The organism is Pseudorhizobium endolithicum (genome assembly GCF_902153245.2).
Taxonomy (GTDB): Bacteria; Pseudomonadota; Alphaproteobacteria; order Rhizobiales; family Rhizobiaceae; genus Neorhizobium; species Neorhizobium endolithicum.
Window position 1 is genome coordinate 284,189 of sequence record NZ_CABFWF030000012.1, and the last position, 221,575, is coordinate 505,763.

Genomic DNA, 221,575 nt, shown 5'->3' on the forward strand with positions numbered 1-221,575 from the left:
GCGGCGCAAGCGCGTGAAACGGTGCTGGAGGTCGAAAATTTCGACGTGCCTGGTTATGCCAGGAGTGCGAGCTTCCAGTTGCGCAAGGGAGAGATCCTGGGCTTCGCCGGCCTCGTCGGGGCCGGGCGCACCGAATTGATGGAAGGTCTGGTCGGCGTACGGCGCGCAAGCGGGACCGTTCGCCACAACGGGCAACCGGTTCAGTTCCGGGATGCGAGCCAGAGTATGCAAGCCGGCATCGTCTACCTGTCCGAAGACCGCAAGGGCAAGGGACTGCTCCTGCTGAAGGACCTGGCCACCAACCTGACGCTTGCCTCCATCCGCCGCTTCGTCCGCGGCCTTCAGATCGACCGCAAGCGGGAGGCTGAGGCGCTGGAGGGAGCCATCCGCGAGTTCGATATCCGCACCGGCCGCAAGGACCTGCTCGCCGGCCAGCTCTCCGGCGGCAACCAGCAGAAGCTGCTCATAGCCAAGATGATGATGCTCGATCCGTCGATCGTCATCATCGACGAGCCGACGCGCGGCATCGACATCGGCACCAAGGAACAGATCTACAAATTCATCGCTCGGCTGGCGGAAGAGGGGCGGGCGATCATCGTCGTCTCTTCCGAGATGCCGGAGCTGATCGGCATCTGCGACCGCATCCTCGTCATGCGGTCAGGACAGATCGTCGGCGAAGTCACGGGGGAACACATGAACGAGAATGAGATCGTGGTGCTCGCCACGGGCGTAAAGACCGGGGAGGCTGCCTGAGGCCATGACGACTGCCGCAACTGAAACGGCCAAGCCGAAGACCTCGCGCGACTGGGATCTCAGGGCGGTAGCGCCCTTCGTCGCGCTCGCTCTCCTGCTCGTGCTCGGGGCGTTGGCCAACGACAACTTCATCTCCGTTGCCAACCTTTCGAACGTCATCACCCGCAGCGCCTTCATCGCCATTATCGCTCTTGGTGCAACCTATGTGATCTCGTCCGGCGGTCTCGACCTTTCCGTCGGCGCGATGGTGGCCTTTGTCGCCAGCCTGATGATCATGTTCCTGAATTCCGGGGCGATCGCAGACCCCTTGATGCTGCTGATTGCCGGCATGGCGCTTGCCGTGGCGATCGGCGCGGCCTGTGGCCTGTTCAACGGCCTCATTACTACGGTCGGCCAGATCGAGCCCTTCATCGCCACGCTCGGCACGATGGGCATCTATCGCGGCCTCACCACCTGGCTCAGCCAGGGCGGGGCGATCACCCTGCGTGACCGCGAGCTTCAGTCGCTCTACCGGCCGGTCTATTTCGGCGAGGTTCTGGGCGTGCCGGTGCCGATCATCGTGATCTTCGTGACCGCTGCGATCGCCGCCTTCGTGCTCTACCGCACGCGCTACGGACGCCACCTGATCGCCGTCGGCTCGAACGAGGACGTCGCTCGCTATTCCGGGATATCCGTCAAGCGAGTCCGCACCATCGCCTATGTCGTCCAGGGGCTTTGCGTCGCCATCGCCGTGCTGCTCTACGTGCCGCGCCTCGGTTCAACCTCTGCCACGACGGGTATCCTCTGGGAGTTACAGGCGATCACGGCAGTCGTCGTGGGCGGCACTGCGCTTAGGGGCGGGGTAGGGCGCATCTGGGGCACGCTCTGTGGCGCCTTCATCCTGGAAATCGTCGGCAACATCATGCTGCTGTCGAACTTCGTCAGCGAATACCTCATCGGCGCCATCCAGGGCGCGATCATCATCATCGCCATGCTCGTGCAGCGCTCGCTGTCGCGGCGGTCGTGAGAACCGGCCGGGCTCTGTGGGTCGCGCCCGGCTGGCAACAAAGACCCGAACTTGGGAGAGAGAACATGCGTAGAAGAACTTTCGGGATCGCGGTTGCGGCGCTTGCAGCGTCAGTTGCCATGGCGCCCAACCTCGGTTGGGCGCAGGAGGAGAAGAAGGCGACGATCGGCGTTTCCATCCCGGCGGCCGACCACGGCTGGACTGCGGGCGTCGTCTACCATGCCGAACGCGTGGCAAAGCTCTTGATGGAAGAGCATCCGGGCCTCAACGTTATCGTCAAGACGTCACCAGATCCGGCAAGCCAGGCGAATGCCGTCCAAGACCTTGCGGTGCAGGGCATTGACGCGCTGGTCATCCTGCCGACGGATCCGGATCCGCTGGTCAACGCCATCCAGCAGGTCAAGGACGCCGGCACCTTCGTCGCGCTCGTCGACCGCGCGCCGTCCAACAACGACAACTCGGTGCGCGACCTCTACGTCGCGGGCAACAACCCGGCACTCGGCGAAGTGGCCGGCAAGTACATCGCCGAGACGACGCCGGATGCCGAAGTCGTCGTCATCCGCGGCCTGCCGATCCCGATCGACCAGCAGCGCCAGGACGGGTTCGACAAGGGTATCGAAGGTTCCAACGTCAAGGTTCTGGAGCGCCAGTACGGCAACTGGAACCGCGACGACGCCTTCCGCGTGATGCAGGACTACCTGACCAAATATCCGAAGATCGACGTCGTCTGGGCGCAGGACGACGACATGGTCGTCGGCATCCTGGAAGCGATCGAGCAGTCCGGTCGTACCGACATCCAATACGTGGTTGGTGGCGCCGGTTCGAAGGACATGATCAAGCGCGTCATGGACGGCGACAAGATGGTGCCCGTCGACGTTCTCTATCCGCCGGCAATGATCGCGACCGCCATGCAGATGACGGCCGCCGGGCTGTATGACCAGGTACCGGTCGACGGCGAGTACATCCTCGATGCAACGCTCGTCACCAAGGACAATGCCGAGCAGTTCTACTTCCCGGATTCGCCGTTCTGATCCGCAGATGTCCACCTGAACCCTCGCCCTCTCCCCGTTTCGACGGGGGGAGGGACGTGCCCGGCCTTCCTGTCAGCAATGGGACAGAGGGGTAGCAGCCTGCGTCCTTCTCCCCGTGAGTGCGGAGAAGATCCGGCAGCCGGACGGGCAAGCAATCGATGCAGCAATAACGTCACGGAGATTTCCATGAAGACGATCAAAGGTCCGGCCATCTTTCTCGGCCAGTTCGCAGGCGATGCCGCACCGTTCAATTCCTGGGACGCGATCACCAAATGGGCGGCCGACAAGGGCTATGTCGGCGTCCAGGTGCCGACCTGGGCCGGACAGTTGATCGACCTCAAGAAGGCGGCCGAATCCAAGGACTATTGCGACGAGTTCGCGGGTGTCGCGCGCCAGAACGGCATTGAGGTGACGGAGCTTTCGACGCACCTGCAGGGTCAACTCGTCGCCGTTCATCCCGCCTATGACGAAGCCTTCGACGGTTTTGCCGTGCCGGAGGTGCGCGGTAACCCGAGGGCGCGGCAGGAATGGGCGGTCAACCAGGTGAAGATGGCGCTGTCGGCGTCGAAACACCTCGGCATCAAGGCACACGCTACTTTCTCCGGCGCGCTTGCCTGGCCCTTCATTTACCCATGGCCGCAGCGCCCGGCCGGCCTCATCGAAACCGCCTTCGACGAACTCGCGCGGCGCTGGACTCCGATCCTCGACCACGCTGAAGAGTGCGGCGTCGACGTCTGCTACGAGATCCATCCGGGTGAGGACTTGCATGACGGCGTCACCTTCGAGATGTTCCTCGAGCGGGTGAAGAGCCACCCACGCGCCAACATGCTCTACGACCCGTCGCACTACGTGCTGCAGTGCCTCGACTATCTCGATAACATCGACATCTACAAGGATCGGATCAAGATGTTCCACGTCAAGGACGCGGAGTTCAATCCGACCGGCCGGCAGGGTGTCTACGGCGGCTACCAGGGCTGGGTGCAGCGCGCCGGCCGCTTCCGCTCGCTCGGCGACGGCCAGGTGGATTTCGGCGCCGTCTTCTCGAAGCTCACCGCCAACGACTTCGACGGCTGGGCCGTGGTCGAGTGGGAATGCGCGCTGAAGAACTCCGAGGACGGCGCACGCGAAGGCGCTGACTTCGTCAGGCACCACATCATCCGGGTCACCGAAAAGGCCTTCGACGATTTCGCCGCCGGCGGCACGGACGAGGCGGCGAACCGCCGGATGCTGGGGCTGTGACAGGGTCAGCCGGCTCTGAGGGCGGCGAGATCGCCGCTTTCGATTGCCGGAAGCGCGGCTTCTATACGGTCGATCGGCCAATTCCACCAGGCTATTGCAAGAAGTTCCGTTATGACGTCATCGGAAAACCGGCGGCGGATCGGCTTGGACGGGTTGCCGCCGACGATGCTGTAGGGTGCGACGTCCCTCGTCACGACCGAGCCGGCGGCAACGATGCTGCCGGCGCCGATCGTCACGCCGGGCATGACGAGGCTGCCGTAGCCGATCCAGACGTCCGGGCCGATCACCGTGTCCTTCGCCGGAAGTTCCGCGTAGTCGGCCATGGTCTCCGGCTTGAAGATCCTGAAGGGGTAGCAGCTGAATCCCTGCATCGGGTGGTTCGCCGAACTGGTGATGAACTTCACGCCGTGCGCCAGTTGCACGAACGGGCCGATCACCAACTTCTCGCGGCTGAACGGATAGAGATAGGGAGCGATCGTGCCCGGTATGTCGACGGGTTCGTCAAAGCTCGAATAGTAGCTGTAGTCACCTACGGTGATGCGAGGGTGGTCAATCACCTGGTTGAGATGGACGGTTCCTTTGACGATGGTTCCGTCGGCAAGCGTGATGGGATGGGCTGCATCTGCGTTGAGCAATGGCATGACTGGACCTTTCAACAGGAGAGTCCCGGAAGCGCTCGCGGCGCAACTGGAATGGCTTTGTGTTGAAGCCTCCGTCGGAGGCGGGTCCTAGGTGTTCACTGCCAGGGCATCCTTCTGTCGATGGAACGCAAGCTAATACGCCGGGAAGGCAATGTTAAGAGCAACTTCGGTTGCGAAGCGAAAGGGAGACGACATGGCTATCGAAGGCAAGGACGAACAGGCACGCGAGCCGCGCATCCGGCTCGGCATGGTGGGCGGCGGCGCGGGCGCCTTCATCGGTGCCGTTCACCGCATGGCAGCACGGCTGGACGACCAGTTCGAACTGGTGGCGGGTGCGCTTTCTTCCACGCCGGAAAAGGCGATGCAGTCGGGACGAGACCTGGGGCTTGATCCGGCCCGCACCTATGGCTCCTACAAGGAGATGGCGATCCGCGAGGCGCGGCTGAAGAACGGCATCGAGGCCGTATCCATCGTGACGCCGAACCATGTGCATTACGAGGCCGCCAAGGAATTCCTGCGCCGCGGCATCCATGTCATCTGCGACAAGCCGCTGACTTCGAACCTGGCAGACGCCAAGAAGCTCAAGAAGGTGGCGGACGAGAGCGATGCGCTCTTCATCCTCACCCATAACTATACCGGCTATCCCATGGTGCGCCAGGCGCGGGAGATGGTGCAGAACGGCGACCTCGGCACCATTCGTGTCGTCCAGGTGGAGTATCCGCAGGACTGGCTGACGGAAGCGGTCGAGCAGACCGGCGCCAAGCAGGCCGTCTGGCGCACGGACCCGGCGCAGTCCGGCGCGGGCGGCTCCACCGGCGACATCGGCACGCATGCCTATAACCTGGCCTGCTTCGTTACCGGCCTGACGCTGGAGAGCCTGGCGGCCGATCTCGACAGTTTCGTCGAGGGGCGGCGCCTCGACGACAACGCCCATGTCATGCTGCGCTTCGAAGGCGGCGCGAAAGGCATGCTCTGGTGCAGCCAGGTGGCGCCAGGCAACGAGAACGGGTTGAAGATCCGCGTCTACGGCACGAAGGGCGGGATCGAGTGGACGCAGGCCGATCCGAACTACCTGTGGTTCACGCCCTTTGGCGAGCCGAAGCGCCTGATCACCCGCAACGGTGCAGGTGCAGGTGCTGCCGCCGCCCGCGTCAGCCGCATCCCCTCCGGCCATCCGGAAGGCTATCTGGAAGCCTTCGCGACGATCTACACGGAAGCGGCGCGCGCGATCAACGCGGCGAAGAAAGGCGCGAAGATTGACAAGGACGTCATCTATCCAACCGTCGACGACGGCGTGAAGGGTGTCGCCTTCGTCGAGGCTTGCGTCGCGTCCTCGAAGAAGAACGGCGCCTGGGTAAAGCTCTGACATCTGCAGCGGGGGGCGCAGTGACGTCCCCCCGCTGCAACTGCAGCCCTTGTGACTTTCTGCAACGTTTCAGCTTTTGCCTGTACATCAGGGCCCGGCTTTACTAAACCGCCGCCGACAGCCTCATCTCCGTGGAATGGCGAGCCCTACATGACTAATCCCAAGACCCTTGCAGCCCGTTTCCCTGGCGACTTTACGTTCGGCGTCGCCACGGCGTCGTTCCAGATCGAAGGGGCAACGAAGGAGGACGGGCGCAAGCCCTCCATCTGGGACGCCTTCTCCAACATGCCGGGCCGGGTCTGTGGCCGTCACAACGGCGATATCGCCTGCGATCACTACCATAGGCTGGATCAGGATCTCGACCTCATCAAGGAGATGGGCGTTTCGGCCTATCGCTTCTCCATCGCCTGGCCACGGATCATCCCCGAGGGTGTCGGGCGGGTGAACGAGAAGGGGCTCGATTTCTATGACCGGCTGGTGGATGGCTGCAAGGCGCGGGGCATCAGGACCTTCGCGACCCTCTACCATTGGGACCTGCCGCTGGCGCTCATGGGCGACGGCGGCTGGACGGCGCGCTCGACCGCCTATGCCTTCCAGCGCTATGCGAAGGTGGTGATGGCTCGCCTCGGTGACCGGCTGGATGCGGTCGCGACCTTCAACGAACCGTGGTGCTCCGTCTGGCTCAGCCACCTCTACGGAGAGCACGCGCCGGGCGAGCGCAACATGGAAGCCGCCCTTCACGCCATGCACTACACAAATCTCGCCCATGGGCTCGGCGTCGAGGCCATCCGGGACGTGAGCCCGAACGTGCCTGTCGGGCTGGTCTTGAACGCCCATTCCGTCATTGCCGCCTCCGGCAGCACGGAGGACAAGGCCGCCGCCGAACGGGCGTTCGAATTCCACAATGGGGCCTTCTTCGGCCCTGTCTTCAAGGGCGAGTATCCGCCGGTGCTTCTCGATGCGTTGGGCGGCCGCATGCCGAAGGTTGAGGAAGGAGATCTTACCACGATCAGCGGCAAGCTCGACTGGTGGGGGCTCAACTACTACACGCCGATGCGGGTGGCCGATGATGCGGCACGAGGCGGTGACTTCCCCTGGACGAAGGACGCGCCTCCGACAAGTGACGAGAAGACCGACATTGGCTGGGAGATCTATTCACCGGCCCTGAAGCTGCTCGTCGAAGACCTATACCGCCGTTACGACCTTCCCGAGATGTACATCACCGAGAACGGCGCGGCCTACAACATGGGCGTCGGCGAGGACGGCGAGGTGGATGACCAGCCACGGCTCGATTACTACGCCGACCACCTGTCGGTCTGTGCCGATCTCATTGCCGACGGGTTCCCGCTGCGCGGCTACTTTGCCTGGAGCCTGATGGACAATTTCGAATGGGCGAAGGGCTACCAGATGCGCTTCGGCCTCGTCCACGTCGACTACGAGACGCAGGTTCGAACGGTCAAGAAGAGCGGCAAGTGGTACAAGGCGCTCGCATCGGAGTTTCCGAAAGGAAGCCATCGTGCTGCCGATGCTTCAGGGACTGTTCCTTAACGACTATCGGATAGCCTGCGCCGGCTTGGAGAAGGGGAATGGCATGGCGTGTGCAGGTTGCAGAGACGGTGAGGGATTTGAACTACCCTTTTCCATGGCATTTCAGCCCATCGTCGACGTGAGAGGCGGAGAGGTGTTCGCCTATGAGGCGCTGGTCCGCGGCATCAACGGCGAAGGTGCCGGCACCGTTCTTTCCGGTGTCACGGAGGCCAATCGCTACGCCTTCGACCAGAGTTGCAGGCAGAAGGCGATCGAGCTTGCCTCCCGGCTCAGGACCGACCGGGATGCCAGCCTCTCGATCAACTTCATGCCCAATGCCGTTTATGAGCCGCGCGCCTGCATTCACCTCACGCTGGCCACCGCCTCCCGCGTTTCCTTCCCGCTGAACCGGATCATCTTCGAGTTCACGGAAGCCGAGCAGGTGGATACCAATCATCTTCTCAACATCCTGCAAACCTACAAGGGCATGGGCTTCAGGACCGCGATCGATGATTTCGGTGCCGGTCATTCCGGGCTCAATTTGCTCGCCAAGTTCCAGCCCGATATCGTCAAGCTCGACATGGACTTGATCCGCGGTATCGATCTCGACCGCGCAAAGCGCGTCGTCGTGAAGCAAACCTTGGCGATGCTTGCAGATCTGGGCATCACGGCGGTGTGCGAGGGCATCGAGACCTCGGCGGAGATGGCAGTGCTCCGTGACCTGGGGGTAACGCTGATGCAGGGTTATCTCTTCGGTCGTCCCACCTTCGAGGCTTTCTCGCCACCGATATTCGACCTCGCAGCCTGAGGCGGCGGCACGGTTATTTCCCTTTTCGCACTATAACTGGAAAGCCATGCCTCGGTCCGGCTGGTGGTGCAGTGCGATAAGCATGAGGCGAGCAGTCATGCCGCAGCAGGCAAGGGTTTGATCAGGTGAATGCAAAGATGCTAGAGCGGTGCCAAACCGTCCGAATGTGTATGCGGAGCTGACGTTCCGGCACTCGTTTGTCTTTTCCGCTTGTGCGGCATTCACCACAGAGAAGTTGATGACCTACCTGCCCATATCCCGTGAAGCCTCCCTGCGAGGCCTCCGATGAACCGCGTCGATACCCATCAGTCTCCCGCCGCAGTCCCCATGGTCACGTTCGAGGACGTCACCAAGCGCTTCGGCGGAACCGGGAACCAGCCGGCGTTCACCGCGCTCGACGGCGTCGATCTGGTCGTTCCTCGCGGCGCGATCAGCGGCATCATCGGCCGCTCGGGTGCGGGCAAATCGACGCTTATCCGCTTGGTCAACGGGCTTGAAAAGGCCACTTCCGGCCGCGTCGTCGTCGATGGCGTCGAAGTGGGCGGCCTTCCGGAAACGGGTCTGCGCGACCTCCGCCGCCAGGTCGGCATGATCTTCCAGCACTTCAATCTTCTCTCGTCGCGTACGGCGTTCGACAACGTGGCACTGCCGCTCGAGATCGCCGGCATGGACCGCAAAGCGATCCGCGATCGCGTCGCTCCGCTGCTCGAACTCGTCGGGCTGGGCGACAAGTCCGGCCGCTATCCGGCCGAGCTTTCCGGCGGGCAAAAGCAGCGCATCGGAATTGCCCGGGCGCTCGCGACGGAGCCCAAGCTCCTGCTGTCGGACGAGGCGACGTCGGCACTCGACCCGGAAACCACCCAGTCCATCCTCGAGCTCCTCAAGACGATCAACCGCGACCTCGGCCTCACCGTGCTCCTCATCACCCATGAGATGGAAGTGGTGAAGACGATCGCCTCGCAGGTCGCCGTGATCGACAAGGGGAAGATCGTCGAGAACGGCCGGACCTTCGACATCTTCACGGCGCCCAAGCACGAGACGACGCAGTCGCTCCTGTCGGCTGCGATCGGTGCGAAACTGCCGGAATGGATTCGCCCGGAACCGAAGACCGAGCCGGCGCCAGGCGATCGGGCGCTGGTGCGGTTGATCTTCTTCGGCGAGACCGCCTTCCAGCCGCTGACGGCGCGCCTGGTCGCCGAGATCGGGCCCGACGTCAACATCCTGGCGGGCGCGATCGACGAGATTGCCGGCGAACCCTATGGCTCGCTGGTTGTTTCCTATCCTGCCGACCCGGATACGCTTCAACGGGCCAGCAGGTTCTATCAGCAGACCGGACTTACCACGGAGGTGCTCGGCTATGGCGCCTGACATGCTCATCTCTCTTCTGTGGAAGGCGCTGCTGCAGACCGCGCACATGGTGTTCGTCTCCGGCATCGTCGGGACGTTGATCGGGCTTCCGATCGGCGTGTTCCTTGCGACGAGCAACCGCGGCGAGCTCTTTCCGGCGCCGACCCTCAACAAGGTGGTGGGCGCCATCGTCAATGCGACGCGCTCCACGCCCTTCATCATCCTGGTGGTCGCGATCATCCCCTTCACCCGGATGATCGCCGGCACCTCCATCGGTACGACCGCAGCGATCGTGCCGCTGACCATCGCGACGATCCCCTTCATCGCGCGCCTGATCGAATCCTCGATCCGGGAGGTCGACAGGGGCCTGATCGAAGCGGCCCGCGCCATGGGTGCGACGCCGATCCAGATCGTGTCGAAGGTGCTGTTGCCGGAAGCGCTGCCGAGCATCGTGCTTGCGCTCACCCTGACCCTCGTCAGCCTCGTCGGCTACTCCGCCATGGTGGGGGCCGTAGGCGGCGGCGGTCTCGGGGATCTCGGCATCCGCTACGGCTATCAGCGCTTCATGCCCGAGGTCATGCTGGCCGTGGTCGTGGTGCTGATCGTCGTCGTCCAGGCGATCCAGAGCGCCGGCGACATGCTCGCCCGCCGCTTCGACAAGCGCACCCGCAAGAACTGATAACCTCTTCCCAAGCCAAGGAGTCATGAAGATGAAGAAACTCACTCTCCTCGCCGCATTCGCGGCAGCCCTTTCCGCCGGCACGGCCCTTGCCGAAGACATCAAGGTCGGCGTTTCCGTCGGCGAACACGCCGAAATCATGGAAAAGGTCAAGGAAGTTGCGGCCGAGAAGGGCCTGAACATCGATATCGTCGAATTCTCGGACTATGTCGTTCCGAACCAGGCGCTCAACGATGGCGACCTCAACGCCAACTCCTTCCAGCACCAGCCCTATCTGGACAACCAGATCGCCGATCGCGGCTTCAAGATCGAGAGCGTCGCGAAGACCATCACCACCCCGATGGGCGTCTACTCCAAGAAGGTAAAGAACCTCGACGAACTGGAAGACGGCGCAACCGTCGGCATCCCGAACGATCCGACCAATGGCGGTCGCGCGCTCCTCGTCCTCCAGGCGCACGGGCTGATCAAGGTCAATCCGGAAGCTGGCCTCAAGGCCACCCCGGCTGACGTGACCGAGAACCCGAAGAACATCCAGTTCGCGGAACTCGATGCAGCCCAGCTGCCGCGCTCGCTGGACGACACGGCTGCCTCGGTCATCAACACCAACTACGCGCTGGACGCCGGCCTGAACCCCAATACCGAATCCATCGCCATCGAAGGCAAGGAAAGCCCCTATGCGAACGTCATCGCCGTTCGCACCGAAGATAAGAATGCTCCGTGGGTACAGACACTCGTCGACGCCTACCACGACGAAAGCATTAAGTCCTTCATCAACGAGCGCTATCAGGGCGCGGTCATTCCGTCCTGGTAAGCCTTTGAGTATGCCTCTCCCTTCGGGTGAACGGAGGGAGAGGCATTGGAATTCCGTGACGCCGACGATATATTCTCGAAGAGAATAGCAACGCGTGGCGGAGAGCCTAGATGAAACACTCGTCCATCATCGTTCGAGCGCTCTGGGATGAGGAAGCAGAAGTCTGGGTGGCGTCCAGCAAGGACATAGATGGCCTTTCTGTTGAAGCCGAGACGTTCGAGAGACTGGAGAAGAAGGTCGTCTTGGCAATCGGCGACCTGCTCGAACTGAACGGACAGGCGTTCGACCTGCCCGAAATTCCGGTTCACATCATGTCCGAGCATTTGGCCAAAGTGCCGAATCCACGGTACTAAAACCCTGGGCGGCTATCTGCGCCAACTGAAGGAACTTCTGACGGCGGCAGGTTGCAGGTTCGTGCGGGCGGGTAAGGGCGATCACGAGATCTGGTTCAGCCCTATCACCAATTGCCACTTCACGGTGGATCATGGCGTCAAGTCACGCCACACGGCGAATGAAACCCTGAAGCAGGCGGGGCTGCCAAAGGCTTTCTAGCCGACGATCAGCTTCCGATGTGCTTCTGCCCGCGCTGCCTTGCCAGCGCGATCTGACGCTGCCGCTGGCGGTAGCGTTCCCGATCTTCGTCGGTGCGCGTTTCGTAGCAATGGCTGCAGGAAACGCCTTCCTCATAGTAGGGCGAGTTCACTTCTTCCGCGGTGGTCGGGTTGCGGCAGGCGTGGCAGAGCCGGTGCGGCCCTTGCTTCAGCCCATGCTCCACGGAGACCCGCTCATCGAAGACGAAGCAGGCACCTTCCCAAAGGCTTTCCTCCGCGGGCACCTCCTCGAGATATTTTAGGATGCCGCCCTTGAGATGGTAGACTTCCTCGAAGCCCCGCTCCTTCATGAAGGCCGTGGCCTTTTCGCAGCGGATGCCGCCGGTGCAGTACATGGCGATCTTCGGCTTGTTGTGCAGGCCGGTATTGTTCTTCACCCAGTCGGGGAATTCCCGGAAGGTCTTCGTCTTCGGATCGACCGCGCCCTTGAAGATGCCGATCGCCGTCTCGTAGTCGTTGCGAGTGTCGATGAGGATCGTGTCCGGATCGGAGATCAGCGCGTTCCAGTCCTTCGGATCGACATAGGTGCCGACGATCTTGTTGGGGTCGATGTCCTCGACTCCCATGGTGACGATCTCCTTCTTCAGCCGGACCTTCATGCGCAGGAAGGGCATCTTGGAGGCGCGGCTTTCCTTGTGCTCCAGCTTTGTGAATTCGGGCTGGGCGCGGAGGAAGGAAAGAAGTTCGCCGATGGCGGCATCTGTACCGGCCACGGTGCCGTTGATCCCCTCGCGGGCGATCAGCAGTGTTCCCTTGATGCCCCGCTCGTCGCAGAAATTCTGCAACGGGGCACGGAAGGCCTCGTAGCGCGGGAAGGTCGCGAAATGATAGAGCGCGGCCACGCAATAGGTGCCGGCGGCCGGCGTTTCGATAGCGGTATTGTCGGTCATGGCGGGGAAATACTACCAGACGGGCGGCCGCGCAACGCGCTTTCTGCCGCTGCCCGGGTCCTCTGCCGTCCGGCTACCTGCGCGAGGCCGCCTCCTGCCACAGAAGCGCAATGCGTGCCGCCTCCGTGTCGGCGTCGTCGGCGAACACCAGCTTGGCCTGTTCGATTGCCCGCTGCCGCAGGTCCTGCTGGCGGGCGATGATCGCGCCGATCAGCCGCGCCAGCGTTTCGCTGTCGCCGAACAGGTCCGGGTTCTCGTTCACCACCTGCGTCAGCACCGAAAGGTCATGCTCGTGGCCCAGCAGATCCACCAGCGCCTTTGCCTCCTTCTGCTTGGCCCGCATGGCCGAGGGCCAGAGGTCCGACAGTAGCGACAGGTGCATCCAGTAGGTCTGGGTGACCTTGCGCAGATCGTGGAAGGCTTCCGTATCGCCGCCTTCCTCGCAGGCGACGAGATCGGCTGCGGCGCGCGCCAAGTGCTTGCGCCAGGCCTTGGACAGACGACGCGCTGTCTTGCGAGGGCTGTCGTCCAGGTCCAGTTCGTCCAGCGCATCGATCGCCTCGCGGCAGGTGCGAACGGCGGCGGCGATCTTCCGGATGAGGTCGGTTTCCTCCGAGGCGATGCGGTCGCGCCGTTCGATCAGCGCCTTGGAGGCGAAGGCGAGCGCCGAGATTTCCTCCGGTGACGTCGCCTCCGAGGCGAGGTAGTCGACCGTTTCGACCAGCGCCGTCGCATCCCGGACCGCCGAGAGCGTTCGCGCCATGTCGCGGATGCGCTCGTTCTCGCGCTGCCGGAACTCCTTGGCATCCAGCTGGATCAGGCGGTAAAGGGCGCGGACGCGCTTGAACTTCTTGCGCGCGTCGTGGATCGCCTCGTGCGGCCCGTTCGGCTGGCCCTCCAGGAAATGGATCGCCTGCTCCAACTGCCGCCGCGCGACCGAGCGGAACTCTGCGGTGAACGCACGGTCAGGCCGGATGCGAAAGGCCATGGCAAAGCTCCGCGCACAAATCCTCGGTCGCCATCACCAGGTTGGAGAAGCGGCGGTCGCCGGTGACCTCACGTCCGATCCAGGCCGGCAAGGGCGGCTCCTGGCCCTCGTGCTCCATCTCGACTTCCGCCACCACCAGCCCGCGATAGGCGCCGGCATAGACGTCTACTTCCCAGGTGAAGCCCTCGTGCTCCACCTCGTGGCGCGTCTTTTCCAGCACGATGCCGAGCGCGCTGCCGATCAGTTCCCGGGCGTCATCGACCGGAATCTCGTATTCGAACTCGTCGCGGCTGATGAGTTGCCGGCCGATCTTGATGGTCAGCGTCGCGCGCCGGTCATCGATCAGCCGCACCCGCAAGGATCGATCCTCCTGCGTCGCCACATAGGCCTGGACGAAGTCGGAGGCGGACATGGCCTCTCCACGCCAGCCGTCGTCCTTCACCAGAAACTTCCGCTCGATTTCCTTGGCCATGCATGTCCCCGTCTCCGGTCGTGGTGGAACCTATGGCAAAAGCTCCGTTTGGCAAAGGTGCAAGGCGGAGCAGGGTTGATTTTTCCTCGACAACCCCGGAGCGGGGGGGTATTCCGGCACAGGAGTTCAATCGTTTGAAACGGAAGCACCCATGAGCGGCAAGACCGAAAATCTCCTCGCGATCCTCAAGGCCCAGCCGGTCGTTCCGGTGCTGATCGTCGAGGATGCCAAGTCGGCCGTGCCGCTTGCGCGCGCGCTCGTCGCGGGCGGGCTGAAGGCGATCGAAATCACCATGCGCACACCCGCCGCGCTCGACGCCGTCAGGGCGGTCGCCGCCGAGGTGGAGGGGGCCAATGTCGGCGCCGGCACCATCCTCAGCGCGAAGGACTGGGACGCGGCCGTCGCCGCCGGCTCCACCTTCATCGTCAGCCCCGGCGTGACCCGCGGCATCCTCGATGCCGCCAAGTCGTCCGACGTTCCGCTTCTGCCGGGAGCCGCAACGGCGAGCGAAGTCATGGCGCTGCGCGAGGAGGGGCTGGAGGTCATGAAGTTCTTCCCCGCCGAACAGGCAGGCGGGGCCGCCTATCTCAAGGCGCTGTCGTCGCCACTCGCCGGCACGCTGTTCTGCCCGACCGGCGGCATCTCGCTCAAGAACGCCAGGGACTACCTGTCGCTACCGAACGTCGTCTGCGTCGGCGGCTCCTGGGTTGCCCCGAAGGAACTCGTGGCCGCCGGCGACTGGGCCGGCATTACCCGGCTAGCCTCGGAGGCTGCGGTCCTGAAGGGATGATATCTTCGTTGCGGCTTTTGTAATTTGACCTCGGCCGCCCTATCTCCCTGTCCTCATCAACAGGGAGATTTCGATGTTCGACGCCAAAAAGCTTCTTGACCAGTTCCTCGGGCCGCAGATGGGCGGCAAGTCGGGGGATATGCTCGGCAGGGCCGGGCAGTTCGGCGACATCGCCAGGAACAATCCCTGGAAGACGGCGGGCATCGCGGCGGCGCTGCTCGGCACCAAGACGGGGCGAAAGCTCGCGGGCAATGTCGCCACCGTGGGCGGGCTCGCTGCAATCGCGGGTCTCGGCTACATGGCCTACAAGAATTATCAGTCGGGCCAGTCGCCCCAGACGGTGGCGCACAGGGAGCCGGAGATCCTTCCGCCTCCTGCGGATTCTCCCTTCAACCCGCAATCCTCCGCACTGACGAACGACTTCGCGCTGACGCTGATACGGGCGATGATCGCCGCGGCGAAGGCCGACGGCCACATCGACGCCGCCGAGCGCGCCAACATCATGGACAAGGTGCATGCCGTCGACCTCGGCTCGGAAGCGGAAGCCTTCATCGCCCACGAACTTGCCAATCCGGTGGATATCGACGACCTCGTCGCCGCAGCGCGGACGGAGGAGCAGAAGGTGGAACTCTACACGGCCACTCGCCTCACCATCGATCCGGACACCCGCGCCGAGCGCGGTTATCTCGACCTTCTCGCCGGCCGCCTCGGTCTTCCGGACGCGCTCCTCGACCATATCGACGCGACGGTCTCGGCCGCGAAGGTTCAGGCCTGAACAGGGAGACTGCGGCTAACTCTCTCCCCGCATGCGGGGAGAAGGTGCCGGGAGGTGGAAGGGGCGCCCGGAAGGGGGCAGGCCGATTGCCTTTCCCCCGCCGCTGGCCTAAGCCTCGGTTCGGACAAGAGGCTGACTGATGCGCGATCTGACGAACTACAAGGTTGAAGCCCCAGGCCCCATCACGTTGCGGGGCCGTTTCGTGACGCTGGAGCCCTACGAGGCCGGGCGGCACCTGAAGGCCCTCTGGGAGGGGCTCGGCGGGCTGGGGGTCAACGCCCTGACCCGCTATTTTCCCAACAACGATTTCACCGGTATCGACGATTTCGGCGCCTGGCTGGAGAACGCCAGGACGCAGAGCAGCTTCGTCACCCTCGTCTTCCGCGACAACGCCAGCGGCCGGATCGTCGGCATGGCGAGCTACATGCGGCCGGACCCGAAGAACGGCGTGGTCGAGGTGGGCTCGGTCGCGCATGCACCGGACGTGCAGCGCTCGCCGCTGACGACGGAGGCGCATTATCTGATGGCCCGCCACGTCTTCGAGGACCTCGGCTACCGCCGCTACGAATGGAAGTGCCACAACGAGAACGAGCCGAGCAAGCGCTCGGCGATCCGCTACGGCTTCACCTTCGAAGGGGTCTTCCGCCAGCACGTCATCTCCAAGGGCGCCAACCGCGATACGGCCTGGTTCTCGATGATCGACGGTGAATGGCCGCTTCTGAAGAAAGCCTTCGAGACTTGGCTGTCTCCGGAGAATTTTGACGAAGCGGGGCGCCAGCGCCGACGGCTGGAGGATATCCGGGCCGATATCCCGGCGGGAGTGGCGGCATGAGCGGCGAGGGCGGGCGCAGCCCCGCGATCGCGGCTGCCATCATATTCGCTGGGTTCCTGGCGCTGTTCTTCGCCATGCCGCCGATCATGATCTGGCTGGCCGAAACGTTCTCCCCCTATGTCGCGGCAGCCTTCGGCGGGCTCGCGGTGGCGTCCTTCTTCCTGATCTTCTGGCTGAGGGCCCGTCACCAGCGGGGCCGCAAGCCCTGACCTCTACGCCTGCAGGGTGGCGGCGAGCAGCGAGAGGCCGATCAGCAGGATGAAGAGCGCGCCGGCCATCTCGAAGGCGGTCGCGATCCGGCCGGCGGTGCGCGATCCGGGACCGGCGAAGCGGACGGCGAGATCCTTGGCGGTCACGGCGAGGATCGCAAGGATCGAGACGGTGATGGCGGTCCCGAGCGACATCGCCAGCACCGAGAGCAGTCCGCCGAGATAGAGGCCGTTCAACAGCGAGAAGCTCATCACCAGAATGGCGCCGGAGCAGGGGCGGAGCCCGACGGCGAGGATGGCCGACCAGGCTTCCCGCACGCTGAACCTGCCGCCGCCGAGCAGGCGGGGATCGGGCGCATGCGCATGGCCGCAGGCTTCGCAATAAGTGCCGTCGCCGATATGCTCGTGTCCCGTCACCTCGACCGCCTGGAAGCGGGAGGGGCTGTTCGGGCTGCCGCCGGGTGGAAGTGCGGCGGCTGGAGATGGCACCGAAAAGGCTGCCGCGGCAGGACTTTCCGTATTGCGCAGGGAGAGCAGCTTGCGGGCGAGCAGCCATGCGCCGAACAGCGCGATCAGCGCGAAGCTTGCGACTTCCATCGCCCGCGTGGCCACCGTCATGGTGATGCCGCTGCCGCGCAGCAGGAAGAAGATGGTGCCGACCAAAAGGATGGCGACCAGTCCCTGGAGGAGCGAGGACAGGAAGGAGATCGCAACACCCCGGCGCAGTTCGACGGTGTTGGCGATCATGTAGGAGGAGATCACCGCCTTGCCGTGACCGGGGCCGGCGGCGTGGAAGACGCCATAGGCGAAGGACAGGCCGACGAGGCCGAGAAGCGCGCGCGGGTCCTCGCGCATCGCCTTCAATGCGCCTGTCAGTGCGCGGTAGAAGGCCTGCTGGTGATCGTTGATCCAGCCGAGGAAGCCGCCGAGCGGGCCGCCGACGCTGAAGGCCGGTTCGGCCGAGCCGACGCCAAGCGGCGACTGCGCCTGGGCGGCCCCTGCCAACGCCAAAGCAAGCGTCAACAGAACGAGGCACCTTCCCCGCATCAGCAGGTGAGCTCCAGCCGCGTTGCAAAGAGCTTCGACATGTCGTTACCGGAAGGATCGTCGAAGAAGGCCTCGGTCAGCGTCTCGTTGTTCTGGGCGATGATCTCGTCGGGGTCCGGGCGCACGACCTGCCGCTTGCAGGCTTCCGCACCCTTGCCCTGCGCCACCAGATCGCCATCGGTCGGAAAGTCGATCGCGGTGTACATGGAGGGGTCGTAGACGCCGACGGCGAGCTTGCCCTTGAGGGGCAGGGATTTCTCGGTCCTTACGGCGAAGAAGACCAGGATCTGGTTGTCCTCGTAGGACACGTGGATCGCATCCGGCTTCATGATCGGCGCGTCCTGACCGTCCACCGTGACGGTAGTGAAATAGTCGAAATCCGCGAGCGAGGCGTGCATCACCTGGCCGAGTTCCGCGAGTTCCTCTTCGTCGAGCTTCAGGTCGGTGTTCTTGTCGAAGTCGAGCAGCACGGAGGAGGAGAAGACCTCGTCGAAGCGCCAGATGTTGCGCAGTTCCGATACCGTTCCGTCGTCGGCCGCGATCACCTCCAGCCGCGCTTCCGCAAAGATATGCGGATGAGCCAGTGCTGAGCCGGGAGCCGATAGTGCCAGAAATGTCAGGAGCGGCAGGGCGGGCTTCATGGTCGGTCGGTTCTTTCGAGGCAAGGTCAGGCGATGTTTGGTTCGCGATTGGGTCGGAATTTCGACGCGGTCAGTGCCGCCGGCGAAACCAGACGGCAAGATAATCGACGAAGCTGCGTACCTTGGCGGGAAGGTAGCGCCGATGCGGATAGACGGCATAGATGCCGCGGTCCTTGGCGATGTAGTCGTCGAGAAGGGTCACGAGGTCCCCGGACTGGATCGAGGGACCGGCGATGAAATCCGGGATGATCGCCACGCCCAGTCCCGCCTTCGCGGCCCGGAGCGTCGCCTGCGGACTGTTGACCTCAACCGGTCCGCTGACCGGCACGGAAATCGTGTTGCCCTCGGGTCCGGAGAAGCGGACATTGTTGTGCCAGCGGGAATTCGTGTCGATGATGAAGGGCGCTCGGGAGAGATCCTGCGGCGTGTCGATCGGCCCGTGGCGTGCAACGAAATCGGCGGAAGCGCAGGCGTAGACGCGGAAATCGGCGATCTTGCGGGCAATCAGGCCGGAATCCTCCAGCTTGGTGATGCGAATCGCAAGGTCGAAGCTTTCCTCGATCAGATCGACGAAGCGGTCCTCCGCGACGATTTCCAGCGAGACCTCCGGATGCTCCTTCGCGAAGTCGATCAGCGACTGGCCGACATCCGCATCCACGAAGGTGCGCGGCACGGAGACCCGCAGCCGCCCCTTGAGGTCGGCATTGTTCTCGCGCACCAGGTCTGCGAGGTTGTCGATCTCCTTCAGGATATCTGCTGCGGTGCGGTAATAGGTGTGTCCCGCCTCCGTCATGGAGAATTGCCGCGTGGTGCGGTTGAGGAGCAGCGCGCCGAGATCGTCCTCCAGTTCCTTCACATACTTGGAGAGCAGGGCTTTCGAGCGGCCGGTCCGCCGCGAGGCGGCAGAGAAGCCTTCCGCTTCCACCACGTCGATGAAGGCGCGCATGCGAGTGAGTGTGTCCATGATGCTCTTCCTGGCCGGATCAGCCCGTCAAACCGAGGGTGAAGGCTAACGCTGTGTTGAACCGCTGAAGGTCGCTGTCGCTCAGTCGACCAATCACAGGGCCGATGCACCGTCGTGAGACCGCGACGGGCTTGTCGGCCATGATATCCGATCGCAGGTTCAACCCGTTCTCCCGCGTGGGATCGATTACCACCCGAAAGTCCGCAAGGTCATTGATGGTGGAAGTCAACTGGCAGAGTATGATTGCGTCATGTCCGCTATCGAGGAGCGCATTGCCTGTCACGATCACGGCCGGACGTGGCTTGCCGTAGTCGCCGGAGACCGCTACCGTCACCAGATCACCGCGCCTCATTCTGCGCCGCGGTCCTCATTGTCGAACAGGGAAACGCTCTCGATCCAGCGCATCGATTCCTGTTCGTCTTCGGGGTCGAGCGTCGAGATCGCGGCCTTCAGTCGTGCCTGGACCGCAGGGTCGCGGGTGTCGGGAACCAGCAATCGAATCTCACGCAAAAGCACGCCTGTGCGCTCGTCCCTCAGGGCCTCCTGCCTGCTTGCCGTCGTCATGCCAAATCCCTTTCCGGCTTCCAATCGAGCAATGTAAGTCGCAGGCCGGATTTGTGCAAATCCGTCCTCCCGCCGATCGCCGCAAATTTTCGGCGACGACCCAAAAAAATCTCTTGATTGTGAAGGCGAATATTCTTATCTCCCGTGCTGCCCAAAGTCGCACGTGCCTGTGGGTGTCCGCCGACCCTCGAACTGGGATCCGTCCCTAAGGTGAGGTTATCGGTAAGGTACCTGGAACTAACCCCTCCAGTCGCTATTCCGGCCAACCGGGAAATGCGAGGACATCTTGAAGCAACGACGGTGCGGGCCTTTCTGGTTCTCTTCCGGCTTTCCATCAGCCGGGGTCACTGAAGAGGCACACCATCATTGCCGGAAGTGCGGCGGGTTCATCCCTCCAATCCATGGCAGACAAAGCCGGATCTTTGCCCGTGGCAGGGCGCGGTCCATTGTTTGCGCGTATGAGCGTGTAGCGGCGTCGGGGTCTCCACCGGCTGGCGCCATCGCATACACTCATCCGCCCTTTGTCCTCCGGTCCGCCGGAGCTTGGAATTTGAGGGACTGCAAGATGACCACCGCTCGTATTCTCGATTTCATCAAGACCCGACGCCCCGATGGCCCCTGCCTCGTCGTCGACCTCGATGTCGTGCGCGACAATTTCCACGCATTCCGCCACGCCCTGCCGGACAGCGCGATCTACTATGCCGTCAAGGCAAACCCGGCGCCGGAAATCCTGAAGCTGCTCGCCTCGCTCGGCTCCAGCTTCGACTGCGCATCGGTCGCCGAGATCCAGATGGCCCTCGACGCGGGTGCCACGCCGGACCGCATCTCCTATGGCAACACGATCAAGAAGGAACGCGATATCGCCCGCGCGCATGCGCTCGGCATCGGGCTCTTCGCCGTCGACAGCCATGAGGAAGTGGAGAAGATTTCCCGTGCCGCTCCCGGCGCGAAGGTGTTCTGCCGCGTCCTGACCGACGGCGAAGGCGCCGAATGGCCGCTGTCGCGCAAGTTCGGTTGCGTGCCGCAGATGGCTGTCGACGTGCTGGTCTATGCGCACCAGCTAGGCCTTGAGTCCTACGGTGTGTCCTTCCATGTCGGCTCGCAGATGATGAAGGTCGATGCCTGGGATTCCGCACTTGCCGATGCCAAGCGCGTCTTCGCCCAACTGGCCAAGCAGGGGATCCACCTGCAGATGGTCAACATGGGCGGTGGCTTCCCGACCAAATACCTGCGCGACATCCCGTCGGCGGAAGCTTATGGTCAGGCTATCTTCGCGGCGCTCCGGTCGCACTTCGGCAACAACCTGCCGAAGACGATCATCGAGCCGGGCCGCGGCATGGTCGGCAATGCGGGTGTGATCAAGGCTGAAGTGGTGCTCGTGTCGAAGAAGTCCGACAACGACAACCACCGCTGGGTCTTCCTCGACATCGGCAAGTTCGGCGGTCTCGCCGAGACGATGGACGAGGCGATCCGCTACCCGATCCGCACCGAGCGTGATGCCGACGACATGGAGCCTTGCGTGCTCGCCGGCCCGACCTGCGACTCGGCCGACGTGCTCTACGAGAAGAACATGTATCCGCTGCCCGTGTCCCTCACGATCGGCGACGAGGTTCTGATCGAAGGCACGGGTGCCTATACGACGACCTATTCGGCGGTTGCCTTCAACGGCTTCGACCCGCTGAAGAGCTACGTCATCTGAGGCCCGACACCGCCGTCCCCGTAACCAGCCGGGGCGGCAAATTCACAATTCCTTTCATCGCCGCTGATAAACGGTATTGGGTACGGGAGGCCGCCATGGCCGCTGTTCTTGACACTGTGCGCGCATTCTTTGCGCCGACCACCACCTACACGATCGATACCGAAACGCCGGCGGATGTCGTCGCGCGCGAAAACCTGCTCGACCGCGTCATGGGGCCTAAGCGCCGGAAAAAGTCGTCGGAGAAGATCCGCCGCGGCCGCTTGCCGGCCGAAGGCCTTGCACTTGTCGCCCGCGACGAGACGGGTCATGTCATCGGTACGGTACGGTTGTGGAATGTCGAGGCGGGGATCAGCCAGCAGGGAAACCCGATCGAGGCGCTGCTTCTGGGGCCGCTCGCCGTCGACTGCACGCAGGAAGGCCGCGGCATCGGCGGCGCGCTGATGCGTGCGGCGATCGCCGAAGCCGCCAAACGCGGCCACGGCGCCATCCTGCTGGTGGGCGACGCCGCCTACTACGAACGCTTCGGTTTCGTGGCCGAGAAGACCCGGCATCTCGTCATGCCCGATCCCTTCGCGCGCGACCGCTTTCTGGCGCTGGAACTGAAGCCCGGCTGGCTCGATGGTGCCGCGGGCATGATCGTCGCGAGCGGACGCAAGCTGGCCTGACATATCGAGATCCGGCTTTGCTGCGCAGGGCGCTTCCGGGGGCAAGCCGCGTCTCCCGCTCCGGCCGGCCACCGCTTGCCGGCCGGAGGGGGATAATCTGGCGAAAATCAGGCTTTTGCGTCTGTGCCTTGCGATCCGTCAGGTGCGGTTGATCTCGCTCAAGTGATCGATGCGTCAAAGGGATAGACCTCCCTCGTCATATCGTTTCTATGATTCAGGAGAGGTTCATGAACAAGAACAGCATTCGCTTCGGCGGGCTGATAGCAGGTCTCGTCATGCTCGGAGTGACCGCAGCGGGCGCGGCCGATCTCACGCCGGTCGCCGAAGCCCCCGTGGCGGACGTGCCCGCAGCGCCGAGCCCCTGGCAGATCCGCGTGCGCGGCGTCGGCGTCATCACCGAAGACGCTGGTTCGGTCGGCGGCCTTGCCGGTTCGGGCCTTTCCTATTCCGACTCGCTGATCCCTGAACTCGACATCACCTACTACTTCACCGACAACTTCGCGGCCGAACTCATCCTCGGCACTACCTTTGCCGATATCAAAGAAGATGGGGCTGTCGGGGTTCCGGTCGGGCGGGCCTGGCTGCTGCCGCCGACACTGACGTTGCAATACCACTTCACCGACTTCGGCGCCTTCAAGCCCTATGTCGGCGCGGGCGTGAACTACTCGATGTTCTACAACCAGAGCGAACGGGGCGGGTTCAGCAATCTCGACGTCGAGAACAATCTCGGTGTCGCCCTGCAGGTCGGCTTCGACTACATGCTCGACGAGCACTGGGGCGTGAACTTCGACGTGAAGAAGATTTTCCTCGAGACCGACTGGTCGGTCGACCACGACACGCTGGGTCCGCTGAGTGGCAAGGCGAAGATCGATCCGTGGCTGATCGGCGCGGGCGTCACCTACCGGTTCTGAGCGAGGCGAGGCCCGCTCGGGGGGAGCGGGCCGCAGGTCGCCTAGATGCGATGCTGGGGCGTCGATGATTGGGGAGAAGGCAGAAGAGCCTTCACGGGGTGCCCGTCCTTCTCCTGTCGTGCCTCGCGTCGTGCGGCATCGACACCCTGCGGAAAGCCGCTGCGATCGCTGTAGTCCCATGCTTCGCCCTCGTCCCGCTTGCTTTGCTGCCGGGTCCCGAGTGCGGCGGCGACGTCGAGCAGGGTCACTCCGGCAACCATGGCGAAGGCGAGCGCCGCATTCCCCCGCTTGGGATTGTCGTCCTTCAGGGCGGTGCTCAGGACAGCAAGGTCCAGGGCATCGCCCGCAACCCGGCTATAAAGGCCGGCTTTCTTATCCAACGAGAGCGTTAGCATGCCGCTGGCGATCTCCCGGACGCCGAAGGCCCGGATCAGGTTTTCGGATCCTTCCATGCCGATGGCGCGGCTGATGCTGCGCGCGGCGACCAGTTCGGCAATGCCGAGGCCGATGCTGAACCAACCGAGATTGCGGGCAAGGCGATCGGTGTCGGAGAGGGAGCTCGGGCCCGTCTCGATCACCCTTGGATTGTCCGGCCGCTGTATGGCGTTGGCGATATGGTTCATTAGTGTTCTCCAATCCTTAAGTCTTCAGCACGACCTTGACGCAGCCGTCCTGCTTGTTGCGGAAGACCTTGTACATGTCCGGCCCGTCCTCGAGCGCTGCCGTATGGGTGATGACGAAGGAGGGATCGATCTGACCTTCCTCGATTCGGCGGACGAGGTCGTCGGTCCAGCGATTGACGTGGGTCTGGCCCATGCGGAAGGTGAGGCCCTTGTTCATCGCAGGCCCCATCGGGATCTTGTCGACAAGCCCGCCATAGACGCCGGCAATCGAGATGATGCCACCGGGGCGGCAGACATAGATCATCTCACGCAACACATGCGGCCGGTCGCTCTCCAGCATCACCATCTGCTTGGCGCGGTCGAGAAGCGTATCCGGCTGACCCATGGAGACATGGGATTCCAGCCCGACCGCGTCTATGCACTTTTCCGGGCCCTTGCCTGAGGTGAGCTCGTTCAGGCGCTCCACCACGCTTTCCGTCTCAAAATTGATGGTGATCGCACCACCCGCTTCGGCCATGGAAAGCCGCTCGGGAATGCAGTCGATCGCCACGACCTGCCTGGCGCCAAGAAGGACGGCGCTGCGGATCGCCATCTGCCCGACGGGGCCGCAGCCCCAGATCGCCACCGTGTCGGTCGGTTCGATATCGCAGTGGACTGCCGCCTGCCAGCCGGTGGGGAAGATATCGCCGAGGAACAGGGCCTGCTCGTCGGTCAGGCTGTCGGGCACCTTGATATGGGTTTTGTCGGCAAAGGGCACGCGCAGATACTCCGCCTGCCCGCCGGGATAGCCTCCCGTCAGGTGCGTGTAGCCAAACAGCCCTGCCGTCGTGTGGCCGAAGACCTTGTCGGCCATGTCCTTGTTGCGGTTGGACCGTTCGCAGACGGAGAAGTTCCCCCGTTTGCACTGGTCGCATTCACCGCAGAGAATGGTGAAGGGCACCACGATCCGGTCGCCCTTCTTGAGGGCGCCGTTGATGCCGGAGCCCACTTCCACGACCTCGCCCATCATCTCGTGGCCCATGATGTCTCCCGGTTCCATTGCCGGAATGAAATTGTGGAAGAGGTGCAGATCGGAACCGCATATGGCGCAACTGGTCACCTTGATGATCGCGTCGCGAGCGTCCTCGATCTCGGGATCTGAAACCGTGTCGCAGCGGATGTCCTCTTTTCCGTGCCAGACCAGGGCTTTCACAGGCTTCTCCTTCGGTTCATGTGCGCGCACTCACGCAGCGTGCAGGGCACCACAACCTTCGAAAGGGTCTAAGGTTTCAGATTTTCCCGAACTTCACGAAGGGCTGCCCGGGCGGTGCCTGAACAATTCGGGGAACAGCCATCGCCGGATCCCGGCGGCAACGCCGCCGGGCGGCACCAGCTTTGGGCGCTTACTCTGCTTCACGTGCGCGGTAAGCGTCGGGGACGACGTAGATCTCGTCGGCGCGGCCATAACCGCCATCCTTGACCTCCTCGATCAGCACCATGGTATGCGGTCGTGCCGCTTCGCTGAAGTAACCGACCAGCAGGTCGGTCGTCCGGTGCACGATCTCCTCCTTCTGGGCCCGCGTCAGCGCGCCTTCCGGGGTCTTGATGTTGACGAATGGCATGGGTTTTCTCCTTTCGCTGTCTCGTTACGTCACAGCATGCCGCCATTGGCGCGGAGCACCTGGCCGTTGACCCATCCGCCTTCGGGGCTTGCGAGGAAGGATACGACCGCGGCGATATCCTCCGGCTGGCCGAGCCGTCCGAGTGGAATGCCTCGAACGATGCTCTGCACCCGCTCTTCCGATTTGCCATGCATGAACATCTCGGTTTCAACCGGCCCCGGCGCGACGGCATTGACCGTAATGCCCCGGCTTCCGAGCTCCTTCGAAGCGACGTGGGTCATTGCCTCGACGCCGCCCTTGCTCGCCGCGTATCCGCCGTAGCGCGGGCCGTATGCCCCGATGACGCTGGAGGAGAAGTTGATGATGCGGCCCCCGTCGCGCAGCCGGCGGCCTGCCTCGCGGATACCGTAGAAGGTACCGGTGAGGTTGACGGCAATGTGCCGCTCGAAGGTTGCATCATCCATCTCCGTCAACGGGATGAGCGTCATGACCCCGGCATTGTTGATGAGGACGTCGGTGCCGCCGAAATGCTGTTCCGCAGCGTCGAACAGCGCGGCGATGCCAGCCGATGTGCTGACGTCCGCCTGCACGGCGAGCGCCTTGCCGCCAGCCGCTTCAATCTCGGCGACCACCTCGTCGGCGGCGGCCGGGCTTGAGGAATAGTTGACGATCACTGCAAAACCGTCGGCTGCAAGGCGGATCGCAGCAGCCCGGCCAATGCCCTTGGAGGCTCCGGTGACGATCGCTACGCGGTGTTCTGTGTCGGTCATGGCATGTCTCCTTTCGTTCCTCCCCAAGATACGAAGTAGCGTCCGAAGAACAATGAACGCGAATTGACATGAAAATTCATCCGTGCTGAACAATGGCTATGGATCGCCTGACGCGCATGGAGCTCTTTGTGCGGGTGGTGGAGCGCGGCAGCTTCGCCGCAGCCGCTGCCGATCTCGGGCTTGCACGGTCCACCGCGACGGCGGCGATCAAGGCGCTGGAAGCGGATCTCGGGGCGCGCCTCCTGGAACGGACGACCCGGCACGTCGCCGTCACCCTTGACGGCCGTGCCTTCTACCAGCGCTGCCTGTCTATCCTCGCCGAGATGGCGGAGGCGGAGACGATTTTCCGGGAGGCAAAGCCGCAAGGGGTCCTGCGGGTGGACGCCCACCCGATGCTGACGCAGACATTCCTTCTTCCGCATCTTCGCGAGTTCCTCGACCGCTACCCGGCCTTGGAACTGCAGATTGGCCAGACGGATCGGTATGTCGACCTAATCCGCGAGGGCGTCGACTGCGTCATCCGCGCCGGCGAAATCTCCGACAGTTCGCTGATCATGCGGAGGCTCGGCTCGATCACGGAACTGACCTGCGCCAGCCCCGCCTATATAGAGGCCCATGGCATGCCCGAAACACCGGAAGCGCTGGAGGGGCACGAGGCGATTGGCTTCATCTCCTCGCGTACCGGGCAGGTCCTGCCGCTGGAGTTCACCATCAACGGGCAGATCCGCGAGATTACGCTGCCGACGCGCGTGCGGGTCAACAATTCCGACACGATCGTGGACCTCGCCTGCCGTGGCTTCGGCCTGATCCAGGCGCCGCGCCACCGCCTTCGGCCTTTCATCGAGAGGGGCGAACTCGTAGAGGTGCTGGCGGATTTCCTACCGGCGCGAACGCCGCTTTCGGCTCTCTATCCGCAGAACCGGCAGCTCTCGCCGCGCGTGCGGGTCTTCCTCGACTGGATCAGCGAGATCTTTGCAAAGGCCGAGCTCTAGGAGCCGCAGTTGTCTGCCTTCACGCGCCTTCACCTTGGCGTGAATCGGCGGTGCGGCCATAGTTCAGGACCCACAACGCACTAGATTGACGCCATGATCAGAAGACGCACCCTGATTTCTGCCCTTCCGCTCGCTCTCGCTGCCCCTCACGTATTGGCGCAGGCCGTGCCGCAACCGCCCTCGCGGCGCCCGTCGCTTGGCAGCGTCCTCGATGGCGTGCGCGGGCTCGAGCCGCTCAAGGTGGTGCTGGTTTCGAGAGAGGGGGAAATGCTTGCCGAGCGCGCCTTCAACGGGCACTCGATCAATGCCTCGACCAACATCAAGTCGGCGTCCAAGTCGATCATCTCGGCCATGGTCGGTATCGCCATAGACAAGGGCCTGCTGCAGGGGCCCGACCAGAAGATCACGCCGATCCTCGAAAGCGAACTGCCGCGTGATCCGGATCCGCGTCTTCGGGACGTGACCATCGGCAACCTCCTCTCCATGCAGGCCGGGCTGGCGCGCATGTCCGGGCCCAACTACGGCCGCTGGGTCTCGAGCCGCAACTGGGTCCGGTTCGCGCTCTCGGAACCCTTCGACGGAGAGCCTGGTGGGGCGATGCTCTATTCGACCGCCTCGACCCACCTTCTTTCGGCCATCCTCACCCGTGTCGGGCGCAAGTCGACGCTGGCGCTGGCGCGGGAGTGGTTTGCGCCGGTGGAGGGCTTCCGCATCGGCTCCTGGGAGCAGGATCCGCAGGGTATCTATCTCGGCGGCAACCAGATGGCGATGACGGCAGCCTCGCTGCTTGCCTTCGGCGAGGTCTATCGCAACGGCGGCCGTGCGAAGGACGGCACGCGGATCGTCTCTGCGGACTGGATCCGGCAATCTTGGACGCTGCGCACCAACTCGCGCTTTTCCGGCGACGGCTATGGCTACGGCTGGTTCCTGCGCACGATCGGCGGCGAGGAGGTGAAGTTCGGCTGGGGTTATGGCGGGCAGATGCTCTACATCGTGCCGTCGCTCGGGCTCACCGTGGTGATGACGTCGGACGAGAACTCACCCTCGGCACGTACCGGCTATCGCGACGACCTGCATGGCTTGCTGGCCCAGATCATTGGTGCCGTCCGCTCCGCCTGATGTGAGCAATGATGTTGCGCGGGCGAGAAATTCCGCTGGTGTTTCAACGGGCCCGTCTCGCAGTTCTTCCCCCTTCATCCCCGCCATCCCGGCTGGCCCTATCCTGAAGCGGTCATCGGGCAGGGGCCGGGTTCGCGAACCGGTTGCCTCCCCCGGAAGCACCCGGCGCCCGATGATGGTTGCAGACGGTGGCGGGCGGCGTCAGGCTGGTCCCCACCCGAAGCTCCGGAAAGAGAACTGACACCTCTCCTCCGGATCTTCGGGAAAGCCGAAAGCGACCGGGCAGGCAGTCAAGCCTGACAAACCAATACCCTCGATACCGACTGCCTGCCCATTCCCATACCGTCGCGGATTCTCCGGCGCGGTTCTTCCTGCTGCCAGGAAGCCCCGTGAACTGTCACCCGGTCCTCTTGCTCGCGAGCCAGATCATGTGCTTGGCGCCGCGTCCCTTGGTGCTGGCACGCGTCGGATTTTCCTCAACCGCGAACCCCGCCGATTGCATCCGGCGCGTGAAGCGGGAATCCGGAGCAGAAGACCAGACGGAAAGCACGCCGCCAGGCTTCAGCGCAGCTTTGGCCGCTCCCAGCCCACCGGTGTCATAGATGCGGTCGTTCTCTTCACGCGTCAGCGCTTCCGGTCCATTGTCGACATCGAGCAGAATGGCGTCGTAGGCAGCCTTCTCGCGACGGATCAGTTCCCCGACATCCGCCTCCACGATCGTCACGCGAGGGTCCTCCAGGCAGCCGTGGAAAACCTCCGCCATCTCGTTCTTCGCCCAGCGGATCACTGCGGGCACAAGTTCCGCAACGACGACACGCGCATCCTGCGGAAGTTCGGCGAGGGCGGCGCGCAGAGTAAAGCCCATGCCGAGGCCGCCGATCAGGATGACGGGCCGCCGGCGATCGCGGATCTTGTCGATGGACAGGCGTGCGAGTGCTTCCTCCGAACCGCTGAGCCGGCTGTTCATCAGCTCGTTCGTGCCGAGCATGATGGAGAATTCCGAGCCGCGCCGCTTGAGGCGAAGCTCGTCGCCGCCGCCCGGTACTTTCGCCGTATCGATCAGCGTCCAGGGAAGCACGGGCTCAGGCCGAGATGTCGATGACGCCGCAGTCGCCCGCCTCGGACGAGAAGGCGAGGAGCTTGCCGGTCGCGCTCCAACTCATGCCGGTGATGGCACCCTTGCCGGGGCGGCGAAGCAGCGCCTCCTTGCCGTCCGCAATCCGCACCCCGAGGATCATGCCGTCGACGAAGCCGATCGCCAGAACTTCCTCCGCCGGATGGAAGGCGACCTGGGTCACCATGATGTTGGCACGGGTGCCGAGTTCCAGGGGCGCCTTGCCCATCGGGCCGTCCTTGGAGGAGAAGGGCCAGACGATCGCGGCCGGTGCGCCCGAGGAGGCGAGCCACTTGCCCTTCACCGACCAAGACAAGGACTTCACCTTGGCGGGATAGCCCGTCATGCGCATATGCCGTGCCTCGCCCGGCTTGCCGTCGAGCTTCCAGCCATGCAGCGCGTTCTCCTGCATGGTGGTAACGAGGAAGCGGCCGTCGGGGGAGAAGGTCACGCCGGTGTGGGCACCCTTCCAGTCGAGATCGACAGGCGCACCATTGGTGCCGACCCAGTGCAGGGTGACGCCATTGTACCGCGCCACGGCGATCCGCAGGCCCTTCGGGGCGAAGGCAACGCCTTCCACCGTTCGCTCTTCGGAGAACTCCCTTGTCGAGCCATCCGAGAGCCGGACGAAGCTTGTGCGGCCATGAGCATAGGCCACGGCGCCCTGCGGCCCGCCGGCGACGACGTTGATCCACTTGCGCGGCGCTTCTGCCAGCTGAGTCACGCTGCCGTCATGGGCGATGCGCAGGACCTTGCCGTCCTCACCGCCGGTAAGGAGGGTGGCGCTGTAGGCGTCGCGAATGCAGGTGAGCAGGCCCTCATGCGCTTCTGTCACCTTTTCTCCGCCATCGAGACGATGAATGGTGCCGGCTGCGGTGGCGAAGAGGGGAATCTCGCCCAGGAAGTGCGTGGCGACGACATGGCCTTCGAGATCAAGCGGAGCGACGGTCGGCATCAGGCTGGCGTCGCCTCGCAGGCCTTGAAGCTCTTCTCGATCTTCTCGACGTCGAGGTCGCGGCCGATGAAGACGAGGCGGCTTTCGCGCTTCTCGCCATCCTTCCAAGGGCGCTGGTGATCGCCCTCGACGATCATGTGAACACCTTGGACGACATAGCGCTCCTCGTCACCCTTGAACGCGATGATACCCTTGAGGCGCAGGATATTCGGACCATCCGTCTGGGTGATCTTCTGGATCCAGGGGAAGAAGCGGTCGGGGTTCATCTCGCCGCCGCGCAGCGAGATCGACTTCACCGTCACGTCGTGGATCGGCGAGGGGGCGTGATGGTGGTGGTCATGGCCGTGGTCATGATCGTGATGATGGTGATGATCATGATCATGATCGTGGTGATGATGGTCGTGGCCGTGATGATGACCGTGGTCATGGTCGCAATCCGGGCCGCAGACATGATCCTCGTGACCATGCTCCAGGAATTGCGGATCGTTCTCCAGCGCGCGCTCCAGGTTGAAGGCGCCCTGGTTCAGGACCTTGGCAAGATCGACGCCGGAGCGGCTCGTCTTGTAGATGCGTGCGCCGGGATTGATCGCCCGCACAACGTCCTCCACCTGCGCCAGCTCCTCCGGCGTCACGAGGTCGGTCTTGTTGATGACCACGACATCGGCAAAGGCGATCTGGTCCTCGGCCTCGCGGCTGTCCTTGAGCCTCAGCGGCAGGTGCTTGGCGTCGACGAGCGCGACCACGGCATCGAGCTCCGTCTTCGCCCGCACGTCGTCGTCCATGAAGAAGGTCTGCGCCACCGGCACCGGATCGGCAAGACCGGTGGTTTCGACGATGATGCCGTCGAAGCGGCCGGGACGGCGCATCAGGCCTTCCACGACGCGGATCAGGTCGCCGCGCACCGTGCAGCAGACGCAGCCGTTGTTCATCTCGTAGATTTCCTCGTCGGATTCCACGATCAGGTCGTTATCGATGCCGATCTCGCCGAACTCGTTGACGATGACCGCATATTTCTTGCCGTGGCTCTCGGAGAGGATGCGGTTCAGGAGCGTCGTCTTGCCGGCGCCGAGATAGCCGGTGAGAACGGTAACGGGAACGGGCTTGGCGGTGGTCGTGTCGGTCATGGAGAACCTCGAAGGATAGGCCTGCGCCGCAGTGGCGCGCAAAGGTGTTGGCCTGATATAAGGGCAAGGCGGAAGCAGTTCAAAGGGTTTTGAATGTTATAAGGTGACGGCGGGACCATCGTCACGGCTTGGTATCGATGTCTGTCTCGCGTAGCAGGAGATCCGTGGTCAGGATCGGTTGCCCCGCCACCTTTGCGCAGGCGTAGTGGAAACAGTCGAAGTTGCTCAAGTAGCGACGGCCGATGCCATGGCTCTCCGCAACCGCGACGGCGTGATGCAGGATCTGACGAGGAGAGCCGATGTCCCGTAGCTCGATGCGGCGGTCTTCCAGCCATTCAACCACCGCACCTTCTGCCTCCGGGTAACTCCAACTGGTCCGGACGAGATAGAATTATAATTGCTTCCCATGCGGCGAGCGCGGAGGTGAAGGGCGCGGCTGCCGACATCAGCGCGCGTTCATATGCTTCAGCGGTCTCCTCACCCGCCATGAGCGACACGATCGCGCAAGCATCGAGGAACATCAGTCGGAGGCCAAATGGTGGTCGAGATCGTGGAAGGCCTCCGGCGGAAGAGGGGCTCGGTTCGGTTTGAAGGACAGACCGCGTCTAGCGAGTATCCGCTGGGCGGTCTCGCGAGGAGTCTCCTGCTTCAGGCGGCTCGCGATTGCCTCACGGAGAGCAGCGACTACGGCATCCGTGACCGTCGTGCCATCGAGTTCAGCCAGCTCCCGCGCCAGGGTATCGGCTTCTTCGTTTCGGATCTTCAAAGTCATCGTACAGACTCCGCGTGGGTGGCAGGCGCGTGTGTAGCGGGAATGTATACCTCCGTGTAGCCGACAGCAATCGTTCTACCCCAGTTCCCCCGCATCGAACTTCGCCACATCCTCCAGCAGTTCCACCAGCCCCTTCACCGCGTGCGCCAGGATCGCCTCTCCCTTTTCCGCCGTCGCTGCGGCGGCGTTGCCGGCCACTCCGTTGCGGTTCAGGTCGGACATCTTCCAGCCGAAGGCGTGCGGGCCGTAGGCGCGAAGGTGCCGGAAGCGCGTCGCGAACTCCGTTTGCCGGGAGGTGAAGGCTTCCGCCCGCGCCATGTCCACCCGGTCGGGATGCAGGGCCAGCATTACCGACGTCTCGATGTCGCCGCCGTGGATGTCGATCGCCTTGTCTTCCGGCGCGATCAGGCCCTCCGGCAGCCCGAAGCGGGTCCAGCTGGTCGCAACGGCCAGCATGTCAAAGCGTACCCGGGCTTCGGTCGCGACGATCGTCATCAGCGGCGAGTTGCCGCCATGAGCGTTCAGCATCACGAGCTTGCGGATGCCCTGCCGCTGCAGCTGTCCTGCGATGCCGAGCCAGCGGTCCACCGCCTCGTCGAATGCCAGCGTCCTGGTCCCGGGCACATCCATGTGTTCGATGGAATAGCCGACGGGTTCGACGGGAAGAAACGTGACCGGAAGGTGAGGGGGCAGGGTCTCGATCAGCCGGTCGACGATCCCTGTCGCGATGAGCGTATCGGTCTCGAAGGGCAGGTGCGGTCCATGCTGTTCATGGGTGCCGAGCGGCAGGACGGCGATCCAGTCCCTTCGGTCGGTCGGCGACAGCGACGGGTCGTTGTCGTCGAAACGTGGCTTTGGCATGGGCATCTGGCGGTCGATTTCCTGTTTCGCTATGGATAGGGCTGCAAGCATATCGTCATGCTCGCTCCCGCACAAAGACGGAAAGGCGCGATGAGCAAGAAGAAGGGCGGCAAGAAGGGCAAGGGCGGCAAGAAAAAGGATCTGGAGGGTCTTTCGTCGGCGGATATCGCCAATGCCGTCACGCAGGCAGCGCGTTCGATGCGCACCGCGCTCAGCCGCAGCCTTGCCGAAAGCGGCCTCTATGCCGGCCAGGACGGCGTGGTTCTGGCGCTTGCCGAGGAGGATGGGCTGACCGCTGGCGAGCTTGCGGCCCGCCTTGGGGTGAAGGCGCCGACGATGACCCGCACGGTCGGCCGCATGGAAGCGCAGGGCTTCCTCCAGCGTCGCGAGGACGGGACGGACGGGCGGCTCACCAAGGTGTTCCTGACCGAGAGCGGCCATGCCAGCGTCGAGCGGATCAGCAGGAGCGTGGCGGAATGCAGCCGGCGGGCGCTCAGCGATTTCTCCGACAAGGAGGTGAGGCAGTTGCTGCGTCTTCTGCGCGCGATGGACGACAATCTCAATGAAAGAGCTGCACCGGATTCAAATTCCGGGGCCGGCCTTTAGCAGCCGGTTGCGAAATCCCGTTCAACTATTTAAAGAATTTAAATCGGCCGAGGAGCCGGTGCTGCCAGGCCGGAGGGGACGTGGCTCAGAAGATCAAGCTGTCGACCATTGCCGAAAGCCTCGGCCTGTCCACCGCCACCATCTCCCTTGCACTGCGCGACAGCCCGCTGGTGGCGGTCGAGACGCGCGAGAAGATCAAGGAGCAGGCGCGGGCGCTGGGCTATATCTACAACCGCCGCGCCGCCAGCCTCAGGACCTCGCGTTCTGGCATCGTCGGCGTCGTCGTCCACGACATCATGAACCCCTTCTACGGTGAAATCCTGAAGGCGATCGAAAGCGAACTCGACCGCAGCGGCCAGACCTTCATCCTGTCCAACCACTACGACTCCGTGGAAAAGCAGCGGACGTTCATCGAGACGCTGCTGCAACTCGGCGGCGACGGGGTCATCATGTCGCCCGCCATCGGCACGCCGGTAGAGGATGTCAAGCTGGCCGAGGCGAACGGCATGCCGGCCATCCTGGTGGCCCGTTCGATGGAGGGGGTGAGCCTTCCCATGTATCGCGGCGACGACAGCTATGGCATTTCGCTCGCCACCAACCACCTGATCGGCCTCGGCCACCGAGTGATCGCGATGATCGGCGGCACGGACCAGACATCCACCGGCCGCGACCGCTACCAGGGCTATGTGAATGCGCTGCGCAAGGCGGGCATCGAGGTCGATCCGGAACTTCGCATTCCCGGGCCGCGCTCGAAGCAAGGCGGCTTCGAGGCAGCCGTACACTTCCTCTCGCTGCCGCAGAAGCCAACCGCCGCCGTCTGCTGGAACGATCTCGTCGCCATCGGCCTGATGAACGGCATCGCCCGGGCCGGCCTGGTGCCCGGCCAGGATATCTCCGTCACCGGCTACGACGACCTGGAGGAGGCTTCGATCGCCACCCCGGCGCTGACCACCGTCTGGAACGGTCAGAGCGAGGTGGGCCGCCTTGCGGCGCGCGCGCTGCTGGACCGCCTTGCCGGAAGTCATGAGCCAGACGGCATCCATCTCATCAAGCCGGAGATGCGCATCCGCCAATCGACCGGCATCTACAGACCCCGAAGCTGAAAAACCTACGAGGAGACACCATGTCCGATCACTCCGTTGCCGTGCTGGTCCCGGGACGCATTCATCCCAGGGTACTCGAACGCCTGAAGGAGGATTTCGAGGTCGTCGCGGTGCCGATGGGGCCGGCGACAGAGATCGATCCGGGCCTGCGGGAGCGCATCCGCGGCGTTGCCGTTTCCGGCCTGCTGGACAACAGCTGGGTCGATGCTCTCCCGAACCTGCAGATCGTCTCCAATTTCGGCGTCGGATATGACGGCATCGACACGAAGAAGGCCGTGGAGCGCGGGATCATCGTCACCCATACGCCCGACGTCCTGAACGACGAGGTGGCCGACACCACCATCGCGCTGCTGCTCAACACCGTCCGCAGGCTGCCGCGCGCCGAAACCTACCTGCGCGAGGGCCGCTGGAAGAGCGAGGGACCGTTCCCGCTGACGCCGCTCTCACTGAAGGGGCGCACGGTCGGCATCCTCGGCCTCGGCCGCATCGGGCTTGAGATCGCCAAGCGGCTGGAGCCTTTCAAGGTGCGCATCGGCTATCACACCCGCACGCGCAGGGAGGGACTGGATTACACCTATTATCCTTCCTTGAAGGCGATGGCGCAGGAGGTGGATACGTTGATTTCCATCGTCCCAGGGACAGCCGCGACTCACAAGATATTCACGGCGGAAATCTTCTCGGCGCTCGGCCCGAACGGGGTCTTCATCAATGTCGGACGCGGCACCAGCGTCGACGAGGAGGCTCTCGCCGCCGCTCTGCGCAACAAGACGATCGCCGCTGCCGGCCTCGACGTCTTCTACGACGAGCCGAACGTTCCGCCGGCGCTGCTCGAATTCGACAATGTCAGCCTGCTGCCGCATGTAGCGTCGGCATCCGTGCCCACGCGCAACGCCATGGCCGATCTCGTCGTCGCCAATCTCGTCGGCTGGTTCCGGGAGAAAAAGGTCATCACGCCGGTGCCGGAAACCCCGGTGCGGGGCTGACCGTTAGCCGGGCCCTGGATCAACGGACGGCGGCGAGGGACTTCGGTGCCGCCGCCGCCGGTGCTTTCGAGGCCGCATAGGCGCGAACCGCGTCGCCGAACGCCTCGAAGAGGGCGCGGGAGGGAGCATCCGTCTCCGCCCAGTATTCCGGGTGCCACTGCACGCCGACGGCGAAGCCCTTGGCATCGATCACCGAGACAGCCTCGATCGTGCCGTCTTCCGCAGTGGCCTCGACGGCCAGGCGCGGCGCCGTCTCGGCGATCGCCTGCCGGTGCAGCGAGTTGATCTGCACTTCGCCCGAAAGCCCCAGGTAGCGGGCGATGCAGGTGCCCTCGCGGACGAAGACGGGCTGGCGGATCGCATACATGTGGTCGCGCTCCGGCACGTTCGGCTTGCGGTGGTCCCACATGCCAGGCTGGTCCTGGATCTCGCTCGCCAGTGTTCCGCCGAGCGCCACGTTCAGTTCCTGAAGTCCCCGGCAGATGGCGAGCAGGGGTATTCCCCGTTCGATGGCGCGCCGGATGAGCGGCAGCGACGTCGCATCGCGGGCGATGTCGAAGGGGCCGTCGGCGTCGGTTGCCTCTTTCCCGTAGAGCGACGGGTGTACGTTGGTGGCGGAACCGGAGACGAGAAGGCCGTCCACCCGGTCGAGGATTGCATCCGTGTCGTTTCCTTCCTCGAAGGCCGGAATGATGAAGGTCATCACGTCCGCCACCTTCAGGGCCGCCTTGACGTACTGATTGGGCGTTGCATGCCAGACGGCGCCATCGAACTCTCGGATGTCGGCGGGCAGGGCAATGATCGGCTTGGACATATCTTATCTCCGCAGGTGAGCGATTTCTGGGGCTCAGCGCGGGCTGCTGTCAAGCTTTAGCGATCACGTAAACCGCCCAATGGCGCGACCCCGCCGCATTTCAAATCCCATGCCTCATGGCAGTCTTCAGGGTGCTGAAATTTCTCATGAAGAACATGAACCAAGACCAATGAATAATATCCAGGAAGCTTGCGCGCGACCGGGCGACATGATTTCTTCGCGCCGACCGGGGGAGGGCCACCGCAACTCCCGCAGTTATCCATATCGGGAGGTATTACATGGATCGTCGTTCATTCTTCAAGAAAGCCGCTGTGACAGGCGCCGGCGCCGCAACTGCGACCACGCTCGCCGCTCCGGCCATCGCACAGCAAAACCCGAAGGTCACCTGGCGTCTCACGTCTTCCTTCCCGAAGTCGCTCGACACGATCTATGGCGGCGCCGAGGACATCGCCCGTCACGTCTCCGAAGCGACGGACGGCAACTTCACGATCCAGCCGTTCGCTGCGGGCGAAATCGTTCCGGGCTTGCAGGCGCTCGATGCCGTCAGTGCCGGAACCGTGGAAATGGCCCACACCTGCTCCTACTACTTCGTCGGCAAGGACCCGACTTTCGCGATCGGCAGTGCCATCCCGTTCGGCCTCAACGCCCGTCTCAGCAATGCGTGGTTCTACCAGGGCAACGGCAACAAGCTGCTGAACGAGTTCTACGCCACCCACAATGTCTACAGCATTCCGTCGGGCAATACCGGTGCGCAGATGGGCGGCTGGTTCCGCAAGGAGATCAATACCGTCGACGACTTCAAGGGCGTCAAGATGCGTATCGCCGGTATTGCCGGGCGCGTTATGGAAAAGCTTGGAGCCGTTCCCCAGCAGATCGCCGGCGGCGACATCTATCCGGCGCTCGAAAAGGGTACGATCGACGCGGCCGAGTGGATCGGTCCGTACGACGACCAGAAGCTCGGTTTCCACAAGGTCGCCAAGTACTACTATTATCCGGCCTTCTGGGAAGGCGGGCTGATCATCCACTCCTTCATGAACCTGGACAAGTGGAACGAGCTGCCGAAGACCTACCAGGCGGCGCTCACCGATGCTTGCGCCTTCGCCAATACGAACATGATGGCGAAGTACGACATGAAGAACCCGGCTGCCATCAAGCAACTGGTGGCAGAGGGCGCGATCCTGCGTCCGTTCAGCCAGGAAATCCTGGAAGCCTGCTTCAATGCAGCGCAGGAAGTCTATGCCGAGATCTCCGGATCCAACGAGTGGTTCAAGAAGATCTATGAAGACCAGGTCGCCTTCAAGCGCGAGGGCTATCTCTGGATGCAACTGTCGGAATATACCTACGACACCTTCATGATGATCCAGCAGCGCAACGGCAAGCTCTGATCGGGCGCCGTTTCCGATCCGGCAGCCCGGGCCTTGCGCCCGGGCTTTTTTATTGGCCTGCCTGTTAGCCAAGAGAAAACCCCCGAAGTCGGTGTCCGACTTTCGGGGGTCCGTTCATTCCAGCCGTCCTATTGATTGATTGGCGGCGGCTGGCTCAGGTCGGGCTGCGCCGGCTGTTGCGCCGGCGGCTGCGGTGCCTGCTGCCCCGGCAGGCCCTGCAGCGGTGGCAGGCCCAGGGCGGGCGGAGCCGCAGGCGCTGTGCCCGAGGGCGGCTGTTCGCCACCGAGATTGAGCGGCGGCAGGCCCATGGAGGGCGCCGCGCCCGCTCCACCGCCTCCCTGCCCGCCGATCGGGGGCAGGCCGAGGCTGCCGCCCTGTCCGCCGAAGCCGGGAATGTCGATCTGGATGTTGGCCGGATCGGCCGTGGGATGCTCCGTCTTGTAGTGCATCACCAGTCCGGGGAAGAAGATCACCACGAGGATCATCAGGAACTGGATGACGATATAGGGGAAGACGCCCTTGTAGATTTCCGTCGTCTTCATGGCAGGCATGGTCTTGCCGGTCACCTTGTCCAGCCATGGCGCGATCGGCGCGATGGAGCGCAGGAAGAACAGCGAGAAGCCGAAGGGCGGGGTCAGGAACGACGTCTGCAGGTTGATGCCGAGGATGATGCCGAACCAGACGAGATCGATCCCATGCGCTTCCGCCACCGGGGCGAGCAGCGGCACCATGATGAAGGCGATCTCGAAGAAGTCGAGGAAGCAGCCGAGGATGAAGACGATGATCGTCACCACGATCAGGAAGCCGGTTTCGCCTCCCGGAAGCGCCAGCAGCAGTTCCTCGATCCAGACATTGCCGTTGATGCCGTAGAAGGTGAGGCCGAAGACGCGCGCGCCGATCAGGATCATCATCACGAATGCGGAGAGCTTCGTCGTTGCGTCCAGCGCGTTCTTCACCGTGGCGAAGCTGAGCCGGCCCTTGGCGAGAGCGAGGATCAGCGCGCCCGTAGCGCCCATGGCGCCGCCTTCTGTTGGCGTAGCGATGCCGAGGAAGATGGTGCCGAGCACGAGGAAGATCAGGGCCAGCGGCGGGATGAGGACGATGATCACCTGTTCCGCCAGACGGGAGATGATCTTCTTCTCGATCCGGCTGTTGATGAGGGCAACGGCGTAGACCACGACAACGGCGAAGGTCATGGCTGCAACGAGCTGCCATTCGGGCGACTCGATGCCGGTGAACAGCACGTACATGCCGAGGTAGTAGAGGGCTACCGAGACGGCCAGCATGACGACGAGCGAGGTCACGCCATTGCCCAGGGTGCGAGCCTCCAGGGGCAGGGCCGGAGCCCATTGCGGCTTCACCATCGAAACCGCGAAGATGTAGAGGCAGTAAGCCCCGACGATCAGCAGCGCCGGATAGAGCGCGCCGACATACATGTCGCCGACGGAACGGCCGAGCTGGTCTGCCATGACGATCAGCACCAGAGACGGCGGGACGATCTGGGCGAGCGTGCCGGAGGCGGCGATGGTGCCGGCAACCAGGGGCCGGTTATAGCCGTAGCGCATCATGATCGGCAGCGAGATGAGGCCCATGGCCATGACCGAGGCAGCCACGACGCCCGTCGTTGCCCCCAGAAGCGCCCCGACCAGGATGACGGCATAGGCGAGGCCGCCGCGGACCGGGCCGAAGAGCTGGCCGATCGTGTCGAGCAGGTCTTCCGCCATGCGCGATCGCTCCAGGATGATCCCCATGAAGGTGAAGAACGGGATCGCCAGCAGCGTATCATTGTACATGATGCCGTAGATGCGTTCCGGATGCGATTGCAGCAGCGGCCAGAAGAGGCGGATTTCCGGCGAGATGGCCGAAAGCTCGACGCCTACCACGAAGTAGATGAGGCCGCCGGCCGCCAGCGTGAAGGCCACCGGGTAGCCGAGCAGCAGCATCAGCATGACGCTGGAGAACATCACCAGCGGAAGATTATGGGCAATGAAGTCGATCACGCGTCAGACCTCCGTCGCGGCAGGCGGCATCTCGCCGGCCGTGTCGTGCCTCGGATCCTCGATCCGGCCGGTGACGACGGCGTAGCGCTTGATGATTTCGGAAAAGGCCTGCAGCAGGAGAAGCAGGAAGCCCAGAAGCACCACCAGCTTCGCCGGCCAGATGATGAGGCCGCCGGCATTCGACGAGACTTCGCCGGATCTGTAGGAGAGCCAGAACCACGGCCAGGCCAGATAGGACATCAGGGCGGCGAAGGGGACGAGGAAGATGACGTGCAGCACGAGATCGATGATGTCGCGCGTCCGCTTGCTCCAGTTGGAGGAGACGATGTCGATGCGGACATGCTCGTTCTTCAAGAGCGCGTAGGCGGCGGCCAGCATGAAGACGGTGCCGAAGAGGTACCACTGGATTTCCAGCCAGGCGTTTGACGACATGTCCAGCGTCTTGCGCAGGATGGCGTTGCCGGTGCTGATCAGGACGGCCGCCAGCAGCAGCCACGAGACGGATTTTCCGACGGCCGTCGTCACGGCATCGATCGCGCGACTGAGCGCGAGCAGCGCAGTCATATTCCCCTCCTGTCGAACCTCTCGGCCGTCACCGCCATTTCTGGCCAAGGGCCGGGTTCCGTTGTTAGTGCGCGACCTCTATTTGCTGGAGATGTAAAAATCAATCGCCCGCCGCCCGCAATCCTCTTGATTCGAAGGGTTTCCGCCCTAGGGACGCAATCAAATTGCGCGCGCGATGCGATGGCGGGAGCGGCGAAAAGCCGACACAGCCGATCCCTGTCGGGAACAAGGCGGAAGGTGGTGGGAATAGCGGAATCCTGCTACGATCGATTTGACAACTATTAATCAACCTGCGGGAAAAACCCATCAATCCGAAGGGGGGCACAGAGCGATCCACGGTAAGTTAAATCGTTTCAGCGAAGGTGGCGTTGCAACAGGGGCCTAGCCGGATGAAAGCGGAAGAAGCGACGACGCTGCCGACGGATGTCTATCTGTCGTTCGTCAGTTCGCTGTTCGGAAATCGCGGAACGCTGATTACCGGCGTGGTGGTACACGTCATCTGGTGCGCTATCGTTTATAGCTACACGGGCTCGCAGTTCTATCTCTATGCCGCCGCCGGTTTCCCGCTGGTCTTCGCATTTCGTTTCTCCGACTTCCTGAGGTTCGACAGGGTCGACAAGGCATCCCTGACCGACGGCGACATTGCCCGGTGGGAGCGGCGCTATGTCTTCGGGGCAACGCTTACCGCTCTCCTGCTCGGTACGACCAGCGGTTTTGGCATGCTCGTCCTGAAGGACAGCTTCGTCGCCTTCACCTGCATTGCGATGACGATGGGCTCGATGATGTCGATCGTCGGCCGAAACTACGGTTCGCGATATGCCGTCGATTTCCAGACTCTCGGATGCTGCGTTCCCATCGTGCTCGCCTGCGTCGCCAGCGGCGATCTGCATCTGGTCTTGATGTCGCTGCTGTTGATCCCGTTCGGGCTCACCACGCGCTCCATGGCCAACGGCGTGCGGGAGTTTCTCTATGAGAATGTGCTGGCGGCCAGGAAGATACGGCTCATCGCCAATCAGCTGGATCTTGCGCTGACGACCATTGCCCATGGCCTCATCATGCTGGACAGCCAGGGACGGATCGAAGTGGCCAACCGTCGGGCCTGCGACCTTCTCGGTCTATCGGACGCGGCGGAGATCAAGGGGCTGCACCTGATCGGGGCCCTGGAGGCCCATAGCGGTTATCGGCCGACAAGGGTGGTCGATGAAGCGAGGCAACTGCTCTCCGGTACCGTCGACCGCACCATTTTCGAGCTGCGGGAGGGGGTTCACGTCGAGTTTTCCGCCAGCCGGCGGCAGGATGGCGGCGTTGTGCTTATCTTCGAGGACGTCAGCGGTCGTGTGGCCGCTGACGCAAAGATCCTGCACATGGTGCGTTTCGATGCCCTTACGGGACTTCCCAACAAGGCACATTTTGCGGCGATGGCCTCGGCCGAGCTGAAGGGACGGCCGCCGGAGACGCTTGCAGCGCTTCTTGTTCTTGACGTTGAGGGTTTCAAGCACGTCAACGATCTGCGCGGGCATGTGGTCGGCGACCGGCTGCTGTCGGCGGTCGCATCCAGGCTCAAGACCAAGGTCGGTCCGGACCTGCTCGCCGGGCGGCTTATTGGGGACGAGTTCACGCTTCTGCTGACGGCACAGGACCGAGAGCGTCTGGAGGCACGTGTCCAGGACGTGCACGACGAAGTCCAGCAGGCATACCAGCTTCCGAACCTGCGAATATCGGTCGCTCTCAACGCGGGCTGCGTCATCGCACCGGCCGGAGAGTTCGACATCGAAACGTGGCTGATCAAGGCGGATCTGGCGCTGAGCGCAGCCCAACTGAAAGGCAATGGCTCGCTGGGGTTCTTCCGGCCGGAGATGGACGCCCGCTATGTCGAGGAGCAGAAACTGCGCGTGGATCTCCGGGAGGCGGCGGCGCAGAACGCCCTGCAGGTCGTCTACCAGCCGATGTATTCCGTCGACGGCAGCAGCATAGAATGCATGGAGGCGCTGGTTCGGTGGAGGCATCCGGACAAAGGAATGATCGCACCCAACGTGTTCATCCCGATGGCCGAAGAGATGGGGATCATTTCCGGCATCACCCGGTTCGTCCTGGAGCAAGCCTGCCGGGACTGTGGCGGATGGGAGCAGTCGGTTGGCGTTTCGGTGAACCTTTCTGTTCACGACTTGCGGACACCCGGTATCGTGGATGACGTGCTTGCCATCCTGGCGCGGACCGGCCTGCCGCCGACCCGCCTCCACCTCGAAGTGACCGAGAGTTGCTTCATCGATGATCCGGTGGCGATACGAAACGTCCTTCATCAACTGAGGGTGAAAGGTGTCACGATCGCGATCGACGATTTCGGCACGGGCTTCTCAAGCCTCAGCTATCTGACGTCTCTGCCTCTGGACATCGTGAAGGTGGATCGTGCGTTCATTCGGGACATCACGCTGGATCCACAGCGGATCAAGCTCCTTCGCGGCATCACCGACCTGTCTCGCGACCTCGGGCTGCGCATCGTGATCGAGGGTGTGGAAACACGTGATCAGCTTCAGCTTATCAGCGACAATCGCTTTGCCGATTTCATTCAAGGTTACGTGTACTCTCCGCCCGTCGAGGCAGATGTGGCGGCCGGTATGCTGCGGAGTGGTGGCCACCCACCGGTCCGCAGGCGGATCGAACCGGCGACCTAAGTGCTCGGTTCTTCCGGACTGGGGCCGCTCTTAACCATCTTTTCCAAAAAATATGTCCCGATTCGACCACTGAAGGTCACCAAAGCGGCATCTCGGGTTAACGTCTCGTTAACCTCAGGAGATCGCCGAATGCGTTTCAGTAAAGCCGTTGCCACCACGGAATATCCGGACAGACTTCTTTCTGTGCTTGATGCCGTTGAGTATCGCCGCATCGAAAGCCGAGAGGATTTCGAGGACATTGCACGCCTTCGATACAAATCCTATCGGGAGAGAGGTGTCCTTCCGTTGTCCGCAAGCAGCATGTTGGACGAGCTCGATTTCGATGACCACGCCTATGTCTTCGGCGTCTATCTGCACGAAGAGCTGGTCAGCACGATCCGGGTGCACTACGTCACGCCCACGCATCGGGTCAGCCAATCCTCGGGCGTGTTTCCGGACGCTGTAAACGCTTTCCTCGACGCCGGTATGACGCTCATCGATCCGGCGCGGCTGGCAATCGATCCGGAACTGGACGTGGAGCGGTCGGCTCTTCCCTTCCTTACCGTCAGGCCCACGATCATGGCGGCGATCTACTTCAATGCGGATCGCATGCTTCAGCATATCCGTCCGGCGCATGCGGCTTTCTACCGGCGCTATTTCTATGCCGACACCGTGGTGCCGCCGACATTCACGGACATGTACGGCTTCGACCTGACGCTGCTTGCCTCGCGGACGCGCGAGATCGGGGCCAAACTGCTCCGCCGTTTCCCGATCTACGAATCGCAGCCTTACGAGCGCAGGCTGATGTTCGACCGTTCGCCCCTGCGCGGCATGCCGCCGCTGACGATCATCCCGACGGCGCGTATTGCGCACATGAACGGCACCGTGCTGACGAACTGAGATCCCCCGGCACGTACGCCTGCGCCACAAGGTGCCATTGCGCTTTATGGCGGCTTTGTGTAAGGCCAAAACCAGTGGATCGGCTGCCGCAGAATCGCGCGATGCAGGCTGATCGGAGTGGTTTCAACGGTGCTGCGGCCGAGTTCGCGGGCGCCGAACAAGGGAGACGACGAATGGACAACAACAGCAGCGGTCCGGTCGAAACCGGCGCCTCCATGGACTATGCGGAGCACGAGAAGACCTACAATCTCTTCCTCGCGCTCACGAAGTGGGTAACCATGGTGATGGTCGTCCTCCTGATCGCGATGGCCGCCGGCTTCTTTGGCGGTGCCGGCTTCTTCGGCTCCCTCGTCGTTTTCATCGTCCTCACCGCCGCCGGATTCTATCTGTTTCGCTGACGGCCTCCTGCAGGGATCAGGGGGAGCAGGCATGGCTTTCATGCCGGCATAGGGCAAGGATCTGGGAGGGCTTGGCTTGGCAAGCGTGATTTTTGTTGCGCGCGAGGGCGCTGGTGAGGACAGGGTGGCCGCATCACCGGAAACGGTGAAGCGGCTATCGGCGATGGACTTTGCCATCGTGGTGGAGGCCGGCGCCGGCGCCGCGTCCGGAATTGCGGACAGCGACTTCGAAGCGGCGGGAGCGCGGATCGGTTCGCGCGCGGATGCCGCGACCGCGGACATCGTCCTAAGGGTAAACCGGCCGACCACGCCGGACATCGCTTCATACAAGTCCGGAGCCATCGTCTTCGCCAGCATGGACCCCTACGGCAACGAGGCGGCCCTGGCGGAAATGGCCCGCGCCGGGCTTACGACCTTCGCCATGGAACTGATGCCGCGCATCACCCGCGCCCAGCCCATGGACGTCCTTTCGTCCCAGGCGAACCTCGCCGGCTACCGCGCCGTCATCGACGCGGCGCACGAATACGGCCGGGCGCTGCCGATGATGATGACCGCGGCCGGCACGGTTCCGGCCGCCAAGGTCTTCGTCATGGGGGCAGGCGTCGCCGGCCTCCAGGCCATCGCCACGGCCCGCCGGCTGGGCGCGGTAGTCTCCGCCACCGATGTCCGCCCCGCGGCGAAGGAACAGGTCGCCTCGCTCGGCGCCAAGTTCATTGCCGTCGAAGACGAGGAGTTCAAGGCCGCGGAGACCGCCGGCGGCTATGCCAAGCAGATGTCGGAGGCCTACCAGGCCAAGCAGGCGGCGCTCGTCGCCGAGCACATCGCCAAGCAGGACATCGTCATCACCACGGCGCTCATCCCTGGCCGGCCGGCGCCGCGCCTCGTCACCCGCGCCATGCTCGCCTCCATGAAAGCCGGCTCGGTCGCTGTCGACCTGGCGGTGGAGCGCGGCGGCAATATCGAGGGCTCCGTCAAGGGTTCGATCACGACGATCGGGGGCGTCAAGGTATTGGGCTATGCTAACGTGCCGGGACGGGTCGCGGCTTCCGCCTCGGCTCTCTACGCCAAGAACCTCTTCGCCTTCCTGGAGACGATGGTTTCCAAGGAGACCAGGGCGTTCGCCGTCGATCCCGACGACGAACTGGTGAAGGCGACCATGCTGACGCATGGCGGACAGGTGGTTCACCCGAATTTCGCCGATGCCTCGGCAGCCTTTTCCGCATCCGCACCGGTCGCGACCGCGGCAGAGGCCGCGGTGAAGCCGGCGCGCAAGCCGGCCAGGACCGGAACTCCGGTTGCCGGTGAGGGGACGGCGAAGAAGCCGAAGCGGACGCGCAGGAAGGCAGATCCGGGCAAGCCTGACGAGAAGGAGGGGCTTTGATGGCGAGCGACATGATGAATTCCGCACTGGACAGGCTCCACCAGGCGGTCGAGGCAGTGAGGCTTGCCGCCGAGCAGGCGCCCGACGCGATGGCCCAGGCGGCGCACGGTGTCTCCGGCGGCGCGATCGATCCATTCGTCTTCAGGCTGGCTATCTTCGTTCTGGCGATCTTCGTCGGCTACTATGTCGTCTGGTCGGTGACGCCCGCGCTTCATACGCCGCTGATGGCCGTCACCAACGCGATCTCCTCGGTGATCGTGGTCGGCGCGCTTCTGGCGGTCGGGATCTCGGCGAGCGGCTTTGCCACCGGCTTCGGCTTCCTGGCGCTGGTGCTCGTCTCTGTCAACATCTTCGGCGGCTTCCTGGTGACCAGCCGGATGCTTGCCATGTACAAGAAAAAAGATCGCTGAGGGTCCTGATCGATGTCGCAGAACCTTGCAGCCTTCCTCTACCTCGTCTCCGGCGTGCTCTTCATCATGGCGCTGCGCGGGCTTTCCCATCCGACCACCAGCCGAAAGGGCAATGTCTACGGCATGGTCGGCATGGGCATCGCCATCGGCACCACGCTTCTGCTTGCCACGCCGAGCTTCGGCGGCTTCCTGCTGATCGTGCTGGCGCTCGCGATCGGCGGCGGTGCCGGCGCCTATATCGCCCGCACCATTCCGATGACCGCCATGCCGCAGCTCGTCGCCGGCTTCCACTCGCTGGTGGGCCTTGCGGCCGTGATGGTGGCTGCCGCGGCGCTCTATGATCCGGAATCCTTCGGCATCGGTCTGATCGGCGAAATCCACGGCCAGGCCCTGGTCGAAATGGCGCTGGGTGCCGCGATCGGTGCGATCACCTTCACCGGCTCCGTCATCGCCTTCCTCAAGCTCGACGGCCGCATGTCGGGCAAGCCCATCCTGCTTCCCTACCGGCATGCGATCAATATCGGGCTGCTGGTGCTGATCGTCGTCTTCATGATCGGCCTGGTGCAGACGGAGAGCCATGCCGATTTCTGGCTGATCGTCGTTGTCGCGCTGGTGCTCGGTGTTCTCATCATCGTGCCGATCGGCGGTGCCGACATGCCGGTCGTCGTGTCGATGCTGAACTCCTATTCCGGCTGGGCCGCGGCGGGCATCGGCTTCACGCTGGGCAACCTCGCGCTGATCATCACCGGCGCGCTGGTCGGCTCCTCCGGCGCGATCCTCTCCTACATCATGTGCAAGGGGATGAACCGCTCCTTCATCTCCGTCATCCTCGGCGGCTTCGGCGGCGAGACCGCTGCGGCAGGCGCCGATGACGGCATACAGCGGACGGTGAAGCAGGGTTCGGCGGACGACGCCGCGTTCCTGATGCAGAACGCCCAGAAGGTCATCATCGTGCCGGGTTACGGCATGGCCGTCGCGCAGGCGCAGCACGCGCTGCGCGAGCTGGCCGACACGCTGAAGGAACACGGCGTCGAGGTGAAATACGCGATCCACCCGGTCGCCGGCCGCATGCCGGGCCACATGAACGTGCTGCTCGCGGAAGCCAACGTGCCCTATGACGAGGTCTTCGAACTGGAAGACATCAATGCCGAATTCGCGCAGGCCGACGTCGCCTATGTGATCGGCGCCAACGACGTCACCAACCCGGCGGCGCGCGACGACAAGTCGTCGCCGATCTACGGCATGCCGATCCTCGACGTCGACAAGGCCAAGACCTGCCTCTTCGTCAAGCGCTCGCTCGGCTCCGGCTATGCCGGCATCGACAACACGCTGTTCTACAAGGACGGCACGATGATGCTGCTCGGCGACGCCAAGAAGATGACGGAAGACATCGTCAAGGCGATGAAGCACTGAGCTTGCCGGCGAATAGCGGTTAGCGAGGAAAGCCCGGGCCATCGGTGCCGGGCTTTCGTTTGACGTTCGCCCGGTTAGATATACAATAAGCTTATGTATATCAGGAGGTGGCGATGCTGGTTTCCAAATGGGGCAACAGTCTTGCGGTCCGGCTCCCGGCCTCCGTCGTCGAAGCGCTGGATCTGAAGGAAGGTGACGAGATTCGGATCCGTGCCGTCGACGCGGCCGAGTTCGAGGTGGCGCGCAAGCCGACTCGGCAGGACCTGCTCGAACGGCTGAGGCAGTTCCGCGGTCGGCTTCCCGAGGATTTCGTGTTCGACCGGGACGAGGCGAATGCCCGGTAGGTTCATCGACACGAATGTGCTGGTCTATCTGGCGTCGGGTGATCCCGCCAGAGCGGATGCCGCCGAGCGGGCAATCGCCGATGGCGGCATGGTCAGCGTGCAGGTGTTGAACGAGTTCGCCAATGTCGCGCGGCGGAAGCTCGGCTTCTCGTGGGAAGAGCTTCGCTCCTTCCTTTCGCTGATCCAGGGCCTGCTGTCGGTTGTACCCGTCACGGTGGAGGTTCATGACAGAGGACTGCAACTGGCGGAGCGGTACCGGCTCTCGGTATACGATGCGATGATCCTCGCGGCGGCGCTTGTGAACGGATGCGACCTTCTCCTGACCGAGGACCTCCAGACCGGCTTGGCAATCGAAGGGTTGGTCGTCCGCAATCCCCTGCAGCCACTCTGACCGACCGCAGCAAGCTTTTTGCCGGCCTGTTCAACATCATCGAACGATGCGTTCCGGCAAGCGGAAGGACTTTGTCCTGACGCATGAGCCCCCGGCGTGCCATATAGAACCCCGAGCCTGCGCACCACGCCTCCCGTGCGCTCTGAAGGAGTTACCCATGAAGAAGATCGGCTTTCTTTCCTTCGGCCATTGGACGCCGTCGCCACAGTCACAAACCCGTTCGGCGGGCGATACGCTGCTGCAGTCGATCGAACTCGCTGTCGCCGCAGAGGAACTGGGAGCGGACGGCGCCTATTTCCGGGTGCATCACTTCGCCCGTCAGCTCGCCTCGCCCTTTCCGCTGCTGGCCGCCGTCGGCGCGAAGACGAGCCGCATCGAGATCGGTACGGCGGTCATCGACATGCGCTACGAGAACCCGCTCTACATGGCCGAGGACGCCGGGGCCGCCGACCTGATCGCGGGTGGCCGGCTGCAGCTCGGCATCAGCCGTGGTTCCCCCGAGCAGGTGATCGACGGATGGCGCCATTTCGGCTACCAGCCGGCGGAAGGCCAGACGGATGCAGACATGGGCCGCCGCCATGCGGAGGTGTTCCTGGACGTCCTGAAGGGGGAAGGCTTCGCCCAGCCGAACCCGCGGCCGATGTTTCCGAATCCGCCCGGCCTGCTTCGCCTCGAGCCGTATTCGGAAGGGCTGCGGGAGCGCATCTGGTGGGGTGCCGGCTCCAACGCGACCGCCGTCTGGGCCGCCAGGCTCGGCATGAACCTGCAGAGCTCGACGCTGAAGGACGACGAGACGGGCGAGCCGTTCCACATCCAGCAGGCAAAGCAGATCCGTGCCTATCGCGAGGCGTGGAAGGAAGCAGGCCATGCCCGCGAGCCGCGCGTCTCGGTGTCGCGGTCGATCTTCGCCATCGTCAACGATATGGACCGCGCCTATTTCGGCCACAGCAAGGACGACGATTCGATCGGCTACATCGATGCCAATACCCGGGCCATCTTCGGCCGTTCCTATGCGGCCGAGCCGGAGGCGCTGATCGAGGAATTGCGGCAGGACGAGGCGATCGCCGAGGCCGATACGCTTCTCCTGACCGTACCCAACCAGCTAGGCGTCGAGTACAACGCCCACGTCATCGAGGCGATCCTGACGCATGTCGCGCCGGCGCTCGGCTGGCGGTAGGGGTGCCCCCGATCCGAATCGGCTGAGTACGGTCAGCTGCTGCGGGTGCGGGCGAGGCCGTCCTTGGCCGGCTGGTAATTCGGGTCGAGGCGGGCGGCGTGGGCGAAGGACTTTGCCGCACGGGCCCTGTCGCCGCGGGTCTCGTAGACCAGTCCTTGATTCGTCCAGGATTCGGCGAGCTTGTCGTTCAACCCGATCGCCGTGTTGATATCGGCAAAAGCGTTCTCGTCGTCGCCGGTGGCGAGATAGGAGACGGCGCGGCCGTTATAGGGTTCCGGCGAGCTTGGCGACAGCGAGATCGCCTTGGAGAAATCCTCGATCGCCTGGGCGTGCTGGCCGCGAAGCTGATAGATCAGGCCGCGATTGTGATAGGCCCGCCCATCGGTGGTATCCAGCTGGATGGCCCGGTTGAAATCGTTGAAGGCCTCGTCGTTGCGACCGGCCTGGCGATAGATGTTTCCGCGGCCGATATAGGCAACGTCGTAGTTCGGGTTCAGCTGGAGCGCACGGTTGTAGTCGTTTGCCGCCTCGACGGGCTTGCCCATGTTGCGGTAGACGAGCGCGCGGTTGGCATAGGCCTGGTAGAACTGCGGATTGAGCTGGATGGCCCGGCTGAAATCCTCCAGCGCCCGGTTGAATTCTCCGGCGCGGCCATAGGCCGAACCACGGACGTTGTAGCCTTCCGGATCGCCCGGGTTGGCGTTGATGACGGCCGTCAGCGACGCGATGTTTTCTTCCGATCCCTGCGCCCGGTCCACCGTGATGAGATCGGTCGTCTGCGATGTCGTCGAGCAGCCGGCGAGAAGAACGGCGGAGACAAGTGCCAGAGCCGAGAGCGCGGGCCTGCTGCGGATTGATGCGGTGATAGCCGGAGAGCCGATTGTTGCGGAAGAAGGAGCGGCAGTCTTGAAGGCCATCAGGCGCAGTTCCTTAAGTCTTGCACAAGAGCGGATGGTGGATCCGGTAAAATCAAAGGCGGCGGCGCCCTCGTCGCCCCCGCCTCATAATCACGTCAAAAACGTCGAAAAAACGGCCGATCAGCGACCCGAGCGCGGAGCCGCGATCAGACCTTCGCGCTGGGCCCGCTTGCGAGCCAGCTTGCGGACCCGGCGGACAGCCTCGGCCTTCTCACGCGCACGCTTCTGGGAAGGCTTTTCGTAGTAGTCGCGCATCTTCATTTCACGGAAGATGCCTTCGCGCTGCATCTTCTTCTTGAGAGCGCGGAGAGCCTGATCAACGTTGTTGTCGCGGACAAGTACCTGCACGTGTAATCCCGTTCCTTTGGTTTGGTTGCTCGCCGGGAACCATGTGGATTCGAGGCGAAAGAATAACTGTGCCCGGCCGGAAGCCGTGCGATTGGAGAGGCAGATAGCAGGAAGACGCGGAGAAGTCCATATGGGGTGGCGGCCCGGACGCCCGAAAATTTCCGTCGCCGCTTCAAGAAGGACGCTCTCGTTCCTCCGGCAATCTCGCCATGTCTATTTCTGATTGCCCGAATAACAGTCGCAATTCCAAGTAAAGGGCTTATGGCGGCTGCCGGGGCTTGCCGGCCCGGAAGGATGGCGAGGGGCGGTGCATGGGGATGAACGTGGCAGGACGAGGATCATCCGCGTGCCGCTGATGGCATGTTCGTCGCACGCCGGCGTGCGGAACATCACCTTCGGAGCCTGCTGGTGGCGCTTATCGGAAGCGATAGGGTCAGGCAAGCCGGTGGGCGTCCTCGTTCGGCAGGCAGAACGCCGCTCTTTTCGGCTCTCACTGCCGCATGCGTGAACAGCTACGACAGGTCGCGCGCGGGGAGAGACCTGCCTCCTCCGACTCCGGCGTTTTTCGTCACGGCGTCTTCTCGCCGGCCATGGCTCCCGCCCTTGGCCGCCCCGCCGCCCCGGCCGCCTCCGCCCTTGTCGAAACAATCCCGTGATGCGTCGCAAAACAGCCATTGCGGGCGATGTTGATTTGCGATGGGTATGTCTCTAACAGAACTCCGATCATCCAAGGAGTCGAAGGCGACATGCGCAAATATTCGGTCTTCGCCGTGGCCCGCGAGGCGCTTCGCGGACACAAGGGGTGGGAAGCCCAGTGGTCCTCCCCAGAGCCTCGCTCCAGCTATGACGTCGTCATCGTCGGCGGCGGCGGGCATGGGCTGGGCGCCGCCTATTACCTCGCCAAGGAACACGGCATCACCAATGTCGCGGTGCTGGAAAAGGGCTGGCTCGGCGGCGGCAATACGGGCCGCAACACGACGATCATCCGATCCAACTATCTCTACGAAGAGAGCATGGACATCTACGAGCATTCCCTGAAGCTGTGGGAAGGCCTGAGCCAGGATCTCAACTACAACGTCATGTATTCGCCGCGCGGCGTGATGATGCTGTCGCACAACACGCATGACATGCAGAGCTTCAAGCGGCACATCAACGCCAATACCCTCTACGGCATCGACAACGAATGGCTGACGCCGGAGCAGGCGAAAGCCTATTGTCCGCCGCTCGATATCTCCAAGACTGCACGCTACCCGATCAACGGCGCAGCGCTGCAGCGGCGCGGCGGCACGGCCCGTCATGATGCGGTCGCCTGGGGCTATGCCCGCGCGGCCTCCGACCGCGGCGTCCACATCATCCAGAATTGCGAGGTGACCGGCATCCGACGCGGGCCGAACGGCGAGGTGACCGGGGTGGACACCAATCGCGGATTCATCGGCGCAAAGAAGATCGGCGTCTCCGCCGCCGGCCATTCCTCCGTCGTCATGGAGATGGCGGGCGTGCGGGTGCCGCTGCATTCCAATCCGCTGCAGGCGCTGGTCTCCGAACCGCTTAAGCCGATCTTCCCCTGCGTCGTCATGTCGAACACCGTGCATGCCTACATCTCGCAATCGGACAAGGGCGAGCTGGTGATCGGCGCCGGTACCGACCAGTACAATTCCTATTCGCAGACCGGTGGCCTGCAGATCATCACCCATACGCTGGACGCGATCTGTGAACTCTTTCCGATGTTCCGCCGCGTCAAGATGATGCGCCAGTGGGGCGGCATAACGGATAACACGCCGGACCGCTCGCCGATCCAGGGCGTGACGCCGGTGCCCAACCTCTTCGTCAACTGTGGTTGGGGCACGGGCGGGTTCAAGGCCACGCCGGGCTCGGCCAATCTCTTCGCGCATCTCATCGCCAGGGGCGAGCCGCACCGGCTGGCGGCCGGCCTGACCCTCGACCGCTTCCGCACCGGGCGGCTGATCGACGAGGCGGCTGCGGCGGCGGTTGCACATTGATTGCGAGGTTCCAGAGATGCTTCTGATCCACTGCCCCTATTGCGAGGAAGACCGCTCGGAACTGGAATTCCGCTGGGCGGGCGAGGCCCATATCGCCCGGCCGGAAAACATGGCCGGCATCACGGACGAGGAATTCGCCGAGTTCTTCTTCCTGCGCAACAACGAGAAGGGCCTGACCTACGAGCGCTGGCGCCATATCCATGGCTGCGGGCGCTTCTTCAATGCGGCGCGGGATACGGTGACCGACAAGTTCCTGATGACCTACAAGGCGGGCCTGCCAAAGCAGCCGGTGCCAGGCGTTTCGGCGACGGAAAAGGCCGTCGAGACTTGTGAGCAGACCGAGGGAGATGCCCGATGAGCGCTTCGGTCAAGAACGTCGGCGCCTTCCGGATCAAGGGCGCCGGCCGGCTGACCCCGGCACGCACGGCGCGTTTCACCTTCGACGGCAAGAGCTACACGGCGATGGAAGGCGATACGGTCGCTTCCGCGCTCCTGGCCCATGGGGTGCATCTCGTCGGCCGCTCATTCAAGTATCACCGGCCGCGCGGCATCCTGACCGCCGGGCCGGAGGAGCCGAACGCGCTTCTCGACGTCTCCCGCGATGCTGCCCGCCGGCAGCCGAACGTGCGCGCCACCGTGCAGGAAGTGTTCGACGGCGCAAAGATCTCGTCCCAGAACCGCTGGCCGTCGCTTTCCTTCGATGTCGGCGCCGTCAACAACCTGTTCTCGCCGTTCTTCGCAGCCGGCTTCTACTACAAGACCTTCATGTGGCCGAGGCAAGCCTGGACGAAGGTCTACGAGCCCTTCATCCGCCGTGCCGCCGGACTTGGCGTCGCGCCGACGGAAGAGGATCCGGATCGCTACGCCAACCGCTTCGCCCATTGCGACGTGCTGATCGCCGGCGCCGGGGTTGCCGGACTGACCGCCGCGCTGTCGGCAGCCTCCACCGGTGCGGAGGTCATTCTCGTCGACGAGCAGCCGGAGGTGGGCGGCGCGCTCCACTTCGACACCTCGACGACGATCGACGGCCAGGACGGCTATGACTGGGCCCAGGACACAGCCGCGAAGCTGCGGGCGATGCCGAATGTGCGGGTGCTGACCCGAACCACCGCCTTCGGCTACTACAACCACGGCTTCCTCGGGCTTGCCGAAAGGGTGAGCGACCATCTCGACCGTCCGGGACGCGACGTGCCCCGCGAGCGGCTGTGGCAGGTGCGGGCGAAGCGCGTGATCATCGCCACCGGTTCGATCGAGCGCCACATGGTCTTCGCCAACAACGACCGGCCCGGTATCATGCTGGCGTCCGCGGTCCGAACCTTCCTCAATCATTATGGTGTTGCCGTTGGCCGCAATGTCGGTGTCTACACCGCGCATGACAGCGCCTATGAGGCTGCCTTCGACCTGAAGCGGGCAGGCGTCCATATCGCCGCCATCGTCGATTGCCGGGATCGGCCGGGCGAGGCGGTTCTGGCGGAAGCGCGCGCGCTCGGCATCGACGTCCTGACCGGGCATTCAGTGACCGATACCGCGGGACGCCTGCGGATCAGGTCTATGACGGTCGCGCGCAACGGCAACTTCGACATTCGCAAGATCGAGGTCGACTCGCTGATCGTTTCCGCAGGCTGGACCCCGTCGGTGCACCTGTTCTCGCAGTCGCGCGGCAAGCTGCGCTGGGATGAGGCCAACCGGCGCTTCCTGCCGGACACTTACGCGCAGGACTGCGTTTCCGTCGGTGGCTGCAACGGTACGGACGACGTTGCAGAAGCGATCGACGAGGCCATTGCCGCAGGCGGGGGCAGGGTCGCGGTGCATGGCGAGAGCCGGTTCAACTGGACCGGCGGGATGATCGGTGCCGCGGAAGGTGCGGGGCCGGACACCACGGTCAAGGCATTCATCGACTTCCAGCACGACGTGACGGCGAAGGATATTCGCCTTGCCGTGCGCGAAGGCATGCACTCCATCGAGCACATCAAGCGCTTCACGACGAACGGCATGGCGTCCGACCAGGGCAAGCTGTCGAACATGCACGGGTTGGCAATTGCCGCAGAAATGCTCGATCGGCCGATCCCCCAGGTCGGCCTCACGACCTTCCGCGCACCCTATACGCCGGTCACCTACGGCACGCTGGTGGCGCATTCGCGGGGCGAGTTGTTCGATCCCGCCCGCAAGACGCCGATGCATGAACTGGAAGCGGCCGAAGGTGCCGCCTTCGAGGATGTCGGCAACTGGAAGCGCGCCTGGTATTTCCCGCGCCGCGGCGAGGACATGGCGACCGCCGTCAACCGCGAATGCCGCACGGTACGGGACGTGGCCGGCGTGTTCGACGCGTCGACGCTCGGCAAGATCGAGGTGGTGGGGCCGGATGCGGCGCAATTCCTCAACCTCCTCTACACCAATGCCTGGGATACGCTGCAGCCGGGCAAATGCCGCTACGGCATCATGACCCGCGAGGACGGCTTCATCTATGATGACGGGGTGGTCGGCCGGTTGGCCGAGGATCGCTTCTACGTCACCACGACGACGGGCGGGGCGCCGCGCGTCCTCCATCACATGGAGGACTATCTCCAGACGGAGTTCCCGCATCTCAGGGTCTGGCTGACCTCGACCACCGAGCAGTGGGCGGTGATTGCCGTGCAGGGGCCAAAGGCGAGGGAGATCATTCGGCCGTTCGTCGAGGGCGTCGACATCTCCAACGAGACCTTCCCGCACATGAGCGTTGCGGAGTGCGAAGTGATGGGCGTACCGGCCCGGCTCTTCCGCATGTCTTTCACGGGCGAACTCGGTTTCGAGGTCAATGTCCCCGCCGATTATGGACCGACGGTCTGGAAGGCGATCTGGGAACGGACGAAGGGCATGGGCGGCTGCCTCTACGGTACCGAGGCCATGCATGTGCTGCGCGCCGAGAAGGGTTATATCATCGTCGGCCAGGACACCGACGGCACGGTGACGCCGGACGATGCGGGACTCGGCTGGGCGGTTTCGAAGAAGAAGACCGACTTCGTCGGCATTCGCGGCCTGAAGCGTCCGGACCTGATGCGCGAGGGCCGCAAGCAACTGGTGGGTCTGGTGACGAACCGGCCGAGCGACGTGCTGGAGGAGGGAGCGCAGATCGTCGCGGACCCGAACCAGCCGAAACCGATGACCATGCTCGGCCACGTTACCTCGGCCTACTGGTCGGAGAATTGCGGCCGCTCGATCGCCATGGCGCTCGTCGCCGGCGGGCGCGCCCGGATCGGCCAGACGCTCTACGTGCCGATGAAGGACAGAACAATTGCCGTCGAAGTCACCGACACGGTGTTCTTCGACAAGGACGGAGGCCGTATCCATGGCTGAACTGGCAACACGCACCCTACCGCTTGCCGGCGCCCATGGCGGCTCAGCCGGTGTGAGGCTGACGCCGGCCGCACCAGCCGAACGTCTTTCGCTGAGGGCCCGGGCGGAGGACGTGGCCGCTCTGTCGCAATCGCTCGGGCTCGACCTGCCGACGAAGCCAAAGACATCCGCGTCGGCCAGCGGCCGCACCGCCCTCTGGCTCGGGCCCGACGAATGGCTGGTGATTGCGGAAGGTGCTGGCTCCTCTTCGAGCGACCTGAAGGCCGCTTGTGCGTCGTCCGGCGTGCTTCATTCGGCAGTCGACGTCTCCCATCGCAACACGGCGATCCTGGTCGAAGGACCAGGATCCGCGGCGGCGATCAACGCCGGCTGCCCGCAGGACCTGTCGCTCAAGAGCTTCCCCGTCGGCGCCTGCACGCGGACCATTTTCGGCAAGGTCGAGATCGTGCTGCTGCGGACCGGCGAGGAGAGCTTCCGGGTGGAGGTGTGGCGATCGTTCTCGGACTATGCCTTCGGGCTGTTGGCGGAGGGCGCCAGGGACGCGGTGCTGTGATGCATTGGCGGCGCGGCTATTCGCCCGGCTGCCGGTGCTTGTGCTTGCGGTCCAGGTCCCACTCGTGAAGACGGTAGGCGCCATAGGCGACGAGCGCGATGATCGCGGGCATACCCAACGAGGCGAAGAGCCATTCTGGTGTCATGCCAATCTCCTTAAGGTTTGCCTTGCCAGATAATGTAGGAACAGAGCAAGCAATAGCCAACCACAGAGGTAGGTTAGCACGGCCAATCCGAACCTCAAAGCCACGTTGCCGATACCGTAGAGCATTGCCGCAAGCGGCGTGACCACGCCGACTGTAATGCATGCCGTGGATGCCCGGTCGAAAGCGTTCGCCAGCAGCTTCGTCTGCTCGATCTCGACGGGGTTCAGGTCCGTCATCGTTACACCGTCAGGTTCAGCGCCTTCTCCCGCTCGATATATTCCCGCTGCTTTTCGCTGATGTAGTCGCGCACGATGGGCGCCGCGTCGCGCTTCCTCGACATCTGCATGTGGAAGACTAGCTGGCTGCCGGTGCGGAACATCATCTCGGCGCTGATCAGGTAGAATTCCCACATGCGTGCGAATCGTTCGTCATACATGGCGATGACCTTTTCGCGGTTCTTCTCGAAGCGCGCGGCCCAGTGGGCAAGCGTGGTGGCGTAGTGAACGCGCAGGAATTCCAGGTCCAGGACCCAGAGGCTGTTCTTCTCGACGCTGTCGAAGACTTCCGACAAGGCCGGGGAATAGGCGCCGGGGAAGATGTATTTCCTGAGCCACGGACTTGCCATGCCCGGCGGGCTCATGTGGCCGATCGAGTGAAGCACGGCGATCCCGTCGTCCGGCATCAGGTCGTTCAGGTGAGCGAAGAACTCGTCGTAGTGCTGGACCCCGACATGCTCGAACATGCCGACGGAGACGATGCGGTCGAACCTGTCGTCGACATCGCGGTAATCGCGCAGTTCGAACTTCACCCGATCGGCAAGCCCCGCCTGTTGCGCGCGCTCCGATGCAAGCCTCTGCTGCTCCTTCGAAAGGGTGACGCCGGTGACGCGGACGTTCTCGATCCTGGCCAGGTAAAGGGCAAGATCGCCCCAGCCGCAGCCGATGTCGAGCACGGTCATGCCGTCGGCCAGGCAGAGCTTGGACGCCAGGAGCCGCAGCTTGTTGCGCTGCGCCTGCTCGAGCGTTTCTCCCGGATCGCGGAAATAGGCGCAGGAGTAGAGCATGTTGTCGTCGAGGAAGAGCCTGTAGAAGTCATTGCCGAGGTCGTAGTGGTGGGCGACGTTCCTTTGGGCCTCGCCCTTCACGTTCGACTGCTGGCGCTTGCGAAAGCGCATCTTGATCGCACGGATCGCCTTCTGCAGCGGATAGGAGCCGAGCGACAGCCGGTTCATCGAGAAGAGCGTGAGGAAGTCCCTGAGCGTCGAGCCTTCCTCGAAGCGTATGGTGCCATCCATGTAGGCTTCGCCGGCAGCAAGCTCGGGGTTGAAGACGAGCGTTCGATAGAGCCGCTTGTCGGTCAGCCGCATGGTCACCTCCGGTCCGGGCGTACCGGCGAAGACGTGACGCTGTCCATCGGCGTCGATGACGGTGAGGCGACCCTTGCGGATGAAGGACTTCATCATGTGGGAAAGGGGAAACATTCGTACCTCGCATATCGAAATTCAGGACGATAGGGACGGGATGCGTATGTCATGCGCGCGGATCAGGTGTCCGCAGGTCTGTCCTTCGGGTCGAACTGGACAATGGTGATCCAGCTGGCGGTGAGCGCCGGCTTCTTCTCGTTCTCGATTTCCACCGAAACGTCGTAGTGGGTCATCAGCATGCCGGCACCGCGGAACCGGCAGTCGGTCAGGGTAAAATGCCCCCTGACGCGGCTTCCGCACCTGACCGGCGACATGAAACGGATCTTCTCGAAGCCGTAGTTCAGCCCCATGGTCTGCTCGCGGATTTTCGGCAGGCAGTCGAAGTTCATCGCCGAGAGCAGCGAGAGCGTCAGGAAGCCGTGGGCGATCGTCCCGCCGAAGGGGCTTTCGGCAGCGGCGCGCTCGGGGTCTACATGAATGAACTGGTGGTCCAGCGTCGCGTCCGCGAACTTGTCGATCATCGGCTGGTCGACAGTGATCCATTCGGAAATGCCCAGGACCTGTCCGACCAGGCCCGGCACATCTGCTAGCGAAATCTCGCGCGGCATCTTTCCTCTCTGATTCCGGTTCTTGCTGGTGCAATCTACAAGGTTTGTCCGGCTTGCAAAGCCGCCTGTTCGCTGTCGGTCTCAAGCTCCAGCAGGAAGGTGACGGAACGGGGCGGGGCGATGTGGTTCCACGGAGCATTTTCCGACAGCGTCACCCAGCGGGAGGGCAGGACGAAGGGCTGCTCGCGGTACCTGCGGTTGAAGACCACCGCAAGGCGTGTTTCCCGTTGCGTTTCCTGGTCGAGCGTCTTGAGCGTGACGGCCAGCGCCGAAGCGTCCGGCTGCTGCCAGTCGTCCTGCGTCATCGGCTCCCCGGAGGGGCCGAACCAGTCGATCTCGTCACCGGCTTCGACCAGGAAGGTGGTATCGCCAAAGACGGCAAAGCGCTTGCGCCAGGCGGCAAGCCTTGCGGTGTGCGCGACGAGCTTGGGGTCCAGCGTCGTCCAGTCCAGCCAGGTGATCTCGTTGTCCTGGCAGTAGGCATTGTTGTTGCCGCCCTGGCTTCGCCCGCCCTCGTCCCCCATGCCGAGCATGATCGATCCGCGGCTGGCGAAGAGGGTGGATAGGAGCGCCATGACGTCGCGCCGGCGCGCCTCGATCACCGCCTGGTCGTCGGTCTTTCCCTCCACGCCGTTGTTCCAGGAGAAGTTGTCGTGGTGGCCGTCGCGGTTCTCCTCGCCGTTGGCGTGGTTGTGGCGCTGTTCGTGTGAAACCAGGTCCATCAGGGTAAAGCCGTCATGGGCGGCGAGGAAATTGACGCTCAGCGTCTGGCGCTGGCCGTGGCGGGCGAAGACGTCTTCGGACCCTGCAAGCCGTGAGGCAAGCTCGCCGACCGTCCAGCGGTCGCCGCGCCAGAAGCGGCGGATGTCGTCGCGGGTGCGGTCGTTCCACTCCAGGAAGGGCGGGGGGAAGTTCCCCAGTTGGTAGCCGCCGGGGCCGATGTCCCAAGGCTCGGCGATCAGGATTCGGTCCGCCAGTACCGGGTCATCGATGATGGCCCGAAGCGTTTCGGCGTCCCGCGAGAAGCCGTGCCGTTCTCGGCCGAGGATCGTCGCCAGATCGAAACGGAAGCCGTCTATGCCGGCGTGCAGCACGAAGTGGCGCAGGCTGTCGAGGATCAGCCGGCGGACGAAGGGATGATCGCAGGCGACCGTGTTGCCGGTGCCGGTATCGTTGACCAGCGTGCCGGGTTGGCCGTCGACATGGCGGAAGCAGGCAAGGTTGTCGAGGCCGCGCAGCGAGAGTGCCGGCCCGGCGCGGTCGCTCTCGCCGGTGTGGTTGAAGACGAGGTCGAGAATGACGCCGATGCCGGCCTCGTGCAGCGTCGCCACCGTCTCGCGCAGTTCTGCCACGCCCCCCGGACATAGCCGCGGATCGAGCGCCATGAAGCCGACAGGATTGTAGCCCCAGCCGTTGGTGAGCCCGAGCGGCGGCAGATGGCGCTCGTCTATCCAGGCGGTGATCGGCATCAGTTCCACCGCGTCGACGCCGATGCGCTTCAGGTGGGCGATGACCGATGGGTGGGCAAGGGCGGCGACCGTGCCACGCCGATGTTCCGGGACGTCCGGATGAAGGATCGTGAAGGGTCTGACGGCAAGCTCGTAGATGAGCCCGCCGGACTGGAAGAGCGGCGGGCTGGACGGTACCTGCGGGTGCGTCTGGAGGATTGCCTTCGGCATCAGGGCCGCGGTGTCAGTGCCGAAGTCGGCGAGGCGCCGGTCATAGACAAAGGGGCGGTCAATCTCGGTGGCATAGGGATCGAGCAGCAGCTTCGACGGATCGAACCAGAGGCCGCGATCCGGCTCATGGGTGCCATGGGCGCGGTAGCCGTAGCGGGTGCCTTGGCCGATGTCCGGCACCGAGATGCGGTGGACGTGATCCTCGTCCCGCTGCATCGGGAGGCGGGCAAGTTCGCGTTCTCCATTCCCGTCGAACAGGCAGAGTTCGATCTTGTCCGCATGGGCTGACCAGACGGCAAAGCCGGTGCCGCTGTCAGTGATATGCACGCCGCCGGGCGTCTCCTCTTTTCGCATCGATCAGGTGATGACCGTCGGGGCGCTGCGGCCGGTGCGTGTCTTGATCTCGGCGATCTCGTCTGCGGCGGCGATCAGATCGGCCAGCGCTGCCTGCGTCTCGATGCCATGCCTCGACGCGTCCGGCTCGTACCGCTCGACATAGACCCGCAGCGTCGCGCCGGAGGTGCCGGTGCCGGAGAGGCGGAAGACGACGCGGCTGCCGCCTTCGAAGAGGATGCGGATGCCCTGTTTCGTGCTGACCGACCCGTCGATCGGATCTGTATAGGAGAAGTCGTCGGCGGCTGCGACCTTGAGGTCGCCGAAGCTTTGGCCGGGCAGGATGGAAAGCTTGGCGCGCAATCCCTCCATCAGCCCGTTCGCAGCATCGGTGTCGACCTCCTCATAGTCGTGGCGGGAATAATAGTTGCGGCCGTATTCCGCCCAGTGGCTGCGAACGATCTCGGCGACGCTTTCCTTGCGGGCAGCGATGATGTTCAGCCAGAAGAGGATCGCCCAGAGGCCGTCCTTTTCGCGCACATGGTCCGAGCCGGTGCCGAAGCTTTCCTCGCCGCAGACGGTGACCTTGCCGGCATCCATCAGATTGCCGAAATACTTCCAGCCGGTCGGGGTCTCGTAGATGCCGATGCCGAGCTTCTCCGCCACCCGGTCGGCGGCAGCGCTGGTCGGCATGGAGCGGGCGATGCCGGCTATGCCCTTCGCATAGCCGGGCGCGCATCTTGCATTGGCTGCGATGATGGCCAGGCTGTCGGAAGGCGTCACGAACATGTCCTTGCCGACCACCATGTTGCGGTCGCCATCGCCATCGGAGGCGGCGCCGAAGTCCGGGCCATCGGTGCTCATCACGTCATCGTAGAGTTCCTTGGCGTGGACGAGGTTGGGGTCCGGATGGTGGCCGCCGAAATCCGGTAGGGGCGTTGCATTTCTTACCGAGCCCGCCGGCGCGCCGAGGCGCGTCTCGATGATCTCCTTCGCGTAGGGCCCGGTGACGGCTCCCATGGAATCCATGACGACACGGAAACCGCCGGAGATGAGGGAGCGGATTGCGCCGAAGTCGAACAGGCTCTCCATCAGTTCGGCGTAATCGGCGACCGGATCGATCACCTCCACCGTCATGCCGGCGAGTTCAAAGCTTCCGAGCATGTCGAGGTCGACATCGGGCGCATCGACGATCCGGTACTCGCCGATGATCTTCGAGCGCTCGAAGATCGCCTCGGTGATCTTTTCCGGAGCCGGGCCGCCATTGCCGATATTGTACTTGATGCCGAAGTCCTCGTTGGGACCGCCGGGATTGTGGCTGGCGGAGAGGACGATGCCGCCGAAGGCCTTATACTTGCGGATGATGTTGGAGGCCGCCGGGGTGGAGAGAATGCCGCCCTGGCCGACCATGACCTTTCCAAAGCCGGCGGCGGCAGCCATCTTCAACGCCTTCTGGATGACCTCGCGATTGTAGTAGCGGCCGTCGCCGCCGATCACGAGCATCTTGCCTTGAAAGCCCTCCAGCGAATCGAAGATCGACTGGATGAAGTTCTCGGCGTAGTTCTCCTGTGCGAAGACGGGGACCTTCTTGCGCAGGCCGGAGGTGCCGGGCTTCTGGTCCTTGTAGGGGGCGGTCGGAACGGTCCGGATCATGTCATCGGCCTTTCATGGTCATGCTCGAATAGAGCCGGGCATAGAGGCTGGCGCTCTTGGCCCAGGAAACGTCGGTCTTCATGCCCTGCTTCTGCATCTCGGCCCAGGTCTTCGGCTCGCGGTAAAGGCGGAACGTCCTGTTGATGGCGCGCTGCAGCGCATGGGTTGTGGCGGGGCTGAAGCTGACACCGGTTGCGGCCCGTGCAGCGAGCGCGGCGGGGCTGGCGTCGATCACGGTGTCGTTCAGTCCACCGGTCCGTGCGACGACCGGAATGCAGCCGTAGCGCAGGCCGTAGAGTTGGGTCAGCCCGCACGGCTCGAAGCGGGAGGGGATGAGGATCGCGTCCGAGCCCGCCTGCATCAGGTGCGACAGCGGCTCGTCATAGCCGGTATGGGTGGCGACACGGCCAGGATGGCGTCTGGCTGCGGCATGAAATGAGTTCTCCAGCGCCGCATCGCCCGCGCCTAGCACGGCAAGGCGGCCGCCCTGGGCGACGATCTCGTCGGTGACTTCCGCCAGCAGGTCCATGCCCTTCTGCCAGGTGAGCCGCGATACCACGCAGAACAGAGGGCCGTCATCCTGCTCCAGTCCGAAGCGTTCGGCGACGGCGTTCTTGTTCTCGCGGCGGCGCTTGAGCTTCGACGGCCCGTAGGTGGCGGCAATCAGTGGATCGTGCTCCGGGTCCCAGACGCGGGTGTCGATGCCGTTGACGATCCCGTGCAAGTCGCCCGCGCGAGCCGCGAGCACGCCCTCAAGACCCATGCCGAACTCCGGGGTCAGGATTTCTTCGGCATAGGTCGGGCTGACGGTGCTGATCGCGGTGGCCGCCTGCAGCCCGGCCTTCAGGTAGCCAACGCCGCCGTAATATTCGACGCCGTCTATGGCGTAGGCATCCGGCGGCAGGCCGAGATGCGGGAAGATGTCGACGCCATAGCGGCCCTGGAAGGCGATGTTGTGGATCGTCATAAGGCTCGGCGGCGCGGGGCGTTCAGCATAGCGGAGGTAAGCCGGCAGGAGGCCCGTCTGCCAGTCGTGCAGGTGGACGAGGTCAGGACGCCAGCCATCCAGGGCGCCAAGCGCAATCTCGGCGCCGGCGCGCGACAGGGCAGCGAAGCGGCGCCAGTTGTCCGGATGGTCCAGCCCGTCCGGTCCGGCATAGGGACCTCCCGGCCGGTCGAAGAGGGCCGGCGCATCGAGGATCAGCAGGTCGAGGCCGTGGTGTTCGACCCGCAGAAGGGTTGCCGGCTCGCCGAGCAGGTCATCGAAGGCATGACAGGGAGTGGCATGTTTCACCGCAGCCATGACGGCCGGATAGCTCGGCACCAGCGTGCGGGTGCGCACGCCGTGCTCCTCGAGCGCGAGCGGCAGGGCGCCCGCAACGTCGGCAAGCCCGCCGGTCTTGACCAGCGGGTAGATCTCGGAAGCGACCGAAAGCACGTTCATGCGGATGCTACATTTCCAGTTTGTCGATCATCGGCTGGGTGATCAGGCAGATGCCGTTCTCCGTGCGCCGGAAGCGGCGGGCATCCAGTTCCGGGTCCTCGCCCACCACCAGTCCTTCCGGAATGGTGACATTGGAATCGATGACGACGTTGCGAAGCTGGGCACGGCGACCGATGCGGACGTTCGGCAGCACGACCGCGCCATCCAGTCGGGAGTACGAATTCGCCCGGACGCCGGTGAAGAGCAGGCTGCGGTGCAGCGTGGAGCCGGAGATGATGCAGTCGCCCGACACGACGGAGGAAATCGCCGAGCCGCGTCGGTCCTCGTCGTCATGGACGAACTTTGCCGGCGGCGTGATCTCCGCATAGGTCCAGATCGGCCAGGACTTGTCGTAGATGTCGAGCTCGGGGAGGATTGCGGTGAGATCGATGTTCGCCTGCCAATAGGCCTCGATCGTGCCGACGTCGCGCCAGTAGGATTCCCGTTCGAAATCGGAGCGGACGCAGGACTTGGTGAAGCGGTGGGCGACGGCCGTGCCGTTCTTGACGATGTAGGGGATGATGTCCTTGCCGAAGTCGCGGTTGGAGGAGGGGTCGGCGGCGTCGCGCTTCAGCGCCTCGACCAGGAACTTCGTGTGGAAGACGTAGATGCCCATGGAGGCGAGGGCGAAGTCGGGCTTGTCGGGCATGCCCGGCGGATCGGCCGGCTTCTCGACGAAGTCGATGATCTGGTCCTTGTCGTCGACGTGCATGACGCCGAAGCCGGTCGCCTCCATGCGCGGCACTTCCAGGCAGCCGACGGTGACGTCGGCGCCTGAATCGACATGCTGCTGGAGCATGTATTCATAGTCCATCTTGTACACATGGTCGCCGGCGAGGATGACCATGTATTCGGGATTGTAGCCCTCGATGATGTCGATGTTCTGGTAGACGGCGTCGGCCGTGCCTTCGTACCATTGCGTCTCCGAGACGCGCTGGGAGGCCGGCAGGATGTCGAAGCTCTCGTTGCGTTCCGGCCGCAGGAAGCCCCAGCCGCGCTGCATGTGGCGGATCAGCGAATGGGCCTTGTACTGGGTCGCCACGCCGATGCGGCGGATGCCGGAATTCAGCGCATTGGAGAGCGCGAAATCGATGATGCGGGCTTTGCCGCCGAAATAGACGGCCGGCTTGGCGCGTCGGTCCGTCAGCTCCTTGAGGCGGCTGCCGCGGCCGCCGGCCAGGACGTAGGCCATGGCATCTCGCGCCAGCGGCTGGTATCGCTTGTCGTCCATCTTCCTCCCCCTTCGTTATGCCTGTTCCAGTTCCAGCATGATCGTCGCCAGCGGCGGCAGCGTCATCTGAGCGCTTACCGTTCCCCCGGCATCCACGGCCTGTACCCGACCGCCGTTCCCCTTGCCGCTGCCGCCGTAGATCTCGGCATCGGTGTTCAGGATTTCCCGCCATCTTCCTGCCGTTGGCAAGGGAATTCGATGGCTTTCGCGATAGGCGGGCGTGAAATTCGTGATCACCGCCACGGGCCTCTCGCCTGGCGCCATCCGCAGCCACGCGAAGACGGAATTGTCGTGGTCGTCGGCGACGAGCCAGCGGAAGCCTTCCGGCTCGCAGTCGCGGGCATGCAGCGCGGGTTTTGCCCGGTAGCAGAGGTTGAGGTCCCGGACGAGCCGCCGCATGCCCTCGTGCTGGTGGTAGTGCAGCAGGTTCCAGTCGAGCGCCTTCGCTTCGCTCCATTCGCTCCACTGGGCGAATTCCTGGCCCATGAACAGCAGCTTCTTGCCCGGATAGCCCCACATGAAGGCGTAGTAGGCGCGCAGGTTGGCGAATTTCTGCCAGTCGTCGCCGGCCATCTTGGCGATCAGCGAGCCCTTGCCGTGCACCACTTCGTCATGGCTGAGCGGCAGAACGAAGTTTTCGGAGAAGGCGTAGATCAGCCCGAAGGTGATCTCGTTGTGGTGATGCTTGCGGTGGATGGGCTCCCGCTTCATGTAGCTCAGCGTGTCGTGCATGAAGCCCATGTTCCACTTGAAGCCGAAGCCGAGGCCGCCCTCGTGGACGGGATGGGAGACCTTCGGCCATGAGGTGGATTCCTCGGCAATGGTCATGACGCCTGGATGGTTGCCGTAGGAGAGCGTGTTGAGCCTCTGCAGGAAGCGGACCGCTTCCAGGTTTTCCCGGCCGCCGTACTCGTTGGGGACCCACTCGCCATCCTTGCGGGAGTAATCCAGGTAGAGCATGGAGGCCACCGCATCGACCCTGAGGCCGTCGAGGTGGAATTTCTCGGCCCAGTAGAGCGCGTTGTTGACGAGGTAGGAGAGGACTTCCAGCCGGCCGAAGTTGTAGATCGCCGTGTTCCAGTCCGGGTGAAAGCCCTGCCGCGGGTCCTCGTGCTCGTAGAGCGCGGTGCCGTCGAAGTGGCGCAGGCCGTGCTCGTCGGTGGGGAAATGGGCCGGCACCCAGTCGAGGATCACGCCGATGCCGACCTTGTGGCAGCCGTTGACGAAGCGGGCGAAGCCTTCCGGATCGCCGAACCGCGCGGTCGGCGCATAGAGGCCCGTCGTCTGGTAGCCCCAGGACGGGTCGTAGGGGTGCTCGGTGATCGGCAGGAATTCGATGTGGGTGAAGCCCATGTCCACGACATAGGGGATGAGCCTGGAGCCGAGTTCGTCCCATGAAAGGAAGGAGCCGTCGTCGCGCCGCTGCCAGGAGCCGGCATGGACCTCGTAGATGGAGATCGGCTGGCGGCGATGATCTGCCTTTTCCCAATGGGACCGGTGCGCCTCGTCCTCCCACTCCTGCTTCAGTTCCGCCGCGGTAACGGATGCGGTCTTCGCACGCAGTTCCGCCCGGCGGGCATAGGGATCCGCCTTCAGAAGACGCTCGCCGTTCCTGCCGATGATCTCGAACTTGTAGGAGCAACCGGCCGGGACATCGGGCGCAAAGATTTCCCAGATGCCGGTGTCCTGGCGCAGCCGCATGACGTGCAGCCGGCCATCCCAGTCGTTGAAATCGCCGACGACCGAGACGCGGCGCGCATTCGGAGCCCAGACGGCGAAGTGGAAGCCATCCACCCCCTGGTGACGGATCGGGTGAGCGCCCATCTTGTCGAACAGGCGCAGGTGCGAGCCTTCGCGGACGAAATAGTCATCCATGGGCCCCAGTACCGGCCCGAAGCTGTAGGCGTCCGTCACCGCCCACTCGTCGTCGCCGCCGCGACGAGCGCGGTAGCGGATGGGTTTCAGAGAGGTCGCCTCCACCGGCCCCTCGAAGAAGCCTGCCTCATGGCGCCGCTTGAGGATGCCGAGGCGCGTCCCATCCAGGGAAAAGGCGGCCACTTCCTCGGCGCCGGGGATGAAGCAGCGGACATGATAGCCGGTCGGCAACTTGTGGAGGCCGAGCACCGCGAACGGATTGCCGTGCCGGCCTTCCAGGATCGCCTCGATCTCCGACAACGGGATTTCGCCAGGGGCTCTTCCGTCATCGGGCGACTTCGGCGCTGTCGTCATCAGGCTCTCCAGATTTCCGACGCGTACTGGCGAATGGTTCTGTCAGAGGAGAACCATCCCATCCGGGCGGTATTGCGAATTGTCTTTGAATACCATGATTTAGGGTCGGTCCAGATTTGGTCAACGGTTCGTTGTGCGGCGGCATAGGCATCGAAATCTGCGGTCACCATGAACCAGTCGTGGTTGTAGATGCCGTCGATCAGGCCGGTGAAGCGGGAGCGGTCGTCAGGCGAGAAGACGCCGGAGGCGATGGCGTCCAGCGCCTGCGACAGCTCCTTCGATCGCTCGATGATGGCCCGCGGCTCGTGACCTTCCGCCCGGACACTGGCGACCTCTTCCGCCGTCAGGCCGAAGATCACCATGTTCTCCGCCCCGACGTGATCGCGCATCTCCACATTGGCGCCGTCCAGCGTGCCGATCGTCAGCGCCCCGTTCAGCGCGAACTTCATGTTCCCCGTCCCCGAGGCTTCCATGCCGGCGGTGGAGATCTGCTCCGAAAGGTCGGCCGCGGGAACCATCACCTCGGCGAGCGAGACGTTGTAGTTCGGGATGAAGACCACCTTGAGCAGGCCGCGCACGGCCGGGTCGTTGTTGATGACCCGGGCGACGTCGTTGGCCAGCTTGATGATGAGCTTGGCGTTGTGGTAGCTCGGCGCCGCCTTGCCGGCGAAGAGTTTTACGCGCGGCACCCAATCCAGTTCAGGCCGCGAGCGGATCTGGTCGTAGAGCGCTACGGCCTCGATGATGTTGAGAAGCTGGCGCTTGTATTCGTGGATGCGCTTGATCTGTATGTCGAACATCGCCGAGGGATCCAGGCGCACGCCCATGCGGCTGCCGACGAGATTGGCGAGCTGCACCTTGTTGGCGTGCTTCACCGCGGCAAACTTTTCCTGGAAGCCGGAATCCTCGGCGAAGGCGTCGAGGGCGCGCAGCGCTTCGGTATCGTCCAGAAACCTGTCGCCGATCGCCTCGCGGATCAGCGAGGTGAGGCCGGGATTGCACTGCATCAGCCATCTGCGCGGCGTGATGCCGTTGGTCTTGTTGTTGATGCGTTCCGGATAGAGGGTGTGCAGGTCGGAGAAGACGGTGACCTTCATCAGGTCCGTATGGAGGGCCGACACCCCGTTGATGGAATGGGAGCCGATGAAGGCGAGGTTGCCCATGCGCACGCGGCGATCACCGTTCTCGTCGATCAGCGAGATGGCGCGAATCTGCTGGTCGTTAAAGCTCTTGGCCTTGCGCGCCTCGAGCAGGATCTTGGCGTTGATGGCGTAGACGATCTGCATGTGGCGGGGCAGGAGCCGTTCGAACAGCGGAACCGGCCAGCTTTCCAGCGCCTCCGGAAGCAGGGTGTGGTTGGTGTAGGAGAAGGTACCGCGGGTGATTTCCCAGGCGTCGTCGAACTCCAGGCCGTGGACGTCGGTCAGCAGGCGCATCATCTCGGCGATGGATACCGCCGGGTGCGTGTCGTTGAGCTGGATCGCCACCTTGTCCGGCAGGGTGGAGAAATCCGGGTACTGCTGCAGGTGGCGGCGCAGGATGTCCTGGAGAGAGGCGGAGGAGAAGAAGTATTCCTGCCGCAGCCGCAGCTCCTGCCCCGCCGGATTGGCGTCGGCCGGATAGAGAACACGCGTCAGGGCCTCCGCCTTGTTGCTCTCGCGCAACGCGCCGATATGGTCGCCGGCGTTGAAGGCATCAAGCAGGATCGGGTCGATCGGCTGGGCCGACCAGAGCCGGAGCGTGTTGACGCGCTGGGCCCGCCACCCGACCACCGGCGTGTCATAGGCGGTGGCGATGACGCGTTCGGCGGGCTTCCAGACATAGCGCGGCGGTTCGTCATAGCCGCCGATCGTCTCGACGGAGCCGCCGAAGCCGATCTCGTAGGAGCTCTCCCGCCGCTCGAACTCCCAAGGGTTGCCGTGAGCGAGCCAGGTCTCCGGCAGCTCGACCTGCCAGCCATCCGCCATCTGCTGCCGGAAGAGGCCGTGAACGTAGCGGATGCCGTAACCGTAGGCGGGGATGTCGACGGTTGCCATGCTCTCCATGAAACATGCAGCCAGGCGGCCGAGGCCGCCATTGCCCAGTGCAGCATCCGGCTCCAGTCCGGCGATGACGTGGAGATCCACTCCGAGCGAGCTCAGCGCATCGCGCAGTTCCTGCATGACGCCCAGATTGGAGACCGCATCGCGCATCAGGCGGCCGATCAGGAATTCCAGCGACAGGTAATAGACCCGCTTGTCGCCGGTCTTGTAGACGCGCCGCGTGGATTCCATCCACTTGTCGATGATGCGGTCGCGCACCACGAGGATGGCGGCCGTCAGCCAGTCATGCGGCTTGGCGACCTTGGCATCCTTGCCGATGCGGTAGGTGAGGCGCTCGATGATCTCCTCGGCGAGGATTTCCGGTCGGGTGCTGCGGGGGGTGGGCTGCGGAATTTCAACCGCGGCGAGGCTGTCGTTCATGTTCTGCCAACTCTTCTGGTGGGGCAGGCGGGGAGGCGGCCTGCTCGGACCTTCGATGTTCAAATATCCGCGTCAGTTTACGCACCGAGGCGGGAAGCTGGCAATAAATCGATTGAGGAGGCGGAAAAAAGGCGGGGATAGGAGCGCCCTGGAGAGGCGCAAAGCACCCGCCGGGGGCGGGTGCTTGCGGGATGAACGCTCCCTCTCAATTCGTCAGGCGGGTCGTTTCCTTCGCGGCATCCTTGGCGATCGTTTCGAAGGCCTTGATCAGGTTGTCCATCGTTTCGGCCTCGAAGTAGTCCTTGCTTGAGGTGGCGCAGTAATTCAGAAGCGTCTTCCCGTTGGTCGGCGCCTTCAGGGCAACGGTATAGATGTGGAGGCCCGCCTTCTTCGCCGAATCGCATTTCTTCCGGACATCGCCGTCAACTTTCTTGCTCCACTTTCCGTCCGTGCCGGTCATTTGGCCGTCGGTCATGAAGACGATGTATCGGCGGACGGTTTCATTGTCCTTCTTCGCGTGCTCCTTGGACTCGGTGTCGGTCCGCGCAGCGTTGGGCTTGATCGCGTCGGTCGCCTTCTGGAGCGGCTCATTGGCGTTGGTGGTGCCGTAACTGTCATCGACAATCTTGTGCAACGTCTCTCGCGCGTCGCTCGTGCCCCAAGCAGGCGCAGACCTCCAAACCAGCCTCTGGTCGTAGGTATAAACGGCTGTCCTGACCAGTTTTTTGTCGGGATCCGCTTCATCGAGTGCGTTGAACAACGCCGTCGCCGCTGTCCGGAGTGCAGCGTGCTTGTTCACGCCAGGCATGCCTACTGACTCGTGCATCGAACCGGACTCATCGAGGACGAGGGCCATCGTCAGCGCTGGCTGCTTTGCAGTCACCCCGCTCGTCGACGTACCGCTTGTCGCGATGTTCATCGTGCCGTAGCCGAGGACGCCCATCAGCGGTGACAGCGCAAGGTCGTAGGTCGAGCCCACCTGGACCTCGAATTTCTTGCCGTTGCCGGTGGTGGTGGTCTTGATGTCGATGTCGAGAGCGCCCGCAAGCGCCGTGGCGGCTTCTTCGCCCATCGTGTTCGAAGCCTGGCCCAGGAAGAACTGTCTTGCCAGCTCCTCTGCCGCTGCTTCGTTCGCGGCTTCGCCCGCCGCCAGCGCCGTGGATGCGGCAAGGGCTGCCGAATCGGCGGCATCCTGCAACTCCGCTTTCGAGATCAGCATGTTGGTCACGTCGAGCGCCAAGCCTCCCGCGCCGATCAGCACCGGGAGCAGGATGGCGGTCATCATGCCGAAATTGCCGCTGCGGTCCTTCACGAGCCGCGAGAAACCCTGCCACGCCATCATCGCCCCCATCCGTCCATACAGCTGAACTTGCGGAAGCTTTAGCAAGAAGGCGTGGAGGAAGGGCTAAGCGGAAAGCTGGCATTTTAACGATCATCCGGGATCGTGCCGCAATGGGGCTGATCGACCTCCAGTGCGAGCCTTGGGCGCCGAGACGGAAGGCCAGCGAAAGAATTTGGCCGCCCCGGCCTCAGCTGCGCCCGAACTCGTCGACGATGCGGATGATGTCGTCCTCGCCGAGATAGGAGCCGGTCTGCACCTCGATCATCTCCAGCAGGATCTTGCCGGGATTGGCGAGCCGGTGGACCTCGCCCTGCGGGATGTAGACGGATTCGTTTTCGCGCACCGTCTTCACCTCGTCGCCGATCGTCACCTCGGCCGTTCCCTTGACGCAAATCCAGTGTTCGGAGCGGTGATGGTGCTTCTGGAGCGACAGTTTCTTGCCGGGCCGCACGAAGAGGCGCTTCACCTGGAAGCGGTCGCCGTTGAGAATGGAGGTATAGCCGCCCCAGGGGCGGTAGGAGGTGGGGTGGGTTTCGGTGAGTGGGGCCGTGGCCTTGGCGGCGGCGAGCTGCTTCACCAGCTTGCCGACGCTCTGGCTGTCCTCCAGGCGGCCGACATAGACGGCGTCCTCGCTGGCGATGACGGCGACGTTCTCCAGCCCCTGCACCGCCAGATGGCTGGTGCGCGACATGACGAGCGAGTTGCGGGTGTCGACAAGCGTCGCGTTACCGGAGGCGACATTGCCCGCCTCGTCGCGGATGCCGAGCTTCCACACCGCATCCCAGCTGCCGAGGTCGGACCAGACGAAGGAGGAGGGGACGACGGCGGCATTGGCCGTCTTCTCCATGATCGCATAATCGATCGAGATGTCGGGGCTTTTGGAGAAGGCGCCGGCGTCGAGGCGGATGAAATCGAGGTCGCTGACGGCCTTCTGAACGGATTGGCGGGCCGCGCCGGCCACCTCCGGCGCGAAGGTTTCCATCTCGCGCATCAGCTGCCCGGCGGTGAACATGAAGATGCCGGAGTTCCAATAGAAGCCACCCTCCGCCAGCATCCGCTGGGCTTCAGCGAGAGGCGGTTTTTCGACGAAGCGCCTGACGGAATGGGCGCCGGCCGGAAGCACCTCTCCGATCTCGATATATCCATAGCCGGTCGCGGGTTCCGAGGGCGAAATCCCGAAGGTGACGAGCTTTCCGGTGAGAGCCGTGTCGCGGGCGATGCGGATGGCGTCGAAATAGCGCTCGTCGGCCTCGATCTCGTGGTCGGAAGCCAGAAGCTGCAGAACGGCGTCGTCGCCGTAACGTTCGAGAACGAAGGCGGCCGCTGCGGCAACGGCGGGGGCCGTGTTGCGCGCCACCGGCTCCAGAAGCGTGGCGGTGAGGTGGATGCCGAGTTCGCGGGCCTGCTCGGCGACCAGGAAGCGGAAATCCTCATTCGTGACGACGATCGGCGGTTCGTAGAGTTCAGGGTCGGACAGGCGCGTCAGCGTGGCCTGGAACAGCGTCCGGTCGCCCACGAACTGGATGAACTGCTTCGGGGCGCTCGCCCGCGACAGCGGCCACAGCCGCGTTCCCCTGCCGCCTGCCATGATCACGGGGATGATCTTTTGAACCATGTCCGACTGTCCTTGAATAGAGGGTCAACGCGAGTGTGTCAGTTGGGAATGTCTAGCGGCTGACGCCGGAGCATCAAAGTGAAACGATGCAATGCGATTAAAATCAAGAGCCGCGGCGGCGTGATGAAAAACAAGTGCCCGATCTTCTGCAGAACTCGGGGGGAGTCCGGAAAAAGGCGGAGGAACCACGCATGGCGTCTGAGGACTTCGAACGAGACTGCGGAAGCGGGAGACATAGCCGTCCGCTCGGAAAGCAGGGGAGGCCAAGCAGCGAGTACGGGGAGAAGAGCAGGTCAGAAGACCAGGCTGCCGCCGATGATCGCCAGGACCAGGAAGATCACGAACACCAGGAGCGCCAGGAAGAACAGTACCTTGGCAATCGTCGCCGTCGCCGCGGAGACGCCCGAGAAGCCCAGGAAGCCTGCGATGATGGAGATCACGAGGAAGATGAGAGCCCATTTGAGCATGGCGGATACCTTTCGTTTCGGGCCGGAAAACGCAAGGCGGGGGCGAATGTTCCAAGGGCGGCGGGACGGCCCGCCGCCGGCGTCGCCGGTATCAGCTTTTTCACTGAACAAGAAAGGAAGGATGGTGGGCGTGACAAGGATCGAACTTGTGACCCCTACGATGTCAACGTAGTGCTCTCCCGCTGAGCTACACGCCCATCCGATGTCGGCGCATAGACCATAGAGTGGTCGGGCCGTCAACCGTTTTTCGGACGAAACGCGAAGCTTTTTTGACAGGCCCGCGTTCCGCAGTCCGGAGCCTCATGCGGCGGCGAGCATCTTGTTCACTTCGTCCACCAGGTCGCGCAGGTGGAAGGGCTTGGACAGCACCTTGGCATCCTTCGGCGCCTTCGAATCGGAATTTAGGGCGACGGCGGCAAAGCCGGTGATGAACATGACCTTGAGGTCGGGGTCGAGTTCGGTGGCACGGCGGGCAAGCTCGATGCCGTCCATCTCCGGCATGACGATGTCGGTCAAAAGAAGCGAGAAGGGCTCCTCGCGCAGCCGGTCGTAGGCGCTGGCGCCGTTGTCGAAGGAAGCCACCTTGTAGCCCGCCTTTTCCAGCGCCTTCACAAGGAAGCGCCGCATGTCGTTATCGTCTTCGGCGAGAAGGATTTTCTGCATCGTTCGAGAGCCGTATTCCATGAATTGCGAATTTTCGGAGCGCCCAGCCTAGCCAAAACGTGGTAAATACCCATTTAAGACGGCGCAAGCGTATCCTGACAGGATATAGATAGTATGGACTTCCCCAGGGGCAACTGGCAACATGGCCATTCGGGAAGTTCACGACATGGTAAAGGCTAGATGGACCGGGCAACGGGCGAGATCGAACAGTTCGAAATAAGAGAACCGGCCAGCCAGACCATTCCCTTCGTCTACAACTCCCCCCATAGCGGCCGCTGCTACCCCACAGCCTTCCTCAACGAAACCCGCCTCGATTCGATCGCCATCCGGCGCTCCGCGGACCATTATGTGGACGAGCTGTTCGGGGCGGCCCCCGAGCTCGGCGCGCCGCTTTTGGCGGCGCACTTCCCGCGTGCCTATCTCGACGTGAACCGCGAGCCCTACGAACTCGATCCGAAGATGTTCGACGGGCCGCTGCCGCCGTTCGCCAATATTAGCTCGCTACGGGTGGCCGGTGGGCTCGGCACCATTCCCCGGATCGTCGCCGAGAACATGGAGATCTACCGCCGCCGGCTGAGCGTAGGGGAGGGCCTTGTCCGGATCGAGACGATCTACAAGCCCTATCATGCCGCCCTTCGCAGGCTGATCGCCCGAACCCATGCGCGATTCGGCATCAGCATCCTGATCGACTGCCACTCTATGCCCGGCAACATCCAGCTCTCCGGTTCCACGCTGCGGCCCGATTTCATCATCGGCGACCGCTACGGCACCAGCGCCTCGGCCGAGCTGTCGCGCGCGGCCATCGCCATCCTCACCGAGCTGGGGTTCTCGGCGGTCCGCAACAAACCCTATGCGGGCGGCTTCATCACGGAGCATTACGGGCGTCCCGCGCGCGGGCTGCACGCACTGCAGATCGAGGTCAACCGGGGGCTCTACATCGACGAGGTGACGCTCGAGAAACGACCGGCTTTCGATGCGCTGGCCGCCACTCTTGTCACCTTCATGCGGCAGATCGCGGAATTCGCCGAGGAATATTCCGGCACGACGGCTCTCGCCGCGGAATAGAGCCGGGCGATTCGCATCCGGCCAAAAAAAACCGCGCCTTTGAGCGCGGCTAGTCTAGGGAGGAAACACCCAAGGAGGGCATTACAGTCAAAGACTGTGACTTTGACGCTAATATTGCGTTGCACAAATGTCAAGCAGAACCTTCCTCTGACTACAATTTGTCCACACCTGTTGCGGCCGTCCCACATTGCTTCCCCGACGAACCGGGCTACAACAGCGGCGACACAGCCAAGAGGTTTTCATGCGCCCCGACCGTGCCTTCTTCTATGCGCTTGCCGACGCGGCCAAGGCGGAGACCCTGCCGCGTTTCCGTACCGGCGCCTATGTGACGAACAAGCTGGAGGGTGGCTTCGATCCGGTGACGGAAGGGGACCAGGCGGCCGAAAGCGCTATCCGGGCGCTTATCGAGCAGCGGTTCCCGGACCATGGCATTCTGGGAGAAGAGCACGAGAATATCGGGCTCGACCGCGAGAATATCTGGGTCATCGACCCGATCGACGGCACCAGGGCCTTCATCTCCGGAGTTCCCGTCTGGGGCACGCTCATCGGCTTCCAGAGCGGCGGCCGCTCGGTCATGGGACTGATGGACCAGCCGTTCACCGGCGAACGCTATTTCGCGGACGGCGAACGGTCCTGGTACAGCGGCCCGGACGGGGAGCGGCAAATCAGGACGCGCGCCTGTGAGCGGTTGTCGCAAGCGATCCTCTTCACGACATCACCGCACATCTTCACGGGCCAGGATGCCGAGCGCTACCGGGCAGTGGAGCGTCACGTGCGGCTGTTCCGCTACGGAACCGATTGCTATGCCTATGCGCTGCTTGCCTCGGGCCATGTCGACCTGGTGATCGAGAATTCGCTCAAGCCCTATGACGTCGGTGCGCTCATTCCACTGATCGAGCATGCGGGCGGGGTGATCACCACCTGGGATGGCGGGCGGCCGGAGGGGGGCGGCAATATCGTGGCGGCGGGTAGCCGGGCGCTCCACGAGCAGGCGATGAGCATCCTCAACGGCGCCTGAGGGTCTCAGGCGGCAGTCTCCGAAAGATCCATGCCACCGTCCAGCCCCGGCATGAATGCCTCGATCGCGGCGAGCGCCTGGGCGCGATAGACGTCGCGCTCCTGAAGAAGCTCGTGGCGGCCGCCGTTGATGGTCACCAGCTGACCGGCGCGGAAGTTTCGCGACAGATCTTCCTGTACCGAATAGGGGATGACGCCGTCGAGGACCGGGGCGACGATCAGCGTCGGGATGGTGATCTCCGTCAGATGTTCCTGCAGGGAGACTCGGCGCGCCGCCTTGAGCGTCTCGTGCAGCCAGCGGAAGGTGGGAGCGGCGATGGTGAGTTCAGGATGCGCGGCGATGATCGCGGCGTTGCGGGCGAAGCGGCCGGAATCCGATGTCAGGGGATTGCCCGGAAACGGCCTTTGGCTGCGGTCCGCGCCGGTGGAAAGCCGCCCGAGGCCGATCCAGGACATGAGCGCCGCCAAGGGCCGGATGATGCCGATCGGCAGCCGCTCGTGCCGCAGGCCGACATAGGGGGCGAGAAGCGCCATCCGGCTGATGCGGTTGGAGAGCCGCGGGGCGGAAGACAGGGCGATCAGTGCGCCCGTCGAGTGGGCGACCAAGAAAAAGGGCAGGCGCGTATCGGGAAGGACGACCTGTTCCAGGAAGATGGACAGGTCGCGCTCATAGTCCCGGAAGCGCCGTACATGGCCTTTCCGCGAGTTCTTGAGAACCCGCTCGGAACCGCCCTGGCCGCGCAGGTCGAAGGTGGCGACCCAAAGGCCCATGGCGTTGAGATCGCGGATGGTCTCGAAATACTTCTCGATGAACTCGTTGCGGCCGTGCAGAAGGACCACCGTCCCGCGGGCCGGCGACAGCTCGGAGCGGAAGATCGCGTAGCGCAGCTTCAGCCCCTTGTGGCCGGTGAAGTAGCCGGCGGTGAAATTGGCGGGGGCGGGATTGTCGGGCGTCAGATGAAGGATGTCCGGCATCGGTCCTGGGCTCGCGGCGGTGTTGCGTCCAGCGATAGGCTCTCGTCCGGGAAGGTCAAGGAAAAAAGCCGGGGCGGCGGGTTCTGGACCCATCGTCCCGGCGAGCGGACTGAAGAGAAGGGACGTGGCTTCAGTCGATGGCGGCGCTTCGTCCGCCGATCCATCCCCTTGTATGCCGCCGATGCTGAACCCCCGCGAAATCCGCCGTTCATCTGTCGTTCATGGTCCGCAGCGGCTGCTGCGGAAGGTCTTGAAGGGCCGTCAGGCAATTCCCATCTTGATGCTGCGGGCGCCGTAAGGGCCCGCGGAACGCCCGCCGCATCGCCACCCGGGATGAGGCGGGATCAAAAAAACCGCAACACGTCGCTTCCCAGGAGGACAGAATGCGTCACGTCGATTTCTCTCCGCTCTATCGCTCCACCGTCGGCTTCGACCGTCTTTTCAACCTGCTCGACACCCGCGGGCAGCCGGAGCAGGCCCAGACCTATCCGCCCTACAACATCGAGCGCACGGGCGATAACACCTATCGCATCACCATGGCCGTCGCCGGCTTCGACGAGAAGGAACTCTCCATCGAAGCGCATGCGCATGTGCTGACCGTCAAGGGCGAAAAGACCGAGGAAGACAAGGCCGAGCAGAGCGAATACCTGTATCGCGGTATCGCCAAGCGCGCCTTCGAGCGCCGTTTCCAGCTCGCCGATCATGTGGAGGTCCAGTCCGCTTCGCTGAAGAACGGCCTTCTCCACATCGACCTTCTCCGGAACATTCCGGAAGCCATGAAGCCGCGCCGCATCGCAATCGCCGCCGAAGCGGGCGATGCCCCGAAGACCATCGAAGCGCAGGTCGCTCCGCAGCAGGTCAACTAAGACTTTACTGCCTCTCCCAAGGCTCGGACGGCTCCTCCTGGCGGAGGGGCCGTTTTTTGGTCCACGGTCAAGGCAAAACGTTGATCGTGCGGGACAGTCATTATAATGTATTGACATTGTCGATACGGGAGCGTGGAGATGCGGGTAACCGTCAAGAAGTGGGGTAACAGTGCGGCAGTTCGCATTCCGGCAGCTGTGATGGAGGCCGCGCGTATCGAGACCGATGCCGTTGTCGATGTCTCCGAAGAGAATGGTCGAATTGTTATCGTGCCGTTGCGGACGGAGGTCCGCGACCTCGATGCCCTTATCTCCAAGATGACCGTCCACAACCTCCATGAGGAGGCTGACTTCGGCGTACCGGTCGGTCGCGAAGCTTTGTGATGGTTGCCGAATACGTGCCTGAGGCGGGAGATGTGGTCTGGCTGCAGTTCTCGCCACAGGCGGGGCACGAGCAGGCGGGGCATCGGCCGGCTGTCGTGCTGAGCCCTGCCAGCTACAATCGGTTCGGTCTCATGTTGTGCTGTCCGATGACGACGAAGACGAAGGGTTACCCATTTGAAGTTGCTATCGAGGATGGCCGTGGCGGTGTAGCATTGGCGGATCAGATCAAGAGCCTGGACTGGCGTTCCCGGAACGCCCGGCAAAAGGGCCGGGTCTCGCGGCAGGAACTTGAAGAAATCCGAGCGAAGGCAGTGGCTTTGCTTGGGTACTCCTAAGCGATTACCTTCAGGAACGCGTCTACATCCTCTGCGGTCGTTGCGAAACTGCTAACGAGTCGGATCAGCATCTCGTCTTCGCCGACGAGTTCGGCCATGTCGCGCGGCTCGAGCCAGTCGTAGAACCGGGCGCCCTTCTCCTCGGCCGCCTTGGCTGCCGTCTTTGGGACGATCGCGAAGACCTCATTGGATTGGGTGGGCCAGGCAAGGCGGGCGCTGTTGGAGGTCGAGATGCCGGCGCGCAGGCGATCCGCCATGGCATTGGCATGGGCGGCAAGCTCCAGCCACAATCCGTCCTTCAGATAGGCTTCGAACTGGGCGGCGATGAAGCGCGACTTGGAAAAGAGCTGCGCCGTGCGCTTGCGGATGAAGGGCAGTTCCTTCGCCATCGCCGGATCGAAGAAGACGATGGCCTCGGCACACCAGCAGCCGTTCTTCGTGCCACCGAAGGAGAGGATGTCGACGCCGCGCTTCCAGGTCATCTCCGCCGGCGTCGTGCCGAGCGCCGCCAGCGCGTTGGCGAAGCGGGCGCCGTCCATGTGGAGCGGCAGGCCGTGGGTCCTGGCGGTGGCCGAGACCGCTTCGATTTCCTCCAGTGTATAGACGCTGCCGACTTCCGTCGCCTGCGTCATGGTGATCGCGGCGGCGCGTCCGTGGTGGACGGCGTCCTGCGGATAGCGGGCGATCCTCCCTTCCAGGCTGGCGATCTCCATTTTGCCCAGTGCCCCTTCAACCGGCACCATGCGCATGCCGCTGAAGAAGTCGGGCGCTCCGCATTCGTCCTCGATGACATGGGCCTCGGAGTGGCAGAAGACGACGCCGCCCGGCCGGGCGATGCTGGCGAGCGACAGCGAGTTGGCGGCAGTCCCGGTGGCGACGAAGAAGACCGCCACCTCGCGCTCGAAGATCTCGTTGAATCGCTGCTCGATGGCGCGGTCGAGTTCACTCGTACCGTAGGCGGCGGCAAAGCGCGTGGATTCGCGCAGCAGGCGCTCGTTGATGGCCGGGTGGGCGCCGGCCCAGTTGTCGGAGGCAAAGAACATCGAAATTCCATCGGTGATGGGAGAGGTTCGAACTTAATTGAACTTCAGCGGGGATCAATGCGCCATCGAACGCAGTTGGAGCAAGGCAACAAGTGGTGGCGCGCAGAAGTTTTGGGGCAAGAAAATTAGCCCTTTCTGCCGGCCCGCCTAATCTTCTTTCAATACGTCGGGAAAAAATGGGGGTGGGCATATTGTGGTGTCACGGGTTCTATGTCATAGAAAAGCGAGAAATAGGTCAAGTGTGTTGTCCTATTTCTTCCAGTCCAGCCGATGGTGAGGTCATCAGGCGATCCTGCGGGATGCGCCATTCGTCGACCGCTTCGGCTGCCGCCATAGCCAAAACTGCCTAGTCCTGCGGGACCGGAGGAGTGACCATGAAGAAGACCGTAGACGTCAATGCTGCCGATGCGCTCGACCGGGCGACGGAGCGAGTCCGCGTCCTTCCGTCAGGTCTTCCCGGTGCGCAGGGGCTTTACGATCCGCGCAACGAGCATGACGCCTGCGGCGTCGGCTTCATCGCCCACATGAAGGGGCAGAAGTCGCACCAGATCGTCAAGGACGGGCTGTTCATCCTCGAGAACCTCACGCATCGCGGGGCGGTCGGTGCCGATCCGCTGATGGGCGACGGCGCGGGCATCCTCGTGCAGATCCCCGACCGCTTCTTCCGCGAGGAGATGGCGAAGCAGGGCGTCACCCTGCCGAAGGCCGGTGAATATGCCGTCGGGCATTTCTTCCTGCCGCGCGATGCCGAGCAGATCGAGCATTTCAGGAAGGTCATCGTCGACGTCATCGCCGAGGAAGGCCAGCAATTCCTCGGCTTCCGTGAGGTGCCGGTGGACAACGCGTCGCTCTCCAAGGCGCCGGAGATCGCGGCCACCGAGCCGCATCACTTGCAGGTCTTCATCGGCGCCGGCCGCGACGCCGCGACGAACCACGAGTTCGAGCGGAAGCTCTTCCTCGTCCGCAAGGTGATCTCCAACCGCATCTACGACCAGTTCGGCGGCGAGGAGACCGGGTTCTATCCCGTGTCGCTGTCCTCCTCGACGATCGTCTACAAGGGCATGTTCCTCGCCTATCAGGTCGGCGCCTACTACAAGGACCTGTCGGACCCGCGCTTCGAATCCGCCGTGGCGCTCGTCCACCAGCGCTTCTCGACCAACACCTTCCCGTCGTGGAAGCTGGCGCATCCCTACCGCATGGTCGCCCACAACGGCGAGATCAACACGCTGCGCGGCAACGTCAACTGGATGGCGGCCCGCCAGGCGTCCGTCTCCTCGCCGCTCTTCGGCGAGGACATTTCCAAGCTCTGGCCGATCTCCTACGAAGGACAGTCGGACACGGCCTGCTTCGACAACGCGCTCGAATTCCTGGCGCGCGGGGGCTATTCGCTGGCGCATGCCGTGATGATGCTGATCCCAGAGGCCTGGGCCGGCAACCAGTCGATGAGCCCCGAGCGCAAGGCTTTCTACGAATACCATGCCGCGCTGATGGAGCCGTGGGACGGACCGGCGGCGGTTGCCTTCACCGACGGCAAGCAGATCGGCGCGACGCTCGACCGCAACGGCCTCAGGCCTGCCCGCTACGTGGTCACTTCCGACGACCGCGTCATCATGGCGTCGGAGGCGGGCGTGCTGCCCGTGCCGGAAGAGACGATCATCAAGAAGTGGCGCCTGCAGCCGGGCAAGATGCTGCTGATCGACATGGAAAAGGGCCGCATCATTTCCGACGAGGAAGTGAAGAGCGAGCTTGCCACCAAGCACCCGTACCGCAACTGGCTCGACCGCACGCAGATCATCCTCGAGGACCTGCGGCCCGTAGAGCCCCGGGCGCTGCGGCGCGACGTGTCGCTGCTCGACCGCCAACAGGCCTTCGGCTACACGAGCGAAGACACAAAGATCCTGATGTCTCCCATGGCGACGACGGGGCAGGAAGCAGTCGGCTCGATGGGCACCGACACGCCGATTTCGGCCATGTCTGCGAAGTCAAAGCTGCTCTACACCTATTTCAAGCAGAACTTCGCGCAGGTGACGAACCCGCCGATCGACCCGATCCGCGAGGAACTGGTGATGAGCCTCGTCTCCTTCATCGGGCCGCGTCCCAACATCCTCGACCATGACGGGATGGCCAAGGCGAAGCGCATGGAAGTGCGCCAGCCGATCCTGACCAATGGCGATCTCGAGAAGATCCGCTCGATCGGCCATGTGGAGGATCATTTCGACACCAAGACGCTCGACTTCACCTATGACATCGAGCGCGGTGCCGAAGGCATGCCGGAAATGCTGGACCGGCTGTGCGAGCGCGCCGAGGCAGCGGTCCGGGGCGGCTACAACATCATCGTGCTCTCCGACCGCCAGCTTGGGCCGGACCGCATTGCCATCCCTGCACTTCTGGCGACGGCGGCCGTGCACCATCACCTGATCCGCAAGGGCCTGCGCACTTCCGTCGGGCTTGTCGTGGAGTCGGGCGAGCCGCGCGAAATCCATCACTTCTGCTGTCTCGCGGGCTTCGGCGCCGAGGCGATCAACCCCTATCTCGCCTTCGACACGCTGACCGACATGCATGCGCGCGGCGAATTCCCCAAGGAGGTGGATGCCAGCGAGATCGTCAACCGCTACATCAAGGCGGTCGGCAAGGGCATCCTGAAGGTCATGTCCAAGATGGGCATCTCGACCTACCAGTCCTATTGCGGCGCGCAGATCTTCGATGCCGTCGGCCTGTCGTCGGAACTGGTCAACAAGTACTTCTTCGGCACCGCGACGACCATCGAGGGCATCGGCCTGGAGGAAATCGCCGAGGAAACCGTGGCGCGCCACCAGGCCGCGTTCGGCAAGGATCCGGTCCTCGCCCGCACGCTCGATATCGGCGGCGAATACGCCTACCGGATGCGCGGCGAAAGCCATGCCTGGACGCCCGATGCGGTCGCTTCGCTGCAGCATGCCGTTCGCGGCAACAGCCAGGACCGCTATCGCGAGTTCGCGCAGATGGTGAACGAGAGCTCCTCGCGGATGAACACGATCCGCGGCCTGTTCAAGATCAAGACGGCGGAGGAAATCGGCCGCAAGCCGATCTCGATCGACGAGGTGGAGCCGGCGGTCGACATCGTCAAGCGCTTCTCCACCGGCGCCATGTCCTTCGGCTCGATTTCCCGTGAGGCGCATACGACGCTGGCGATCGCCATGAACCGGATCGGCGGCAAGTCGAACACCGGCGAGGGCGGCGAGGAAAGCGACCGCTACATGCCGCTGCCGGACGGGTCGCAGAATCCGGAGCGTTCGGCCATCAAGCAGATCGCGTCGGGCCGCTTCGGCGTCACGACCGAGTATCTGGTCAATGCCGACATGCTGCAGATCAAGGTGGCGCAGGGTGCCAAGCCCGGCGAAGGCGGACAGCTTCCCGGCCACAAGGTGGATGCGACGGTCGCCAAGACCCGGCATTCGACGCCCGGCGTCGGCCTCATCTCGCCGCCGCCGCACCACGATATCTATTCGATCGAGGATCTGGCGCAGCTCATCTACGACCTGAAGAACGTCAACCCGGCGGCCGACGTCTCGGTCAAGCTGGTCTCAGAAGTCGGCGTCGGCACGGTTGCCGCCGGCGTCGCCAAGGCGCGCGCCGACCATATCACCGTCGCCGGCTTCGACGGCGGCACGGGCGCCTCACCGCTCACCTCGCTGAAGCATGCCGGCTCGCCATGGGAGATCGGCCTTGCGGAAACACAGCAGACGCTGGTGCTGAACGGCCTGCGCTCGCGCGTCGCCCTGCAGGTGGACGGCGGCCTGAAGACCGGCCGCGACGTCATCGTCGGGGCGTTGCTGGGCGCCGACGAGTTTGGCTTCGCCACCGCGCCGCTGATCGCCGCCGGCTGCATCATGATGCGCAAGTGCCACCTCAACACCTGTCCAGTAGGGGTCGCGACGCAGGATCCGGTCCTGCGCAAGCGCTTCAAGGGAACGCCGGAGCATGTCATCAACTACTTCTTCTTCGTGGCGGAAGAGGTGCGCGAGATCCTGGCCTCGCTCGGTTTCACCAGGCTGGACGACATCATCGGCATGTCGGAACTGCTTTCCAAGGACGACATGATCGCCCACTGGAAGTCGAAGGGGCTCGATTTCACGAAGATCTTCCACAAGGTCGAGGCACCCAAGGGCGCCACCTTCTGGACCGAGCGGCAGAAGCACCCGATCGACGACGTCCTCGACCGCAAGCTGATCGAGAAGTCGATGCCGGCGCTCGAAAACAAGGAGCCGGTGGTCATCGAAGTGCCGATCAAGAACGTCGACCGTTCGGCGGGCGCCATGCTCTCCGGTGCGCTGGCGAAGCGGTGGGGACACAAGGGCCTCAAGGACGACACGATCCACGTGACCCTGCGTGGCACGGCCGGCCAGTCGTTTGGTGCCTTCCTGGCCCGCGGCATCACTTTCGACCTAGTGGGCGACGGCAACGACTATGTCGGCAAGGGGCTGTCGGGCGGCCGCATTATCGTGCGCCCGCCGGAGAGTTCGGGGCTGAAGGCCGAGGAGGCGATCATCGTCGGCAACACCGTACTCTACGGGGCGATCACCGGTGAATGCTACTTCCGCGGCGTGGCCGGCGAACGCTTTGCCGTCCGAAACTCCGGCGCGGTCGCGGTCGTCGAGGGCGTGGGCGACCACGGCTGCGAATACATGACGGGCGGCATCGTCGTCGTGCTTGGCGAGACGGGCCGCAACTTCGCAGCCGGCATGTCGGGCGGCGTGGCCTATGTGCTCGACGAGAGCGGCGATTTCGCCAAGCGCTGCAACATGGCCATGGTCGAACTCGAGCCGGTGCCGGAAGAGGACGACATGCTGGAGAAGCTGCACCACCGCGGCGGCGATATCATGCACAAGGGGCGTGTCGATGTCTCCGAGGACATGACGCGCCACGACGAGGAGCGCCTCTACCAGATGATCTCCAACCACCTGCACTACACGGGGTCGGAGCGGGCGAAGGACATCCTCGACCGCTGGGGAGAGTTCCGGCCGAAGTTCCGCAAGGTCATGCCGGTGGAATACCGCCGGGCGCTGGAAGAGATGGAACGCATGCGCATGGGCGTTGCGGCGGAGTGATTGGAGATTTGGAAGTGCTGTGATATGACGTTGTTATATCACAATGCGGAGGCGCTGATGAACGAGCATTCGGGTGTGAAGATCGCGCAGGTATTCAATAACGGCCGCAGCCGCGCCATTCGTATTCCGAAGGAATTCGAATTTGACGCTGACAAGGTGGAAATCCGGATGAATAAAAAAGGGGATTTGGTTGTCCACCCACTGAGGCGCGGTTCATTACTGGAAGTACTGGCAACGTTGGAACCGCTAGGACCAGACGACTCCATGCCGGAAATTGATGATCTTCCGCCCGTCGAAGATGAGGACATCTTCGGTTGGTTCAAAGAAACATGAGGTATCTCCTCGATACGAATATTGTTTCGGACATGATGCGCAATCCGCAAGGAGCTGTGTTTGCTCATATAGAGCGTGTCGGCGAGGAATGTGTCTTTACGAGCATCATCGTCACGGCGGAATTGCGGTTTGGTGTTGAAAAGAAAAAATCGCCGAAGCTCGCGCAACGTCTGGAAATGATCTTGATGCGACTTCCAGTGGAAGGCTTTTCCGCCCCGTTAGACCAACATTACGGTCGCTGCCGGGCGACGCTTGCATCTGCCGGCCAGCCGATCGGCGACATGGACATGCTGATCGCCGCTCATGCGCTCGCTCTGGACGCTGTGCTGGTGACGAACAACGAAAGCGAGTTTTCCCGGGTGCCGGGATTGAAGATCGAGAACTGGCTGCGATAGCGGCGAAGTAGGGGTTTAGACATGGGCAAGGTAACGGGTTTCATGGAGATCGACCGGCAGGTGATCAAGTACCAGCCGGCATCCGACCGCATACGCCATTTCCGCGAGTTCACCATTCCCATGTCGGATGCGGAAGTGACCAAGCAGGCGGCCCGCTGCATGGATTGCGGCATTCCCTATTGCCATGGTCCGACCGGCTGTCCGGTGCACAACCAGATCCCGGACTGGAACGACCTCGTCTACAACAACAAGTGGGAGGAGGCGATCCGCAACCTCCACTCCACCAACAACTTCCCGGAATTCACCGGCCGCGTCTGCCCGGCACCTTGCGAGGAGGCCTGCACGCTGAACCTCGAGGATGCGCCGGTCGCCATCAAGACGATCGAGCAGGCGCTTGCCGACAAGGCCTATGAGCTCGGCTATATCGGTCCGCAGCCGGCAACCGTTCATACCGGAAAGAAGGTGGCGATCATCGGCTCCGGTCCCGCAGGCATGGCCGCCGCGCAGCAGCTGGGCCGCGCGGGCCACGACGTGCATGTCTACGAGCGCGAGACGAAGCCGGGCGGGCTGCTGCGCTACGGAATCCCAGACTTCAAGCTGGAAAAGAACTTCATCGACCGTCGCATCGAGCAGATGAAGGGCGAGGGCGTCACCTTCCATTGCGGCGTCAATATCGGCGTGGATGTGCCGGTGGAGCAGCTCATTTCCGAACATGATGCCGTTCTTTACTGCGGCGGCTCGGAAACGCCGCGGCCGGCCGGGATCCCGGGTGCGGACCTCCAGGGCGTTTACGATGCCATGCCCTATCTCGTGCAGCAGAACCGCCGCGTGGGCCGCGAGAACATCGACAGCATTGGCTGGCCGTCCGATCCGATCCTGGCAGGGGCCAAGCACGTCGTTGTCGTGGGTGGCGGCGATACGGCCTCGGACTGCGTCGGCACCGCCTTCCGCCAGGGTGCGGTCAAGGTCACGCAGCTCGACATCCGCCCGCAGCCGCCGGAGAAGGAAGACAAGCTTGCGGTGTGGCCGTTCTGGGCGACGAAGATGCGCACATCGTCCTCGCAGGCCGAAGGCGCCATCCGGGAGTTCCAGGTTGCGACGCTGGAGTTCGTCGGCGAGGACGGTCATCTCACGGGTGTGCGTTGCTGTGAGGTGGACGAGCGCCGCAAGCCGATCGCCGGTACGGAATTCATCATCAAGGCAGACCTCGCCTTCATCGCCATCGGCTTTTCCGGACCGCTGAAGGACGGCGTGCTTGCCGAGCTCGACGGAAGGCTCGATCTCAATATCGACCGCCGCGGCTCGACCAACGTCGTCGCCAACGACCGGGACTACAAGACCTCGGTGGAGAAGTTCTGGGTCGCGGGCGACGTGCGCCGCGGGCAGTCGCTGGTTGTCTGGGCGATCCGCGAAGGCCGCCAGGCGGCGCGGGCGATCGACGAGGCGCTGATGGGGAGCTCGGTGCTGCCGCGGTAGCACCGAACTATCCGCGCCGCGGCCTGTCCGCGAGACGGGCGCGTTCAGCGGGCGATCGAATTACTCACGGTGTACTCGTGGATCCTGAAGCCGGCATGAAGACGATCGGGAGAGGCGTTGAGCGTTGCCGCACCGAATCGCCTCGTATCGGCGGCGGCGTGTGTCACGTTCCGGCCGGTTCATGTTCCTATTGCGTCGATGACCGCTGATAGTCGTCGATGCGCCCCTTCGGCGCGGGGGGCAGCTCGCCGCGTTTGACCAGCATGTCGCGCGCCGATTCCACGAGCGGCGGAGGTGGCGGGGCGGCGCCGAGCAATTCGTTGCCGCCGTCGAGATCGGGGTCCATGAGGCTGATCGGCTGTACCGGAACCGCCGCCGTCGGCGACGGGGGCAGGGCCTGCAGATCGGGCAGGTTGCTGTCGTCGAGCTTCACCAGTTCCGGGCTCGCCATCTCGCCGAGGTGCCGTCGCGCGAACTTTTCCACGTAGAAGGCGAGCTTGCGCTTGCCGGCCGTGGTAAAGTTGATGCCGTCGGAACCGCGCAGGCGCGCCTGCTGGCCGTTCATGTCCGACCCGGTGACGATGAACTTGCCCTCCTCGTCGACGAAGCCGTCCCAGATGTCCACGAACTCCCCGCCGACCTTTGCGACTTCCGTGCGGTAGATGCCGTTGAGCTTGACCGCGTCGCGCATCAGCGACGGCGACTGGAACGACGGCAGGCCGACCCACAGGAGCGGGATCTTCCTCTGGGTAACGAGGGTGGCAAGGCCCTGGACACGCTTTTCGTATTCCTTGAACCAGGGGTCGCCCGGAAATTCGAGACTGCCGGCGGGTGTCTTCATCTGCTGGCGGTCATTCGCCCCGATCATGACGACGACGATGGCAGGCTTCGTCTCGTCCATCAGCGCGGGAAGCTGCACCGGCCAGTTGTAGTAGTCCTGGCGTACGAGGCCGGACGATCCGTTGCTCTTCTCCTCCACCACGACGCCGGGAGACTGTTCGAAGGCGGTGCCCAGTTCGTCGCCGAGACCGCCTGCGAGAAAGTCTCCCACGACCAGGATACGGCGGGCATCATCGAGTTTTGCAACGGGTTCCGGCTTGGGCGGTGCGGCCGGCGCCGCCGGACGGGGTGCTGCGGCCCGCGCGGGGGCGCGGTTGCGCGTGCGCTGTTGCTGGCGTTGCCGCTGCCGGCGCGGAGCGACATCGATGACCGATGGTTCCGGGTCGATATAGCGGCGTCCGCCGCCGAACAGCATTTCCAGGAGGTTGCGGCGCTGGACGCGCTCCTGCGCCTGCACCGGGGCAGGAGCGGACACAACGGGCATGGCGAGCGCCACCGTGACGACGATCGCCAGAAACCGGCTCACAATGCCTCTGCCGCCGAGCACCTGCAAAACCTTCATGTTTTCGCCGTGTCTCCCGCCCCGACTATCGAGGCGATTTGGGGCAGGAGGATGTCGTTGTCAACGTAGCGCCTTGAGGAGCGATTGCGAAGGTTGTCCGTCGGCCTGCATGCCCAGCCGTTGCTGGATCGCGGAGATGGCGGCCTTCGAGCCGGAACCGAAATTGCCGTCGATCTCGCCCTCGTAGTAGCCGAGCTGCTTCAGCTTGGTCTGCAGCTCGAACTTCTCGACGATATCGAGCGTGCCGTCCGGGCGCGGCCAGCGCTGGTGCAGACCGCCATAGCCGGCGATCTGATCGGCAAGCATGCCGACGGCCAGGGCATAGCTGTCGGCGGCGTTGTAGCGCTTGATGACGAAGAAGTTGCGGGTCATCAGGAAGGCGGGGCCGTTCGCGCCGGCCATGAGCTTCAGCTCCGCCCGGTCGCCGCCGCGCGGGAATGGCTTGCCGTTGGGACGCGTGAAGCCGAGGGCCGCCCATTGCGCCAGCGTCTTGGTCTGCCCTTCATACTTCGCCGCGCCGCGGGGCAGGACCGCTTCGTAGCCCCAGGTCTTGCCCGTCTGCCAGCCGTTCTTCTTCAGGAGATTGGCGGAGGTCGCCAGCGCGTCGGGTACGGAATTCCAGATGTCGGCGCGGCCGTTTCCGTCGGCGTCGAACTTGTAGAGCAGGTAGCTCGACGGGATGAACTGGGTATGACCCATCGCGCCCGCCCAGGAGCCGGTGAGGTGCTTCGGCGAAATCTCCCCGGACTGGAGGATCTTCAGCGCCGCGACCAACTGGGTACGGGCGAACTTGGCTCGTTTCGGGTCACCCCAGGCAAGCGTTGCGAGCGCCTGCGGCACATGGTGGAGCCGGTCCGGCTTCTCCAGCACGGCGCCGTAATTCGATTCCATCGACCAGATGGCGAGAAGGATATGCCTGTCGACGCCGAAGTGGCGCTCCAGCGCAGCAAGGGTGCGGCCGTGCTTGGCGAGCATCTCCTGGCCGATCCTGACCGTATAGGGATTGACGCGCGAATCCAGGTAGTCCCAGATCTGCGACTTGAATTCGGGCTGGTAGGCCGCCTTCTCCAGGACCGCCCTGTCGGGGCTGGAAATGCCCGCAAACGCCTTCTCATAGGTGGAGCGGCTGATCCCGCTCTTGGCAGCCGTGGCATAAAAATCGGCTATCCAAGACTTGAAACCAGCATCGGCCCGGGCATCTAACGGATGGGCCGCCAGCGTTGCTCCTGCGATCAGGGCGAGGGCGAGTCCGCGAAAGCGATAGGTGCGAAACATGGTCATGGGCAAACGTATCCGTAGCTCTTCAGGTTCATGCTTCACCGAGCGTGATGTCCGGCTTAACGAATGAATAACAGCACAGAGTCAACAAACCCTTTACCATAGAAGCCCGGCTGGCGTCACCGTTGGTGAAATCGTAGCATTTCGGCCCTAGATGACGCGATCGTGAGTTGGCACCATGAGGAGTGCTCCAGGAGGTATGCGTGGCACAAAAGAAGATACGTAAGGCTGTATTCCCGGTTGCCGGGCTCGGGACGCGGTTCCTGCCGGCGACGAAGGCCGTGCCGAAGGAAATGCTGACGGTCGTCGACAAGCCGGTCATCCAGTACGTCGTCGATGAGGCGGCCGAAGCCGGCATCGAACACTTCGTTTTCGTCACCGGCCGCGGCAAGGGCGTCATCGAGGACTATTTCGACATACAGTACGAGCTGGAGCAGATGCTGCGCGAGCGCAACAAGAATGCCGAACTCAGCCTGCTCGCGGACCTCCTGCCGACCGCCGGCACTGCGAGCTTCACGCGCCAGCAGATCCCGCTCGGCCTCGGCCACGCCGTCTGGTGCGCCCGCGACATCGTCGGCAACGAACCTTTCGCCGTGCTGCTTCCGGACATGATCATGTCGTCGGAGAAGAGCTGCCTCAAGGGCATGGTCGAGCTCTACGAACAGACCGGTGGCAACGTGCTTGCCGTCGAGGAGTGTGACCCGGAGCAGGCTCACAAATACGGCATCGTCGGTGTCGGCGAGAAGGTGGGCGAAGGCTTCAGGATCACCGAGATGGTGGAGAAGCCCGCCAAGGGTACGGCGCCCTCGAACTTCTACATCAACGGGCGCTACATCCTGCAGCCCGAGATCTTCGGCATCCTGGAGACGCAGGAGCGCGGCGCCGGCAACGAGATCCAATTGACCGACGGCATGCTGGCGCTGGCGAGAAACCAGGAGTTCGCGGCCTACCACTTCAAGGGCGAAACCTTCGACTGCGGCGCCAAGGACGGCTTCATCCTGGCCAACCTCGCCTTCGCCCTGCAACGCAGCGACATCCGCCCCGCGATCGAAGGGCCGCTCAAGGATATGGTTTCGCGGCTGGCATAGCCGGCCTGGAATCATCGCCGATCGCCGCAAACGCCCGCTCCCGCAGCGGGCGTTCTCACTTCCGCAGGGTCAGGCCCACGCCCGCGCGCAGCGTATCGGTGTCGTCGCCGCTGCGCAACGTCTGCTCGTATTCCACATCGCCGGTCAGATCGAGATAGGGGTTGATCGCCCAGGCAAGACCAGCTCCGGCGCTCCAGGTGGTCTCGTCTTCGCCTTCAGGGAAATCCCGCAGCGTCGCACCGCCCGTCAGGCGGCCGACCAGCCTATGACGCAACTGGTGCGTCAGGACCGCCGTCAGGTCGTATTCCGCCCAGCCGCTGGCGCCTGGTGCCGTTGCATCCTGCAACGTCGTGCGCAAAGCAAGCTCCACGTCGGTTCCCCGTTGGGGAGACCAGACGGCGCGGCCGTCGAGGGTCAGGCCGTCGAGGTGGGCGAGGCGCGCGTCGTCATAGTCCACCCGCTCGTAGCCGGCGGCCAGTTCACCGCGCAGCTTCTCGCCGAGATCGAATTCCACGCCCGCCCGTGCGAGGGAGCGCCAGGCGGAGCGTTCATAGCCGCTGGAATCATACCGGTCGTCATAGACGCTGCGGCCGCCGCCGACTTCCACAAAGGGTACGAGAGCGGGAGAGAGCGCATAACCCAGCCGCAACCTGCCGTCGACGGTCGTGCGGTTGCGGTCGCCGAGATCAAGCGAGGAGCCGTCCTGCAGCTCGGCATCCGTGTATACCTCCCGGCTGACGCCGACGCCGGCGAGGCCGCGGATCAGGCCGGCATCCCGTTCGAGGGTCAGGCCGGTATCGAACTGATGGACGCCGGACTGCACAGTCGCGCCGCCAATGGCGTTCGGGTCGTCGTTGTCTTCGCGCTCGAAACTGTATCCCGCTGAGAGGTTCGCTACGGTGTCGTCGGCGAGATCCAGCCGCAGATTCGCATCGAGGCGTCCTTCCGGCTCGATGTCGTCACGGTTGCCGATATCGCGTTCAAAGGTGCCTTCGCCATCGATGGAGAGTTCGTGCCGCGACCAGTCGGAGGTCAACGTGCCGCGGATGGCGGTGGAGAGATAGTCGCGCCTGGTCTTCACGTCGCCGGTGCGGATCGTCTCCCGGTTTATCGTCTGGCTGACCGAGGGCCGTAGCATGAAGGTGCCGAGGCGGATGCCGGTGGGGTCGCCGGGCAAGGCCGGCGCTTCGCCCGCATCGATAGGGCCGAGAGGCTCGTCGAAAGGCTGGTTGAGATCCTCTTCATAGGGAGGGTCCAGATCGGTGGATATGGCAGGCGACCGCTCCGCCGACGAGATGGAGGCGGTGGTGGGGTCGGCGTCCGGGGCCGCGGCCTGATCGGCCGTATTGCCGGCGGCGGAGGGGATCGCCGCGACGCCCGAGGCAGACGCCGTTCCGGGGAGGGGCGGAAGGCTGCCGGGGTATACGGCGGCCTGCGCGGATGGGGCGGTGCCCAGGGCGGAAGAGCTCTGCCCGAACGCCGTGCCTGCGTTGGCCAGCGACGTGCAGGCAAGCAATATCGCCAACGCCTTGAGGCGCGGCGCTTTTCTTTCGCCTTGCTCGTCCATGCCCTCGATCCGAAATGCCTCTGCCGCAGCGGTTATGCAAAGGTAAAGCCATGTGGTTAACACTTGGTTTGCCCGCGCAATCCCGTCCATTCCGCGCGATGGACTTCGCCGGACAAAAGCGCTACATGCCGGCCATGGCACAGCAAGCAATACAGTCTGTCCGGACGGATGTGATCGCATCGGCGCTACGGACGATCTCCGTGGAGAGGCAAGGCCTCGAAGCGCTGGAACGCGCCCTGCAGAACGGCCTCGGCCAGCCGTTCCAACAGGCTGTCGACCTGGTCCTGAACCTCACCGGGCGCGTCATCGTCACCGGCGTCGGAAAGAGCGGCCATATCGGGGCGAAGCTCGCGGCTTCGCTTGCCTCGACCGGTACGCCGGCCTCCTTCGTGCATGCGGCGGAAGCGAGCCACGGCGACCTCGGGATGATCTCGCGGGACGATGCGGTGATCGCCGTCTCCTGGAGCGGCGAGACGGCCGAGCTGCAGAGCATCGTCGGCTATTGCCGCCGCTTTTCCATTCCGCTGATCGCGCTGACGGCCGGGGAGGTTTCGACCCTCGCGCGCGAAGCGAGCATCGTGCTGCTCCTGCCGAAGGAGCAGGAGGCCTGCCCGCACGGCCTGGCGCCGACCACCTCGACGCTGATGCAACTCGCGGTTGGCGACGCGCTTGCGGTGGCGCTTCTGGAGGCCCGCGGCTTCACGGCGCTCGATTTCCGCGTCTTCCATCCCGGCGGCAAGCTGGGCGCCATGCTCAGCCACATCGGCGACGTCATGCATACCGGCGACCGCATTCCGCTGGTGCCGCAGGGCACGCCGCTACCGCAGGCCGTGATGACGCTGTCCGAAATGCGTTTCGGTTGCGTCGGAGTGACCGATGGGGACGGGCGCTTGTGCGGCATCGTGACCGACGGCGACCTGGCGCGGGGACTGAACCTCAACCTCAGCGAAATGCGGGTCGACGACATCATGACGCGCAATCCGAAGACGGTCGCGGAGAAGACGCTCGCCACCACCGCGATGGGCCTGCTCAACAAGTATAATATCTCGGCGCTTATCGTCACCGACGAAGACCGGCGCCCCGTCGGTATCGTGCACTTCCACGACCTGCTGCGCGTCGGCGTCGCCTAAGCCGCGTCCACCTTCAGGTCGCGGCCTTGCGCTGAGACCACCTTCACGCGGGTCCCCGCCGCGAGATCCGGCCCTTCCACCGGCCACCACGTATCGTCCAGGCGGATACGACCGCGACCCTCGCGGATAGGCTCGTGCAGTGTCGCCGTGCGGCCGATGAGGCTTGCGCCGCGGCGGTTGAGAAGCGGCTCGTCGGTCGTCTCGTTTCTTGCGTAGAACCTGCGGCCGGCCAGTGCCAAAGCAATGGCGAGGGCGGCGAACAGCACCAGTTGCAACTGCCAGGACCAGAAGGCGGCTTCCCAAAGGAGCAGGGACAATGCCCCGACGACGATTGCAGCAAGGCCGATCCAGATGAGGAAGACGCCAGGTGCGACGAGCTCGGCCGCCAGGAGAAGGATGCCGATGATCCACCACGTCCATGGGCCGAGATTGGAGGCGAGGCTCTGCAGCATGGCTTAGGTCTCGCTGCGCGGTGCGAACGGATTGACGGGTGGCGTGGTTCGGGCTGGCGCCGGTGCTGCAGGACGAGGAGGGACCGTGGTCGCCGGCGCCGGCTGTGCAAGGGGCCTTGCCCTCGCCGGACCGTCGCCATCGCCGAACACCTCCCTGGCGACGGCCCCGATCCCGCCGAGGGATCCGATCAGGGAAGAGGCCTCCATCGGCATCAGAACGATCTTGGAGTTCGGCGCCTTGCCGATTTCCGCCAGAGCCTCGGTGTATTTCTGCGCAACGAAGTAGTTGATCGCCTGGACATCGCCGACGGCAATTGCCTGGGAAACGGCCTGTGTCGCCTTGGCCTCTGCCTCCGCCAGCCGCTCGCGCGCCTCCGCCTCGCGGAAGGCGGCTTCGCGCTCGCCCTCCGCCTTCAGCACGGCGGCCTGCTTCGCGCCTTCGGCGCGCAGGATTTGCGCATTGCGCGCGCCCTCGGCCTCGAGTACCTGGGCGCGCTTCTCGCGTTCGGCCTTCATCTGGCGGCCCATGGCCTCGACGAGATCCGCCGGCGGCTGGATGTCCTTGATCTCGACGCGGGTTACCTTGATGCCCCAAGGGCCGACCGCTTCATCCACGACGCGAAGCAGCCGCTCGTTGATCACCTCGCGGTTGGAGAGGAGTTCGTCGAGATCCATGGATCCCATCACGGATCGGATGTTGGTCATCGTCAGGTTCTGGATGGCATTCTTGAGGTCGGCAATCTGATAGGCAGCCTGAGCCGGATTAAGGACTTGGTAGAAGGCCACGGCGTCTGCAGAGACGCTGGCATTGTCCTTGGTGATGACTTCCTGGGTCGGCACGTCCAGAACCTGCTCCATCACGTTCATGCGGGCGCCGATGCGCTCTATGAAGGGCGTGATCAGGTTCAGACCCGGATCGAGGGTGCGGGTGTAGCGGCCGAACCGTTCGACAGTGTAGCGATATCCCTGCGGCACCGTCTTTATCCCGGCGAACAGCACCAGGATGACGAGTAGGACGATGGCAATAACGACAATATCGAAGCCGCCCAGCATGGCTGACCCTCCAGCTCAAGAAGTTTGAGACTGGAGTATCATGTTCCCGCTGCGGATGAAACGAGGGAGCTCAGACCCAGCCCTGCAGTTCTCGCCGGACGACTTTTTCCAGCACGTCCATGCCCTCGCGACTGTCGTTCAGGCAGGGAATGTGGAGAAACTTCTCGCCGCCGTGATGCTGAAAGATCTCGCCTGCCTCGCCGGCGATCTCCTCGAGCGTTTCCAGACAGTCGGAGACGAAGCCGGGGTTCATGACGGCGATGCGCTTGACGCCCTCGTCGCCCAGCTTCTCCATGGTCTTGTCCGTGTAGGGTTGCAGCCATTCCTCCGGCCCGAAGCGGGACTGGAAGGTGACCATGAACTTCTCCTTCGGCAGGCCGAGGCGCTCGCGCAGCAGGCGGCCGGTCTTCTGGCAATGACAGTGATAGGGGTCGCCCTGCTTGAAGTAGGATTGCGGAATACCGTGGAAGGACGCCACCAGCACTTCCGGTTCCCAGTCCACCTGCGCCAGCGCCTTTTCGACGGAAACCGCCAGCGCTTCGATATAAGTCGGATCGTCGTGATAGGGCGGAACGGTCCGCACCGCCGGCTGCCAGCGCATCTTCATCAGATGTTCGAAGGCCTTGTCGTTCACCGTCGCCGTCGTCGAGGCGGAATACTGTGGATAAAGCGGGAAGAGCAGGATCTTTTCGCAGCCCTGCGCATGGAGCGCATCGATCCTGGAGGCGATCGAGGGCTTGCCGTAGCGCATTGCCCAGTCGACGACGACATTCGGCAGGTCCTTCAGCCGCTCGGCCATCAGTTCGCCCTGGCTGCGGGTATAGGTCCGCAGGTAGCTCTCGTTGAGATCCTTGTTCCAGATCTCCTCATAGGCCTTGCCGACCTTCTGCGGCCGCTTGTTGAGGACGATGCCGTGCAGGATCGGGTACCAGTAGAGCCGCGACCATTCGATCACCCGGCGGTCGGAGAGGAATTCGGCGAGATAGCGGCGCATCGACCAGTAGTCCGTGCCGTCGGGCGTCCCGAGGTTGACGAGAAGAACACCTACTTTCCCGAATTTGACCTGCGGGTGGCCTGGCGGCATGTGGCTGGCAGTGGCGTCCATCTGAGAATTCCGGTTGTTGTTCAACGGCACGGTGCCGTGTGAGGTGGGTTCTATCTAGAAACAAAAAGCGGCCCGGGGAAGCCCGGGCCGCGTGTGGCTGCGAGACAAATTGTCTTATCTCGCGGGAAGTTGAAGCTCCTGACCGATTTCCAGAAGATTCGGGTTGCGAAGCTCGTTCGCTTCGGCAATGCGCGTCCACACCGCACCATCGCCGTAGACGGATTCGGCAATCTTCCAGAGAGATTCGCCGCGGCTGACGGTATGGGTTTGAGCGGTCGACGTCGCTTCGGCGGCGGGCGCGGTTGCTTGCGGAGCCGGAGCGGGCTCTGCGGATGCCGTCGTTTCAGCCGGGGCGGCGGGTTCTGCAGGGGCAGCCGCTCCGCTCGTCGCCGGTGCCGCAGGCTCGGCAGGGGCTTGGGCAGCCGGCGTGGTTTCAATCTCAGCCGTCCCTTCCGACGCCACCTCGGTGATGCGGCCCTCGGTGTAGGGCTTGTAGGGATTGTTCGCGGTCAGGTAGTCTGCAACCGCCTGCTCGAGATTGGGCCCGAAGTCATAGGGATTGACCGCATTCGTGGCGAAGACCTCGTAGCCGTCACCGCCGCCGCGGACATAGTTGTTGGTCACGACCCCATAGGTCTTTTCCGGATCGAGTGGCACGAAGCCGTCGCCTTCCTTCACCTGCACGTCGGTGATCCGTTCACCGGCGGGCCTGGACTTGTCGAAGGAGTATTTCATGCCGGCCACCTGGGGAAAACGTCCGGCAACCTCTTCGATCTGGCCGACGCCATTCTCCAGTGCCGCGAGGAGATCGGAGCCCTTGAGCTGGAAGGTGGCGATCGTGTTCTGGAACGGCAGGACCGTCAGGACCTCACCCATGGTGACCTCGCCGGCGTCGATGGAGGCGCGCAGGCCGCCGCTGTTGGCGATCGAAATGGTGATGCCCTGATCCTTGACCCGGTCGAGCTGGGCGTCGGCTACGAGGTTGCCCATCGAGCATTCCTCGACACGGCAGACGTTGCGGTCGCCGACGATGACGTCCTGCGCGGAGCCGACGACCTTCTGTTTCAGCTCTTCCAGCGGCTTGCCGAGCTCGTCCACCTTTGCGGAAAAGCCGGCATCGGGAACGACGGAGGCATCAAGCAGTTGGGGCGCACCCTCGGCGGATTTCACCACGCCGTTGTCGTCGAAAACGACCTTCAGGTCGCCGAGGTATTTCGAATAGGCATAGGCCTGCACGATCGGGACATCGGTGCCGGCCGGGTTCTTGACCAGTGTCGGATAGGGACCGGCCGCTTTTTCGTCCGTGCTGGAGAGCAGGGTATGGCTGTGCCCGCCGACAATGACGTCGATGCCGTCGACCGCCGCGGCGATCTGTTTGTCGCGCTCATAGCCGACATGCGAGAGGAGCACGATCTTGTTGATTCCCTGGCCCTGCAGGTCGGCAACGGCCTTCTTCAGGTATTCCACTTCGTCCTCGAAGCGGATCTGATCGCCCGGCGACGAGGTCTCGTCCGTGTCGGTCGCCAGCACGGAGACGATGGCGACCTTCTGACCGCCCATTTCCTTGACGATGTAGGGCTCGAACTTGCCGGCCACGGGGCTGCCCTCGGCCGCGATCGTGTTGCCGGAGATGATGGGGAAGTCGGCGGCGTCGATGAACTTCAGGAGTTCCTCGGGACCATCGTCGAATTCATGGTTGCCGATCGCCATGGCGTCGAAGCGGATGCCGTTCATGAAGTCGGCGATCGGGCCGCTCTTGAACATGCTGTAGAACAGCGAGCCCTGGAACTGGTCGCCGGCGTCGAGCACCAGGACGTTTGCATCCTGCAACTCGCCGCGGCGGGTGTCGATGGCGGTCTTCACGCGGGCGATGCCACCGAAGCACTCGTTCTTCGAGGCCTCTTCCTCGGAGCAGGTGGAATCGTATTTGTTGATCGCCTCTATGCGGGAGTGAAGATCGTTGATGTGGAGGATATTGAGTTCGTAGTCCGCCAGTGCGGTGCCGGCAAAGAGGGCAATCGCCGAGGCCGTCATCAGCCCCAGTCTCAATGTCTTCGTCATCGTCTCTCTCCTGTTTCGCTCCGTCGGCAGCCGGCTTCCACACCGGCCCTTCTGTCCCACCGACCGTGCCGGGGCATGTTTTCATCAGGGACAGGCGACTTCAAGCGGAAATGTGCAGCGCAACGGGAGCGATCGGCACGGGGGCTTGCCGCCAAAGAAAAACCCCGCCGGAGCGAGGTTCGGAAGAAAGCCTGGACACTGGATCAGCTACGGCGGGTCAGTGAGAACTGGGCGCCGCTGTCCTGCGTGCAGTTCAGCTGGCTCGACGTCACCAGCGCGCAGTTGACGCGTGACTGGGTGTTGCGCACCAGCGAGGTCATGTTGATCTCGACGAGCGTGGGCGAGAGGCTGACATAGGTGCCGGAGGCAAGTAGCGTGTTGCTGTCGGTGGAGCGCGTGCTGAAGGTGCCGCCCTGGAAGGTGGAGACGATCCCGTTCGGATCGGCCCAACTGCCTTCGACGCCCTGCGGCTGTGCCTGCTGTGGCGGAAGCCGCGGAGGGGCGGAGGAAACGCAGGCGGTCAGCGTGGCGGCAGCAATGAACACGAGGCTCGTCTTCAATTTCATGGGTCAGTCTCCCGCGGTACGGCCGAGGCCGAGGTTGTCCGGTCCTATCTATCGCACATGGCGGCGCTTGGCAGCCCCTTGCGGCGGTTTCAACAGAGGAAATGTCCCGTTTTGTGACGGGCATTTCCCTGCTGAGGCCGAAAAGCCTGCCTAACGGACGAGGATGTTGCGGAACTGCCAGGGGTCGGAAGCGTCGATGTCCTCGGGGAAGAGGCCAGGGCGTCCCTCCAGCGGCGTCCAGTCGGTATAGTGTCCCTCAACAGGCCCGAGATAGGGCATCTGCACTTCCAGGCATCGCCGGTAGTCGACCTCGTCCGCTTCCACGATGCCCGCCTTGGGGTTCTCCAGCGCCCAGACCATGCCGGCGAGCACGGCGGAGGTCACCTGCAGGCCGGTGGCATTCTGGTAGGGCGCGATGCGGCGGGTCTCCTCCAGCGACAGGCGCGAACCGTACCAGTAGGCGTTCTTGTCGTGGCCGTAGAGCAGGACGCCCAATTCGTCGACGCCGTCCACCAGTTCATCCTCGTCCAGAACGTGCTGCACCGGTTGCGCCTTGCCGCCATTGCCGAACATCTCGTGCAGCGAGAGCACGGCGTCATTGCAGGGGTGGTAGGCATAGTGGCAGGTCGGGCGGTAGGTGACGTCATCATGCTTGTCGCGGACGGTGTAGTAGTCGGCGATCGAGATGGACTCGTTGTGGGTGACGAGGAAGCCGTATTGCGGCCCCGGCGTTGGGCACCAGCTACGCACGCGCGTATTTGCGCCGGGCTGCTCCAGGTAGATGGCCGACTGGCAACCCTTCTCGTGCGTCTTCGCGTTCTCCGGAATCCAGTTTTCATGGGTGCCCCAGCCGAGTTCCGCAGGCTGCAGGCCCTCCGCGATGAAGCCTTCGACGGACCAGGTGTTCCAGAAGACGTCGAGCGGCTTCGGGTTCCTGGTGCGCTGGGTATCGCGTTCGGCGATATGGATTCCCTTGACGCCGACCTTCTTCATCAGCCTGGCCCAGCCTTCGCGGTCGTCTACCGAGGGCTCCTCGAACTTGATGCCCAAGTCGTTTGCAAGGTTCACGAGGCCCTGCTTGACGAACCAGGACACCATGCCGGGATTGGCGCCGCAGGTGGAAACGGCGGTGGTGCCGCCGGGGTTCTTCAGCTTCTCCTGGCGCACCGTTTCGCGAAGGGCGTAATTGGTGCGTTCCTCGTTTCCGACAGAGGTGTCGAAATAGAAGCCGAGCCAGGGCTCAACCACCGTGTCGATGTAGAGGACGTCCAGCTTGCGGCAGAACTTCATCAGGTCGAGCGACCCAGTGTCGACCGACAGGTTGACGCAGAAGCCCTGGCCACCCTTGCCGTCATCGAGCAGGGGCTTCAGGAGCTCCTTGTAGTTTTCCTTGGTCACGTATTCCTTGATGTGCCTGACGCCGTGCTTGCCGAGCAATTCCGCACCGTCATCCCGCGGGTCGATGACCACCATCCGGCTCTTGTCGAACTTGAAGTGGCGCTCGATCAGCGGCAGCGTACCCCGGCCGATGGAGCCGAAGCCGATCATCACGATCGGCCCGGTAATTTCCGCATGAACCGGGTAATTCCGCTCAGTCATATGTCTCTCCTTCACCGCCTCGGCATCACGCCGCTGCGCCGCTAGTGGACAGGGAACGGATGGGAGCGCTCGCTCATGATTTCGGCGCTCTAGATCATAAATCCCCGTCACAATAAAGAGGTTGCGATTGCCGGTGCGAAAAGCAGCGGCAGCCTGTCGATCTTCGTCACCCGGCGGTTGCGAGGGAGGGACGCTCTCTCCGGAAACGATAGGCGTTCGTAGCCGCAAAGGGCGGCGGCACCCGCTAGGCCGGCCGGTTTCGCCGTAGATGATCTACAAGGGCCCGCAGCTTGGGCGCCATGTTGCGGCGGCTCGGATAGTAGAGGTAGAAGCCGGGGAAACGGGGGCAGTAGTCCTCCAGAAGCGGCACCAGTTCGCCACGCTCGATGAAGGGCCGGAAACTCTCCTCCATGCCGAAGCTGATGCCGGCTCCCGCCACTGCCAGGCGGATCATCAGGGACATGTCCGTCGTCGTGAAGTGGTCGCCGACGGCGACGGTGAATTCCTTGCCCTCTTCCACGAATTCCCATCGGTAGGAGGCCCGGCCGGGCGCGGTGCGCCAGCCGATCGTCCGGTGGCCCACCAGGTCACGGGGATGCCGGGGAACCCCGAAGCGCCCGACATAGCCCGACGACGCCACCGCCAACTGGCGCTGGTTGCCGGAGACGGGTACCGCGATCATGTCCTGGGCGATCACTTCGCCGAGCCTCACGCCCGCGTCATACCCTGCTTCGACGATGTCGAATTCATCGTCGGTGACGGTGACGTGGATGCGGACCTCCGGGTTCCCGTCGGCGAAGGAGGCAAGCAGCGGCCCGGACAGGAAGCTCTCGGCGATCGAGGACACGGCGAGGTTCAGCTGTCCGCGGGGGCTGTCACCGAGGTTTCCCGCGGCCTCTATGGCGGCGCGCATCACGGCGAGAGCGGGGGCCGCGTCAGCGTAAAGCCGCTCGCCCGCTTCCGTGAGGGCGACGCTACGGGTCGTGCGGTTGACGAGCGCGATCCCCATGGATTCCTCGAGCTTTCTCATGATCTGGCTGACCGCCGCGCGCGTGACACCGAGCCGGTCGGCGGTGGCACGGAAATTCTTTTCTTCCGCCACCGTGATGAAGACGGCGAGGGCGTTCAGGTCTGGCACCATTGGTTAGCAGTCCTTACCAATGCGGAAATTTCAGTGCGGCTACCGATGACAATGCGGCACGCTTATCTTCCGTTCAAGCCCGATGTCGGGCTGAACAGGGAGATAAAGCATGGAAAAAGTCATTCTCGTCACAGGCGCTTCCAGCGGCATCGGAGCGGGCATTGCTCGCGAACTGGCCAAGGCCGGCGCCACGCTCATGCTCGGGGCCCGTCGCACCGATCGTCTCGAGGCGCTGGCGGAGGAGATCCGCAAGGGCGGCGGCAGGGTCGCGATCCGCCGGCTCGATGTGACCGACCGCGCGGATGTGGCCGCCTTCGCGGCGGCTGCCCGGCAGGAATTCGGCCGCGTCGACGTGATCGTCAACAATGCGGGCGTCATGCCGCTGTCGCTCATGGCCTCGCTGAAGGTCGACGAGTGGGACCAGATGGTCGACGTCAATATCAAGGGCGTCCTCTACGGCATCGCCGCGGTACTGCCGGAGATGACCGAGCGCGGCTCCGGCCACATCATCAACATAGCGTCCATCGGCGCTCTCAGCGTTGCCCCCACCGCCGCCGTTTATTGCGCCACCAAGTTTGCCGTGCGGGCGATTTCCGATGGCTTGCGGCAGGAGCGGGAGGATATCCGCGTCACCTGCATCCATCCGGGCGTGGTGGAAAGCGAGCTCGCCTCCACGATCACCGATCCGGCGGCCGCCGAGGCGATGAAGAGCTACCGTGCCATTGCCTTGCAGCCCGATGCCATCGGCCGCGCCGTCCGCTTTGCGATCGAGCAGCCCGAGGATGTGGACGTCAACGAGATCGTGGTGCGGCCGACGAGGTCGCCGAACTGAGGAGAGGCCGGTGGCGAAGAGTTATTCCCTGCTTGCCGCAGCCGCGCTCGCGGCACTCAATACCGCAATCGCAGAGGATCAGATGACCGATCAGGCTGAGAAACAGGCCCACCCCTATGTCGGCATGTGGGTGACGGACGACGGGCACATACGCCACGAGCTCCTGCCGAACGGCCGCTATGACGAAGCCCGCGGCACGCGCGAAAGCGCCTATCAGGGCCGTTACGTCGTCACCGGAAACCACATCGATTACTGGGACGATACCGGCTTCACCGCCGACGGGGAGTTCGTGGACGGCGACACGCTGCACCATGCAGGCATGATCCTGCGGCGGAAGCGCTAGCCCGCTTCCAGCAGCACCGCCGGGATCAATCCGCGCAGCGCATTCCCCACGAAGAGCCGGCGGTTCAAGAGAGCCGCCGGCTTCAGCACCATGGAGCGCGCCTTGCCCTCGCGGATCAGTTCGGCCCGCAGGATGCCGGGGAGAAGCCCGCTGGAGATGGCCGGCGTGAGGAGGATACCGTCCTCGCCCTCGACGAAGAGGTTGGTGATGGTGCCCTCGCACACATCGCCGCGTTCATTCAGGAGAAGGACCTCGTCTGCCTCCTCGGAGGAGAATTCGGCGCGGGCGGTTTCATACAGATCGCGTCGGGTCGTCTTGTGCCGGAGGAAGGCGTCGTCGGACGACAATTTTTGCCCGGCGATGCGCAGCCTCCAGACCTTGCCTTCCGGTTCCGGCCGGAAGGGCGCGGTGGTGACTTCCGTCCTGCCGCGATAGCTGACCGACAGGCGGACCCGCAACGGTTCATCGCCACCGACGGCAAGCTTGAGTGCCATGGCGGGATCGGCAGGCGGCAGAAAGCCCAGGGCATCGATCGAACGGTTCAGGCGGCGCAGGTGCTGATCGAGGCGCAGGAAGCCCTGCTCGGGTTCCCAGCGCAGCGTTTCGATCAGTGCGAGATCGCCTGTTTGCCGACTGCGAACTGCGCTTTTAGAAGGCATTCTTCATATTCCGCCTCGGCCGTCGAATCGAACACGATCCCCCCGCCGACATTGAAGACGGCCCGGCCGTCGTTGAAAAGGGCAAGCGTGCGGATGGCGACGGAAAATTGCATGGGGCCGGCCGGATCGCACCAGCCGATGGCGCCGCAATAGAGATCCCGCGGTCCCGCTTCCAGGTCGTGGAGGATCTTCATCGCCCACATCTTCGGAGCGCCGGTGATGGAGCCACAGGGGAAGAGGGCGGCCATGATCTCCGGCAGGCCGGCGGTTGGCAGCAGCTTCGCCCGCACATGGCTCACCATCTGGTGAACGGTCGGATAGCTCTCGATGGCGAAGAGCTTCGGGACGGTGAGCGTGCCGACTTCGCTGACGAGCGAGATGTCGTTGCGCAGGAGATCGACGATCATCCGGTTTTCGGCCTGCGTCTTCTCGTCGGCAAGCATGGCGGCGACGATCGCTGCGTCCTCTTCGGGAGTGGCACCCCGCGGCGCCGTTCCCTTCATCGGGTGGGTCTCGATGAAGCGGTCCTCGTCGACGCGGAAGAAGAGCTCGGGCGAGCGCGACAGGATGACGGGGCCGCCGCCGAGATCGACCAGCGCGCCGTAATGCACCGGCTGGCGTGACACGAGCGACCAGAAGGCCGCGTGCGGATCGCCGCTCCAGCGGGCGGTGACCGGCATCGTCAGGTTCGCCTGGTAGATGTCGCCGCGGCGCAGGTGCTCGTGCAGCCGGTCGAAGCGGGTGCGGTAGGCTGCGAAATCCCAGGCGGCGCGGGGGTCGGACAGAAGCGGCTGCCGTTCTCCGGACCGGGGCGGAGCGGCGAGGGGATGCCCATCGGGTGCCGGGGCATCGAAGACACCCATCGCCAACAGCGGCGTCTCCCGGTCATCGACGATCAGAGGCCTCAGCTTCTCCTCGAACACGAAGCCCGCCTCGTAGGAGAGATAGCCGGCGAGCCAGTAACCCTCTCGGCGCGCCTGTTCGAGCCGGGTCAGCGCCGGCAGCACGTGGTTCGCGGCGCGGGCGATGACGATCTCACGCGGCGCGCGGAACAGGCGGCTTTGCGACCGCTTGTCGTCGCGGAAGAGGACGTAGGGGCTGTGCTTCGTCATTTTACCGCTTATCGCTCAACCCCGTTGCCCACCCCCTGACCACTGCTCGGTGGGGGAGGGTAGGCTCACGCCTTGTCCAAAGCCTCCAGCTCATCGATCAGGCCCTCGATCATCGAGAGACCTTTCGACCAGAAGGACGGATCGGTGGCATCGAGGCCGAAGGGCTTCAGCAGTTCCGAATGGTGTTTGGTACCGCCGGCCTTCAGGAGTTCGAAGTACTTCTGCTGGAAGCCCGGCTCGGCGTTGCGGTAGACGGCATAGAGCGAGTTCACCAGGCAGTCGCCGAAGGCATAGGCATAGACGTAGAAGGGTGAGTGGATGAAGTGGGGGATATAGGCCCACCACGTCTCGTAGCCTTCCGAGATGCGGATCGCGGGACCGAGGCTTTCGGACTGGACCGAGAGCCATAGTTCGCCGATCTGCTCGGCGGTCAGTTCGCCTTCCTTGCGTGCCGTGTGAAGCTTGCGCTCGAACTCGTAGAAGGCGATCTGGCGGACGACCGTGTTGATCATGTCCTCGACCTTCTGGGCGAGCATGGCCTTGCGCTCGCCGCTGTCCTTCGTCTTGTCGAGGAGGGCGCGGAAAGTCAGCATTTCGCCGAAGACGGAGGCGGTTTCGGCAAGGGTCAGGGGTGTCTGCGCCATCAGCGCCCCCTGTTCTCCGGCCAGAACCTGGTGCACGCCGTGGCCCAGTTCATGGGCGAGGGTCATGACGTCGCGCGGCTTGCCCATGTAATTGACGAGCACGTAGGGATGCGCGGAGGGGACCGTCGGATGGGCGAAGGCGCCGGGCGCCTTGCCGGGACGGACGGGTGCGTCGATCCACTCCTCGTCGAAGAAGCGACGGGCAATGTCGGCCATCTCTGGTGCGAAGCCGGCATAGGCCGAGAGCACCGTTTCCTTCGCGTCCGGCCACGAAATCAGCGCCTTCGGTGTTTCCGGCAAGGGCGCATTGCGGTCCCAGAAGTTCATCTCGTCCATGCCGAGCCACTTCGCCTTCATCCGGTAGTAGCGGTGCGACAGGCGAGGGTAGGCTTCCTTCACGGCGGCCGCGAGCGCATCGACCACTTCGCGTTCCACCCGGTTTGCGAGGTGGCGACTGTCGGCGATGTCCTCGAAGCCGCGCCAGCGGTCGGAAATCTCCTTGTCCTTGGCGAGCGTATTGGTGATCAGCGTAAAGACGCGGATGTTCTGCTGGAAGGTCTTCGAGAGGGCCTGTGCCGCCTTGCGGCGAACCTCCTCCTCCGGTTCCTGCAGCATGTTGAGGGCGATCTCCAGGGGCAGCTTCTCGCCGTCGATCTCGAATCGAAGCTCGGCCATGGTCTCGTCGAACAGGCGGTTGAAGGCGGCCGCGCTGGTCATCGATTTTTCGAGGAAAAGCTGCTCCAGCCTGTCGTCGAGCTGGAAGGGCTTGTCCTTGCGCAGGTCGACGATCCAGGGGCGGTAGTGGGCCGCCTGCGGGTCGCGGTCCATCGCCGTGTCCACCAGCGCATCATCCAGCCGGTTGAGTTCAAGGCCGAAGAACAGGAGGTGCGCCGACAGGTCGGTCAGCTTCGACTGCACGTCCCCATAGAACTTGCCGTTCGCAGGGTTGGAGGTATTGGAGAAATAGGTGAGGCCGGCGAAGGAGCCGATCTTTCCGAGCAGGTCCTCCAAGGCCTCGTAGTCGGACAGCGCCTGCCCCAGACCCTCGGCGCCGGTCTTCGTCGCGGCGTCTGCTAGCCTGCCCTTCCACCTGGTTTCGAACGCTTTCGAAAGCGTGGTGGCCCGCTCCAGGTCCGACTTGAACTCGGGGGCATCGCGCGAGGGGTAGAGGTCGGCAAGCTTCCAGACGGGAAGCAGCCCCAGGGCGGGATCCGCGGCGGCATGTTCGGCGGCAGCTTGCGCAACCAGCTTGGCAGTATGGGGCAGGAGCATCGACCGTCTTCCTTCTCGTTCCTCGTCCGCCCTGTTTTCCGTGCCGGCCGTTAAAATGCAAGCCTTTCTCAAAAGACGATGTTCAAGCCTTTCTGGCACAACCACCGGCGTAGAACGCCCAAACCGGGACATTATGAATGATGTCAGGAGCCGAGCATGATTGCCCAAATCCTTGTAGTCGATGACGACCCCGTGCAGCGCCGCCTTCTCAAGAACGCGCTGGAACGCCATGGTCATATGGTCCATCTCGCCGAGAACGGCCTGGTCGGACTGGAGTTCCTGAAGCACGGCGGCGACCAGATCAACGTGATCGTGCTGGACCTGATGATGCCGGAACTCGACGGTCTGACCTTCCTCAAGGCCATCAGGGAGAAGGGTATCGAAACTCCGGTCATCGTGCAGACGGGGCAGGGCGGCATCGAGACGGTGGTCGAGGCAATGCGGGCCGGCGCCTTCGACTTCGTCGTCAAGCCGGTCTCGCCCGAACGCATCGCCTCCTCGGTCGCCAACGCGCTGACCGTCGACCGACGGGAAGGCCGCAGCAAGACCGCCCGCCGATCGCGCAGCGGTTCGGCGACGTTCAGCGACATCGTCTCGGCGAGCCAGGAAATGCAGCGGGTCATCGACCTGGCGCAACGTGCGGCGCAATCATCCATTCCAGTCGTGCTGGAGGGCGAATCGGGCGTCGGCAAGGAAATGGTCGCCCGTGCGATCCAGTCGGCCAGCGACAGGTCCGGCAAGCCGTTCATTACCGTCAACTGCGGTGCCATCCCGGAAAATCTTGTGGAAAGCGTCCTGTTCGGCCATGAGAAGGGGGCGTTCACAGGCGCCACCGAACGGCACGCCGGCAAGTTCGCCGAGGCCGACGGCGGCACGCTCTTCCTCGACGAGATCGGCAATCTGCCGCTCGAAGTGCAGGTGAAGCTTCTCCGCGCCGTGCAGCAGGGCGAGATCGAAGCCGTGGGATCGGGCAAGGTTCAGAAGGTCGATGTTCGGCTGATCTCCGCGACGAACAAGGATCTCATCGAGGAGGTGCGGGAGGGCCGTTTCCGCGAGGACCTCTACTACCGCCTCAACGTGTTCCCGATCACGATCCCCGCCCTGCGTCGCCGCAAGGAGGATATCCCGCACCTGGCGCGCGTCTTCGCGGACCGGTTCTCGCACGAGCAGAAGCTTCCCCGGCCGGTGAGCGTCGGGCCGCAAGCGATGGCGCTGCTGACGGCGCATGACTGGCCCGGAAACATCCGCGAGCTCGAGAACGCCATCTTCCGCGCCGCGGTTCTTGCCCAGACGGAAGAGCTCACCGAAGCCGACTTCCCGCAAATTGCCGCACAACTGCCGGAATTCCGGTCGGACGAATTGCGGGCGGCGACGACTGCGCCCGTGGTGCTGCCGCAGGGCTCCGAAGCTCGCCGAACGGCAGCTTGGCCGGTGACGCTGCCGGTGCCGGAAGGCTTCATCGGCATACCGGTACAGCCGCCGCGTCCAGACCCGCGGGCGCTTCTGGCGGCAGCCTATCCCGCGTCCGCCAACGTGATCGCCAGCACGGACAGCTCCGGAGAGGTCCGCAAGCTTTCCGACGTGGAGGAGGAACTCATTCGTTTCGCTCTGAAATTCTACCGGGGGCAGATGAGCCAGGTGGCGCGCAAGCTGGGCATCGGCCGCTCGACCCTGTACCGGAAGCTGAAGGACTACGGCATCGATCCCGACAACCCGCTGAAGGAGGCGGCCTGAACGAGGGCTTATTAGAGATCGTTAACCTCCGCGCAAGGATGTTCTGTCACCCTTTGTCAATCTCTTGGTAGCGAATTGTTGACTCTGCGAGAGATGCTTGTGATTGTGTGGCAAATTTGCCATCGTCTCACCGCAATTTGACAGTCATTTACGGCAACGAGGGAAGTTGTCGACAGGACGGGGACAGCCTTGCAGGATCTGAACGGGAACGAAACGCCTCCAGGCGCCGGCAAGCGCGGCCGTACGGCCGCTTTCCTGAAGTCGTTCGTGAAGGGGGCGGCGTCGCTTGCAGCGGTGGCGTGCCTGGCCCTTCCGCTGCTTTCGGTTTCCGCAAGCCATGCCGCGGCTGAAACCCGCAGCCTCAAGCTCTACTTCATCCATACGAAGGAGCGGGCAAACATCGTCTTCAAGCGCAACGGCAAGTTCGATCCGAAGGGTCTGCAGCAGATCAACAACATGCTGCGCGACTGGCGGCGCAACGAACCGACGAAGATGGACCCGCGCCTGATCGACCTCGTCTGGGAAGTCTACCGGCGCAGCGGCGCCACCGACTACATCCATGTCGTCTCGGCCTATCGTTCCCCTACCACCAACGGCATGCTGCGTTCCCGCAGCAAGGGGGTGGCGAAGAACAGCCAGCACATGCTCGGCAAGGCGATGGACTTCTACATTCCGGGTGTGAAGCTTGCGAGGCTCAGGGCCATCGCCATGCAGATGCAGGTAGGCGGCGTCGGCTACTATCCGACCTCCGGCTCCCCCTTCGTGCATCTCGACGTCGGCGGCGTGCGCGCCTGGCCGCGCATGAGCCGCCAGGAACTGGTCAAGCTCTTCCCGAACGGCAACACCGTGCACCTGCCGGCCGACGGCAAGCCGCTGCCCGGCTACGAGGTGGCGCTGGCAAGCTACAAGAAGCGGCTGGCCTCCGGTGCGCCGATCGAGATCGCGAGTGCCTCCGGCTCCCAGAAGAAGCGTCCGAACCTGTTTGCGGCCCTTTTCGGCGGTGGCGACGAAGACGAGGATGCCGATGCGATCGCGGCACCGGCACCGTCCGAGCGTCCGGCGCCAGCAATGCCGGCGGCGCGCGCCGAGGAGCCCGTCATGGTTGCGGCCGTTGAGCCCGACGCGCTTCCGGGTGTCGAGACGATTTCCGCCCCCGTGCCGGCGTCCCGCCCGGCGTTCCGGCAGGATGGGGGTCCCGGCGGCTTGGCGACGGCGCTCTATTCGCCGACGCGCAGCACCGCGCAGGAAGCCCTGCAGGCCGCGCTGCCGGCACAGCCCGCCGCCGCGCCCGAGGCAGACGGCGAAGCGTTTGCCGACCTCCAGCAATATGCCATTCCCGTACCGACCCTGCTCGGCCCGCGCGGCCTGAACGGCGACGCCGAGGCCGGCGTGATGACGGCGTCGATCGACGGCGATCTGCCCGATACGGCGCTCGCTTCCGTGCCTCTGCCGGCTGCACGGCCTTCCGGCTCGGAAGCGCTGTTGGCAGCGGCCGATACCGATCCGGAGACGGACGGGGATCTCGGCGAACAGGAGGCGCTCACGCCGGCAGTGATCGCGGCGCTTGCTCAGAGCGGCGCCTATGTACGCTCGACGCTTGCTCCTCCTCCGGCCGCAGCAGCCAAGCCGGTCGAGGTTGCCTCCGCTCCCGCGCAGGAGAACGTTGTCTCCGTAGAAGACATGCGCTTCGGGGACGGATTCGACGCGCCCAAGTCGGTCCCCGTCCCGATGAAGGGCGGCCGTGCCGCCGCCTCCGCCAAGCAGGAGGCCGTTCCGGCGCTCACGGGCGACATGCTTGCCAGATGGGCCGTCAGCAACAACCGGGTCGCCGACGTGGCTTCGGTCAAGGCGCCGCGGGTGGTCACCCGGACGCTCAGCGGCGAATATTCGGCAGCCTATGCTTCGAGCGGCTTCAAGCCGGTCACCAGGACGGCTTCCATCGACCCCAACCGGTTCAGCCCCAAGACGCGATAGGACAGTCGTCCCACACGTCCTGTCCCCGAAGAAAGCCGCCGGTGAGGCGGCTTTTCCGTTGGTAACGATGGCATTGAAGGGCCGCGGGGCTTTGGCTCCGCGTGGAGGACGCAAAAAAACCCGCCCTGCGGCGGGTTCTGGCGGTGGGCTTTGAATGTGATCACATCGGGGTGATTTCAGGCGGCGTCCGCCTCGGGCGCACCTTCGATCATGCCGAGCGCCTGGAGGTAGGTGTCGAGGATGAGTTCCTCCTCCATCCGCTCCTGGTCGTCCTTCTTGCGCAGAGCGATGACCTTTTTCAGGATCTTCGTGTCGAAGCCCATGGACTTGGCCTCGCCATAGACGTCCTTGATGTCGTCGGCGATCGTCTTCTTTTCTTCTTCCAGTCTTTCGATGCGCTCGACAAATGCGCGGAGTTGGTCGCGGGCGACGCCATGAGCATCAGACATCGAGGTCTCCTGTAGTGCGGGGTTCTCAAGATTGTTCGTCACCTGCCGCGAAGGGCGGCCGAGGTCAAGCCGAATCGACGGCGGCTCGGTGATCAACAGCCTTGTTTTACGCAAATGCGGCTTTTTGATCCCCACTCCACGGCTCAGAGACCGAGGTTCACTGGCAATGGTTCCGCTTCGGGCCGGGTTCAGGTGCCGTAGGGACCGGTGCGGGAGGGGAATATCCGGTACTCGTGCAGCGAAGGGTCGCCGTTCAGCGCCGCGAACATAGGGGCAAGGCGATTTGCCCATTCAGTGATGCCCGCCTCGTCGGCGATCAGGTCCTGGCGCACCTCGAGAAGTGCATGCGGCGTGCCGGACGTCATGCAGTGCCGGTACATGGTGTCGCCGCGCAGCGCGCCGTCATAGGGCTGATTGTCGCCGATCACCAGGCTCCCGTCCCGGCGCAGCATCTCCAGAAGCGGGACGACCGCCCGATGGTCGCTGTCCCAGAGGACGGCGGCGTGCCAGGGCCGTGGAGCGCCCTTCCAGGCGGGCGTGAAGGAGTGGAGTGACAGGACGAGCGGTGCGCGGCCGGAGGCGCCGGCCTTCGCCAGCGTGCGTTCCACGGCGCGGTGGTAGGGACGGTGATAGGTAGCCAGCCGCCGGTTCCACTCCTCGCCGGTGATCGGATAGTTCCCGGGGATGATGGCTCCGTCGGAGATCTTCATGATCAGCGTCGGATCGTCCTCTCCCCGGTTCGGATCGATCAGCAGCCGAGAGAAACACCCGAGTACCGCCGGCACGCCGAGGCGAGCCGCCAGTTGCCGGGTAAGCCCCTCTATGCCGATGTCGAAGGCGATGTGCCGCTGGAAGGCGCTTTCAGGCAGGCCGAGGCTGCCGTATGCGGGCGGAAGCCGGTTCATGGCATGGTCGGCGAGCAACACCATTCCGGCGCCGTAATCGCCTTCTATGATTTCGAACGGAACGAAGTCCTGCATTGCGGATAGAGCGTCCTGGGCGTGCTGAACGTAGGCTCCGGTTGATCGCACGCACTCACCGAAGGTGCAAGCTCGCTCTCCGCCTCGCCGGTCCGCAGCCGGTATAATCGATTAGATCGCGTTGACTTTCCACCCCTGCCGGGCGAGAAAGTGCTTCGCGAATAACCATGGGGTCCCATCGGAAGCCGTGTCGAAATCATCCCGTCTCTCCATCACCCGTCCGCTGCAGGCCCTGCCGGCGGCCATATTCCTTGCGGCTCTCGGCATCCCGCTTTTCACCGCCGGTGCCGCCCATGCGGATTTCCGCGTCTGCAACGGAACGCAGAATCTCGTCGGAGTGGCCATCGGTTACCGGGCACAGGAAGGCTGGACGACCGAAGGCTGGTGGCAGGTTCCGGCATCGACATGCGCGACGCTGATCGAGGGCGAACTGCAGTCCCGCTACTATTATCTCTACGCCGAGGACGCCGCGCGGGGCGGCCGCTGGACGGGTGAAGTCAACATGTGCGTCGCCGAGAACGAGTTCAAGATCGTCGGCGTCGAGGACTGCTTCGCCCGCGGCTATCAGCGCATGGGTTTCAAGGAATACGATACGGGGCGGCAGGGAAGCTGGATGGTGCAGCTCTCCGATGCTCCGAGCACGCAGGAAGGCCGGAATTGATGAAGCGCAACCGCAAAGTGAAGATCCTCGCGACCCTGGGTCCGGCCTCTTCCGAAGAGGAGATGATCCAGAAGCTGCACGAGGCGGGCGCCGATCTCTTCCGCATCAACATGAGCCATGCCAGCCACGACACGATGCGCATGCTCATCCAGCGCATCCGGGCGGTCGAGAAGCGCTGCGGCCGCCCGATCGGCATTCTCGCGGACCTGCAGGGACCGAAGCTCCGCGTCGGGAAATTCGCGGAGACGAAGGTCGCGCTGACCCCAGGCCAGACATTCACCCTGGACGACAAGGACGAGCCGGGCGACGACAAGCGCGTGTTCCTGCCGCATCCGGAGATCCTTTCGGCCGTGAAGCCCGGCGACCGGCTGCTGATCGACGACGGCAAGCTGCTGCTGCGCGCCGAGAAGGCCGACGGCAGGAAGATCGTCTGCACGGTCGTCTCCGGCAACAAGATTTCCGACAGGAAGGGCATCAGCCTGCCCGACACGCTGCTGCCGGTCGGCGTGCTGACGGACAAGGACCGGGCGGATCTCGACGCGGTGCTTGCGACCGGCGAGGTGGACTGGGTGGCGCTGTCTTTCGTGCAGCGCCCGGAAGACCTCGCGGAGGTCCGCAAGATCGCCCGTGGCCGGGTCGGGCTGATGTCGAAGATCGAGAAGCCGCAGGCGATCGAGCGCATCGAGGAGATCATCGAGCTTTCGGACGCCCTGATGGTGGCCCGCGGCGACCTCGGCGTGGAAATGCCGCTCGAATCGGTACCGGGCCTGCAGAAGCAGTTGACCCGCGCCTGCCGTCGCGCCGGCAAGCCGGTGGTGGTGGCGACGCAGATGCTGGAATCGATGATCACCGCTCCGGTGCCGACGCGTGCCGAAGTGTCAGACGTCGCCACGGCCGTCTTCGAAGGTGCCGATGCCGTGATGCTGTCGGCCGAATCGGCTTCAGGGGAATATCCGGTCGAGGCCGTCGCCACCATGGCTTCGGTCGCCAGCACCGTCGAGCAGGATCCCTACTACTCGAACATTATCTATGCGCAGCGGCCGACGCCGGAAGCAACCGGTGCGGATGCGATATCACTGGCGGCGCGGCAGATCGCGGAGACGCTGCGGCTGTCGGCCATCGTCACCTATACGTCCTCCGGCAATACCGGACTGCGCGCCTCCCGCGAGCGGCCGCAGGTGCCGATATTGGCGCTTTCTCCCATCATCCAGACGGCTCGCCGTCTTTCCGTTTGCTGGGGCCTCCACTGCGTGGTGACCCACGATGCGGAGGATCTCGACGACATGGTGAACCGTGCCTGCCGCATCGTCGTGAGCGAAGGCTTCGGCAAGCCCGGCGACCGGATCATCATCTCCGCCGGCGTTCCGCTCGGCACGCCGGGCGCCACGAACATGCTGCGCATCGCCTATATCGGGGCGGACGGACAGAGCGGCATCTGACGGGGACGAGGCGCGTCCGGATCACGAGCCGCGCCCGCGGCGTCAAGGAGGCCGCAGGCGCGCCTCGGCGGCACGGGCCATGACCCCCAGATCCCGTTCGTAGCCCGCGAGCTTTTCCAGCGCCGCCACGGCAATCTCGGTCACCACATAGTCCGGCTTGTGGCCGAGATTGTCGATCCACAGCAGTTCCGCATGGGCGATGTCGCGCTTCAGGCCGCGCGAATGGATCTCCTCGGCGACGATGGCGTCCCGGTTGCCGGTGATGATGATCGTCGGAGCTGTGATCGACCGGTACTGCGGCGCCACCCGCTTCACGTATTCGTTGAGGTTGGCCACGTCGATCGCGTTGTTGCGGAAGTTCTGCGGGCGCAGGACGAGTGCCGGAGCTCCCTCCGTCACGTATTTTTCCGGCCGCGGATTGGGATGGAAGACGGCATGGGTAGCGCCTTCCAGGCGGGTGAGGCCCGCCGGCAGCGCGACGAGGCGGCTGAAGAGCCAGCCGATATAGGGCATCTTTGCCAGACGGTAGTACCAGTCGATCCCGCCGGGCCAAGGATGGGTCGCCGGTGCGAGAAAGAGCAGGCCTGCGGTCTTCTGCGGGTGGCGGAGCGCGAAGCTTGCCGCAATGGCACCGCCGAAGGAGTGCCCTACGATAATGGCCCGTTCCAGCCCCCGCTTCTCCATGAGGCGGGCGATGGCATCGGCCTGGCCGTCGGGCCAGGCGTTTCGCCCGTCGCCGCGCTCGGAATATCCATGGCCGGGGCGGTCAACAAAGAGAAGGTCGGCCCGGCCTTCCAGTCTCGCCCGGAAGGCGGTCTCCTGATCGCGCAGATTGCCGCTCGCGCCGTGGATGAAGACGACCGGCGGCAGGTCGCCCGTCCGGCCGGCGAGGGACGAGGAGGGAATTCATCCGGAAGCCGCCGACGTCGATCAGTTCACCGTGGTTCGGGAAGGCGCGTTCGATGGCGCGCGCTTTCCAGGCGGAGAAGCCGAAGGCCGCCGCGAAAAGTCCGGCGATGACGAGAGGAAAGGCGATCATGAATGAGGGATCAGGTGCGGCTGCCGGCGATCTTCTCGGAAAGTTCGGTGGCCGCCTCCTGCGCATCCCTGTCGGCCGGATATATCTCCAGGTAACGTTCCCAGGCCTTCAGGGCCAGTTCGTCCTGGCCGTTGCCCGCCAGTATTTCCGCCAGGCCCGACAGGGCGCCGAAGTGGCGTGGCTCGCGGATCAGCACCTGGTTGATGTCGGCCATTGCCTTGCGGCGGTCGCCCATGGTGAAGTGAAGGCCGGCGCGGCGGTTCCATGCCTCGGCATAATCCGGCTTGAGCACAGTGACCTGATCCAGGAAGTCGAGGGCTGCGGCATTGCGCTTCTCGCTGACCGCCGTTGCCGCCCACTGCATCAGCAGGTCGACCGTCGCGCTGCCCGAATCGCTCCATTCGGAGAGGATCTGGCTGGCGATGCCGCGTGCCTTTTCAGGATCGCGCTCGCGCTTCAACGATTCGAACAGGGAGGCGAGTGCATCCTGGGGCTCGGCTGGAGCGGCCTGCACAGGAGGCGTCTCAGGCTCCTGTGCGAATGCCACGGGAGCAGCCATCAGGGCTGCAAGGATCAGGAGGCTGAAACGGAAACGGCGCATGCGGAATATGTAATCCGCATGCGCCGAACTTCAAACCCGTTTATTCGCTTGCGCGACAATGTGAACGGCAGCTGCTTGCCGCCCTTCGCGCCGATCAGCCCTGGCGGGCCTTGAAGCGGGGGTTCTGCTTGTTGATGATGTAAATGCGACCCTTGCGGCGAACCAGGCGGTTGTCGCGATGGCGGGCCTTCAGCGCTTTCAGCGAATTCTTGATCTTCATTGTTCTCGTCCGCAGGTTTACGAGCGTTTTGGCCCGCTTGTCATTTCAATCAAAAGCGCGCCGCTTTTTCCCGGGAAGAAGGGCGCGCTTTCAAGGTTGGCGTGCAGATAACCCGAGGCTCGCCGCCTGTCAACCATTCCGCTGCTTTTTGGGGCCCGTGAGTTGCGTCACGTGGCCCATCTTGCGCCCCGCGCGGGCTTCCGTCTTGCCGTAGAGATGGACGAGGACATCCTGCTTCCGCAGCCAATCGGGAACGTCCTGGATGTCGTCGCCGATGAGATTCGTCATCACGCAGTCCGAATGGCGTTGCGGATTGCCGAGCACGAGGCCGGTCACCGCGCGGATATGCTGCTCGAACTGCGAGATGACGCAGGCGGTTTCGGTCCAGTGGCCGGTGTTGTGGACGCGAGGGGCAATTTCGTTGGCGACCAGGCTGCCATCCGGGAGGACGAAGAACTCGATGCCGATCACGCCGACGTAATCCAGTGCCTCCAGGAGCTTGCGCGCGGCGTTGCGTGCAAGCTCCGCCGTCGGGTCCGGAATCCGGGCGGGAAGCGTCGAGGTGTGCAGGATGCCGTGCCTGTGGACATTCTCGGCCGGGTCATAGCATTCCACCGTGCCGTCCCTGCCGCGGGCGGCGATGATCGAGATTTCCCGCTCGAAGGGGACGAAGCTCTCGAGAACCATCGGTACGCGGCCGAGGGCATCGAACGCTCCCGCTGGATCGTCCTGTTGCGAGCGGAAGACCCGCTGGCCCTTGCCGTCATAGCCGAGGCGGCGGGTCTTCAGCACACCGCAGTCGCGGAACTCCGCCAGCGCCCTTTCCAGATCCTGCTGGCTGTCGACTGCGCGGAAGTCCGCCGTGGCGATGCCGCAGCCATTGAGGAAACGCTTTTCCGCCAGCCGGTCCTGGGCGACCTCAAGCGCCTTCGGCGGGGGATAGACCGGTACCGTCCGCTGAAGCTGCTCGGCGGCGCCAACCGGAACGTTCTCGAATTCATAGGTGACGACCGCACAGGCACGCGCCAGGGAATCGAGCGCATCCGGATCGTCATAGGCGGCGACGATCTGCTCGCTGGCGACCTGGGCGGCGGGGCAGTCCGACTGCGGTTCCAGGATGATGGTGCGGAAGTTCAGGCGCGCGGCCGCCATGGCCAGCATGCGTCCCAGTTGTCCGCCGCCGATGATGCCGATCGTGGTTACCGTCATCAGCCTTCGTCCAGCGGGTATTCGGCGACTGCGGCCGACTGGTCCGCCCGCCACTCGTCCAGCCGGTCGGCCAGGTCCTCGTCTGCAAGGGCCAGCACCGCGGCCGCCAGAAGGGCGGCGTTCACTGCACCCGCTTTGCCGATCGCAAGCGTCCCCACCGGTATTCCGGCCGGCATCTGGACGATCGAAAGGAGGCTGTCCTGCCCAGATAGCGCCTTGGACTGCACCGGAACGCCGAAGACCGGCAGCGGCGTCATCGCCGCAGTCATGCCCGGAAGGTGAGCCGCACCGCCGGCACCGGCGATGATCACCTTGAAGCCTTCGTCGCGGGCACCCTTGGCGAAGCTGACGAGGCGGTCGGGCGTGCGGTGGGCGGAAATGATCCTGGCCTCGTAGCCGACATCGAGCAGGTCGAGCATGTCGGCGGCATTCTTCATGGTTTCCCAGTCCGACTGGCTTCCCATGATGATGGCGACGGCGGGTCGTTCGGAGGTCATCATTTCCCCTCTCTCATGCGATGATATCGGGAAGGATCTGGTCCTCGAGCTGGGTGATCTTGTCCTTGATCGCCAGCTTCTTCTTCTTCATGCGCTGGATGCGCAGCGCCTCGCTGCCGACCTGGATCATCGCGTTGATCGCGGCATCGTAATCCTCGTGCTCCTGGCGGAGCCTCGCAAGTGCCAGCCGAATATCCGCCTGTTCCTGGTCCGCCATTGCCACTGTCCCCATTCCAATCAAACCTGTGCCCGATCACCGGTAATGTGCGCAAGCTCCTACCACCAAACGGCATTGACTGGAAGTTATGCACGGTCACGAATTTGCCGCGGTCAAGCCACGTTTTCACCTTCGACAAAGTCTGCCGAACATGTCACAATTCCTTTGTAAACCTGAAGCCTCCGGCTCAAAGGGATGGCCGGGGCAGGTTGCCCAAGGAGGACATGCCGCATGACCATTCAGGCTCATATTGCATCGCTTGAAAAGAAGCATGGTGCTCTCGAAGAGGAGCTCCAGAGCGTTCTTGCGTCTCCCTCGGCTGACGATCGGGAAATTGCGGAGATCAAGCGCCGCAAGCTTCGTCTCAAGGACGAACTGCAACGTCTGAAGGCGTCTACGCGCCACTAAAACCTTCAAAGGAGAATCTGCGGCCGCTGCCCGTGGCGTAGGTCCGGGCCATCAGGCGGCACCGAAAATCACCACCCAAGCAGAACCTGGTCGTGATTCCGCAGGGGTCACGACCAGAACTGGTCCAGCCAGAGGTTCATTTTGTCGAACCCTCTTTTGTTCACGGAATAGATCCTGCGCGTGCCCGACGCGCTGACCGTGACGAGATTGCAATCCAGCAAAGCCTTCAGATGCTGCGAGACCGCCGGCCGGCTGATCGGTAGGCCCGCCGCCAGTTCGCTCACGGTCTTCGGCGCACGCCGAAGCTCCTCCAGGAGATGGCGGCGGTGGGGATCAGCGATCGCGGCGAAGGGATCGGTGCTGGTCATGAAGGGAGGCTAGCTGAAGCGCCGGATACTGGCAATCTGATTGTGCACTGCGAAAGACGTGTCCTCCGCCCGTTCTTTACACAACGGAATCCCACAGGAGCTTCAGGCCGGTCACAAGGGCGAGGCTATAGGTCAGCGGATAGAAGACCTCCGTCCTCAGGTGCCGGATGATCCATGCGCCCATCATGGTTGCGACGAGCGCCACCGGAAACAGGGTCGCCGAGGTCACGAGGTTTTCCGCGTCAAGCGCTCCCAGCGCGAAATAGGGGATCAGCTTCACCGCATTGACGATGGCGAAGAAGCGGACGCTTGCGCCCGTATAGGAGCGCGGATCGAGTTTCAGCGGCAGGACATAGATCTGGAACGGCGGTCCGCCGGCGTGGGCGACGAAACTGGCATAGCCCGACAGGGTGCCCCAGAAGGTGGCGCGCACCGGGCGCTGGGGCTGTGGCGGCTGCTCGCCTCCCGACCGCGGGCCGTAGACCTGGTAAAAATACCGGACGGCGAACAGGATGGTGGACACGGCGATGACGAATTTCAGGGCATTCGGTGAAACCTGGGCGGAGGTCGCCCAGCCGAGGGCGATGCCGAGCATTCCGCCCGGCAGGATCACCAACAGCGTGCGGCGATCGTTGTCATGGCGCCACGCCCAGAGCGCGACGATGTCCATGACGATCAGGATCGGCAGGAAGATGGCCGCCGCCTGCAGCGGATCGACGACCAGCGCCAGGATCGGCACGCCCATCAGTGCGAAAGCACCCCCGAGACCGCCCTTGGAAAGACCGACGAGCAGGACGGCAGGGATCGCCGCGGCGAAGAAGGCGAGATCGAGTATCATGGGAGGCAGTTGATCCAGGTATCGGTCCGGTCTATCGAACGGGGAGGAAGAGCGAGCTCTACTCGTCTCACAAATCCGCCGGACAGGAAACAGCATGACCGACGTCGAGAACCGTTGCCGCCTCGTTTTGATCCTGCCGCCGGGGGATGACGAGCAGATCCTGTCGGACCGGCTGGAGGCGGCCCTCGCCGGCGGCGACGTGGCCACCGTGATCGTGCCGCAGTATGACCGCAACGACGGCCAGTTCCAGTCGCTAGCCGAGCGGCTGGTGCCGATCATCCAGAATGCCGGCGCGGCCGCGCTTCTTTCGGGCGACAGCCGCGTCGCGGGCAGGGCCAAGGCCGACGGCCTGCACATGCAGTCCAGCCTCCAAGATCTCGAAGACGCGATCACCAAGTTCACGCCGAAGATGATCGTCGGAGCGGGCGGCGCGACGGAACGGCACAAGGCCCTGGAAATCGGCGAACTCCAGCCGGACTACATCTTCTTCGGCAAGTTCGACGGCGACATCAAGCCGGAGCCGCATCCGAAGAACCTGGCGCTTGCAGAATGGTGGGCTTCCATGGTCGAGATTCCGTGCATCGTGATGGGGGGCAACGAGGTTGCATCGGTCCCCCCGGCCGCGGAAACGGGCGCGGAATTCGTCGCGCTGCGCGATGCCGTGTTCAACCATGCCGATGGTCCTGAGAGAGCGGTGGCTGAAGCCAACCGCCTGCTTGACGAAAAAGCGCCACGGTTTGACGCTTGATGGGCCGCATGCGCTCCTTCCGATCCTCTTCGCTTCCGGCCAGGATGATGCTCGTGACCGCCCTTGCCGCGGGCACGATGGCTGCCGACGTGTCCGCCCAGCAGGGGCAGCGGGCGATGACGCGCCCGGTCGAGCCGGACGCGCAACCGATGAAGAAGGGCAGGGTGGCAGAGGACGCAAGCGAGCAACCGGAGGGCATCGTGCCATCGGGCGGCGTCGATCTCTACCGGCGCATGGGCGCCGCTCTTCCACCGGCCCCGGCGGAGAAACCCTATGAGGGCCCGATAGACGAAGCCTTCGGCGCCTACCAGAGGGGCCTCTACGTCACGGCGCTGGCAAAGGCGCTGCCGCGGGCCGAGGCGGGCGACGCCGCCGCGCAAACGCTGGTGGCCGAGATGATGACCAAGGGCCTGGGCATCAAGCGGGATCCGAAGGCGGCCGCGTTCTGGTACGGGCAGGCGGCGGAGCGGGGCGATCCGGCCGCCATGTTCCAGTATGCCCTGCTGCTGATGACCGGCCGCCATGTCGAGCGCGACAAGGCGAAGGCCGACGAGTTCATGCGCAAGGCGGCCGAGGCGGGCAATTCCTCGGCGCAGTTCAACTGGGCGCAGATCCTTGTTTCGGACAATCCCGGAGAGAAGGGATTGAAGCTTGCTCTGCCGTTCTATGAGAAGGCGGCGGAGCAGGGACTGGCGGATGCCCAGTATGCCGTCGCGCAGCTCTACGTGGCGATAGAGGACGTCCCCCAGGATAAGAAGGTGCAGGCCCGGACCTGGCTCCTGCGCGCCGCCAGGGCCGGATACGATACCGCCCAGCTCGACCTCGGCCTTTGGCTGGTGAACGGGGTCGGCGGCGAGCGGGATTATGAGGAAGGATTCCAGTGGATGCGGGTTGCTGCACTGCGCGGCAATGTTGTGGCGCAGAACAAGCTCGCCCATCTCTACATCAACGCACTGGGCACCCGGCCCGACCCGGTGGAGGCTGCGAAGTGGTACGTGCTGTCGCGGCGGGCGGGCCTCAACGATCCGGAGCTCGAGGACTTCTTTCTCGGTATCAACGAGGACCAGCAGAAGAAGGCGATCGAGGCCGCCAACCGGTTCCGGCGCAGTTGATCAGCCCGCCTTCGTCAGCGCGTAGCCTATCACAAGCGCATGCCCGGCCGTCAGAACCAGCAGAACGAAGAGCCAGAGGCTCCTGTAAAGGCGTGGCGAGGCCGAGGCCTTGGGATCGAAGCGCGGCGTGAAGGCGAAGATCAGCGTAGCGACGGCAGCCGCAACCGGGATGACCGACAGAGCGACCGGCGCGGGGGCATAGCGGCTCGGCGTGCCGTCCAGGCCGAAGTGAATCGCCAGATCGGCCTCTGATCCGACCATGGACCAGCCCAGAAGCGATGCCGCGGCCATCGCGGTCACGAGGACCAGGCTTGCGGCCAGCGGCATGGCGATCTTCATCCGGCTCTCCTTCAGCAGCAGCCCCGGCATCGATCCTTGCAAGGAGGTTGGCTCTCCGCAAGCCTCGTGCCCGGCGCATGACTTGAATTTCCCTCGTTTTTGTGGTCTTGAACCCGCCGATCACTACATTGCCCTGAAATCAAGTCCCGCGGCAGGTCACATGCGGGACAGGCTTCCGCAATCCAAGGACCCTCCCGAATGGCACGCTCCGCCCTACTCAACGTCATGGTTCAGGCTGCCCTCAAGGCCGGTAAGTCGCTGTCGCGCGACTTCGGCGAGGTGCAGAACCTGCAGGTCTCGGTGAAGGGCCCGAGCGACTTCGTCTCGCAGGCGGACCTGAAGGCGGAGAAAATCGTGCGCGACGAACTCCTCAAGGCGCGGCCGACCTACGGCTTCCTCGGGGAGGAAAGCGAGGAGATCAAGGGCACCGATGGCGCCCATCGTTGGCTGGTCGATCCCCTCGACGGCACGACGAATTTCCTGCACGGCATTCCCCAGTTCGCCGTCTCCATTGCCCTCGAACGCAATGGCGAGATCGTTGCCGGTGTCGTCTTCAACCCCGCGACCGACGAACTCTATACGGCGGAGAAGGGCGGCGGGGCATTCCTGAACGACCGCCGGCTGCGGGTCGCTGCGCGTCGCGTGCTCTCCGATTGCGTGATCGGCTGCGGCGTTCCGCATCTCGGACGCGGCAATCACGGGAAGTTCCTGGTCGAGCTTCGCCATGTCATGGGCGAGGTTGCCGGCATCCGCCGCATGGGTGCGGCGGCGCTGGATCTCGCCTATGTCGCCGCCGGACGGCTGGACGGCTTCTGGGAAACCGGCCTCTCTCCCTGGGACATGGCGGCAGGCCTGGTGCTGATCCGCGAGGCGGGCGGCTTCGTCAGCGACCTGAAGGGCGGGACGGACATGTTCGGCGAGGGCACCGTGGTCGCCGGCAACGAGCTCATCCAGAAGGCGCTGATCGAGGTGGCCAACCGGCCGGTGCCGACCCGCTGAGCCGGGCAGCCCTGCCATCTCCGGCTGCGGCGCTTCCGCACTTCAATTCGTCGCATTTTTCCACTAGCCTCCGGCAAACATTACCGGAGGCCGAGTCACGACATGGTGGATGCGAGAGTGGACGATCTGGATGAGTCGGAGACCGGGCGCGCCGGCTACAGCCACAAGCTCTCCAACCCCGTCCCCTTTCTCTGGACGATGGTCATCTTCCTGATCCTCGTCGGATTCATCGCGGCAATCCTCTACCGCCAGGCGCATAACGCCTTCATGACCAATCCGGGCCTGAACGGCTTCATTCTCGGCGTTCTCATCATAGGCATCGTGCTGGTCTTCAATCAGGTCATCAGCCTGATCCCGGAAGTGCGGTGGTTCAACTCGTTCCGGGCGGCGGGAAGCGCCGACAAGGTGGGGCGGGAGCCCCGGCTGCTGGCCCCGATGCGGGCATTGATCGGCCGGCGCCGCACCATGGCGCTCTCGACCTCATCGCAGCGGTCGATCCTGGATTCGATCGGGACACGGCTCGATGAGTCCCGCGAAATCTCACGATACCTGATCGGTCTCCTGGTCTTCCTCGGCCTGCTCGGCACCTTCTGGGGCCTGATCGGCACGATCGGCTCGATCAGCACCGTCATCCAGACGCTCGATGCGAACGGCGGGGACACCAACGATGTGCTCGCGGCGCTGAAAAGCGGGCTGACGGCGCCCCTCTCGGGCATGGGGACGGCCTTCTCGTCGTCGCTGCTCGGACTGTCCGGTTCGCTTATCCTCGGCTTCCTCGACATCCAGGCGGGGCGCGCTCAGAACCGCTTCTATACGGAACTGGAGAACTGGCTTTCCTCCGTCACGGACGTCGGCTCCGACCTATCTCCTGCGGCACATACGAGATCGACAGGGGCGCCCGAAGAACTGCGGGCGCTGACGGAGCAGATGCGCAGGCTTGCGGCCGCACAGGCGAAGTCCCACGACAGCGGTTCCAACGAGAAGGCGCTTTCCGCCATGGCTAATCTTGCCGAAGGCATCCAGGGTCTCGTCAAGAACATGCGCAACGAGCAGCAGATGCTGCGCGACTGGATCGAGGCCCAGCAGGAGGAGGCGAAGACGTTGCGCCGGACGCTCGACCGGCTTTCCGAGAAGATCGGGAGCAAGTGACGGATGGCTCTCGTGAGGAACCGCCGTCGCGAACGGGGCGTCGACTACTGGCCGGGATTCGTGGACGCGCTCTCCACGCTTCTGCTCGCCATCATGTTCCTGCTGACGGTCTTCGTGCTGGCGCAGTACCTGCTCAGCCGCGAGATCACGGGACGTGACGAGGTTCTCAACCGGCTGAACAGCCAGATCGCGGAGCTGACGGAACTGCTGGCGCTGGAGAAGGGAAACGCACAGGACCTTGAGGACACGCTTGCGAACCTCCAGTCTTCGCTGGCGGTCTCCGAGAACGAGAGATCACGCCTGCAGGCCCTGCTCGACCAGGGCGCAGGCTCCAGCGATGCCGCCAACAGCCGGATCGGGCAGCTGACCGAGCAGTTGAACGAGGAACAGCAGGTCAGCGCCCGCGCGATGAGCCAGATTGAACTGCTCAACCAGCAGATCGCCGCCCTCAGGGCCCAGATCGCCGCCGTGGAGCAGGCGCTGCAGGCCTCGGAAGCGAAGGACCAGGCGTCACAGACGCAGATCGCCGATCTCGGGCGGAGGCTGAACGTGGCGCTTGCCCAGCGGGTGCAGGAACTGAACCGCTACCGGTCGGATTTCTTCGGCCGCCTGCGGGAGATCCTCTCCGATCGCGAGAACATCCGTATCGTCGGCGACCGCTTCGTCTTCCAGTCGGAAGTCCTGTTCCCCGTGGGCGGAAGCGAGCTGGACGAGGCGGGACGCGCCGAAATGGACAAGCTGGCGGCCGCGCTCCTCGACCTGGCGAAGGAAATACCCTCCGAGATCAACTGGGTGCTGCGCGTCGACGGGCATACCGACAATGCGCCGCTTTCCGGTACGGGACGCTATCGCGATAACTGGGAATTGTCGTCGGCGCGCGCGACCTCTGTCGTCAAACACCTGATCGGGCGGGGCGTGCCTGCGAACCGGCTGGTCGCTGCAGGGTTCGGCGAGTTTCAGCCGATCGCGGAGGGTGATGCCCCAGAGGCGAGAAACCAGAACCGCCGCATCGAATTGAAGCTTACCGAGCGCTGATGCCCTCGTGGTCGAAGTCGTGGAACTGGAGGCGTGCCAGCTTCGCATAGAGGCCGCCCTTCGCCACCAGGCTCTGGTGGGTCCCTTCCTCCACGATCCGGCCCTCGTCCATGACCAGGATTCGGTCGGCCTTCAGGACGGTGGCAAGCCGATGGGCGATGACCAGCGTGGTGCGGTCCTTCATCAACCCGTCCAGAGCCTTCTGAACCAGGGTTTCGCTTTCAGCGTCGAGCGCTGATGTCGCCTCGTCGAGCAGCAGGACCGGCGCGTCGCGCAGGATGGCGCGGGCGATGGCGATCCGCTGGCGCTGGCCGCCGGAGAGCGTGACGCCCCGTTCCCCGGCAAGCGTGTCGTAGCCGTCTTCCAGCTTGGAGATGAATTCGTCGGCCTGTGCGGCAATGGCGGCCGCGCGAACGGCTTCCCGGGAGGCGTCAGAACTGCCGAAGGCAATGTTGTCGTGGATGGAGGTCGCGAATATCGTCACGTCCTGCGGCACCATCGCCAGGCGGGCGCGGAGGTCCTTCAGCGAGGCCTCGCGAAGGTCGATCCCGTCCAGCCGCACCGTACCGGAGACCGGATCGTAGAAGCGCAGAAGCAGCGAGAAGATGGTGCTCTTGCCGGCGCCGGAAGGGCCGACCACGGCCACCGTCTCGCCGGGCTGTACCTCGAGCGAAAGGCCGTTCAGGGTGACCGTATTCTCGCGGGAGGGATAGGCGAAGGAGACGTTCTCGAAGCTGACGGCACCCCGCGCTGGTTGGGGAAGAGCGACAGGGGAGGTGGGTTCGCGCACCGCCGGCACCTCGTGCAACAGCTCCGTCAGGCGCTCGGCGGCACCACCGGCCTGCGAGAGTTCGCCCCAGACCTCCGATAGCTGGCCCAGCGCGCTGGCGGCGATGACCGAATAGAGCACGAACTGGCCGAGCGTTCCTGCCGTCATCGAGCCGGCGAGTACGTTCTGAGCGCCGTACCAGAGGACGCCGACAATGCTGCCGAAGACCATGAAAATGGCGAAGCCGGTGAGCAGCGCCCGGGAGCGGATCGCCGCGCGGGCCGCCTCGAAGGCGTCCTCCACCGTTCCGGCATAACGTGCGGTGGCGGCGGCCTCGCCGTTGAAGGCCTGCACGGTGCGGGTTGCGCCGATGGTTTCGGAAGCGAACGAGGAGGTCCGCGCCAGCGTATCCTGGGCGGCTCGCGACCGCTTCCTGACCGAACGACCGAAGGCGACGAGCGGGAAGACGATGATCGGGATGGCGCCGAGCGCCAGGCTGGAGAGTTGCGGGCTGGTATAGACCATCATTCCCACGGCGCCGAGACAGAGGATCGTGTTGCGAAGGGCCTGCGAGGCAGCAGAACCGAAGGCAGACTTGATCTGAATCGTGTCGGCGGTGAGACGCGAAACGATCTCGCCCGACTGGTTGACGTCGAAGAAGGCGGGAGAGAGGGTTGTCACCCGGCCGAAGACATCGCGGCGCAGATCGGCCACCACCCGCTCACCGACGGTGATGACGAAATAGTAGCGCAGCGCGCTGGCCAGGGCCAGAAGGCCGGCAAGGGCGAGCAGCATGCCGAAATAGTTATTGATGAAGCTTCCGTTGGCGGCGGCGAAGCCGTGGTCCATCATGCGGCGGACGGCGAGCGGCAGCGCGAGCGTCGTGGCGGCGGAGAGGACGAGGGCGAAGAGAGCCCCAACGACAAGACCGCGATAGCGGGACAGATAGGGAAGGAGCCTTGCCAACGGTCGGATGGCCTTGCCTCTCGGCTGTCTGTCTTCTGAATGCGCCACTTTACCCCCAGAGCGATCGGACTCTTTTCTGAGACCGGCGCCACTTGTGCTCCCGGCGCCCTTCCTGTATAGGCTCCGCATCGAATTGGGAAGCCGTGGCCAGCCGGTCTGCGGCTTCATTTATTGAAGAGGGTCTGCGATCGCAATTGCGACATATGGACCTCGCAGCGCAGGATTATCGACATGAAGGCTGACATTCATCCCGCATACCACATGATCAAGGTCGTCATGACCGATGGTACCGAATACGAAACCCGCTCGACCTGGGGTTCGGAAGGCGCCACCATGAACCTCGAGATCGACCCCAAGTCGCATCCGGCCTGGACCGGCGGCAACCAGCAGCTCATGGACCGCGGCGGCCGCGTCTCCAAGTTCAACAAGCGCTTCGGCGGCCTCGGCCTCTAAGCCTTTCGAACATCCGAAAAAGACCCGGCGCCCGCCGGGTTTTTTTATGCCTTGTCGCCGGCCCGAACGAAAAAAAAGCAGGCCGAAGCCTGCTTTAAACGTGTCGTCGGAGAAGAGCCAAGCCTTACGCGCTGAAGGCCGTGCGCAGGAGATGCAGTTGTGCGCGCACACCGTTTTCGTTGTCGGGCGTCACCGGGGCATCGTTCGGACGGTAGATTTCCCGGTCGAGAATGGCGACGCGGTTCTGCAGGCGCAGCGAACGCTCCACGAGGTCACGGAAGCCTTCCGGCAGGTCGAGCCAGCCCGGGGCGTTCTTGTCTACATTGAAACCGTCGAGGCGGACCTTGTTCTTTTCGGCCAGAACCTGATCGCGGCTCATCTCGCCGTTGTTGACCGCCCGCTGCAGCAGCAGCCAGGATGCCATCTGCATCAGCCGCGTGGTCAGGCGCATGGATTCGGCGGCATAGAGGACGGATGCCACGCGCGGCAGAACCTTGGAGGCGGTGCGGCCCGGACCGTCCAGATAGCTCGCAGTTTCCTCGACCAGGGCCATGCCCTCGGCGTAGAGCGCCTTGAACTGCGATGAGGCTGCAGCGCGACCCGCAAAATTTACGGTGTTCAGTCCGTGTTCCGACATGACAATCATCCTGCTAACGCATCACATTACAGGCAATGACCGCGGAAGAAGAAAGTTCCGGGGCGCCTCTTGTTGAAGTTAAGATGGGGTTTATAGCCGGAATCCGCAAGCCGTTTCTTAAGGAACGGTTAATACCCACATCTTTGAAAGCGCAGCGGAAAAAGAAGAGCCGCAGAAGCGGCTCTCAAGGTAAAACAGGGAGAAAGTCAGACCTATTCGCCACGAGGTGAAGCCGTCTGAATCCAGGAAGCCCGGATGTTCATCATCATCTATGTTAATGATTAACATCCGGTTAAAGGTAGAAATGATTTACTTTAAAATCCCGATTGAAGACATCAGGATCGAAAGAGACTGTCGGCGGCCCGGCGTCCGGCTGCCTTCTTCTGCCTTTCCTTCTCCAGACGACGGATCTCGCCCTGCAGAAGCGCGATCCGCTCGGCGAGGTCCTCGACCGAAAGGGCGCTGAGATCGCTTCCGATCTCGTGGGAAGCTGGCTTCTTCGGCCGGTCCTCATCGAAGAACGTCATGTCGTCTGCCTCTCCTGTGCCTGGTCGCCGGCGCCGTCGGTAGACGCCCGCGGATTAAGCAGCAGGCTCTCGGGTGTCGTCAAGGAGGGAGCGAGAGCGGGCGAGCCGGCATAGCTGTCGCGATCCTCCACCGGGACCGGCGCCCTGCGTTTGCTGCGGAAGATGGCATAGGCTGTGACGAGGATGTGGGAGAGTGCCGTGACGGCGAAGAGCGCATACGGCCCGAGCCAGGTCATGACAGGACCGCCGAGCGTCGGGCCGATAATGGTGCCGATGCCGAAGAGAAGCAGGAGGCCTCCGGACACCTTCACGAAATCCTCCGGCGCCGCATGGTCGTTCGCATGCGCGACGGCGATCGGGTAGAGGGCGTTCGCAGCCGCGCCGTAGGAGGCGACGAGAATGATGATCGCATAGACGTTGTGGGGCTGGAAGAGGACGAGGGCCAGGCCTGCGGCAGCGGCCAGCCCCGAGAGGGCGGCGAGCACGAAGCGGCGGTCCATGCGGTCGGACAATCGGCCTGCGGGGAACTGCGCGATCGCGCCTGCGAAGATGGTGATCGACACCATGACCGCGATCGTCGCCTGGTCGAGGCCGGCGCGCGCGCCGAACACGGCTGCCAGCGTGCCGTAGGCGCCGTTCGCCGTTCCCACCAGCAGGATGGCGACGAAGGAGACGGGCGAGTTGCGGTAGAGGGCCATCAGGTCGAGCCGCACCCGCTTCAGCGGCTGGGGCGACGCGGCTTTTGAGACGGCGGTCGGGATGATCGCCAGGCAATAGAGGATGCCGCAGATCATGAACAGTACGGGCGTCGCAACATCCGCGAAGGGCACCATCATCTGGCCCCCGACGACGCCGAACAGCGTGATGGAGATGTAGAAGGAGAAGATCGCCCCGCGGCTCTCGTTGGTGGCCCGCTCGTTCAGCCAGCTCTCGATGATCATCGACGTGCCGGCGGTGCAGAAGCCGGTGACCGCGCGCAGGATCAGCCAGGCCGTCTGGTCGACCAGGAGGCCGGTCAGCAGGACGTTGAGGCAGATGAGGGCACCGAACCCTGCAAACGCCCGGACATGGCCGATGCGGCGCACCAGGTTTGGGGCGACGAAGCAGCCAACCACGAAGCCCGTCGCCCAGGTGGTGCCGATCAGGCCGAGGATCTCGTTCGAATAGCCTTCCAGCGAGCCCCTGACCGGCAGCAGGAGGCCCTGCAATCCGTTGCCGAGAAACAGGAAGAGCGTACTTGTCAGGAGCGCCAGGATCGGGAGGAGGTTACGTCGCATCGTTCTTCAGCTTCTTGCGTCCAGCAGGAGGGCCTTTGGAAAGGACACTGGATTATATGTTGCGTCTACCGTCAATCGAGGATTAACGGGCGGTCAGAAACGCGCCGGCCGTATGCGATTCGGTGCGATGCAACTGGTGGCGGGCAAAGATGTCCAGCCTGTGACAGACCTGGGTCCGCGGAGAAATTCATGTCCAAGGCAATCGGCCTGCTTCTGATCCTGGCGATGCTGGTACACATCATCCGGCCGCTCGGCCTGCCGGGCCTGAAGCGCAGGGCCGATTTCTGGAAGGTCGCCGTCGCCGCCATAGTGATCTGGTCGGTGACGCTGCTGGTGAGGGATTTTTCCTAAGCTCTCCCGGACATGGTAAAAGCCGCACCGTTGCCGGCGCGGCTTCGGATGCCCGGTGAAACAAGGGCGCGGCAGGCGGTGGTGCGTTCGCCGTCCCGCTGCGGGCCTTCGATCCGCGTCAGGCCTTGTCGACGCTTGCGGCGTAGATCTGATCGATCGTCTCGGCCAGGCTGGCGTTGAACTCCGCGTCGCTCATCGTGACGCGCAGCTTTTCCGTCAGCGCGCGCGAAAAGCTCGCGATCATGCCACGGTTGCGACTGAGCTTCTCGCAGGCGTCTGCGGTGCTGTAACCGCCGGAAAGGGCGACGACGCGGACGACCGACTTGTGGGCGATCAAAGGGGCGTAGAAATCGGGCACGGTCGGGATCGTCAGTTTCAGCATGACGGTTTCGCCTGCCGGAAGCTTGTCGAGCTGCCCGGCGATCTCGTCGCGGAGAATGGCTTCGGCCTGTTCTTTCGTCGGGCTCTTGATGGATACTTCAGGCTCGACGATCGGGACGAGGCCGTGGCCGATGATTTGCCGCGCCACCTCGAACTGCTGCTGCACGACGGCGGCAATCCCGGCCTTGTCGGCATGGGCGATGACCGAGCGCATCTTGGTTCCGAAGATCCCCTTTTCGCGGGCACGCTTCAGGAGAGCGTCCAGATCGGGCATGGGCTTCATCAACTGGACGCCGCTTTCCTCGGCCTCGAGGCCCTTGTCGACCTTGAGGAAGGGCACGACGCCCCGCTTCTCCCAGAGATAGGAGGGTACCGCCTGGCCGTCGACGTCGCCGTCCATGGTCCGCTCGAAGAGGATCGCGCCGACCACCTTGTCGCCCGTAAACGCAGGCGCGCTCATGATGCGGACGCGCATGGCGTGCATCAGGCGGAACATCTCCTCGTCGCCCTGATAGTCGGACTCCGAAATGCCGTAAAGGCTCAACGCTTTGGGTGTCGAACCGCCGCTCTGATCGAGCGCCGCAATGAAGCCGGGCGCAGAGCTGATCTTGTTCAACATCTTCGCGTCCACCATGTCTCACTCCTATCCCTAAAACGGCGCGATACGCGCCACCTGTTCATCGATGTCGTACGGGCTTGAATTGGCCGATAGCAGATGTAGGGCAGAAGTAAATCGGTGGCTAAATGATTGAAACGATTGAAACGCTTTCAATCGTTTAAAATTTCTAAATTGTTTAAGAGCTGTTGACGAAGGCGCGACGACCGCTATCTGCCGCGCCTTCACGTCCCTGTCTACTTCGTCAAGATCGCGACGCCCGGCAGTTCCTTGCCTTCCATCCATTCCAGGAAGGCGCCGCCTGCGGTGGAGATGTAGGTGAAATCGTCGGCAACGCCGGCGTGGTTCAAGGCCGACACCGTATCGCCGCCGCCCGCGACCGACACCAGCTTGCCCGCCTTCGTCCGTTCCGCCGCATGTCGGGCTGCGGCTACGGTCGCCTTGTCGAAGGGAGGAATTTCGAACGCCCCGAGGGGGCCGTTCCAGACCAGCGTCTGGGCCTTCGAAATCCAGTCGTTCACCTTGTCGATCGACTTCGGCCCGACATCGAGCATCATCGCGTCCGCGGGGATGGCATCGATGCTCACCACTTCGCTGGCGGCTCCCGCCTTGAATTCCCGGGCGACGACGCCGTCGACGGGCAGGACGATCGTGCAGCCGGAGGTCTCGGCCTCGACCATGATGTTCTTCGCGGTCTCGGCGAGGTCGTGCTCGCAGAGCGACTTGCCCACGGAGATGCCGCGCGCGGCGACGAAGGTGTTCGCCATGCCGCCGCCGATCACCAGCGCATCGACCTTCTTCACGAGGTTCATCAGGAGGTCGATCTTGCTCGAGACCTTGGCCCCGCCGACTATGGCGACCACAGGGCGGGCGGGATTGCCGAGACCCTTTTCCAGTGCCTCCAGTTCCGCCTGCATGGTCCGGCCCGCATAGGAGGGCAGGTGATGGGCCAGCCCCTCGGTCGACGCATGCGCCCGGTGGGCGGCGGAGAAGGCATCGTTGACGTAGATATCGCCGTTCCTCGCCAGCGCCACCGTGAAGTCAGGGTCGTTCTTTTCCTCGCCCTTGTGGAAGCGCGTGTTCTCCAGGAGCAGGATGTCGCCGTCCCGCATCTTCGCGATGGCCTCCTCGGCCGGCGCACCGATGCAGTCGGAGGCGAACATGACGGCGTGATCGAGAACCTGCTCCACGGCGGAGGCGATGATCGACAAGGACATCTCCGGCACCGGCGCACCTTTCGGACGGCCGAAATGGGCCAGCAGGATTACTTTCGCACCCTTGTCGGAGAGTTCGGCGATGGTCGGCGCGACGCGTTCGATGCGGGTTGCATCCGTCACCTCGCCATCGGCCACCGGAACATTCAGGTCGACGCGCAGGAGCACGCGCTTTCCGGTGATGTCGGTCAGGTCGTCGAGAGTCTTGAAAGCTGGCATTGAGTGAATCCTTGTCGGCACATGGTCGGGTGGGACCATACTATTCCTGATCTTGCGCGCAAGGCGCGGGACGGCGCGGCTCCCGACCTATTCGACGCTTTGCGCTTCAACCCCGCCCTCCTTCACCGGCTTGCCACGATAGTGCCGGAGCCGATCCCGCACGCGGTGCGCGATTTCCCGCATGTTGATGAAGATCGGCAGGCTGGTCGCCGGCTCCACCGGTTCCAGCGAGATGCCGATGCTGCGGATGGTGTCCTGGTCATCGAGGTCGCGGACGATCAGCACGACGGAGCCGAAGCGGACGCGATCGGCATATTCCGCCTTTCCACCCGACCGCTGCGTGACAAGCTCGGCGATGGTCATGGCCTGCTCGGCCGCCGACAGCAGTCCCGGTCCATAGGCCGCGTCCAACTCCGTGGCGGGACGCGACGGAGAGACGGTGAATATTCCGAAGAAATCTTCGTCGTCCGCTTCTACGGGAATGCGGCTCGCGAACAGCCGGTCCAGCAGCCTGATATAGGGCGCGGTTACGAACAGGTATATCTGGTCGCCCTCCTGCAAGCGCCCGGCATACTGGTAGCGCATGCTCTTGCCGTCCCGGATCACGAGCGACGGCATCGCCCACCGCGGAATGCGCTCCCCGCGCAAGACCGGGCTGTCCTTCATGACGCGATAGGAGACAAGTTCGTGGGTGGATTTGCCGGGCAGGTCGAGTGCGATCTTGTCGATCTCGCCCATCCGCGGCGGGACGATCAACCCGAGCTTCTCCGCCACAGGCTTGATCGTCCAGCCCTGCAGGAGCAGCGACACCATTACGATGATGAAGGCGGTGTTGAAGAACAACAGGCCGTTTTCGAGTCCTCCGATAAGCGGCATGATGGCCAGCAGGACGGAGACGGCGCCCCGCAGGCCGACCCAGGCCACGAAACCCGTTTCCTGCTGCGTGAACTCGAAGGGCAGGAGGCTCAGCCATACCGCCAGCGGCCGGGCGACGAAGACGAGGAAAAGCGCCAGGGCCACGGCGGGCAGGAGGATGGACGGAAACTGCGAGGGTGTCGCAAGCAGCCCGAAGACGATGAACATGATGATCTGGGCGAGCCATGTCAGGCCCTCGTGGAAGCGGGCGATCGACTCGCGCGCAAACATCCTGCGGTTGCCGGCGTAGATCCCTGCGACGTAAACCGCGAGGAAGCCGCTGCCCCCGATCGCTCCCGTGAAGGAGAAGACCAGAAGTGCGAGCGCCAGTGCGAAGATGGGCGCCAGGCTTCGGTCGGAGGTGAACCGGTTGAGGGTCCACACGATCATCATCCCGCCCAGGAAGCCGAAGAGGAGGCCGAGGGACATCTGCTTTACGAAGAGCATCAGGAAATCGGCATCAAGTCCTGCAAAACCTTCGCCGCTGGCCAGTACCTCGACGAGGGCGATGGTCAGGAAGATCGCCATCGGATCGTTGGTCCCCGACTCGACCTCCAGCGTCGATCGGACGTGGTCGCGAATGTTGATGCCGCCGATGCGGAGCAGAAAGAAGACCGCTGCGGCGTCCGTGGAACCGACAATGGAACCGAGGAGAAGGCCTTCCAGCCACGAGAAGCCGAGGAACAGCATGGCGCCGACGGCGAAGATGGATGCCGTAAGGAGCACGCCCACGGACGCCAAGGTGAGGGCCGGCCAGGCAGCTACGCGAAAGGAATAGATCGATGTCCCGAAACCGGAATCGAACAGGATGACCGCAAGGGCCAGAGAGCCCAGCATGTAGGCGAGGGCGAAATCGTCGAAGGCGATCCCCAAGCCGTCGACGCCGGCGGCAAGGCCGATCGAGAGAAAGACGAGCAGCAGTGGCGCGCCGAAGCGGAAGGCGATCAGGCTGGAGAAGGCCGCCGCCAGCACGAGGATCGTGGCGACCAGCAGGAAAATGTAGAACGCCTCCACCATTCCGGTTCTCTTCCTTTGACAGGTCGGCACGCGTCCACGCCGTAACGGGCGATGCACGGGAGCCGCCGGGGCCTCATTTTGTCCGGGATTTCCGCGGGAAGCGGAAGAATCATGCGGACATAGATAAGACGGGAACAAATTCGGCGACAGAAGGGCAGGGCGGAAAAGAAAACGGCGGCCCGGAAAATCCGGCCCGCCGTTCGATGCTGTTGCTCCTGAAAGACTTAGAGCAGCTTGCTCATGGCAACCGCGGTGTCGGCCATGCGGTTGGAGAAGCCCCACTCGTTGTCGTACCAGGTGAGGATACGCACGAGGTTGCCTTCCAGCACCTTGGTCTGGTCGGCGGCGAAGTTCGAGGAATGCGGGTCGTGGTTGAAGTCGACCGAGACGAGCGGCCCCGTGACGTAGTCGAGGATGCCCTTCAGTTCACCTTCGGCGGCGGCCCTGATCGCCTCGTTGACTTCTTCCTTGGTGACGTTGCGCGACGGGATGAACTTCAGGTCTACGACCGAGACGTTCGGGGTCGGCACGCGGATCGCCGAACCGTCGAGCTTGCCCTTCAGTTCGGGAAGCACCAGGCCGACGGCCTTGGCGGCGCCGGTGGAGGTCGGGATCATCGACAGCGCGGCAGCGCGGGCGCGATAGAGGTCCTTGTGCATGGTGTCGAGGGTCGGCTGGTCGCCCGTGTAGGAGTGTACGGTCGTCATGTAGCCCTTCTCGATGCCGAAGGCCTTGTGCAGCACGTAGGCGACCGGCGCCAGGCAGTTGGTCGTGCAGGAGGCGTTCGAGACGACGAGATCGTCCTTGGTCAGCGTGTTGTGGTTGACGCCGTAGACGATCGTCTTGTCGGCGCCATCGGCCGGAGCGGAGACGAGAACGCGCTTGGCGCCGTTGGACAGATGCGCAGACGCCTTTTCCTTCGAGGTGAAGATGCCCGTGCATTCCATCGCGATATCGACGTCGCCCCACGGCAGTTCCTTCGGATCCTTGACCGCGGTCACCTTGATCGGCTTGCCGCCGCCCACCACGATGGAATCTCCCTCCACCCGAACCTCGGACGGAAACTTGCCGTGCACGCTGTCATAGCGCAGCAGGTGGGCGTTGGTCTCGACCGGGCCCAGATCGTTGATGGCCACCACCTCGATATCGGTGCGGCCGGATTCCTGGATGGCGCGCAGGACGTTGCGGCCGATACGGCCAAAACCGTTGATGCCCACTTTCACTGTCATTTCACATACTCCCGCTTGTCTGTCGTAACGTGTGGTTCAACCTTGCTGACGCGAGGGAACGGCTTCAGGAAAGTCGCTTCTCGGCCGCCGCCACCACGGCTTCCGCCGTGATGCCGAAGTGCTTGTAGAGATCCTTGGCCGGCGCGGAGGCCCCGAAGGACTTCATGCCGATGAAGATACCATCCAACCCGATGAGCGCATCCCATCCTTCGCGAACGGCAGCCTCGATGCCGACCTTGACGGGAGACTTGCCGATGATCGCGGTCCGGTAGTCGTCGTCCTGCTCCATGAAGAGCTCGACGCAGGGAACGGAGACGACCCGTGTGGCGATACCCTTCTGGTCCAGCATGCCGGCGGCCTTCACGGCAATCTCGACCTCGGAGCCGGATGCGAAGATCGTGACCTGCGCATCGCTTGCGGAGATAAGGTCATAGGCGCCGTAGGCGCAGAGGTTCTTTTCCTCGTATTCCTTGCGGACCGGCGTCAGGTTCTGGCGCGTCAGCGCGAGGCCGGAAGGACGCTTCTTTTCCTTGAGCGCCAGCTGCCAGCACTCCGCCGTCTCCGTCTGGTCCGCGGGGCGGAAGACGAGGAGGTTGGGGATCGCCCGCAGGGAGGCGAGTTGCTCGATCGGCTGGTGCGTCGGGCCGTCTTCGCCGACGCCGATCGAATCATGGGTCCAGACGTGGACGACGCGGATTCCCATCAGGGCGGCAAGACGAACGGAAGGCCTGCAATAGTCGGAGAAGATCAGGAAGCCGCCCGCATAGGGGATCAGGCCGCCGTGCAGGGCGATGCCGTTCATGGCGGCGGCCATGCCGTGCTCGCGGATGCCGTAGTGGATATAGCGTCCGGAGAAGTCGGCCGGCGTGATCGCCTTCATCTGGCTCGTCTTGGTATTGTTCGACGGCGTGAGGTCGGCGGAACCGCCGAGCGATTCCGGCAGCAGACCGTTGATGATCTCCAGGACGTCTTCCGACGCCTTGCGGGTGGCCACCGTCGGATTGCTTTCCGCGATCTTTTTCTTGAAGGCGTCGATCGTGCTGTCGAAACCGCCCGGCAGGTCGCCCGCGAAGCGGCGCACGAATTCGGCCCGTTTTTCCGTGGGTGTCGCCGCCAGGCGCTCCTCCCACTCCTTGCGCACCTTGTTGGAGCGCAGGCCTGCCAGGCGCCAGGCATCGAGAACGTCTGCCGGAACGCTGAACGCTTCCGCATCCCACTCGAGCGACTTGCGGGCCGCGGCGATCTCTTCGGCGCCAAGCGGGCTGCCGTGCACCTTATGGGTACCCTGCTTGTTGGGTGCACCGAAGCCGATGATCGTCTTGCAGGCGATCAGGGTCGGCTTGTCGGAAATCTGCGCGGCCTCGATCGCCGCGGCGATCGCGTCCGGATCGTGCCCGTCCACCTGGATGGTGTTCCAGTTGACCGCCTTGAAGCGGGCGATCTGGTCGGTGGAGTCCGAGAGGGAGACCGCGCCGTCGATGGTGATCGAATTGTCGTCCCAGAAGACGATCAGCTTGTTGAGCTTCAGATGGCCCGCGAGCGCGATCGCTTCCTGGCTTATGCCTTCCATCAGGCAGCCGTCGCCGACCAGAACATAGGTATGGTGATCCTGAAGCTCGGCGCCGAATTCCTCGCGCAGCTTGCGCTCGGCGATCGCCATGCCGACGGAGTTCGCGAGCCCTTGGCCGAGCGGCCCGGTCGTGGTCTCGATCCCTGACACATGTCCGTATTCCGGATGGCCGGCGGTCTTGGAACCGAGCTGGCGGAACTGCTTCAGGTCCTCGACCGTGATGTCCTCGTAGCCCGTGAGGTAGAGCAGCGAGTAAAGAAGCATCGAGCCGTGGCCTGCCGACAGCACGAAGCGGTCGCGGTCCGGCCAGAGCGGGTTCTTCGGGTCAAAGTTCATGTAGCGGCTGAACAGGACGGTCACGATGTCGGCGGCCCCCATGGGCAGCCCCGGGTGGCCCGAATTGGCCTTCTCCACGGCATCCATGGAAAGGAAGCGGATCGCGTTCGCCATCCGGTTGTGTTTTTCGCGAGAGATCATGACTATTCCGCTGTTTTCCGGGTGTCGGCCAAGGTCCTGAAGGGGACCTCGTGAAAGCGGGTGATCCTTAGCAGGTGCACCGCGCAAGTCAACAAAAGCGCCTGTTCTTCGAAGAGGCTTCCGCACCTCCGGTATCGGATGTTCGTCGAAGGCGGCACGGTCCCTATCCGCTCGATTCACAGGAATAAAGGCTCTCGTGCGGTGGTTTTATTGACCCTCACTCCCCGCAGGGAATAGTCTGCGCGACATCGGGACACGGTGCCGCACGACTCGGTCCGCCTGGCCCTTGCGCAACTGGAAGATACGGATGCCGGCGGAAAAGACGTTGGATCAGGCTCTCGCGGAACTCGCGGCTGTCATCGGCAGGCTGGAGAACGCCGTCGACGCGCGGATCGAGAACCAGCGCCTCAACAGCGAAGTTGAAGGGGAGGTGCGGCGGGTCCACGAGGATCGGGCGCGCCTGGCGCAGGAACTCGACCAGTCACAGTTCCGGGCCAACCGCCTGGAAGAAGTCAATCGCGAAGTATCCCGCCGGCTGGTGACGGCGATGGAGACGATCCGCGCAGTTCTGGACCGCTGAGAGCGCGATAGGGGAAGTCAGGAATGGCCCAGGTAACGGTAACCATTGACGGGAAGGCCTATCGCATGGCCTGCGAGGAAGGGCAGGAAGACCACCTGATGGATCTCGCGACCCGTTTCGACCGGTATGTGAGCCACCTGAAGAGCCAGTTCGGCGAGATCGGCGACCTCAGGATCACCGTGATGTCGGGGATCATGGTGATGGATGAAATGGCGGAGATGTCACGCAAGGTTTCGCTGCTGGAGGCGGAAGTGGCAAACCTGAAATCAGCCCGCGACGGTGCGCTGGAGCATCGGCAGCAGGCTGATCAGGCCCTGGTTTCGACGCTCGGCGAGCTGACGGGACGGCTGGATGCGCTGGCGGGCAAGCTGGCCGGCAGGACGACGGTCAACTGAGCCATTCCGTCACGGCCACTGGCGCGGCGGCGGTTTCCGTACTATATCTTTGTGGCGGTCTGCGCCTCACGACAGGAACCACAATCCCTGGGGCCATACTCGATCCAAAGGGAGCTGTCCCTGACCAGGCCCGTGGGCCTGGACATATGGCGCCCACCTACGTTTGTAGGCACCCAGGATCGTAACTCTCCATCGGTTGCCGTGGATCGCGCTCCAGCTTCCCTTGTCCGGTCACCGGGATCCAGATCGTTTCGCCTTACAAAGGGAGCCGGCCACCGTTCCCCAAAGCGCCAGCTCCGTTACCCACTGGCGCCATCTCGTGAACCACCGGTACGCCCAATCTCAAGGCTTGCCCTTCCGCCCACGACGCGGCGAAGGCATGGACGCGGAACTGCTTCTCGCTCGAAACCCCGTTCTCCACGATGCGAACGTTGAAAAGGTTGCTCTGCGCAATCAGAACGACGCTATTTTCCATCGCACGACCCTCGACACCCGAAATGGAGATTAGCCGGTTTTATCCCGCGGAATAGTGCGAGATTTAGCAATGGCTGAAGAATACCTTGGGCGAAAACGGAGGTGGCGCTGTAGCCCATCATGCTACTCCCGTTCGGGGCCAACTGTAGGCAGGTCGTCCGATCTTCCGGTGCTTTAAAGGGCGCATGTGAATGGGAGGCGGCAGCAAGACTTGACTTTGCAGCCGCCGCGGCCAAGTTTCACGGGCCTTCAACTCCCCGGGACATCATGCCGCTCAGTACCAATGCCTTTGCCCGCTCCTCAATTCTCATGCTGCTGGTTGGGGCTGCGATCCTTGTCGGGATCGTGCTTTCGTCGCTGTTCCAGGCGAGGATGACGCAGTCGTATTTTAACAACGTCATGCAGTTGCGCAGTGCCCGTTCGGCGTCTGCCGACATGCTGCTCCTGCTTCACGCCGCCGAAACCGGCCAGCGGGGCTACCTGCTGACCCAGAACAAGGCGTTCCTGGAACCGTACAATCAGTCCCTCAATGAACTTCCAGTACGCCTTGAACGGTTGCGAACCGCTCTCAGGGCAGAAGCATCGATGGCCGAGCAAATCGCCAGAATCGAGTTTCTGATCAATGAGAAGCTCTCGGAGTTGCGGCAAACGGTGGAGATGGTGGAGGACGGCGACCTGGCCGGGGCCATCGCTGTCGTGCGAGCAGACTATGGGCGGCAGGTCATGAGCGAGGCCCGTGAACTGCTGCAGAACCTCATCGACTCATTTCAGGCCAGGCTGGACACGGGGGCGGAGGAACTGGCGGATTCGGCCGACCGGATGCAGTGGTTCGCGATCGGTGGCGGCATCGTCATCATCGCGGTGGTCGGCGGCGCTATTCTGATCGTCGCACAGCATGTGCGCGAGCTCTCGCGGGCGCGCACGGTGGTCGAGGAACTCAATGCCAGCCTTGAGGAGCGTGTCGAGGAGCGGACCGAAGACCTGATGCAGGCGAACCGCGAGATCCAGCGCTACGCCTATATCGTCTCACACGACCTGCGCGCCCCTCTCGTCAACATCATGGGTTTCACCAGCGAACTGGACGCGACGCTTGCGACGATCAAGTCCTATGTCCTTGCGGAGGGGAAGACGCTGGCCGAGGATCAGGTACGGGATGCGCGCCTTGCCGTCGAGGAGGATCTGCCGGAGGCGATCTCGTTCATCCGCTCGTCGACGAAAAAGATGGACGCGCTAATCAACGCAATCCTGAAAATCTCGCGCGATGGCCGACGGGAGTTGAAGCCGGAACCCGTCAACCTCCAAGAGCTTCTCGAAAATACTGCAGCCGCCATCTACCACCAGGTGGATGAGGCAGGCGGCCAGATCCATATCGCCGTCGGCGGCGCAAGGGGAATGGTGTCGGACCGTTTTTCGCTGGAGCAGATCTTCGGTAACCTGTTCGACAACGCCGTTAAATACCGACATCCTGACCGTCCGCTTCAGCTTGCAGTGCGCGCCATGCCCGCCCGCCGTAACTCCGTCCGCATCGAGGTGGAAGACAACGGGCGGGGCATCGCGCCGGAGGATCACGAACGGGTTTTCGAGCTTTTCCGCAGATCGGGCGTGCAAGACAAGTCGGGAGAGGGTATAGGGCTCGCCCACGTGCGATCGTTAGTCAGAAATTTAGGCGGCGAGATTACCGTGATGTCGACCTTGGGGGGCGGATCCACTTTCATCATCCGCCTACCCACGGATCTGTCCCAGTTTGTCAGGAGTAGCGGGTCATGAAAGCTGCAGCCAAGGAAGTCACCATTGTGATGGTCGAGGACGATGAGGGGCATGCGCGCCTCATCGAGAAGAACGTCCGGCGCGCAGGCGTCAACAACGAGATCGTGCCTTTCACCGACGGCAATTCCGCTCTGGACTACATTCTGGGTACCGACCGCACTGGCACAAATATGCAGGACCGTCACCTGCTCATCCTGCTCGATCTCAACCTTCCGGACATGTCGGGCATTGACATTCTGGAGAAGGTGAAGTCCAACGCACATGCGAAGCGCCTGCCGGTTGTCATCCTGACGACCACGGATGACGAGCGGGAAATTCAGCGCTGCTATGATCTCGGCGCCAACGTCTACATCACGAAGCCGGTTGACTACGACAGCTTCGCACACGCGATCCGTCAACTCGGGCTGTTCTTCTCAGTCATGCAGGTTCCGGGGCAATAACGGAAGCAGATGCCGCAAGCGGTTCTTTATGTCGATGACGATCTCGCGCTGGCACGCCTGGCGCAGAGATATCTCGGGCGTGCCGGCTACGAGGTGGTGCATGCCGCGGATTCCGCGTCGGCCCTGGCCGCGCTGGCGAACAGTCCCTTCGACGCCATCGTGCTCGACCACTATCTGAAATCCGAGACCGGCTTCGACATCCTGCGCATGCTGAAGGATCGCGGCATCCTGCTTCCGGTGATCTATGTCACCGGATCGAGCGACGCGACCATCGCAATCGAGGCGCTGAAGACGGGAGCCTCCGACTACGTCATCAAGACGGTCGGCGAGGAGTTCTGGCCGCTGATGGACAGCGCGCTCCGCCAGGCGATCGCAAATGCCGAACTCCGTAAGGCGAAGGAAAAGGCGGACCAGGAAATCCGGCTCGGAAAGGAACGGGCTGAAGTTCTCCTCGCGGAAGTGAACCATCGGGTGGCAAACAGCCTTGCGCTCGTCGCGGCCCTCATCCGCCTGCAGGTCTCCAACAGCAAAAGCGACGAGGTGAAGCAGGCCCTCGCCGAGACGCAGGCCCGGATCACCGCCATCGCCGGCATGCACCGGAGCCTCTACACCTCCGACGACGTCCGCAATGTCGAGCTGGACAAATACCTCTCCACGCTCGTCAAGGAAGTACAGAATTCGGTCGATATGAAGCAGCGGGGCCTGGTCATCCGGCTTGCGGCCGACCCGGTTTCGCTGACGTCGGACCGTGCCGTTTCGGTTGGAATGATCGTCACCGAACTGCTGACCAACGCGATCAAATACGCTTACCCCGAGGGAAGCGAGGGCGAGGTTCGCGTCAGCGTGAGACGCGACGGCGCCGGCAAGGTTTTGCTGGTCGTGGAAGATGACGGGATCGGATGGAGCGAGCACGACACGCCGAAGGGCACGGGGCTCGGCAGCCGCATCGTCAAGTCGATGGCGGCGACACTCGGTTCGTCTGTGGAATACCGGCAGAAACAGAGCGGCACGCGGGCGGAGCTCCTGCTGGCCCTGGAGGCTTGACAGCAATGATCATCGAGGCAGCCGCCATTGCCACGGGCGCGGCCCGGCCCTATCCTCTTCCTCACGGATGATGGTGCTGCCATGGGCGGATATGATCGCCGCTATCGGAATCCCGATGCCCCCGGCTCGCAAGCTTTTGTCTCGATCGTGCGCCGGCCGTAGGTTTAGTCCCAACTGAGAGTGCCCCTTGTTAACCGAAATCCTCATCGTCCTGGCCCTTACCGTCCTCAACGGAGTTCTGGCCATGTCCGAGCTTGCCGTCGTCTCGGCCCGTCCCGTTCGGCTGAAGGTGATGGCGGAGCAGGGCAATAACGGAGCCAGGATGGCGATCCGGCTCGCCGACGATCCCGGCCGGTTCCTGTCGTCCGTGCAGATCGGCATCACGCTCGTCGGCATTCTCTCCGGTGCCTTCTCCGGCGCTACCCTCGGAACGCGTTTCGCCGCATGGCTGGAGGCACAGGGGCTCGCCGACAACTGGTCTGATGCGCTCGGCGTCGGAACGGTCGTCGTCGCGATCACCTATCTTTCCCTTATCGTCGGAGAGCTGGTCCCGAAGCAGATCGCGCTGCGGGCGCCGGAATCCGTCGCTGCCCGCGTGGCGCCGGCCATGACGCTGGTCGCCAAGATCGGGGCGCCGCTCGTCTGGCTCCTCGACGTGTCGGGTAAGCTCATCCTCGGGCTCTTGGGACAGAAGGGCGAATCGGCCGACCGCGTGACGGACGAGGAAATCCGCACCGTGCTGGCCGAGGCACAGAGTGCCGGCGTCATCGAGACCGAGGAATCAGCGATGATCTCCGGCGTCATGCGCCTTGCCGACCGCACCGCCCGCGGGCTGATGACGCCGCGTCGCGACGTCGAAGTCGTGGATATCGAGGACGATGCGGCGGAAATCCGGGAACAGTTGAGGGCCACCCCGCGCTCGCGGCTGCCGGTCCGCAACGGCAGTTCCGACGAGATCCTGGGCGTTCTCTTCGTCAAGGACGCCTTCGATTTCATCGCCACCGGCAAGAACCTCGACATCCGGACCCTGATGCGGGAGGCGCCGGTGGTGTCGGACCTGACGGGAGCATTGGACGTCATCCAGGCGCTGCGGCGCACGCCTTCGCACATGGTGCTCGTCTACGACGAGTACGGTCACTTCGAGGGAATCATCACCTCCGGCGACATCCTCGAAGCCATCACCGGCGTATTCCAGGAGGACGAGACGGAGGAACCGGCCATCGTCGCCCGCGACGACGGCTCCTTCCTCGTCGCCGGCTGGATGCCGATCGACGAATTCTCCCATGAAATGGGCCTGCGCGTCGACGGACATCCGGACTATGAGACGGTTGCCGGTTTCGTGCTGGACGAGATCAAGCACCTGCCGGAATTGGGCGAGCAGTTCGAACGCCAGGGCTGGCTGTTCGAGGTCATCGACCTGGATGGGCGGCGGATCGACAAGCTGCTGGTGCGTAGGGCGGAGGGGGCCGAGGGTTGATACCATCGAGCCAACGGAAGGCCGAGCTGAGAGCGGGGCGGCTTGCCGCGCGGGACGCCATTCCCGCCGCCGAGCGTATCGAGAGAAGTCTCGCGCTGGCAGAACATGGGCTCAATCGTATCGAGATAGGGCAGGGACGCGTGGTGTCGGGCTTCCTGCCAATCCGCTCGGAGGTGGACACCAGGCCGCTGATGGCCGGGCTGCGCAGCCGCGGCGCCCGCATCTGCGTCCCGGTGATCCTCGACAAGGAGCGCCTGGAATTCCGCGAACTGGTTCCCGGAGCCGAGCTGGTTCCGTGCGGTTTCGGCACGTCCGCTCCCGGTCCGGAGGCGCAGGTGCTGGAACCCGATCTCATGCTCGTGCCGGTCGCAGCCTTCGACGCGGCGGGTCACCGGATCGGCTACGGGGGCGGCTATTACGACCGGGCCATCGCGCGGCTGCGCGAAAAAGGGCAGGATCCTATGCTGATCGGCATTGCATTCAACTGCCAGGAAGTGGCATCAGTCCCCGCTGAACCCCACGATATCAGGCTGCCGGCCGTGCTGACCGAAAGCGGTCTGCGCCACTTCGGATGATTTGATTGGACGAGCATGCGGCTTCTGTTTCTCGGTGACATGGTTGGCAAGAGTGGCCGGACGGCGGTGTGGGAGCGCCTGCCCGGCCTGATCTCCGACCTGCGGCTCGATTTCGTGATCGTCAACGGCGAGAACGCTGCCGGCGGCTTCGGGATCACGGAAGACATATACCTCGAAACCATCAATGCCGGCGCGGATGTGGTGACGACCGGCAACCATGTCTGGGACCAGAAGGAAGCCGTTGTCTTCGCCGATCGCCACGAGCAGTTCCTCCGCCCGGCCAACTATCCATCCGGCACGCCGGGCCGCGGATCGGGCATCTACTATGCCCGTAACGGCGCCCGGATCCTCGTCGCGAACATCATGGGCCGGGTCTTCATGCATCCCGAGCTCGACGATCCCTTCAAGAGCGCCGAAGCCATCCTCGCAGCCTGTCCGCTCAAGGAACAGGCGGACGCGATCGTCTTCGACTTCCATGCGGAGGCGACCAGCGAAAAGCAGTGCTTCGGCCATTTCGTCGACGGGCGCGCCAGTTTCGTCGTCGGTACGCATACCCATGTGCCGACGGCGGACTGTCAGATCCTCAACGGCGGCACCGGCTACATGTCGGATGCGGGCATGTGCGGCGACTACGACAGCTCACTCGGCATGGACAAGGAAGAGCCGCTGAACCGCTTCATCTCGAAGATGCCCAAGGGTCGCTTCGAGGCGGCAAGCGGGCCGGCGACGATCTGCGGCGTGGGCGTGGATATATCCGACAGTTCCGGTCTTGCCGAAAAGATCGCGCCGCTCAGGATCGGCCCGCGACTGGAAGAGACCATTCCCCCCTTCTGGAGCTGAACGCCGCCCTCTCCGGATGACGGAAATGTGAGCCCTACGGACCAGCAGGCGGCTGGACCGGTTTGATCCCTTGCAGCATCCTTCCCCGGTACCGGACCAGGGAGTGGCATGATGCTGCGGACTTTCGCCTTCGTTCTTTTCGGTATCATCGTCTCCGGCTCCGCCGCCGCACAGGAGGCGGCCATGGCGGTCAGTCAGTGCCAGGCCATCGCGTATTCCCTGCCGGGGGGGCAGTTCGCCAGCCTGTCCGCGACCGAGGGACTTCCCGTCATTCGCGCACAGGCCGAGCCGCAGTCCGATCTTGCCGACAAGGAGACCGTGGAGATCACCTATGTCGGCCACTCCACCTATTTCATCGAAACGCCCGCCGGCGTCGGCATCGCCACCGACTACAGCGGCGTATACCGGCCCGTCCGCGTGCCGGACGTGGTGACGATGAACAAGGCGCATTCGACGCATTTCACGCTGGCGCCCGATGCCGGCATCGAGGAGGTCCTGCCGGGCTGGAGCGACGTGCCGGGAGAAAAGGCGCAGCACAATGTGGTGGTGGGGGACGCCTATATCCGCAACGTCACAACCGACATTCGCTCCTGGGACGGTGCCTTCGAAGAGAACGGCAACTCCATCTTCATCTTCGAGATCGCCGGCCTTTGCATCGGTCATCTCGGCCACCTCCATCATGAGCTCACCGACAGCCACTATGCCGAGATCGGCCGGCTCGACATCCTGATGGTGCCGGTCGACGGCGGCCTGACAATGGGTGCCGACAGCATGAGCCGGGTAGCCGACAGGCTGCGCTCCTCACTGATCCTGCCGATGCACCGGCCGAGCGCGCTCGATCGCTTTCTCGGCATGCTGGCCGGCAAGTTCGACATCCGCTATGCCAGCGAGCCGATCATCCGCGTCTCGATGCGCACGCTTCCCAAGCGTCCCACGATCCTCGTGCCGCAGGGAATGTGAGCCGCAGGCGTGTGTCCAAACTGCCGGTGGCGCTTGAACCGGCGCCTCTTCGAAACTATAACCCCCGGCATTCCATGAGATAGACGTCATCAGGGGTGCCATGGCTGGCCATTCACAGTTCAAAAACATCATGCACCGCAAGGGCCGGCAGGACGCCGTGCGGTCGAAAATGTTCTCCAAGCTCGCGCGCGAAATCACCGTCGCCGCCAAGACCGGGATGCCCGACCCGGCAATGAACCCGCGCTTGCGCCTGGCGATCCAGAACGCCAAGGCGCAGTCGATGCCGAAGGACAATATCGAGCGAGCCATCAAGAAGGCCGCCGGGGGTGACGCGGAGAACTACGAGGAAGTCCGCTACGAGGGCTACGGCCCCGGCGGAACGGCCGTCATCGTCGAGGCGCTGACCGACAACCGCAATCGCACCGCGTCCAATGTCCGCTCGATCTTCACCAAGGCCGGCGGCGCGCTGGGCGAGACCGGTTCGGTCTCCTTCTCCTTCGACCGTGTCGGGGAAATCACCTATAAGCCGGATGCCGGCGATGCCGACAAAGTGATGGAAGCTGCAATCGAGGCGGGCGCCGACGATGTGGTCACCGACGAGGAGGGCCACACCATCACCTGTGCCTTCGAAAACCTCGGAGAAGTGTCCAAGGCACTCGAGGCGAGCCTCGGCGAGGCGGAGACGGTCAAAGCCGTCTGGAAGCCGCAGAACACGGTTCCCGTCGACGAGGAAAAGGCGCAGTCGCTGATGAAGCTGATCGACAACCTCGAAGACGACGACGACGTGCAGAACGTCTACTCGAACTTCGAGGTGTCGGAAGAAGTCATGGCCAAGCTTTCGGCCTGATCCGAATTCGGAGGAGGCGCTAGAGCGCCTTCTCCATCAACGGCAGGCCCGCGAAGAGTTCGACGGACCGCAGCCGTGCCTCGATGTCGTGGATCGGCATCGAGACGATCAGTTCATCCGCGCCCGTCTCCGTCAGGAAGCCCGAAAGCTTCGCCTCCAGCGTCGAAGGCGCACCCACTGCGGCGTAGCGGAGCGTGTGTTCGACGCTCATCCGCTCCATCTCCGACCAGAGGCCGTCCATCGTATCGACGGGCTTGGGGAACTTGCCGCGAACGTTGCGGCGCAGGTTGATGAACTGCTGCTGCGAGGAGGTGAAGAGGCGGGCCGCCTCCTCGTCCGTATCCGCTGCCACACCCATCACGCCGACCATCGCATAGGGCTTGTCCAGCACTTCCGACGGCTGGAAGCGTTCGCGGTAGATGGCCAGCGCGTCGAGCAGCATGTCCGGCGCAAAATGGGAGGCGAAGGCATAGGGAAGCCCAAGCGCCGCCGCCAGATGGGCGCTGTAGAGGCTGGACCCGAGCAGCCAGAGCGGGACGTTGGAATTTGCCCCCGGGATCGCCAGGATGGGCTGATCCTCCGTCGGGATGCCGAGCAGCCGCTGCAGTTCGACGATATCGTGCGGGAAGTTCTCGGCACCGGCCTCCAGGTTTCGGCGAAGCGCACGGGCGGTCCGCATGTCGGTGCCGGGGGCGCGGCCCAATCCGAGATCGACACGGCCGGGGAAGAGGGCAGCGAGCGTTCCGAACTGCTCGGCGATCACCAGCGGCGAATGATTGGGCAGCATGATCCCACCGGAACCGATGCGGATGCGCGTCGTGGCGGCGCCGATATGGCCGATGACGACGGAGGTCGCGGCGCTGGCGATACCGGGCATGCCGTGATGCTCGGCCAGCCAGATGCGCTTGTAGCCGGCATCTTCGGCCGCGATCGCAATCCGGCGCGACTGGTCCAGCGCATCGCGCACCTCCAGCCCATCGGGTACGGGGGAAAGATCGAGAATGGAGAAGGGAATCATATGAGGTCCTGTAGAGTATCGGCGGATCGTGCAATGCATGTAGGCATTCGATCCGCCAATACGAGACCCGATCCGTCACGGCTTCCGCCGAGACGAACTCCTTACGACTTCACCAGCCGCAGATGCCCCCGGCTGCCGGGGGAGGGGGAGGGGGGGAGCGGCGGGTAGAGCGTCCGCACAGGCGTGAACCGGCCGGCCTGGCGAGCGATTTCGGCGGCCGCGCGATCGATTGCATCCAGGTGGAACTGCGGCGGATGTGAGGTTTCCGCTTCTGCCGTTTCCGGCTTCTTCGACAGGGCGGCCAGGTCGGTGCGGGTCGAGGCAAGGCTCGCTTCCAGACCTTCGGCACTTTCGCCGAGCGCGCCAACCTGGCTATCCACCGCTTCCAGATAAAGGTTCAGCGCATCGAATTCCCGGTCCAGTTCCTCCATCTTCCGTGCTCCGGACCCGGCGGCGCCGAGCGCCTGGTCGGCCGCCTCCGCGATCGCCACGGCGGTCGCGCCGACCTTCTGGGTCATGGCATGCAGGCCCTTGGCCATATCGAGCGTGGTTGCTCCGGAGGGGCCGGCATGCGCGGCATCGACACCGGTATTGAGGGCGAGGAACGACGCCTCCCGCAGCACGGAGTGCAGGTCCTCGGCGAGCATCTTCAGGTTTTCCAGTGAACGGCAGGCCTGCCGCGCCTCGCGGGCGGCCTCGCCCGCAGCCTGACGGGGCCGGCCGAGATCCAGGCGCGCATTGTGGACGATGGTGGAGATATGCCCGCAGCGGGCGGACTGGTTGCGGCTATTGCCCGCAGCGCTCCCAAGCGCCGCGACCGCTGCCGATACCGTTGCCGACCGGCGGGCACCCTCTTCCCCGGAGCGGCGAAGGCTGTCGCCGAGTTCAGCCGCCTCGGAGCGGAGTTCCCGCGTGCGGCTGATGATCTCGTCGATGCTGCGGGCGACGGTGTCAAGGCCGCGGTTGAAATCCTTGCGCATCCCTTCGAAGGGGCGCGGGAACGGCACATCGATGTTCTGATAGATGTCGCCGGAGGCTAGTCTGCGAAGGCTGCCGTCAAGGGCATCCGCCACCGCGCGAAGTTCCAGCAGTTCGCTCTCGAGACGATCTCGATCCCGCATGTCGGCCTCCTCATGATTCCGTATGCGCATGTTCTGGCGACCTAATTCACCAGGCGGAAGAGTGTTGCACAGCGACGCGGGCTTTTACACGGGACTCGGCCGGCAGCGTTAACAGCGAATTAACCGCATCCGGAAGATTTGTTTTTGTTTTGTTCACATCCCGCATGACAGGACCGAGACCAAGGCTTTAGAGTGGCCTGCATGACTGACACGATTCGCATCATCGGCATCGACCCCGGCCTGCGCCGCACGGGATGGGGTATCATCGAGACGCTGGGCAACAGCCTGCGCTTCGTGGCTTCCGGCACCGTCACCTCGGACGGCGACATGGATCTCGCCTCCCGGCTCTGCCAGCTACATGACGGCCTCGCCGAGGTGGTGCACGCCTACCGACCGGACGAAGCGGCCGTGGAGCAGACCTTCGTCAACAAGGATGCGGTGGCAACGCTGAAGCTCGGCCAGGCGCGCGGCGTGGTGATGCTGGTGCCGGCGAGAGCGGGATTGCGAGTCTCCGAATATGCGCCGAACGCCGTCAAGAAAGCCGTCATCGGCGTAGGGCACGGCGAAAAGCAGCAGATCCACATGATGCTGAAGATCCTGATGCCGAAGGCGACCTTCATCGGCAACGACGCCGCCGACGCGCTCGCCATCGCAATCTGCCATGCCCATAACCGCGGCGGCGAGAGGATGCGGAAGGTGCTGGCTTCGGCCTAGAATGCTGCCGGCCCAAGAAAACTCGCAGATTCATGTCGCGGTTGGGAAGCTCCGCAAGACATCCGGTGGCGCCTGCTTGTTCTTGACTTGTTCCGACGGTCGGAATAGGTATTACCAAACCGGAGCACAATCATGCGCGTCACGTCCAAGGGCAGGTCACCATACCGCGGGATCTGCGGGAACTGGTCGGCATCGAGCCCAATTCCGAAGTGGTCTTCACCGTGGAGAACGGCAAGCTGACTGTCGCGCCGAAGAATGATCCGCTGCACGAGCAGGAGCGGCAGCGGCTGGAGGGGTTCATGGCGAGGTTGCGGCGCATCGAGGGGACCGGGGACCCGTCCATCGACGCGGATGTCCTGATGGGCATGACCCGAGATCGCTGATATGGCCGTCCTGGTCGATACCAATGTCCTCGTCGATATCGCCGTGCGCGATCCTGTCTGGCTCGAGTGGTCCCGTCGCGCGCTCGCAAGGCTCGCCGGGCGAGTGCCGCTGGCGATCAACCCGGTCATCTATGCGGAGTTTTCGGTACGCTATCGCGATATGAGCGAGGTCGAGACGCTGTTGCTCCCGGAAGATTTCCGGCGTGAAGGCCTTCCGTGGGCTGCCGCCTTCGCGGCCGGTGCTGCTTTTGGCCTGTACCGGAAGGCTGGCGGTGCGCGCGAGCGTGTGCTGCCAGACTTGCTCATCGGGGCGCATGCCCTGGTCCGCGGCTATTCGATCCTGACGCGCGATCCGCAAGGCTACCGCCGCTACTTCCCTGAAGTTCCCCTCATTACACCTGAAACCCATCCTTGACGGACCTCATCCATGATCGGCAAGCTCAAAGGCACCATCGAAGAGATCGGCGACGATCACCTTCTCGTGGATGTGCACGGCGTGTGCTACGAAGCCTTCTGCTCGTCCCGTACCCTTTCGAGGGTGGGTGCGGTGGGCGAGGCGGTGGTGCTGTTCATCGAGACCTATGTCCGCGAAGACCAGTTGAAGCTGTTCGGCTTCCTGTCGGCGCTGGAGCGGGAGTGGTTCAATCTCCTGCAGAGCGTTCAGGGCGTGGGGGCAAAGGTGGCTCTTGCGGTGCTGTCGACCCTGACGCCGTCGGAACTCGCCAATGCCATCGCGCTGCAGGACAAGACGGCCGTCTCGCGAGCGCCGGGGGTGGGGCCGAAGGTCGCGGCCCGGATCGTGACGGAGTTGAAGAACAAGGCGCCGGCCTTCGCCGGGGAGGCATCGGCCAATATCGGTCTGAAGCAGGAACTTGGGGAGGGTGTCGCATCGGCGCCGGTGGCCGATGCGGTCTCGGCGCTCACCAATCTCGGCTATTCGCGGGATCAGGCGGCCAATGCGGTCGCGGCCGCCTTGAAAGCCGCCGGGGAAGGGGCCGACAGCGCCAAACTGATCCGGCTCGGGCTGAAGGAACTGGCGCGGTGATCCTTCGTTGCCGAAGGATCTATTCCTTACTATTGTCTGAAGTAAGGATCGGAGGCCCCCTATGGGTTATATAGCGAAATTGACATCTAAAGGACAGACGACCATCCCGATCGAGGTCAGACGGCATCTTGATCTTCAGCCTGGAGATCAGATGGACTTCTCGATCGAGAACGGGGAGGTCAAGCTTCGAGCGAAGACGAGAAGCATCATGGAATTTGCCGGGATTCTGGGGCGCCCACGGAGCGGTAGAGGTCTGACAGTCGAGGGAATGGACGACGCGGTGGCGGAAGCCCTGGCTGCGGACGATCGGAGAATTGTGCGTGATTGGCATCGACACCAACGTGCTGCTGAGATTTCTGATGAAGGACGATCCGAAGCAGCACGCAAGCGCCGCTGAATTCTTTCGCGCCAGATCATCGGAAAGTCCCGCCTACATCTCGCTCTTCGTATTTGCGGAGGCTTGTTGGGTCATGAGCCGGAGTTATGGCTTCAAGAACCAGCAGATCGCTACGGTTTTTCTCGGCCTGTTGGACAGCCGCGAGGTCGTCTTTGAGGATCCCGCGTTGATGAGAGAAGTGTTTTCCGCTGCCGGGCTCACGAGTTTCGACGTCGCGGACTATCTCGTCGCCGAATACGCAAAACGCGCCGGCTGTCTGGCAACGGTGACTTTCGACATCAAGGCCGCCCGTACAGTCCCCGGAATGGAACTTTTGACATGAGTGATGCCGCCCGCCTGATTTCACCGGAAAAACGGGGCGAGGACCTCGACACGACGCTGCGCCCGCAGTCGCTGGACGAGTTCACCGGCCAGGCGGAGGCCCGCGCCAACCTGAAGGTCTTCATCGAGGCCGCGAAGAACCGCGGCGAGGCGCTGGATCACGTCCTGTTCGTCGGGCCGCCGGGGCTGGGCAAGACGACGCTGGCGCAGATCATGGCGAAGGAGCTCGGCGTCAACTTCCGCTCCACCTCCGGGCCGGTCATCGCCAAGGCCGGCGATCTTGCGGCGCTGCTCACCAATCTGGAAGAGCGGGACGTGCTCTTCATCGACGAGATCCACCGGCTCAACCCGGCGGTGGAAGAAATCCTCTATCCGGCCATGGAGGATTTCCAGCTCGACCTCATCATCGGGGAGGGGCCGGCGGCGCGTTCCGTGAAGATCGACCTGTCGAAGTTCACTCTCGTGGCCGCCACCACGCGGCTTGGCCTTCTCACCACGCCGCTGCGCGACCGTTTCGGCATTCCGGTCCGGCTCGCCTTCTACACGGTCGAGGAACTGGAACTGATCGTGCGCCGCGGGGCGCGCCTGATGAACCTGCCGATGACCGATGACGGCGCGCGCGAGATCGCCCGCCGTGCCCGCGGGACGCCGCGCATTGCCGGCCGCCTGCTCAGGCGCGTGCGCGATTTTGCCGAGGTGGCGCGGGCGGAAGCCGTGACGCGCGAGATCGCCGACGAGGCGCTGACCCGCCTCCTGGTCGACAATCGCGGCCTCGACCAGCTCGACAATCGCTATCTCACTATGATCGCCATGAACTTCGGTGGCGGCCCGGTTGGCATCGAGACGATTGCCGCAGGGCTTTCCGAACCGCGCGATGCGATCGAGGACATCATCGAGCCCTACATGATCCAGCAGGGTTTCATCCAGCGGACGCCGCGCGGCCGCGTTCTGACGGCGACCGCCTGGAAGCACCTCGGCCTGCAGCCGCCGAAGGACCTCGAAGCGGCACAGTTCCGGATCCAGTTTGACGATGAGTAAGAAGGACAAGCTGCGCGACTACCGGCTTCGGATGAAGCTCAAGCCGAAGCGCATCTTCCAGATGCGGGTGGCCGGGCTGGGGTTTCGTGACGGCCATCTCCTCGTTCATCGCGCGACGCACGAAGCGTTCTGGACCCTGCCGGGCGGACGGGCGGAGTTCGGCGAGGAAAGTGCGCAGACGCTGCATCGGGAGATGATCGAGGAACTGGGCGTCGAGGTGACCGTCGGCCGGCTGCTGTGGGTCGTGGAGAACTTCTTCCACTATGAGGACCGTGACTGGCACGAGCTCGGCTTTTACTATCTGATGGATGTGCCTGAGCATTTCCCGTTTCATGTCGACGACGTCGTGCACCGGGTGCAGGACGAGCATCCGCTTGAGTTTCGCTGGATTCCGGCGACGGAAGCCGGGCTGAAGGCCTTCGACTTGCCGCCCTATTTCCTGGCGGGCAAGATCGAGAACCTGCCCGAGACGACCTGCCACGTCGTCTGGGACGACAACAATCTCGACTCTGACATGTCGCGGAAGGCGTTCCGGCGCTATGAACTGCCTGTGGCCGGGTGTTCGGGCGGCAGCCGGAACTGAAGGAGAACGAAAGTCGCCGGTGTTTGTGCCGGAGCGGCCGCGGCGCGCCGCTCCGATAGGAGGTTACCGGCTGGAATGAAGGAGTTCATCCGCTGCGCTCAACAGGTTCGCATCCACCTCGTATTCATCCGTGAGGTGCAGCGTGCCATCGGCGCAGTCGAACGATTCTCCCTGGGATGAGGTTGCCTTCCGAAGCCGGGCGAGGGTGTCCGAACTCAGCGTGCCTCCGCCCAGAGGCCTGATCCTTTCACCAAGAAAATCCTCCAGCCATCGAGCGTTTGCGGGTGAGACCGCAGCTGCTGCAACCGTTGGATTGGCGGAGAAATAACCCTCGATGGCTTGGTTTGTCGGAGCGATGACAAGCAGTTTCACGTTGCTGTCGTCAAAGCCCTTGATGGCCCCGGAACTCCGGAGCGCAGCCAGGAAGTTGTCGGTGCGCCCCGGCGTTCCTGGAGTTGCACCCAGTTCTGTCAGGCGTTCAAGGATGGTAGGAAGCTTCGCTTCGACATCCATCGCGTGCTTCTCCGGCTGATAGCTGAGCGCGATAGGCTTGTTGAACGCCCGCTTCCGTATGCCTCGCGTCCAGTTGTACTCGAAATCGACGAGGAACGTACCTTCAAGCGCCGGTGTTTGTCCCTGGGGAAGCTCAAAGATCACCGCCGGGTTCCAGAGGTAGCCGGCATATGACGGCCTAGCTGGATTGGGTGGAACCGCCGGGCCGAGCCAACCGACGCCGGGAAGGCTCGCGCGCCAGGATATGGAGCTCGTTGCGGGGCGAGCAGCGAATGAAACTTCCGATGCCGTGAAGCTCACGCCGACGCTTGCGCTCAGGGATCCTCCTGCCTTGCCTCCTTCCATTCCGCCCTCTCCGCTCAACTCTCCGCCGATCGAGAAGCTGATCGTCGCCTGCTCGACCGTGCTGTTGGGACCGAATGTCAACACCCGCGCACCGGGTGTGGTGCATCGGATCTCAAGGTTCATGTAGTTGGCATAGAACCCTACCGAAACCCAGTTCGCAGACGGGTTGGAGGGAGACCCCTGGATGCCGTGATAGGTGTCGCCCGCGACCAGGTAGTAGTCCTTGAGTTGGCTTTGATCGCCTTGTTGCAGTTTATAGACCGGAAGGATTGCCGCGGCCGTCAGTGTCTGGCTCTCGGTGGGCACGCTTCCCCAACCGTAGTTTTCCCCGCCATTCGCTGTCCACGTGCCGTCCAGGTGGCCAACCAGCTTCCAGACATCCGGATTCAGAGTTTCAATGGGCATTGATGCTTCCCCCTATCGAAGACCGTGAAACAGCCACGGCACCGGTGCGCTTTACACACGCAGGGAGTTAAACAGATTTCAGTCCATACAACCAGAGGTTATTTTCTGTTTTTTGGTGCAGCTAAAGCGCGAAGTCCCGGATGGCCATCTATTCGGTAGGCTCGATAGAGTTCGCAAAGCGTCCTTTCCAAAAGAGGATACCCCCCGGATGTCCAGCCCAAGGTTGAAATCCGCCCGGTGTTCATGGGCTTCACCGTTTGTCCTGCAGGGTCAAGACGGGTCGGAACGTGCGGGAGGAGGTCGACCGTGTTGACTATGATGTCGGAGACATTGAAGGCTCTGCCATTGATGTCTCCAATGTCGGCCTCCAGCATAAGCCGCACTGCGGATGCGACGTCGCTGCCGTGCACCTCCGTGCCTGCGCGGGAAACAATGGGACGGCCCGCCAGATAGTCGGCAAAAAGGTCGTCCCACTTGTTGGGACGGAGGTTGCCGTAGACGCCGGTCAAGCGCAGGCTGGTTATGACGAAGTCATGACCGGATAGCGATTGCAGCGCCTTCTCCGCTTCGAATTTCACATGGCCATAGAGGAAGGTCGGAGAGAGGACGGCTGTCTCGTCAAGTGCCTCGCCTTCCGAAAGCCCGTCATAGACGGCGCGGCTCGACAGGAAGACGGTACGCCCGACCCCGGCCGCCTTCGCTGTTTCGAACAGCCTGACCGTTCCATCCAGATTGAGGCGGCGGAAGCGGTCGGGATCCTCGCCTTCGCCGCCGCGGTATTTTCCGGGCAGGTGGTCGAAGGCTGCGTGAACGAAGGCATCCATGCCCTTGAATGCAAGGTGCTGGTCTTCGTCGGGATCGAGCACGAGCGGGACGAAATCGGCGGACTTGACGAACCAGTCCCGTGGGGCCGGTGTCCTTCCGCCCACCGCGACATCATACCCGGCCTGAAGCAGTCCGTTGACGATATAGCGGCCGACAAGGCCGGAGCCGCCGGAAACGAGGACCTTCATCAGGACGTGCCCGGATTGGGAAGGGTTGCGATGTCCGGAATGTCGCGTCCGTCGTGGAAGGCATGCCACAGGTCGATCAGCGGCCGCAGCCTGTCCGCCTCCGGATGCTCCTTCTCCCACGGCTTCTCGTACTGGTAGTGCAGGATCGAGATGCTCCGCCAGTCCCAGAGTTCCGGCAGGTTGAACCACACATATTGCAGCATGTTCATGGTCACCGGCAGGCCGTGCCAGTCCGGAAAGAAGGCTTCCAGGAAGGTCTGGTCGGTGCGCCGCCAGAAGGCGTCCGGGCGGTCCAGCCGCTCCAGCATGCGTTCGAAAGTCTGCCGGCATGGCCTGGCGACGAAGACGCCGGAATTCAGCCGGTGGAAGTCGTGGAGGCTTTCGTAGACATTTGGAGCGGCGGAAAATTCCGGATAGTCGAACAGCTTGTCGATGTTGCGCAGCACGAGCGCATCGGCATCGATGAACACGCATCTTCCGTATTCTTCCAACTCCCAGAGCCGCAGCTTGCAGAAGTTGTCGAGCGGCGTGTGGAAATCCGGCTTGCGGCCCTTCGTGAAGGGGGCCGCGCCATGGATGTTCCCGCGGGCGTGGCGCGCGTTGAAGGCGTCGGAGAGCGGCAGGTGGCCGACTTTCACCAGGCGGCAGCCAAGCGCCGTCAGCGGCTCCAGCGCCGTCGTATCGACGCCGCCGGTATGCAGAACGGCGATATCCGCAGTCGTTCCAGTGAGCCGCAGTGACCGTGCAAGCGCGGTCGCGCCCATGGCGTAGTCGGCATTGGTCACCAGCGTCACGAAGCTACGGTCTGAACGGGCGGGAGAGGCGGAGCATATGCCCTGTCCGCCGTATTCAGGCGGCATCAGGACACCGATTTCAGCCGCCTGCCTTCCGGATCGTGCTCCACCTTGGCGGCAATGTCCCTGGTCCAGGCGGAGACGGCGGGGACGCGGGAGCGGTCGACGCGGTAGGCGAACTTCTTGGCGACGTCGACGATCTCTTCAAGCAGCCCTTCGCCCAGCGTCGTCGGGGCAAGCCCGAGGTTCAGGAACTTCTCGTTCTTTACCACCAAGTCGTTTTCCGCCGCTTCCTTGCGCGGGTTCGGCAGCCAGGCGATCTGTGCGCCTGTCATGCGGGCGACCATTTCGGCGAGGTCGCGGACCCGGTGCGTTTCCGTCATCTGGTTGAAGATCTCGACGCGGCTGTTGCGCTGCGGCGGATTCTTGAGTGCAATCTCGATGCAGCGGACAGAGTCCTGGATGTGGATGAAGGCGCGAGTCTGGCCGCCGGTGCCGTGGACGGTGAGCGGATAGCCGATGGCCGCCTGGATGAGGAAGCGGTTCAGCACCGTGCCGTAGTCGCCGTCATAGTCGAAGCGGTTGACGAGCTGCGGATGGCGGCGGGTCTGCTCCGTATGCGTTCCCCAGACGATACCCTGGTGCAGGTCGGTGATCCTGAGGCCGTCGTTCTTGGCGTAGAAGGCGAAGAGCTGCTGATCCAGGCACTTGGTCATGTGGTAGATGGAGCCGGGATTGCTCGGATAAAGGATTTCCTGGCTGACGGTGCGGCCATCCATGGTCTCGATGCCAACCGGCAGGTAGCCTTCCGGAATCGCCGCCCCAACGGTCGAGTAACCGTAGACGCCCATCGTGCCCAGGTGGACGAGATGCGCGTCGAGGTCGAGCTCCACCATCGCGTTCAGCAGGTTGTGCGTAGCGTTGACGTTGTTGTTGACCGTGTAGTTCTTGTGGCGGTCGCTCTTCATCGAATAGGGCGCGGCACGCTGTTCGGCGAAGTGGATGATGGCATCCGGCCGGTGCCTGGCGAGCCAGCCCTTCAGGAGCTCGTAGTCTTTGGCGAGATCGATCAGGTGGAAGTGGATGCGGCGTCCCGTTTCCCCATGCCAGACGCGCGTCCGCTCCTGGATGGAATCCATCGGCGTCAGCGACTGCACGCCGAGTTCGGTGTCGATCCAGCGGCGCGACAGGTTGTCGAGGATGTGGATCTCGTGACCGGCGTCGGAGAGATGGAGGGAGGTGGGCCATCCGACGAAACCATCGCCGCCGAGAACTGCTATCTTCATGAATCAACTCCGCTGGTTGTCGGTCCCGGTTTCCTGATAGGGAGGATTTGTGACAGGAACACAATACCTCATGACGGCTTCGCCGCCATCCGTCCATCACGACGATCCACTAAGGCATGACGATGACCACTGACAATTTTCTTCTTTCCGGCCAACTGACGGAGACGGGGCACCGGCTCGTCCAAAGGGTCTACTATGAGGACACCGATTTTTCCGGTCTCGTCTACCATGCGCGCTACCTGCATTTCCTGGAGCGCGGCCGCACCGATTACCTGCGCTGCCTCGGATGTGAGCAGAGCGACCTGCTTGCGGCGGACGAGGAAGGGCTCGTCTTCGTCGTCCACCGCATGGAGATCGACTTCAAGCTGCCCGCAAGGATGGACGACATCCTGACCATCCAGACTGCCACCGAGAAGGCAAGTGGAGCGAAGATGGTGCTGAACCAGGAGATCCGCCGCGGCGATACGCTGCTGATCGCAGCGAAGGTGGTCATCGCGGTGATCAACCGTCACGGCCGCCCGCGCAGACTGCCGGAGACGATCGCGGAGAAGTTTCTTCGCTCCGCAAAGTAACGGGCCGATAACACATTCTTAACCATAATGAGTGCTTACTGAAGGCCTGGGAAATTGTGCAATGCACGCCTTCCTTTGACCAAATTTGAAAGCGAGAAGCCATGCTGAAAGCTCAGGGCACCTTGGGGTAGAGCGCAAACAGCGACCATGGGATTTCGCGAGAGCGCTTTTGAACCCGCCCGGTCATGTGCCGGGCGTTTGGATTCGGGGATAATGGATAGATGGAAGAGGTAGGTTTGGCTGCAGCGACCCACGACGTCAGTCTCTGGGCGCTGTTCATGCAGGCTGGTTTCGTCGTCAAGCTGGTCATGATCGGTCTTCTCGCGGCCTCGGTCTGGACTTGGGCGATCGTGATCGACAAGTATGTCAGCTACGGCAAGGCAAAGCGCCAGTTCGACCAGTTCGAACAGGTGTTCTGGTCCGGCCAGTCGCTCGAGGAGCTTTACCGAACACTGGCGGAACGCCAGAACGGCGGCCTCGCCGCCATCTTCGTCGCCGCCATGCGCGAGTGGAAAAAGAGCTTCGAGCGCGGTGCGCGCTCCCCGATCGGGTTGCAGATGCGTATCGATCGGGCAATGGACGTCACCATGGCGCGCGAAAGCGAGGGTTATGAAGCCCGGCTCGGCGCGCTGGCCACGATCGGTTCCGCGGCGCCGTTCATCGGCCTCTTCGGTACCGTTGTCGGCATCATGACCTCTTTCCAGGCGATTGCCGGGTCCAAATCGACGAACCTCGCCGTCGTGGCGCCGGGTATCGCGGAAGCGCTTCTGGCGACGGCCATCGGCCTCGTCGCGGCTATTCCCGCCGTCATCGCCTACAACAAGTTTTCCGCCGAGGCAGGCAAGCTCTCCAGCCGGATGGAAGGTTTCGCCGACGAATTCTCCGCCATCCTGTCGCGGCAGATCGACGAGAAGCTGCAGCCGCGCGCAGCAGCGCAGTAGACGGTCGGAGGAGGCACTGCCATGGGTATGTCTGTTGGGGCCAAGGGCGGCAGCGGTGGACGCAGACGTCGCGGCGGGCGCAAGCACGGTCCCGTGAGCGAGATCAACGTGACGCCGCTCGTGGACGTCATGCTCGTGCTGCTCATCATCTTCATGGTCGCGGCGCCGATGATGACGGTGGGCGTGCCCATCGACCTGCCGGAAACGCAGGCGAAGGCGATGAATGCTGATACCCAGCCGATCACCGTATCCGTCAACACCGCCGGCGAAATCTATCTGCAGGAAACGGCGATCGGTATCGACGAAGTGGTGCCGAAGCTCGAGGCGATCGCCACCACCGGCTACAACGAGCGCATCTATGTGCGCGGCGACACGGCTGCGGCCTATGGCGTGGTGATGAAGGTAATGGCGCGCATTTCCGCGGCCGGGTTCAAGAACATCGGCCTCGTAACCTTGCAGGAACAGGAGCAGTGATCGGGTCGCGATGAAGGGAAGTCTCGGGACATCTCTCGTTTTGCACTCCATGGTGCTTGGCTGGGCGCTCCTTTCCCTGGGCGCCCCGGCCTCTTTCGACGTGGCTGACGTCGAGGCGCTGCCGGTCGACATCATCCCTGTCGAATCGATCACGCAGATCCAGCAGGGCGACAAGAACGCTCCGATGGCGGAGAAGGCCGCGCCGGTTCCGACCAGCAAGCCGAACATCGTGGAGAATGCTGAGAATGCCGGTGACAACGACATCGACCTGAAGTCGCCGCCGACACCGGTAAAGAAGCCGGTCGAGACGGAAGTCGCGGCGGCGCCCGAGAAGACGGACAATCCGTTGCCCAATCCGGCGACCGAGACGAACAAGGTCAAGGAGATCGTCCCGGAAGAGACGGCGCCCAAGCCCACGGAGGTCGCCGCACTTCCCGAGGCCAAGCCCGAGATCGCGCCCGAACCTGCTCCGGAACCGACACCCGAACCCGTGCCGGAAGAAGCGACCGCAGAGGAAATCCCGCTGCCCGACGCCGTTCCCGTACCGGCCGCCCGTCCGAAGCCCGAGCCTCCGAAGGAGCAGGCAAAGCCTGTCGAGAAGCCGGCGGAAAAGAAGCCCGAGACGCCGAAAGCCGCCGAGAAGCCGAGCGACAAGAAGGTTGCGGACAAGAAGCAGGAGACGGCGAAGTCGACCTCTTCCAAGGAAAGCGATTTCAATGCCGATGAGATCGCCGCTCTGCTGAACAAGCAGGAGGCTGCCGGCGGCGGCGCCAAGCGCTCGACCGAGACAGCGGCATTGGGAGGCAAGAAGACGACGTCGGGCTCGACGCTCAGCCAGAGCGAGATGGACGCGCTGCGCGGCCAGATCCAGAACAACTGGTCGATCATCGCCGGCATCGAGGGTGCCGAGGGCGTCATCATTACGGTCAGGATGAGTCTCGATGAAAGCGGCCAGATCATCGGCCGTCCCGAAGTATTCGCGACCGGCGGTTCCGACACCGCCCGGCGCACGCTCGAAGGCAGCGCCTTGCGGGCCGTCATGCGCTCGGCGCCGTTCAAGAACCTCCCTGTCGAAAAATACGATGCCTGGAGCGAGGTTGTCGTGAACTTCGACCCCAGCGAAATGCTGTAAAAGCTGAAAGGCTGAACATTATGATGAAACGTTCTTTCATCCGCCTGATGATCGCGTTTGCCGGCATGGCCATGAGCTTCGCCCCGGCGCACGCGCTGGTGGAGATCAACATCAACAAGGGCAATGTCGAGCCGCTGCCGATCGCCATTACCGACTTCCAATCCGGCAATGAGCTGGGTGCGCAGATCAGCCAGGTGATCGCGGCGGACCTTCAGCGCTCCGGCCTGTTCGCGCCGGTCAACAAGAGCGCCTTCATCGAGAAGATCTCCAACCCGGACCAGCAGCCGCGCTTCGAGGACTGGAAGGTCATCAATGCCCAGGCGCTCGTCACCGGCCGCGTTACCCGCGAGGGCGACGGGCGGCTTCGCGCCGAATTCCGCCTGTGGGACACGTTCGCCGGCCAGCAGATGACCGGCCAGCAGTTCTTCACGCAGCCGGAGAACTGGCGCCGCGTCGCCCATATCATCGCCGATGCCATCTACGAGCGGATTACCGGCGAAAAGGGCTATTTCGATACCCGCGTCGTTTTCGTCTCCGAGAGCGGGCCGAAGAATGCCCGTCAGCGCCAGCTGGCGATCATGGATCAGGACGGCTTCAACGTCCGCCAGCTGACCAATGGCAGGGACATCGTCCTGACGCCGCGCTTCTCGCCGAACCGGCAGGAAGTCACCTACATGTCGTTCGAGGGCAACCAGCCCCGCGTCTACCTGCTGCAGCTTGAGACCGGACAGCGTGAGGTCGTCGGCAACTTTCCCGGCATGACGTTTGCGCCCCGCTTCTCGCCTGACGGCCAGAAGGTCATCATGAGCCTCCAGCAGGAAGGCAATGCGAACATCTACACGATGGATCTGCGCTCTCGCACCACGACCCGCCTGACGAACACGCCTGCGATCGATACCTCGCCGTCCTATGCGCCTGACGGCACGCGGATCGCCTTCGAAAGCGACCGGGGCGGCCGTCCGCAGATCTACGTGATGAACGCCGACGGCTCCGGCCAGACGCGCATCTCGTTTGGCGACGGATCCTATTCGACCCCCGTCTGGTCTCCCCGTGGCGATCTCATCGCCTTCACCAAGCAGTCGGGCGGCAAGTTCTCCATCGGCGTGATGAAGCCGGACGGATCCGGCGAGCGCATCCTGACGACCGGCTTCCACAACGAAGGCCCCACCTGGGCGCCGAACGGCCGCGTGCTGATGTTCTTCCGCCAGAATGCCGGGGCAGGGGGGCCGCAGCTCTATTCGATCGATCTGACGGGCTACAACGAGCAGCAGATCAAGACGCCTGCCTATGCCTCGGACCCGGCCTGGTCGCCGCTGCTCGAATAGTGGCGGAATGCGGACAGAGGCGGTTTTCCGCCTCTTTGCCGCCCCATTCTCTTGAAAAAGGAAGCCCTCAAGGGACATCGAATCGGTTCGTTAACCATAAGCGTTCTAAGACGGTTAACCGAGACCAGTTAGAGTTCAGCAACTCTGATACGTTGATCTAAGGAGAGACCGGCCATGAGCCGCACCGTTACCCCGGCGATGAGCCGCATGCAGACCCTCGCCCGCAATCCGGCCGTCATCGCGCTGACGCTCGCGCTCGCCCTTGCCGGCTGCGCCAACAAGAAGAACCTGCCGAACAATGCCGGCGATCTCGGACTGGGCGGTGCCGGCGGTGCTGCCACGCCCGGCTCGCAGCAGGATTTCACGGTCAATGTCGGCGACCGCATCTTCTTCGACACCGATTCCACCTCGATCCGCGCCGATGCGCAGCAGACGCTCGACCGCCAGGCCCAGTGGCTTGCCCGCTATCCGAACTACGCCATCACCATCGAGGGCCATGCGGACGAGCGCGGCACCCGCGAGTACAACCTTGCGCTCGGCGCCCGCCGTGCAGCCGCCACCAAGGAATACCTCGCTGCACGCGGCGTTCCAGCGAACCGCATGAAGACGATCTCCTTCGGCAAGGAAAAGCCGGTTGCCGTCTGCGACGACATCTCCTGCTGGTCGCAGAACCGCCGTGCCGTCACCGTCCTCGGCGGCGCAGGCATGTAATCCTCGCAACCTGCAAACGAAATCGTGAAGGCGGTCCAACGGGCCGCCTTTTTCGTTCTCCATAGTTTGGCCGAACTTGAGTTGATTTTAAGCAGCGGGCTCAGTTGCTTTTTGGCGTGGATTGGCAAAATCTGCAGTCGCGCCAAACCGGCGCAGATCAAAGCAGGACGAACAACATGAAGAGACTTGTCTTGGCAGCAATGCTGGGGCTGATGGTTACGAGCGGTTCCGCAGGCGCATTCTCCCTGCCGGAACTCCTGCAGGGACGCCGCCAGGCACCACAGCAGGAGACCCAGGCTCCGGTGGTGATGGTGCAGGCCGGCGATTCGTCTGTGCGGATCCAGCAACTGGAGGAAACGATCCGGCAGTTGAATGGCCGCATCGAGGAGATGAGCTTCCAGCTTCTGCAGATGCAGGAGCAGATGCGAAAAACTCAGGAAGACAACGAGTTTCGCTTCCAGGAACTTGAAAAGAGCGAGAATGGAGCGGCCGGGAAACCGGCCGTCGCCACTTCGGGCGCACCGCAGACGACGGCGCCCGAGCAGCCGGCCGACGACGTCGCGCGCATCATCGAAACGCCCCCGGCAGCCGGTGAACCGGCCCGGACGGCTGCACCGGAGACCGTGCTGGGCTCCATCGAATTCGACCAGAGCGGAAATCCACGGGCGGTCACGCGCAATGACGTGGACAATTCTTCCGGCCTGCCAGGCGTCGATACCGGCCCGGGCCTCCCGTCCCGGAATCAAGGCCAGGCCCAGGCTCCCGCCCGGGATCCGCAGCAGACCGCCTCGCTCGGCAGCGAGAGCGATGTCTATCAGGTCGCCTACAACCATATCCTGTCCGGCGACTATGCGCTGGCGGAGCAGGAATTCACGCAATATCTCGCCGATTACCCCGAAGGCGCGCGTTCGGCCGATGCCAGCTTCTGGCTGGGAGAGGCGCAGTATTCGCAGGGCAAGTTCAATGAATCGGCTAAGACCTTCCTGAACGCGCACCAGACCTACGGCAAGTCGCCCAAGGCCCCGGAAATGCTCCTGAAGCTCGGCATGTCGCTTGCAGCGCTCGACAACAATGAAACGGCATGCGCCACGCTCAACGAAGTGAAGAAACGTTACCCCAATTCTTCCCGTGCCGTTCTGACCAAAGTGTCTTCCGAGCAGAAGCGCCTGAGTTGCTGATCGGCGGTTCGCCTTGACCGCACACCAACAAGTCTCCGTCGACGACGCGGCCGATCGGCTGCTGGCCCGGCTGCACCGGCCGGCTAGGCTGCTGGTGGCAATGTCGGGCGGCAGCGATTCCACCGGGCTGCTTGTCGCGCTCGCCCGCCGGAGGGTCGCGGGGGTGGAAGTCTTTGCCGTCACCGTGGACCACGGGCTTCGGCCGGAATCGGCGCGCGAGGCTGAACAGGCCGCGAACCTGTGCCGCGGGTTGGGGATCGGCCACGCGACCCGGCGATGGATCGGCGACAAGCCTTCCACCGGCATCGCCGCGGCTGCGCGCGAGGCGCGCTACCGATTGCTCTGCGCCGAGGCGGACGAGCTCGACGCCACCGCCATCCTCACGGGGCATACGCTGGACGACCAGATCGAGACGGTCATGATGCGGGCGGCACGCCGCTGCGATCCGAACGCTCCGGGGCTGGCGGGAATGGCCGACGCCGTCCTGCTGCACCGCCGGCACTGGCTGTTGCGGCCGTTTCTCCAGACTGCCCGTGAGGCGATTTGTGACTATCTTCGCGCCGCCGGCCACGGCTGGATCGAGGATCCGTCCAACATCAATCCTGCTTCGGAGCGTGCCCGCACGCGCATGGCGCTTGCCGGGTCGTCGCCGCTCTCTCCGTCCGAGATCGAGGCGGCCGCCTGCGAGCGGACGCGGCTTGCGGATGCGGCGGCCGCCTGGCTGGATCACCATGCGCAGGTCCGGCGCGGGGTGCTGATGCATGTCGCCCCGGAAGGGCTGCATGGGGATCCGGCGGTGCTGCGGTATGCACTCTCGACCTCGGCGGCCGTTCTTGGAGGACGGGAACAGGGGCCTTCCGCGGATGTCATGGGGCGGGTCCTCCAGGCTTGCCGGGAGCCGGCGACCTGGCGGATGACCGCCGGCAGGGTCGTCTTCGACGGCCGGCGATCCGGTCTCTACCTCTGCCGCGAGACGCGCGATCTGCCGCCACTCGCCGTGACGGCCGATACGGCAGTTCTCTGGGACGGCCGCTTCCGGATCGTGCCAAGCCTTGTGTCGGAAGCGCTTTCCGTGCCGCCGATCCTCCGGCAAGCGGCCATGGGACTCTTTCCCGGCGTGCCGTCGTCCGTGGCCATGCGCGCGGCCGGCTCGCTGCCTCCCTGCTGCAGTACGGAGGGCCATTCCCGCGGTCTGGCCTGCACGCCGATCCTCGCTCCCTTCGACCGCTTTCTGCCGCAGTTCGATCATAACCTGGCGTCGACTTTGGCGAAGCTGATCGGGTGCGACGATTTTCCAGCGGTGCCCTTCGCCGATTCCGTACGGAAAAGGTAACCAGCGCGAGCGGTTTGCCTTGGCAAGGCATAGGCCGGACCCTATGTTAGGCCAAGCAGGGCGGTTTCGCGCTGCCAGACAGTTCCCCGGGGAGTTCGATGAACCCAAACTTTCGTAATTTCGCCCTTTGGGCGATCATAGCGCTTCTGCTGATCGCGCTGTTCAGCATGTTCCAGACGGCGCCGTCGCAGACGGGTTCGCGCGAGGTTCCCTATTCGCAGTTTCTCAGCGACGTGGATTCCGGCCGCGTGCGCGAGGTCGTCGTCACCGGCAACCGCGTGATGGGCACCTATGTCGAGAACGGCGCCGGCTTCCAGACCTATTCGCCGGTTGTCGACGACACGCTGATCGAGCGCCTCCAGTCCAAGAACGTCACCATCGTCGCCCGGCCGGAAACCGACGGGTCTTCCGGATTCCTGAGCTATCTCGGGACGCTGTTGCCGATGCTGCTTATCCTCGGCGTCTGGCTGTTCTTCATGCGGCAGATGCAGGGTGGCTCGCGTGGCGCGATGGGCTTCGGCAAGTCCAAGGCCAAGCTTCTGACGGAGGCGCACGGGCGTGTCACCTTCGAGGACGTCGCCGGCGTGGACGAGGCCAAGCAGGACCTCGAAGAAATCGTCGAATTCCTGCGCGATCCGCAGAAGTTCCAGCGCCTTGGCGGGCGCATTCCGCGTGGCGTGTTGCTCGTCGGCCCTCCGGGTACCGGCAAGACGCTGCTCGCCCGTTCCGTCGCCGGCGAGGCGAACGTTCCCTTCTTCACGATTTCCGGTTCCGATTTCGTCGAGATGTTCGTCGGCGTCGGTGCGAGCCGCGTCCGCGACATGTTCGAGCAGGCGAAGAAGAATGCGCCCTGCATCATCTTCATCGACGAAATCGACGCTGTCGGTCGCCATCGTGGCGCAGGCCTCGGCGGCGGCAACGACGAGCGCGAGCAGACGCTGAACCAGTTGCTGGTCGAGATGGACGGTTTCGAAGCCAACGAGGGCATCATCCTCATTGCGGCGACCAACCGTCCGGACGTTCTCGATCCGGCGCTGCTGCGTCCCGGCCGCTTTGACCGGCAGGTCGTCGTTCCGAATCCGGATATCGTCGGCCGCGAGCGCATCCTGAAGGTGCATGTCCGCAACGTGCCGCTCGCTCCCAACGTCGACCTGAAGGTTCTCGCCCGCGGTACTCCCGGCTTTTCCGGCGCGGATCTGATGAACCTGGTGAACGAGGCCGCCCTGATGGCCGCCCGCCGCAACAAGCGCATCGTCACGATGCAGGAGTTCGAGGACGCCAAGGACAAGATCATGATGGGGGCGGAGCGCCGCTCCTCCGCCATGACCGAGGCGGAAAAGAAGCTCACCGCCTATCACGAGGCCGGGCACGCGATCACGGCGCTGCATGTTCCGGTTGCCGATCCGTTGCACAAGGCCACCATCATTCCGCGCGGGCGCGCGCTCGGCATGGTCATGCAGTTGCCGGAAGGCGACCGCTATTCGATGAGCTACAAGTGGATGATCTCCCGCCTCGTCATCATGATGGGCGGACGCGTGGCGGAGGAATTGACCTTCGGCAAGGAGAACATCACGTCCGGAGCATCTTCCGACATCGAACAGGCCACCAAGCTTGCCCGTGCGATGGTCACCCAGTGGGGCTTCTCCGACATCCTGGGCCAGGTCGCCTATGGCGAGAACCAGCAGGAGGTCTTCCTTGGCCATTCCGTCTCGCAGTCGAAGAACGTCTCCGAGGCCACGGCACAGAAGATCGACACCGAGGTACGGCGCCTGATTGAGGAAGCCTATAGCGAGGCCCGGCGCATCCTGACCGAGCACCACGACGAGTTCGTCACGCTCGCCGAAGGGCTGCTGGAGTACGAGACGCTTTCCGGCGAGGAGATCAAGGCGCTGATCAAGGGGCAGAAGCCTTCGCGCGACCTCGGCGATGATGCGCCGCCCACCCGCGGCTCGGCAGTACCGAGCGCGGGCATCAAGAAGGACGAGCCAAAGGGTGGCGAGGCCGATGGCGGGCTGGAGCCGCAGCCGCACTGAGTTTCCTCAACAATCCGCATGAAAAGGCCGCCTTCCAGCGGCCTTTTCTGTGCGTGGTAACGCGATGTAACGGGTTTCGACGCTATTTTACGTGTCAGGATGCGGGAAATGTGGCATCACGACAGCCCCTGATGGAGTGGCGGCGGCCATTCCGCGACCGCGGCAGGAGCCGCGATGACGCGCCCTGAGGCGCGGTGACGAAGGAGCATGTATGACGCGCCGTTATTTTGGCACCGATGGAATCCGCGGGCATTCCAACGTTTTCCCGATGACGCCCGACCTCGCCATGCGGGTCGGTATCGCCGTGGGCACCATCTTCCGCAACGGCAGCCACCGCCACCGCGTGGTGATCGGCAAGGACACCCGGCTTTCTGGCTACATGCTGGAGAACGCAATGGTGGCCGGCTTCACGGCAGCGGGACTGGACGCCTTCATCCTCGGTCCTATCCCCACGCCCGCCGTGGCGATGCTGACGCGCTCGCTTCGGGCCGATGTCGGGGTCATGATCTCCGCCTCCCACAATCCCTACCAGGACAACGGCATCAAGCTGTTCGGCCCCGATGGCTACAAGCTCTCCGACGAGATCGAGATGCAGATCGAGGACCTGATCGAGCAGGACCTCGCAGGACAACTGGCGAAGGCGAGCGATATCGGCCGGGCAAAGCGCATCGACGGCGTCCACGACCGTTATGTCGAGCATGCGAAGCGCACGCTGCCGCGCGATGTCACCCTGCAGGGCCTGCGCGTTGCGATCGACTGCGCGAACGGCGCCGCCTACAAGGTGGCGCCCGCCGTGCTGTGGGAGCTGGGCGCGGATGTGGTGACGATTGGCAATGATCCGGACGGCCAGAACATCAACCTCGATTGCGGATCGACGAGCCCAGCTGCGCTGCAGAAGAAGGTGCACGAGGTTCGTGCCGACATCGGAATCGCACTCGACGGCGACGCCGACCGGGTCATCATCGTCGACGAGACCGGGGAAGTGGTCGACGGCGACCAGTTAATGGCCGTGATTGCCGAGAGCTGGGCCGCGGAAGGCCGGCTGAACGGCGGCGGCATCGTCGCCACCGTCATGTCCAATCTCGGGCTGGAGCGCTTCCTGTCGTCCAAGGGGCTGGGGCTCGCCCGCACGAAGGTCGGCGACCGCTATGTCGTCGAGCACATGCGCGGCAACAACTTCAACGTCGGCGGCGAGCAATCCGGCCACATCGTTCTCTCCGACTTCGGCACGACCGGCGATGGTCTCGTCGCCGCCCTGCAGATCCTTGCCCGGGTGAAGCGGACCGGCCTGCCGGTCAGCGAACTCTGCCGGCGTTTTGAGCCGGTGCCGCAGCTTCTCAAGAATGTCCGTTTTTCCGGCGGCAAGCCGCTGGAAGATCTCGTCGTCCAGCAGGCGATCGCCGATGCCGAAGCCGAGCTTGCCGGCAAGGGGCGGCTCGTCATCCGTCCGTCGGGAACCGAACCGCTGATCCGCGTCATGGCAGAGGGCGATGATCGGGGCCAAGTGGAGCGGATCGTCAACGAACTGGTCGGCGTGATCGGCAACGTCCGGGCGGCAGCGGCTGCCTAACGATCGTGCTTCACCAAGAAGGAAAGGCCGGTCAAGTGCCGGCTTTTCTATCCGACTCTTGGTAAACCCGTATAGTTAAGCGGACCTTTACCTTTCTTCTTCATTATCCATAGCAAATCAACCCGTTGGTCATGGCGCCGCCGGCCAATGACGATGCGAACTTGGAGATGAAGCCATGAAAATTCGCCTGCTTGGCGCGGCTGCACTGTTGCTGACGGTGGGCGCGGCCCATTCTGCCGATCTTTACGAACCGGAACCGCTACCGCTGATGGACGCGCCGGAGATCACGGTCCAAGAAGCCAGCGGATGGTACCTCCGCGGCGATGTCGGCTACTCTTTCAACAAAATTCGGGGCGTAGAATACTATCAGGGCTCGAATGCCCTGCTGTCAGATTTCGATAGCGCTTCCCTTAAGGACAGCTTCATGATCGGCGGCGGTGTCGGCTACCAGATCAACAGCTATCTGCGCACGGACGTGACCTTTGACTACCTGAGTTCCGCCGACTTCCGCGGCAGCACCAGCGGCGTCTGTGGTGACGGCGCCGGCAATCCCTTCCTCCCCTGTTCGTCTTCCGATAGATCCTACATGCACGCCTATTCGCTGATGGCGAATGCCTATGTCGATCTCGGCACCTACGGCTACGTCACGCCTTATGTCGGCGCCGGCATCGGTGGTACCTACGTCAAGTGGGGTAGGCTACGCAATGAAATCTGCGATGATCCTTATGCAGGCGGCTGCTATGGAACGGACCACGGCGGTGAAAGGAGCTGGCGCTTCACCTACGCGCTGATGGCGGGTGCGACCATCGACGTCACTTGCGCGCTCAAGGCCGATGTCGGCTACCGCTTCCGCCACATCACCGGCGGCGACATGTTCGGCTATGCCGACAACGGCGGCCCCGGCCGCGACAAGGGCTTCTACAGCCACGAGGCTCGAGTCGGTGCCCGCTATGTGTTCGGCGGTTGTGAGACCCCCGTGGCCTACGAGCCGGCCCCGGAGCCGATTGTCTACAAGTAAGCCCCAGCCATATGGATATCGAAAGGCCGCGCCCGCCAGCGCGGCCTTTTCGTTTTCGCCTCTTGGATTCCCCGCCGCGACATTTCTTCGCTTGACTAAGACTCAATCGAGGAATACCCACGGCGGCGGGACACCTCTCCCCAACGAGAGGCTTTCTATCTGGAAGGATAGCCATATGGCGGATCTCGCACAAAAGCCGGACGTACGTCCGAACAACACCCATTTCTCTTCTGGTCCTTGCTCGAAGCGCCCCGGCTGGTCGCTCGAAGCGCTTTCCGATGCCCCGCTTGGCCGCTCGCACCGCGCCAAGATCGGCAAGGCGAAGCTGAAGCAGGCCATCGACCTCACCCGTGAAATTCTGAACGTGCCGGCGGATTACCGCATCGGTATCGTGCCGGCTTCCGATACCGGCGCCGTCGAAATGGCGCTCTGGTCGCTGCTCGGCGAGCGCGGCGTCGACATGCTCGCCTGGGAAAGCTTCGGCGCGGGCTGGGTGACCGACGTCGTCAAGCAACTGAAGCTGAAGGACGTCCGCAAGTTCGAGGCCGATTACGGCCTTCTGCCGAACCTCACGGACGTCGATTTCGACCGCGACGTCGTCTTCACCTGGAACGGCACCACCTCCGGCGTGCGCGTTGCGAACGCCGACTTCATCCCGGCCGACCGCAAGGGCCTGACCATCTGCGACGCCACGTCCGCCGCCTTCGCGCAGGAGATGGACTTCTCCAAGCTCGACGTCGTCACCTTCTCCTGGCAGAAGGTGCTGGGCGGCGAGGGCGGCCACGGCATGCTGATCCTCTCGCCGCGGGCCGTGGAGCGTCTGGAAAGCTACGTTCCCGCCTGGCCGCTGCCGAAGATCTTCCGCATGACCAAGGGCGGCAAGCTGATCGAGGGCATCTTCACCGGAGAGACCATCAACACGCCGTCGATGCTCTGCGTGGAAGACTATCTCGATGCACTGAACTGGGCGAAGTCGCTCGGGGGATTGAAGGCCCTGATCGCGCGCGCCGACGCCAATGCCAGGGTGATCTTCGATTTCGTTGCCGCCAATGATTGGATCGCCAACCTCGCCGTGAAGGACGAGACACGCTCCAACACCTCGGTCTGCCTGAAGATCGTCGATCCCGACATCACGGCACTCGACGCCGACAGCCAGGCGGCGTTCGCCAAGGGTATCGTTTCCCTGCTGGAGAAGGAGGGCGTTGCGCTCGACATCGGCGCCTATCGCGATGCTCCGTCCGGCCTGCGCATCTGGGCAGGTGCCACGATCGAAACGGCCGACATGCAGGCGCTGATGCCGTGGCTCACCTGGGCCTACCAGACTCAGAAGGCGGCACTGAACAAGTCCGCAGCCTGACCTGACGTGCTTCCGGTCCCGCACGAGCGGGATCGGCTCATCCCAATCCAGAGACTGAACCTCTTATCAGGAGCCCGCACAATGGCACCTCGCGTTCTCGTATCCGACGAACTTTCCGAAACCGCCGTCCAGATCTTCCGCGACCGCGGCGTCGAAGTGGATTTCCAGCCGAAGCTCGGCAAGGACAAGGAAAAGCTTCTCGAGATCATCGGCAACTATGATGGTCTTGCCATCCGCTCCGCCACCAAGGCGACGGAAAAGCTGATCGCCGCAGCGACCAACCTCAAGGTTATCGGCCGCGCCGGCATCGGCGTTGACAATGTCGACATTCCGGCCGCGTCGAAGCGCGGCATCATCGTAATGAACACGCCGTTCGGCAATTCCATCACCACTGCCGAACATGCGATCGCCTTGATGTTCGCCGTCGCTCGGCAGCTTCCGGCAGCCGATGTCTCGACGCAGGCAGGCAAGTGGGAGAAGTCGAAGTTCATGGGCGTGGAGATCACCGGCAAGACGCTCGGTGTCATCGGTGCCGGCAATATCGGAGGCATCGTCTGCAAGAAGGCGATCGGGCTCGGTATGCATGTTCTGGCCTATGATCCCTTCCTCTCGGCCGAACGGGCGCAGGAGATGGGCGTCAAGAAGGTGGAACTCGACGAGCTTCTTGCGAATGCGGACTTCATCACCCTGCACGTTCCGATGACCGACAAGACGCGCGGCATTCTTTCCAAGGAAGCACTGGCCAAGACGAAGAAGGGTGTGCGCATCATCAACTGCGCCCGCGGTGGCCTGGTGGATGAAGCTGCCCTTGCCGAGGCCATCAAGTCCGGCCACGTTGCCGGCGCTGGCTTCGATGTCTTCGAAGTGGAGCCTGCCACCGAGAGCCCGCTGTTCGGCCTGCCGAACGTGGTCTGCACGCCGCACCTGGGTGCATCCACCACCGAAGCCCAGGAGAACGTCGCCCTGCAGGTCGCCGAGCAGATGTCGGACTACCTGATCAAGGGAGCCGTCTCCAACGCCATCAACATGCCGTCGATCACCGCGGAAGAAGCGCCGATCCTGAAGCCCTTCATCCGGCTGGCAGACGTGCTGGGCGCCTTTGCAGGCCAGGTGACCGAGAGCCCGATCAAGCAGATCGAAATCCTCTACGACGGCTCCACGGCCAACATGAACACGCGCGCTCTCACGAGCGCTCTTCTGGCCGGCCTGATCCGCAACCAGGTTGCCGACGTCAACATGGTTTCCGCACCGATCATGGTGAAGGAGAAGGGCATCGTGCTGTCCGAGGTCAAGCGCGACAAGACCGGCGTCTATGACGGTTACATCAAGCTGACGGTAACGACGGAGAACCAGACCCGCTCGATCGCCGGCACGGTCTTCTCCGACGGCAAGCCGCGCTTCATCCAGATCAAGGGCATCAACATGGACGCCGATGTCGGTGCCAACATGATCTATATCGCCAATACCGACGTGCCCGGCATGATCGGCTTCATGGGCACGACGCTGGGCGAGGGTGGCGTCAATATCGCCAACTTCCAGCTCGGCCGCGACAAGCAGGGCGGCGATGCCATCGCGCTCCTCTATGTCGATGAGCCGGTGAAGCAGGACGTGCTCGACAAGCTGACGGCGCATCCAGCGATCCGCCAGGCCAAGCCGCTGGTGTTCAACGTCGACTGATCTTCCTCCCAAGGAACGAAGGGAAAGCCCGGGGCGATGGTTTTGCTCCGGGCTTTTCTCTGCTCGGCTGCAACCGGCGGCTGACGCGATAGTTTTAGAAAAAGTTTGTTCGCCCGACGGTCAGCGCGGAATGGCCCTTAAAAATCGAGCAGCTATCGCTATATGAGGAAAAGTCCGTACACTTGCGGATGCAGAGGAGAACAGAATGCTTTCATCCATCCGGCGCTTCAGGAGCGTGTTTGCGGTCGCCGCGGTCGCAATGGCGGTTTCGCTGGCCGCTGTTGATTTTGCCGAGGCCCGCCGTGGCGGCGGCTTCGGCAGCCGTGGTTCACGCACCTTCAACGCACCCACCGTTACCCGGACTGCGCCCAATCCGGCTGCACCGGTCGACCGCACCATGGCGCCGCGCACCCAGCAGCAGAATGCGGCAGCGCCGAACGCTGCGCGTCCCCAGAACCAGAACCGCGGACTGTTTGGCGGCCTTGCCGGTGGTCTGCTCGGCGGGCTCTTCCTCGGCGGCCTGTTCGGCATGCTGATGGGCACCGGCTTCGGTGGCGCAGCCGGCTTCCTCGGAATGCTGCTGCAGGTCGCGTTGATCGCCGGCCTCGCCATGCTTCTGATGCGCATGTTCGCCCGCCGCCAGCAGCCTGCCGGCGGCCCGACCAATGCCGGATACGGCCATGCCTACCAGTCGCCGCAGGGCGAGGGACGCGGCTTCCAGATCCCGAAGATCGGCGGTCTCGCAGGTGGAGCCGGTTCCTCGGCACCCCAAGCGGTTCGCCAGGCATCCGATGCGACGGACGAGATCGGTATCACCAATCGTGACCTCGAGCAGTTCGAAAAGCTCCTGAAGCAAGTCCAGGCCGCCTATGCCGCCGAAGACTACGCGGCATTGCGCGCGATCACCACGCCGGAAGCGATGTCCTACCTTGCCGAGGAACTCGGCGAGAACGCCACCAGCGGCCTCAAGAACGAGGTGCGTGACGTGACGCTCCTGCAGGGTGACCTGTCGGAAGCCTGGCGCGAGAACGGCCAGGACTATGCGACGGTCGCAATGCGCTATTCCAGCGTGGATTTCATGCACGACCGCAACACGGGTGCCGTGGCGCAGGGCGACCCGGACAACGCCACGGAGACGGTGGAAGTCTGGACCTTCGTTCGCAAGCCGGCACAGGACTGGAAGCTGTCGGCCATCCAGAACGCCGGCTGACCTCAGAGGCGGGCGAGGGTCCTTGGATCCTGCTCGCCGCCGTAAAAGACCTCAAGGGCTCGCTCGAAAGGCGAGCCCTTTTCGCTGACGGCGGCAAACAGCGTCATGGAGCTGCGGAATTTCATGTCGTCCGGCGAGCCGAGGATGTCGTGGGCGCTGCGGTCCGGATGCATCAGCATCAGCCGGGTGCACTCCGTGAGCCGGGAGCCGAGCACGGGGTGCCGCAAATAGGCTTCGGCCTCCTGCCGGGAGAGGATGGCATAGCGCTGCGCCATCGGGGAAGAACCCAACCCCTCGACCTGGGGAAAGATGAACCACATCCAGTGCGATCGCTTGCGCCCGTCGCGCAGTTCCGCGGTCACCCGGTCGTAAACCGCTGCCTGCGCATCAAGGAAGCGCTGGAGGTCGGGCGTGTCGGTAGCGGGCATCACCTTGTCCTTCCTTTTCCTTCAATCACAAGCATGCCGTAAATGTGGAATTGTTGCGACAGCCCCTTTTCTCTGCGGCACTGCACCCTAACCTAGGGGCCATGGAAGCACGTCTGGAACAATACATCCATGCCGTCATCCGCTGGCTGCCCGATCCCGTCCTCAGCATCCTGATCCTGATCCTGGCCTTCGTGGCCGGCGTGCTCCTCCACAAGATCGCCTTCAGAGTACTGACACGGCTCGCTAAGAACCGGGATCTTTTCTGGCGCTCGCTGGTGCAGCGGACACGGCGTCCCCTTCGCCTGGCAATCATCAGTTGGACGCTTTCGCTCGGCGTGGTCATTGCCCCGTTGTGGGGAACTCAGGAAGCCGTGTTGCGTCACATCCTGCTGCTCTGCTTCATCGTGCTCATCGGCTGGATGACGCGTACAGCACTGCATATCTGGACGACGGTCTATCTCAGGCGCTTCAAGCTGGATGCCGAGGACAATCTGCTCGCCCGCAAGCATGTCACCCAGTCCCGCATCATGGAGCGGGTTGCGGCAACCGGCATCATCGCGCTCACTCTCTCCGCCGCGTTGATGACCTTCCCGGCAGTGCGTCAGTACGGCGTCTCGCTGCTCGCCTCCGCGGGTGTCGCTGGTATCGTCCTCGGTCTTGCCCTGCAGCCGGTGCTCAAGAACCTGTTCGCCGGCATCCAGCTCGCCATCACGCAGCCGATCCGCATCGACGACGCGCTGCTGGTGGAGGGCGAGTGGGGCAATGTGGAGGAGATCACCTCCACCTACGTGGTGGTGAAGCTGTGGGACTGGCGCCGGCTTATCCTGCCGCTCGGCTACTTCATCGAGAGGCCCTTCCAGAACTGGACGCGTGAAGGGGCGGCTCTGATCGGCACCGTGATGATCTACCTCGATTACAGTGTGCCGGTAGCCGAGGTCCGGCGCAAGGTGGAAGACATTGCAGCCAGCTCGAAGCTCTGGGACAGGCAGGTGGTCAACGTCGCCGTGACGGACTTCAGGGAGAACGTCATGGAGGTCCGCATCCTCGTCTCCGCCTCCAATGCCGGCAAGGCCTTCGACCTGCGTTGCGAGGTGCGCGAAAAGCTTATCGACTTCATCCAGCGCAACTACCCCTCCAGCCTGCCCAAGGTGCGCACGGACGGCGTCGCGAACGGGGACGGCGCCGTCGCAGCCGAGGCGTTCCAGCCCCGGACACTCTCCTCCTGACGGCAGCATTCGCAGCCGCCAGCCCCACGCCAAAGGCCAAAGGCGGGGCTTCTTCTTGCGCGGCGGCGCATTCCTTTCTATATCCGCCGCATGATGCCCGCCCGCGGCCGACCCCGCAGCAGGCCGAGTTTCCCGCCCCTTCCGATTTTCGATCGTGGACCGGCGGCTTCGAACACCGAGAGAGTTGCCCCGTGAACACGCTGGATTTCAACAAGAAGCCGGAAGACACGCGCATTGTGGTCGCGATGTCGGGCGGCGTGGATTCATCCGTCGTTGCCGGCCTCCTCAAGCGCCAGGGCTATGACGTGCTCGGCATCACGCTGCAGCTTTATGACCACGGCGCCGCCGTCCACCGCGCGGGCTCGTGCTGCGCCGGCCAGGACATCGACGATGCGCGCCGGGTTTCCGAAACGCTTGGTATCCCACACTACGTGCTCGACTACGAGAAGCGCTTCCGCGATGCCGTGATCAATCCCTTTGCCGAAGCCTATGCCATGGGCGAGACCCCAATTCCCTGCGTCGCCTGCAACCAAACCGTCAAGTTTGCCGACCTCCTGGCGACGGCGAAGGAATTGGGCGCCGACGCGCTCGCCACCGGCCATTACATCCGCTCGCGGCCGAACCCGTCAGCCGAAAACCCGAACCGGCGGGCGCTCTACCGTCCGATCGATGCCGACCGGGACCAGAGCTGGTTCCTGTTCGCCACGACGCAGGAGCAGATCGACTACCTGCGCTTCCCGCTCGGCGGCATGTCGAAGGCCGAGGTGAGGGCCCTTGCCGAGGAGATGGGGCTGGTCGTCGCCCAGAAGGCCGACAGCCAGGACATCTGCTTCGTGCCGCAGGGCCGCTACACGGACGTCATCAACAAGGTGAAGCCGAATGCCGCACTCGGCGGCGACATCGTGCATATGGACGGACGCGTCCTCGGCCGCCACGACGGCATCCTGCACTACACGATCGGCCAGCGGCGCGGCATCGGGATTGCCACCGGCGAGCCGCTTTACGTCGTCTATCTCGATGCCCGCGGACGCCGTGTTATCGTCGGGCCGAAGGAGGCGCTCGACACGCGCCGCGTCTATCTTCGCGACGTGAACTGGCTGGGCGACGGGACACTGGCCGATGATGCCCGCGACGGCTTCTCCTGCTTCGCCAAGGTGCGCTCCAGCCGGCCTCCGATGCCGGTCGTGCTGCACTGCGACGACAGCGGCGTCTACGTCGATCTGGTCGAAGGGGAGGCGGGCGTGGCGCCCGGCCAGGCCTGCGTGCTCTATTCGGCCGAAGGGGCCGATGCCCGTGTCTGGGGCGGCGGTTTCATCGAGCGGTCGGAGCGCGCTCCCGAGGCCGAGGCTTCGTTGAAGGCGCTGCTTTCGGCGCCTGTCGCGGCCTGAGGCGGCAGATCGGCCTCGGGCTGTAAAAACGAAAAGACCGCGCTTGACACTTCCATCAAGCCGGCCTTATAAGCCGCACATCCGAACGGAGCCGCCTCTTCAGCAGGCTGAAGATCACAGGCCGGTCATCGTGTGGCGGGGTAGCTCAGGTGGTTAGAGCAGCGGAATCATAATCCGCGTGTCGGGGGTTCAAGTCCCTCTCCCGCTACCATCGACTTGTTTAAGTTGATGAAATTATTGAGTAAATTTCAAAAAAACCACGGTTTGTACGGTGAGGTGAGATCACCTAAGTCGTCGTATCTTCTGGGCCCTCATTTCGACTTCGCGGGTGTCGTCCGAGGCTCGGATCCCCGAGCCTCGGCGAGATCAATGTAAGCATCTTTCTTCGCCGCCCGAGCAGCGCGTTATGTAAAACGCTTATAAGAGCGAGTGTCCTTTTTCAGGGCCCATTAGGATTAGGCTTTCCAAACGGCCAAAGCCTTTTGGAGAATGGGACCTTTCGAGGCGGCCAGCTCATCTTGTGACCTTCGAGCCACCTCGTATGGTGGGGGTGCTTAGGAATCAGATACTCGTATTCAGGCATGAGCTTACCGGGTTCATTGACTTGAGGCAGCTTTTTCCTCTCGCGATTGGGTGCCTGATCCCTCACTACGTTTCCGTAGGCCAGCAGGTCTTTCCCCAAAACGTCAGCGAAAAAAAGTAGGTCGTCCACAAGGTCAACAAAGCCGACCAGAAGGTCTTTATATCTATCGTCGCGACCTCGTCGCGTGTCTAAGGCGAGATAACGCTCGATCGCGTCGGTTAGGTCTCTTTCCTCCAATTCCCGATGCAGGGACTGATACTCGTTTAGCAGGTGTGTCAGGGTATGCTCGGCTTGAACAAGCTCCGACAGTGCAGCAAGGGGACGGCCATTTAGCGGGAGCTTTCCATATACGATTTCCGACAACTTCGTGATCGGGAACGAAATCGGTGGAGGCGTCTCGAAATGGATAGCAATCTTACTTTCGCCTGTTTCAGTGACCGCCTGACGCTGCTTTTGCCAATGGTCCAATCTCGGGAGGTAATGCTGCTTTTTGAGGGAAGTCGCCTGATTAAAAATCACCATCGTCAAGCTGTGCGCGGAGTTTGCGGCAAGGATAGCATCCCTGCGCCCTTTGAGAATTGCCTCGCGGCTGACAATCCTCTGCGCCCCTCGCGCGCCCCCGTAGGCGCCAACACCACCAACAACTAACGTTGAGATCAGATAAACCGCGCCGGTTTGTTGAGCTTCAATGTGACCCGACACATAGGTCCAAGCTTCAGAAAATATCTGCCACATTTGTGCCCCTCCCAAACCCGCCCATTATTGCACGGCCGAGCTGAGGAATGTCCACTATGGGCGGACACATAATCATTTCATCTGATCCGAACTGGGCAATATCACCAGACAGTAAATCTCCCGAAATTTAGCAAAGGGGGATCGAGCGAAACGGCCTCCCGCTACCATTTTTCATCCGAAGCAAGGCAAGATCGCTGGAAGTCAGCCGGTCCACCGGATCAGGCTCCCGCGGGCGAGGATAGCTTTTCCGTCTACAGGGAAAGGCCGGCCTCCTGCCGAAGTCTCAGGGCTGCGACCAGAAGCGTCTTGGTCCTGAAGGCCGCGAACGGAAGCGGATCGCGGCAATCCTTGGCGGTTTGTATCTTGGTGTCGAGATAGTCGATCGCCTCCGCAATCTCGTCGCTCGCCACCGTATCGTCCTGTGCAAGCCTGCTCGCCATCACTGCGATCGGATCGTGCATGATGCCCTCATCGACGCGCAGGATCTGGATGAGGAACTTTACCTGCGCAAGGTCATAGTGAACCGAGGTTGCAATGCGTTCAATCGGGTAGTCCAGGTATTTTTGTAAACCAGCTAGTCTGCCGGTCTGCTTGAAGCTGCTGGCTTCATACTGCTTCAAACATTGCCGTTCCGGATCCCGAACGAGATTCCTCTCTACTCTGGAACAGCGCCGCGATGAGGTCCGATTGCGTGATGATGCCGACGACGTGATTGTCGTGGTCCACCACCGGCATATGGTGGAGACCCATGTCGGCCATGGGCGGCACCAGCTTGGCGATCTTCGTTTGCGGCAGGGCCGACTGCACGCGCTTCGTCATGATGTCGGACACCGTGCGCGGCGTGTCGCGGCGGCGCATCAGGGCGCGCGCCTGCAGCCCTAGGCTCAACCCGCCGCGTTCGTTCAGGACCGACATGCGCATGAAGTCCGTCTGGGTGATGATGCCCACGAGCTGCGCGTCGGCCGCGACCACGGGGAGAGCCTTGATCCGGGCCTGCATCAGCAGACGCCATGCGGCTCTCAGGCTGGTTTCGGGCGAGACGGTCAGAACGTCGCGCGACATGATCTCGCCGCAGGTGACTTCGCCCGAGCGCCGCTCGTAGGCGCGGATCTGTGCCTGGTGGAGGAGTGCGTCGAGATCCTCCGGGCTGATGTTGACCACCTCGTCATACTGCTCCAGCACGGCGCGAAGATCGTCGGGCACCACGCCGATTCGGTGGGAAGGAGCCGGGTCCGCAGTGCCATGGATGTTCTGGGTCGAGGCTGCCGCAAGGTGCGGATAGCGCCGGCCGGTGGCGTTGTTGAAGGCGTAGGCGCTCGCCAACAGGAGGATGGTGTTGAGACCCACCGGAGACAGGACGAACCAGTAGCCTGCCTGTTCGATCGCCGCTCCCCCCAGTACGGCGGTCAGGGCGACGGCACCGCTCGGCGGATGCAGGCAGTTCAGCAGCAGCATCATGGCGATCGATAGCGCGATCGCACTTCCCGCGGCGACGACCGGATCGCTGAACGTCAGGGCGCAGGTCACGCCGACGGTGGCGGAAACGAGGTTGCCGCCGAGGATCGACCATGGCTGGGCGAGCGGGCTGCTCGGAGCGGCGAACAGCAACACGGCCGAGGCTCCCATGGGAGCGATGAGGAGCGGAAAGGCGGAGGCATCCCCCAGCGCCATCCGCGTCAGGAGGCCTGTCAGCATGATCCCGACCAGCGCACCGAGAGAAGCACGCAAGCGTTCCGTTGCGCTGACCGGCACAATGGAGGGATTGAGGCGTCTGAGAAGGGACATGCGGGGGGACTCTGTCTGCGGGAGACGGAGCGATATCAGAGCCGATGCGGCCTTAGGAGGCAAAATGCCCTAAACTTCGGCATCCGCGTGAAAATTTCTTGATGGATGACAGGTGGCCGGACCGAGCGTGGGCGCCGCCGCCTATTGCTTCGCCAGCAGGTTCCGGAGATCCTCGATCATCGGCCTCTGCCCCTTCAGGATCTTCGTCTCCGCCTCCTCCAGCGGGAACCATCTGGCGCGGTCGATTTCCGGGAATGCCTGCTGGCGGCCCGAGCGAGGTGGCCATTCCATCAGGAAGGAATTGCTGACGATTGCGTCCGCCGCGATATCGGCGGCAGGCTCCACGGCCCAGACGAGTACAAGCTTGCCGCCCGGCTGGCGGTACTGCCCCAGCCAGCGGAAGTCGCCCTCAACCTGCAGGCCGATTTCCTCGAAAGCCTCCCGCCTTGCGGCTTCCAGCGGATCCTCGCCAGTTTCCACCAGCCCCTTGGGGATTGTCCAGGCCTCATCGTCCTTGCGCGCCCAGAACGGCCCGCCCGGATGGCCGAGCAGAACCTCCGGGCTTGTTCCGGGCCGGCGGCGAAAGATCAGAAGACCGGCGCTCTTCTTCGGCATGACCTGGTTTGCTCCTTCAGCGAGATCCGCCCTCCGCTTTCTTCTCCGAACGGCCTAGGCGCCATTTGTCGAGTTCAGTGACGATCAGTATCGAGGTCGCCGCGATCAGCATCACGGCCCATTCGGCCATGCTGATCGGCGAGAGCTCAAGCGTGTCGCGCAGCCAGGGTATGTACATCGCCGCGATATGCAGCCCTTGTGCAGCGATCACGGTGATCAAAAGCAGCGGATTGCCGAAGAAGGGGATCGAGAAGATCGAACGCCGTTCCGAGCGGCTGGTGAAGGTCTGGACGTTCTCGAACATGACGAAGAGAAGCAGCAGGAGGTTGCGTGCCTGGCCGACTTCGTAGCCCTGGGCCAAGAGCCAGTAGAACAAAGCGAAACCGCCCAGGCCCATCACCGCCACCGTCACCACGATGCGGCGTATCATGATGCGGTCGAAGATCGGTTCCCGCGGCTTGCGGGGAGGGCGCCGCAGCTCGTCGCCCTCGCTCTTCTCACCCGCCAGTGCGACATCCTGGATGCCGTTGGTCACGAGGTTCAGCCAGAGCAGTTGAACCGGCAGCAGCGGCATGGGCAGGCCGAGGGGGATCGCGAGAATGAAGAGCAGCACCTCGGCAATGCCGGTCGTGACCAGCATCAGGATGACCTTGCGGATGTTGCTGTAGGCGACGCGGCCCTCCCGGATGCCGCTGACGATCGAGGAGAAGTTGTCGTCGGTGATGACGATGTCGGCGCTTTCCTTGGCGACGTCGGTACCCTTCCGACCCATGGCGACGCCCACATGGGCATGTTTGAGCGCCGGTGCATCGTTGATGCCGTCACCGGTGACGGCGACGAAATGGCCGTTGCGCGCAAGCGACCGGACGATGGACAGCTTCTGGGCAGGCGCCACGCGGGCATAGATGCGGGCACGACGGGTAAGCGTGTCGAGGCCTTCATCGCCCGCCTCTTCCGCCGCCTGAACCTCCCGGCCGGTGACGACCTGGTCGTCGTCGAAGGAGAGGCCCGCATCGCGTGCGATCGCAGCTGCCGTGCGCGGATCGTCGCCCGTGACCATGGCGATGTCCACGCCGGCCGAACGGCAGTCGGCGACCGCCTGCGGCACTTCCGGCCGGATCGGATCCTGCATGCCCACCATGCCGAGGAAGACCAGGTGGACCAGGTGATGCGGGCCGAGATGGTCACCGTCCTCCGAGGAGATTTCGCCGCTGGCGAACGCCAGGACGCGAAGGCCCTGGGACGCCATCTCCTCCTTCTGCCGCAGCAGCGCGGCGCGGTCGACCGGAGCGAAATCGGTACCGACGTCCATCCGATCGGCCATGGCGATCAGCGTCTCCGGCGACCCCTTGGCGAAAACCCGCACGACATCGCCTCGGCGATGGAAGGATGCGGCATATTTCAGATCCGGCTCGTAGGGGATGCGCGTCAGGAGCGGATAGTGGTCGGCCAGGGCCTGATGTTCGAGACCTGCCTTGCGGGCGGCGGCAAGCAGCGCGACATCGACGGTATCGCCGATGCCCGTCCAGCCGTTCTCGTCCCGCACCAGGACGCCTTCGTTGGGCATCGAAGCGGCCTTGAACAGGCGCGAGACGCGCTCGTTCGCCGAGGGATCATGATTGCCGCCGCTGGTGATGCGGCAGGCATCGATTTCCGGCCCCGCCTCGCACTCGAAGCGGCTGCCGTCCGGAAGCACGATGTCGGTAACGGTCAGCTCGTTCAGGGTGAGCGTCCCGGTCTTGTCGGTGGCGATCATCGTGCAGGAACCCAGCGATTCGACCGCGGGCATGCGGCGCACGATGACGTGCTTGCGGGCCATGCGGCGCATGCTGATCGCCAGAGCGACGGAGATGGCGACCGGCAGTCCTTCGGGGATGGCGCTGACAGCCAGACCGACGGCCATCAGGAACAGGTCTCCCCAGCCTATTCCCTGGAACTGGCCGACGAGGATGAGGAACAGCATCGCGGCGCCGACAAGCCAGGCGATACGGTTGGAGAACTTCGCGAGCCGGATCATCAGCGGCGGCTTGGCCGACGATTCCTTTCCGAGTTCCGCCGCGATCCTGCCGATCTCGCTCGCCATGCCCGTCGCGACCACGATGCCACGACCGCGCCCGCGCGTGACGAGGGTGCCGGCAAAGGCGGAAACCCTGTCGGCGCCGGCGCCGCCCCCGATCTTCTTCACCGGCGCGGATTCACCTGTGAGGAGGGATTCGTCGCATTGAAGGTCCGTGGCCTCGAAGACGTCGACGTCGGCCGCGACGCGGGCGCCCGCCTCCAGGAGAATCAGGTCGCCCGGAACCACCAGCCGGGCCGGGATGGCGGTGGTCGCACCGTCGCGCACGACCATGGCGGTGGCTTCCTCCAGCTTTCGCAGGGCGGCCGCTGCCCTTCCGGCGGAATGCTCCTGGATGCCGCCGACGATGCCGTTCAGCACCAGGACGATGCCGATGAAGAAGCTGTCCTCCAACTCGCCCACCGCTGCCGCAACGGCTGCGGCGACCAGCAGGATGTAGATGAGGGGGCTTCGGAACTGAAGCAGGAAGGTCATCAGGAACGACGGCGGAGCAGGCTCCGGCAGCAGATTGGGGCCGAAACGTTCCAGGCGGTCCGCTGCTTCCGATGCGGTCAGTCCTCCCTTCTGCATGACAACCTCGTTCATGGTGCTGTGGTCCCTTGAAAGTCATGGATAGGGCGTGGTGCGACGAGAAGATACACCAGCTTTACGGGAGATAGCTTCCTCGTGTTTGATGTATATCAAGAACATGGCTCCGGGACATGCCACCATTGGATGAGGCAGCCGCAGCAGACGGGCTGCACCAGGTACAGCGTCCCACAGGATAGGAGAGGACATCAACATGGCGTTCAAGACCGTTCTGGCCGTGATAGGCGGCAAGGAGAGCGAGGCCGACTTGCAGCAGGCGATCGCGCTCTGCTCGGAAGTCCAGGCTCACCTTTCCGTCCTGGCACTGCAGGTGGCCCTTTCTCCGACCTTCAGCGACTATCCGGTGGACACGGACTGGCTCGATCGCCGCCACGCGCACCACAAGGCCTTCAAGCGGGAGGCCGCGGCTTACGAGGCAGCCTGTGCGGCGGGCGGCCTCTCCTTCGATCTTTCCAGCTACTACGACGACCCGCTGTTCCTCACCGAGGAACTCACCCGCCGCGCCTTCTATGCGGATCTCATCACGATCGGTTCGCGTGCGATGAAGGCCGAGGATCTGGCGGGAATCGTGATCAACGGAGGTCTATTCGACGCGATGTCGCCTCTGTTGCTGTTGCCGGAAAGCAGGGAGGCCACGCTGCGTCCGGCGAGGGTCCTTGTGGGTTGGAACGGCAAGATCGAGGCGGCGCGGGCGGTCCGCGAGTCGCTCGACCTCCTGATGGCGGCAGAGACCGTGAACGTCGCGATCGTGGATCCCGCCAGCCCCTACGGGAAAGCGGACGGAGAGCCCGGCTCCGAACTGGCGGCCTATCTCGCAAGGCATGGCGTCAACGTCACCATCGATCAGCTGCCGAGCGGGGGTCGTCCCGTCGAGGACGTGCTGAACCAACGCGCCCGCGAGATTTCCGCAGACCTCATGGTTCTCGGCGCCTACGGGCATTCGCGCCTGCGGCAGCGGATATTCGGCGGCGTGACGAGCTCCATGCTCAAGGGCGTGCAGACGCCGGCGCTTCTGGTGCGCTGACCGGGCTTAGCTCAAGCCGGAGAAGCGGCGCGGGAACCTGCGCCGGCTGGATGAGTTCTCGCCGCCTGGAGCCGCAGAACGCGGCTCGGGAAAAGGAGACCCAATGGCCGGCAGAAGCTACCTCGAGCGCGAGAACCCGCCTCCGCTGTCCGACTGCCTCGTCATCGGCGGGGGACCCGGCGGCATGACGGCCGCCATCTATCTCGCCCGGATGAACCGGGCGGTACGTCTGGTCGACGGCGGCCGGAGCCGGGCCTCGCTCATTCCGCGCTCCTACAATCATCCCGGCTTTCCCGGCGGGATCAGAGGCCGCGATCTTCTGGCTCGAATGCGCGAGCAACTGCAGGAGCTCAGGGTCGGGATACTGCAGGGCGACGTGACGGACGTGCGGAAGACCTCGGAAGGGTTCTTTTCCGTGAGCATTGCCGGCGGCCGCAGCCTGATGGGGCAGAACCTTGTTTTGGCGACGGGGTTGGTGGACAACCTTCCCCCCATCGATGATGCGCGCGGCATGGTGGCCGAGGGCTATCTGCGGATCTGCCCGATCTGCGACGGGTTCGAGATCGGCGGACGGCCGGTCTGCGTCATCGGCGCCACGATGCGGGCGGTCGCCGAGGCGCGGTTTCTCAAGACCTTCAGCTCTTCCGTCTCCATCGTCACACTGGGCGAAACACGGAGTTGGGAAGGGGAGCCGGACGGGCTGGCCTCCGACGAGGGCATCGCCGTCGTCACGGCGCCGCTGGCATCCCTCGAGAGGACGGGGGAAACGGAGACATCGCTGACGTTTGCGGATGGGACCGTGCTCGAGGGGGTCGTGCTTTATTCGGCGCTTGGGGTGCGGCCACGGTCGGCGCTGGCGGCAGGGCTTGGGCTTGCCCTGGAAGAGGATGGCCGTATCGCCACCGGCACACACCAGGAGACGGCGATCGAAGGGTGTTTCGCCGTGGGCGATGTCGTGACGGGACTCAATCAGTTGGGCGTTGCCATGGCGCAGGGGGAGATTGCGGCGGTGGCGATTCACAACAGGCTGAGAGGCGTGTGATGAAGAAGGAACCCGAGAACCTCCGGAAATGTTATCCGCCGATCCAATCGAAGGAAGGAAGGTGTGCCGTGCGGCAGTTCTTGATGATTTCCGGTCTGGCCCTGATGATCACCGGGTGCACGGCGGTATCGTGGAACGACGGTCCCGGGCTCGAACCCATTCCCGGCAGCATCACCTATGGCGGCCAACCGCGAAGCCGCCTTACGAAGGCGCCGATCGGCAGCTCCGTCAGCCACCAGTTCACGAACGAATACGGCCAGCGAGTGGAAGAGCGCTACGTGATCCAGCCGGATCGCAGCCTGAAGCTCGTCTGGCGGCGCATCTATCGCGACTGGCTCTACGACTGACGGTGGCGGGGCAGGGACCGATAACCGCACAATGCGGTTGCCGATCCTCGCCTGTCTCACTCAGTTGGCGTTGCCGCTGCCCGGCTCGGCCATCTTGCGGTGCTGCTCGGCAAGCATTCCCGCCGGCGTCACGTTCGCGGCCGCGGACATGATCTTGTTCTTCCAGCCGGCCACCACATCGCCTTCGCCGTCCATCATGGCCTTGAAACCCAGTTTGGCGACATAGGCCGGGTCGTCCTTGCTGCCCTGTCCCACGGACGTATCCATGAGGTCGGCGCGTTCGAAGAACTCGGTATCCGTCGGACCCGGCATCAGGCAGGTGACGGTGACGCCCGTAGCCTTCAACTCGTTGCGCAACGCGAAGGAGAAGCTGTTGATGAAGGCCTTGGTGCCGTTGTAGACGGCCTGGAAGGCACCGGGCATGAAGCCCGCGATGGAACCGGTGAAGAGAATGCGCCCCTGGCCGCGCGTGCGCATCCGGTTGCCGAGGTCGTGCACGAGCCGGATGGTGCCGGTGATGTTGGTGTCGACAACCCGCTGCGCCTCGTCCAGATCCTCGTCCAGAAATCCGTGGCCGAGGCCGACGCCCGCATTGGCCATCAGCAGGTCGATTGGGCGGCCGAGGGCGGCGATGCCTTCGCAGAAACGGCGCACGCCGTCCCTGGTGGCCAGATCCACCTGCATGGCCTGTACCTCCACGCCGAACTCCTTCAGCCGCATCGCGGCTTCCTGTATGCGCGGTTCGTCGGCCGCGATCGCAAGATCGTAGCCTTCCTGCGCCGCGCATTTTGCCAGTTCGTAGCCGATGCCTGTCGAGGCACCCGTGACGACGGCCAGCCCCCTGCCAGTTTCAACCGGGTTCATCGTCTCCTCCTTACGGTTTGAGTACAACCTTGATGCAGCCGTCCTTCTTGTCGCGGAACGTCTTGTAGAGTTCGGGACCGTCTTCCAGGCTGCCGTGGTGGGTGATGACGAAGGACGGATCGATGTCGCCGCGCTCGATATGCTCGAGCAGCTTCGGCATGTAGCGCTGCACCGGCGTCTGCGCCATCCTGAAGGTCAGTCCTCGGTTGATCGCGGAACCGAAGGGGATCTTGTCCAGGAAGCCGCCATAGACGCCGATCACCGAGACGGTGCCGAAGTTGCGGCAGCAATGGATGGCCTGGCGCAGCACATGCGGCCGGTCGGTGCCCATGAAGGTGGCGACCTTGACGCGGTCGACGGCGGCGTAGAAGCTCGACATGGTGTCGGCCTCCGTGCCGACCGCGTCGATGCAGGCGTCGGCACCACGGCCTTTGGTCTTCTCCATGATGGCGTCGTAGATGTCGACATCCCGGAAATCGAGAGTTTCGGCACCGCCATCCCGGGCAAGGGCCAGACGTTCCGGGACCGTGTCGATCGCGATCACCCGCTCGGCGCCGAGAAGGAAGGCGGAGCGGATGGCCATCTGGCCGACGGGGCCGCAGCCCCAGATGGCGATCGTATCGCCCGGCTGGATGTCGCAGAATTCGGCACCCATGTAGCCGGTCGGAAAAATATCGGAGAGGAACAGCGCCTGGTCGTCCGTCAGGGTATCGGGAACCTTGATCGGTCCGACATCAGCATAGGGGATGCGCAGATATTCTGCCTGTCCACCCGCGTAGCCGCCGAGGAGATGCGAATAGCCGAACAGGCCGGCCGGCGAGTTGCCCCAGAACTTGCGGGCCTTCTCGTGGTCCGGATTGCTGCGTTCGCATGCGGAATAGAAGCCGCGCCGGCAGAAGTAGCACTCGCCGCAGGAAATGGTGAAGGGAACGACGACGCGGTCGCCCACCTTCAGCTTCGTATTGTCCTTGCCGACCTCAACCACCTCGCCCATGGTTTCATGGCCCATGACGTCACCGCTGTGCATATCGGGGATGACGCCGTCGAAGATATGCAGGTCGGAGCCGCAGATGGCGCAGGCGGTGACCTTGATGATGGCGTCGCGGCTATCCTGGATTTCCGGATCGGGAATGCTTTCGCAGCGGATGTCGCTCTTGCCATGCCAGGTCAGTGCTTTCACCTCGTGCTCCTCCTTGGGCGTGTGCTTGTCCTGGCCTGCAGAACAGGCCCTCGCGGCAAAGGTTCCTCCGACCCGTTCCTCGGTCACTTTGACGCGTCCCCGAGGAAACCCTTGCCGGTGGAGGAGGTTCGGCGCTATGGCCACGGGGAATGTGGAAAGGAATGAGCATGTCATCTGATGCCCACTGGGCTCCCTTGCCTCCCTTCAGCACCGGTATCCGGGGGCGCTGCCCCCGCTGCGGACAAGGCCATCTCTTCAAAGGCTTCCTGACGCTTCGCCCGAACTGCGAGGTCTGCGGGCTCGACTACTCGTTTGCGGATCCGGCCGATGGGCCGGCCTTCTTCGTCATCTGCTTCGCCTGTGTTCCGAGCGTCGCGCTTGCCGTCTGGATCGAGGTTGCCTTCCAGCCGCCCTTCTGGGTGCACCTGCTGACCTCGCTGCCGTTCATGCTGCTCACCTGCATACCGCCGCTGAGGCCGCTGAAGGGCTGGCTCGTGGCGAGCCAGTATTTCTACAAGGCGGAGCAAGGCAAGATCGACCGGCAGCCGCCCGGCTGAGCGTCCTGAGCGAGACCGGGGCGGTGCGGCGGGCGACGATCAAGGAACCTTTCGGACGCGAAACAATTCGTCAGGTAGCCAACGGAGCCTGATGATGCTTGATATCGAAAACAATCACGACCGCGAAACCCAACGCCGCGCGCTTGCTGTCGAAGGAGCGATCCTGCTGCTGATCGATGGCCTGGCCGCCCGCGGAACCATCTCGGCCGACGAGGCGGAGGACATGCTCAGGATATTGTCGAAGAGTTCTGATTTCTCCGCCGCACGCGCCTCCAGTTCCCTGCGGATCGTGGACCACCTAAGGCGGCTGCGCGCCGGCGACGGTGCGGCAACGCCGGGAGCATGAAGACAGATACCGCCTGCCATCGGGCCAATCCTGACGAATGAAGCCGTGGACCTGCAATCCACGGCTTTCTCTTTCGCTCTTTCCGGATGGCTGCCGCGCTTACGCAGGGGCGGCAGCGATGTCCGACCAGTTCCCGGCACCTGCTCCGGCGCGCTTTGCCTTCTGCCGTGTCGTGGGCGTTGCAGGGCGGCGGCCGATGCTGACATATTTCAGGCCGTGCCGGGTGACCTCGTGCGGCGCAAAGAGATTGCGGCAATCGACAATGGAACGTCCCGCCATCAGGCCGGAAATCCTGCGGAGATCAAGCCTCGCATAGTCGTCCCATTCCGTCAGAATGACGAGAGCGTCCGCGTCCCTGGCCGCCTCATAGGGGCAATCCCGCCAGGCGGCGCCCGGAACAAGGCGTTCCGTCGCCTTTCGGGCCTTCGGGTCATGGGCCACGACGGCGATGCCGGCGTCGAGGAGGGCAGGGATCACCGTCAGCGCCGCTGAATCGCGCACGTCGTCGGTATTGGACTTGAAGGCGGTCCCGAGCACGGCGACGCGTCCGCCCTTCCTCCCCAGTTCCGCGATGATCTTCGCGGCGAGCTTCGCCTTCCGTGCCTCGTTTCGCTGAATAAGCGTTTCCACCAAGGTCTGCGGCTGCCGATAGCGGCGTCCGGTGGCGGCAAAGGCGCGCGTGTCCTTCGGAAAGCAGGAGCCGCCGAAGCCCGGCCCGGCGTTGAGAAATGCCCGGCCGATCCGCCGGTCGAGGCCGATGCCCTCCGCCACCGCCGCCACATCGCCGTCCGCAGCCTCGCAGAGGTCTGCCACCTCGTTGATGAAGCCGATCTTCAGGGCCAGGAACGCATTGGCGGCATATTTCACCAATTCCGCATTGGTGGTGGTCGTCGTGACGAAGGGAACGCCCTTCTTGCGAAGGGGCGCGTAAAGCTCGGCCAGGACGTCGGCCGAGCGGGCGTCGTCCGCCCCGATCACGATGCGGTCGGCTTCCAGAAAGTCACCGATGGCCGAACCTTCGCGAAGGAATTCCGGATTGGATGCCACGTGGACATCGGAGTCGCCCCTGATTTCGGCCACCAGATTCGCTATCATTCTTGCGGTGCCTGCCACCACAGTGGACTTGATGACGATGACCGCATCCGACTTGACGAGAGGGGCAAGTTCGGCCGCCGCGCCTTTCACGTAGGAGAGGTCGATGTCTCCGTCATCGTCCGATGGCGTCCCCACAGCGATGAAGATCGCATCGGCTTGCGGAGCCGCGGATGCCAGGTCGTCGCTGAATGCGAGCCGGCCGGCCATCATGTGTCGCCGGATCAACTCGGACAGGCCGGGTTCGTAGATCGGAACCTCCGCGCGCTTCAGCCGCGCGATCTTCATAGCGTCGGTATCGATGCAGACGACGCGATGGCCGAGTTCGGCCAAGCACGCTCCGGTGGTCAATCCAACATATCCGGCCCCGATCATGACGACATTCATGCTGTCCTCTCCTTCCAGACTATACAGGCGCAGCCGTGGCCGTGTTCCAAAGGCTGCCGATGAGCCTCAAACAACGGCAGGGGCCGAGGGTTCCTGAAGAAGAAGACATTGTTGTTGAAGTCATTGATGAAGAAGCCGGGCTATTGCGGCCGACGCCTGGAACATAGGACATCGCATGCCGTTGGAAAGGGCACACTTTCCCAACAGAGAGGACACCATGAGCCAGTATCCCACGCCGCCCTTTCCCGAGCAGCAGCAGCCGATGCCCGGTTACACGAAGAAGATGCAGCCGGTGCCGGACCACGGAGAACAGTCCTACAAGGGGTCCGGACGCCTCTCCGGCAAGAAGGCCGTCATCACCGGCGCCGACAGCGGCATCGGGCGGGCCGTCGCCATTGCCTATGCCCGCGAGGGAGCGGATGTGCTGATCTCCTATCTCGACGAGGAGGAGGACGCACAGGAAACGAAGAAATGGGTGGAAGAGGCGGGCCGCAAGGCGGTCCTCGTGCCCGGCGACATACAGTCGGCCGAGCATTGCCGCCGGATCATCGAAAAGGCGGTGAGCGAATTCGGCGGGGTCGACATCCTCGTCAACAATGCAGCCCATCAGGCGACTTTCGCCGATATCGGCGATATCAGCGACGAGGAGTGGGAGCTGACCTTCCGCGTGAACATCCATGCGATGTTCTATCTCACCAAGGCGGCCGTACCGCACATGAAGGCCGGAAGCTCCATCATCAACACCGCTTCCATCAATTCCGACACGCCGAATCCCAGCCTGCTCGCCTATGCGACGACGAAGGGCGCGATCCAGAACTTCACCGCCGGCCTCGCCCAACTGCTGGCGGAGAAGGAAATACGCGCCAATGCCGTGGCGCCAGGCCCCATCTGGACGCCGCTCATCCCGTCGACGATGACGGAGGACAAGGTGAAGGACTTCGGAAAGCAGGTCCCCATGAAACGTCCGGGCCAGCCCGCCGAACTGGCCACAGCTTATGTGATGCTCGCCGATCCGCTTTCCAGCTATGTATCGGGGGCGACGATTGCCGTCACGGGCGGCAAGCCGATCTTGTAACGCACCAGGATGGGCGCGGCCTCATTCGAGGCGCCGCGCCTTTATGCCGGATATGGTGAAGCCGCTTTCCGGAAGAGCCGGTATGCGGTTCATCCGTACCTCCAGATCCTGCCGTGGGACGTTGTAATCCATCGACCGGCACAACAGCCTCACGGCCTGCCTGATAAGCCCGACGGTTATCATCTCGCCGGGGCAGCGATGCGTGGTTGGCGCACTTCCCGCTCCCTGGGGAATGAACGTGCAATCCTGGTCGCGCCAGCTGATCGCCCTTTCCGGCCGGAAGTCCTCGGACCGCGGAAAGAAACGCCCATCACTGAGGGTTCCGTAGAGGTCGAGGAGGAACCATTGCCCGGACGGGAACCGGTAGCCGCGCCATTCGACCTCTTCGACAGCGCGGGCGCCGACGAAGGGGAAGAAAGGGCTGATCCGCCGAACCTCCTCGGCGAAACCCTCCAGCATCTTCTCGTCCCCGTCCCGAAATCTCTGATGCCACTCCGGATGCCGATGCAGCAGCAGCGCGGCGAACGCGATGTAGCGCCCGACCGCGACGACGGGGCGGAGGATATTGATGGTTTCCACAGCCGCGATGTCCGGTTCCAGCGGGGCGCCGCTGAAGTCCCGGAAATCGGCGATCCGGCGCAGCGGCAGACTGTGACCCATGCACAGGTCGCCCTTCCGCACCTGCTCGATGCATCGCCTGACATGGCCCTCCATCCTGCGCCTCTGCCACAGGCTGCTCAGCGTTGCCGGGCGCATATGGCCCGCATATTCCACCATCCGGGTGAGGGCGGCTGTCGCGAAGCGGTCGTCGCTCATCGGTACGCCGGCCCAGCGGCAGACGGATCGGGTCAGGATCAGGTTGGCTTCGTCGAAAAGCGAGACCCATTCCCGCCTCTCCCATTCCGGCAGCCGGCCGATCCATTCCTCGCGGAAGATCGCCTCCAGTGTCGCGACGGTATCCGGCTCCATCAGCAGGCCGATGAACAGGCCCTTGCGATGCCGATGTGCCTCGCCATCCAGTTGCTGCACGCTTCCCTTGTCCTGCAGGAGCCGCAGCGTCGTCTGCGGCATCGATCCGCGGCGCGTGAGCCCGGGAGACTCGTAGATGAAGCGGGCAGCATCGGGACCCTGGAGGCAGACCGCCTGCCGCAGCATCAGGCGTGTCCGGAAGATGTCGGACCCCAGGCGGCTGCAACGGTTCGGGATGAACTCATATCCCTCCCTTAGCAGCGACCATGTCGCATCGAACGCTCCGTCGTGCGGTATGTCGCGAAGGTCCCGCTCGCCGTCGCTATCGCTGACCATGTCGGCCTCGTCAGGTTCGCCGGCCGACCTCCCGAGCGAGATCCTCGAAGTCGAAGCTCTCGCCCCGTTCCGCCGCCTCGTTCGCCAGAAGCAGGACGCGGATGGGGAAGGCGACGGCCTTGCGATGGGACTGGGAGACCGTGAGGGGCTTGCCATCATCGAGGACTGTCTGCTCGGCGCCCTGGAGCGCTTGCTGGACCTCCGCATGGGTCACGAGACCCTTGCCGACGAGGAGGTTGTTGATGGCTGCGAAGGCAAGATACAGACCTTCGAGTTGGGGATTGGCGGTGTTCATGTCTCAGTCCTTTCTGTCGATGCCGGGACGAAGGTGGCGGCATTCTCGTCGATCAGGCGGGCGCCCCGCTGCCGCGTGAGGTAGCGCCATATCCACTGGATGCTGACGAGCAGCCGCTTCTCGAAATTGACGAGGAGATAGACGTGGACGATCGCCCACAGGAACCAGGCAAAGCGTCCCTTGAGGCGCCAGGTCCCGAAGTCGAAGATCGCGGCATTGCGTCCGATGACGGCGGTGTTGCCGCGGTTATGGAAGCGGAAGGGCTCGGCCTGCTGCCCCCGCGTCAGGCGAAGCCGCAGTGCCTTGCCGAGATATTCGCCCTGCTGCTTGGCGACCTGCGCCAGTGCAGGAAGCGGCTTGCCGTCGTCCGCAAGCCCAAGGGCGGTGTCGCCGATCGCATAGACATCGGTGCAGCCGATGACGCTGAGATCGGGATTGACCGGGACACGGCCTCCGGCCTTGCCCTCCACCTTCAGCCAGGAGGCCGCAGGCGACGCCTTCACTCCGGCGCCCCAGACAACGCTGCCGGTCCTGATCGTCCGGCCACCGGCCACCACTTGTTCCTTGTCGATGGATTCGACAGGTAAGCGCGTCAACACCTCGACGCCTGCCTTCTCCAGTTCGTTACGGCCATACTCCGCGAGTTCCTCGGGAAAGGCCGACAGGATGCGCGGCCCTGCCTCGACCAGGATGACCCGGAAATGCTCCGGCTGCAGCCGACGGAAGTCCCTCTCGATCATGAACCGTCCGAGTTCGGCGATGGCGCTGGCCATCTCGACGCCGGTCGGACCTCCGCCGATGACGACGCTGGTCAGGAGGGCTTGCTTTTCTTCCGGATCGCCGGAAAGTTCTGCTCTTTCGAACGCCAGAAGCAGGCGCTGGCGAATGAGGCGCGCCTCGTGGATCGTCTTCAGGCCGGGTGCCCAGGCGCGCCACTCCTCGTGGCCGAAGTAATTGTATTCGGAGCCGGTGGCGAGAACGAGCGCATCGAAAGAAACCGGATCTCCGTGATCCAGCAGCACGTGCTTGCCTGCCAGGTCCAGGCCGGTGACTTCCGCAAGCAGTACGCGGATGTTGCGGTATCGCCCCAGCGTCCGGCGGATCGGCTCGGATATGTCGGCGGGCGACAAGGCGGCCGTGGCCACCTGATAGAGCAGCGGCTGGAACAGGTTGTGGTTGCGCCGGTCGACGACCGTCACCTCGATAGGGGAGTTGCCGAGTTCCCGGGCACAGGCAAGACCGCCAAAACCGCCACCGACGATGACGATTCGGCGTCGGTCAGACGGTCGATCTCCATCCTGCCCCTGATGCATTTTTGCTCCCGTCGACGGCCGAATCCCGAACCGATTGCGAGGGTCAACACGTCCTTTCGGGAATTGTTCCAGCCGGATTGGCCGACGGAACCTTTTGCACGAGCCGCCGTTCACTTTCCCGAGAAACAAAGGAGACCGCTATGTACAGCATCGTGTGGTTGGTAGGCGCCGTCGTCATCGTCATCGCCGTTCTCAACCTAGTCGGCTTCGCCTGATCCGCGCTTCCCGGAATATTCGACCAAGACAGTTGATCAAGAAGGAGAGAGACATGAACAGCATTGTTTGGCTTGTCGGAGCGGTCGTGATCGTTCTCGCCATTCTGTCCTTTCTCGGCCTCGGCTGAGCGGGACAGTGACGCAAAGACGAAACGGGCGTCGATCGGCTGATCGGCGCCCGTTTTTATGGTCGCCTTGCGCTGCTCATGTGGAAACCAGCAGCGCGAAGGGATGATCCACGAAGGCCCAGGCGATCGACAGTCTTTCGGACGGGTCGAACCGTCTTCCGGTGAAGAGGTCGCGATAGGAGCGCGACCGAAGAGCAGGGGGCAGGGGCAGAACCGTCTCATCCCATCGCTTGGAAAGCCGCTCTTCCCCTTGGCGAAAGGCGCCGAGCACGAGGCGCGGGGCAATCAGCACCAGCGCTGCCTCTTCCGTGCGACGGGCAAAGGATAGCAGGTTGGCCGCTCTCTTTCCTTCCGGGTGCAGCGCCAGGTATTCGCCTGATCGAAAGAGATCCGGCTGCTCCCGGCGTAGACGCAGAACCCGTGCGATGACCTGCTGCTTCAGGCGTCCGGTTCGCCAGTCTTCCTCCGTCGTGGAGAGGGCACCCTCGGGCGCCAGGTCTGCGGCAAGGGTGGCGAAGTCGGGTTCCCGCCGGTTGTCTGGATCCACGAGGCTGAGGTCCAGCCGCTCGCTGCCCTGGTAGATGTCAGGGACGCCCGGTGCGACGAGCTTGACGAGGGTCTGGGTGATGCCGTTCACCAGCCCAGTGCGGAGGAAGGGTTCCAGCGTCGTTCGGAAATCCTCCAGGAAAGCCTGGTTGTCGGGGGACAGCAGGCGGCTCGCGTAGGCGCGGACGGCTCCTTCGTAATCCTCGTTCGGATCGCTCCAGGTCGTCCGCTGCTTTGCCTCCCGGAGAGCCTTCTCCACATACTGCAGGAAGCGCTCCTCCAAGGCCTTCAGCCCGTCGCGATCGTCGGTGGCAAGATCGGCCGGCCAGACCCCGGCGAGCGCCTGGTAGAGCATCCATTCGACGGCGGGCTCCGGTGCCGCGCCACCTGAGAGGTGCGCCACTGCTTGGCTGTTGATCTCGCGCCAGCGGTCGACCGATGCCGCCCAATGGTCGGGAGCTTCGCTGATCGTGTACAGCCTGGCACGGGCATCCTCACCCCGTTTCGTGTCGTGGGTCGAGGTGGCCGAAAGAGCGTCCGGCTGGCGCTGCCGCCTGATCGTCATCTCCTCGTGAAAATGCTCGACGGAAGCCGGTGCGGGATCGGCCTCGCTGCCGACCTCGTTCATCGCCAGCAGGCGATGGTTGCGGAAGAAGGTGGTATCTTCCAGCGATTTCGCCATCAGCGGCCCTGTCAACTGCTGGAACCGGATGCGGAAGAGAAGGGCTTCGTCGCTGTTGCCGCCCGTCTCGCCGGCCAGCAGGCGATGCAGGAAGCCGAGGGCCTGCTCGTCGGGCGCATGGGGACCCGTCCGCACGCGCCGAACGACCTCGTCGAGAAGGGCTTTCCCTTCGGCCGGCATGCCCTCCGCCGTGCCGTAGGTGCGGTAGACGGGGAAGGCGACAAGGAGTTCGCGCAGGGCATCCTGCATTTCCCCGCTGCCTGTGCTCACGTCACCGGCGTCGCCTTCATGCAGTTTCAGAGCAAGCTTCAGCAGCGTCGATACTTCGCCTTCGAAGTTGTTGTTCGCCATCAGCAATTTCGCTTCGCGCAGCTCGTCGAGCGGGTCCGGCGCCGCTCCTGCGACGGCGTGGTAAGCAACTGTCAGCGCTTCGTGCCCGCTCCCATCCACCAGCACGTTGCCCAGCGCGGTGATGAACTCATAGCCGGTGGTGCCGGAAATCGGCCAGTCCTCCGGAAGCAGCTCGCCCTCGCCGAGGATCTTCTCCACGACGACGTAGATGTCCGGCCCGACGGCTGCCCGCAGGCGCTCGAGATAGCCCTTCGGGTCGGCGAGGCCGTCGACATGATCGATCCGCAGCCCGTCGACGCGGCTCTCGCGGACCAGATCCAGCACCGTCCGGTGCGCCGCCTCGAAGACCTCCGGATCCTCGACACGCAGGCCGACCAGACCGGTGATCTCGAAGAAGCGGCGGTAGCTCAGTTCGCGCGGCGCATCCCGCCAGGACATCAGCCGCCAGGGTTGCCGGTCGTGCAGGGCAACGATTTCCTCGGGCTTGGAGATTGCCAGCACCTCGCCTGCCCGTCCTTCATAGGAGGATGGGGTGAGGGGGTAGTAGCTGTCGTAGTAGGCAAGGGCCGGCTTGCCCGTCTGCGGATCGACCCTCACCGAAAGCTCGCCCTTCGCCAGCACCTCCTCGAAGGTGTCGCCGAGGAAGGGCAGCGTCAGCCGGCGGCTCCAGTCGATGTCGAAATAGCGGGCGTACCGGCTCTGCTGGCCGTGCTCCACCACGTCGCGCCACCAGGGATTCTCCAGCGAGGCGGCCATGTGGTTGGGCACGATGTCGAGGATCAGCCCGAGGCCGTGTTCCCGCAGCGTGTCCGACATCTTGAGGAAGCCGTCGCGACCGCCGAGCACCGGATCGAATTCGTTCGCATCGGTGACGTCGTAGCCATGGGTGGAGCCGTTGGTGGCGGAGAAGATCGGCGAGGCATAGAGATGGCTGATGCCGAGTTGCTTCAGATAGGGCACCAGCCCGGCAGCACGCTCGAAGGTCATGCCGTTGCGGAACTGGATGCGGTAGGTGGAGGTCGGGATCTTCATGCACGACCTCCGGCCTTGATGGTGACGACGATGCCGTCGGGGCCGAGCATGCCGCCTTCACCCGCATCGGCGGGCAGGCGATGGGCGGGCTCGCCCGGCAGGTCCGGCAGCGGCAGCGGTCTGTTGCCGAGGTTGATCGCCATGCCGATCTCGCCCTTCGGGAAGCGCCACGCCACCGCAACCAGGCCGTTCTCCGCCTTGAGGATGCGGCCGCCCGTGTCGCGTGCTGATCCCAGCATCGGTACGATTGTCTCGCGACGCAGCGCCAGCAGATCGTGGGTCAGGTCCATCCACTCCCGTCCTTCCGTGGACGCCGGTTTGTCCCAGTCGAGCTTGCAGTCGGTGAAGGTCGTCTCCGCATTGGGATCGGGGATCTCCCCATCCTCTCTGCCGTGCCCGGCATGGCCTTCGAACTCCTTGCGCCGGCCTTCGCGCACCGCCTTCGCGAGATCGCCGTGGAAATCAGTGAAGAACAGGAACGGACGCGTCTCGCCGAATTCCTCGCCCATGAAGAGAAGCGGGATGTGCGGCGACAGGAGCAGTGCGGAGAACAGCGCCTTCACCTTTTCCGGTCCGGCGATCGTCAGGAGCCGCTCGCCGAAGGCACGGTTCCCGACCTGGTCGTGGTTCTGGATGAAGTCCACGAACGCGACCGGTGGCTGGCCTGTGCTTGTGACCCCGCGCGTCTTGCCGGAATGCTTCGATTTCTCGCCTTGATAGGCGAAACCTTCCGCCAGCGTCCGTGCCACAAGGTGTTCCGTGTTCTCGCCGAAGTCCTGGTAATAGCCGTCTGTCTCACCGGTCGCGTAGACGTGGATGGCGTTGTGGAAGTCGTCGTTCCACTCGCCCGTGAAGCGGGGCACGCTGCCGTCCTCGCCGCGTTCATGCAGGAAGGTGACGTTGCGCGAATCTTCCGTGGTCAAATGGATGTGGCGGTCGGGGAATTCCGCCCGTATCCGCTCGGCGATTTCCACGAGGATGTGCTTTTCGGATTCGTCGTCGCCTATCTGGTCGATGGCGTCGAAGCGCAGCCCATCCAACTGGAACTCGTCCAGCCAGTAGAGAGCGTTCTCCACGAAGAAGCGGCGCACCGGCGCTAGTTCGTAGGCGATCGCGGCACCCCAGGGGGTGTGCTTGTCCTCGTGGAAGAACTCCGGCGCGAGCAGAGGCAGATAGTTACCCTCCGGTCCGAAGTGATTGTAGACGACGTCCAGCAGCACCATCAGCCCATGGCCATGGGCGGCGTCGATGAAGGCCTTGAAGTCCTCCGGCGGGCCATAGGCGCGGTGCGGGGCATAGAGCAGAACGCCGTCATAGCCCCAGCCGCGATTGCCGCCGAAATGGGCGACGGGCATGACCTCGACGGCGGTGATGCCGAGTTCCGCCAGATGGGGCAGCTTCTCGATCGCGGCGCGGAAGGTACCTTCCGGGGTGAAGGTGCCGACATGCATTTCGTAGATTACAGCCTCTTCCCAAGGCCGGCCGCGCCACTCGGCGTTCCGCCATTCGTAGGACGTCGGGTCGATCACCAGCGAAGGACCGTTGACGTCGTCCTTCTGGCCGCGCGAGGCGGGGTCGGGAATGGCGGTGCCGTCCGCCAGTACGTAAGAGTATTCGCTGCCGGCGGAGACACCCGTCGCCAGGAGCTCGAACCAGCCGTCTTCGGTAGGGGTCATCGGCGTTTCGCTGCCGTTGAGACGCAGCGCCACCTGTGCCTGGCCGGGCGCCCACAATCGGAATCGCACTTCGCCCACTGCCGTGAACTCCGCTCCCCAGGTCCTGGGGAAAGCGTGGAATTCATCTATCGGATCGGTTGCGGATGTCATGAGGAACCCCCTGTGAGGAGAGCGCCAAACGGCCGAAACGGCTTCCGGTTCCCCTCATGTCGCCCGCGTGTCCAAAGCCGCAAGAAAATTGCCCGGCTGGCCGCGAATTCGCAGTTTCGAGGCGCGTAATAAAATTGCTGAGGCGGCTTCCCGGCCCTAGATTATTAGCAGGTGCGCTTCGAGGAGGAAGCGCCCCGACCCATCGGTTCTCAGGGAGGAGAAGCGAGAATGACGGACGCCCCAAGGCTCAGTCTGCATGTTCCGGAACCGGAGGTGCGGCCCGGCGACAAGCCGGATTTTTCCCATGTCAGCATCCCGAAGGCAGGCTCGGTGCGGCGGCCTGAGATCGACGCCGATCCGGAGAGCATGCGCGACCTCGCTTTTTCCATCATCCGCGTCCTGAACCGCGAGGGCGAGGCGGTCGGCCCCTGGGCCGGCACGCTGACGACGGAGGAACTGATGGAGGGCCTGCGGCACATGATGCTGCTTCGCGCCTTCGACCAGCGCATGCTGATGGCGCAGCGGCAAGGCAAGACCTCCTTCTACATGCAGCATCTCGGGGAGGAGGCGGTCTCGTGCGCGTTCCGGCGCGCCTTGCAGCCGGGCGACATGAACTTCCCGACCTACCGGCAGGCGGGCCTGCTCATTGCCGGCGGCTATCCGCTCGTCGACATGATGAACCAGATCTATTCCAACGATGCCGATCCGCTAAAGGGCCGGCAGTTGCCGGTCATGTACTCCTCCAAGGAGCACGGCTTTTTCTCAATCTCCGGCAATCTCGCCACCCAGTATGTGCAGGCGGTCGGCTGGGCCATGGCCTCGGCGATCAGGAACGACACGAAGATCGCCGCCGGCTGGATCGGGGACGGATCGACCGCAGAGTCTGATTTCCACGCCGCGCTGGTCTTTGCTTCCACCTACCGGGCACCGGTCGTCCTCAACGTCGTCAACAACCAATGGGCCATCTCGACCTTCCAGGGGATCGCCCGCGGCGGTTCGGGGACGTTTGCTGCGCGTGGCCTCGGTTTCGGCCTGCCGTCGCTCCGGGTCGACGGAAACGACTACCTCGCCGTCCATGCGGTGGCGAAATGGGCGGCGGAACGGGCAAGGCGCAATATTGGACCGACGCTGGTCGAATACGTCACCTACCGCGTCGGCGCCCATTCCACCTCCGATGATCCCTCCGCCTACCGTCCGAAGGAGGAATCGGAGGCCTGGCCCCTCGGAGATCCCGTCATCCGCCTGAAGAACCACCTGATCCGCATCGGTGCCTGGAGCGAGGAGCGCCACACGCAGATGGAGGCGGAGATCCGCGATACGGTGGTCTCCGCCCAGAAGGAGGCAGAGCGCCACGGCACCCTCCATTCCGGCGGCAGGCCGTCGATGCGCGACATGTTCGAGGGCGTCTATGCCGAGATGCCGGCGCATCTCAGGCGCCAGCGCCAGAAGGCAGGGGTGTGATCCATGGCACGCATGACGATGATCGAGGCGATCCGCAGCGCCATGGACGTGGCGATGGGCCGAGACGAGGATGTGGTGGTCTACGGGGAGGACGTCGGTTACTTCGGCGGCGTCTTCCGCTGCACGCAGGGCCTGCAGCAGAAATACGGCAAGACCCGCTGCTTCGACGCGCCGATCTCCGAATCCGGCATCGTGGGGACGGCGATCGGCATGGCGGCCTATGGGCTCAAACCCTGCATCGAGATCCAGTTCGCCGACTACATGTACCCCGCCTATGACCAGCTGACGCAGGAGGCGGCGCGCCTGCGCTATCGCTCCAACGGCGACTTCACCTGCCCCATGGTGGTGCGCATGCCGACCGGCGGCGGCATTTTCGGCGGCCAGACGCACAGCCAGAGCCCCGAGGCGCTGTTCACCCATGTCTGCGGCCTGCAGGTGGTGGTGCCGTCGAACCCGTACGACGCCAAGGGGCTGTTGATCTCCGCCATTGAGAACCCGGATCCGGTTATCTTCCTGGAGCCGAAGCGGCTCTACAACGGACCTTTCGACGGCCACCACGAGCATCCTGTCACATCCTGGGCCGGACATCCGCTGGGTGAGGTACCGGAGGATTATTTCTCGGTACCGCTGGGCAAGGCGGCAGTCCGGCGCGAAGGTTCGGCTGTCACGATCCTCGCCTACGGAACCATGGTTCATGTCGCCGAAGCCACTGCCGAGGAGACGGGTATCGATGCCGAGATCATCGATCTCCGCACGCTGGTGCCGCTCGACCTGGAGACGATCCTGCAATCCGTGAAGAAGACCGGCCGTTGCATGGTGATCCACGAGGCGACCCTGACATCCGGCTACGGGGCGGAACTGGTCGCCCTGGTGCAGGAGCACTGCTTCTACCACCTCGAGGCGCCGATCATGCGGGTGGCGGGCTGGGATACGCCTTATCCGCACGCGCAGGAATGGGACTATTTCCCCGGGCCGGCCCGTGCGGGGCAGGCGCTTCGCGACCTGATGGAGGCGTGAGAATGGCGATCCAGTCGATCAAGCTTCCGGACGTGGGCGAGGGCGTGGCAGAGGCCGAACTCGTGGAATGGCATGTGAATGTCGGCGACATGGTGCGCGAGGACATGGTGCTCGCCGCGGTGATGACCGGCAAGGCGACCGTGGAAATCCCCTCGCCGGTCGAGGGGGAGGTGGTCTGGCGTGGGGGCGAGGTGGGTGACGTTATCGCCACCGGCACCGTCATCCTCAAGATCAGGACTGCGGGCGAGGGAGGGGACGAGGAGGCGGAAGAACCCGCTCGGCAGGAAAGGCCCGCCGTAGAGGATAAACCCGCCGCAGCCGCGCCGGCTGAAAGGCCCGTCCTTCCGCAGCAACCGGAACCGCCGCCTCCGGCAGCCGCACCCTCTGGTGTACCCTCCGGCGGGCCGCCACGGGCGCCTGGCGAAAGGCCACTGGCCTCGCCGGCCGTGCGACTCAGGGCGAAGGATGCGGGCGTTGATCTGCGGCAGCTCTGGGGCAGCGGACCTGCGGGACGCATCACCCACGACGATCTGGACGCCTTTCTCCAACAGGGAAGTGATGCGCCTGCCAGGGGCGGTCTGCAGCCCAACAAGGCAATCACGGAGATCAAGGTCGTCGGCCTGCGCCGGCGGATTGCCGAGCGGATGGCGCTGTCGAAATCGCGCATCCCCCACATCACCTATGTGGAAGAGGTCGACATAACAGCCCTGGAGGAGTTGCGCGCCCGGCTCAATGCCGACCAGAAGCCGGGCCGTCCGAAGCTCACCATCCTGCCCTTCCTGATGCGCTCCATCGTGAAGGCGGTGGCCGACCAGCCGATGGTGAATTCCCTCTATGACGATGAGGCGGGGATCGTCCGGCAATATGGCGGCGTGCATGTCGGCATCGCCGCACAGACCCCGGCGGGTCTCGTCGTGCCGGTGGTGAAGCATGTCGAGGCAAGGGACCTTTTTGACTGTGCGAAGGAACTGCTGCGCTTGAGCGATGCCGCCCGCAACGGCACGGCGCAGCGCGAGGAACTGACCGGCTCAACGATCACAATCAGTTCGCTCGGCGCAATGGGCGGGATCGTCTCTACCCCGGTGATCAACCATCCGGAGGTGGCGGTGATCGGCGTCAACAAGATCGCTGTCCGGCCGCAATGGGACGGCACGCAGTTCGTGCCCCGCAAGATGATGAACCTGTCCTCGAGCTTCGATCACCGCGTGATCGACGGCTGGGATGCCGCCACCTTCATCCAGCGCCTGAAGGTGCTGCTGGAGGCGCCGGCCATGATATTCGTCGAGGGATGAGATGAAGGACATCGCCTGCAAGCTTCTCGTCATCGGTGCTGGCCCCGGCGGCTATGTCTGCGCCATCCGGGCGGGCCAGCTCGGCATCGATACGGTCATCGTCGAGATGGCCAAGGCCGGCGGCACCTGCCTCAATGTCGGCTGCATTCCGTCCAAGGCCATCATCCATGCAGCCGACGAGTATGCCGCCGCGGCCGGCATGGCGGCGGGGCGGAATGCTATGGGCATCCATGTTGCCGAGCCTGGCATCGACTTCGCCAGGACGGTCGGCTGGAAGGACGGCATCACCGGCCGGTTGTCGCTGGGCGTCGTCAATCTCCTGAAGAAGGCGGGGGTGAAGGCGCTGGTCGGCCGCGCCCGCTTCCGAGACGGCAAGACGGTGGAGGTGGAGACGGAGACGGGCCTGCAGGTCGTCCGCTGCGAGAACGTGGTGATTGCCACGGGATCGGCACCGGTGGAACTGCCGGTCCTGCCGTTCGGCGGTCGTGTGATCTCCTCGACGGAGGCGTTGTCGCTGCCCGATATCCCGAAGAGCCTCGCCGTCGTCGGGGCCGGCTATATCGGCCTGGAACTGGGCACCGCCTTCGCCAAGCTCGGCAGCAAGGTTACCGTCGTGGAGGCGCAGGAGCGCATCCTCCCCCTCTACGACGCGGCTCTGACGCAGCAGGTGGCGAAGCGTCTCGCCGCACTGGGGGTCGATGTCCTGCTGAACGCACGCGTGACGGGACTTTCCGCCGACGGTGGCGCGCTGTTGGTGGAAACGCCAAAGGGGGACGAGCGGATCGCAGCCGACAGGATCCTCGTCACCGTCGGACGGCGCCCGGTCACCGAAGGCTGGGGCCGGGAGGAACTCGAACTAGACATGGAGGGCCGCTTCATCCGCATCGACGGCCAGTGCCGGACCTCCATGCGCGGCATCTATGCCATCGGCGACGTCACGGGCGAGCCGATGCTGGCGCACCGGGCCATGGCGCAGGGCGAGATGGTGGCGGAGATCATCGCCGGCAGGCGAAGGAATTGGGAGAAGGTAGCGATCCCGGCAGTATGCTTCACCGATCCGGAGATCGTGTCCGTGGGGCTTTCCCCGGAGGAGGCAAGGCGGGCGGGCTATGAGGTGAAGACCGGCCAATTCCCCTTCGCCGCCAACGGCAGGGCGATGACGCTGGTGTCGGAAGACGGTTTTGTCAGGGTGGTGGCCCGCGCCGACAACCATCTGGTGCTCGGCATACAGGCCGTCGGCGCAGGGGTTTCGGAATTGTCGGCCGCCTTTGCGCTTGCGATAGAAATGGGCGCGCGACTGGAGGACATTGCTGGCACAATCCATGCCCACCCGACCCAGTCGGAGGGATTCGTGGAAGCCTCCCTCAAGGCGCTCGGGCACGCCCTACACATATAGAGGCCGGAAAGGTCAGGGTCCGGGGGCTGGGCTGCCCTTCGTGCCGGATTCGCGTCCCGTCTCCTGGCGGTCCTTATCCTGCTCCCTGTCGTCTTGCCGGGCCAGTTCGCGGTCGATGGTCTCGCGGGAACCTTCTACGGGGTCCTGTTCAGGATGGTTCTTCGTATCCGTCATGATGGTTGCCTCCTTCTTCCTTGCCAAACCGCGGGCGGCAGGGGTTGTTCCTAAAGTTCGAGCAGTGCGTAGGGGCGGCCGGTCGGTTTCTCTATGTGGGAGGCGACGTTATAGACCGGGGCGCCGCCGGGGGTCCTGCCCTCGTAGGTGCCGCGGTGGGCATGGCCGTGAACGACAGCCGAGACGGGAAAGCGGTCGATGGTTTCCGCCAGCCGCGAAGAGCCGAGAAAGGGATAGATCTCCTGCGGCTCGCCGACGACCGTTTCGGGGATCGGCGCATAATGCAGCACGACCATGGCCCGCTCCGAGCGGACCTGCCGCAGGGCATTTTCCAGCCGCATGGTTTCCTCCACGCTTTCGGCTACCATCGCCTTGATGGCGGGTTCGCCGAAGGAGCCCAGCATGTAGCGTCCGAAACCGCCGGCGAAGCCCTTCACGCCGGCAAAGCCGACGCCGTTGATCTCGACCGCCTGTCCTTCTAGCAGTTGCACGCCGGCCTCCTTGACGATCGCCTTCACCTCCTCGACGTGACCGCATTCGTAGTCGTGATTGCCGAGAACGGCGACGATCGGGATGGAGCAGGAGCGCAGGTCCGCTGCCAGCAACTCGGCTTCCTTCGGCTTGCCGAGGTCGGTCAGATCGCCGGTCAGCACGAGGATGTCGGCGGCCTGGGAGATTTCGCTGAACAGTTCCTTGTAGGAGTTGCCGCCATTTTCCTTGACATGCAGGTCGCCCATGGCGGCGATCTTCTGCCGGCCATTGGCCTTCTTCGCCGTTGTGCCCTCGGTCGTCTTCGTCACGCAGGACCTCCTTATGCCGGTTCCTCGTTCACGCCTTCGCGCCACTCGCCTTCTCCGCCGACGTCGGCGAAGCCCCATTCCTTGACGTCGATCTCGAAATCCACCCGGCTGAACATGCGGCCGCGGCAGATCTTCATCTGCGGCAGCGGCAGCTCGCGTTGCGCCTTGAGACGGTCGAGAAGTTCGTCGAGCAGCCAGTCGGGCACCTTGTCGCGCTCTGTCGGGTAGATCCACCGGAAATTCAGGAGATGGACCAGCAGGACCTCCCAGTGAACCTCCATGTGGTTGAGTAGCCGCTGCCAGTCGATCTGGTCATGGGCACGCAGGATGACGTGCACCACGTCGCCGCCGTCGTAGCGGTGGCGCAACTGGACGAAGCACTTCGACCAGATGAGCTCGGTGGGCGCGATGATCCGGACCTGGTGACCGTTCATCTCGATCTGACGGGCGTTGTCGAACCACGCGTCTCCGATCGGCATGGTGCCGTTCGAACCGGCAAAGATGACGTCGAAGAAGTGCTTGCCCCTGATGACCTTGCCGAGCCAGCGGTCGTCTTCCACCTCGATCTCGTAGCCTCTGGCCTTGAAGTGGGCGAGGATGCGCGCGTAGTCGCCGGCCCGGCAGAAGATGTCGAGATCCTTGGTCGGTCGCGAAATGCCGGTATAGGCGCTGACCGCATAGGTGCCAGCGAGCAGGAACGGGATGCCGGAGTTCACCAGTTCCTCCAAAGCCTCGGCGACGAAGGCCTCGGCGTCTGCGTCCACGAGCGTGGGGGCCGCCTTTACCTCCATGTGCGGCATCGTCTCGATCATGTCCCGCGCCGCGCGCTCCGCAGGCTTGCCGATATCGGCGTCCATAGCGTTCTCCTGAAAGGTTGCGCAGGGAAACACCTTTGGCAGTTGTGCGGTTCCCCTAAAAGCTGACCGGCTCCCTGTCGGGAGCCGATCACCTCGGGTGCGTAGGGAAGATCAACGTTCGGGATTGTCGGCATTGGCAAGCGCGCTGATGCTGCCGTCGTCGTTCTCGATATCCTCGCGTTCGTCCAGATCCTCAAGATCGGTCTTCACGAGATAGGTGTCGCCGCCGCCGAGACGCGAGGCTTCGCGGACAGCGTCGGGATTGGTCATGTCGATCTGGGCGTGCAGTGCATCCTCCGATCGCTCGCGGCCTTCCTGTTCGAAACGGGCGGAGGAGTTCTTGTCGTCCGCAAACTTGTCCTTGGCATCCATGACCGGTCCTTTCGCGTTGGGTGTCACCTTCCAACGGCACCGACGGTGCTTGGTTCCGGCTATGGGCGGAACCAAGTCCCTCTGTTGAGGTTGAAGCCGATAATCAGCCCCAGGAGGTAACCATGCCGGCAAAATCGAAAGCACAGCAGAAGGCGGCAGGTGCCGCGCTTGCCGCAAAGCGCGGCGACATCAAGAAGAGCGAGCTCAAGGGCGCGTCGAAGAGCATGGAGAAGTCCATGAGCGAGAAGGAGCTTCACGACATGGCCTCGACGAAGCGGAAGGGCAAGCCGGAGCACGCGTCGCAATAACGGGCATGCGAACGGCTTTGGAACCTGTGCAGGGAGAGGGCGTTCCTGCCTCTTGCGGACGCTCTCTTGAATCAGGATACCGATGCCGACCACCCCGATAAGCCCTGTCCACGACCTCGAGCCCCGTAAGGGTAGCCCGAGCCCGCGGATGGAAAGGGAAGAATTCGTCCGCCGGTTCCTGCGCCAGTTTCCCGATCCGGCCTTCGATCCGCTGTCGAGTGAACTGCAGAAGGTCGCGGATCCCGCCTGGGATGCCTACTACAATTCCCGCAAGAGCCCCCGAACCCGCAAGGCGTGGAGAACGTCCGCCGCAGCATCAGCGACTGGCTGCAGTCGATGGAGCTCATCCCCGCCGGTAGCCTTGCCGAACTCGAGCGTTATATTGGATACTGGGAACCCTATGCGACCAGTCACGAGGCGCTGGATACGGACGAGGCGCTGCAGGAAGAGGTGCGCAACGCCGCCCGCACGCTCGCGGAAGCCATGCTGGCGAAGCGTGAAGGCAAGCTCGTCGTTCCCGGCGCCCGGCTGAAGCAGCCGCGCGAGAAGTAGAGGATGCAGACGGAGGATAGCATGCCGCCCGAAGAACTCGACAAGACGTTGACCGCGCTTCCGCTTCGGGTGGGAGCCTATGTCCCGGACGATCTTCTGGAGGACTGGTTCGCCCCCCGGACCGGCATGAACCCGGTCAGCACGGAAGCGCTGACCGCGGCGGAAGCCTATGGACGACGCTTCGAATGCGAGTTCAAATATTATCCGGAGCGGCAGGAAGGCGTGTTCTGGAAGTGGGTCCCGGCGATCTGAAACCCCTCTGAGGTCAGAACCTTTCCCGGGTCTCCTCCTCCCGCAGGCCTTGCCCGCAGTCCATCCAGGGCAGGCGGCTTTCCACGCCGTAGTGATATTGCGGCCGGATCAGTTCGGGATGATCGAGGGAGCCGCCGGTCAGGCGTATCCTGCCGTCGTCGTCATAGCGGAGAAACAGCGGACTGCCGCAATCGGGGCAGAAGCCGCGTTCGGCGATGGGGGAAGAGCGATAGACGGCCGGCCGTGACGCGGTCCATTCAAGCGCTGCTTCGTCCACCCTTACCAGGAAGGCGAAAGGCCCACCGGTCGCCCGGCGGCACATGCTGCAGTGGCAATAGCCGGCGGTGGAGGGAGGCCTGCGGAAACGGTAGCGGCGCTTGCCGCAGAGGCAGCCGCCTGTCCAGTCGGTGTCGTCGCTCATGAGAAGCGAACATCCGACCCAGGCCGGATGTTCCAGGGCGGGGCTCGATCAGGCGCCGGCGTACCGGTTCCGCAGCGCCTCGAACTTCGCCAGTTGTTCGCCGATCAGTTCCCGCTGTTCGTCGCGGCGGACGAAGACCTTGAACATGGCCGAGCCCTTGCCGTTCATGAACCAGACGGAGCAGGAGCGGCGTCCGTGGAACTGACGGTCCACGAAGGTAATGGAGGTGCAGTTGTCCTTGCGGATATGGCCGCCGATCGGGCTGTCACCGTGGATGTTGAACCAGCCGTGACCTTCCGACCCTGGCGGCAGGCTGCCTTCCGCTTCCAGCACGATGTCCTCGGTATGGACGATGAAGAGGATTTCGCCCCAGCTCGTCATGTCACTCCAGATGTCCCCGAATGCGTCCTTCGCAGCCGTCACCGCCGCGCCCTGCGGCAGGATTTCCAGGATCTCGGCGGGAGTGACGTCGGCCTTGGCGGCGAGAGCCTCCACCACGCCATCGGGTTTTTCCGCGAGGACGGCAAGTGCGCGTCCGCGGCGTTCGTCGTCGGGCTGTGCCAGCGCGCTCATGCCGTCCTCACGCAGCATCGGCCTTGCGGGCGCCGTTGCGGTCTTCGTGGATGATGACCTCGAAGCCCTCGAAATGGGGGCCGGAGAGGTACTCGATCTTGCCGCGGTTCTCACCGGCCTTGGCATGGGCCACCCTGAACTGTTCCGACTTGGTCCAGGCCTGGAAATGCTCGAAGCTCTCCCAGACGGTGTGGGATGCGTAGAGGGTATGATCCTCTGACTTCGGCCCCTTCAGCATATGGAATTCCACATAGCCCGGCATTTCCGCAAGCCGGCCTTCGCGGCTCCGCCACAGGGCCTCGAATGCCTCCTCAAAGCCCGGAACGACGCGGAAGCGGTTCATCGCGATGTACATCTCAGGGGTCCCTCTCGAAAAGTTTCCTTATCGGCTCAAGATATCTGCCGACCGGCGCCTTGAAAAGCCGAAAAAACTTGCGTAGTCAACTCAAGTTATCGGTTGAGGGCGTTTCGGGCGTCCGCGTTCAGGCCAATGGGTGACATATGACGGCATACCTCGGAATGTTGAGGACGGGTTTCGTCGCGGCCGCCGCCGCGCTGGTCATTTCGGCCTCGCCGGCACCGGCGGCGGGCGAGGGCAACCCTTCGGCGCAGCGGATCGTTTCCATCGGCGGGACCGTTACCGAGATCCTCTACGCGCTCGGCGCACAGGACCGGATCGTTGCCGTCGACTCCACCAGCACCTACCCTTCCGATGCCATGTCCAAGCCGGATATCGGTTACATGCGCGCCCTGTCGGCAGAGGGCATCCTGGCGCAGGAGCCGGATCTCATCCTGGCGGAAGAAGGATCCGGACCGCCGCCGGTCATCGAGATCCTGAAGGCCAGCCGGATTGCGATGGCGACGGTGCCCACGCCGCCGGACGGCGCGGCGATCGGCAGGAAGATCCGCGATGTCGGCGCAGCCGTCGGGCGGGCCGCCGAAGCCGATGCCCTGGCCGTGAAGACCGAGGCCGACCTGAAGGCGCTTGCGGAGGATGTCGCGACGATCCCCGAGCCCCGCAAGCGAGTCCTTTTCGTCCTCTCTCTGGCCAACGGACGTGTCATGGCCGGCGGGGCGGATACGGAGGCCGCCGCGATCATAGAGATGGCCGGCGGCATCAACGCCGCCTCCGGCATCTCCGGCTACAAGCCGCTTTCCGACGAGGCGGTGATTGCGGCCAAGCCGGACGTCATCCTGGCCATGAGGCGCGGGAATCACGAACTGAAGCCGGAGGATGTCTTCGTGCTTCCGTCCCTCCAGACCAGCCCGGCAGCCCAGAACAAGGCGCTGGTCTCGCTGGACGGGTTGCTGCTGCTCGGCTTCGGCCCCCGCACGCCGGAGGCCGCACGCGAACTCTCCAGGCGGCTCTACCCGGATGGAGACAACTGATGAAGGCGCTGGCTCCGCCGATGCGCAAGGCATATGTCGAGGGTGACAGGACGCTGCATGGCTATCTCACCCTGGGCATGCTCGTTCTTCTGGTCGTGGCGGCGTCGCTGATTTCCCTGTCCAGCGGACCCACCGGGGTCGGTCTCGGCGATCTGCTGGCCTATCTCCGCGGTGAGGAAAGCCTGTCTGCCCAGGACATCGTCGTTCTGGAGGCGGTCCGCCTCCCGCGGACGGCTCTCGGTCTCCTAATCGGGGCGGGGCTCGCCGTCTCCGGCGCCATGATGCAGGGGCTGTTCCGCAATCCGCTGGCCGATCCGGGAATCGTCGGCGTCACATCCGGTGCAGCACTTGCCGCCGTCGTTTCCATCGTGCTCGGTCCAACGCTCCTTGCGCCGGTCGCCCTTCTGCTCGGCAACCAGTTCCTGCCGCTGATGGCCTTCTTCGGCGGACTTGTGAACACATGGGTGCTCTACGTCATCGCAACCCGGGACGGACGAACGTCCACCACCGCGCTCATCCTCTCCGGCATCGCCATTGGTGCGCTGGCGGCGGCGGTGATGGGACTGCTGATCTTTCTCGCCGACGACCGGCAACTACGCGACATCACCTTCTGGAGCCTGGGGTCCCTCGGGGGAGCCACATTCGGACGGGTGCTGTCCATCCTGCCCTTCATCCTCTTCGTGATGGCGACGATACCGTTCGTTTCGCGCGGCCTCGATGCCCTCGTCCTCGGTGATGCTGCGGCGTTCCACATGGGCGTGCCGGTCCAGCGGCTGAAGCGGATCGTCATCGTCGCAGTGGCAGCAGCCTGCGGCTCGACCGTCGCCGTGGCTGGCTCCATCGGCTTCGTGGGCATCGTCGTGCCGCATCTCCTGCGCCTCGTGACGGGTCCCTCGCATCGCTTCCTGCTGCCGGCGTCGGCCTTGGGGGGCGGCGCCCTGCTGCTGATCGCCGACAGCGTGGCGCGGACCGTGGCCGCCCCGGCGGAACTGCCGATCGGCGTCATCACGGCACTCTTCGGTGCGCCGGTCTTCCTGTTCCTCCTGCTCGGCAAGGGCGGCATCCGGATGGGGGAGATGCCATGATCTCCGGAGAACGCATCACCGTCTCCCGCGGCGGCCGCAGGCTTCTGGACGATGTCAGCGTCGAGCTTCGCGCCGGCGGGTTCACGGTGGTCATCGGGCCGAACGGTGCGGGAAAATCGACCCTGATGAAGGTTCTCTCCGGCGAGACGCAACCGGATGCCGGACAGGTCTCCTACCACTCCTGCGCGATCGGCGGTTACCAGCCGGTCCAGCTGGCGCGGTTCCGGGCCGTGCTGCCGCAGTCCGTCCAGCTTTCCTTCCCCTTCACGGCGCTGGAGATCGTCCGCATGGGGGCGGTGGCCCAAGGCGCGCGCAATCCGACGGAACAGGCGAGGCAGGCTTTGTCACGCGTCGGCCTGCGGGGCTTCGAGGCGCGTCCCTATCCGTCGCTCTCGGGCGGCGAGCAGCAGCGCGTGCAGTTCGCGCGGGCGCTCGCGCAGGTTCCCGAGCCGGTGGTGGAGGGTGTTCCGCGGGCACTGTTTCTCGACGAGCCGACGGCGAGCCTCGACCTCGGCCACCAGATAGCCGTGCTGGAGGTAGCCCGCGACTTCGCCGCCGCCGGCGGTATCGTGCTGGCGATCCTTCATGACCTTAACCTCGCCGCCGAATTTGCCGACCACCTGATTGTCCTCGACAAGGGGAGAGTCGTTTCTCGAGGTCCCTGTACCACGACGGTCAGCGACGAGACGATCGGTCAGGTCTACGGGATCGCGGGGGCCGTCGGGCGGCTCCCGGCGGAGCACATTCCGTTCGTCCTGCCGCAGGCGCGGTACCGGCCGGAAGCAGGCTGACGGCTCGGGCTCGGTCAGGCGCCCGGTTCCGGTCGCGTGACCACGTAGATCGCCGGCACGATCATGATGGCTGCGACGATTGCCGCACGCAGGGCTGGCGGCGAAGTCGCGACCCAGAAGATTCCGTAGCTAATCGTCATCATCGCGACGGCTGCGATCTTCGCCTTGCGCGGTACCGCGCCCTTTTCCCGCCAGTCGCGCAGCGGCCCCCCGAACCTCGGGTGGTTCAGCAGCCATGCCTCCAGGCGCGGCGAGGAGCGGGCGAAGCAGGCGACGGCCATGATCAGGAAAGGTGTCGTCGGCAGCACCGGCATGAACGCCCCGACAAGGCCGATCGTGACCAGAAGCCAGCCGAGGCTTAGATAAACGATGCGCATGAGGACCCTTTCGAAGCGGGGGCTCCAGATTTGTCGGCGGCGCGATGTCCGGTCGGCGCTTCCGGCGCCATATGAGCATTTCACGCAGGTATTTCAATCGGTCGGGAAGACGCAGCTTGGTGTGAATTGCCGTCCGCGCGCGATTGGCAAGCGGGGCCGGATTGCGGATAACTGGCGCGGCAACGCATGCGGGGAGCAAGAACGTGGCGAAGATGATCCATTCGATGATCCGGGTGCTCGACGAGGAGCGGTCGGTCGAGTTCTATCGGAAGGCCTTCGGCCTTTCGGTCGCGGAACGCATTCCCTTCGAGGGTTTCACCCTGATCTATCTTTCCAATCCCGAAACGGGGTTCGAATTGGAGCTCACCGTCAATGCCGGCCGGGACCGGCCCTATGACCTCGGGGACGGGTACGGCCATCTCGCCGTGTGCGTCGATGACGTGGCCGCGGAACATCGACGGTTCTCCGATCTGGGGCTGACCGTCGGCAAGCTGGTCGACATGGCCCGCGACGGCGAGCCCTTCGCCCGCTTCTTCTTCGCGACCGATCCGGACGGCTACAGGATCGAGGTGCTGCAGCGCGGCGGCCGGTTCGGGTAGAGGTCGCCATGGTCGAGGGGGTGAAGCTGGAGGAAAGCTGGAAGCGGGCGCTCGCGCCCGAGTTCGACAATCCGTACATGAGCGAGCTGCGCCGCTTCCTGATCAGCGAAAAGGAGGCGGGCAAGCGGGTCTTTCCCAAGGGCGGGGAGTATTTCCGGGCACTCGACCTCACGCCGCTCGATCAGGTCAAGGTCGTGATCCTCGGACAGGATCCGTATCACGGCTATGGCCAGGCGCACGGTCTCTGCTTCTCCGTCCAGCCCGGTGTGCGCATCCCCCCGTCGCTGGTGAACATCTACAAGGAACTGCAGAGCGACCTCGGCATTCCCCCGGCCCGCCACGGGTTCCTTGAGCATTGGGCAAGGCAGGGGGTGCTGCTGCTGAACAGCGTGTTGACGGTGGAGGAGGCGCGCGCCGCCTCCCATCAGGGGAAGGGATGGGAACGGTTTACGGATGCCGTCATCCGTGCGGTCAACGAACAATGCAACGGTGTCGTCTTCATGCTCTGGGGCTCCTACGCGCAGAAGAAGGCGGCCTTCGTGGATCGCGCGCGGCATCTCGTCCTGCGGGCGCCGCATCCGTCGCCGCTGTCCGCCCACAACGGCTTCTTCGGCTGCCGGCATTTCTCCCGGGCCAACGAGTTTCTGGTTTCACACGGGAAGGAACCGGTCGACTGGCAGTTGCCGGAGCGGGTTTGATTTCGTGAACGGCCGGCCTCGTGCCATCATCCGGAAAGTGAACAATGCGTTCGTTTCGCCTCCCCTATGCGGGGGTGGCCGCAATGGCCAGATATAAGCCCAGACAAGGCTCTCGGAGCCAGAAAGGGGTTTGACATGCTCGACCAGATCAAGGGGCTGCACCACGTCACGTCGATGGCGGCGAGCGCACGTACCAACAACAGGTTCTTCACCGATACGCTCGGGCTGCGCCGGGTCAAGAAGACCGTCAACTTCGACGCACCCGACGTCTACCACCTCTATTACGGAGATGAGGTTGGCACGCCCGGTTCGGTGATGACATACTTCCCGTTCCCGCATATCGCCCGCGGCCGTCCCGGCACAGGCGAAGTGGGGACCACCCTGTTCTCCGTTCCGCAGGGCTCCTTCGGCTATTGGACAGAGCGGCTGACAAAGGCGGGTGTTGAAGGGCTGAAGACGGACAGCGCCTTTGGCGAAAACCAGCTTCACTTCGCAGGGCCCGACGGCGACGGCTTCGCGCTCGTCGAGGTCCGGGATGATCCGCGTGGACCCTGGACCGGCAGCGGTGTCGGCGAGGATCACGCGATCCGCGGTTTCCACTCCGCCTCGCTCCGGCTGCGGGACGAGGGGGCGACGGCCGAACTCCTGAAGTTCATGGGCTATCAGCAGGTCGATGCGAAGGATGGTGTCATGCGCCTCGGGATACCCGGCGGCAACGGTGCCGATGTCATCGACATCGAGACGATACCGAACGTCAATGGCGCCAGGCTCGGCGCAGGCTCGGTCCACCACATCGCCTTTGCCGTCGAAAACCGCGAGAAGCAACTCGAGGTGCGCAAGGCTCTGATGGACACCGGCTACAACGTCACGCCCGTGATCGACCGGGACTACTTCTGGGCAATCTACTTCCGCACGCCCGGCGGCGTGCTGTTCGAGATCGCCACGAACGAGCCGGGGTTCGACCGCGACGAAGACACGGCGCATCTGGGCGAGGCATTGAAACTGCCGGCACAGCACGCGCATCTGCGGCCCATGCTCGAAGAACATCTCGAACCGCTGGAGGATTGACATGTTATGCCTCCAAAGGAGTTTGCAATGAGTCACGACAGCTACATTCATCACGCCAAGCGGGGCGAACCCGGTGCACCGATCCTGTTCGTGTTCCATGGTACCGGCGGCGACGAGAACCAGTTCTTCGACTTCGGCGGCTGTCTGCTGCCGAACGCGACCGTGATCTCGCCGCGCGGGGACATATCGGAGCACGGGGCGGCGCGCTTCTTCCGCCGCAAGGCCGAAGGGGTGTACGACTGCGAGGATCTCGCGCGGGCGACGAACCGGATGAGCGAATTCGTGACCGCCAACCGCGAGTATTACAAGGCAGGCCCCGTGCTTGGTCTTGGCTTCTCCAATGGAGCCAACATCCTGGCCAGCATGCTGATCCACAGGCCGGGGCTGTTCGAGGCGGCGGTGCTGATGCATCCGCTGATGCCGTCGGAGCCGAAAGAAAGGACCGCGAAGGCCGGCGGCCGGATCCTGATCACGGCCGGAGAACGCGATCCGATCGCTTCGGTGGAACTGACGCAATCGCTGGCGGACTACTTCCAGCGTTCAGGAGACGAGGTCGACCTCGAGTGGCATCCGGGGGGACACGAAATACGGTCCAGCGAGATCGAGGCCGCCAAGCGGTTCCTGGCTCCCTACCGGACCTGAGCGGCGGCCAGTTCCGGCTTGCGAGCGAGACGGGCTTGCACGATAGTGAAAGCCCGTCCTCCGCAGCCGGAGCCCTCCCATGGACCATCACCTGCAATTCTTCATCGACGGCCGCTGGGTAGAGCCTGCCATCCCGGTCGCCGTCGACGTCATCGATCCGTCCACGGAAGAGGCTTTCACCCGGATCGCGCTCGGTTCCGCCGAAGATGTGGAGCGGGCGGTAGCCGCGGCGAAGGCAGCGTTTCCCGCCTTCTCCGTCTGGCCGAAGCAGGATCGGCTGGCGCTGCTCCGCCGTATCCTTTCCGAATACGAGAGACGTTACGAGGAGATTGCCGAGGCCGTAAGCCGGGAAATGGGTGCGCCGATCACGTTCGCCCGCGACAGCCAGGCGGCGGCGGGCAAGGCGCATCTGGTCGCGACGATCGAGGCGCTGGAGGATTTCGTCTTCACCGAACGTCGCGGCACGACCATGGTGGTGCGCGAGCCGATCGGCGTCTGTGCGCTCATCACGCCGTGGAACTGGCCGCTCAACCAGATCGTCTGCAAGGTGGCCCCGGCGATCGCCGCCGGCTGCACCATGGTCCTGAAACCGTCCGAGATCGCGCCGGTCAGCGGCATCATCTTCGCCGAAATCATGGAAGCTGCCGGCACGCCGGCCGGCGTCTTCAACCTCGTGAACGGGACCGGGCCGGACGTGGGGCAGGTGATGGCAGGCCATCCCGACGTGGACATGGTGTCGTTCACAGGCTCCACCCGCGCGGGGATCATCGTGGCGAAGACGGCTGCCGATACGGTCAAGCGCGTGGCCCAGGAACTCGGCGGCAAGTCTGCCAACATCATCCTGCCGGATGCCGATTTCGAGCATGCCGTGTCTGAAGGCGTCCTCTCGTGCTTCGGCAATTCCGGCCAGTCCTGCGATGCGCCAACGCGCATGCTGGTGCCGGGCGATCGCCATGAAGAGGCGCTGAGGATCGCCAAGGCGGCGGCAGAGAACCTGAAGGTCGGCGATCCGCAGGCGCCCGGTACAGATCTCGGTCCCGTCGTCAGCGGGCAGCAGTTCGACAAGATCCAGCGGCTGATCGAAACGGGTATCGAAGAGGGTGCGACGCTGGTGACCGGCGGGCCCGGACGTCCGGAGGGGCCCAACCGGGGCTACTACGTGCGGCCCACCGTCTTCGGCAATGTCTCCAATGATATGACCATCGCCCGCGAGGAAATCTTCGGGCCGGTCCTGTCGATCCTGCCCTATCACGGCGAGGAGGAGGCGATCGCTATCGCCAACGACACCGTCTACGGCCTGGCGGCCTACGTGCAGTCGACGGATATCGAGCGCGCCCGCAATCTTGCCGCACGCCTGCGCGCCGGCTCGGTCTATCTCAACTATCCGGATTGGGACACCCACGCACCGTTCGGCGGCTACAAGCAGTCGGGTAACGGCCGTGAATATGCCGATTGGGGCATTCACGACTTCCTCGAGATCAAGGGCATCGCCGGCTACGGAGAATGAGGGCTGCGGCATGGTCCCGCTGCCTCTTTCCAGAACGGCACCGGTTCCTCTAAGCTGCTCGAGGCCCCATGGCCGCCAGAGAGGATCCGACACATGAAAACGCTGCTAGCATCGACAATCTTCGCAATGACCGCCGCCTTCACCTCCTTCGCCATGGCGCAGGACGCGGAGATCCGGATCGCGACGGAGGGCGCCTATCCGCCCTTCAACTATACGGACACGGACGGGTCGCTGAAGGGTTTCGACGTCGACATCGCCAATGCGCTCTGCGAGGAGATGAAGGCGAAGTGCACCATCGTCGCACAGGACTGGGACGGGATCATTCCCGGCCTTATGGCGAACAAGTACGACGCCATCATCGCCTCGATGAGCATCACGGAGGAGCGCAAGCAGCAGATCGACTTCACCAACAAGTACTATACGACGCCTCTTTCCGTGATCGCACCGAAGGATGGCGAGGTGAAGGGGGTTTCCGTCGAGGACCTGAAAGACAAGGTGGTCGGTGCGCAGGCCTCCACCACGCAGGCCAATTACGCGACCGACGTCTACGAGAAGGCGGGGATCGAGGTGAAGCTCTACCCGACCCAGGAAGAAGCGGCAGCCGACCTGCAGAACGGCCGTATCGACGCGCTGATTTCCGACAAGTTCGTCGTTGTCGACTGGCTGAACGGCGACGGCAAGGATTGCTGCGCGATGGTGGGAGACGTGCCGGGCACGGAAACCGAGGCCGGCATCGGCATCCGCAAGGGTGAAGACGAACTCAAGGAGCGCTTCAACAAGGCGATCGATGCGATTGTCGCCAACGGCACCTACGGCAAGATCGTCGCGAACTATTTCCCGTTCGACATCTACTGATCCCGATCCCGCAATGCTGAAAGCCGCCGGGCACGCCCGGCGGCCTTTGCGTCAGTAGCCGCAGGAGCGTAGCTGCGCTTCGTATTTCTGCGCAATCCCCGCCGAACGCTGCGCCGCCTTTCTCGCCGTCGGCGTGAAGTTTCCGCGCGAATAGCCGGCATGACCGGAATAGTAGGCAAGGTAGAGATTGTAGGTATCGTTGCGCGGTATGCCGTTCTTGACGCTGCTGCGGTTGTGGTACCAGCCTACGAAGTGGATCGCGTCGCCGAAATCGCTGCGGCGGGCCGACCAGCGCCCGGTCGCACGCTGGTACTCGAGCCACGTGCCGTCCAGCGCCTGCGCATAGCCATAGGCGGAGGACTGGCGTTTCCACGGAATGAAGCCGAGCAGCTTGGTCCTCGGTGGGCGCGCGTGCGCCTTGAATCCCGACTCCGTGTAGATCGTCGCCATCAGCACGGGGACCGGGACGCCGAACTCGCGTTCGACCTTCCTCGCCTCTCGCGACCAGTTGTTGAACAGCCCGTCCTTCTGCTCGAACACTGCGCAGGCGTTGTTGATCCGTTCCGGAGCAGATGCGCAGGCCGAGAGCAGCAACAGGAGCGCGATGGAGAACGCAATACGCATCGCTTAACCTCTCGTTTCGGAAGATTAATGACGCGTAAAATTTAAGGAAAGGTTTAGCGAGCGCGCGACACCTCTCCCTTACTGAGAGGCGGGTTTTCCTTTTTCCGCGATTGCGATGCCGCCCAGTGCCAGGACGAGTGCCGCCACGTGGAAGAACTGTAGATCCTCGCCGATGATCGCGACCGACAGGAGCGTGCCGAAGACGGGGATGAGGTTGATGAACAAGCTGGCGCGATTGGGGCCTATGCCTTCCACGCCCTTGATGTAGAGTACCTGGGCCAGCAGGGATGCGAAGACGGCCGTATAGAGAACGATCACCCAGCCGCGGGTGTCGGGCCAGATAGCGGCATCGCCGGAATATTCCCAGAGAACCAGCGGTACGGTCGTCAGCAGTGCGAACAGGGCCGGGATTGCCATCAGGGTGCGCCAGTCGACGACCGGCTTCCACCGCAGCGACACCGTATAGACGGCATAGGCGACGACGGCGATGAGCATCAGGGCGTCGCCGAAGTTGACGGTCAGGTTCAGGAGCGAGGCGAGGTTTCCATGGGACGCCGTCAATGCCACGCCGACGAGGGTCAGGGAAAAGCCGAAGATCTGGGCGAGCGATACCCGCGTCCTGAAGAGGGCGAAGTTGATGAGGAAGATGAGCATCGGAATGCCCGCCTGCTCGATCGCGACATTGATGGCCGTCGTGTATTTCAGGGCCGTGTAGAGCACCGCGTTGAAGGTGGTGTAGCCGATGATGCCGTAGAAGATCAGGATCGGCAGGCGCTTGCGGACGATCGGCCAGTCCTTCCTCAGCTGCGGCACGGAAATCGCGAAGATGATCGCCACGGCAAACGCCCAGCGCCAGAAGGTCAGCATCATCGGGCTGACATGGCCAAGCGCGAGCTTTCCGGCAACGGCGTTGCCGCCCCATGACAGCGTTGCGATCACGAGACACAGATAGGCGGTTTTCTGCAAGATCATCTCCATCGGAGAGCGGGGAGCGCCGGCGAGGACGGTCGCAGATAGACCGTCGCCCCGGGTTTTGTCACGTAAAAACCTCTTTTCGTGGCACAAACAGATCGCATTCCTCGGATCAAGGCTTTATAGATGCGCCGGTTTGAGTTGGCGCAAGGGCTTGCGCGGAAACAGGAAAGCAAAAGATGACGAACGTCGTGGTGGTCGGTTCCCAGTGGGGCGACGAGGGCAAGGGCAAGATTGTGGACTGGCTTTCGGAGCGCGCCGACATCGTCGTGCGTTTCCAGGGCGGACACAATGCCGGCCATACGCTGGTCATCGACGGCGTAAGCTACAAGCTGTCGCTCTTGCCTTCGGGCGTCGTGCGTCCCGGCAAGATGGCGGTCATCGGCAACGGCGTTGTCGTCGACCCCCATGCGCTGATCGCCGAGATCGACAAGCTGGCGAAGCAGGGCGTAACGATCACGCCGGACAACTTGCGCATTGCCGACAATGCGACCCTCATCCTCTCGCTGCACCGGGAGCTCGACGGCATGCGCGAGGACGCCGCCTCCAACAGCGGCACGAAGATCGGCACGACCCGCCGCGGCATCGGTCCGGCCTACGAGGACAAGGTCGGACGTCGGGCCATCCGGGTGATGGACCTCGCCGATCTCGACACGCTCGCGGGCAAGGTCGACCGCATCCTGACGCACCACAATGCCATCCGCCGCGGCCTCGGCGCGCCGGAGGTTTCCCATGAGGCGATCATGGAGGAACTGACCTCGGTCGCGGAGCGCGTCCTGCCTTTCCGCGAGACGGTCTGGCTGCTGCTCGACAAGGAGCGCCGCAAGGGCGCCCGCATTCTCTTCGAAGGCGCGCAGGGCTCGCTGCTCGACATCGACCACGGCACCTATCCCTTCGTGACGTCCTCCAACACCGTGGCCGGACAGGCGGCCGCCGGTTCGGGCATGGGGCCAGGCGCGCTCGGCTACATTCTCGGCATCACCAAGGCTTATACGACCCGCGTCGGCGAAGGACCGTTCCCGACCGAGCTTCACGACGAGATCGGCCAGTTTCTCGGTGAGAAAGGCCACGAATTCGGCACCGTCACGGGCCGCAAGCGTCGCTGCGGCTGGTTCGACGCCGCGCTCGTCCGCCAGTCGGTGGCGACAAACGGAATCACCGGCATTGCGCTGACCAAGCTCGACGTCCTCGACGGACTGGACGAGTTGAAGATCTGCGTCGGCTATAAGCTCGATGGGCAGGATATCGACCACCTGCCGGCGAGCCAGGCCGCGCAGGCGCGTGTGGAGCCGGTCTACATCTCGCTGGAAGGCTGGAAGGAGTCGACGGTCGGCGCCCGGAAATGGGCGGATCTGCCCGCGCAGGCTATCAAGTATGTCCGCCAGGTGGAGGAGTTGATCGGAGCTCCGGTCGCCCTACTTTCAACGAGCCCGGAGCGGGACGACACGATACTTGTGACCGATCCGTTTGAGGACTAGTGTTCACGACTGATTAATTATCAATCGCCGAACGATCCACGATCATGAGAAAGTTCTGATGGCAGATTTTGTTGCGGTTATCCGCCGTGCCGTTGACGGGCTGGCGAACAACACGCCCGACATGCGCACGAAGGTGTACGACAAGGCGCGTGGCGCCGTTCGGCGGCAACTCGAGAACATGAAGCCGACGCCGTCCGAAGAGCTCATCCGTCGGCAGATGGACAAGCTCGAGGCTGCTATCCTGTCGGTCGAGGCCGAGCACGCGGAGGCGCTTCCCGCGGATGACGTCGCCGAAGCACCGGTTGCCGCACCTGTCCCGCCGCCATATGGCGAACCAGCGCCCGAGCCCGAGGCTGCGGTTCCGGAAGAGGCACAGCCGAGCGAGCCCGTCGAAGCGGAGTGGCCCCAGGAACAGGCATCGGCCATTCCATCGGAAGAGGCGCCGGCCTATCCGGAGGAGACCGCAAGCCTGCCGCAGGAGGAGCATTCCAATTACTATGCTCCGGCGGGCGAAGCCGGTGTCGAAGCTCCTGTCTACGAAGAGCAACCGGTCGAAGAGCCTCAGCGCGTCGAGCCCGAGTGGCCGTCGCATGATGCAGAGTCGGAGTGGCCGCCGCGTACGCATGAGGGCGATGAGCCGGTCTATGAAGAGGTTTCCTCCGACCATACGATCGACGGCGGCGAGCCGCTGCAGACGGCGGCCATCGCATCCGACCGGATCGCCACCTGGCCTGAATCCGACACCTGGGAGCCATTGCCGGAGCCGGGTCAAGCCGAGCCGGAGGCGGATCCTTTCTCCGGGCCTGATGATAGGGTCGGCGATTCCGAGATACAGGGGAACGAGCCGCAGGCATGGCCGGTTGACGACCACGCTGCCGCTGCCGGGACCTCGCCGGCTGCTGCCGACGGATGGACCTGGCCTCCCGAAGAACCGGTTGCGGATACTGCGAACAACGCGTGGCAGG

Annotated in this window: 221 protein-coding genes, 2 tRNA genes, 1 other RNA gene and 5 pseudogenes (2 of these 229 cut by a window edge); 124 read left to right on the forward strand and 105 right to left on the reverse strand. The window is 63.8% G+C overall.

Annotation, left to right across the window (positions count from 1 at the left end; translation table 11 throughout):
• The 4 genes from RTCK_RS11185 to RTCK_RS11200 all read left to right on the forward strand — a co-directional run.
• Positions 1-753: the 3' end of a sugar ABC transporter ATP-binding protein gene (locus RTCK_RS11185; protein ID WP_142519715.1), read on the forward strand. The gene continues 771 nt to the left of window position 1, outside the view; the window shows 753 of its 1,524 coding nt (coding positions 772-1,524); the start codon falls outside the window, past its left edge; its stop codon occupies positions 751-753.
• Positions 754-757: 4 nt separating this feature from the next.
• Positions 758-1,759 (forward strand): ABC transporter permease, encoded by a 1,002-nt coding sequence (locus RTCK_RS11190; protein ID WP_142519716.1) that lies wholly within the window; start codon positions 758-760, stop codon positions 1,757-1,759.
• Positions 1,760-1,824: 65 nt separating this feature from the next.
• Complete coding sequence (locus RTCK_RS11195; RefSeq protein ID WP_142519717.1) at positions 1,825-2,790, forward strand: substrate-binding domain-containing protein; 966 nt, start codon at positions 1,825-1,827, stop codon at positions 2,788-2,790.
• A 186-nt stretch (positions 2,791-2,976) separates the two neighbouring features.
• Entirely contained in the window at positions 2,977-4,029 is a 1,053-nt protein-coding gene (locus tag RTCK_RS11200; protein WP_142592863.1) for a sugar phosphate isomerase/epimerase family protein, read from the forward strand.
• 5 nt (positions 4,030-4,034) lie between these two features.
• On the opposite strand, the gene RTCK_RS11205 is transcribed toward RTCK_RS11200, so the two are convergent.
• Entirely contained in the window at positions 4,035-4,670 is a 636-nt protein-coding gene (locus RTCK_RS11205; protein WP_142592864.1) for a CatB-related O-acetyltransferase, read from the reverse strand.
• Between the two features lie 193 nt (positions 4,671-4,863).
• Between RTCK_RS11205 and RTCK_RS11210 the strand changes: the two genes are divergently transcribed.
• The 8 genes from RTCK_RS11210 to RTCK_RS20890 all read left to right on the forward strand — a co-directional run bounded on the left by RTCK_RS11210 (position 4,864) and on the right by RTCK_RS20890 (position 11,760).
• On the forward strand, positions 4,864-6,036 hold the full coding sequence (locus tag RTCK_RS11210) for a Gfo/Idh/MocA family protein (RefSeq protein ID WP_142592865.1): 1,173 nt from the start codon (positions 4,864-4,866) through the stop codon (positions 6,034-6,036).
• Positions 6,037-6,186: 150 nt separating this feature from the next.
• Complete coding sequence (locus RTCK_RS11215; protein WP_142592866.1) at positions 6,187-7,584, forward strand: GH1 family beta-glucosidase; 1,398 nt, start codon at positions 6,187-6,189, stop codon at positions 7,582-7,584.
• A 94-nt stretch (positions 7,585-7,678) separates the two neighbouring features.
• Positions 7,679-8,371: an EAL domain-containing protein gene (locus RTCK_RS11220; protein ID WP_235988671.1), complete on the forward strand. Its 693-nt coding sequence runs from the start codon at positions 7,679-7,681 to the stop codon at positions 8,369-8,371.
• A gap of 327 nt (positions 8,372-8,698) precedes the next feature.
• Positions 8,699-9,739, forward strand: coding sequence for a methionine ABC transporter ATP-binding protein (locus tag RTCK_RS11225; RefSeq protein ID WP_142522801.1), 1,041 nt, complete (start codon positions 8,699-8,701; stop codon positions 9,737-9,739).
• Entirely contained in the window at positions 9,729-10,397 is a 669-nt protein-coding gene (locus RTCK_RS11230; RefSeq protein ID WP_142519722.1) for a methionine ABC transporter permease, read from the forward strand. The genes RTCK_RS11225 and RTCK_RS11230 overlap by 11 nt, the downstream gene beginning before the upstream one ends.
• 31 nt (positions 10,398-10,428) lie before the next feature.
• Positions 10,429-11,208, forward strand: a complete 780-nt coding sequence (locus RTCK_RS11235) for a MetQ/NlpA family ABC transporter substrate-binding protein (protein ID WP_142592868.1) — start codon at positions 10,429-10,431, stop codon at positions 11,206-11,208.
• Positions 11,209-11,318: 110 nt separating this feature from the next.
• Positions 11,319-11,561 carry a DUF1902 domain-containing protein gene (locus RTCK_RS11240; protein WP_142519724.1) on the forward strand — a complete coding sequence of 81 codons (243 nt, stop codon included), beginning with the start codon at positions 11,319-11,321 and terminating at the stop codon, positions 11,559-11,561.
• A gap of 4 nt (positions 11,562-11,565) precedes the next feature.
• On the forward strand, positions 11,566-11,760 hold the full coding sequence (locus RTCK_RS20890; protein ID WP_142519725.1) for a type II toxin-antitoxin system HicA family toxin: 195 nt from the start codon (positions 11,566-11,568) through the stop codon (positions 11,758-11,760).
• A 7-nt stretch (positions 11,761-11,767) separates the two neighbouring features.
• On the opposite strand, the gene trhO is transcribed toward RTCK_RS20890, so the two are convergent.
• The 3 genes from trhO to RTCK_RS11255 form a co-directional block, all read right to left on the reverse strand.
• Entirely contained in the window at positions 11,768-12,709 is a 942-nt protein-coding gene (trhO, locus tag RTCK_RS11245) for an oxygen-dependent tRNA uridine(34) hydroxylase TrhO (RefSeq protein ID WP_142592869.1), read from the reverse strand.
• Between the two features lie 73 nt (positions 12,710-12,782).
• Complete coding sequence (locus RTCK_RS11250; protein ID WP_142592870.1) at positions 12,783-13,697, reverse strand: CHAD domain-containing protein; 915 nt, start codon at positions 13,695-13,697, stop codon at positions 12,783-12,785.
• Entirely contained in the window at positions 13,675-14,169 is a 495-nt protein-coding gene (locus RTCK_RS11255) for a CYTH domain-containing protein (protein WP_142592871.1), read from the reverse strand. Before RTCK_RS11255 ends, RTCK_RS11250 begins: the two co-directional genes overlap by 23 nt.
• A 151-nt stretch (positions 14,170-14,320) precedes the next feature.
• Between RTCK_RS11255 and RTCK_RS11260 the strand changes: the two genes are divergently transcribed.
• The 4 genes from RTCK_RS11260 (at position 14,321) to RTCK_RS11275 (ending at position 16,775) form a co-directional block, all read left to right on the forward strand.
• Positions 14,321-14,959, forward strand: coding sequence for a 2-dehydro-3-deoxy-phosphogluconate aldolase (locus RTCK_RS11260; RefSeq protein ID WP_142592872.1), 639 nt, complete (start codon positions 14,321-14,323; stop codon positions 14,957-14,959).
• Positions 14,960-15,032: 73 nt separating this feature from the next.
• Positions 15,033-15,734 (forward strand): tellurite resistance TerB family protein, encoded by a 702-nt coding sequence (locus RTCK_RS11265; RefSeq protein ID WP_142592873.1) that lies wholly within the window; start codon positions 15,033-15,035, stop codon positions 15,732-15,734.
• Positions 15,735-15,873: 139 nt separating this feature from the next.
• A complete protein-coding gene (locus RTCK_RS11270) occupies positions 15,874-16,566 on the forward strand; it encodes a GNAT family N-acetyltransferase (protein WP_142592874.1) in 693 nt (230 codons plus the stop codon).
• Positions 16,563-16,775 carry a hypothetical protein gene (locus tag RTCK_RS11275; RefSeq protein WP_142519732.1) on the forward strand — a complete coding sequence of 71 codons (213 nt, stop codon included), beginning with the start codon at positions 16,563-16,565 and terminating at the stop codon, positions 16,773-16,775. The genes RTCK_RS11270 and RTCK_RS11275 overlap by 4 nt, the downstream gene beginning before the upstream one ends.
• Positions 16,776-16,778: 3 nt before the next feature.
• Here RTCK_RS11275 and RTCK_RS11280 read toward each other — a convergent pair whose 3' ends face one another.
• From RTCK_RS11280 to RTCK_RS11300, 5 genes are all read right to left on the reverse strand, one after another.
• Complete coding sequence (locus RTCK_RS11280; RefSeq protein WP_142592875.1) at positions 16,779-17,822, reverse strand: nickel/cobalt transporter; 1,044 nt, start codon at positions 17,820-17,822, stop codon at positions 16,779-16,781.
• Positions 17,822-18,463 carry a DUF1007 family protein gene (locus RTCK_RS11285; protein WP_142519734.1) on the reverse strand — a complete coding sequence of 214 codons (642 nt, stop codon included), beginning with the start codon at positions 18,461-18,463 and terminating at the stop codon, positions 17,822-17,824. The genes RTCK_RS11280 and RTCK_RS11285 overlap by 1 nt, the downstream gene beginning before the upstream one ends.
• A gap of 70 nt (positions 18,464-18,533) precedes the next feature.
• On the reverse strand, positions 18,534-19,427 hold the full coding sequence (locus tag RTCK_RS11290; protein ID WP_142519735.1) for a LysR family transcriptional regulator: 894 nt from the start codon (positions 19,425-19,427) through the stop codon (positions 18,534-18,536).
• A 19-nt stretch (positions 19,428-19,446) separates the two neighbouring features.
• Positions 19,447-19,779 (reverse strand): type II toxin-antitoxin system PemK/MazF family toxin, encoded by a 333-nt coding sequence (locus RTCK_RS11295; RefSeq protein ID WP_142592876.1) that lies wholly within the window; start codon positions 19,777-19,779, stop codon positions 19,447-19,449.
• On the reverse strand, positions 19,776-19,991 hold the full coding sequence (locus tag RTCK_RS11300; RefSeq protein ID WP_142592877.1) for a hypothetical protein: 216 nt from the start codon (positions 19,989-19,991) through the stop codon (positions 19,776-19,778). Before RTCK_RS11300 ends, RTCK_RS11295 begins: the two co-directional genes overlap by 4 nt.
• A gap of 565 nt (positions 19,992-20,556) precedes the next feature.
• Between RTCK_RS11300 and odc2 the strand changes: the two genes are divergently transcribed.
• The 3 genes from odc2 to RTCK_RS11315 all read left to right on the forward strand — a co-directional run bounded on the left by odc2 (position 20,557) and on the right by RTCK_RS11315 (position 23,266).
• On the forward strand, positions 20,557-21,690 hold the full coding sequence (odc2, locus tag RTCK_RS11305; RefSeq protein WP_142592878.1) for an ornithine/lysine decarboxylase: 1,134 nt from the start codon (positions 20,557-20,559) through the stop codon (positions 21,688-21,690).
• Positions 21,691-21,785: 95 nt separating this feature from the next.
• Positions 21,786-22,355, forward strand: a complete 570-nt coding sequence (locus RTCK_RS11310; protein ID WP_142592879.1) for a GNAT family N-acetyltransferase — start codon at positions 21,786-21,788, stop codon at positions 22,353-22,355.
• A 227-nt stretch (positions 22,356-22,582) separates the two neighbouring features.
• Positions 22,583-23,266 carry an OmpW/AlkL family protein gene (locus tag RTCK_RS11315; protein WP_142592880.1) on the forward strand — a complete coding sequence of 228 codons (684 nt, stop codon included), beginning with the start codon at positions 22,583-22,585 and terminating at the stop codon, positions 23,264-23,266.
• 41 nt (positions 23,267-23,307) lie between these two features.
• On the opposite strand, the gene RTCK_RS11320 is transcribed toward RTCK_RS11315, so the two are convergent.
• The 4 genes from RTCK_RS11320 to RTCK_RS11335 form a co-directional block, all read right to left on the reverse strand.
• A complete protein-coding gene (locus RTCK_RS11320) occupies positions 23,308-23,889 on the reverse strand; it encodes a hypothetical protein (protein ID WP_185927991.1) in 582 nt (193 codons plus the stop codon).
• A gap of 16 nt (positions 23,890-23,905) precedes the next feature.
• On the reverse strand, positions 23,906-25,081 hold the full coding sequence (locus RTCK_RS11325; protein WP_142592881.1) for a zinc-dependent alcohol dehydrogenase: 1,176 nt from the start codon (positions 25,079-25,081) through the stop codon (positions 23,906-23,908).
• A gap of 190 nt (positions 25,082-25,271) precedes the next feature.
• Positions 25,272-25,490: a tautomerase family protein gene (locus tag RTCK_RS11330; RefSeq protein WP_142519743.1), complete on the reverse strand. Its 219-nt coding sequence runs from the start codon at positions 25,488-25,490 to the stop codon at positions 25,272-25,274.
• 29 nt (positions 25,491-25,519) lie between these two features.
• Complete coding sequence (locus tag RTCK_RS11335; RefSeq protein WP_142592882.1) at positions 25,520-26,260, reverse strand: SDR family oxidoreductase; 741 nt, start codon at positions 26,258-26,260, stop codon at positions 25,520-25,522.
• 98 nt (positions 26,261-26,358) lie between these two features.
• Here RTCK_RS11335 and RTCK_RS11340 point away from each other — a divergent pair, with 98 nt between their 5' ends.
• Together RTCK_RS11340 and RTCK_RS11345 are read left to right on the forward strand one after the other, a co-directional pair.
• Positions 26,359-27,252, forward strand: a complete 894-nt coding sequence (locus tag RTCK_RS11340) for a LysR family transcriptional regulator (protein ID WP_142522802.1) — start codon at positions 26,359-26,361, stop codon at positions 27,250-27,252.
• A gap of 93 nt (positions 27,253-27,345) precedes the next feature.
• Positions 27,346-28,371, forward strand: a complete 1,026-nt coding sequence (locus RTCK_RS11345) for a serine hydrolase domain-containing protein (protein WP_142519745.1) — start codon at positions 27,346-27,348, stop codon at positions 28,369-28,371.
• A 397-nt stretch (positions 28,372-28,768) separates the two neighbouring features.
• On the opposite strand, the gene RTCK_RS11350 is transcribed toward RTCK_RS11345, so the two are convergent.
• The 7 genes from RTCK_RS11350 to RTCK_RS11375 all read right to left on the reverse strand — a co-directional run bounded on the left by RTCK_RS11350 (position 28,769) and on the right by RTCK_RS11375 (position 33,203).
• Positions 28,769-29,449: a spermidine synthase gene (locus tag RTCK_RS11350; protein WP_142519746.1), complete on the reverse strand. Its 681-nt coding sequence runs from the start codon at positions 29,447-29,449 to the stop codon at positions 28,769-28,771.
• Between the two features lie 4 nt (positions 29,450-29,453).
• The gene (locus RTCK_RS11355) at positions 29,454-30,440 is read right to left on the reverse strand and encodes a WD40 repeat domain-containing protein (RefSeq protein WP_142592883.1); all 987 of its coding nucleotides are present in this window, start codon (positions 30,438-30,440) and stop codon (positions 29,454-29,456) included.
• Entirely contained in the window at positions 30,440-31,564 is a 1,125-nt protein-coding gene (locus RTCK_RS11360; RefSeq protein ID WP_142592884.1) for a CobW family GTP-binding protein, read from the reverse strand. The genes RTCK_RS11355 and RTCK_RS11360 overlap by 1 nt, the downstream gene beginning before the upstream one ends.
• Positions 31,565-31,685: 121 nt before the next feature.
• The gene (locus RTCK_RS20895; protein ID WP_235988672.1) at positions 31,686-31,907 is read right to left on the reverse strand and encodes a type II toxin-antitoxin system VapC family toxin; all 222 of its coding nucleotides are present in this window, start codon (positions 31,905-31,907) and stop codon (positions 31,686-31,688) included.
• Positions 31,900-32,085 (reverse strand): type II toxin-antitoxin system VapC family toxin, encoded by a 186-nt coding sequence (locus tag RTCK_RS20900; RefSeq protein WP_328803948.1) that lies wholly within the window; start codon positions 32,083-32,085, stop codon positions 31,900-31,902. Before RTCK_RS20900 ends, RTCK_RS20895 begins: the two co-directional genes overlap by 8 nt.
• The gene (locus tag RTCK_RS21015; protein ID WP_142519750.1) at positions 32,085-32,336 is read right to left on the reverse strand and encodes a type II toxin-antitoxin system VapB family antitoxin; all 252 of its coding nucleotides are present in this window, start codon (positions 32,334-32,336) and stop codon (positions 32,085-32,087) included. Before RTCK_RS21015 ends, RTCK_RS20900 begins: the two co-directional genes overlap by 1 nt.
• Positions 32,337-32,411: 75 nt before the next feature.
• A complete protein-coding gene (locus tag RTCK_RS11375; RefSeq protein ID WP_185927992.1) occupies positions 32,412-33,203 on the reverse strand; it encodes a creatininase family protein in 792 nt (263 codons plus the stop codon).
• 51 nt (positions 33,204-33,254) lie between these two features.
• On the opposite strand from RTCK_RS11375, the gene RTCK_RS11380 reads away from it, so the two are divergent.
• The 3 genes from RTCK_RS11380 (at position 33,255) to RTCK_RS11390 (ending at position 35,889) form a co-directional block, all read left to right on the forward strand.
• Positions 33,255-33,803, forward strand: a complete 549-nt coding sequence (locus RTCK_RS11380) for a MarR family winged helix-turn-helix transcriptional regulator (protein ID WP_408004531.1) — start codon at positions 33,255-33,257, stop codon at positions 33,801-33,803.
• A gap of 80 nt (positions 33,804-33,883) precedes the next feature.
• Positions 33,884-34,906, forward strand: a complete 1,023-nt coding sequence (locus tag RTCK_RS11385; protein WP_142592885.1) for a LacI family DNA-binding transcriptional regulator — start codon at positions 33,884-33,886, stop codon at positions 34,904-34,906.
• A gap of 20 nt (positions 34,907-34,926) precedes the next feature.
• Positions 34,927-35,889, forward strand: a complete 963-nt coding sequence (locus RTCK_RS11390) for a 2-hydroxyacid dehydrogenase (RefSeq protein ID WP_142592886.1) — start codon at positions 34,927-34,929, stop codon at positions 35,887-35,889.
• Positions 35,890-35,908: 19 nt separating this feature from the next.
• Here the strand turns inward: RTCK_RS11390 and RTCK_RS11395 are convergent, their stop codons facing one another.
• Positions 35,909-36,703, reverse strand: coding sequence for a gamma-glutamyl-gamma-aminobutyrate hydrolase family protein (locus RTCK_RS11395; protein WP_142592887.1), 795 nt, complete (start codon positions 36,701-36,703; stop codon positions 35,909-35,911).
• Between the two features lie 278 nt (positions 36,704-36,981).
• Between RTCK_RS11395 and RTCK_RS11400 the strand changes: the two genes are divergently transcribed.
• On the forward strand, positions 36,982-38,088 hold the full coding sequence (locus RTCK_RS11400) for a TRAP transporter substrate-binding protein (protein ID WP_142519755.1): 1,107 nt from the start codon (positions 36,982-36,984) through the stop codon (positions 38,086-38,088).
• Positions 38,089-38,216: 128 nt separating this feature from the next.
• On the opposite strand, the gene RTCK_RS11405 is transcribed toward RTCK_RS11400, so the two are convergent.
• Together RTCK_RS11405 and RTCK_RS11410 are read right to left on the reverse strand one after the other, a co-directional pair.
• Positions 38,217-40,088, reverse strand: coding sequence for a TRAP transporter large permease (locus tag RTCK_RS11405; RefSeq protein ID WP_142592888.1), 1,872 nt, complete (start codon positions 40,086-40,088; stop codon positions 38,217-38,219).
• A 3-nt stretch (positions 40,089-40,091) separates the two neighbouring features.
• Entirely contained in the window at positions 40,092-40,652 is a 561-nt protein-coding gene (locus RTCK_RS11410; protein WP_142519757.1) for a TRAP transporter small permease subunit, read from the reverse strand.
• Positions 40,653-41,041: 389 nt separating this feature from the next.
• On the opposite strand from RTCK_RS11410, the gene RTCK_RS11415 reads away from it, so the two are divergent.
• From RTCK_RS11415 to RTCK_RS11455, 9 genes are all read left to right on the forward strand, one after another.
• Entirely contained in the window at positions 41,042-43,324 is a 2,283-nt protein-coding gene (locus tag RTCK_RS11415; RefSeq protein ID WP_142592889.1) for a putative bifunctional diguanylate cyclase/phosphodiesterase, read from the forward strand.
• A gap of 129 nt (positions 43,325-43,453) precedes the next feature.
• On the forward strand, positions 43,454-44,203 hold the full coding sequence (locus tag RTCK_RS11420; RefSeq protein ID WP_142592890.1) for an N-acyl amino acid synthase FeeM domain-containing protein: 750 nt from the start codon (positions 43,454-43,456) through the stop codon (positions 44,201-44,203).
• A 173-nt stretch (positions 44,204-44,376) separates the two neighbouring features.
• Complete coding sequence (locus RTCK_RS11425; RefSeq protein WP_142519760.1) at positions 44,377-44,601, forward strand: aa3-type cytochrome c oxidase subunit IV; 225 nt, start codon at positions 44,377-44,379, stop codon at positions 44,599-44,601.
• A 76-nt stretch (positions 44,602-44,677) separates the two neighbouring features.
• A complete protein-coding gene (locus RTCK_RS11430; protein ID WP_142592891.1) occupies positions 44,678-45,982 on the forward strand; it encodes a Re/Si-specific NAD(P)(+) transhydrogenase subunit alpha in 1,305 nt (434 codons plus the stop codon).
• Positions 45,982-46,392, forward strand: a complete 411-nt coding sequence (locus RTCK_RS11435; RefSeq protein WP_142592892.1) for an NAD(P) transhydrogenase subunit alpha — start codon at positions 45,982-45,984, stop codon at positions 46,390-46,392. Before RTCK_RS11430 ends, RTCK_RS11435 begins: the two co-directional genes overlap by 1 nt.
• Positions 46,393-46,404: 12 nt before the next feature.
• Positions 46,405-47,805 (forward strand): NAD(P)(+) transhydrogenase (Re/Si-specific) subunit beta, encoded by a 1,401-nt coding sequence (locus tag RTCK_RS11440; protein ID WP_142592893.1) that lies wholly within the window; start codon positions 46,405-46,407, stop codon positions 47,803-47,805.
• A gap of 113 nt (positions 47,806-47,918) precedes the next feature.
• Positions 47,919-48,149, forward strand: coding sequence for an AbrB/MazE/SpoVT family DNA-binding domain-containing protein (locus RTCK_RS11445; RefSeq protein WP_142519764.1), 231 nt, complete (start codon positions 47,919-47,921; stop codon positions 48,147-48,149).
• Positions 48,139-48,540 (forward strand): PIN domain-containing protein, encoded by a 402-nt coding sequence (locus tag RTCK_RS11450; RefSeq protein WP_142592894.1) that lies wholly within the window; start codon positions 48,139-48,141, stop codon positions 48,538-48,540. The genes RTCK_RS11445 and RTCK_RS11450 overlap by 11 nt, the downstream gene beginning before the upstream one ends.
• A gap of 157 nt (positions 48,541-48,697) precedes the next feature.
• A complete protein-coding gene (locus RTCK_RS11455; RefSeq protein WP_142592895.1) occupies positions 48,698-49,717 on the forward strand; it encodes an LLM class flavin-dependent oxidoreductase in 1,020 nt (339 codons plus the stop codon).
• A 32-nt stretch (positions 49,718-49,749) separates the two neighbouring features.
• Here the strand turns inward: RTCK_RS11455 and RTCK_RS11460 are convergent, their stop codons facing one another.
• Positions 49,750-50,634, reverse strand: a complete 885-nt coding sequence (locus tag RTCK_RS11460) for a tetratricopeptide repeat protein (RefSeq protein WP_142592896.1) — start codon at positions 50,632-50,634, stop codon at positions 49,750-49,752.
• 120 nt (positions 50,635-50,754) lie between these two features.
• Positions 50,755-50,982 carry a 30S ribosomal protein S21 gene (gene rpsU, locus RTCK_RS11465; RefSeq protein ID WP_142519768.1) on the reverse strand — a complete coding sequence of 76 codons (228 nt, stop codon included), beginning with the start codon at positions 50,980-50,982 and terminating at the stop codon, positions 50,755-50,757.
• Between the two features lie 746 nt (positions 50,983-51,728).
• Between rpsU and RTCK_RS11470 the strand changes: the two genes are divergently transcribed.
• From RTCK_RS11470 to RTCK_RS11485, 4 genes are read left to right on the forward strand one after another with little or no spacing between them, the layout of a single operon-like run.
• Positions 51,729-52,982, forward strand: coding sequence for a sarcosine oxidase subunit beta family protein (locus RTCK_RS11470; protein ID WP_142592897.1), 1,254 nt, complete (start codon positions 51,729-51,731; stop codon positions 52,980-52,982).
• 16 nt (positions 52,983-52,998) lie between these two features.
• Positions 52,999-53,340: a sarcosine oxidase subunit delta gene (locus RTCK_RS11475; protein WP_142592898.1), complete on the forward strand. Its 342-nt coding sequence runs from the start codon at positions 52,999-53,001 to the stop codon at positions 53,338-53,340.
• Positions 53,337-56,315: a sarcosine oxidase subunit alpha gene (locus RTCK_RS11480; RefSeq protein WP_142592899.1), complete on the forward strand. Its 2,979-nt coding sequence runs from the start codon at positions 53,337-53,339 to the stop codon at positions 56,313-56,315. Before RTCK_RS11475 ends, RTCK_RS11480 begins: the two co-directional genes overlap by 4 nt.
• Positions 56,308-56,868 carry a sarcosine oxidase subunit gamma gene (locus tag RTCK_RS11485; RefSeq protein ID WP_142592900.1) on the forward strand — a complete coding sequence of 187 codons (561 nt, stop codon included), beginning with the start codon at positions 56,308-56,310 and terminating at the stop codon, positions 56,866-56,868. The genes RTCK_RS11480 and RTCK_RS11485 overlap by 8 nt, the downstream gene beginning before the upstream one ends.
• A 16-nt stretch (positions 56,869-56,884) precedes the next feature.
• Here RTCK_RS11485 and RTCK_RS21020 read toward each other — a convergent pair whose 3' ends face one another.
• The 15 genes from RTCK_RS21020 to cpdR1 form a co-directional block, all read right to left on the reverse strand.
• On the reverse strand, positions 56,885-57,013 hold the full coding sequence (locus tag RTCK_RS21020) for a hypothetical protein (RefSeq protein ID WP_268963130.1): 129 nt from the start codon (positions 57,011-57,013) through the stop codon (positions 56,885-56,887).
• Positions 57,010-57,249 carry a hypothetical protein gene (locus tag RTCK_RS11490; RefSeq protein ID WP_142519773.1) on the reverse strand — a complete coding sequence of 80 codons (240 nt, stop codon included), beginning with the start codon at positions 57,247-57,249 and terminating at the stop codon, positions 57,010-57,012. The genes RTCK_RS21020 and RTCK_RS11490 overlap by 4 nt, the downstream gene beginning before the upstream one ends.
• Before the next feature lie 2 nt (positions 57,250-57,251).
• Positions 57,252-58,493 (reverse strand): SAM-dependent methyltransferase, encoded by a 1,242-nt coding sequence (locus RTCK_RS11495; RefSeq protein ID WP_142592901.1) that lies wholly within the window; start codon positions 58,491-58,493, stop codon positions 57,252-57,254.
• Between the two features lie 62 nt (positions 58,494-58,555).
• Positions 58,556-59,044 (reverse strand): MaoC family dehydratase, encoded by a 489-nt coding sequence (locus RTCK_RS11500; RefSeq protein ID WP_142519775.1) that lies wholly within the window; start codon positions 59,042-59,044, stop codon positions 58,556-58,558.
• Between the two features lie 35 nt (positions 59,045-59,079).
• Positions 59,080-61,077, reverse strand: a complete 1,998-nt coding sequence (glgX, locus tag RTCK_RS11505) for a glycogen debranching protein GlgX (RefSeq protein WP_142592902.1) — start codon at positions 61,075-61,077, stop codon at positions 59,080-59,082.
• 3 nt (positions 61,078-61,080) lie between these two features.
• A complete protein-coding gene (locus RTCK_RS11510) occupies positions 61,081-62,709 on the reverse strand; it encodes an alpha-D-glucose phosphate-specific phosphoglucomutase (RefSeq protein ID WP_142592903.1) in 1,629 nt (542 codons plus the stop codon).
• A 1-nt stretch (position 62,710) separates the two neighbouring features.
• Positions 62,711-64,153 carry a glycogen synthase GlgA gene (gene glgA, locus RTCK_RS11515; protein WP_142592904.1) on the reverse strand — a complete coding sequence of 481 codons (1,443 nt, stop codon included), beginning with the start codon at positions 64,151-64,153 and terminating at the stop codon, positions 62,711-62,713.
• Positions 64,154-64,160: 7 nt separating this feature from the next.
• Positions 64,161-65,423, reverse strand: coding sequence for a glucose-1-phosphate adenylyltransferase (gene glgC, locus RTCK_RS11520; protein WP_142519779.1), 1,263 nt, complete (start codon positions 65,421-65,423; stop codon positions 64,161-64,163).
• A 15-nt stretch (positions 65,424-65,438) separates the two neighbouring features.
• Positions 65,439-67,652 (reverse strand): 1,4-alpha-glucan branching protein GlgB, encoded by a 2,214-nt coding sequence (gene glgB / locus RTCK_RS11525; protein ID WP_142592905.1) that lies wholly within the window; start codon positions 67,650-67,652, stop codon positions 65,439-65,441.
• Positions 67,652-70,114, reverse strand: coding sequence for a glycogen/starch/alpha-glucan phosphorylase (locus RTCK_RS11530; protein WP_142592906.1), 2,463 nt, complete (start codon positions 70,112-70,114; stop codon positions 67,652-67,654). Before RTCK_RS11530 ends, glgB begins: the two co-directional genes overlap by 1 nt.
• A 205-nt stretch (positions 70,115-70,319) precedes the next feature.
• The gene (locus RTCK_RS11535; protein ID WP_235988673.1) at positions 70,320-71,456 is read right to left on the reverse strand and encodes a TadE/TadG family type IV pilus assembly protein; all 1,137 of its coding nucleotides are present in this window, start codon (positions 71,454-71,456) and stop codon (positions 70,320-70,322) included.
• A 187-nt stretch (positions 71,457-71,643) separates the two neighbouring features.
• Positions 71,644-73,071 (reverse strand): mannose-1-phosphate guanylyltransferase/mannose-6-phosphate isomerase, encoded by a 1,428-nt coding sequence (locus RTCK_RS11540; protein WP_142592908.1) that lies wholly within the window; start codon positions 73,069-73,071, stop codon positions 71,644-71,646.
• A gap of 293 nt (positions 73,072-73,364) precedes the next feature.
• Complete coding sequence (locus RTCK_RS11545; protein ID WP_142519784.1) at positions 73,365-73,538, reverse strand: DUF1328 domain-containing protein; 174 nt, start codon at positions 73,536-73,538, stop codon at positions 73,365-73,367.
• A gap of 122 nt (positions 73,539-73,660) precedes the next feature.
• A tRNA-Val gene (locus tag RTCK_RS11550) sits at positions 73,661-73,735 on the reverse strand.
• 103 nt (positions 73,736-73,838) lie between these two features.
• The gene (gene cpdR1, locus RTCK_RS11555; protein WP_142519785.1) at positions 73,839-74,201 is read right to left on the reverse strand and encodes a response regulator CpdR1; all 363 of its coding nucleotides are present in this window, start codon (positions 74,199-74,201) and stop codon (positions 73,839-73,841) included.
• A gap of 180 nt (positions 74,202-74,381) precedes the next feature.
• Here cpdR1 and RTCK_RS11560 point away from each other — a divergent pair, with 180 nt between their 5' ends.
• The gene (locus tag RTCK_RS11560) at positions 74,382-75,266 is read left to right on the forward strand and encodes an N-formylglutamate amidohydrolase (RefSeq protein WP_142519786.1); all 885 of its coding nucleotides are present in this window, start codon (positions 74,382-74,384) and stop codon (positions 75,264-75,266) included.
• Positions 75,267-75,507: 241 nt separating this feature from the next.
• Complete coding sequence (gene hisN, locus RTCK_RS11565; protein WP_142592909.1) at positions 75,508-76,284, forward strand: histidinol-phosphatase; 777 nt, start codon at positions 75,508-75,510, stop codon at positions 76,282-76,284.
• Positions 76,285-76,289: 5 nt separating this feature from the next.
• Here hisN and RTCK_RS11570 read toward each other — a convergent pair whose 3' ends face one another.
• Positions 76,290-77,258: an alpha/beta fold hydrolase gene (locus RTCK_RS11570; RefSeq protein WP_142592910.1), complete on the reverse strand. Its 969-nt coding sequence runs from the start codon at positions 77,256-77,258 to the stop codon at positions 76,290-76,292.
• Positions 77,259-77,641: 383 nt separating this feature from the next.
• Here RTCK_RS11570 and RTCK_RS11575 point away from each other — a divergent pair, with 383 nt between their 5' ends.
• From RTCK_RS11575 to mazF, 3 genes are all read left to right on the forward strand, one after another.
• On the forward strand, positions 77,642-78,124 hold the full coding sequence (locus tag RTCK_RS11575) for an Hsp20 family protein (RefSeq protein ID WP_142519789.1): 483 nt from the start codon (positions 77,642-77,644) through the stop codon (positions 78,122-78,124).
• Between the two features lie 138 nt (positions 78,125-78,262).
• The gene (locus RTCK_RS11580) at positions 78,263-78,505 is read left to right on the forward strand and encodes an AbrB/MazE/SpoVT family DNA-binding domain-containing protein (protein ID WP_142519790.1); all 243 of its coding nucleotides are present in this window, start codon (positions 78,263-78,265) and stop codon (positions 78,503-78,505) included.
• A complete protein-coding gene (mazF, locus tag RTCK_RS11585; protein ID WP_142592911.1) occupies positions 78,505-78,840 on the forward strand; it encodes an endoribonuclease MazF in 336 nt (111 codons plus the stop codon). The genes RTCK_RS11580 and mazF overlap by 1 nt, the downstream gene beginning before the upstream one ends.
• On the opposite strand, the gene RTCK_RS11590 is transcribed toward mazF, so the two are convergent.
• The gene (locus RTCK_RS11590; protein WP_142592912.1) at positions 78,837-79,883 is read right to left on the reverse strand and encodes a threonine aldolase family protein; all 1,047 of its coding nucleotides are present in this window, start codon (positions 79,881-79,883) and stop codon (positions 78,837-78,839) included. The genes mazF and RTCK_RS11590 overlap by 4 nt on opposite strands.
• A 374-nt stretch (positions 79,884-80,257) precedes the next feature.
• Between RTCK_RS11590 and gltB the strand changes: the two genes are divergently transcribed.
• Genes gltB through RTCK_RS11610 form a run of 4 tightly spaced genes read left to right on the forward strand, consistent with a single transcriptional unit; the run spans position 80,258 to position 87,174 of the window.
• Positions 80,258-84,970 (forward strand): glutamate synthase large subunit, encoded by a 4,713-nt coding sequence (gene gltB / locus RTCK_RS11595; protein WP_142592913.1) that lies wholly within the window; start codon positions 80,258-80,260, stop codon positions 84,968-84,970.
• A 57-nt stretch (positions 84,971-85,027) separates the two neighbouring features.
• Positions 85,028-85,303 (forward strand): antitoxin, encoded by a 276-nt coding sequence (locus RTCK_RS11600; protein WP_142592914.1) that lies wholly within the window; start codon positions 85,028-85,030, stop codon positions 85,301-85,303.
• The gene (locus RTCK_RS11605) at positions 85,300-85,698 is read left to right on the forward strand and encodes a type II toxin-antitoxin system VapC family toxin (RefSeq protein ID WP_142592915.1); all 399 of its coding nucleotides are present in this window, start codon (positions 85,300-85,302) and stop codon (positions 85,696-85,698) included. The genes RTCK_RS11600 and RTCK_RS11605 overlap by 4 nt, the downstream gene beginning before the upstream one ends.
• Positions 85,699-85,719: 21 nt before the next feature.
• Positions 85,720-87,174, forward strand: a complete 1,455-nt coding sequence (locus RTCK_RS11610; RefSeq protein WP_142519796.1) for a glutamate synthase subunit beta — start codon at positions 85,720-85,722, stop codon at positions 87,172-87,174.
• A gap of 187 nt (positions 87,175-87,361) precedes the next feature.
• Here RTCK_RS11610 and RTCK_RS11615 read toward each other — a convergent pair whose 3' ends face one another.
• Together RTCK_RS11615 and RTCK_RS11620 are read right to left on the reverse strand one after the other, a co-directional pair.
• Positions 87,362-88,576, reverse strand: coding sequence for an SGNH/GDSL hydrolase family protein (locus RTCK_RS11615; RefSeq protein WP_142592916.1), 1,215 nt, complete (start codon positions 88,574-88,576; stop codon positions 87,362-87,364).
• A 60-nt stretch (positions 88,577-88,636) separates the two neighbouring features.
• Positions 88,637-89,857 (reverse strand): lytic murein transglycosylase, encoded by a 1,221-nt coding sequence (locus RTCK_RS11620; protein ID WP_185927994.1) that lies wholly within the window; start codon positions 89,855-89,857, stop codon positions 88,637-88,639.
• A 200-nt stretch (positions 89,858-90,057) separates the two neighbouring features.
• On the opposite strand from RTCK_RS11620, the gene galU reads away from it, so the two are divergent.
• Positions 90,058-90,942 carry a UTP--glucose-1-phosphate uridylyltransferase GalU gene (gene galU / locus RTCK_RS11625; protein WP_142592917.1) on the forward strand — a complete coding sequence of 295 codons (885 nt, stop codon included), beginning with the start codon at positions 90,058-90,060 and terminating at the stop codon, positions 90,940-90,942.
• A gap of 55 nt (positions 90,943-90,997) precedes the next feature.
• On the opposite strand, the gene RTCK_RS11630 is transcribed toward galU, so the two are convergent.
• Positions 90,998-92,509, reverse strand: coding sequence for an outer membrane beta-barrel protein (locus RTCK_RS11630; RefSeq protein ID WP_142592918.1), 1,512 nt, complete (start codon positions 92,507-92,509; stop codon positions 90,998-91,000).
• Positions 92,510-92,643: 134 nt separating this feature from the next.
• Between RTCK_RS11630 and RTCK_RS11635 the strand changes: the two genes are divergently transcribed.
• The gene (locus RTCK_RS11635) at positions 92,644-93,639 is read left to right on the forward strand and encodes a KpsF/GutQ family sugar-phosphate isomerase (RefSeq protein WP_142593116.1); all 996 of its coding nucleotides are present in this window, start codon (positions 92,644-92,646) and stop codon (positions 93,637-93,639) included.
• Here the strand turns inward: RTCK_RS11635 and RTCK_RS11640 are convergent.
• The 7 genes from RTCK_RS11640 to RTCK_RS11670 all read right to left on the reverse strand — a co-directional run bounded on the left by RTCK_RS11640 (position 93,636) and on the right by RTCK_RS11670 (position 101,616).
• Positions 93,636-94,091 carry an NfeD family protein gene (locus RTCK_RS11640; protein ID WP_142519800.1) on the reverse strand — a complete coding sequence of 152 codons (456 nt, stop codon included), beginning with the start codon at positions 94,089-94,091 and terminating at the stop codon, positions 93,636-93,638. The genes RTCK_RS11635 and RTCK_RS11640 overlap by 4 nt on opposite strands.
• Before the next feature lie 3 nt (positions 94,092-94,094).
• Positions 94,095-95,144 carry an SPFH domain-containing protein gene (locus tag RTCK_RS11645; RefSeq protein WP_142592919.1) on the reverse strand — a complete coding sequence of 350 codons (1,050 nt, stop codon included), beginning with the start codon at positions 95,142-95,144 and terminating at the stop codon, positions 94,095-94,097.
• Positions 95,145-95,214: 70 nt separating this feature from the next.
• On the reverse strand, positions 95,215-96,249 hold the full coding sequence (gene hemH, locus RTCK_RS11650) for a ferrochelatase (protein ID WP_142592920.1): 1,035 nt from the start codon (positions 96,247-96,249) through the stop codon (positions 95,215-95,217).
• A 114-nt stretch (positions 96,250-96,363) separates the two neighbouring features.
• Positions 96,364-98,310, reverse strand: coding sequence for a 5'-nucleotidase C-terminal domain-containing protein (locus RTCK_RS11655; RefSeq protein WP_142592921.1), 1,947 nt, complete (start codon positions 98,308-98,310; stop codon positions 96,364-96,366).
• A gap of 203 nt (positions 98,311-98,513) precedes the next feature.
• Positions 98,514-98,876 carry an outer membrane lipoprotein Omp10 gene (gene omp10, locus RTCK_RS11660; RefSeq protein WP_142592922.1) on the reverse strand — a complete coding sequence of 121 codons (363 nt, stop codon included), beginning with the start codon at positions 98,874-98,876 and terminating at the stop codon, positions 98,514-98,516.
• 150 nt (positions 98,877-99,026) lie between these two features.
• The gene (locus RTCK_RS11665; RefSeq protein ID WP_142519805.1) at positions 99,027-100,475 is read right to left on the reverse strand and encodes a homospermidine synthase; all 1,449 of its coding nucleotides are present in this window, start codon (positions 100,473-100,475) and stop codon (positions 99,027-99,029) included.
• Between the two features lie 244 nt (positions 100,476-100,719).
• Positions 100,720-101,616 (reverse strand): LysR family transcriptional regulator, encoded by an 897-nt coding sequence (locus RTCK_RS11670; RefSeq protein WP_142592923.1) that lies wholly within the window; start codon positions 101,614-101,616, stop codon positions 100,720-100,722.
• 109 nt (positions 101,617-101,725) lie between these two features.
• Between RTCK_RS11670 and RTCK_RS11675 the strand changes: the two genes are divergently transcribed.
• A complete protein-coding gene (locus RTCK_RS11675; protein WP_142519807.1) occupies positions 101,726-102,448 on the forward strand; it encodes an SDR family oxidoreductase in 723 nt (240 codons plus the stop codon).
• 67 nt (positions 102,449-102,515) lie between these two features.
• Positions 102,516-102,791, forward strand: coding sequence for an Atu4866 domain-containing protein (locus RTCK_RS11680; RefSeq protein ID WP_408004539.1), 276 nt, complete (start codon positions 102,516-102,518; stop codon positions 102,789-102,791).
• Here the strand turns inward: RTCK_RS11680 and RTCK_RS11685 are convergent.
• The 3 genes from RTCK_RS11685 to RTCK_RS11695 all read right to left on the reverse strand — a co-directional run bounded on the left by RTCK_RS11685 (position 102,788) and on the right by RTCK_RS11695 (position 106,478).
• Positions 102,788-103,450 carry an aminotransferase class IV family protein gene (locus RTCK_RS11685; protein WP_142592924.1) on the reverse strand — a complete coding sequence of 221 codons (663 nt, stop codon included), beginning with the start codon at positions 103,448-103,450 and terminating at the stop codon, positions 102,788-102,790. The two genes, RTCK_RS11680 and RTCK_RS11685, sit on opposite strands and share 4 nt — an antisense overlap.
• The gene (locus RTCK_RS11690; RefSeq protein WP_142592925.1) at positions 103,399-104,562 is read right to left on the reverse strand and encodes an aminodeoxychorismate synthase component I; all 1,164 of its coding nucleotides are present in this window, start codon (positions 104,560-104,562) and stop codon (positions 103,399-103,401) included. The genes RTCK_RS11685 and RTCK_RS11690 overlap by 52 nt, the downstream gene beginning before the upstream one ends.
• A 65-nt stretch (positions 104,563-104,627) precedes the next feature.
• Positions 104,628-106,478, reverse strand: coding sequence for a M3 family oligoendopeptidase (locus tag RTCK_RS11695; protein ID WP_142592926.1), 1,851 nt, complete (start codon positions 106,476-106,478; stop codon positions 104,628-104,630).
• A gap of 156 nt (positions 106,479-106,634) precedes the next feature.
• Here RTCK_RS11695 and RTCK_RS11700 point away from each other — a divergent pair.
• The 3 genes and pseudogenes from RTCK_RS11700 to RTCK_RS11705 all read left to right on the forward strand — a co-directional run.
• Positions 106,635-107,828, forward strand: a pseudogene (locus RTCK_RS11700) (sigma-54-dependent transcriptional regulator); the annotation flags it as partial.
• Positions 107,829-107,999: 171 nt separating this feature from the next.
• Positions 108,000-108,212: pseudogene (locus RTCK_RS21225) on the forward strand (helix-turn-helix domain-containing protein); the annotation flags it as partial.
• A 189-nt stretch (positions 108,213-108,401) separates the two neighbouring features.
• Positions 108,402-110,186 (forward strand): DUF882 domain-containing protein, encoded by a 1,785-nt coding sequence (locus tag RTCK_RS11705; RefSeq protein ID WP_142592928.1) that lies wholly within the window; start codon positions 108,402-108,404, stop codon positions 110,184-110,186.
• Between the two features lie 176 nt (positions 110,187-110,362).
• Here RTCK_RS11705 and RTCK_RS11710 read toward each other — a convergent pair whose 3' ends face one another.
• Positions 110,363-110,635 carry a DUF2312 domain-containing protein gene (locus RTCK_RS11710; RefSeq protein ID WP_052639299.1) on the reverse strand — a complete coding sequence of 91 codons (273 nt, stop codon included), beginning with the start codon at positions 110,633-110,635 and terminating at the stop codon, positions 110,363-110,365.
• 188 nt (positions 110,636-110,823) lie between these two features.
• Positions 110,824-111,615: an N-formylglutamate amidohydrolase gene (locus RTCK_RS11715; RefSeq protein ID WP_142592929.1), complete on the reverse strand. Its 792-nt coding sequence runs from the start codon at positions 111,613-111,615 to the stop codon at positions 110,824-110,826.
• A 268-nt stretch (positions 111,616-111,883) separates the two neighbouring features.
• On the opposite strand from RTCK_RS11715, the pseudogene RTCK_RS11720 reads away from it, so the two are divergent.
• Both RTCK_RS11720 and pyk read left to right on the forward strand, forming a co-directional pair.
• Positions 111,884-112,276 (forward strand): annotated as a pseudogene (locus RTCK_RS11720) (DUF1036 domain-containing protein); the annotation flags it as partial.
• Positions 112,276-113,715, forward strand: coding sequence for a pyruvate kinase (pyk, locus tag RTCK_RS11725; RefSeq protein WP_142592930.1), 1,440 nt, complete (start codon positions 112,276-112,278; stop codon positions 113,713-113,715). The pseudogene RTCK_RS11720 and the gene pyk, both read left to right, overlap by 1 nt.
• 42 nt (positions 113,716-113,757) lie before the next feature.
• On the opposite strand, the pseudogene RTCK_RS11730 reads toward pyk, so the two are convergent.
• From RTCK_RS11730 to RTCK_RS11755, 6 genes and pseudogenes are all read right to left on the reverse strand, one after another.
• Positions 113,758-114,754, reverse strand: a pseudogene (locus RTCK_RS11730) (alpha/beta fold hydrolase).
• Between the two features lie 10 nt (positions 114,755-114,764).
• Complete coding sequence (locus RTCK_RS11735) at positions 114,765-115,355, reverse strand: tetratricopeptide repeat protein (protein ID WP_142592931.1); 591 nt, start codon at positions 115,353-115,355, stop codon at positions 114,765-114,767.
• A 94-nt stretch (positions 115,356-115,449) separates the two neighbouring features.
• Positions 115,450-115,575: a type B 50S ribosomal protein L36 gene (ykgO, locus tag RTCK_RS11740; RefSeq protein WP_006726873.1), complete on the reverse strand. Its 126-nt coding sequence runs from the start codon at positions 115,573-115,575 to the stop codon at positions 115,450-115,452.
• A 129-nt stretch (positions 115,576-115,704) separates the two neighbouring features.
• Positions 115,705-116,784: a 5-(carboxyamino)imidazole ribonucleotide synthase gene (locus tag RTCK_RS11745; protein WP_142592932.1), complete on the reverse strand. Its 1,080-nt coding sequence runs from the start codon at positions 116,782-116,784 to the stop codon at positions 115,705-115,707.
• Positions 116,784-117,281 carry a 5-(carboxyamino)imidazole ribonucleotide mutase gene (gene purE, locus RTCK_RS11750; protein WP_142592933.1) on the reverse strand — a complete coding sequence of 166 codons (498 nt, stop codon included), beginning with the start codon at positions 117,279-117,281 and terminating at the stop codon, positions 116,784-116,786. The genes RTCK_RS11745 and purE overlap by 1 nt, the downstream gene beginning before the upstream one ends.
• Positions 117,282-117,294: 13 nt before the next feature.
• The gene (locus RTCK_RS11755) at positions 117,295-117,498 is read right to left on the reverse strand and encodes a YdcH family protein (RefSeq protein ID WP_142519821.1); all 204 of its coding nucleotides are present in this window, start codon (positions 117,496-117,498) and stop codon (positions 117,295-117,297) included.
• Between the two features lie 231 nt (positions 117,499-117,729).
• Between RTCK_RS11755 and RTCK_RS11760 the strand changes: the two genes are divergently transcribed.
• Positions 117,730-117,906, forward strand: coding sequence for a YdcH family protein (locus RTCK_RS11760; RefSeq protein WP_142519822.1), 177 nt, complete (start codon positions 117,730-117,732; stop codon positions 117,904-117,906).
• Between the two features lie 107 nt (positions 117,907-118,013).
• Here RTCK_RS11760 and RTCK_RS11765 read toward each other — a convergent pair whose 3' ends face one another.
• Together RTCK_RS11765 and RTCK_RS11770 are read right to left on the reverse strand one after the other, a co-directional pair.
• Positions 118,014-118,274 (reverse strand): ArsR/SmtB family transcription factor, encoded by a 261-nt coding sequence (locus tag RTCK_RS11765; protein WP_142519823.1) that lies wholly within the window; start codon positions 118,272-118,274, stop codon positions 118,014-118,016.
• A gap of 76 nt (positions 118,275-118,350) precedes the next feature.
• The gene (locus RTCK_RS11770; protein ID WP_142592934.1) at positions 118,351-119,112 is read right to left on the reverse strand and encodes a sulfite exporter TauE/SafE family protein; all 762 of its coding nucleotides are present in this window, start codon (positions 119,110-119,112) and stop codon (positions 118,351-118,353) included.
• A gap of 94 nt (positions 119,113-119,206) precedes the next feature.
• Between RTCK_RS11770 and RTCK_RS11775 the strand changes: the two genes are divergently transcribed.
• A complete protein-coding gene (locus tag RTCK_RS11775; protein ID WP_142519825.1) occupies positions 119,207-119,860 on the forward strand; it encodes a thiamine phosphate synthase in 654 nt (217 codons plus the stop codon).
• Positions 119,861-119,937: 77 nt separating this feature from the next.
• Positions 119,938-120,972 (forward strand): tetratricopeptide repeat protein, encoded by a 1,035-nt coding sequence (locus RTCK_RS11780; protein ID WP_235988688.1) that lies wholly within the window; start codon positions 119,938-119,940, stop codon positions 120,970-120,972.
• On the opposite strand, the gene RTCK_RS11785 is transcribed toward RTCK_RS11780, so the two are convergent.
• Positions 120,973-121,311, reverse strand: coding sequence for an SdpI family protein (locus RTCK_RS11785; protein WP_142592935.1), 339 nt, complete (start codon positions 121,309-121,311; stop codon positions 120,973-120,975).
• Positions 121,312-121,509: 198 nt separating this feature from the next.
• Here RTCK_RS11785 and RTCK_RS11790 point away from each other — a divergent pair, with 198 nt between their 5' ends.
• From RTCK_RS11790 to RTCK_RS11800, 3 genes are all read left to right on the forward strand, one after another.
• Positions 121,510-122,310 (forward strand): inositol monophosphatase family protein, encoded by an 801-nt coding sequence (locus RTCK_RS11790; protein WP_142519827.1) that lies wholly within the window; start codon positions 121,510-121,512, stop codon positions 122,308-122,310.
• A 102-nt stretch (positions 122,311-122,412) separates the two neighbouring features.
• Complete coding sequence (locus tag RTCK_RS11795) at positions 122,413-123,459, forward strand: flagellar motor protein MotA (protein ID WP_142519828.1); 1,047 nt, start codon at positions 122,413-122,415, stop codon at positions 123,457-123,459.
• 3 nt (positions 123,460-123,462) lie between these two features.
• Positions 123,463-124,494 carry a peptidoglycan -binding protein gene (locus RTCK_RS11800; protein WP_142519829.1) on the forward strand — a complete coding sequence of 344 codons (1,032 nt, stop codon included), beginning with the start codon at positions 123,463-123,465 and terminating at the stop codon, positions 124,492-124,494.
• Here RTCK_RS11800 and RTCK_RS11805 read toward each other — a convergent pair.
• On the reverse strand, positions 124,481-126,397 hold the full coding sequence (locus RTCK_RS11805) for an ABC transporter transmembrane domain-containing protein (protein WP_408004532.1): 1,917 nt from the start codon (positions 126,395-126,397) through the stop codon (positions 124,481-124,483). The two genes, RTCK_RS11800 and RTCK_RS11805, sit on opposite strands and share 14 nt — an antisense overlap.
• A 63-nt stretch (positions 126,398-126,460) precedes the next feature.
• Between RTCK_RS11805 and rpmE the strand changes: the two genes are divergently transcribed.
• Complete coding sequence (gene rpmE, locus RTCK_RS11810) at positions 126,461-126,682, forward strand: 50S ribosomal protein L31 (protein WP_105374499.1); 222 nt, start codon at positions 126,461-126,463, stop codon at positions 126,680-126,682.
• 124 nt (positions 126,683-126,806) lie between these two features.
• Here rpmE and rcdA read toward each other — a convergent pair whose 3' ends face one another.
• From rcdA to RTCK_RS11825, 3 genes are all read right to left on the reverse strand, one after another.
• On the reverse strand, positions 126,807-127,319 hold the full coding sequence (gene rcdA / locus RTCK_RS11815) for a protease adaptor protein RcdA (RefSeq protein WP_142592937.1): 513 nt from the start codon (positions 127,317-127,319) through the stop codon (positions 126,807-126,809).
• 335 nt (positions 127,320-127,654) lie between these two features.
• Positions 127,655-127,846, reverse strand: coding sequence for a DUF1192 domain-containing protein (locus RTCK_RS11820; protein ID WP_142592938.1), 192 nt, complete (start codon positions 127,844-127,846; stop codon positions 127,655-127,657).
• On the reverse strand, positions 127,843-129,123 hold the full coding sequence (locus tag RTCK_RS11825) for an MFS transporter (RefSeq protein ID WP_142592939.1): 1,281 nt from the start codon (positions 129,121-129,123) through the stop codon (positions 127,843-127,845). The genes RTCK_RS11820 and RTCK_RS11825 overlap by 4 nt, the downstream gene beginning before the upstream one ends.
• Positions 129,124-129,312: 189 nt before the next feature.
• On the opposite strand from RTCK_RS11825, the gene RTCK_RS11830 reads away from it, so the two are divergent.
• On the forward strand, positions 129,313-129,474 hold the full coding sequence (locus RTCK_RS11830; RefSeq protein WP_185927997.1) for a hypothetical protein: 162 nt from the start codon (positions 129,313-129,315) through the stop codon (positions 129,472-129,474).
• A 118-nt stretch (positions 129,475-129,592) separates the two neighbouring features.
• On the opposite strand, the gene RTCK_RS11835 is transcribed toward RTCK_RS11830, so the two are convergent.
• The 5 genes from RTCK_RS11835 to tkt all read right to left on the reverse strand — a co-directional run bounded on the left by RTCK_RS11835 (position 129,593) and on the right by tkt (position 137,112).
• Entirely contained in the window at positions 129,593-130,489 is an 897-nt protein-coding gene (locus RTCK_RS11835; protein ID WP_142592940.1) for a fructose bisphosphate aldolase, read from the reverse strand.
• 218 nt (positions 130,490-130,707) lie between these two features.
• Positions 130,708-131,904, reverse strand: a complete 1,197-nt coding sequence (locus tag RTCK_RS11840; protein ID WP_142592941.1) for a phosphoglycerate kinase — start codon at positions 131,902-131,904, stop codon at positions 130,708-130,710.
• Between the two features lie 87 nt (positions 131,905-131,991).
• Positions 131,992-133,836 (reverse strand): potassium/proton antiporter, encoded by a 1,845-nt coding sequence (locus RTCK_RS11845; protein WP_185927998.1) that lies wholly within the window; start codon positions 133,834-133,836, stop codon positions 131,992-131,994.
• A 224-nt stretch (positions 133,837-134,060) separates the two neighbouring features.
• Positions 134,061-135,065: a type I glyceraldehyde-3-phosphate dehydrogenase gene (gap, locus tag RTCK_RS11850; protein WP_142519835.1), complete on the reverse strand. Its 1,005-nt coding sequence runs from the start codon at positions 135,063-135,065 to the stop codon at positions 134,061-134,063.
• Between the two features lie 64 nt (positions 135,066-135,129).
• Positions 135,130-137,112 (reverse strand): transketolase, encoded by a 1,983-nt coding sequence (gene tkt / locus RTCK_RS11855; RefSeq protein WP_142592942.1) that lies wholly within the window; start codon positions 137,110-137,112, stop codon positions 135,130-135,132.
• Between the two features lie 307 nt (positions 137,113-137,419).
• Between tkt and RTCK_RS11860 the strand changes: the two genes are divergently transcribed.
• The 11 genes from RTCK_RS11860 to RTCK_RS11910 all read left to right on the forward strand — a co-directional run bounded on the left by RTCK_RS11860 (position 137,420) and on the right by RTCK_RS11910 (position 146,511).
• Positions 137,420-137,692 (forward strand): DUF4164 domain-containing protein, encoded by a 273-nt coding sequence (locus RTCK_RS11860; protein WP_142519837.1) that lies wholly within the window; start codon positions 137,420-137,422, stop codon positions 137,690-137,692.
• 23 nt (positions 137,693-137,715) lie between these two features.
• Positions 137,716-138,087: a cell division protein ZapA gene (locus RTCK_RS11865; protein WP_142519838.1), complete on the forward strand. Its 372-nt coding sequence runs from the start codon at positions 137,716-137,718 to the stop codon at positions 138,085-138,087.
• Between the two features lie 53 nt (positions 138,088-138,140).
• A non-coding RNA gene (ssrS, locus tag RTCK_RS11870) (6S RNA) lies at positions 138,141-138,299 on the forward strand.
• A gap of 529 nt (positions 138,300-138,828) precedes the next feature.
• Positions 138,829-140,328 carry a sensor histidine kinase gene (locus tag RTCK_RS11875; RefSeq protein ID WP_142592943.1) on the forward strand — a complete coding sequence of 500 codons (1,500 nt, stop codon included), beginning with the start codon at positions 138,829-138,831 and terminating at the stop codon, positions 140,326-140,328.
• Positions 140,325-140,768 (forward strand): response regulator, encoded by a 444-nt coding sequence (locus tag RTCK_RS11880; protein WP_142592944.1) that lies wholly within the window; start codon positions 140,325-140,327, stop codon positions 140,766-140,768. The genes RTCK_RS11875 and RTCK_RS11880 overlap by 4 nt, the downstream gene beginning before the upstream one ends.
• 9 nt (positions 140,769-140,777) lie before the next feature.
• Entirely contained in the window at positions 140,778-141,812 is a 1,035-nt protein-coding gene (locus RTCK_RS11885; RefSeq protein WP_142592945.1) for a sensor histidine kinase, read from the forward strand.
• Positions 141,813-141,999: 187 nt separating this feature from the next.
• Complete coding sequence (locus RTCK_RS11890; protein WP_142519843.1) at positions 142,000-143,289, forward strand: hemolysin family protein; 1,290 nt, start codon at positions 142,000-142,002, stop codon at positions 143,287-143,289.
• A complete protein-coding gene (locus RTCK_RS11895; RefSeq protein ID WP_142593120.1) occupies positions 143,289-143,864 on the forward strand; it encodes a 5-formyltetrahydrofolate cyclo-ligase in 576 nt (191 codons plus the stop codon). The genes RTCK_RS11890 and RTCK_RS11895 overlap by 1 nt, the downstream gene beginning before the upstream one ends.
• 15 nt (positions 143,865-143,879) lie before the next feature.
• Positions 143,880-144,704: a TIGR00282 family metallophosphoesterase gene (locus tag RTCK_RS11900; protein ID WP_142519844.1), complete on the forward strand. Its 825-nt coding sequence runs from the start codon at positions 143,880-143,882 to the stop codon at positions 144,702-144,704.
• Positions 144,705-144,812: 108 nt separating this feature from the next.
• Positions 144,813-145,664 (forward strand): MBL fold metallo-hydrolase, encoded by an 852-nt coding sequence (locus tag RTCK_RS11905; RefSeq protein ID WP_408004533.1) that lies wholly within the window; start codon positions 144,813-144,815, stop codon positions 145,662-145,664.
• 100 nt (positions 145,665-145,764) lie between these two features.
• Entirely contained in the window at positions 145,765-146,511 is a 747-nt protein-coding gene (locus tag RTCK_RS11910; protein WP_142519846.1) for a YebC/PmpR family DNA-binding transcriptional regulator, read from the forward strand.
• A 19-nt stretch (positions 146,512-146,530) separates the two neighbouring features.
• Here RTCK_RS11910 and RTCK_RS11915 read toward each other — a convergent pair whose 3' ends face one another.
• Positions 146,531-147,529, reverse strand: a complete 999-nt coding sequence (locus tag RTCK_RS11915) for an LLM class flavin-dependent oxidoreductase (protein WP_142519847.1) — start codon at positions 147,527-147,529, stop codon at positions 146,531-146,533.
• A 101-nt stretch (positions 147,530-147,630) separates the two neighbouring features.
• Positions 147,631-148,650, reverse strand: coding sequence for a methyl-accepting chemotaxis protein (locus tag RTCK_RS11920; protein ID WP_142592947.1), 1,020 nt, complete (start codon positions 148,648-148,650; stop codon positions 147,631-147,633).
• A gap of 201 nt (positions 148,651-148,851) precedes the next feature.
• On the opposite strand from RTCK_RS11920, the gene ruvC reads away from it, so the two are divergent.
• The 8 genes from ruvC (at position 148,852) to RTCK_RS11960 (ending at position 153,131) form a co-directional block, all read left to right on the forward strand.
• Positions 148,852-149,364, forward strand: a complete 513-nt coding sequence (gene ruvC / locus RTCK_RS11925; RefSeq protein WP_142519849.1) for a crossover junction endodeoxyribonuclease RuvC — start codon at positions 148,852-148,854, stop codon at positions 149,362-149,364.
• 209 nt (positions 149,365-149,573) lie between these two features.
• Positions 149,574-149,747 (forward strand): hypothetical protein, encoded by a 174-nt coding sequence (locus RTCK_RS20915; RefSeq protein ID WP_235988676.1) that lies wholly within the window; start codon positions 149,574-149,576, stop codon positions 149,745-149,747.
• A 1-nt stretch (position 149,748) separates the two neighbouring features.
• Positions 149,749-150,162, forward strand: a complete 414-nt coding sequence (locus RTCK_RS11935; RefSeq protein WP_142592949.1) for a type II toxin-antitoxin system VapC family toxin — start codon at positions 149,749-149,751, stop codon at positions 150,160-150,162.
• Positions 150,163-150,174: 12 nt separating this feature from the next.
• Positions 150,175-150,792: a Holliday junction branch migration protein RuvA gene (ruvA, locus tag RTCK_RS11940; protein ID WP_142592950.1), complete on the forward strand. Its 618-nt coding sequence runs from the start codon at positions 150,175-150,177 to the stop codon at positions 150,790-150,792.
• Positions 150,793-150,853: 61 nt separating this feature from the next.
• Positions 150,854-151,189 (forward strand): AbrB/MazE/SpoVT family DNA-binding domain-containing protein, encoded by a 336-nt coding sequence (locus tag RTCK_RS11945; RefSeq protein WP_142519853.1) that lies wholly within the window; start codon positions 150,854-150,856, stop codon positions 151,187-151,189.
• On the forward strand, positions 151,113-151,511 hold the full coding sequence (locus RTCK_RS11950; protein WP_142519854.1) for a PIN domain-containing protein: 399 nt from the start codon (positions 151,113-151,115) through the stop codon (positions 151,509-151,511). Before RTCK_RS11945 ends, RTCK_RS11950 begins: the two co-directional genes overlap by 77 nt.
• The gene (gene ruvB, locus RTCK_RS11955) at positions 151,508-152,548 is read left to right on the forward strand and encodes a Holliday junction branch migration DNA helicase RuvB (RefSeq protein WP_142592951.1); all 1,041 of its coding nucleotides are present in this window, start codon (positions 151,508-151,510) and stop codon (positions 152,546-152,548) included. Before RTCK_RS11950 ends, ruvB begins: the two co-directional genes overlap by 4 nt.
• On the forward strand, positions 152,541-153,131 hold the full coding sequence (locus RTCK_RS11960; RefSeq protein WP_142592952.1) for an NUDIX hydrolase: 591 nt from the start codon (positions 152,541-152,543) through the stop codon (positions 153,129-153,131). Before ruvB ends, RTCK_RS11960 begins: the two co-directional genes overlap by 8 nt.
• Positions 153,132-153,194: 63 nt before the next feature.
• On the opposite strand, the gene RTCK_RS11965 is transcribed toward RTCK_RS11960, so the two are convergent.
• From RTCK_RS11965 to RTCK_RS11980, 4 genes are all read right to left on the reverse strand, one after another.
• The gene (locus tag RTCK_RS11965) at positions 153,195-154,394 is read right to left on the reverse strand and encodes a hypothetical protein (protein WP_142592953.1); all 1,200 of its coding nucleotides are present in this window, start codon (positions 154,392-154,394) and stop codon (positions 153,195-153,197) included.
• 98 nt (positions 154,395-154,492) lie between these two features.
• Positions 154,493-155,407, reverse strand: a complete 915-nt coding sequence (locus RTCK_RS11970; protein ID WP_142592954.1) for an NAD-dependent epimerase/dehydratase family protein — start codon at positions 155,405-155,407, stop codon at positions 154,493-154,495.
• The gene (locus tag RTCK_RS11975; protein WP_142592955.1) at positions 155,407-156,267 is read right to left on the reverse strand and encodes a glycosyltransferase; all 861 of its coding nucleotides are present in this window, start codon (positions 156,265-156,267) and stop codon (positions 155,407-155,409) included. Before RTCK_RS11975 ends, RTCK_RS11970 begins: the two co-directional genes overlap by 1 nt.
• The gene (locus tag RTCK_RS11980; protein ID WP_142592956.1) at positions 156,267-157,487 is read right to left on the reverse strand and encodes an NAD-dependent epimerase/dehydratase family protein; all 1,221 of its coding nucleotides are present in this window, start codon (positions 157,485-157,487) and stop codon (positions 156,267-156,269) included. Before RTCK_RS11980 ends, RTCK_RS11975 begins: the two co-directional genes overlap by 1 nt.
• 122 nt (positions 157,488-157,609) lie before the next feature.
• Between RTCK_RS11980 and ybgC the strand changes: the two genes are divergently transcribed.
• From ybgC to RTCK_RS12050, 14 genes are all read left to right on the forward strand, one after another.
• Positions 157,610-158,059 (forward strand): tol-pal system-associated acyl-CoA thioesterase, encoded by a 450-nt coding sequence (gene ybgC / locus RTCK_RS11985; RefSeq protein WP_142522810.1) that lies wholly within the window; start codon positions 157,610-157,612, stop codon positions 158,057-158,059.
• A 221-nt stretch (positions 158,060-158,280) separates the two neighbouring features.
• On the forward strand, positions 158,281-159,000 hold the full coding sequence (gene tolQ / locus RTCK_RS11990) for a protein TolQ (protein WP_142592957.1): 720 nt from the start codon (positions 158,281-158,283) through the stop codon (positions 158,998-159,000).
• Between the two features lie 21 nt (positions 159,001-159,021).
• Positions 159,022-159,474 (forward strand): protein TolR, encoded by a 453-nt coding sequence (gene tolR / locus RTCK_RS11995; protein WP_142519862.1) that lies wholly within the window; start codon positions 159,022-159,024, stop codon positions 159,472-159,474.
• A gap of 10 nt (positions 159,475-159,484) precedes the next feature.
• Positions 159,485-160,606, forward strand: a complete 1,122-nt coding sequence (locus RTCK_RS12000) for a hypothetical protein (RefSeq protein WP_142592958.1) — start codon at positions 159,485-159,487, stop codon at positions 160,604-160,606.
• Between the two features lie 20 nt (positions 160,607-160,626).
• Entirely contained in the window at positions 160,627-161,931 is a 1,305-nt protein-coding gene (gene tolB / locus RTCK_RS12005) for a Tol-Pal system beta propeller repeat protein TolB (protein WP_142519864.1), read from the forward strand.
• Between the two features lie 174 nt (positions 161,932-162,105).
• On the forward strand, positions 162,106-162,642 hold the full coding sequence (pal, locus tag RTCK_RS12010; protein WP_142592959.1) for a peptidoglycan-associated lipoprotein Pal: 537 nt from the start codon (positions 162,106-162,108) through the stop codon (positions 162,640-162,642).
• A gap of 176 nt (positions 162,643-162,818) precedes the next feature.
• Complete coding sequence (gene ybgF / locus RTCK_RS12015; RefSeq protein ID WP_142592960.1) at positions 162,819-163,820, forward strand: tol-pal system protein YbgF; 1,002 nt, start codon at positions 162,819-162,821, stop codon at positions 163,818-163,820.
• Positions 163,821-163,833: 13 nt separating this feature from the next.
• Positions 163,834-165,153, forward strand: a complete 1,320-nt coding sequence (tilS, locus tag RTCK_RS12020) for a tRNA lysidine(34) synthetase TilS (RefSeq protein WP_142592961.1) — start codon at positions 163,834-163,836, stop codon at positions 165,151-165,153.
• Positions 165,154-165,251: 98 nt separating this feature from the next.
• A complete protein-coding gene (ftsH, locus tag RTCK_RS12025; RefSeq protein ID WP_142592962.1) occupies positions 165,252-167,186 on the forward strand; it encodes an ATP-dependent zinc metalloprotease FtsH in 1,935 nt (644 codons plus the stop codon).
• A gap of 211 nt (positions 167,187-167,397) precedes the next feature.
• Complete coding sequence (glmM, locus tag RTCK_RS12030; RefSeq protein WP_142592963.1) at positions 167,398-168,756, forward strand: phosphoglucosamine mutase; 1,359 nt, start codon at positions 167,398-167,400, stop codon at positions 168,754-168,756.
• Positions 168,757-168,931: 175 nt separating this feature from the next.
• Positions 168,932-169,774, forward strand: a complete 843-nt coding sequence (locus RTCK_RS12035; RefSeq protein ID WP_142519870.1) for an outer membrane protein — start codon at positions 168,932-168,934, stop codon at positions 169,772-169,774.
• 175 nt (positions 169,775-169,949) lie between these two features.
• Complete coding sequence (locus RTCK_RS12040) at positions 169,950-171,131, forward strand: phosphoserine transaminase (protein ID WP_142592964.1); 1,182 nt, start codon at positions 169,950-169,952, stop codon at positions 171,129-171,131.
• Between the two features lie 81 nt (positions 171,132-171,212).
• Complete coding sequence (serA, locus tag RTCK_RS12045) at positions 171,213-172,808, forward strand: phosphoglycerate dehydrogenase (protein WP_142592965.1); 1,596 nt, start codon at positions 171,213-171,215, stop codon at positions 172,806-172,808.
• Positions 172,809-173,013: 205 nt separating this feature from the next.
• Positions 173,014-174,018 (forward strand): TIM44-like domain-containing protein, encoded by a 1,005-nt coding sequence (locus tag RTCK_RS12050; protein ID WP_142592966.1) that lies wholly within the window; start codon positions 173,014-173,016, stop codon positions 174,016-174,018.
• 2 nt (positions 174,019-174,020) lie between these two features.
• On the opposite strand, the gene RTCK_RS12055 is transcribed toward RTCK_RS12050, so the two are convergent.
• The gene (locus RTCK_RS12055; protein WP_142592967.1) at positions 174,021-174,446 is read right to left on the reverse strand and encodes a DUF1810 domain-containing protein; all 426 of its coding nucleotides are present in this window, start codon (positions 174,444-174,446) and stop codon (positions 174,021-174,023) included.
• Between the two features lie 101 nt (positions 174,447-174,547).
• Here RTCK_RS12055 and RTCK_RS12060 point away from each other — a divergent pair, with 101 nt between their 5' ends.
• From RTCK_RS12060 to RTCK_RS12070, 3 genes are all read left to right on the forward strand, one after another.
• Entirely contained in the window at positions 174,548-175,672 is a 1,125-nt protein-coding gene (locus tag RTCK_RS12060; protein WP_142592968.1) for a mechanosensitive ion channel family protein, read from the forward strand.
• 191 nt (positions 175,673-175,863) lie between these two features.
• Complete coding sequence (mnmA, locus tag RTCK_RS12065) at positions 175,864-177,060, forward strand: tRNA 2-thiouridine(34) synthase MnmA (protein ID WP_142592969.1); 1,197 nt, start codon at positions 175,864-175,866, stop codon at positions 177,058-177,060.
• A gap of 134 nt (positions 177,061-177,194) precedes the next feature.
• A tRNA-Met gene (locus RTCK_RS12070) sits at positions 177,195-177,271 on the forward strand.
• Positions 177,272-177,499: 228 nt separating this feature from the next.
• Here the strand turns inward: RTCK_RS12070 and RTCK_RS12075 are convergent.
• The 5 genes from RTCK_RS12075 to RTCK_RS12095 all read right to left on the reverse strand — a co-directional run bounded on the left by RTCK_RS12075 (position 177,500) and on the right by RTCK_RS12095 (position 183,440).
• Positions 177,500-178,378 (reverse strand): hypothetical protein, encoded by an 879-nt coding sequence (locus tag RTCK_RS12075; RefSeq protein ID WP_142592970.1) that lies wholly within the window; start codon positions 178,376-178,378, stop codon positions 177,500-177,502.
• A gap of 251 nt (positions 178,379-178,629) precedes the next feature.
• Complete coding sequence (locus RTCK_RS12080) at positions 178,630-178,998, reverse strand: hypothetical protein (protein ID WP_142592971.1); 369 nt, start codon at positions 178,996-178,998, stop codon at positions 178,630-178,632.
• A complete protein-coding gene (locus RTCK_RS12085; RefSeq protein ID WP_142592972.1) occupies positions 178,985-180,163 on the reverse strand; it encodes an HPP family protein in 1,179 nt (392 codons plus the stop codon). The genes RTCK_RS12080 and RTCK_RS12085 overlap by 14 nt, the downstream gene beginning before the upstream one ends.
• A gap of 141 nt (positions 180,164-180,304) precedes the next feature.
• The gene (locus tag RTCK_RS12090; RefSeq protein ID WP_142592973.1) at positions 180,305-180,778 is read right to left on the reverse strand and encodes an NUDIX domain-containing protein; all 474 of its coding nucleotides are present in this window, start codon (positions 180,776-180,778) and stop codon (positions 180,305-180,307) included.
• Positions 180,779-180,794: 16 nt separating this feature from the next.
• On the reverse strand, positions 180,795-183,440 hold the full coding sequence (locus tag RTCK_RS12095) for a cation-translocating P-type ATPase (RefSeq protein WP_142592974.1): 2,646 nt from the start codon (positions 183,438-183,440) through the stop codon (positions 180,795-180,797).
• A gap of 196 nt (positions 183,441-183,636) precedes the next feature.
• Between RTCK_RS12095 and RTCK_RS12100 the strand changes: the two genes are divergently transcribed.
• The 3 genes from RTCK_RS12100 (at position 183,637) to RTCK_RS12110 (ending at position 185,856) form a co-directional block, all read left to right on the forward strand.
• Positions 183,637-184,467 carry a universal stress protein gene (locus tag RTCK_RS12100; protein ID WP_142592975.1) on the forward strand — a complete coding sequence of 277 codons (831 nt, stop codon included), beginning with the start codon at positions 183,637-183,639 and terminating at the stop codon, positions 184,465-184,467.
• A 103-nt stretch (positions 184,468-184,570) separates the two neighbouring features.
• A complete protein-coding gene (locus RTCK_RS12105) occupies positions 184,571-185,509 on the forward strand; it encodes an NAD(P)/FAD-dependent oxidoreductase (RefSeq protein WP_142592976.1) in 939 nt (312 codons plus the stop codon).
• Between the two features lie 83 nt (positions 185,510-185,592).
• Positions 185,593-185,856: a hypothetical protein gene (locus tag RTCK_RS12110; RefSeq protein ID WP_142522811.1), complete on the forward strand. Its 264-nt coding sequence runs from the start codon at positions 185,593-185,595 to the stop codon at positions 185,854-185,856.
• A 60-nt stretch (positions 185,857-185,916) separates the two neighbouring features.
• Here the strand turns inward: RTCK_RS12110 and RTCK_RS12115 are convergent, their stop codons facing one another.
• Together RTCK_RS12115 and RTCK_RS12120 are read right to left on the reverse strand one after the other, a co-directional pair.
• Entirely contained in the window at positions 185,917-186,720 is an 804-nt protein-coding gene (locus tag RTCK_RS12115) for an SDR family NAD(P)-dependent oxidoreductase (protein ID WP_142592977.1), read from the reverse strand.
• Between the two features lie 10 nt (positions 186,721-186,730).
• Complete coding sequence (locus tag RTCK_RS12120) at positions 186,731-187,900, reverse strand: zinc-dependent alcohol dehydrogenase (RefSeq protein ID WP_185927999.1); 1,170 nt, start codon at positions 187,898-187,900, stop codon at positions 186,731-186,733.
• Between the two features lie 167 nt (positions 187,901-188,067).
• On the opposite strand from RTCK_RS12120, the gene RTCK_RS12125 reads away from it, so the two are divergent.
• A complete protein-coding gene (locus RTCK_RS12125; RefSeq protein WP_142519885.1) occupies positions 188,068-188,457 on the forward strand; it encodes a DUF983 domain-containing protein in 390 nt (129 codons plus the stop codon).
• Positions 188,458-188,551: 94 nt separating this feature from the next.
• Positions 188,552-188,803 (forward strand): hypothetical protein, encoded by a 252-nt coding sequence (locus tag RTCK_RS12130; RefSeq protein ID WP_142592979.1) that lies wholly within the window; start codon positions 188,552-188,554, stop codon positions 188,801-188,803.
• Positions 188,804-188,902: 99 nt separating this feature from the next.
• Here the strand turns inward: RTCK_RS12130 and RTCK_RS12135 are convergent, their stop codons facing one another.
• Positions 188,903-190,282, reverse strand: coding sequence for a UDP-glucose dehydrogenase family protein (locus tag RTCK_RS12135; RefSeq protein WP_142592980.1), 1,380 nt, complete (start codon positions 190,280-190,282; stop codon positions 188,903-188,905).
• A 217-nt stretch (positions 190,283-190,499) separates the two neighbouring features.
• Between RTCK_RS12135 and RTCK_RS12140 the strand changes: the two genes are divergently transcribed.
• Positions 190,500-191,357, forward strand: a complete 858-nt coding sequence (locus RTCK_RS12140) for an SDR family oxidoreductase (RefSeq protein ID WP_142592981.1) — start codon at positions 190,500-190,502, stop codon at positions 191,355-191,357.
• Positions 191,358-191,378: 21 nt separating this feature from the next.
• Here the strand turns inward: RTCK_RS12140 and RTCK_RS12145 are convergent, their stop codons facing one another.
• The 5 genes from RTCK_RS12145 to treZ all read right to left on the reverse strand — a co-directional run bounded on the left by RTCK_RS12145 (position 191,379) and on the right by treZ (position 199,050).
• The gene (locus RTCK_RS12145; RefSeq protein ID WP_142592982.1) at positions 191,379-192,662 is read right to left on the reverse strand and encodes a cytochrome P450; all 1,284 of its coding nucleotides are present in this window, start codon (positions 192,660-192,662) and stop codon (positions 191,379-191,381) included.
• A gap of 10 nt (positions 192,663-192,672) precedes the next feature.
• Positions 192,673-192,957 (reverse strand): hypothetical protein, encoded by a 285-nt coding sequence (locus tag RTCK_RS12150; protein ID WP_142519890.1) that lies wholly within the window; start codon positions 192,955-192,957, stop codon positions 192,673-192,675.
• Entirely contained in the window at positions 192,954-194,270 is a 1,317-nt protein-coding gene (locus RTCK_RS12155) for an NAD(P)/FAD-dependent oxidoreductase (RefSeq protein WP_142592983.1), read from the reverse strand. Before RTCK_RS12155 ends, RTCK_RS12150 begins: the two co-directional genes overlap by 4 nt.
• A 419-nt stretch (positions 194,271-194,689) precedes the next feature.
• Positions 194,690-197,224, reverse strand: a complete 2,535-nt coding sequence (gene treY / locus RTCK_RS12160; protein WP_142592984.1) for a malto-oligosyltrehalose synthase — start codon at positions 197,222-197,224, stop codon at positions 194,690-194,692.
• Positions 197,221-199,050, reverse strand: a complete 1,830-nt coding sequence (gene treZ, locus RTCK_RS12165) for a malto-oligosyltrehalose trehalohydrolase (protein ID WP_142592985.1) — start codon at positions 199,048-199,050, stop codon at positions 197,221-197,223. The genes treY and treZ overlap by 4 nt, the downstream gene beginning before the upstream one ends.
• Before the next feature lie 228 nt (positions 199,051-199,278).
• On the opposite strand from treZ, the gene RTCK_RS12170 reads away from it, so the two are divergent.
• The 4 genes from RTCK_RS12170 to lpdA are packed head-to-tail and all read left to right on the forward strand — an operon-like array spanning position 199,279 to position 204,216.
• Positions 199,279-200,511, forward strand: coding sequence for a 3-methyl-2-oxobutanoate dehydrogenase (2-methylpropanoyl-transferring) subunit alpha (locus RTCK_RS12170; RefSeq protein ID WP_142592986.1), 1,233 nt, complete (start codon positions 199,279-199,281; stop codon positions 200,509-200,511).
• Between the two features lie 3 nt (positions 200,512-200,514).
• Positions 200,515-201,528, forward strand: a complete 1,014-nt coding sequence (locus RTCK_RS12175; protein WP_142592987.1) for an alpha-ketoacid dehydrogenase subunit beta — start codon at positions 200,515-200,517, stop codon at positions 201,526-201,528.
• A 2-nt stretch (positions 201,529-201,530) separates the two neighbouring features.
• Complete coding sequence (locus RTCK_RS12180; protein WP_142592988.1) at positions 201,531-202,820, forward strand: dihydrolipoamide acetyltransferase family protein; 1,290 nt, start codon at positions 201,531-201,533, stop codon at positions 202,818-202,820.
• 1 nt (position 202,821) lies between these two features.
• Positions 202,822-204,216: a dihydrolipoyl dehydrogenase gene (gene lpdA, locus RTCK_RS12185; RefSeq protein WP_142592989.1), complete on the forward strand. Its 1,395-nt coding sequence runs from the start codon at positions 202,822-202,824 to the stop codon at positions 204,214-204,216.
• Positions 204,217-204,228: 12 nt separating this feature from the next.
• Here lpdA and RTCK_RS12190 read toward each other — a convergent pair whose 3' ends face one another.
• The 4 genes from RTCK_RS12190 to RTCK_RS12205 form a co-directional block, all read right to left on the reverse strand.
• Positions 204,229-204,390 (reverse strand): hypothetical protein, encoded by a 162-nt coding sequence (locus RTCK_RS12190; protein ID WP_185928000.1) that lies wholly within the window; start codon positions 204,388-204,390, stop codon positions 204,229-204,231.
• Positions 204,391-204,440: 50 nt separating this feature from the next.
• The gene (locus tag RTCK_RS12195) at positions 204,441-205,127 is read right to left on the reverse strand and encodes a metallophosphoesterase family protein (RefSeq protein ID WP_142522812.1); all 687 of its coding nucleotides are present in this window, start codon (positions 205,125-205,127) and stop codon (positions 204,441-204,443) included.
• Between the two features lie 74 nt (positions 205,128-205,201).
• A complete protein-coding gene (locus RTCK_RS12200) occupies positions 205,202-205,981 on the reverse strand; it encodes a nucleotidyltransferase family protein (protein WP_142593121.1) in 780 nt (259 codons plus the stop codon).
• 177 nt (positions 205,982-206,158) lie between these two features.
• Positions 206,159-206,419 carry a DUF2309 domain-containing protein gene (locus tag RTCK_RS12205; RefSeq protein ID WP_142592990.1) on the reverse strand — a complete coding sequence of 87 codons (261 nt, stop codon included), beginning with the start codon at positions 206,417-206,419 and terminating at the stop codon, positions 206,159-206,161.
• 122 nt (positions 206,420-206,541) lie between these two features.
• On the opposite strand from RTCK_RS12205, the gene RTCK_RS12210 reads away from it, so the two are divergent.
• The 3 genes and pseudogenes from RTCK_RS12210 to RTCK_RS12220 all read left to right on the forward strand — a co-directional run bounded on the left by RTCK_RS12210 (position 206,542) and on the right by RTCK_RS12220 (position 207,531).
• The gene (locus tag RTCK_RS12210; RefSeq protein WP_077549521.1) at positions 206,542-206,727 is read left to right on the forward strand and encodes a DUF3008 family protein; all 186 of its coding nucleotides are present in this window, start codon (positions 206,542-206,544) and stop codon (positions 206,725-206,727) included.
• Positions 206,728-207,015: 288 nt separating this feature from the next.
• Positions 207,016-207,279, forward strand: a pseudogene (locus tag RTCK_RS12215) (NADPH-dependent FMN reductase); the annotation flags it as partial.
• Between the two features lie 21 nt (positions 207,280-207,300).
• Positions 207,301-207,531, forward strand: a complete 231-nt coding sequence (locus tag RTCK_RS12220) for a hypothetical protein (protein ID WP_142592991.1) — start codon at positions 207,301-207,303, stop codon at positions 207,529-207,531.
• 13 nt (positions 207,532-207,544) lie between these two features.
• Here the strand turns inward: RTCK_RS12220 and RTCK_RS12225 are convergent, their stop codons facing one another.
• From RTCK_RS12225 to RTCK_RS12235, 3 genes are read right to left on the reverse strand one after another with little or no spacing between them, the layout of a single operon-like run.
• Complete coding sequence (locus RTCK_RS12225; protein WP_235988677.1) at positions 207,545-207,952, reverse strand: GFA family protein; 408 nt, start codon at positions 207,950-207,952, stop codon at positions 207,545-207,547.
• Between the two features lie 48 nt (positions 207,953-208,000).
• Positions 208,001-208,525 carry a heme utilization cystosolic carrier protein HutX gene (gene hutX / locus RTCK_RS12230; RefSeq protein WP_142592992.1) on the reverse strand — a complete coding sequence of 175 codons (525 nt, stop codon included), beginning with the start codon at positions 208,523-208,525 and terminating at the stop codon, positions 208,001-208,003.
• 7 nt (positions 208,526-208,532) lie between these two features.
• The gene (locus RTCK_RS12235) at positions 208,533-208,880 is read right to left on the reverse strand and encodes an antibiotic biosynthesis monooxygenase family protein (RefSeq protein ID WP_142592993.1); all 348 of its coding nucleotides are present in this window, start codon (positions 208,878-208,880) and stop codon (positions 208,533-208,535) included.
• Between the two features lie 146 nt (positions 208,881-209,026).
• On the opposite strand from RTCK_RS12235, the gene RTCK_RS12240 reads away from it, so the two are divergent.
• From RTCK_RS12240 to RTCK_RS12250, 3 genes are read left to right on the forward strand one after another with little or no spacing between them, the layout of a single operon-like run.
• Positions 209,027-209,914 (forward strand): heme/hemin ABC transporter substrate-binding protein, encoded by an 888-nt coding sequence (locus tag RTCK_RS12240; RefSeq protein ID WP_408004534.1) that lies wholly within the window; start codon positions 209,027-209,029, stop codon positions 209,912-209,914.
• Positions 209,914-210,999, forward strand: a complete 1,086-nt coding sequence (locus RTCK_RS12245; protein WP_142592994.1) for a FecCD family ABC transporter permease — start codon at positions 209,914-209,916, stop codon at positions 210,997-210,999. The genes RTCK_RS12240 and RTCK_RS12245 overlap by 1 nt, the downstream gene beginning before the upstream one ends.
• Positions 210,996-211,790 (forward strand): heme ABC transporter ATP-binding protein, encoded by a 795-nt coding sequence (locus tag RTCK_RS12250; RefSeq protein WP_142592995.1) that lies wholly within the window; start codon positions 210,996-210,998, stop codon positions 211,788-211,790. The genes RTCK_RS12245 and RTCK_RS12250 overlap by 4 nt, the downstream gene beginning before the upstream one ends.
• A gap of 14 nt (positions 211,791-211,804) precedes the next feature.
• Here the strand turns inward: RTCK_RS12250 and RTCK_RS12255 are convergent, their stop codons facing one another.
• Complete coding sequence (locus RTCK_RS12255) at positions 211,805-212,167, reverse strand: YbaN family protein (protein WP_142592996.1); 363 nt, start codon at positions 212,165-212,167, stop codon at positions 211,805-211,807.
• 203 nt (positions 212,168-212,370) lie between these two features.
• Here RTCK_RS12255 and RTCK_RS12260 point away from each other — a divergent pair, with 203 nt between their 5' ends.
• From RTCK_RS12260 to RTCK_RS12285, 6 genes are all read left to right on the forward strand, one after another.
• Positions 212,371-212,766 carry a VOC family protein gene (locus tag RTCK_RS12260; protein ID WP_142592997.1) on the forward strand — a complete coding sequence of 132 codons (396 nt, stop codon included), beginning with the start codon at positions 212,371-212,373 and terminating at the stop codon, positions 212,764-212,766.
• An 8-nt stretch (positions 212,767-212,774) separates the two neighbouring features.
• Complete coding sequence (ung, locus tag RTCK_RS12265) at positions 212,775-213,464, forward strand: uracil-DNA glycosylase (protein ID WP_142519907.1); 690 nt, start codon at positions 212,775-212,777, stop codon at positions 213,462-213,464.
• 135 nt (positions 213,465-213,599) lie between these two features.
• Entirely contained in the window at positions 213,600-214,532 is a 933-nt protein-coding gene (locus RTCK_RS12270) for a VOC family protein (RefSeq protein ID WP_142592998.1), read from the forward strand.
• Between the two features lie 27 nt (positions 214,533-214,559).
• Positions 214,560-215,174: an alpha/beta hydrolase gene (locus RTCK_RS12275; RefSeq protein WP_142519909.1), complete on the forward strand. Its 615-nt coding sequence runs from the start codon at positions 214,560-214,562 to the stop codon at positions 215,172-215,174.
• Between the two features lie 79 nt (positions 215,175-215,253).
• Positions 215,254-216,681 carry an aldehyde dehydrogenase family protein gene (locus tag RTCK_RS12280; RefSeq protein ID WP_142592999.1) on the forward strand — a complete coding sequence of 476 codons (1,428 nt, stop codon included), beginning with the start codon at positions 215,254-215,256 and terminating at the stop codon, positions 216,679-216,681.
• A gap of 102 nt (positions 216,682-216,783) precedes the next feature.
• On the forward strand, positions 216,784-217,536 hold the full coding sequence (locus tag RTCK_RS12285; protein WP_408004540.1) for an ABC transporter substrate-binding protein: 753 nt from the start codon (positions 216,784-216,786) through the stop codon (positions 217,534-217,536).
• Positions 217,537-217,587: 51 nt separating this feature from the next.
• Here the strand turns inward: RTCK_RS12285 and RTCK_RS12290 are convergent, their stop codons facing one another.
• On the reverse strand, positions 217,588-218,160 hold the full coding sequence (locus RTCK_RS12290) for a transglycosylase SLT domain-containing protein (RefSeq protein WP_142519911.1): 573 nt from the start codon (positions 218,158-218,160) through the stop codon (positions 217,588-217,590).
• 78 nt (positions 218,161-218,238) lie between these two features.
• Entirely contained in the window at positions 218,239-219,126 is an 888-nt protein-coding gene (locus tag RTCK_RS12295) for a DMT family transporter (protein ID WP_142593000.1), read from the reverse strand.
• Between the two features lie 185 nt (positions 219,127-219,311).
• On the opposite strand from RTCK_RS12295, the gene RTCK_RS12300 reads away from it, so the two are divergent.
• Both RTCK_RS12300 and RTCK_RS12305 read left to right on the forward strand, forming a co-directional pair.
• A complete protein-coding gene (locus tag RTCK_RS12300; RefSeq protein ID WP_142593001.1) occupies positions 219,312-220,610 on the forward strand; it encodes an adenylosuccinate synthase in 1,299 nt (432 codons plus the stop codon).
• Between the two features lie 58 nt (positions 220,611-220,668).
• Positions 220,669-221,575, forward strand: the 5' end (the start) of a protein-coding gene (locus RTCK_RS12305; RefSeq protein WP_142593002.1) for a hypothetical protein. The gene runs 1,415 nt beyond the window's last position; only the first 907 of its 2,322 coding nucleotides appear in the window; it begins with the start codon at positions 220,669-220,671; its stop codon lies off the right edge, out of view.

What these genes read in the sequence shown, in the direction of transcription:
- RTCK_RS11190 (WP_142519716.1), top strand. Translation starts at nt 758, where the DNA reads ATGACGACTGCCGCAACTGAAACGGCCAAGCCGAAGACCTCGCGCGAC.
- RTCK_RS11195 (WP_142519717.1), top strand. Translation starts at nt 1,825, where the DNA reads ATGCGTAGAAGAACTTTCGGGATCGCGGTTGCGGCGCTTGCAGCGTCA.
- RTCK_RS11200 (WP_142592863.1), top strand. Translation starts at nt 2,977, where the DNA reads ATGAAGACGATCAAAGGTCCGGCCATCTTTCTCGGCCAGTTCGCAGGC.
- RTCK_RS11205 (WP_142592864.1), bottom strand. Translation starts at nt 4,670, where the DNA reads ATGCCATTGCTCAACGCAGATGCAGCCCATCCCATCACGCTTGCCGAC.
- RTCK_RS11210 (WP_142592865.1), top strand. Translation starts at nt 4,864, where the DNA reads ATGGCTATCGAAGGCAAGGACGAACAGGCACGCGAGCCGCGCATCCGG.
- RTCK_RS11215 (WP_142592866.1), top strand. Translation starts at nt 6,187, where the DNA reads ATGACTAATCCCAAGACCCTTGCAGCCCGTTTCCCTGGCGACTTTACG.
- RTCK_RS11220 (WP_235988671.1), top strand. Translation starts at nt 7,679, where the DNA reads ATGGCATTTCAGCCCATCGTCGACGTGAGAGGCGGAGAGGTGTTCGCC.
- RTCK_RS11225 (WP_142522801.1), top strand. Translation starts at nt 8,699, where the DNA reads ATGGTCACGTTCGAGGACGTCACCAAGCGCTTCGGCGGAACCGGGAAC.
- RTCK_RS11230 (WP_142519722.1), top strand. Translation starts at nt 9,729, where the DNA reads ATGGCGCCTGACATGCTCATCTCTCTTCTGTGGAAGGCGCTGCTGCAG.
- RTCK_RS11235 (WP_142592868.1), top strand. Translation starts at nt 10,429, where the DNA reads ATGAAGAAACTCACTCTCCTCGCCGCATTCGCGGCAGCCCTTTCCGCC.
- RTCK_RS11240 (WP_142519724.1), top strand. Translation starts at nt 11,319, where the DNA reads ATGAAACACTCGTCCATCATCGTTCGAGCGCTCTGGGATGAGGAAGCA.
- trhO (WP_142592869.1), bottom strand. Translation starts at nt 12,709, where the DNA reads ATGACCGACAATACCGCTATCGAAACGCCGGCCGCCGGCACCTATTGC.
- RTCK_RS11250 (WP_142592870.1), bottom strand. Translation starts at nt 13,697, where the DNA reads ATGGCCTTTCGCATCCGGCCTGACCGTGCGTTCACCGCAGAGTTCCGC.
- RTCK_RS11255 (WP_142592871.1), bottom strand. Translation starts at nt 14,169, where the DNA reads ATGGCCAAGGAAATCGAGCGGAAGTTTCTGGTGAAGGACGACGGCTGG.
- RTCK_RS11260 (WP_142592872.1), top strand. Translation starts at nt 14,321, where the DNA reads ATGAGCGGCAAGACCGAAAATCTCCTCGCGATCCTCAAGGCCCAGCCG.
- RTCK_RS11265 (WP_142592873.1), top strand. Translation starts at nt 15,033, where the DNA reads ATGTTCGACGCCAAAAAGCTTCTTGACCAGTTCCTCGGGCCGCAGATG.
- RTCK_RS11270 (WP_142592874.1), top strand. Translation starts at nt 15,874, where the DNA reads ATGCGCGATCTGACGAACTACAAGGTTGAAGCCCCAGGCCCCATCACG.
- RTCK_RS11275 (WP_142519732.1), top strand. Translation starts at nt 16,563, where the DNA reads ATGAGCGGCGAGGGCGGGCGCAGCCCCGCGATCGCGGCTGCCATCATA.
- RTCK_RS11280 (WP_142592875.1), bottom strand. Translation starts at nt 17,822, where the DNA reads ATGCGGGGAAGGTGCCTCGTTCTGTTGACGCTTGCTTTGGCGTTGGCA.
- RTCK_RS11285 (WP_142519734.1), bottom strand. Translation starts at nt 18,463, where the DNA reads ATGAAGCCCGCCCTGCCGCTCCTGACATTTCTGGCACTATCGGCTCCC.
- RTCK_RS11290 (WP_142519735.1), bottom strand. Translation starts at nt 19,427, where the DNA reads ATGGACACACTCACTCGCATGCGCGCCTTCATCGACGTGGTGGAAGCG.
- RTCK_RS11295 (WP_142592876.1), bottom strand. Translation starts at nt 19,779, where the DNA reads ATGAGGCGCGGTGATCTGGTGACGGTAGCGGTCTCCGGCGACTACGGC.
- RTCK_RS11300 (WP_142592877.1), bottom strand. Translation starts at nt 19,991, where the DNA reads ATGACGACGGCAAGCAGGCAGGAGGCCCTGAGGGACGAGCGCACAGGC.
- odc2 (WP_142592878.1), top strand. Translation starts at nt 20,557, where the DNA reads ATGACCACCGCTCGTATTCTCGATTTCATCAAGACCCGACGCCCCGAT.
- RTCK_RS11310 (WP_142592879.1), top strand. Translation starts at nt 21,786, where the DNA reads ATGGCCGCTGTTCTTGACACTGTGCGCGCATTCTTTGCGCCGACCACC.
- RTCK_RS11315 (WP_142592880.1), top strand. Translation starts at nt 22,583, where the DNA reads ATGAACAAGAACAGCATTCGCTTCGGCGGGCTGATAGCAGGTCTCGTC.
- RTCK_RS11320 (WP_185927991.1), bottom strand. Translation starts at nt 23,889, where the DNA reads ATGAACCATATCGCCAACGCCATACAGCGGCCGGACAATCCAAGGGTG.
- RTCK_RS11330 (WP_142519743.1), bottom strand. Translation starts at nt 25,490, where the DNA reads ATGCCATTCGTCAACATCAAGACCCCGGAAGGCGCGCTGACGCGGGCC.
- RTCK_RS11335 (WP_142592882.1), bottom strand. Translation starts at nt 26,260, where the DNA reads ATGACCGACACAGAACACCGCGTAGCGATCGTCACCGGAGCCTCCAAG.
- RTCK_RS11340 (WP_142522802.1), top strand. Translation starts at nt 26,359, where the DNA reads ATGGATCGCCTGACGCGCATGGAGCTCTTTGTGCGGGTGGTGGAGCGC.
- RTCK_RS11345 (WP_142519745.1), top strand. Translation starts at nt 27,346, where the DNA reads ATGATCAGAAGACGCACCCTGATTTCTGCCCTTCCGCTCGCTCTCGCT.
- RTCK_RS11355 (WP_142592883.1), bottom strand. Translation starts at nt 30,440, where the DNA reads ATGCCGACCGTCGCTCCGCTTGATCTCGAAGGCCATGTCGTCGCCACG.
- RTCK_RS11360 (WP_142592884.1), bottom strand. Translation starts at nt 31,564, where the DNA reads ATGACCGACACGACCACCGCCAAGCCCGTTCCCGTTACCGTTCTCACC.
- RTCK_RS20900 (WP_328803948.1), bottom strand. Translation starts at nt 32,085, where the DNA reads ATGTTCCTCGATGCTTGCGCGATCGTGTCGCTCATGGCGGGTGAGGAG.
- RTCK_RS21015 (WP_142519750.1), bottom strand. Translation starts at nt 32,336, where the DNA reads ATGACTTTGAAGATCCGAAACGAAGAAGCCGATACCCTGGCGCGGGAG.
- RTCK_RS11375 (WP_185927992.1), bottom strand. Translation starts at nt 33,203, where the DNA reads ATGCCCATGCCAAAGCCACGTTTCGACGACAACGACCCGTCGCTGTCG.
- RTCK_RS11380 (WP_408004531.1), top strand. Translation starts at nt 33,255, where the DNA reads ATGCTCGCTCCCGCACAAAGACGGAAAGGCGCGATGAGCAAGAAGAAG.
- RTCK_RS11390 (WP_142592886.1), top strand. Translation starts at nt 34,927, where the DNA reads ATGTCCGATCACTCCGTTGCCGTGCTGGTCCCGGGACGCATTCATCCC.
- RTCK_RS11395 (WP_142592887.1), bottom strand. Translation starts at nt 36,703, where the DNA reads ATGTCCAAGCCGATCATTGCCCTGCCCGCCGACATCCGAGAGTTCGAT.
- RTCK_RS11400 (WP_142519755.1), top strand. Translation starts at nt 36,982, where the DNA reads ATGGATCGTCGTTCATTCTTCAAGAAAGCCGCTGTGACAGGCGCCGGC.
- RTCK_RS11410 (WP_142519757.1), bottom strand. Translation starts at nt 40,652, where the DNA reads ATGACTGCGCTGCTCGCGCTCAGTCGCGCGATCGATGCCGTGACGACG.
- RTCK_RS11415 (WP_142592889.1), top strand. Translation starts at nt 41,042, where the DNA reads ATGAAAGCGGAAGAAGCGACGACGCTGCCGACGGATGTCTATCTGTCG.
- RTCK_RS11420 (WP_142592890.1), top strand. Translation starts at nt 43,454, where the DNA reads ATGCGTTTCAGTAAAGCCGTTGCCACCACGGAATATCCGGACAGACTT.
- RTCK_RS11425 (WP_142519760.1), top strand. Translation starts at nt 44,377, where the DNA reads ATGGACAACAACAGCAGCGGTCCGGTCGAAACCGGCGCCTCCATGGAC.
- RTCK_RS11435 (WP_142592892.1), top strand. Translation starts at nt 45,982, where the DNA reads ATGGCGAGCGACATGATGAATTCCGCACTGGACAGGCTCCACCAGGCG.
- RTCK_RS11440 (WP_142592893.1), top strand. Translation starts at nt 46,405, where the DNA reads ATGTCGCAGAACCTTGCAGCCTTCCTCTACCTCGTCTCCGGCGTGCTC.
- RTCK_RS11445 (WP_142519764.1), top strand. Translation starts at nt 47,919, where the DNA reads ATGCTGGTTTCCAAATGGGGCAACAGTCTTGCGGTCCGGCTCCCGGCC.
- RTCK_RS11450 (WP_142592894.1), top strand. Translation starts at nt 48,139, where the DNA reads ATGCCCGGTAGGTTCATCGACACGAATGTGCTGGTCTATCTGGCGTCG.
- RTCK_RS11455 (WP_142592895.1), top strand. Translation starts at nt 48,698, where the DNA reads ATGAAGAAGATCGGCTTTCTTTCCTTCGGCCATTGGACGCCGTCGCCA.
- RTCK_RS11460 (WP_142592896.1), bottom strand. Translation starts at nt 50,634, where the DNA reads ATGGCCTTCAAGACTGCCGCTCCTTCTTCCGCAACAATCGGCTCTCCG.
- RTCK_RS11470 (WP_142592897.1), top strand. Translation starts at nt 51,729, where the DNA reads ATGCGCAAATATTCGGTCTTCGCCGTGGCCCGCGAGGCGCTTCGCGGA.
- RTCK_RS11475 (WP_142592898.1), top strand. Translation starts at nt 52,999, where the DNA reads ATGCTTCTGATCCACTGCCCCTATTGCGAGGAAGACCGCTCGGAACTG.
- RTCK_RS11480 (WP_142592899.1), top strand. Translation starts at nt 53,337, where the DNA reads ATGAGCGCTTCGGTCAAGAACGTCGGCGCCTTCCGGATCAAGGGCGCC.
- RTCK_RS11485 (WP_142592900.1), top strand. Translation starts at nt 56,308, where the DNA reads ATGGCTGAACTGGCAACACGCACCCTACCGCTTGCCGGCGCCCATGGC.
- RTCK_RS21020 (WP_268963130.1), bottom strand. Translation starts at nt 57,013, where the DNA reads ATGACACCAGAATGGCTCTTCGCCTCGTTGGGTATGCCCGCGATCATC.
- RTCK_RS11490 (WP_142519773.1), bottom strand. Translation starts at nt 57,249, where the DNA reads ATGACGGACCTGAACCCCGTCGAGATCGAGCAGACGAAGCTGCTGGCG.
- RTCK_RS11495 (WP_142592901.1), bottom strand. Translation starts at nt 58,493, where the DNA reads ATGTTTCCCCTTTCCCACATGATGAAGTCCTTCATCCGCAAGGGTCGC.
- RTCK_RS11500 (WP_142519775.1), bottom strand. Translation starts at nt 59,044, where the DNA reads ATGCCGCGCGAGATTTCGCTAGCAGATGTGCCGGGCCTGGTCGGACAG.
- glgX (WP_142592902.1), bottom strand. Translation starts at nt 61,077, where the DNA reads ATGCGAAAAGAGGAGACGCCCGGCGGCGTGCATATCACTGACAGCGGC.
- RTCK_RS11510 (WP_142592903.1), bottom strand. Translation starts at nt 62,709, where the DNA reads ATGATCCGGACCGTTCCGACCGCCCCCTACAAGGACCAGAAGCCCGGC.
- glgA (WP_142592904.1), bottom strand. Translation starts at nt 64,153, where the DNA reads ATGAACGTGCTTTCGGTCGCTTCCGAGATCTACCCGCTGGTCAAGACC.
- glgC (WP_142519779.1), bottom strand. Translation starts at nt 65,423, where the DNA reads ATGGACGACAAGCGATACCAGCCGCTGGCGCGAGATGCCATGGCCTAC.
- glgB (WP_142592905.1), bottom strand. Translation starts at nt 67,652, where the DNA reads ATGACGACAGCGCCGAAGTCGCCCGATGACGGAAGAGCCCCTGGCGAA.
- RTCK_RS11530 (WP_142592906.1), bottom strand. Translation starts at nt 70,114, where the DNA reads ATGAACGACAGCCTCGCCGCGGTTGAAATTCCGCAGCCCACCCCCCGC.
- RTCK_RS11535 (WP_235988673.1), bottom strand. Translation starts at nt 71,456, where the DNA reads ATGATGGCGTGGCAGGGTTTCTCGCGGCTCGTGAAGGACCGCAGCGGC.
- RTCK_RS11540 (WP_142592908.1), bottom strand. Translation starts at nt 73,071, where the DNA reads ATGGTTCAAAAGATCATCCCCGTGATCATGGCAGGCGGCAGGGGAACG.
- RTCK_RS11545 (WP_142519784.1), bottom strand. Translation starts at nt 73,538, where the DNA reads ATGCTCAAATGGGCTCTCATCTTCCTCGTGATCTCCATCATCGCAGGC.
- cpdR1 (WP_142519785.1), bottom strand. Translation starts at nt 74,201, where the DNA reads ATGCAGAAAATCCTTCTCGCCGAAGACGATAACGACATGCGGCGCTTC.
- RTCK_RS11560 (WP_142519786.1), top strand. Translation starts at nt 74,382, where the DNA reads ATGGACCGGGCAACGGGCGAGATCGAACAGTTCGAAATAAGAGAACCG.
- hisN (WP_142592909.1), top strand. Translation starts at nt 75,508, where the DNA reads ATGCGCCCCGACCGTGCCTTCTTCTATGCGCTTGCCGACGCGGCCAAG.
- RTCK_RS11570 (WP_142592910.1), bottom strand. Translation starts at nt 77,258, where the DNA reads ATGCCGGACATCCTTCATCTGACGCCCGACAATCCCGCCCCCGCCAAT.
- RTCK_RS11575 (WP_142519789.1), top strand. Translation starts at nt 77,642, where the DNA reads ATGCGTCACGTCGATTTCTCTCCGCTCTATCGCTCCACCGTCGGCTTC.
- RTCK_RS11580 (WP_142519790.1), top strand. Translation starts at nt 78,263, where the DNA reads ATGCGGGTAACCGTCAAGAAGTGGGGTAACAGTGCGGCAGTTCGCATT.
- mazF (WP_142592911.1), top strand. Translation starts at nt 78,505, where the DNA reads ATGGTTGCCGAATACGTGCCTGAGGCGGGAGATGTGGTCTGGCTGCAG.
- RTCK_RS11590 (WP_142592912.1), bottom strand. Translation starts at nt 79,883, where the DNA reads ATGTTCTTTGCCTCCGACAACTGGGCCGGCGCCCACCCGGCCATCAAC.
- gltB (WP_142592913.1), top strand. Translation starts at nt 80,258, where the DNA reads ATGAAGAAGACCGTAGACGTCAATGCTGCCGATGCGCTCGACCGGGCG.
- RTCK_RS11600 (WP_142592914.1), top strand. Translation starts at nt 85,028, where the DNA reads ATGAACGAGCATTCGGGTGTGAAGATCGCGCAGGTATTCAATAACGGC.
- RTCK_RS11605 (WP_142592915.1), top strand. Translation starts at nt 85,300, where the DNA reads ATGAGGTATCTCCTCGATACGAATATTGTTTCGGACATGATGCGCAAT.
- RTCK_RS11610 (WP_142519796.1), top strand. Translation starts at nt 85,720, where the DNA reads ATGGGCAAGGTAACGGGTTTCATGGAGATCGACCGGCAGGTGATCAAG.
- RTCK_RS11615 (WP_142592916.1), bottom strand. Translation starts at nt 88,576, where the DNA reads ATGAAGGTTTTGCAGGTGCTCGGCGGCAGAGGCATTGTGAGCCGGTTT.
- RTCK_RS11620 (WP_185927994.1), bottom strand. Translation starts at nt 89,857, where the DNA reads ATGACCATGTTTCGCACCTATCGCTTTCGCGGACTCGCCCTCGCCCTG.
- RTCK_RS11630 (WP_142592918.1), bottom strand. Translation starts at nt 92,509, where the DNA reads ATGGACGAGCAAGGCGAAAGAAAAGCGCCGCGCCTCAAGGCGTTGGCG.
- RTCK_RS11635 (WP_142593116.1), top strand. Translation starts at nt 92,644, where the DNA reads ATGGCACAGCAAGCAATACAGTCTGTCCGGACGGATGTGATCGCATCG.
- RTCK_RS11640 (WP_142519800.1), bottom strand. Translation starts at nt 94,091, where the DNA reads ATGCTGCAGAGCCTCGCCTCCAATCTCGGCCCATGGACGTGGTGGATC.
- RTCK_RS11645 (WP_142592919.1), bottom strand. Translation starts at nt 95,144, where the DNA reads ATGCTGGGCGGCTTCGATATTGTCGTTATTGCCATCGTCCTACTCGTC.
- hemH (WP_142592920.1), bottom strand. Translation starts at nt 96,249, where the DNA reads ATGGACGCCACTGCCAGCCACATGCCGCCAGGCCACCCGCAGGTCAAA.
- RTCK_RS11655 (WP_142592921.1), bottom strand. Translation starts at nt 98,310, where the DNA reads ATGACGAAGACATTGAGACTGGGGCTGATGACGGCCTCGGCGATTGCC.
- omp10 (WP_142592922.1), bottom strand. Translation starts at nt 98,876, where the DNA reads ATGAAATTGAAGACGAGCCTCGTGTTCATTGCTGCCGCCACGCTGACC.
- RTCK_RS11665 (WP_142519805.1), bottom strand. Translation starts at nt 100,475, where the DNA reads ATGACTGAGCGGAATTACCCGGTTCATGCGGAAATTACCGGGCCGATC.
- RTCK_RS11670 (WP_142592923.1), bottom strand. Translation starts at nt 101,616, where the DNA reads ATGGTGCCAGACCTGAACGCCCTCGCCGTCTTCATCACGGTGGCGGAA.
- RTCK_RS11675 (WP_142519807.1), top strand. Translation starts at nt 101,726, where the DNA reads ATGGAAAAAGTCATTCTCGTCACAGGCGCTTCCAGCGGCATCGGAGCG.
- RTCK_RS11685 (WP_142592924.1), bottom strand. Translation starts at nt 103,450, where the DNA reads ATGCCTTCTAAAAGCGCAGTTCGCAGTCGGCAAACAGGCGATCTCGCA.
- RTCK_RS11690 (WP_142592925.1), bottom strand. Translation starts at nt 104,562, where the DNA reads ATGACGAAGCACAGCCCCTACGTCCTCTTCCGCGACGACAAGCGGTCG.
- RTCK_RS11695 (WP_142592926.1), bottom strand. Translation starts at nt 106,478, where the DNA reads ATGCTCCTGCCCCATACTGCCAAGCTGGTTGCGCAAGCTGCCGCCGAA.
- RTCK_RS11710 (WP_052639299.1), bottom strand. Translation starts at nt 110,635, where the DNA reads ATGTCTGATGCTCATGGCGTCGCCCGCGACCAACTCCGCGCATTTGTC.
- RTCK_RS11715 (WP_142592929.1), bottom strand. Translation starts at nt 111,615, where the DNA reads ATGCAGGACTTCGTTCCGTTCGAAATCATAGAAGGCGATTACGGCGCC.
- pyk (WP_142592930.1), top strand. Translation starts at nt 112,276, where the DNA reads ATGAAGCGCAACCGCAAAGTGAAGATCCTCGCGACCCTGGGTCCGGCC.
- RTCK_RS11735 (WP_142592931.1), bottom strand. Translation starts at nt 115,355, where the DNA reads ATGCGCCGTTTCCGTTTCAGCCTCCTGATCCTTGCAGCCCTGATGGCT.
- ykgO (WP_006726873.1), bottom strand. Translation starts at nt 115,575, where the DNA reads ATGAAGATCAAGAATTCGCTGAAAGCGCTGAAGGCCCGCCATCGCGAC.
- RTCK_RS11745 (WP_142592932.1), bottom strand. Translation starts at nt 116,784, where the DNA reads ATGACGGTAACCACGATCGGCATCATCGGCGGCGGACAACTGGGACGC.
- purE (WP_142592933.1), bottom strand. Translation starts at nt 117,281, where the DNA reads ATGACCTCCGAACGACCCGCCGTCGCCATCATCATGGGAAGCCAGTCG.
- RTCK_RS11755 (WP_142519821.1), bottom strand. Translation starts at nt 117,498, where the DNA reads ATGGCGGACCAGGAACAGGCGGATATTCGGCTGGCACTTGCGAGGCTC.
- RTCK_RS11760 (WP_142519822.1), top strand. Translation starts at nt 117,730, where the DNA reads ATGACCATTCAGGCTCATATTGCATCGCTTGAAAAGAAGCATGGTGCT.
- RTCK_RS11765 (WP_142519823.1), bottom strand. Translation starts at nt 118,274, where the DNA reads ATGACCAGCACCGATCCCTTCGCCGCGATCGCTGATCCCCACCGCCGC.
- RTCK_RS11770 (WP_142592934.1), bottom strand. Translation starts at nt 119,112, where the DNA reads ATGATACTCGATCTCGCCTTCTTCGCCGCGGCGATCCCTGCCGTCCTG.
- RTCK_RS11775 (WP_142519825.1), top strand. Translation starts at nt 119,207, where the DNA reads ATGACCGACGTCGAGAACCGTTGCCGCCTCGTTTTGATCCTGCCGCCG.
- RTCK_RS11780 (WP_235988688.1), top strand. Translation starts at nt 119,938, where the DNA reads ATGGCTGCCGACGTGTCCGCCCAGCAGGGGCAGCGGGCGATGACGCGC.
- RTCK_RS11785 (WP_142592935.1), bottom strand. Translation starts at nt 121,311, where the DNA reads ATGAAGATCGCCATGCCGCTGGCCGCAAGCCTGGTCCTCGTGACCGCG.
- RTCK_RS11790 (WP_142519827.1), top strand. Translation starts at nt 121,510, where the DNA reads ATGGCACGCTCCGCCCTACTCAACGTCATGGTTCAGGCTGCCCTCAAG.
- RTCK_RS11795 (WP_142519828.1), top strand. Translation starts at nt 122,413, where the DNA reads ATGGTGGATGCGAGAGTGGACGATCTGGATGAGTCGGAGACCGGGCGC.
- RTCK_RS11800 (WP_142519829.1), top strand. Translation starts at nt 123,463, where the DNA reads ATGGCTCTCGTGAGGAACCGCCGTCGCGAACGGGGCGTCGACTACTGG.
- RTCK_RS11805 (WP_408004532.1), bottom strand. Translation starts at nt 126,397, where the DNA reads ATGAAGCCGCAGACCGGCTGGCCACGGCTTCCCAATTCGATGCGGAGC.
- rpmE (WP_105374499.1), top strand. Translation starts at nt 126,461, where the DNA reads ATGAAGGCTGACATTCATCCCGCATACCACATGATCAAGGTCGTCATG.
- rcdA (WP_142592937.1), bottom strand. Translation starts at nt 127,319, where the DNA reads ATGTCGGAACACGGACTGAACACCGTAAATTTTGCGGGTCGCGCTGCA.
- RTCK_RS11820 (WP_142592938.1), bottom strand. Translation starts at nt 127,846, where the DNA reads ATGACGTTCTTCGATGAGGACCGGCCGAAGAAGCCAGCTTCCCACGAG.
- RTCK_RS11825 (WP_142592939.1), bottom strand. Translation starts at nt 129,123, where the DNA reads ATGCGACGTAACCTCCTCCCGATCCTGGCGCTCCTGACAAGTACGCTC.
- RTCK_RS11830 (WP_185927997.1), top strand. Translation starts at nt 129,313, where the DNA reads ATGTCCAAGGCAATCGGCCTGCTTCTGATCCTGGCGATGCTGGTACAC.
- RTCK_RS11835 (WP_142592940.1), bottom strand. Translation starts at nt 130,489, where the DNA reads ATGGTGGACGCGAAGATGTTGAACAAGATCAGCTCTGCGCCCGGCTTC.
- RTCK_RS11840 (WP_142592941.1), bottom strand. Translation starts at nt 131,904, where the DNA reads ATGCCAGCTTTCAAGACTCTCGACGACCTGACCGACATCACCGGAAAG.
- RTCK_RS11845 (WP_185927998.1), bottom strand. Translation starts at nt 133,836, where the DNA reads ATGGTGGAGGCGTTCTACATTTTCCTGCTGGTCGCCACGATCCTCGTG.
- gap (WP_142519835.1), bottom strand. Translation starts at nt 135,065, where the DNA reads ATGACAGTGAAAGTGGGCATCAACGGTTTTGGCCGTATCGGCCGCAAC.
- tkt (WP_142592942.1), bottom strand. Translation starts at nt 137,112, where the DNA reads ATGATCTCTCGCGAAAAACACAACCGGATGGCGAACGCGATCCGCTTC.
- RTCK_RS11860 (WP_142519837.1), top strand. Translation starts at nt 137,420, where the DNA reads ATGCCGGCGGAAAAGACGTTGGATCAGGCTCTCGCGGAACTCGCGGCT.
- RTCK_RS11865 (WP_142519838.1), top strand. Translation starts at nt 137,716, where the DNA reads ATGGCCCAGGTAACGGTAACCATTGACGGGAAGGCCTATCGCATGGCC.
- RTCK_RS11875 (WP_142592943.1), top strand. Translation starts at nt 138,829, where the DNA reads ATGCCGCTCAGTACCAATGCCTTTGCCCGCTCCTCAATTCTCATGCTG.
- RTCK_RS11880 (WP_142592944.1), top strand. Translation starts at nt 140,325, where the DNA reads ATGAAAGCTGCAGCCAAGGAAGTCACCATTGTGATGGTCGAGGACGAT.
- RTCK_RS11885 (WP_142592945.1), top strand. Translation starts at nt 140,778, where the DNA reads ATGCCGCAAGCGGTTCTTTATGTCGATGACGATCTCGCGCTGGCACGC.
- RTCK_RS11900 (WP_142519844.1), top strand. Translation starts at nt 143,880, where the DNA reads ATGCGGCTTCTGTTTCTCGGTGACATGGTTGGCAAGAGTGGCCGGACG.
- RTCK_RS11905 (WP_408004533.1), top strand. Translation starts at nt 144,813, where the DNA reads ATGATGCTGCGGACTTTCGCCTTCGTTCTTTTCGGTATCATCGTCTCC.
- RTCK_RS11910 (WP_142519846.1), top strand. Translation starts at nt 145,765, where the DNA reads ATGGCTGGCCATTCACAGTTCAAAAACATCATGCACCGCAAGGGCCGG.
- RTCK_RS11915 (WP_142519847.1), bottom strand. Translation starts at nt 147,529, where the DNA reads ATGATTCCCTTCTCCATTCTCGATCTTTCCCCCGTACCCGATGGGCTG.
- RTCK_RS11920 (WP_142592947.1), bottom strand. Translation starts at nt 148,650, where the DNA reads ATGCGGGATCGAGATCGTCTCGAGAGCGAACTGCTGGAACTTCGCGCG.
- ruvC (WP_142519849.1), top strand. Translation starts at nt 148,852, where the DNA reads ATGACTGACACGATTCGCATCATCGGCATCGACCCCGGCCTGCGCCGC.
- RTCK_RS11935 (WP_142592949.1), top strand. Translation starts at nt 149,749, where the DNA reads ATGGCCGTCCTGGTCGATACCAATGTCCTCGTCGATATCGCCGTGCGC.
- ruvA (WP_142592950.1), top strand. Translation starts at nt 150,175, where the DNA reads ATGATCGGCAAGCTCAAAGGCACCATCGAAGAGATCGGCGACGATCAC.
- RTCK_RS11945 (WP_142519853.1), top strand. Translation starts at nt 150,854, where the DNA reads ATGGGTTATATAGCGAAATTGACATCTAAAGGACAGACGACCATCCCG.
- ruvB (WP_142592951.1), top strand. Translation starts at nt 151,508, where the DNA reads ATGAGTGATGCCGCCCGCCTGATTTCACCGGAAAAACGGGGCGAGGAC.
- RTCK_RS11960 (WP_142592952.1), top strand. Translation starts at nt 152,541, where the DNA reads ATGAGTAAGAAGGACAAGCTGCGCGACTACCGGCTTCGGATGAAGCTC.
- RTCK_RS11965 (WP_142592953.1), bottom strand. Translation starts at nt 154,394, where the DNA reads ATGCCCATTGAAACTCTGAATCCGGATGTCTGGAAGCTGGTTGGCCAC.
- RTCK_RS11970 (WP_142592954.1), bottom strand. Translation starts at nt 155,407, where the DNA reads ATGAAGGTCCTCGTTTCCGGCGGCTCCGGCCTTGTCGGCCGCTATATC.
- RTCK_RS11975 (WP_142592955.1), bottom strand. Translation starts at nt 156,267, where the DNA reads ATGCCGCCTGAATACGGCGGACAGGGCATATGCTCCGCCTCTCCCGCC.
- RTCK_RS11980 (WP_142592956.1), bottom strand. Translation starts at nt 157,487, where the DNA reads ATGAAGATAGCAGTTCTCGGCGGCGATGGTTTCGTCGGATGGCCCACC.
- ybgC (WP_142522810.1), top strand. Translation starts at nt 157,610, where the DNA reads ATGACCACTGACAATTTTCTTCTTTCCGGCCAACTGACGGAGACGGGG.
- tolQ (WP_142592957.1), top strand. Translation starts at nt 158,281, where the DNA reads ATGGAAGAGGTAGGTTTGGCTGCAGCGACCCACGACGTCAGTCTCTGG.
- tolR (WP_142519862.1), top strand. Translation starts at nt 159,022, where the DNA reads ATGGGTATGTCTGTTGGGGCCAAGGGCGGCAGCGGTGGACGCAGACGT.
- RTCK_RS12000 (WP_142592958.1), top strand. Translation starts at nt 159,485, where the DNA reads ATGAAGGGAAGTCTCGGGACATCTCTCGTTTTGCACTCCATGGTGCTT.
- tolB (WP_142519864.1), top strand. Translation starts at nt 160,627, where the DNA reads ATGATGAAACGTTCTTTCATCCGCCTGATGATCGCGTTTGCCGGCATG.
- pal (WP_142592959.1), top strand. Translation starts at nt 162,106, where the DNA reads ATGAGCCGCACCGTTACCCCGGCGATGAGCCGCATGCAGACCCTCGCC.
- ybgF (WP_142592960.1), top strand. Translation starts at nt 162,819, where the DNA reads ATGAAGAGACTTGTCTTGGCAGCAATGCTGGGGCTGATGGTTACGAGC.
- ftsH (WP_142592962.1), top strand. Translation starts at nt 165,252, where the DNA reads ATGAACCCAAACTTTCGTAATTTCGCCCTTTGGGCGATCATAGCGCTT.
- glmM (WP_142592963.1), top strand. Translation starts at nt 167,398, where the DNA reads ATGACGCGCCGTTATTTTGGCACCGATGGAATCCGCGGGCATTCCAAC.
- RTCK_RS12035 (WP_142519870.1), top strand. Translation starts at nt 168,932, where the DNA reads ATGAAAATTCGCCTGCTTGGCGCGGCTGCACTGTTGCTGACGGTGGGC.
- RTCK_RS12040 (WP_142592964.1), top strand. Translation starts at nt 169,950, where the DNA reads ATGGCGGATCTCGCACAAAAGCCGGACGTACGTCCGAACAACACCCAT.
- serA (WP_142592965.1), top strand. Translation starts at nt 171,213, where the DNA reads ATGGCACCTCGCGTTCTCGTATCCGACGAACTTTCCGAAACCGCCGTC.
- RTCK_RS12050 (WP_142592966.1), top strand. Translation starts at nt 173,014, where the DNA reads ATGCTTTCATCCATCCGGCGCTTCAGGAGCGTGTTTGCGGTCGCCGCG.
- RTCK_RS12055 (WP_142592967.1), bottom strand. Translation starts at nt 174,446, where the DNA reads ATGCCCGCTACCGACACGCCCGACCTCCAGCGCTTCCTTGATGCGCAG.
- RTCK_RS12060 (WP_142592968.1), top strand. Translation starts at nt 174,548, where the DNA reads ATGGAAGCACGTCTGGAACAATACATCCATGCCGTCATCCGCTGGCTG.
- RTCK_RS12075 (WP_142592970.1), bottom strand. Translation starts at nt 178,378, where the DNA reads ATGTGGCAGATATTTTCTGAAGCTTGGACCTATGTGTCGGGTCACATT.
- RTCK_RS12085 (WP_142592972.1), bottom strand. Translation starts at nt 180,163, where the DNA reads ATGTCCCTTCTCAGACGCCTCAATCCCTCCATTGTGCCGGTCAGCGCA.
- RTCK_RS12090 (WP_142592973.1), bottom strand. Translation starts at nt 180,778, where the DNA reads ATGCCGAAGAAGAGCGCCGGTCTTCTGATCTTTCGCCGCCGGCCCGGA.
- RTCK_RS12095 (WP_142592974.1), bottom strand. Translation starts at nt 183,440, where the DNA reads ATGAACGAGGTTGTCATGCAGAAGGGAGGACTGACCGCATCGGAAGCA.
- RTCK_RS12100 (WP_142592975.1), top strand. Translation starts at nt 183,637, where the DNA reads ATGGCGTTCAAGACCGTTCTGGCCGTGATAGGCGGCAAGGAGAGCGAG.
- RTCK_RS12105 (WP_142592976.1), top strand. Translation starts at nt 184,571, where the DNA reads ATGGCCGGCAGAAGCTACCTCGAGCGCGAGAACCCGCCTCCGCTGTCC.
- RTCK_RS12110 (WP_142522811.1), top strand. Translation starts at nt 185,593, where the DNA reads ATGATTTCCGGTCTGGCCCTGATGATCACCGGGTGCACGGCGGTATCG.
- RTCK_RS12115 (WP_142592977.1), bottom strand. Translation starts at nt 186,720, where the DNA reads ATGAACCCGGTTGAAACTGGCAGGGGGCTGGCCGTCGTCACGGGTGCC.
- RTCK_RS12125 (WP_142519885.1), top strand. Translation starts at nt 188,068, where the DNA reads ATGTCATCTGATGCCCACTGGGCTCCCTTGCCTCCCTTCAGCACCGGT.
- RTCK_RS12130 (WP_142592979.1), top strand. Translation starts at nt 188,552, where the DNA reads ATGCTTGATATCGAAAACAATCACGACCGCGAAACCCAACGCCGCGCG.
- RTCK_RS12135 (WP_142592980.1), bottom strand. Translation starts at nt 190,282, where the DNA reads ATGAATGTCGTCATGATCGGGGCCGGATATGTTGGATTGACCACCGGA.
- RTCK_RS12140 (WP_142592981.1), top strand. Translation starts at nt 190,500, where the DNA reads ATGAGCCAGTATCCCACGCCGCCCTTTCCCGAGCAGCAGCAGCCGATG.
- RTCK_RS12145 (WP_142592982.1), bottom strand. Translation starts at nt 192,662, where the DNA reads ATGGTCAGCGATAGCGACGGCGAGCGGGACCTTCGCGACATACCGCAC.
- RTCK_RS12150 (WP_142519890.1), bottom strand. Translation starts at nt 192,957, where the DNA reads ATGAACACCGCCAATCCCCAACTCGAAGGTCTGTATCTTGCCTTCGCA.
- RTCK_RS12155 (WP_142592983.1), bottom strand. Translation starts at nt 194,270, where the DNA reads ATGCATCAGGGGCAGGATGGAGATCGACCGTCTGACCGACGCCGAATC.
- treY (WP_142592984.1), bottom strand. Translation starts at nt 197,224, where the DNA reads ATGAAGATCCCGACCTCCACCTACCGCATCCAGTTCCGCAACGGCATG.
- treZ (WP_142592985.1), bottom strand. Translation starts at nt 199,050, where the DNA reads ATGACATCCGCAACCGATCCGATAGATGAATTCCACGCTTTCCCCAGG.
- RTCK_RS12170 (WP_142592986.1), top strand. Translation starts at nt 199,279, where the DNA reads ATGACGGACGCCCCAAGGCTCAGTCTGCATGTTCCGGAACCGGAGGTG.
- RTCK_RS12175 (WP_142592987.1), top strand. Translation starts at nt 200,515, where the DNA reads ATGGCACGCATGACGATGATCGAGGCGATCCGCAGCGCCATGGACGTG.
- RTCK_RS12180 (WP_142592988.1), top strand. Translation starts at nt 201,531, where the DNA reads ATGGCGATCCAGTCGATCAAGCTTCCGGACGTGGGCGAGGGCGTGGCA.
- lpdA (WP_142592989.1), top strand. Translation starts at nt 202,822, where the DNA reads ATGAAGGACATCGCCTGCAAGCTTCTCGTCATCGGTGCTGGCCCCGGC.
- RTCK_RS12190 (WP_185928000.1), bottom strand. Translation starts at nt 204,390, where the DNA reads ATGACGGATACGAAGAACCATCCTGAACAGGACCCCGTAGAAGGTTCC.
- RTCK_RS12195 (WP_142522812.1), bottom strand. Translation starts at nt 205,127, where the DNA reads ATGGGCGACCTGCATGTCAAGGAAAATGGCGGCAACTCCTACAAGGAA.
- RTCK_RS12200 (WP_142593121.1), bottom strand. Translation starts at nt 205,981, where the DNA reads ATGGAGGTAAAGGCGGCCCCCACGCTCGTGGACGCAGACGCCGAGGCC.
- RTCK_RS12205 (WP_142592990.1), bottom strand. Translation starts at nt 206,419, where the DNA reads ATGGATGCCAAGGACAAGTTTGCGGACGACAAGAACTCCTCCGCCCGT.
- RTCK_RS12210 (WP_077549521.1), top strand. Translation starts at nt 206,542, where the DNA reads ATGCCGGCAAAATCGAAAGCACAGCAGAAGGCGGCAGGTGCCGCGCTT.
- RTCK_RS12220 (WP_142592991.1), top strand. Translation starts at nt 207,301, where the DNA reads ATGCCGCCCGAAGAACTCGACAAGACGTTGACCGCGCTTCCGCTTCGG.
- RTCK_RS12225 (WP_235988677.1), bottom strand. Translation starts at nt 207,952, where the DNA reads ATGAGCGACGACACCGACTGGACAGGCGGCTGCCTCTGCGGCAAGCGC.
- hutX (WP_142592992.1), bottom strand. Translation starts at nt 208,525, where the DNA reads ATGAGCGCGCTGGCACAGCCCGACGACGAACGCCGCGGACGCGCACTT.
- RTCK_RS12235 (WP_142592993.1), bottom strand. Translation starts at nt 208,880, where the DNA reads ATGTACATCGCGATGAACCGCTTCCGCGTCGTTCCGGGCTTTGAGGAG.
- RTCK_RS12240 (WP_408004534.1), top strand. Translation starts at nt 209,027, where the DNA reads ATGACGGCATACCTCGGAATGTTGAGGACGGGTTTCGTCGCGGCCGCC.
- RTCK_RS12245 (WP_142592994.1), top strand. Translation starts at nt 209,914, where the DNA reads ATGAAGGCGCTGGCTCCGCCGATGCGCAAGGCATATGTCGAGGGTGAC.
- RTCK_RS12250 (WP_142592995.1), top strand. Translation starts at nt 210,996, where the DNA reads ATGATCTCCGGAGAACGCATCACCGTCTCCCGCGGCGGCCGCAGGCTT.
- RTCK_RS12255 (WP_142592996.1), bottom strand. Translation starts at nt 212,167, where the DNA reads ATGCGCATCGTTTATCTAAGCCTCGGCTGGCTTCTGGTCACGATCGGC.
- ung (WP_142519907.1), top strand. Translation starts at nt 212,775, where the DNA reads ATGGTCGAGGGGGTGAAGCTGGAGGAAAGCTGGAAGCGGGCGCTCGCG.
- RTCK_RS12270 (WP_142592998.1), top strand. Translation starts at nt 213,600, where the DNA reads ATGCTCGACCAGATCAAGGGGCTGCACCACGTCACGTCGATGGCGGCG.
- RTCK_RS12275 (WP_142519909.1), top strand. Translation starts at nt 214,560, where the DNA reads ATGAGTCACGACAGCTACATTCATCACGCCAAGCGGGGCGAACCCGGT.
- RTCK_RS12280 (WP_142592999.1), top strand. Translation starts at nt 215,254, where the DNA reads ATGGACCATCACCTGCAATTCTTCATCGACGGCCGCTGGGTAGAGCCT.
- RTCK_RS12290 (WP_142519911.1), bottom strand. Translation starts at nt 218,160, where the DNA reads ATGCGTATTGCGTTCTCCATCGCGCTCCTGTTGCTGCTCTCGGCCTGC.
- RTCK_RS12300 (WP_142593001.1), top strand. Translation starts at nt 219,312, where the DNA reads ATGACGAACGTCGTGGTGGTCGGTTCCCAGTGGGGCGACGAGGGCAAG.